The organism is Sphingopyxis sp. OAS728 (assembly GCF_014873485.1).
GTDB lineage: Bacteria > Pseudomonadota > Alphaproteobacteria > Sphingomonadales > Sphingomonadaceae > Sphingopyxis.
Window position 1 is genome coordinate 221,619 of record NZ_JADBDT010000001.1, and the last position, 230,686, is coordinate 452,304.

The 230,686-nt window shown below is 63.9% G+C and carries 207 protein-coding genes, 7 tRNA genes and 1 pseudogene (2 of these 215 only partly in view); 114 read left to right on the plus strand and 101 right to left on the minus strand.

Going from position 1 to position 230,686, the window contains the following annotated elements; all coding sequences use genetic code 11:
• Positions 1-556, minus strand: partial view of a DUF1134 domain-containing protein gene (locus GGC65_RS01145; RefSeq protein ID WP_192645485.1) — the 5' portion only. It extends 218 nt beyond the left edge of the window; the window shows 556 of its 774 coding nt (coding positions 1-556); the start codon lies at positions 554-556; the stop codon falls past the left edge of the window.
• A gap of 243 nt (positions 557-799) precedes the next feature.
• Between GGC65_RS01145 and GGC65_RS01150 the strand changes: the two genes are divergently transcribed.
• The 11 genes from GGC65_RS01150 (at position 800) to GGC65_RS01200 (ending at position 16,146) form a co-directional block, all read left to right on the plus strand.
• Positions 800-892, plus strand: a tRNA-Ser gene (locus GGC65_RS01150).
• A 231-nt stretch (positions 893-1,123) separates the two neighbouring features.
• A complete protein-coding gene (locus GGC65_RS01155) occupies positions 1,124-1,801 on the plus strand; it encodes a response regulator transcription factor (RefSeq protein WP_192645486.1) in 678 nt (225 codons plus the stop codon).
• Positions 1,802-1,871: 70 nt separating this feature from the next.
• Positions 1,872-2,846 (plus strand): sensor histidine kinase, encoded by a 975-nt coding sequence (locus GGC65_RS01160; RefSeq protein WP_192645487.1) that lies wholly within the window; start codon positions 1,872-1,874, stop codon positions 2,844-2,846.
• A 115-nt stretch (positions 2,847-2,961) separates the two neighbouring features.
• Positions 2,962-3,765 carry a LuxR C-terminal-related transcriptional regulator gene (locus GGC65_RS01165; RefSeq protein ID WP_192645488.1) on the plus strand — a complete coding sequence of 268 codons (804 nt, stop codon included), beginning with the start codon at positions 2,962-2,964 and terminating at the stop codon, positions 3,763-3,765.
• Between the two features lie 295 nt (positions 3,766-4,060).
• The gene (locus GGC65_RS01170) at positions 4,061-9,859 is read left to right on the plus strand and encodes a peroxidase family protein (RefSeq protein ID WP_192645489.1); all 5,799 of its coding nucleotides are present in this window, start codon (positions 4,061-4,063) and stop codon (positions 9,857-9,859) included.
• 66 nt (positions 9,860-9,925) lie between these two features.
• On the plus strand, positions 9,926-11,680 hold the full coding sequence (locus tag GGC65_RS01175) for a type I secretion system permease/ATPase (RefSeq protein ID WP_192645490.1): 1,755 nt from the start codon (positions 9,926-9,928) through the stop codon (positions 11,678-11,680).
• Positions 11,677-13,038: an HlyD family type I secretion periplasmic adaptor subunit gene (locus tag GGC65_RS01180; RefSeq protein ID WP_192645491.1), complete on the plus strand. Its 1,362-nt coding sequence runs from the start codon at positions 11,677-11,679 to the stop codon at positions 13,036-13,038. Before GGC65_RS01175 ends, GGC65_RS01180 begins: the two co-directional genes overlap by 4 nt.
• Before the next feature lie 119 nt (positions 13,039-13,157).
• Entirely contained in the window at positions 13,158-13,802 is a 645-nt protein-coding gene (locus GGC65_RS01185) for a PepSY-associated TM helix domain-containing protein (RefSeq protein WP_192645492.1), read from the plus strand.
• Between the two features lie 11 nt (positions 13,803-13,813).
• Positions 13,814-14,341: a DUF2271 domain-containing protein gene (locus tag GGC65_RS01190; RefSeq protein WP_192645493.1), complete on the plus strand. Its 528-nt coding sequence runs from the start codon at positions 13,814-13,816 to the stop codon at positions 14,339-14,341.
• A gap of 18 nt (positions 14,342-14,359) precedes the next feature.
• Positions 14,360-15,187 (plus strand): DUF4198 domain-containing protein, encoded by an 828-nt coding sequence (locus GGC65_RS01195; RefSeq protein ID WP_192645494.1) that lies wholly within the window; start codon positions 14,360-14,362, stop codon positions 15,185-15,187.
• Positions 15,188-15,213: 26 nt separating this feature from the next.
• Complete coding sequence (locus GGC65_RS01200; protein ID WP_225940619.1) at positions 15,214-16,146, plus strand: FAD:protein FMN transferase; 933 nt, start codon at positions 15,214-15,216, stop codon at positions 16,144-16,146.
• Here the strand turns inward: GGC65_RS01200 and GGC65_RS01205 are convergent.
• From GGC65_RS01205 to GGC65_RS01220, 4 genes are all read right to left on the minus strand, one after another.
• The gene (locus GGC65_RS01205) at positions 16,143-16,826 is read right to left on the minus strand and encodes a Fe2+-dependent dioxygenase (protein ID WP_192645495.1); all 684 of its coding nucleotides are present in this window, start codon (positions 16,824-16,826) and stop codon (positions 16,143-16,145) included. The genes GGC65_RS01200 and GGC65_RS01205 overlap by 4 nt on opposite strands.
• Positions 16,827-16,883: 57 nt before the next feature.
• A complete protein-coding gene (locus GGC65_RS01210) occupies positions 16,884-19,298 on the minus strand; it encodes a TonB-dependent receptor (protein WP_192645496.1) in 2,415 nt (804 codons plus the stop codon).
• Between the two features lie 119 nt (positions 19,299-19,417).
• Entirely contained in the window at positions 19,418-20,146 is a 729-nt protein-coding gene (locus tag GGC65_RS01215) for an energy transducer TonB (protein ID WP_192645497.1), read from the minus strand.
• Positions 20,147-20,193: 47 nt separating this feature from the next.
• Positions 20,194-21,063 (minus strand): alpha/beta fold hydrolase, encoded by an 870-nt coding sequence (locus GGC65_RS01220; RefSeq protein ID WP_192645498.1) that lies wholly within the window; start codon positions 21,061-21,063, stop codon positions 20,194-20,196.
• Positions 21,064-21,158: 95 nt separating this feature from the next.
• On the opposite strand from GGC65_RS01220, the gene GGC65_RS01225 reads away from it, so the two are divergent.
• Positions 21,159-21,950, plus strand: a complete 792-nt coding sequence (locus tag GGC65_RS01225; protein WP_192645499.1) for an SDR family oxidoreductase — start codon at positions 21,159-21,161, stop codon at positions 21,948-21,950.
• 43 nt (positions 21,951-21,993) lie between these two features.
• Here GGC65_RS01225 and GGC65_RS01230 read toward each other — a convergent pair.
• Positions 21,994-22,068 (minus strand) — tRNA-Val (locus GGC65_RS01230).
• 71 nt (positions 22,069-22,139) lie between these two features.
• Complete coding sequence (gene cpdR, locus GGC65_RS01235) at positions 22,140-22,517, minus strand: cell cycle two-component system response regulator CpdR (RefSeq protein ID WP_037510756.1); 378 nt, start codon at positions 22,515-22,517, stop codon at positions 22,140-22,142.
• A gap of 139 nt (positions 22,518-22,656) precedes the next feature.
• Between cpdR and GGC65_RS01240 the strand changes: the two genes are divergently transcribed.
• Positions 22,657-23,532: an N-formylglutamate amidohydrolase gene (locus tag GGC65_RS01240; protein ID WP_192645500.1), complete on the plus strand. Its 876-nt coding sequence runs from the start codon at positions 22,657-22,659 to the stop codon at positions 23,530-23,532.
• Positions 23,533-23,714: 182 nt separating this feature from the next.
• Here GGC65_RS01240 and GGC65_RS01245 read toward each other — a convergent pair.
• Positions 23,715-23,791: transfer RNA gene (locus tag GGC65_RS01245), tRNA-Pro, on the minus strand.
• A gap of 107 nt (positions 23,792-23,898) precedes the next feature.
• Entirely contained in the window at positions 23,899-24,327 is a 429-nt protein-coding gene (locus GGC65_RS01250; protein ID WP_225940620.1) for a JAB domain-containing protein, read from the minus strand.
• A gap of 142 nt (positions 24,328-24,469) precedes the next feature.
• On the opposite strand from GGC65_RS01250, the gene thyA reads away from it, so the two are divergent.
• From thyA to GGC65_RS01270, 4 genes are all read left to right on the plus strand, one after another.
• Positions 24,470-25,405 carry a thymidylate synthase gene (thyA, locus tag GGC65_RS01255; RefSeq protein WP_192645502.1) on the plus strand — a complete coding sequence of 312 codons (936 nt, stop codon included), beginning with the start codon at positions 24,470-24,472 and terminating at the stop codon, positions 25,403-25,405.
• Between the two features lie 94 nt (positions 25,406-25,499).
• Positions 25,500-26,795 (plus strand): 3-methyl-2-oxobutanoate dehydrogenase (2-methylpropanoyl-transferring) subunit alpha, encoded by a 1,296-nt coding sequence (locus GGC65_RS01260; RefSeq protein WP_192645503.1) that lies wholly within the window; start codon positions 25,500-25,502, stop codon positions 26,793-26,795.
• The gene (locus GGC65_RS01265) at positions 26,795-27,820 is read left to right on the plus strand and encodes an alpha-ketoacid dehydrogenase subunit beta (protein WP_192645504.1); all 1,026 of its coding nucleotides are present in this window, start codon (positions 26,795-26,797) and stop codon (positions 27,818-27,820) included. The genes GGC65_RS01260 and GGC65_RS01265 overlap by 1 nt, the downstream gene beginning before the upstream one ends.
• Before the next feature lie 4 nt (positions 27,821-27,824).
• Positions 27,825-29,120 (plus strand): dihydrolipoamide acetyltransferase family protein, encoded by a 1,296-nt coding sequence (locus GGC65_RS01270; protein WP_192645505.1) that lies wholly within the window; start codon positions 27,825-27,827, stop codon positions 29,118-29,120.
• 106 nt (positions 29,121-29,226) lie between these two features.
• Here GGC65_RS01270 and GGC65_RS01275 read toward each other — a convergent pair whose 3' ends face one another.
• The 4 genes from GGC65_RS01275 to GGC65_RS01290 all read right to left on the minus strand — a co-directional run bounded on the left by GGC65_RS01275 (position 29,227) and on the right by GGC65_RS01290 (position 37,023).
• The gene (locus GGC65_RS01275) at positions 29,227-34,281 is read right to left on the minus strand and encodes a hypothetical protein (RefSeq protein ID WP_318780104.1); all 5,055 of its coding nucleotides are present in this window, start codon (positions 34,279-34,281) and stop codon (positions 29,227-29,229) included.
• A 97-nt stretch (positions 34,282-34,378) separates the two neighbouring features.
• A complete protein-coding gene (locus GGC65_RS01280) occupies positions 34,379-35,470 on the minus strand; it encodes a DUF11 domain-containing protein (RefSeq protein ID WP_192645507.1) in 1,092 nt (363 codons plus the stop codon).
• Positions 35,471-35,545: 75 nt separating this feature from the next.
• A complete protein-coding gene (locus GGC65_RS01285; RefSeq protein WP_225940621.1) occupies positions 35,546-36,010 on the minus strand; it encodes a hypothetical protein in 465 nt (154 codons plus the stop codon).
• An 11-nt stretch (positions 36,011-36,021) separates the two neighbouring features.
• Positions 36,022-37,023 carry a DUF11 domain-containing protein gene (locus tag GGC65_RS01290; RefSeq protein ID WP_192645508.1) on the minus strand — a complete coding sequence of 334 codons (1,002 nt, stop codon included), beginning with the start codon at positions 37,021-37,023 and terminating at the stop codon, positions 36,022-36,024.
• 196 nt (positions 37,024-37,219) lie between these two features.
• Here GGC65_RS01290 and GGC65_RS01295 point away from each other — a divergent pair, with 196 nt between their 5' ends.
• Both GGC65_RS01295 and GGC65_RS01300 read left to right on the plus strand, forming a co-directional pair.
• Positions 37,220-38,419, plus strand: a complete 1,200-nt coding sequence (locus tag GGC65_RS01295; RefSeq protein WP_192645509.1) for an AI-2E family transporter — start codon at positions 37,220-37,222, stop codon at positions 38,417-38,419.
• A gap of 43 nt (positions 38,420-38,462) precedes the next feature.
• Positions 38,463-38,539: transfer RNA gene (locus GGC65_RS01300), tRNA-Asp, on the plus strand.
• Positions 38,540-38,619: 80 nt separating this feature from the next.
• Here GGC65_RS01300 and GGC65_RS01305 read toward each other — a convergent pair.
• From GGC65_RS01305 to GGC65_RS01320, 4 genes are all read right to left on the minus strand, one after another.
• A complete protein-coding gene (locus GGC65_RS01305) occupies positions 38,620-38,850 on the minus strand; it encodes a DUF2842 domain-containing protein (RefSeq protein WP_318780106.1) in 231 nt (76 codons plus the stop codon).
• A complete protein-coding gene (locus GGC65_RS01310) occupies positions 38,847-39,440 on the minus strand; it encodes a 5-formyltetrahydrofolate cyclo-ligase (protein ID WP_192645510.1) in 594 nt (197 codons plus the stop codon). The genes GGC65_RS01305 and GGC65_RS01310 overlap by 4 nt, the downstream gene beginning before the upstream one ends.
• Before the next feature lie 219 nt (positions 39,441-39,659).
• On the minus strand, positions 39,660-40,106 hold the full coding sequence (locus GGC65_RS01315) for a cell division protein ZapA (RefSeq protein WP_192645511.1): 447 nt from the start codon (positions 40,104-40,106) through the stop codon (positions 39,660-39,662).
• On the minus strand, positions 40,099-40,305 hold the full coding sequence (locus tag GGC65_RS01320; RefSeq protein ID WP_192645512.1) for a hypothetical protein: 207 nt from the start codon (positions 40,303-40,305) through the stop codon (positions 40,099-40,101). The genes GGC65_RS01315 and GGC65_RS01320 overlap by 8 nt, the downstream gene beginning before the upstream one ends.
• Positions 40,306-40,472: 167 nt before the next feature.
• Here GGC65_RS01320 and tkt point away from each other — a divergent pair, with 167 nt between their 5' ends.
• From tkt to GGC65_RS01345, 5 genes are all read left to right on the plus strand, one after another.
• Complete coding sequence (tkt, locus tag GGC65_RS01325) at positions 40,473-42,440, plus strand: transketolase (protein ID WP_192645513.1); 1,968 nt, start codon at positions 40,473-40,475, stop codon at positions 42,438-42,440.
• A 36-nt stretch (positions 42,441-42,476) separates the two neighbouring features.
• The gene (gene gap, locus GGC65_RS01330; protein WP_192645514.1) at positions 42,477-43,484 is read left to right on the plus strand and encodes a type I glyceraldehyde-3-phosphate dehydrogenase; all 1,008 of its coding nucleotides are present in this window, start codon (positions 42,477-42,479) and stop codon (positions 43,482-43,484) included.
• Positions 43,485-43,501: 17 nt separating this feature from the next.
• A complete protein-coding gene (locus tag GGC65_RS01335) occupies positions 43,502-44,698 on the plus strand; it encodes a phosphoglycerate kinase (RefSeq protein WP_192645515.1) in 1,197 nt (398 codons plus the stop codon).
• Positions 44,699-44,798: 100 nt separating this feature from the next.
• Positions 44,799-45,668 carry a fructose bisphosphate aldolase gene (locus GGC65_RS01340; RefSeq protein ID WP_192649340.1) on the plus strand — a complete coding sequence of 290 codons (870 nt, stop codon included), beginning with the start codon at positions 44,799-44,801 and terminating at the stop codon, positions 45,666-45,668.
• Positions 45,669-45,672: 4 nt separating this feature from the next.
• Complete coding sequence (locus tag GGC65_RS01345; protein WP_192645516.1) at positions 45,673-46,329, plus strand: O-methyltransferase; 657 nt, start codon at positions 45,673-45,675, stop codon at positions 46,327-46,329.
• Here the strand turns inward: GGC65_RS01345 and GGC65_RS01350 are convergent.
• Complete coding sequence (locus GGC65_RS01350; protein WP_225940623.1) at positions 46,326-46,724, minus strand: hypothetical protein; 399 nt, start codon at positions 46,722-46,724, stop codon at positions 46,326-46,328. The genes GGC65_RS01345 and GGC65_RS01350 overlap by 4 nt on opposite strands.
• A 35-nt stretch (positions 46,725-46,759) precedes the next feature.
• On the opposite strand from GGC65_RS01350, the gene thiE reads away from it, so the two are divergent.
• The 4 genes from thiE (at position 46,760) to GGC65_RS01370 (ending at position 51,282) form a co-directional block, all read left to right on the plus strand.
• Positions 46,760-47,398 carry a thiamine phosphate synthase gene (thiE, locus tag GGC65_RS01355; protein ID WP_192645517.1) on the plus strand — a complete coding sequence of 213 codons (639 nt, stop codon included), beginning with the start codon at positions 46,760-46,762 and terminating at the stop codon, positions 47,396-47,398.
• A 320-nt stretch (positions 47,399-47,718) separates the two neighbouring features.
• Entirely contained in the window at positions 47,719-49,677 is a 1,959-nt protein-coding gene (locus tag GGC65_RS01360; protein WP_192645518.1) for an OPT family oligopeptide transporter, read from the plus strand.
• A 100-nt stretch (positions 49,678-49,777) separates the two neighbouring features.
• Positions 49,778-50,341, plus strand: a complete 564-nt coding sequence (gene efp, locus GGC65_RS01365; RefSeq protein WP_192645519.1) for an elongation factor P — start codon at positions 49,778-49,780, stop codon at positions 50,339-50,341.
• 122 nt (positions 50,342-50,463) lie between these two features.
• Entirely contained in the window at positions 50,464-51,282 is an 819-nt protein-coding gene (locus tag GGC65_RS01370) for an inositol monophosphatase family protein (protein WP_225940624.1), read from the plus strand.
• A gap of 39 nt (positions 51,283-51,321) precedes the next feature.
• On the opposite strand, the gene GGC65_RS01375 is transcribed toward GGC65_RS01370, so the two are convergent.
• Positions 51,322-51,795, minus strand: a complete 474-nt coding sequence (locus tag GGC65_RS01375; protein ID WP_225940625.1) for a YbjN domain-containing protein — start codon at positions 51,793-51,795, stop codon at positions 51,322-51,324.
• Between the two features lie 233 nt (positions 51,796-52,028).
• Here GGC65_RS01375 and GGC65_RS01380 point away from each other — a divergent pair, with 233 nt between their 5' ends.
• Genes GGC65_RS01380 through GGC65_RS01475 form a run of 20 tightly spaced genes read left to right on the plus strand, consistent with a single transcriptional unit; the run spans position 52,029 to position 70,480 of the window.
• Positions 52,029-52,403: an NADH-quinone oxidoreductase subunit A gene (locus GGC65_RS01380; RefSeq protein ID WP_037510808.1), complete on the plus strand. Its 375-nt coding sequence runs from the start codon at positions 52,029-52,031 to the stop codon at positions 52,401-52,403.
• Positions 52,400-52,954: a NuoB/complex I 20 kDa subunit family protein gene (locus tag GGC65_RS01385; protein ID WP_037510811.1), complete on the plus strand. Its 555-nt coding sequence runs from the start codon at positions 52,400-52,402 to the stop codon at positions 52,952-52,954. The genes GGC65_RS01380 and GGC65_RS01385 overlap by 4 nt, the downstream gene beginning before the upstream one ends.
• Positions 52,954-53,853 (plus strand): NADH-quinone oxidoreductase subunit C, encoded by a 900-nt coding sequence (locus tag GGC65_RS01390; RefSeq protein WP_192645521.1) that lies wholly within the window; start codon positions 52,954-52,956, stop codon positions 53,851-53,853. Before GGC65_RS01385 ends, GGC65_RS01390 begins: the two co-directional genes overlap by 1 nt.
• Positions 53,854-53,888: 35 nt before the next feature.
• Positions 53,889-55,106, plus strand: a complete 1,218-nt coding sequence (locus tag GGC65_RS01395) for an NADH-quinone oxidoreductase subunit D (RefSeq protein ID WP_192649343.1) — start codon at positions 53,889-53,891, stop codon at positions 55,104-55,106.
• A complete protein-coding gene (locus GGC65_RS01400) occupies positions 55,106-55,774 on the plus strand; it encodes a complex I 24 kDa subunit family protein (protein WP_192645522.1) in 669 nt (222 codons plus the stop codon). The genes GGC65_RS01395 and GGC65_RS01400 overlap by 1 nt, the downstream gene beginning before the upstream one ends.
• A 3-nt stretch (positions 55,775-55,777) precedes the next feature.
• On the plus strand, positions 55,778-57,067 hold the full coding sequence (nuoF, locus tag GGC65_RS01405; RefSeq protein WP_192645523.1) for an NADH-quinone oxidoreductase subunit NuoF: 1,290 nt from the start codon (positions 55,778-55,780) through the stop codon (positions 57,065-57,067).
• A complete protein-coding gene (locus GGC65_RS01410; protein WP_192645524.1) occupies positions 57,064-57,423 on the plus strand; it encodes a hypothetical protein in 360 nt (119 codons plus the stop codon). The genes nuoF and GGC65_RS01410 overlap by 4 nt, the downstream gene beginning before the upstream one ends.
• Position 57,424: 1 nt before the next feature.
• A complete protein-coding gene (gene nuoG, locus GGC65_RS01415) occupies positions 57,425-59,437 on the plus strand; it encodes an NADH-quinone oxidoreductase subunit NuoG (RefSeq protein WP_192645525.1) in 2,013 nt (670 codons plus the stop codon).
• The gene (locus GGC65_RS01420; RefSeq protein WP_192645526.1) at positions 59,434-59,574 is read left to right on the plus strand and encodes a hypothetical protein; all 141 of its coding nucleotides are present in this window, start codon (positions 59,434-59,436) and stop codon (positions 59,572-59,574) included. Before nuoG ends, GGC65_RS01420 begins: the two co-directional genes overlap by 4 nt.
• Positions 59,571-60,614: an NADH-quinone oxidoreductase subunit NuoH gene (gene nuoH / locus GGC65_RS01425; RefSeq protein WP_192645527.1), complete on the plus strand. Its 1,044-nt coding sequence runs from the start codon at positions 59,571-59,573 to the stop codon at positions 60,612-60,614. Before GGC65_RS01420 ends, nuoH begins: the two co-directional genes overlap by 4 nt.
• Complete coding sequence (nuoI, locus tag GGC65_RS01430) at positions 60,611-61,099, plus strand: NADH-quinone oxidoreductase subunit NuoI (protein ID WP_037510831.1); 489 nt, start codon at positions 60,611-60,613, stop codon at positions 61,097-61,099. The genes nuoH and nuoI overlap by 4 nt, the downstream gene beginning before the upstream one ends.
• A gap of 12 nt (positions 61,100-61,111) precedes the next feature.
• Positions 61,112-61,723, plus strand: a complete 612-nt coding sequence (locus tag GGC65_RS01435; protein ID WP_192645528.1) for an NADH-quinone oxidoreductase subunit J — start codon at positions 61,112-61,114, stop codon at positions 61,721-61,723.
• Positions 61,720-62,025, plus strand: a complete 306-nt coding sequence (gene nuoK / locus GGC65_RS01440) for an NADH-quinone oxidoreductase subunit NuoK (RefSeq protein ID WP_003051614.1) — start codon at positions 61,720-61,722, stop codon at positions 62,023-62,025. Before GGC65_RS01435 ends, nuoK begins: the two co-directional genes overlap by 4 nt.
• 4 nt (positions 62,026-62,029) lie before the next feature.
• Positions 62,030-64,069, plus strand: a complete 2,040-nt coding sequence (nuoL, locus tag GGC65_RS01445) for an NADH-quinone oxidoreductase subunit L (RefSeq protein WP_192645529.1) — start codon at positions 62,030-62,032, stop codon at positions 64,067-64,069.
• On the plus strand, positions 64,066-65,622 hold the full coding sequence (locus GGC65_RS01450; RefSeq protein ID WP_192645530.1) for an NADH-quinone oxidoreductase subunit M: 1,557 nt from the start codon (positions 64,066-64,068) through the stop codon (positions 65,620-65,622). Before nuoL ends, GGC65_RS01450 begins: the two co-directional genes overlap by 4 nt.
• Positions 65,619-67,052 carry an NADH-quinone oxidoreductase subunit NuoN gene (gene nuoN, locus GGC65_RS01455; protein ID WP_192645531.1) on the plus strand — a complete coding sequence of 478 codons (1,434 nt, stop codon included), beginning with the start codon at positions 65,619-65,621 and terminating at the stop codon, positions 67,050-67,052. The genes GGC65_RS01450 and nuoN overlap by 4 nt, the downstream gene beginning before the upstream one ends.
• A 17-nt stretch (positions 67,053-67,069) precedes the next feature.
• Positions 67,070-67,777 (plus strand): biotin--[acetyl-CoA-carboxylase] ligase, encoded by a 708-nt coding sequence (locus GGC65_RS01460; RefSeq protein WP_318780230.1) that lies wholly within the window; start codon positions 67,070-67,072, stop codon positions 67,775-67,777.
• On the plus strand, positions 67,778-68,563 hold the full coding sequence (locus GGC65_RS01465; protein ID WP_192645532.1) for a type III pantothenate kinase: 786 nt from the start codon (positions 67,778-67,780) through the stop codon (positions 68,561-68,563).
• Positions 68,560-70,194, plus strand: a complete 1,635-nt coding sequence (locus GGC65_RS01470; RefSeq protein WP_192645533.1) for a ribonuclease J — start codon at positions 68,560-68,562, stop codon at positions 70,192-70,194. The genes GGC65_RS01465 and GGC65_RS01470 overlap by 4 nt, the downstream gene beginning before the upstream one ends.
• Before the next feature lie 16 nt (positions 70,195-70,210).
• Positions 70,211-70,480 carry a DUF1467 family protein gene (locus GGC65_RS01475; protein WP_192645534.1) on the plus strand — a complete coding sequence of 90 codons (270 nt, stop codon included), beginning with the start codon at positions 70,211-70,213 and terminating at the stop codon, positions 70,478-70,480.
• A 9-nt stretch (positions 70,481-70,489) separates the two neighbouring features.
• Here the strand turns inward: GGC65_RS01475 and GGC65_RS01480 are convergent, their stop codons facing one another.
• Together GGC65_RS01480 and GGC65_RS01485 are read right to left on the minus strand one after the other, a co-directional pair.
• Positions 70,490-70,906: a Rap1a/Tai family immunity protein gene (locus GGC65_RS01480; protein ID WP_192645535.1), complete on the minus strand. Its 417-nt coding sequence runs from the start codon at positions 70,904-70,906 to the stop codon at positions 70,490-70,492.
• Positions 70,907-71,013: 107 nt separating this feature from the next.
• Positions 71,014-73,227 carry a hypothetical protein gene (locus GGC65_RS01485; protein ID WP_225940626.1) on the minus strand — a complete coding sequence of 738 codons (2,214 nt, stop codon included), beginning with the start codon at positions 73,225-73,227 and terminating at the stop codon, positions 71,014-71,016.
• Positions 73,228-73,442: 215 nt separating this feature from the next.
• On the opposite strand from GGC65_RS01485, the gene GGC65_RS01490 reads away from it, so the two are divergent.
• Both GGC65_RS01490 and GGC65_RS01495 read left to right on the plus strand, forming a co-directional pair.
• Complete coding sequence (locus GGC65_RS01490; RefSeq protein WP_039573852.1) at positions 73,443-73,739, plus strand: hypothetical protein; 297 nt, start codon at positions 73,443-73,445, stop codon at positions 73,737-73,739.
• A 94-nt stretch (positions 73,740-73,833) separates the two neighbouring features.
• Positions 73,834-75,264 carry a tetratricopeptide repeat protein gene (locus GGC65_RS01495; RefSeq protein WP_225940627.1) on the plus strand — a complete coding sequence of 477 codons (1,431 nt, stop codon included), beginning with the start codon at positions 73,834-73,836 and terminating at the stop codon, positions 75,262-75,264.
• 72 nt (positions 75,265-75,336) lie between these two features.
• On the opposite strand, the gene GGC65_RS01500 is transcribed toward GGC65_RS01495, so the two are convergent.
• Complete coding sequence (locus tag GGC65_RS01500) at positions 75,337-75,810, minus strand: Lrp/AsnC family transcriptional regulator (RefSeq protein WP_192645538.1); 474 nt, start codon at positions 75,808-75,810, stop codon at positions 75,337-75,339.
• A gap of 184 nt (positions 75,811-75,994) precedes the next feature.
• On the opposite strand from GGC65_RS01500, the gene GGC65_RS01505 reads away from it, so the two are divergent.
• From GGC65_RS01505 to GGC65_RS01520, 4 genes are all read left to right on the plus strand, one after another.
• The gene (locus GGC65_RS01505; protein WP_192645539.1) at positions 75,995-77,644 is read left to right on the plus strand and encodes a sensor histidine kinase; all 1,650 of its coding nucleotides are present in this window, start codon (positions 75,995-75,997) and stop codon (positions 77,642-77,644) included.
• A 33-nt stretch (positions 77,645-77,677) separates the two neighbouring features.
• Positions 77,678-78,715: a polysaccharide deacetylase family protein gene (locus GGC65_RS01510; RefSeq protein ID WP_225940628.1), complete on the plus strand. Its 1,038-nt coding sequence runs from the start codon at positions 77,678-77,680 to the stop codon at positions 78,713-78,715.
• Between the two features lie 68 nt (positions 78,716-78,783).
• A tRNA-Ile gene (locus tag GGC65_RS01515) sits at positions 78,784-78,859 on the plus strand.
• 69 nt (positions 78,860-78,928) lie between these two features.
• The gene (locus tag GGC65_RS01520; RefSeq protein ID WP_192645540.1) at positions 78,929-80,404 is read left to right on the plus strand and encodes a M20 family peptidase; all 1,476 of its coding nucleotides are present in this window, start codon (positions 78,929-78,931) and stop codon (positions 80,402-80,404) included.
• A 13-nt stretch (positions 80,405-80,417) separates the two neighbouring features.
• Here the strand turns inward: GGC65_RS01520 and GGC65_RS01525 are convergent.
• The 4 genes from GGC65_RS01525 to GGC65_RS01540 all read right to left on the minus strand — a co-directional run bounded on the left by GGC65_RS01525 (position 80,418) and on the right by GGC65_RS01540 (position 82,932).
• A tRNA-Pro gene (locus GGC65_RS01525) sits at positions 80,418-80,494 on the minus strand.
• 39 nt (positions 80,495-80,533) lie between these two features.
• Positions 80,534-80,959, minus strand: a complete 426-nt coding sequence (locus tag GGC65_RS01530) for a VOC family protein (protein WP_192645541.1) — start codon at positions 80,957-80,959, stop codon at positions 80,534-80,536.
• On the minus strand, positions 80,935-81,342 hold the full coding sequence (locus tag GGC65_RS01535; RefSeq protein ID WP_192645542.1) for a hypothetical protein: 408 nt from the start codon (positions 81,340-81,342) through the stop codon (positions 80,935-80,937). Before GGC65_RS01535 ends, GGC65_RS01530 begins: the two co-directional genes overlap by 25 nt.
• Before the next feature lie 204 nt (positions 81,343-81,546).
• Complete coding sequence (locus GGC65_RS01540) at positions 81,547-82,932, minus strand: M20/M25/M40 family metallo-hydrolase (protein WP_192645543.1); 1,386 nt, start codon at positions 82,930-82,932, stop codon at positions 81,547-81,549.
• Between the two features lie 130 nt (positions 82,933-83,062).
• Between GGC65_RS01540 and ettA the strand changes: the two genes are divergently transcribed.
• Positions 83,063-84,742 (plus strand): energy-dependent translational throttle protein EttA, encoded by a 1,680-nt coding sequence (gene ettA / locus GGC65_RS01545; RefSeq protein WP_192645544.1) that lies wholly within the window; start codon positions 83,063-83,065, stop codon positions 84,740-84,742.
• 5 nt (positions 84,743-84,747) lie between these two features.
• Positions 84,748-85,194 carry a PaaI family thioesterase gene (locus GGC65_RS01550; protein WP_192645545.1) on the plus strand — a complete coding sequence of 149 codons (447 nt, stop codon included), beginning with the start codon at positions 84,748-84,750 and terminating at the stop codon, positions 85,192-85,194.
• On the opposite strand, the gene GGC65_RS01555 is transcribed toward GGC65_RS01550, so the two are convergent.
• From GGC65_RS01555 to GGC65_RS01565, 3 genes are all read right to left on the minus strand, one after another.
• Positions 85,191-85,892, minus strand: coding sequence for a DUF899 family protein (locus tag GGC65_RS01555; protein WP_192645546.1), 702 nt, complete (start codon positions 85,890-85,892; stop codon positions 85,191-85,193). The two genes, GGC65_RS01550 and GGC65_RS01555, sit on opposite strands and share 4 nt — an antisense overlap.
• Positions 85,893-85,984: 92 nt before the next feature.
• The gene (locus GGC65_RS01560) at positions 85,985-86,563 is read right to left on the minus strand and encodes a hypothetical protein (RefSeq protein WP_192645547.1); all 579 of its coding nucleotides are present in this window, start codon (positions 86,561-86,563) and stop codon (positions 85,985-85,987) included.
• 14 nt (positions 86,564-86,577) lie between these two features.
• Positions 86,578-87,216 (minus strand): carbonic anhydrase, encoded by a 639-nt coding sequence (locus GGC65_RS01565; protein WP_192645548.1) that lies wholly within the window; start codon positions 87,214-87,216, stop codon positions 86,578-86,580.
• Positions 87,217-87,278: 62 nt separating this feature from the next.
• Here GGC65_RS01565 and lipA point away from each other — a divergent pair, with 62 nt between their 5' ends.
• Complete coding sequence (gene lipA, locus GGC65_RS01570) at positions 87,279-88,223, plus strand: lipoyl synthase (protein WP_192645549.1); 945 nt, start codon at positions 87,279-87,281, stop codon at positions 88,221-88,223.
• A gap of 7 nt (positions 88,224-88,230) precedes the next feature.
• Complete coding sequence (locus GGC65_RS01575) at positions 88,231-88,710, plus strand: type II toxin-antitoxin system RatA family toxin (protein ID WP_192645550.1); 480 nt, start codon at positions 88,231-88,233, stop codon at positions 88,708-88,710.
• Here GGC65_RS01575 and GGC65_RS01580 read toward each other — a convergent pair.
• Positions 88,653-89,210 (minus strand): CinA family protein, encoded by a 558-nt coding sequence (locus tag GGC65_RS01580; RefSeq protein WP_192645551.1) that lies wholly within the window; start codon positions 89,208-89,210, stop codon positions 88,653-88,655. The two genes, GGC65_RS01575 and GGC65_RS01580, sit on opposite strands and share 58 nt — an antisense overlap.
• Before the next feature lie 3 nt (positions 89,211-89,213).
• Positions 89,214-90,389 carry a bifunctional 2-C-methyl-D-erythritol 4-phosphate cytidylyltransferase/2-C-methyl-D-erythritol 2,4-cyclodiphosphate synthase gene (locus tag GGC65_RS01585; RefSeq protein ID WP_192645552.1) on the minus strand — a complete coding sequence of 392 codons (1,176 nt, stop codon included), beginning with the start codon at positions 90,387-90,389 and terminating at the stop codon, positions 89,214-89,216.
• Between the two features lie 96 nt (positions 90,390-90,485).
• Between GGC65_RS01585 and dusB the strand changes: the two genes are divergently transcribed.
• From dusB to hflX, 7 genes are all read left to right on the plus strand, one after another.
• Positions 90,486-91,484, plus strand: a complete 999-nt coding sequence (gene dusB, locus GGC65_RS01590) for a tRNA dihydrouridine synthase DusB (RefSeq protein WP_192645553.1) — start codon at positions 90,486-90,488, stop codon at positions 91,482-91,484.
• Entirely contained in the window at positions 91,481-92,572 is a 1,092-nt protein-coding gene (locus GGC65_RS01595) for a two-component system sensor histidine kinase NtrB (protein WP_192645554.1), read from the plus strand. The genes dusB and GGC65_RS01595 overlap by 4 nt, the downstream gene beginning before the upstream one ends.
• A complete protein-coding gene (locus GGC65_RS01600; protein ID WP_192645555.1) occupies positions 92,569-93,975 on the plus strand; it encodes a sigma-54-dependent transcriptional regulator in 1,407 nt (468 codons plus the stop codon). The genes GGC65_RS01595 and GGC65_RS01600 overlap by 4 nt, the downstream gene beginning before the upstream one ends.
• Before the next feature lie 94 nt (positions 93,976-94,069).
• Positions 94,070-96,361, plus strand: coding sequence for an ATP-binding protein (locus tag GGC65_RS01605; RefSeq protein WP_225940629.1), 2,292 nt, complete (start codon positions 94,070-94,072; stop codon positions 96,359-96,361).
• Positions 96,351-97,730 (plus strand): sigma-54-dependent transcriptional regulator, encoded by a 1,380-nt coding sequence (locus GGC65_RS01610; protein ID WP_192645556.1) that lies wholly within the window; start codon positions 96,351-96,353, stop codon positions 97,728-97,730. Before GGC65_RS01605 ends, GGC65_RS01610 begins: the two co-directional genes overlap by 11 nt.
• 118 nt (positions 97,731-97,848) lie before the next feature.
• Complete coding sequence (gene hfq, locus GGC65_RS01615) at positions 97,849-98,349, plus strand: RNA chaperone Hfq (RefSeq protein ID WP_039573906.1); 501 nt, start codon at positions 97,849-97,851, stop codon at positions 98,347-98,349.
• Between the two features lie 59 nt (positions 98,350-98,408).
• Entirely contained in the window at positions 98,409-99,698 is a 1,290-nt protein-coding gene (gene hflX / locus GGC65_RS01620) for a GTPase HflX (protein ID WP_413052711.1), read from the plus strand.
• Here hflX and mazG read toward each other — a convergent pair.
• The 10 genes from mazG to GGC65_RS01670 form a co-directional block, all read right to left on the minus strand.
• A complete protein-coding gene (gene mazG, locus GGC65_RS01625; protein WP_192645557.1) occupies positions 99,676-100,458 on the minus strand; it encodes a nucleoside triphosphate pyrophosphohydrolase in 783 nt (260 codons plus the stop codon). The two genes, hflX and mazG, sit on opposite strands and share 23 nt — an antisense overlap.
• Before the next feature lie 62 nt (positions 100,459-100,520).
• Positions 100,521-100,697, minus strand: a complete 177-nt coding sequence (locus GGC65_RS01630) for a hypothetical protein (protein ID WP_192645558.1) — start codon at positions 100,695-100,697, stop codon at positions 100,521-100,523.
• Complete coding sequence (locus GGC65_RS01635; RefSeq protein ID WP_192645559.1) at positions 100,694-101,458, minus strand: MBL fold metallo-hydrolase; 765 nt, start codon at positions 101,456-101,458, stop codon at positions 100,694-100,696. Before GGC65_RS01635 ends, GGC65_RS01630 begins: the two co-directional genes overlap by 4 nt.
• Before the next feature lie 13 nt (positions 101,459-101,471).
• On the minus strand, positions 101,472-102,248 hold the full coding sequence (locus GGC65_RS01640; protein ID WP_192645560.1) for a TatD family hydrolase: 777 nt from the start codon (positions 102,246-102,248) through the stop codon (positions 101,472-101,474).
• A complete protein-coding gene (gene metG, locus GGC65_RS01645; protein ID WP_192645561.1) occupies positions 102,248-103,825 on the minus strand; it encodes a methionine--tRNA ligase in 1,578 nt (525 codons plus the stop codon). The genes GGC65_RS01640 and metG overlap by 1 nt, the downstream gene beginning before the upstream one ends.
• 38 nt (positions 103,826-103,863) lie before the next feature.
• On the minus strand, positions 103,864-104,844 hold the full coding sequence (locus GGC65_RS01650) for a DNA polymerase III subunit delta' (protein WP_225940631.1): 981 nt from the start codon (positions 104,842-104,844) through the stop codon (positions 103,864-103,866).
• Positions 104,841-105,461, minus strand: a complete 621-nt coding sequence (gene tmk, locus GGC65_RS01655; RefSeq protein ID WP_192645563.1) for a dTMP kinase — start codon at positions 105,459-105,461, stop codon at positions 104,841-104,843. The genes GGC65_RS01650 and tmk overlap by 4 nt, the downstream gene beginning before the upstream one ends.
• Positions 105,458-106,696 (minus strand): D-alanyl-D-alanine carboxypeptidase family protein, encoded by a 1,239-nt coding sequence (locus tag GGC65_RS01660; protein ID WP_192645564.1) that lies wholly within the window; start codon positions 106,694-106,696, stop codon positions 105,458-105,460. Before GGC65_RS01660 ends, tmk begins: the two co-directional genes overlap by 4 nt.
• A gap of 11 nt (positions 106,697-106,707) precedes the next feature.
• A complete protein-coding gene (locus GGC65_RS01665) occupies positions 106,708-107,676 on the minus strand; it encodes a septal ring lytic transglycosylase RlpA family protein (RefSeq protein ID WP_225940632.1) in 969 nt (322 codons plus the stop codon).
• A gap of 13 nt (positions 107,677-107,689) precedes the next feature.
• On the minus strand, positions 107,690-108,751 hold the full coding sequence (locus tag GGC65_RS01670) for a lytic transglycosylase domain-containing protein (protein ID WP_413052748.1): 1,062 nt from the start codon (positions 108,749-108,751) through the stop codon (positions 107,690-107,692).
• A gap of 147 nt (positions 108,752-108,898) precedes the next feature.
• On the opposite strand from GGC65_RS01670, the gene GGC65_RS01675 reads away from it, so the two are divergent.
• Positions 108,899-108,988 (plus strand) — tRNA-Ser (locus GGC65_RS01675).
• Between the two features lies 1 nt (position 108,989).
• On the opposite strand, the gene GGC65_RS01680 is transcribed toward GGC65_RS01675, so the two are convergent.
• Both GGC65_RS01680 and GGC65_RS01685 read right to left on the minus strand, forming a co-directional pair.
• Positions 108,990-110,075: a flavin reductase gene (locus GGC65_RS01680; protein WP_192645566.1), complete on the minus strand. Its 1,086-nt coding sequence runs from the start codon at positions 110,073-110,075 to the stop codon at positions 108,990-108,992.
• 111 nt (positions 110,076-110,186) lie between these two features.
• Positions 110,187-111,167, minus strand: coding sequence for an NAD(P)H-dependent flavin oxidoreductase (locus tag GGC65_RS01685; protein WP_192645567.1), 981 nt, complete (start codon positions 111,165-111,167; stop codon positions 110,187-110,189).
• Between the two features lie 121 nt (positions 111,168-111,288).
• Here GGC65_RS01685 and GGC65_RS01690 point away from each other — a divergent pair, with 121 nt between their 5' ends.
• From GGC65_RS01690 to GGC65_RS01715, 6 genes are all read left to right on the plus strand, one after another.
• A complete protein-coding gene (locus GGC65_RS01690; protein WP_192645568.1) occupies positions 111,289-112,470 on the plus strand; it encodes an acyl-CoA dehydrogenase family protein in 1,182 nt (393 codons plus the stop codon).
• Between the two features lie 110 nt (positions 112,471-112,580).
• A complete protein-coding gene (locus GGC65_RS01695) occupies positions 112,581-113,675 on the plus strand; it encodes an acyl-CoA dehydrogenase family protein (protein WP_192645569.1) in 1,095 nt (364 codons plus the stop codon).
• Complete coding sequence (locus tag GGC65_RS01700) at positions 113,672-114,877, plus strand: acyl-CoA dehydrogenase family protein (RefSeq protein WP_192645570.1); 1,206 nt, start codon at positions 113,672-113,674, stop codon at positions 114,875-114,877. The genes GGC65_RS01695 and GGC65_RS01700 overlap by 4 nt, the downstream gene beginning before the upstream one ends.
• An 11-nt stretch (positions 114,878-114,888) precedes the next feature.
• Positions 114,889-115,671: an SDR family NAD(P)-dependent oxidoreductase gene (locus GGC65_RS01705; RefSeq protein WP_192645571.1), complete on the plus strand. Its 783-nt coding sequence runs from the start codon at positions 114,889-114,891 to the stop codon at positions 115,669-115,671.
• A gap of 67 nt (positions 115,672-115,738) precedes the next feature.
• Entirely contained in the window at positions 115,739-116,989 is a 1,251-nt protein-coding gene (locus GGC65_RS01710) for an acetyl-CoA C-acetyltransferase (RefSeq protein WP_192645572.1), read from the plus strand.
• A gap of 16 nt (positions 116,990-117,005) precedes the next feature.
• On the plus strand, positions 117,006-118,136 hold the full coding sequence (locus GGC65_RS01715) for a CaiB/BaiF CoA transferase family protein (protein ID WP_192645573.1): 1,131 nt from the start codon (positions 117,006-117,008) through the stop codon (positions 118,134-118,136).
• A 3-nt stretch (positions 118,137-118,139) separates the two neighbouring features.
• Here GGC65_RS01715 and GGC65_RS01720 read toward each other — a convergent pair whose 3' ends face one another.
• Together GGC65_RS01720 and GGC65_RS01725 are read right to left on the minus strand one after the other, a co-directional pair.
• The gene (locus tag GGC65_RS01720) at positions 118,140-118,841 is read right to left on the minus strand and encodes an acyl-CoA dehydrogenase family protein (protein WP_192645574.1); all 702 of its coding nucleotides are present in this window, start codon (positions 118,839-118,841) and stop codon (positions 118,140-118,142) included.
• Entirely contained in the window at positions 118,838-119,977 is a 1,140-nt protein-coding gene (locus tag GGC65_RS01725; RefSeq protein WP_192645575.1) for an acyl-CoA dehydrogenase family protein, read from the minus strand. Before GGC65_RS01725 ends, GGC65_RS01720 begins: the two co-directional genes overlap by 4 nt.
• A 51-nt stretch (positions 119,978-120,028) precedes the next feature.
• Here GGC65_RS01725 and GGC65_RS01730 point away from each other — a divergent pair, with 51 nt between their 5' ends.
• Complete coding sequence (locus tag GGC65_RS01730; RefSeq protein ID WP_192645576.1) at positions 120,029-120,832, plus strand: crotonase/enoyl-CoA hydratase family protein; 804 nt, start codon at positions 120,029-120,031, stop codon at positions 120,830-120,832.
• Between the two features lie 2 nt (positions 120,833-120,834).
• Entirely contained in the window at positions 120,835-121,614 is a 780-nt protein-coding gene (locus tag GGC65_RS01735; protein WP_192645577.1) for a tyrosine-protein phosphatase, read from the plus strand.
• Positions 121,615-121,618: 4 nt separating this feature from the next.
• Here the strand turns inward: GGC65_RS01735 and GGC65_RS01740 are convergent, their stop codons facing one another.
• The 7 genes from GGC65_RS01740 to GGC65_RS01770 form a co-directional block, all read right to left on the minus strand.
• Positions 121,619-122,953 carry a metal-dependent hydrolase family protein gene (locus GGC65_RS01740; RefSeq protein WP_192645578.1) on the minus strand — a complete coding sequence of 445 codons (1,335 nt, stop codon included), beginning with the start codon at positions 122,951-122,953 and terminating at the stop codon, positions 121,619-121,621.
• 73 nt (positions 122,954-123,026) lie between these two features.
• A complete protein-coding gene (locus GGC65_RS01745; RefSeq protein ID WP_192645579.1) occupies positions 123,027-123,761 on the minus strand; it encodes an HAD family hydrolase in 735 nt (244 codons plus the stop codon).
• Complete coding sequence (locus tag GGC65_RS01750; protein WP_192645580.1) at positions 123,758-124,678, minus strand: aminotransferase class IV; 921 nt, start codon at positions 124,676-124,678, stop codon at positions 123,758-123,760. The genes GGC65_RS01745 and GGC65_RS01750 overlap by 4 nt, the downstream gene beginning before the upstream one ends.
• A gap of 9 nt (positions 124,679-124,687) precedes the next feature.
• Positions 124,688-125,314 carry a phosphatase PAP2 family protein gene (locus GGC65_RS01755; RefSeq protein ID WP_192645581.1) on the minus strand — a complete coding sequence of 209 codons (627 nt, stop codon included), beginning with the start codon at positions 125,312-125,314 and terminating at the stop codon, positions 124,688-124,690.
• Positions 125,315-125,316: 2 nt separating this feature from the next.
• A complete protein-coding gene (gene lpdA, locus GGC65_RS01760; protein WP_192645582.1) occupies positions 125,317-126,714 on the minus strand; it encodes a dihydrolipoyl dehydrogenase in 1,398 nt (465 codons plus the stop codon).
• Between the two features lie 11 nt (positions 126,715-126,725).
• Positions 126,726-127,100 (minus strand): integron, encoded by a 375-nt coding sequence (locus GGC65_RS01765; protein WP_192645583.1) that lies wholly within the window; start codon positions 127,098-127,100, stop codon positions 126,726-126,728.
• A 35-nt stretch (positions 127,101-127,135) separates the two neighbouring features.
• Positions 127,136-128,434 (minus strand): pyruvate dehydrogenase complex dihydrolipoamide acetyltransferase, encoded by a 1,299-nt coding sequence (locus tag GGC65_RS01770; RefSeq protein ID WP_192645584.1) that lies wholly within the window; start codon positions 128,432-128,434, stop codon positions 127,136-127,138.
• A gap of 161 nt (positions 128,435-128,595) precedes the next feature.
• Here GGC65_RS01770 and GGC65_RS01775 point away from each other — a divergent pair, with 161 nt between their 5' ends.
• Positions 128,596-129,048 carry a universal stress protein gene (locus GGC65_RS01775; protein ID WP_192645585.1) on the plus strand — a complete coding sequence of 151 codons (453 nt, stop codon included), beginning with the start codon at positions 128,596-128,598 and terminating at the stop codon, positions 129,046-129,048.
• On the opposite strand, the gene GGC65_RS01780 is transcribed toward GGC65_RS01775, so the two are convergent.
• Complete coding sequence (locus tag GGC65_RS01780; RefSeq protein WP_192645586.1) at positions 129,049-129,438, minus strand: hypothetical protein; 390 nt, start codon at positions 129,436-129,438, stop codon at positions 129,049-129,051. It abuts the gene before it with no gap.
• A 117-nt stretch (positions 129,439-129,555) separates the two neighbouring features.
• Here GGC65_RS01780 and GGC65_RS01785 point away from each other — a divergent pair, with 117 nt between their 5' ends.
• Complete coding sequence (locus GGC65_RS01785; RefSeq protein ID WP_192645587.1) at positions 129,556-130,338, plus strand: helix-turn-helix domain-containing protein; 783 nt, start codon at positions 129,556-129,558, stop codon at positions 130,336-130,338.
• Positions 130,339-130,348: 10 nt separating this feature from the next.
• On the opposite strand, the gene GGC65_RS01790 is transcribed toward GGC65_RS01785, so the two are convergent.
• From GGC65_RS01790 to phaR, 6 genes are all read right to left on the minus strand, one after another.
• The gene (locus GGC65_RS01790) at positions 130,349-132,667 is read right to left on the minus strand and encodes a ribonuclease R family protein (protein ID WP_192645588.1); all 2,319 of its coding nucleotides are present in this window, start codon (positions 132,665-132,667) and stop codon (positions 130,349-130,351) included.
• Between the two features lie 48 nt (positions 132,668-132,715).
• Entirely contained in the window at positions 132,716-133,447 is a 732-nt protein-coding gene (locus GGC65_RS01795) for a hypothetical protein (RefSeq protein ID WP_192645589.1), read from the minus strand.
• Between the two features lie 189 nt (positions 133,448-133,636).
• Positions 133,637-134,122, minus strand: a complete 486-nt coding sequence (locus tag GGC65_RS01800; protein ID WP_192645590.1) for a DUF6644 family protein — start codon at positions 134,120-134,122, stop codon at positions 133,637-133,639.
• 10 nt (positions 134,123-134,132) lie between these two features.
• Positions 134,133-134,483 (minus strand): DUF6152 family protein, encoded by a 351-nt coding sequence (locus GGC65_RS01805; RefSeq protein WP_192645591.1) that lies wholly within the window; start codon positions 134,481-134,483, stop codon positions 134,133-134,135.
• Between the two features lie 69 nt (positions 134,484-134,552).
• Positions 134,553-136,079: a proline--tRNA ligase gene (gene proS / locus GGC65_RS01810; RefSeq protein ID WP_192645592.1), complete on the minus strand. Its 1,527-nt coding sequence runs from the start codon at positions 136,077-136,079 to the stop codon at positions 134,553-134,555.
• A 43-nt stretch (positions 136,080-136,122) separates the two neighbouring features.
• Positions 136,123-136,674 (minus strand): polyhydroxyalkanoate synthesis repressor PhaR, encoded by a 552-nt coding sequence (gene phaR / locus GGC65_RS01815; RefSeq protein ID WP_192645593.1) that lies wholly within the window; start codon positions 136,672-136,674, stop codon positions 136,123-136,125.
• A gap of 72 nt (positions 136,675-136,746) precedes the next feature.
• Between phaR and GGC65_RS01820 the strand changes: the two genes are divergently transcribed.
• From GGC65_RS01820 to GGC65_RS01830, 3 genes are all read left to right on the plus strand, one after another.
• The gene (locus tag GGC65_RS01820; RefSeq protein ID WP_192645594.1) at positions 136,747-136,986 is read left to right on the plus strand and encodes a hypothetical protein; all 240 of its coding nucleotides are present in this window, start codon (positions 136,747-136,749) and stop codon (positions 136,984-136,986) included.
• Positions 136,987-137,235: 249 nt separating this feature from the next.
• Positions 137,236-140,313, plus strand: coding sequence for a TonB-dependent receptor domain-containing protein (locus GGC65_RS01825; protein WP_225940633.1), 3,078 nt, complete (start codon positions 137,236-137,238; stop codon positions 140,311-140,313).
• A gap of 83 nt (positions 140,314-140,396) precedes the next feature.
• Positions 140,397-141,401, plus strand: coding sequence for a 2OG-Fe(II) oxygenase (locus GGC65_RS01830; RefSeq protein WP_192645596.1), 1,005 nt, complete (start codon positions 140,397-140,399; stop codon positions 141,399-141,401).
• Here GGC65_RS01830 and alr read toward each other — a convergent pair.
• The gene (alr, locus tag GGC65_RS01835) at positions 141,398-142,444 is read right to left on the minus strand and encodes an alanine racemase (RefSeq protein WP_192645597.1); all 1,047 of its coding nucleotides are present in this window, start codon (positions 142,442-142,444) and stop codon (positions 141,398-141,400) included. The two genes, GGC65_RS01830 and alr, sit on opposite strands and share 4 nt — an antisense overlap.
• Before the next feature lie 44 nt (positions 142,445-142,488).
• Entirely contained in the window at positions 142,489-144,120 is a 1,632-nt protein-coding gene (locus tag GGC65_RS01840; protein WP_192645598.1) for an MFS transporter, read from the minus strand.
• Positions 144,121-144,232: 112 nt separating this feature from the next.
• Here GGC65_RS01840 and GGC65_RS01845 point away from each other — a divergent pair, with 112 nt between their 5' ends.
• Positions 144,233-144,997 (plus strand): cyclase family protein, encoded by a 765-nt coding sequence (locus GGC65_RS01845; protein ID WP_192645599.1) that lies wholly within the window; start codon positions 144,233-144,235, stop codon positions 144,995-144,997.
• A gap of 85 nt (positions 144,998-145,082) precedes the next feature.
• Here GGC65_RS01845 and GGC65_RS01850 read toward each other — a convergent pair whose 3' ends face one another.
• The 10 genes from GGC65_RS01850 to GGC65_RS01895 all read right to left on the minus strand — a co-directional run bounded on the left by GGC65_RS01850 (position 145,083) and on the right by GGC65_RS01895 (position 154,690).
• Positions 145,083-145,490, minus strand: a complete 408-nt coding sequence (locus GGC65_RS01850) for an MAPEG family protein (protein ID WP_192645600.1) — start codon at positions 145,488-145,490, stop codon at positions 145,083-145,085.
• A 58-nt stretch (positions 145,491-145,548) separates the two neighbouring features.
• Positions 145,549-145,920 carry a tRNA-binding protein gene (locus GGC65_RS01855; protein WP_192645601.1) on the minus strand — a complete coding sequence of 124 codons (372 nt, stop codon included), beginning with the start codon at positions 145,918-145,920 and terminating at the stop codon, positions 145,549-145,551.
• Positions 145,921-145,924: 4 nt separating this feature from the next.
• The gene (locus tag GGC65_RS01860; RefSeq protein WP_192645602.1) at positions 145,925-147,931 is read right to left on the minus strand and encodes an acetyl/propionyl/methylcrotonyl-CoA carboxylase subunit alpha; all 2,007 of its coding nucleotides are present in this window, start codon (positions 147,929-147,931) and stop codon (positions 145,925-145,927) included.
• A gap of 7 nt (positions 147,932-147,938) precedes the next feature.
• On the minus strand, positions 147,939-148,247 hold the full coding sequence (locus tag GGC65_RS01865; protein WP_192645603.1) for a hypothetical protein: 309 nt from the start codon (positions 148,245-148,247) through the stop codon (positions 147,939-147,941).
• Between the two features lie 8 nt (positions 148,248-148,255).
• Positions 148,256-148,648, minus strand: a complete 393-nt coding sequence (locus tag GGC65_RS01870; protein ID WP_192645604.1) for a lysozyme inhibitor LprI family protein — start codon at positions 148,646-148,648, stop codon at positions 148,256-148,258.
• Between the two features lie 241 nt (positions 148,649-148,889).
• The gene (gene bioB, locus GGC65_RS01875; RefSeq protein WP_192645605.1) at positions 148,890-149,921 is read right to left on the minus strand and encodes a biotin synthase BioB; all 1,032 of its coding nucleotides are present in this window, start codon (positions 149,919-149,921) and stop codon (positions 148,890-148,892) included.
• A 19-nt stretch (positions 149,922-149,940) separates the two neighbouring features.
• A complete protein-coding gene (locus tag GGC65_RS01880) occupies positions 149,941-150,378 on the minus strand; it encodes a hypothetical protein (RefSeq protein ID WP_192645606.1) in 438 nt (145 codons plus the stop codon).
• Positions 150,375-152,522, minus strand: a complete 2,148-nt coding sequence (gene scpA / locus GGC65_RS01885) for a methylmalonyl-CoA mutase (RefSeq protein WP_192645607.1) — start codon at positions 152,520-152,522, stop codon at positions 150,375-150,377. The genes GGC65_RS01880 and scpA overlap by 4 nt, the downstream gene beginning before the upstream one ends.
• A gap of 82 nt (positions 152,523-152,604) precedes the next feature.
• Positions 152,605-153,054 carry a methylmalonyl-CoA epimerase gene (mce, locus tag GGC65_RS01890; RefSeq protein ID WP_192645608.1) on the minus strand — a complete coding sequence of 150 codons (450 nt, stop codon included), beginning with the start codon at positions 153,052-153,054 and terminating at the stop codon, positions 152,605-152,607.
• Positions 153,055-153,157: 103 nt separating this feature from the next.
• The gene (locus GGC65_RS01895; protein ID WP_192645609.1) at positions 153,158-154,690 is read right to left on the minus strand and encodes an acyl-CoA carboxylase subunit beta; all 1,533 of its coding nucleotides are present in this window, start codon (positions 154,688-154,690) and stop codon (positions 153,158-153,160) included.
• Positions 154,691-154,799: 109 nt separating this feature from the next.
• Here GGC65_RS01895 and GGC65_RS01900 point away from each other — a divergent pair, with 109 nt between their 5' ends.
• The gene (locus GGC65_RS01900) at positions 154,800-156,209 is read left to right on the plus strand and encodes a helix-turn-helix domain-containing protein (protein ID WP_192645610.1); all 1,410 of its coding nucleotides are present in this window, start codon (positions 154,800-154,802) and stop codon (positions 156,207-156,209) included.
• Here the strand turns inward: GGC65_RS01900 and GGC65_RS01905 are convergent.
• Positions 156,206-157,102, minus strand: coding sequence for a LysR family transcriptional regulator (locus GGC65_RS01905; RefSeq protein ID WP_192645611.1), 897 nt, complete (start codon positions 157,100-157,102; stop codon positions 156,206-156,208). The genes GGC65_RS01900 and GGC65_RS01905 overlap by 4 nt on opposite strands.
• Positions 157,103-157,215: 113 nt before the next feature.
• Here GGC65_RS01905 and GGC65_RS01910 point away from each other — a divergent pair, with 113 nt between their 5' ends.
• The gene (locus tag GGC65_RS01910; protein WP_192645612.1) at positions 157,216-158,001 is read left to right on the plus strand and encodes an SDR family NAD(P)-dependent oxidoreductase; all 786 of its coding nucleotides are present in this window, start codon (positions 157,216-157,218) and stop codon (positions 157,999-158,001) included.
• A gap of 94 nt (positions 158,002-158,095) precedes the next feature.
• Here the strand turns inward: GGC65_RS01910 and GGC65_RS01915 are convergent, their stop codons facing one another.
• The 3 genes from GGC65_RS01915 to pgi form a co-directional block, all read right to left on the minus strand.
• Positions 158,096-159,112 (minus strand): NAD-dependent epimerase/dehydratase family protein, encoded by a 1,017-nt coding sequence (locus tag GGC65_RS01915; protein WP_192645613.1) that lies wholly within the window; start codon positions 159,110-159,112, stop codon positions 158,096-158,098.
• 39 nt (positions 159,113-159,151) lie between these two features.
• On the minus strand, positions 159,152-160,498 hold the full coding sequence (gene gor, locus GGC65_RS01920) for a glutathione-disulfide reductase (protein ID WP_192645614.1): 1,347 nt from the start codon (positions 160,496-160,498) through the stop codon (positions 159,152-159,154).
• Between the two features lie 111 nt (positions 160,499-160,609).
• Positions 160,610-162,115, minus strand: coding sequence for a glucose-6-phosphate isomerase (pgi, locus tag GGC65_RS01925; protein ID WP_192645615.1), 1,506 nt, complete (start codon positions 162,113-162,115; stop codon positions 160,610-160,612).
• Positions 162,116-162,237: 122 nt separating this feature from the next.
• On the opposite strand from pgi, the gene lepB reads away from it, so the two are divergent.
• Genes lepB through GGC65_RS01945 form a run of 4 tightly spaced genes read left to right on the plus strand, consistent with a single transcriptional unit; the run spans position 162,238 to position 165,152 of the window.
• Positions 162,238-163,131, plus strand: coding sequence for a signal peptidase I (lepB, locus tag GGC65_RS01930; protein ID WP_192645616.1), 894 nt, complete (start codon positions 162,238-162,240; stop codon positions 163,129-163,131).
• Entirely contained in the window at positions 163,128-163,808 is a 681-nt protein-coding gene (rnc, locus tag GGC65_RS01935) for a ribonuclease III (RefSeq protein WP_192645617.1), read from the plus strand. Before lepB ends, rnc begins: the two co-directional genes overlap by 4 nt.
• Positions 163,805-164,698, plus strand: coding sequence for a GTPase Era (gene era / locus GGC65_RS01940; RefSeq protein ID WP_192645618.1), 894 nt, complete (start codon positions 163,805-163,807; stop codon positions 164,696-164,698). The genes rnc and era overlap by 4 nt, the downstream gene beginning before the upstream one ends.
• Before the next feature lie 13 nt (positions 164,699-164,711).
• Positions 164,712-165,152: a hypothetical protein gene (locus GGC65_RS01945; protein ID WP_192645619.1), complete on the plus strand. Its 441-nt coding sequence runs from the start codon at positions 164,712-164,714 to the stop codon at positions 165,150-165,152.
• 9 nt (positions 165,153-165,161) lie between these two features.
• Here GGC65_RS01945 and GGC65_RS01950 read toward each other — a convergent pair whose 3' ends face one another.
• The 5 genes from GGC65_RS01950 to plsY all read right to left on the minus strand — a co-directional run bounded on the left by GGC65_RS01950 (position 165,162) and on the right by plsY (position 172,402).
• The gene (locus GGC65_RS01950) at positions 165,162-166,286 is read right to left on the minus strand and encodes a lipase family protein (protein WP_192645620.1); all 1,125 of its coding nucleotides are present in this window, start codon (positions 166,284-166,286) and stop codon (positions 165,162-165,164) included.
• 65 nt (positions 166,287-166,351) lie between these two features.
• Positions 166,352-168,907, minus strand: coding sequence for a type I DNA topoisomerase (topA, locus tag GGC65_RS01955; RefSeq protein WP_192645621.1), 2,556 nt, complete (start codon positions 168,905-168,907; stop codon positions 166,352-166,354).
• A gap of 84 nt (positions 168,908-168,991) precedes the next feature.
• Positions 168,992-170,602 carry a vWA domain-containing protein gene (locus GGC65_RS01960; RefSeq protein WP_225940634.1) on the minus strand — a complete coding sequence of 537 codons (1,611 nt, stop codon included), beginning with the start codon at positions 170,600-170,602 and terminating at the stop codon, positions 168,992-168,994.
• Between the two features lie 115 nt (positions 170,603-170,717).
• Positions 170,718-171,803, minus strand: coding sequence for a DNA-processing protein DprA (gene dprA, locus GGC65_RS01965; protein ID WP_192645622.1), 1,086 nt, complete (start codon positions 171,801-171,803; stop codon positions 170,718-170,720).
• Complete coding sequence (plsY, locus tag GGC65_RS01970; protein WP_192645623.1) at positions 171,800-172,402, minus strand: glycerol-3-phosphate 1-O-acyltransferase PlsY; 603 nt, start codon at positions 172,400-172,402, stop codon at positions 171,800-171,802. Before plsY ends, dprA begins: the two co-directional genes overlap by 4 nt.
• Positions 172,403-172,523: 121 nt before the next feature.
• Between plsY and murI the strand changes: the two genes are divergently transcribed.
• From murI to GGC65_RS01995, 5 genes are all read left to right on the plus strand, one after another.
• On the plus strand, positions 172,524-173,330 hold the full coding sequence (murI, locus tag GGC65_RS01975) for a glutamate racemase (RefSeq protein WP_192645624.1): 807 nt from the start codon (positions 172,524-172,526) through the stop codon (positions 173,328-173,330).
• A gap of 152 nt (positions 173,331-173,482) precedes the next feature.
• Positions 173,483-174,703 (plus strand): 5-aminolevulinate synthase, encoded by a 1,221-nt coding sequence (gene hemA, locus GGC65_RS01980; protein ID WP_192645625.1) that lies wholly within the window; start codon positions 173,483-173,485, stop codon positions 174,701-174,703.
• Positions 174,700-175,389, plus strand: coding sequence for a nitroreductase family protein (locus tag GGC65_RS01985; protein WP_192645626.1), 690 nt, complete (start codon positions 174,700-174,702; stop codon positions 175,387-175,389). Before hemA ends, GGC65_RS01985 begins: the two co-directional genes overlap by 4 nt.
• 8 nt (positions 175,390-175,397) lie before the next feature.
• Positions 175,398-175,547: a hypothetical protein gene (locus GGC65_RS01990; protein ID WP_192645627.1), complete on the plus strand. Its 150-nt coding sequence runs from the start codon at positions 175,398-175,400 to the stop codon at positions 175,545-175,547.
• Between the two features lie 90 nt (positions 175,548-175,637).
• On the plus strand, positions 175,638-176,906 hold the full coding sequence (locus tag GGC65_RS01995; protein ID WP_192645628.1) for a YceI family protein: 1,269 nt from the start codon (positions 175,638-175,640) through the stop codon (positions 176,904-176,906).
• 2 nt (positions 176,907-176,908) lie between these two features.
• Here the strand turns inward: GGC65_RS01995 and GGC65_RS02000 are convergent, their stop codons facing one another.
• From GGC65_RS02000 to GGC65_RS02020, 5 genes are all read right to left on the minus strand, one after another.
• Positions 176,909-177,502, minus strand: coding sequence for a GNAT family N-acetyltransferase (locus tag GGC65_RS02000; RefSeq protein WP_192645629.1), 594 nt, complete (start codon positions 177,500-177,502; stop codon positions 176,909-176,911).
• 47 nt (positions 177,503-177,549) lie between these two features.
• Entirely contained in the window at positions 177,550-178,209 is a 660-nt protein-coding gene (locus GGC65_RS02005; protein WP_192645630.1) for a class I SAM-dependent methyltransferase, read from the minus strand.
• 3 nt (positions 178,210-178,212) lie between these two features.
• The gene (locus tag GGC65_RS02010; RefSeq protein ID WP_192645631.1) at positions 178,213-179,430 is read right to left on the minus strand and encodes a DUF3419 family protein; all 1,218 of its coding nucleotides are present in this window, start codon (positions 179,428-179,430) and stop codon (positions 178,213-178,215) included.
• 122 nt (positions 179,431-179,552) lie between these two features.
• Positions 179,553-180,002, minus strand: coding sequence for a hypothetical protein (locus tag GGC65_RS02015; RefSeq protein ID WP_192645632.1), 450 nt, complete (start codon positions 180,000-180,002; stop codon positions 179,553-179,555).
• A gap of 53 nt (positions 180,003-180,055) precedes the next feature.
• Positions 180,056-181,045, minus strand: a complete 990-nt coding sequence (locus tag GGC65_RS02020) for a threonine/serine dehydratase (RefSeq protein WP_192645633.1) — start codon at positions 181,043-181,045, stop codon at positions 180,056-180,058.
• A 63-nt stretch (positions 181,046-181,108) separates the two neighbouring features.
• Between GGC65_RS02020 and GGC65_RS02025 the strand changes: the two genes are divergently transcribed.
• Entirely contained in the window at positions 181,109-182,329 is a 1,221-nt protein-coding gene (locus GGC65_RS02025) for a saccharopine dehydrogenase family protein (protein WP_192645634.1), read from the plus strand.
• A 17-nt stretch (positions 182,330-182,346) separates the two neighbouring features.
• On the opposite strand, the gene GGC65_RS02030 is transcribed toward GGC65_RS02025, so the two are convergent.
• The 3 genes from GGC65_RS02030 to GGC65_RS02040 form a co-directional block, all read right to left on the minus strand.
• Positions 182,347-183,981, minus strand: coding sequence for a recombinase family protein (locus GGC65_RS02030; protein WP_192645635.1), 1,635 nt, complete (start codon positions 183,979-183,981; stop codon positions 182,347-182,349).
• 75 nt (positions 183,982-184,056) lie between these two features.
• Positions 184,057-184,260 (minus strand): hypothetical protein, encoded by a 204-nt coding sequence (locus GGC65_RS02035; RefSeq protein WP_225940635.1) that lies wholly within the window; start codon positions 184,258-184,260, stop codon positions 184,057-184,059.
• On the minus strand, positions 184,247-184,483 hold the full coding sequence (locus tag GGC65_RS02040) for a helix-turn-helix transcriptional regulator (RefSeq protein WP_192645636.1): 237 nt from the start codon (positions 184,481-184,483) through the stop codon (positions 184,247-184,249). Before GGC65_RS02040 ends, GGC65_RS02035 begins: the two co-directional genes overlap by 14 nt.
• Before the next feature lie 537 nt (positions 184,484-185,020).
• On the opposite strand from GGC65_RS02040, the gene GGC65_RS02045 reads away from it, so the two are divergent.
• The 3 genes from GGC65_RS02045 to GGC65_RS02055 are packed head-to-tail and all read left to right on the plus strand — an operon-like array spanning position 185,021 to position 187,609.
• Positions 185,021-185,992: an alpha/beta fold hydrolase gene (locus GGC65_RS02045; RefSeq protein WP_192645637.1), complete on the plus strand. Its 972-nt coding sequence runs from the start codon at positions 185,021-185,023 to the stop codon at positions 185,990-185,992.
• Positions 185,993-186,044: 52 nt separating this feature from the next.
• Positions 186,045-186,929, plus strand: a complete 885-nt coding sequence (locus GGC65_RS02050) for an alpha/beta fold hydrolase (protein ID WP_192645638.1) — start codon at positions 186,045-186,047, stop codon at positions 186,927-186,929.
• Between the two features lie 2 nt (positions 186,930-186,931).
• Positions 186,932-187,609, plus strand: coding sequence for an isochorismatase family protein (locus tag GGC65_RS02055; protein WP_192645639.1), 678 nt, complete (start codon positions 186,932-186,934; stop codon positions 187,607-187,609).
• A 118-nt stretch (positions 187,610-187,727) separates the two neighbouring features.
• Here the strand turns inward: GGC65_RS02055 and GGC65_RS02060 are convergent, their stop codons facing one another.
• Entirely contained in the window at positions 187,728-190,460 is a 2,733-nt protein-coding gene (locus tag GGC65_RS02060) for an ATP-binding protein (RefSeq protein WP_318780107.1), read from the minus strand.
• A gap of 327 nt (positions 190,461-190,787) precedes the next feature.
• Here GGC65_RS02060 and GGC65_RS02065 point away from each other — a divergent pair, with 327 nt between their 5' ends.
• The 7 genes from GGC65_RS02065 (at position 190,788) to GGC65_RS02095 (ending at position 197,921) form a co-directional block, all read left to right on the plus strand.
• Positions 190,788-191,447 (plus strand): hydrolase, encoded by a 660-nt coding sequence (locus GGC65_RS02065; protein ID WP_192645641.1) that lies wholly within the window; start codon positions 190,788-190,790, stop codon positions 191,445-191,447.
• Positions 191,448-191,526: 79 nt separating this feature from the next.
• The gene (locus GGC65_RS02070; RefSeq protein WP_192645642.1) at positions 191,527-192,363 is read left to right on the plus strand and encodes an alpha/beta fold hydrolase; all 837 of its coding nucleotides are present in this window, start codon (positions 191,527-191,529) and stop codon (positions 192,361-192,363) included.
• Between the two features lie 23 nt (positions 192,364-192,386).
• The gene (locus GGC65_RS02075; protein ID WP_192645643.1) at positions 192,387-192,635 is read left to right on the plus strand and encodes a XapX domain-containing protein; all 249 of its coding nucleotides are present in this window, start codon (positions 192,387-192,389) and stop codon (positions 192,633-192,635) included.
• Positions 192,632-194,563, plus strand: a complete 1,932-nt coding sequence (locus GGC65_RS02080; protein ID WP_192645644.1) for an amidohydrolase — start codon at positions 192,632-192,634, stop codon at positions 194,561-194,563. The genes GGC65_RS02075 and GGC65_RS02080 overlap by 4 nt, the downstream gene beginning before the upstream one ends.
• A 3-nt stretch (positions 194,564-194,566) precedes the next feature.
• Complete coding sequence (locus tag GGC65_RS02085) at positions 194,567-194,977, plus strand: DoxX family protein (RefSeq protein ID WP_192645645.1); 411 nt, start codon at positions 194,567-194,569, stop codon at positions 194,975-194,977.
• Positions 194,974-196,563 (plus strand): MFS transporter, encoded by a 1,590-nt coding sequence (locus GGC65_RS02090; RefSeq protein WP_192645646.1) that lies wholly within the window; start codon positions 194,974-194,976, stop codon positions 196,561-196,563. The genes GGC65_RS02085 and GGC65_RS02090 overlap by 4 nt, the downstream gene beginning before the upstream one ends.
• Complete coding sequence (locus GGC65_RS02095) at positions 196,563-197,921, plus strand: alginate export family protein (RefSeq protein ID WP_192645647.1); 1,359 nt, start codon at positions 196,563-196,565, stop codon at positions 197,919-197,921. The genes GGC65_RS02090 and GGC65_RS02095 overlap by 1 nt, the downstream gene beginning before the upstream one ends.
• On the opposite strand, the gene GGC65_RS02100 is transcribed toward GGC65_RS02095, so the two are convergent.
• Positions 197,918-198,847, minus strand: coding sequence for a LysR family transcriptional regulator (locus GGC65_RS02100; RefSeq protein ID WP_192645648.1), 930 nt, complete (start codon positions 198,845-198,847; stop codon positions 197,918-197,920). The two genes, GGC65_RS02095 and GGC65_RS02100, sit on opposite strands and share 4 nt — an antisense overlap.
• A gap of 112 nt (positions 198,848-198,959) precedes the next feature.
• Here GGC65_RS02100 and GGC65_RS02105 point away from each other — a divergent pair, with 112 nt between their 5' ends.
• Genes GGC65_RS02105 through GGC65_RS02115 form a run of 3 tightly spaced genes read left to right on the plus strand, consistent with a single transcriptional unit; the run spans position 198,960 to position 200,854 of the window.
• The gene (locus GGC65_RS02105; RefSeq protein ID WP_192645649.1) at positions 198,960-199,658 is read left to right on the plus strand and encodes a pirin family protein; all 699 of its coding nucleotides are present in this window, start codon (positions 198,960-198,962) and stop codon (positions 199,656-199,658) included.
• Positions 199,659-199,711: 53 nt separating this feature from the next.
• Entirely contained in the window at positions 199,712-200,410 is a 699-nt protein-coding gene (locus GGC65_RS02110) for a pirin family protein (RefSeq protein WP_192645650.1), read from the plus strand.
• Between the two features lie 45 nt (positions 200,411-200,455).
• Positions 200,456-200,854: a nuclear transport factor 2 family protein gene (locus GGC65_RS02115; protein ID WP_192645651.1), complete on the plus strand. Its 399-nt coding sequence runs from the start codon at positions 200,456-200,458 to the stop codon at positions 200,852-200,854.
• Between the two features lie 445 nt (positions 200,855-201,299).
• Here the strand turns inward: GGC65_RS02115 and GGC65_RS23755 are convergent, their stop codons facing one another.
• The 5 genes from GGC65_RS23755 to GGC65_RS02140 form a co-directional block, all read right to left on the minus strand.
• The gene (locus GGC65_RS23755) at positions 201,300-201,530 is read right to left on the minus strand and encodes a S41 family peptidase (RefSeq protein WP_192645652.1); all 231 of its coding nucleotides are present in this window, start codon (positions 201,528-201,530) and stop codon (positions 201,300-201,302) included.
• Positions 201,531-201,645: 115 nt separating this feature from the next.
• Entirely contained in the window at positions 201,646-202,800 is a 1,155-nt protein-coding gene (locus GGC65_RS02125; RefSeq protein ID WP_192645653.1) for an HlyD family efflux transporter periplasmic adaptor subunit, read from the minus strand.
• A gap of 2 nt (positions 202,801-202,802) precedes the next feature.
• Positions 202,803-204,893 (minus strand): ATP-binding cassette domain-containing protein, encoded by a 2,091-nt coding sequence (locus tag GGC65_RS02130; protein ID WP_192645654.1) that lies wholly within the window; start codon positions 204,891-204,893, stop codon positions 202,803-202,805.
• Positions 204,890-206,248: a TolC family protein gene (locus tag GGC65_RS02135; RefSeq protein ID WP_192645655.1), complete on the minus strand. Its 1,359-nt coding sequence runs from the start codon at positions 206,246-206,248 to the stop codon at positions 204,890-204,892. Before GGC65_RS02135 ends, GGC65_RS02130 begins: the two co-directional genes overlap by 4 nt.
• A 33-nt stretch (positions 206,249-206,281) precedes the next feature.
• Positions 206,282-214,675, minus strand: coding sequence for an Ig-like domain-containing protein (locus tag GGC65_RS02140; protein WP_192645656.1), 8,394 nt, complete (start codon positions 214,673-214,675; stop codon positions 206,282-206,284).
• Positions 214,676-215,753: 1,078 nt separating this feature from the next.
• On the opposite strand from GGC65_RS02140, the gene GGC65_RS02145 reads away from it, so the two are divergent.
• Positions 215,754-217,505, plus strand: coding sequence for a ParB/RepB/Spo0J family partition protein (locus GGC65_RS02145; protein WP_192645657.1), 1,752 nt, complete (start codon positions 215,754-215,756; stop codon positions 217,503-217,505).
• Positions 217,506-217,629: 124 nt separating this feature from the next.
• Entirely contained in the window at positions 217,630-218,550 is a 921-nt protein-coding gene (locus GGC65_RS02150) for a HEPN domain-containing protein (protein WP_192645658.1), read from the plus strand.
• A 19-nt stretch (positions 218,551-218,569) separates the two neighbouring features.
• On the opposite strand, the gene GGC65_RS02155 is transcribed toward GGC65_RS02150, so the two are convergent.
• Positions 218,570-219,112, minus strand: a complete 543-nt coding sequence (locus GGC65_RS02155) for a hypothetical protein (protein ID WP_192645659.1) — start codon at positions 219,110-219,112, stop codon at positions 218,570-218,572.
• 351 nt (positions 219,113-219,463) lie between these two features.
• On the opposite strand from GGC65_RS02155, the gene GGC65_RS02160 reads away from it, so the two are divergent.
• From GGC65_RS02160 to GGC65_RS02175, 4 genes are all read left to right on the plus strand, one after another.
• Positions 219,464-219,958: a hypothetical protein gene (locus GGC65_RS02160; RefSeq protein ID WP_225940636.1), complete on the plus strand. Its 495-nt coding sequence runs from the start codon at positions 219,464-219,466 to the stop codon at positions 219,956-219,958.
• Positions 219,955-220,464 carry an RNA polymerase sigma factor gene (locus GGC65_RS02165; protein WP_192645660.1) on the plus strand — a complete coding sequence of 170 codons (510 nt, stop codon included), beginning with the start codon at positions 219,955-219,957 and terminating at the stop codon, positions 220,462-220,464. Before GGC65_RS02160 ends, GGC65_RS02165 begins: the two co-directional genes overlap by 4 nt.
• Positions 220,458-221,027, plus strand: coding sequence for an RNA polymerase sigma factor (locus GGC65_RS02170; protein WP_192645661.1), 570 nt, complete (start codon positions 220,458-220,460; stop codon positions 221,025-221,027). The genes GGC65_RS02165 and GGC65_RS02170 overlap by 7 nt, the downstream gene beginning before the upstream one ends.
• 64 nt (positions 221,028-221,091) lie before the next feature.
• Entirely contained in the window at positions 221,092-221,529 is a 438-nt protein-coding gene (locus tag GGC65_RS02175; protein ID WP_192645662.1) for a MucR family transcriptional regulator, read from the plus strand.
• A gap of 3 nt (positions 221,530-221,532) precedes the next feature.
• Here the strand turns inward: GGC65_RS02175 and GGC65_RS02180 are convergent, their stop codons facing one another.
• From GGC65_RS02180 to GGC65_RS02190, 3 genes are read right to left on the minus strand one after another with little or no spacing between them, the layout of a single operon-like run.
• On the minus strand, positions 221,533-221,697 hold the full coding sequence (locus tag GGC65_RS02180) for a hypothetical protein (RefSeq protein WP_192645663.1): 165 nt from the start codon (positions 221,695-221,697) through the stop codon (positions 221,533-221,535).
• Complete coding sequence (locus GGC65_RS02185) at positions 221,694-222,011, minus strand: conjugal transfer protein TraD (protein WP_413052712.1); 318 nt, start codon at positions 222,009-222,011, stop codon at positions 221,694-221,696. The genes GGC65_RS02180 and GGC65_RS02185 overlap by 4 nt, the downstream gene beginning before the upstream one ends.
• On the minus strand, positions 221,974-222,279 hold the full coding sequence (locus GGC65_RS02190) for a conjugal transfer protein TraD (RefSeq protein WP_192645664.1): 306 nt from the start codon (positions 222,277-222,279) through the stop codon (positions 221,974-221,976). Before GGC65_RS02190 ends, GGC65_RS02185 begins: the two co-directional genes overlap by 38 nt.
• Positions 222,280-222,451: 172 nt before the next feature.
• Between GGC65_RS02190 and traA the strand changes: the two genes are divergently transcribed.
• The 3 genes and pseudogenes from traA to GGC65_RS02205 form a co-directional block, all read left to right on the plus strand.
• A complete protein-coding gene (traA, locus tag GGC65_RS02195) occupies positions 222,452-225,367 on the plus strand; it encodes a Ti-type conjugative transfer relaxase TraA (protein WP_192645665.1) in 2,916 nt (971 codons plus the stop codon).
• 11 nt (positions 225,368-225,378) lie between these two features.
• Entirely contained in the window at positions 225,379-226,119 is a 741-nt protein-coding gene (locus GGC65_RS02200) for a DUF6118 family protein (protein ID WP_192645666.1), read from the plus strand.
• Between the two features lie 132 nt (positions 226,120-226,251).
• Positions 226,252-226,365 (plus strand): annotated as a pseudogene (locus GGC65_RS02205) (transposase); the annotation flags it as partial.
• Positions 226,366-226,429: 64 nt separating this feature from the next.
• On the opposite strand, the gene GGC65_RS02210 reads toward GGC65_RS02205, so the two are convergent.
• Both GGC65_RS02210 and GGC65_RS23685 read right to left on the minus strand, forming a co-directional pair.
• Complete coding sequence (locus GGC65_RS02210; protein WP_192645667.1) at positions 226,430-226,819, minus strand: hypothetical protein; 390 nt, start codon at positions 226,817-226,819, stop codon at positions 226,430-226,432.
• Positions 226,816-230,686, minus strand: partial view of an RHS repeat domain-containing protein gene (locus tag GGC65_RS23685; protein WP_192645668.1) — the 3' portion only. 560 nt of this gene lie beyond the right edge of the window; only the last 3,871 of its 4,431 coding nucleotides appear in the window; its start codon lies off the right edge, out of view — the gene reads right to left on this strand; the stop codon is at positions 226,816-226,818. The genes GGC65_RS02210 and GGC65_RS23685 overlap by 4 nt, the downstream gene beginning before the upstream one ends.

Here is a 230,686-nt window from a genome sequence, read left to right on the forward strand (position 1 = left end):
TGTTGCCGGCGTTGGCCCCCGCGTCGAACCCGACCGAAGGCCCGGTCCAGTAGGCGGGCAGTTCGCCCTCGATCTTGTGGTGCAGGGTGCCCGAGCCGTAACGCACGCCGAGCACGAGTGCGCCGCCGGCCTCGCGGCCGACGATATAGGCATTGGGCTCGCCCTGCTTCTTCAAAATATCCTCGATCAACCCGGCGAGGCCCTGCGCGCCCTTGCCGAACACCCCTTCGGCCGCTCCGATCAAATCGTCCTTCTTGTAGGTCGATCCAGGCGCTGCCGCGACGGTGGTTGCCGACATATCGGCCCCCGCCGTGTTGGCGTCGGGCGATGGAGGGATTTCACTCGTCTGCTGGTCGCCGGTGGCGAGGTCGCTATCGTACGACGTGCCGACGGTCGAATCGCTCGACGCCGGCGGCGCGGGATTGTTGAGATCATAATCGATGGTCGTGCTGTTGGGATCGACTTCGCGCATCTGAGCGGCTGCCGGAAGCGGCGTCAGCGCGAGGCCGAGCGATGCCATTGCTGCCAAGGCAAGGCTGGTGAACGTTTTGCGCATATTGGACCCCCAAAGATCAAGCGACGCACGCGCGCCATATTCTGCGTTAATCATGACTCGCTTTCGCGCTTGAGCAATGAACCGGCGATGACTTGAGTCGAATTTACGCCAGACCGAATCGTCCGGGCGACGAAATGCCTGCTTTGACCCAAAAATTGCGCAATCTTTGCCGTTGCGGGGCGCGAAGTGCATGGCTATAGCGACCCGCCTAGGCCAGACTGTCGTTAGCGCGACAGGCCATGCGGAGACGTGGGTGAGTGGCTGAAACCAACGGTTTGCTAAACCGTCGTACTGGTAAATCCGGTACCGAGGGTTCGAATCCCTCCGTCTCCGCCACCTTCTCAATTTCTCATGGGGCCTCCCGCACCGAGGCGGTTCTTCGTCAGCCATTGCTTGCAATGGAAGACGCGGCGCGGGCGCATTAAGCCCGTCGCGGCCGTCTTGATTTCGTGAACAATGAGTTCATACTTGGCTGACCCGGAGAATGGGTTCGTTAAGATGTAGGGGTAGTCTTGGCGGATCGTGCGGGGCGATGACCGTGGGGGCTACGCTGCCAATTGGTGCGACATGCGCGTCCTGATCATAGAGGACAATAGCCGCCTGGCGGGTCTCATCTCGCATGGCATAGCCCAGCATGGCTTCAGCGGGGACGGGGTCGAGAGCATCGACGAGGCCGAGGTGGCGCTTGCCAGCGTGGCTTATGATGCGGTTATCCTGGATCTGGGACTTCCCGACGGCGACGGACTCGAATGGCTGCGCCGCGAACGGCCGGGACATCCACTGCCGCCGATCCTGATCCTGACAGCGCGCGACGGCATGGGCGACCGCGTCGCCGGGCTCGATGCGGGGGCGGACGACTATCTCGTCAAGCCGGTCGAAATCGAAGAACTCGCCGCGCGCCTTCGCGCGCTCCTGCGCCGGCCGGGCGCGCGGAGCCTTCCGGTCATCCGGGCGGGCAAACTGGCGTTCGACGTTGCGGCACGGACAGCGCGGAGCGGCAACCATGCTATCGAACTGACGCGCCGCGAAGCCGATTTGCTGGAGTTGTTGATCCGCCGCGCCGGGGCTGTCGTCCGTCGATCGACCATCGAGGAAGCGCTCTATCGGTTCGATGAGCCGGTCACCCCCAATGCGGTCGAGGCGATCGTATCCAGGCTTCGCCATAAACTCAACGAGGCCGATTATCCCGACAGGCTCATAACCGTTCGCGGAATGGGATATCTGCTCCGGGACTACGCGGATTAGGGCGCCGCATTCCGTATCCCGCCGCCTGACGCGGGGCCTAGCATGGACGGGTGCATTTGGCGGCCTTGCGTTGATCATTTTCGTCAGCTTCGATGTCGAAGTCATGCTCGAGCAAAAAACGGCGGCCGACAGCTGGCGCGGCGAGTGGCTCGAAATCGGCGAACATGTCGTGCTGCCGCTCCTCTTGCTCATGGTGCCGATGTTTTTCGCCGCAAGATGGGTTATTCGGACATCGCTCGCTCCGCTTGGCGCAGCTGCCGCCCGTATGGATTCGGTCGTCGGCACCGAACGGGGTTTCCGCATCGATCTGGCGGAATTCCCTCTCGAAACGCAGCCTTTTGCACGCGCGCTCAACGACCTGCTGGCGCGTCTCGACGGCGTGGCAGAGCAACGCGAAGCCTTCGCCGCCAATGTCGCCCACGAACTCCGGACACCGTTGGCGATCCTGATGATCGAACTCGACCGACTGGGTTCACCCGATGCTCTGCGGCTCAAGAAGGATGTCGCCGCGATGAAGCGGCTGGTCGGTCAGATCATGATGATGGCGCAGGTGGAGGCCGATATGGCGGCACCGGTAGCGCGCGACCGGGTTTGCCTTCTCGACGTGGCGATGGATGTGGCCAACCGCTTCGCGCCGCTGGCGGCGGAGCAGGGCAGGCATCTGGAATTGGTCGTCGAAGGCGAACCCGCGGTTTCCGGAATCAGGGAAATGCTGACGGCAGCGGTTTCCAATCTGGTAGAAAATGCCCTCCGCGTAACGCCTGAAAACGGAACAGTCGTGATCTCGGTCGGTCCCGATATCCGCATTGGTGTCGGGGACGGGGGCGCGGGTTTGTCGGCGGCCGAGCTTGCGGCGCTCAGTCAGCGGTTCGCCCGCGCCGATCACGCCAGCGGGGGCGGCGCGGGGCTAGGTCTGGCGATTGTCGCGCGGATTGTCGAAATCCACCATGCCCGACTGGTTACAAACCCCCATAGGAAAGAAATTTACCTGATATTTCAGGATGCGCCAAAACGTGTTGAACAATCCGATAGCGTGCCAAGTTAACCGTCAGGTTGGCGTCAGGTTGGGCTCATAGGGTCCACTTGACCGATTCGTTTCATAACTAAAAGGTAAGCCTTCCCGCTCGGGTCGCGGCGGCGGGAGGGGGTCATGCGGGAATATGTTTGTCGGCACGTGCCAAGGCAAGTACCCGTGGGGGGGCTGTTCCGTGACGGTAGAAACAGGTGAAATTCTGGTTGCGGATAGCCATCCGCTTTGCCGTGAAGGACTGACCACGCTTTTCGCGCGAAACCTCGGTCTATCCAATTTGATCGAAGCATGGGATTTTCCGACCGTCATGGCGAGAATGACGGCGCGGCGATCGGTCGATTTTGTGACCGTCGACCTCGGCCTGCCGGGAATGCGCAAGCGCGAAGGCTTGCGCGATCTGCGCGTCAAATTTCCCGAAGTGCGCGTCGTTGTCGTGACCGCGTCCCGCGACCGCGAGGCGGTGCTCGACGCACTGGGCGCGGGCGTTCACGGCTATATTCCCAAGGATCTTCCCGTGCACGAGATGGCAGAGGCGCTGCGCATGGTGCTGGCGGGCCAGATTTATGTCCCGCCGTTCCTTTCAGACCTGACCGTGCGAAAGGCGAGTTTCGCGGACGAAGATGGCGGCGCGCACGAGGCCGCGTTGACGGGACGTCAGTTCGAGGTGCTGAACCTCCTTGCTGCCGGGCGCTCTAACAAGGAAATCGCCAGGCTGCTGTGCATCGCCGAAGGGACAGTCAAGGTACATATCGCCGCGGCATTTCGCATGCTTGGCGTTCATAACCGGGTCAGCGCGGTCGCGGTTATGCAGGCGCGGGCGTTCAACGACGACCCCGCCGAAACCTATCTGCCCGGTCTTCTCGAAGAGAGGCGCGGCAGGCCGATGCTTCAGCGCAATTTCAGCGGGCCGTCGCAGATTTCGTACCGGCGCTGAGGCGGTCCTTTCGTCCTTCCAGTTCCCAGTTTTTCCAGGCCCGGGCTTTCGGGCGCGTCGGCCTGCGCCTTTGGCGCGGCACCACTATATCAAAAGGACTATATCGAAACTGACATCGTTATAGGCCCCGTGAATATAGAACGGCGGGAACGTAATAGGTCGCCAGTCCAACTCGACGACGTTGCCCTGCGAGCCATAACTTACAACCACATAATCCGCAGATCGGCCGCCTGTTGCGAGTCGAAGATCGTCGAATGGTGGGAGGCGCGCGCGGATTTACTGCAGGGAGGTAAACATGGTTACGTATATCCGCAGCGATCTCGAATTCATTCTGGACCAGATCAAGATTGCTGAAGCCCATGCCGCCGGGCAGCCGCTCTACGGCCCTGGCGGGCTCGTCCCCGCATATAATCTTTCGTTCGGTTTGCGCACCGTCGACGGCAGCTATAACCATTTGCTTCCGGGCCAGGAAAAATGGGGCGCGTCGAACGTGCAGTTCCCGTCGTTGCTCGATCCGGTCTATCGGCCGGCCGACGGCACGCTGTTCGATCCTGACGGGCCGATGGGGCCGGCGCCAGCGATGCCGACGGCGGCCAACTACAACCCGTCGAACAATCCGAATTCGCTCGTCTTCGACAGCAGCCTGCGAACGATCTCCAACCTGCTGGTCGATCAGACGCTGGGGAATCCGGCGGCCATCCTCGAGGGGCTGGCGCGCGCGGGCGATCCCGACCCCTTGACCACGCTTCCGGCCATCACGGCGATCTATCAGGCCTTCAAGCCTGCCTCCGACGCTGAATATCAGGCGCGCGTGGTGCTGCAGAATGCGCAGACCGCCGCGACGGAGGCCGATGACGGACTGCCCGGCGACACGCCGGAAGAGGTGGCTGCACAAGCCGCACTTGCTGCGGCGACCGCGGCACATGATGTGACCGTCGCCGACCTGGAAGCGGCGCGCGCCGTCCGCGACGCCGCGCTCGAGCCCTATGGGCTCGCGATGGACGGCGACAATGTCCATCTGCCCAATATTTCACCCGACGGCGGCCTGTCGGCCTCGTTCAACTCGTGGTTCACCCTGTTCGGCCAATTCTTCGATCATGGTCTCGACCTGATCAACAAGGGCGGTAGCGGCACCGTCTTCATTCCGCTGGAGCCCGACGATCCGCTCTATGTCGAGGGCAGCCACACCAACTTCATGGTGCTGACGCGCGCAACGGTTTCGGCTGGCACCGACGGGATCATGGGAACCGCCGACGATGTGCGGCCGGTCAACACGACCACCTCCTACGTCGACCAGAACCAGACCTATGCCTCGCATGCCTCGCACCAGGTATTCCTGCGGCAGTATGAGGTGAATGCGGCGGGCCATCCGGTCGCGACCGGCAAGCTGATCGAAGGTTCAGCCGATCCTGACAATGACGGCAATGCCAACGGTATTCCAGGTGGCATGGCGACCTGGGGCGAGGTCAAAGCGCAGGCGCTGATGCTCGGCATCCTGCTGACCGATCAGGACGTTGGCAAGGTGCCGTTGCTGCGCACCGATGCTTATGGCAATTTCATCCCGAACGCCGCGGGCTATGCGCAGGTCATCACCGGCATCGGTGCGGACGGGATTCCCAACACCGCCGACGACATAGTGATATCGGGCACGCCCGTCGCGCCGGTCAGTCTCGAAACGGCGATCCGCACCAACAGCGCGTTCCTTGCCGATATCGCCCACACTGCGGTGCCGAACGGCATTGAGGATGGCGACATCACGATCGGACTCGAAAACCCCGGGAACAACCCGCTGGTGTATGATAACGAGCTGCTCGACGCGCACTTCATGGCCGGCGACGGCCGCGTGAACGAGAATATCGGACTGACCGCGGTTCACCATGTGTTCCACGCCGAACATAACCGCTTGGTCGAACATACCAAAGAGGTCGTCCTCGCCACGGGCGATCTGGCGTTCCTCAACGAATGGCTGGCCGATGATGTCGCGTCGCTGCCGACCACGCCGGCGCAGGTCGCAGCGCTGGTGTGGGACGGCGAACGCCTGTTCCAGGCCGCGAAATTCGGCACCGAAATGCAGTATCAGCATCTCGTGTTCGAGGAATTCGCGCGCAAGATCCAGCCGCAGGTGGACTTCTTCATTGTCCCCGACGGGTTCGACACGACGATCAATCCCGACATCGTCGCTGAATTCGCCCATGTCGTCTATCGCTTCGGTCATTCGATGCTGACCGAAGATATCGACCGGTTCGGCCCGACCTTCACGCCGAACGACATCAGCCTGATCGAGGGCTTCCTCAACCCCACCGCATATAATGGGGTTGGCGGGGCCATCGAAGACGGCCTCGCGGCGGGCGACATCGTCCGCGGCATGACCCGTCAGGTGGGCAACGAGATCGACGAATTCGTCACCAGTGCGCTGCGCAACAACCTGCTCGGCCTGCCACTCGATCTGGCGACGATTAACCTTGCCCGCGGCCGTGACACCGGCGTTCCCTCGCTGAACGCAGCGCGCCGCGAATTCTATGAGGTCACGAACAACGACGCGCGACTGAAGCCTTATGAAAGCTGGGTCGACTTCGCGGGCAATCTCAAAAATGAGGCGTCGATCATCAACTTCATCGCGGCCTATGGCCTGCATCCTCTCATCACCGGCGAAACGACGGTGGAGGGCAAGCGCGCTGCAGCGATGGCGATCATCTTCGGTACCGATCAGACGGTGCTGGGTGATCCCAATGATCCGCTCGACGATCGCGTCATTCTGGCGGCCGATGCGCCCGATGCATTCGACTTCCTCAACGGCGAAGGCGCCTGGACGAGCGGTCCGAACGGGGTGACGATCACCGGGCTCGATAATGTCGATCTCTGGATCGGCGGCCTCGCCGAAAAGATCCTGCCGTTCGGCGGGATGCTCGGCTCTACCTTCAACTTCGTCTTCGAAGTGCAGATGGAGCAGCTGCAGAATGCCGACCGCTTCTATTATCTCCAGCGTCTCGACGGCCTGCATCTCTTCAGCGAGATGGAAGGCAACAGCTTCGCCGGGATGATCATGCGCAACACCAATGCGACGCATCTTCCCTCCGACGTCTTCTCGACGCCCGGACTGATCCTGGAGGTCGACCAGACGCGGCAATTCAACGATCTGGACGGCGACGGCGACCTCGAGAGCAATGATCCACTCGGCGGCGGCATTCTGACCCCGCTCGTCGTTCGCAACAACCCCGGCACCGTCGGTCCCGACACCAACTATCTTCGCTACACCGGCGATGAGCATGTGGTGCTGGGCGGCACCGAGGGCGCCGATATCATCATCGCCAGCGAAGGCGACGACACGATCTTCGGCGATGGCGGGAACGACACGCTCGAAGGCGGCGCGGGCAACGACATCATCAACGCCGGCGCGGGCGACGACGTCGTCCGCGACATCGGCGGCGATGACAATGTCAAGCTGGGCGACGGTCATGACGCGATCAACACCGGACCGGGTCTCGACCTGGTGCTCGGTGGGCGCGGTCAGGACTTCATCGTGCTCGGCAGCGACGCCGGATCGGAAGTCTTTGCCGGTGAAGGCAATGACTTCATCCTCGGGAATATCACCGCCGAACGCATCCTCGGTAACGAGGGCGACGACTGGATCGAGCATGGCACGTTCGACGGCGCGCCCGGCGACAATTTCGACGAAATTTTCGCGCAGGATGGTGTCGTCGGGCATGACGTGTTCTTCGGACTGGGCGGCTTCGACGAGTTCATCGCCGAAGGCGGCGACGACATCATGGTCGGTAGCCCGGGCCGCGCCAAAATGGCCGGCATGTCGGGTTGGGACTGGGCGATCTACAAGGATAATATCGCCGGCACCGACGCCGACCTGACGCGTGGCATCGTGTTCGACGAAAACCCGACGCCTCCGCCCAACGCGACGCAAGACGCCTATGAAAGCGTCGAAGGGCTTTCCGGGTCGCGCTTCAACGATATCCTGTCCGGATCGAATACAACGGCCGCCGAACGCGCGCCATTCGATCAAGGCGGAACGGAAGGCTATACCGGGAGCAACCTCGACGCCGCCGGCATAGCACGGATATCCGGGCTGCAGGCTGTGCTCGGGGCCGGTGTTACCTCATTCAACGCCGGTGACATCATACTCGGCGGTGACGGCAGCGACCTGATCCGGGGCAATGGCGGCGACGATATCATCGACGGCGACAAATGGCTGAACGTGCGGATCAGCGTTCGCGAGGCTGTCGGTCCCAATGGTGGGGTCGGTGCGGAAATCGCGACCGCGAATAGCATGACCGAGCTTGTGACGCGGGTTTTCAACCGGCAAATCAATCCCGGGCAGCTCGTGATCGTCCGCGAAATCCTGACCGACACCACGGCGGGCGACACGGATATCGCCGCGTTCTCCGACCTTCGGGCCAATTATGACATTACCTATAATGCCAATGGCACGGTCACCGTGGCGCATGCCCGCGGCACGCAACTCGACGGCACCGACACGCTGCGCAACATCGAACGCATGCGCTTCTCTGACGTCGAAATTGCGGTCAACTCGCCGGCGACGGGCCAGCCCGTCATCAGCGATCTGACGCCGACCGAAGGTCAGTTGCTGACGGTGAATACCGCGGCGATTGCCGATGCGAACGGCCTCGGGGCGTTCAGCTACCAGTGGCAACAATCGGCCAATGGTGTGACCTGGGCCAATATCGCCGGCGCGACCAACGCGACCTTCACGCCCAACAATCCCGGCGGAACGACCTTTGGCGCCCAGGCCGGGCTTCAGCTGCGCGTCGTGGTGAGCTTCACCGATGGCGGCGGCACGGCCGAACAGGTCACATCCAACGCCACCGGACCGACCGGGGTCGACTGGGACGGCAACGGCAATAACAACACGCTGGCCGGCACCGCGGGCGACGATATCGCCGACGGCGGCGGCGGCAACGATACGCTGAACGGCAACGACGGCAACGACCTGCTGAACGGCGAAGGTGACAATGACACCATCAACGGCGGTCAGGGCAACGACGTTCTGAACGGCGGCGGCGGCAACGACAATGTCACCGGCGGTATCGGTAACGACACGATGAGTGGCGGAGCAGGCGATGATACGCTGACCGGCGGCGCGGGCAACGACACGATCGATGGCAATGGCGCCGACGACGTCGCGGTCTTTGCCGGAGCGGTCGGGAACTACAGTGTCACGACCAGCGGAACGTCGCTTGTCGTCACCGACAACACCGGAGCAGACGGTGTCGACACGGTGAGCAACGTCGAAACGCTCCGGTTCAATGGCGTAAACTATGCGGTCGTCGCCGGAACCGCCGGCAACAACAACAATCTCAACGGCGCCAACGGAGCCGCAGGCTCGCAGGCGGTGTTCGGCTTTGCCGGCAACGACTCGATCAATGGCGGTGCCGGCAACGACATCATCAATGGTGGTGACGGGACCGATACCATAACGCAGACCGGTGCGACCGGTGGCAGGGATCTGGTCGACGGCGGGGCCGGCACGGACACTTATGTGCTGGCGGGCAATGCGACGGTCGAAACCTTCCGCATCTATGCCCGGGCAGAGGCGCTGGCGGCAGGCATCACCGGTCTCAATGCGAACACCGAGATCGTCATCACCCGCAACGGCACCAACAATGCCTCGATCATTGCCGAACTCGACAATATCGAGGAAATCAACGTCAACGCACTCAACGTATCCTCGCCAGGCGGTGTGGCACCGGGTGGCTCGGGTACGAATGGAGGCGACACGATCATGGTGATCGGGAATTTCGCCGTCACCAGCCTCAATTATAATACGATCACCGTCAACGGCGGACGCGGGGCCGACACGGTCGATATTTCGGGACTGACGTCCGACCACCGACTCGTCTTCAATACCGGTGGCGGCGCCGACCAATTCATCGGCGATCAGCGGCCTCAGGACGTGATCAATTCCACTGGCGGGAATGGCAATGGTCACGGCGGCGGTTCCGGCGGTTCGGTCTATCAGCAGGACAACCCGCTCCATATGATCCGGACGCTGATCGACGACTGGATGGAAGTGAACGGGCGCCACGTCCGGCATCATTTCGACGCAGACTATCCGTTTGCTTGACCAGCTTGGCGCCGGGACCTCCCCCCCGGCCCGGCGCCACTTTTTCCGATAATCAGGGAGGATTGCATGCGACTGTTCTGGATGCCCGTTCCACCGGCATTGTCAGAAGCCGTCCGCGCTTGCCGGACTCACTTCATTCTCGCAGCAACATTCAGCGCGTTGATCAACATCCTGTATCTGGCGCCGACCATCTACATGATGCAGGTGTACGACCGGGTGGTGCCCACCAACGGCGTATTGACGCTGATCTTCATCACCGTCGTCGTGGGCGTCGCGATCGCCACGCTGTCGGCGCTCGATGCGATCCGCGTACGGTTGATGACGCGCGCATCATTGCGTCTCGACCGCTTGCTCTCGGGCGAAATATTGGACCGGCTGCTGGCGCGCTCGCGCGCTTTGCCCGGAGCCCCCTCGACCCAGCAGGCGATGCGCGAATTCGACGTGCTGCGGCAGTCGCTTGCCGGGCAAGCGGCCACCGCCTTGTTCGACGTCCCCTGGACGCCGCTCTATCTGTTCGTGGCTTTTCTCATTCATCCGCTTTTGGGTGTATTGGTGCTTGCCGCAGGCAGCGTGCTTGTCGCACTCGCGATCACCAACGAGAGGCGCAGCAAGGCGAAGGCCGATGAGGCGCATCATGCCAGCGCGGCCGCGTATGAATCGCACGAGGCCATGTTGCGCAAGGCCGAGGTCGTGCGCGCGCTCGGGATGCGGCGCGCGCTGATATCGCGCCATATTCAGCAGCGCAGTGTCGGCCTGAACGCCGTCGCCGACCTGCAGTTTTCGGGCAGCCGTTATAACGCGCTCGTCAAATTCGTGCGGATGTTCATGCAATCCTTCGCGCTCGGCGTCGGCGCCTGGCTTGCTATCAACGGGCAGATTTCGGTCGGCGCGATCATCGCCGCCTCGGTCTTGCTAAGCCGCGCCCTGCAGCCGATCGAGCAACTCGTCGGTTTGTGGCCGAATATCGTCCAGTCGCGTCAGGCGATCCAGACGCTCGGCCGGCTGTTCGACCAAGCGAACGGGCCGGTGTCGCGCACGAGTTTGCCCGATCCGACGGGGCAGGTCGATCTTCAGGGGGTTGTCGTCCGCAATCCCGAAGGCAGCGCGATCCTGCTCAAGAATATATCGCTGAAACTGACGCCCGGCGAGGTGTTGGGCATCGTCGGCCCGTCGGGCGCGGGCAAGACCACCCTCGCGCGCGTCGTCGCCGGGGCGCTGCCGCCCGATCTCGGCGAAATAAGGATCGACGGCGCCAACCTGGCCGACTGGGATCCCGAACAGATTGCACAGCATATCGGCTATCTTCCGCAGGATTGCGGTTTGCTGCCCGGGACGATCAGCGAAAATGTGTCGCGCTTCGGCGCGGCGCGCGGTGTGCCGCCTGAGGTCGTCGACGAGCAAGTTATCGCCGCTGCCCGTCTGGCCGGCGTCCATGAAATGATCCTGCATTTGCCGGGCGGTTACGACACGATAATCGAAGGCAATGGGCACAAGCTGTCGGCAGGGCAGGCGCAGCGCGTCGCGCTGGCGCGCGCGCTTTATGGCAATCCGTGCATCCTGGTGCTCGATGAACCAAACTCGGCGCTCGACAGCGATGGCGAGGAAGCGCTGTCGCGGGCGATCGGCGCCGCCAAGCTGCATGGCGCGGCGATCATGATCGTCGCGCATCGTGCGGCGATCCTGGCGAGCGCCGACAAGCTGGCGGTTCTCGCCGACGGGGCGATCGTCGGGATGGGGCCGCGCGACGAAATCCTGCAGGCACTCAAGAATTCGGCGGCACAGCAAAATGTCGTTCCTATCCATGAAGGAGCCCGGCCATGACCGATATGTCCTGGAAGCCGCCAAGGGGAGGGGATGGCCCTTCCGGCCATGACTCCGCGGACCGGCCACATCGCGAATTGCGTATCGGCGGCCTTGTCGTGGCCTTCTTCTTCGTGGGCCTTCTCGGATGGGCGTCGATGACGCCGCTCGATGCCGGAGCCTATGCACCCGGCGTGATTGCGGTGTCGGGCAGCCGCCAGGCGGTTCAACATCGCGAGGGCGGGATTGTGACCGACCTCCATGTCGTCGAGGGGCAAACCGTCAAAAAGGGCGAACCGCTCCTCACCATCTCGGCGTCGGAGCTGGTTGCGGCCGAACGCGGGCTGACAGGCGAGGTCATCGCCTTGCTCGCCCAGCGCGCCCGTCTGGCCGCCGAGCTTGGCGGCCTGAGCAGCGTCGCCGAACCCGCGGAATTTGCATCGCTCGCTCCCGAAAACAGGGCCCTGGCCGCCGAAGCCTTGCGCGGCCAGCGCCAGCTGTTCCAGGCGCGGCGTAATTCCGTGCAAACCCAGCGGAACGTCCTGCGTCAGAGGATGCGCCAGCATTCTGAGCAGATCAATGGTTTCAGCTATCAGATGCAATCGAACAAGCTACAGCAACAGCTGATTGGCGATGAGCTGCAAGGGCTGCGTACGCTGTTGCCCAAGGGCTTTGTGTCGATCAATCGCGTGCGCAGCATGGAGCGCTCCGCCGCCGAACTCGACGGGTCCTATGGCGCCTATCGCGCCGACATCGCGCGCTCGTCCGAGGCGATTGGCGAGGCGCAGATGCAGATCGTCGGCATCGACAAGCAAATGCTCGAGGAGGTCGCGGCGCAGAAACAGGAGGGCCAAGTCCGTCTCGACGAGCTTCAGCCAAAGTTGACCGCGGTCCGTGAACAGCTCGCCCGTTCGACGGTGCGCGCCCCAGCGGGCGGCCGGGTGGTGGGGCTGAAAGTCTTTACCGTCGGCGGCGTCGTCGCGGCAGGCGACACGTTGATGGAGATCGTTCCGCAGGACCGGGCCCTGGTCATTGATGGCAAGGCATCGCCGACCGATGCCGACGATCTGGCGCCGGGAATGAAGACCCAGATCCGCTTTACCGCCTTGCAGGAACGCAACCTGCCGATCCTCGTCGGTCAAATTTCCAAGATTTCGGCCGACAGCTTCGAGGACGAGCGTTCGGGGATGCGCTATTTCAAGATCGAGTTGGTCGTGCCGCCCAGCGAGCTCGCAAAGCTCAAGCAGGTTCGCCAGGACGGCGGGCTCCGCGCCGGGTTGCCCGTCGATATCATGATCCCGCTGCGCAAGCGGACGGCGCTCTCATACCTCATCGAGCCGCTCACCCAGACGCTGTGGATGGCCGGGCGCGAAAACTGAATACTCCTTCGGCACGGGGCGGGGGCTCTGCCGCTTCCCCCGGCCGGAGAAGCTAAATCATATTGTAATTGCGAATCACTCTCGATAATGGCCGTGCATCCTTAAGGTAGAGCTCCCGGATGCATGCACCGACACCCCCGCGACCGGCGACGAAGAAGAGCCGGAAAGCCTTTTGGCTGAAGCAGCTCCACATGTGGCACTGGATGAGTTCGGCTATCAGCCTGATCGGCCTGCTGCTGTTCGCGGTCACCGGCTTCACGCTCAACCACGCCGCCGACATCGAGGCCGCGCCGGTCGTTACCGAAAAGGCAGCGCAAATGCCGCCCGCGCTGCTTGCGCGGCTGAAATCGGCAACGCCCGCTGCCGAAAAGGCGCCGCTGCCCGCGGACGTCGCTGAATGGGTCGAGGACAGCTTCCCGGTCAAGGCGTCGGGGGAGGCCGAGTGGTCGGCGGACGAGGTCTATCTGCCCGCGCCGCGCCCCGGCGGCGACGCATGGGTCGCAATCGACCTAGTGACCGGCGCGGTGTCAAGCGAGGTGACCAGCCGCGGCTGGGTCTCCTACCTCAACGATCTCCACAAGGGGCGCAATTCGGGCGGCGAGTGGAGCCTGTTCATCGACGTCTTCGCCTTCGCCTGCCTGATCTTTGCGATAACAGGCCTCGTCCTGCTCTGGCTGCACTCGGCGAAGCGCATGAGCACTTGGCCACTCGTCGGCATGGGACTCGCGCTTCCCGCTGCCATCGCCATCATCTTCATCCACTAGGGAGACCGTCCATGCAGCTTTCCACCCCGGTACGCGTCATCGGCACGCTTGGCCTCGGCGCGATATTCGCAGCCCCGGCGCTCGCCGCCGATCCGGGCACGATGGACGTCACGATCAATATCCCGCGGCTGAAGGTCGCCGAATATCATAAGCCTTATGTCGCGATCTGGGTCGAAAAAGCCGGCGGTACGGCGAAGACGGTCGCGGTCTGGTACGATTATGACATGAAGGCGAACGAGGGCACGAAATGGCTTCGCGACGTCCGCCAATGGTGGCGCGCCGCAGGACGCTCGATGACCTTTCCCGCGAACGGCATCACCGGCGCCACCCGTGCACCGGGCGCACACAAGGTCTCCTTCTCGCGGGCGCAGCTCGGCGCGGCCGCGCCCGGACAATATACGCTGGTGATCGAGGCGGCGCGCGAGGTCGGTGGCCGCGAACTTCTGCGCATCCCCTTCACCTGGCCCGCAAAGGCCGGGGCGGGCGGACGCGCTGCGGGAACGACCGAACTCGGCGCTGTTTCGGTTGCCTTCCGTTAAAGCTGAAAGGACAGGGATATGAAGAAGCGAATTTGGGGTTTCGCCGCAACTGCTGCGCTTGCGGCGCTGGTTGCCGTTCCGGCGTCGGCGCATCGCCAGTGGATGCTGCCGTCGTCGACCGTCCTGTCGGGCGACGACGTGTGGGTCACCGTCGACGCGGCGGTATCGAACGATCTCTTCTATTTCGAGCATCAGCCGCTCCGCCTCGATGCGATGAAGGCGTGGGCGCCCGACGGAAGCGAAGCGACGATCGAGAATAAGTCGACCGGACGTTATCGCAGCACCTTCGACGTCCATTTGACGCAGAAAGGCACGTGGCGGATCGCTTCGGTCGCCGACATGCTGATGGGCAGCTATGAGCTGAACGGCAAGACCGAGCGGCTGCCGCGCGGCACGACGGCGGCGAACCTCGCCGAGCGCGTGCCGGCGGGGGCGACCAATGTGAAGACCGCCGAGGCGAACAACCGCAACGAGATTTTTGTGACGGTCGGCGAACCGACGACGACGCTGTTCAAGCCGACAGGCAAGGGCATCGAACTCGTGCCAGTAACGCACCCCAACGACCTGATTTCAGGCGAGACCGCGACCTTCCAATTCCTGCTCGACGGCAAGCCGGCGGCGGGCCTGCCGGTGACCTTGATCCCCGGCGGTATCCGCTATCGCGACCAGCTGGGTCAGGTCGACGTCAAGACCGGCGCCGACGGGAAGGTCGAGCTGACATGGCCTGGACCTGGCCTCTACTGGCTCAACGTCACGACCCCGCAGGCCGAACAGGCGGAGGGCGCCCCGCCCGTCATTGCGCGCCGGGCCAGCTATGTGACGACGCTCGAGGTGCTGGCACCCTGACCGATCGGATCCTCATCCCCCGCGCCTTGACGCCCGCGGCTTTCGCCGGGCGCGACGCGGGGGCTGCGACCGAGTTTTTCTCGGGCGAGACGATGGGGACAAGCTGGTCCCTGCAGGCGGTCGCGCCGCCCGTGGCGACCCTGCACGGCGTTCAGGCGGCGCTCGACCTCGTCGTCGCGCAGATGAGCCAGTGGGAGCGCGAATCCGACCTAGCACGCTTCAACCGTGCCGAGCCCGGCACATGGTGCGAGATCCCGGCCGAATTCGCGCATGTCATCGGGGCCGCGCTCGACCTTTCGCGCGCCAGCGGCGGGGCCTTCGACCCCGGCCTCGGCCGTTTCACCGAAGCGTGGGGGTTTGGCAGTGCCGGACGGGCGGGGCCGGTGCCCGACGCCGGAAAGATTCTCGCCGACCGCATGATCGAATTCGATCCGGCAACGCGGCGCCTCCGGCGCGGCGCGGGCGCCGCGCTCGATTTGTCGGGCATTGCCAAAGGGTACGGCGTCGACCTTGCCGCCGAATGGTTGCTCGACATCGGCGTGCGGCACTTCCTGCTCGAGGTCGGGGGTGAGCTGCGGGGCGAGGGGATACGGCCCGATGGCCAGCCATGGTGGGTCGATGTCGAGATGCCGCCGACATCGTCGATTCCGCCGTGGCGGATCGCGCTCCACGACCTGTCCGCGGCGACATCGGGCAATTATCGCCGCGGCGTCACCGTTGACGATCGTTATTATTCGCACAGCTTCGATCCGCAGACCGGCCAGCCGATCGTCAATGCGGTGTCGTCGGTCACCGTGCTTCACCGCAGCTGCATGATGGCCGATGGCTGGGCGACCGCGCTGACCGTCCTCGGACCGCAAGCGGGCATTGCGCTCGCCGATGAACAGAAATTGGCGGCGTGTGTGATCGCGGGCGACCGCGAATATGTCTCACACGCATGGCGCGCGATGCAGGATTAGCTGTCGGCCCAGCGACGCAGCAGATTGTGATACACGCCCGTCAGGCGCACGACCGTTGCATCGCCCTGACCAAGCGCCGTCGCGGCGCCCTGAACGCCCATGTCGAGATCGAAGAGCAGGTTGCGCTGGCCCTGGTCGCGCACCATCGACTGGATCCACATAAAGCTGGCCACCCGTGTTCCCGATGTGACGGGTTCGACGCGATGGACCGTCGTCGATGGATAGAGGATCATATGGCCGGCGGGCAATTTGATACCCGGTTCCTGCGCAAAGCCTTCGATGACGAGGCCGCCGCCATCATAGCTGTCGGGATCGGCAAGGAAGAGCGTTGCGGACAGGTCGCTGCGCATCCGGAAATCGCTGCCGCGCCGCATGCGGATCGCATTATCGATATGGTCGCCGAAATTCTCGCCGCCGGCATAGCGGTTGAAATAGGGCGGATAGATTTTGAGCGGCAGCGCCGCGGCGATGAACAGCGGCGCGCGGCCCAGCGCGTCGAGGACGATGCGTCCTGCTTCCGCGGCGGCTTCGCCGAATTCGGGGAGTTGCTGGTTGCGTTTGGCAAGCGCGGCTTGCGGGCCCGATGTCTCGTTACCGTCGATCCATTCGGCGGCGTCGAGGATCGAGCGGAGCTTGGCGACGCCATCGGCGTCGAGCACGTCGGGAATGATGCGGATCATGCGCCGCTTCTAGGCATAAAGGGGCGGGAACGGCAATCGCCGCGCCCGCCCTCTGGATCAGAAATTGTAGAAGAGGCTGAACACCGCCGAGCGCGAGTCGCCGGGGGTTGCCCAGCCGCCCGTTACGGCGCCGCCACCGACCACGCCGGCGCCGGAGATCGTCGCCGCGCCGACATTGTTGCGGACGCCGGTGTAATAATCTTCGTTCGTGAAGTTGCTGACGTTGAGCTGCGCCACGAGGCCGTTCTTGAAGTCGTACGACACGAACGCGCGGTGGATCAGATAATCGTCGACCATGAACTGCGTGCGCTGCGCGAGGTTGCGCTGGTTGGTCGCGAACTTGCCCTGATAGGTCAGGCCGTATCCGATCTGCAGGCCGAACGGGAAGGCATAGGTGGTGAACAGGCTGCCCGAATGCTTCGGGGTCTGGATCAGGCGATCGCCACGCTGCGGATCGGGGATCGCGGCGTTGTTGAGGCAGCCTGTCGCACCCGGCGTCGCAAGGCAGAAGTCCGAAACGCTCTGCCGAACTTCGCTGTCGAGATAGGTGTAGTTGGCGAAGATCGCCCATTCGGGGGTGACATTGCCGCTGACGCCGAGCGCGAGGCCGTCGACGCGCGACTGGCCATCGAGCACCTGCAGCGAGTTGGGCTGCGCGGGATCGTTCGACGGGATGCGGAAATTGGTGCGTTCGTTGCGGAACAGCGCGGCGGTGAGCAGCAGCTTCTTGTCGAACAGTTCGGCCTTGGCGCCAATCTCGTAGGTACGCGCCTTTTCGGGCGCTACCGCGCACGGATCGGCCGCGCCCGGTGCCGCCGGCAGGCCGCAGCCCGCGCGCACGGTGGCCGAGGTCGGCGTCTTGGCATTGCCATAGGCGGCGTAGAGGCTGACATTTTCGATCGGGTGGAAGACCGCGCCGAAGCGATAGGAGAAGAGATTCTCGTCGCTGGTCTGATCGGCGCCGCGGACATAGACCGCGCCGGTCGCGGGCGTCGTCACCGTGTCGGCGCGGAAGACCGTCCGCACGCTTTCATACCGGATACCGGCGTTCAGTTCGAACATCGGCGAGATTTCGAGCGTGTCGAACGCGTAAACGGCAAGGTTTCGCGTGTCGCCATAGCTGTTGCCGGTGCGGATATAATTGACCGGGCCGGTCCAGACCGTGTTCGGGGCGGTCAGGCTGATCGGCGGCTGCGCCGGGTTCGGCGTCGCGCCGCCGGCGTTGCGCAGCAACTGCGCATTTTCGATCGAATAATCTTCCTGGCTGTACGACGCGCCGATCACCAGCGTGTTGAACAGGCCGCCCTTGGCGCCGCTGACGACGGTCAGGTCGGTCTGGTTGTGGATCAGGTCGTTGACCTGATCGCGGACGAGGCCGCGCGGGCCGGCGGGATAATAGAATCCCGGCGTATTCTGGCCGGCGAGGCAGGCGCTGCCGACGGTCGCATTGGCGCTGCCGCCGACCGGCTGCAGCCCGCTTGCAAGGCAGAAGACGCCCTGCGGCGCGCTCGTCTGGCTATACTGGTGGACGCGCTGCCAGCGGGTCAGGTTGCGGATCGAGACATTGTCGCTGAACGCATGGCGGAAGGTCGCGGTCAGGCGATCGACCTTGGTCTTCTGTTCGTCGAGATTGACGATGCCGAAATAGTCGCTGTCGTCGACGCCAGCGAGCGGGCCATCGTTCACGCCGCTCAGGAAGAAGGGCACGCCATAGATCGGCGTATTGTCGTCGTCCTGGTGGATGTAAGCGAGCGTCAGGCTGGTGTCGCTTTCGACGCCGATCGTGATCGACGGCGCGACGCCCCAGCGCTGGTAGGATTCGACGTCGCGGCCGGGCACGTCATTTTCATGATACATCGCGTTGATGCGGACCGCAATCAGGTCATTGAGGCGCCAGTTGCTGTCGACCGCGGCACGATAATAATTGTCGGTGCCGACCGCAGCCTGCACCGTCGTCGCATTGCGCGCGAAGGGAATCTTGCTGACGAGGTTGATCGTTCCGCCGACGCTGCCCGATCCGTTGAAGACCGAGTTGGCGCCGTTATAGACCTCGATCTGCTGCAGGTTGAAGGGGTCTGTACGGCTGTATTGCGCGCTGTCGCGAACGCCGTCGACGGTCAGGTCGTTGTTCGCCGAATAGCCGCGCAGGTTGATCGAGTCGCCATAGCCGCCGCCACCTTCGCCGGCGCCGAAGGTGATACCGGGGATCGTCGTGAGCGCATCGCGAAGCGTCAGCAGATTCTGCTGGCGGATCTGCTCCTGCGACACGACCGTGATCGTCTGTGGCGTATCGACGACAGGCGCTGTCGACTTGGGCGATTCCACCTCGTTCGCGAGCGTGCCGCTGACGATGATCTCGCTGCGGCCGCCGGGGGCGTCCTGCGCCGCATCTGCCTCGGCGGCGAGCGCGGGTGCGCTGATCAGGCTGCCCACGCAGGAGAGAGCGAGGAACGAGGCGGATGATGGTTTCACGGTAAACCCCCTGTTTTGTGATTGGTTCGGGGCGCCCGCTATTGAGAGTCGATTGCAAAGTCAACTCTAATGCGAATCATTCGCGACTTTGTCGCAATTGATACCAATTGAGGAGAGTCTCAGTTTCGGCGTTCGAGCCACCAGCTCTGCCGCCAGCCATATTGGCTCGCGACGGGTTCGCCGGCGGAATTGGTCGCGGGCTTGAAGCGGAAGCGGTCTTCGATGAGCCGGCACGTCGTCTGGTCAAGCGAGGCGTCACCGCTCGGCCGCGTCACGCGGCATCCGCTCACGCGGCCGCTGGCCTCGATGGTGAAGCGGACTTCGACCTCGCCGCCCGCCTTGGCGCGGCTCGCTTCGCGCGGATAGTCGCGGTCGTGGATCGTGCCGCTGCGCCACACGGCCTTGGTGCCGCCGCCGGTGCCGCTTCCGGATCCGCCTGAGCCCGTGCCATCGCCGCGTCCACCGGCGCCCGAGCCGGACCCGGGAGTCGGCGTCGCGCCTGCCGATGCGTCGTTGCCCGCGCCTGGCCGCGGAGCGGCGGCGACCGGCGGCACAATCGGCGGCAGCTCGGTTTTCGGCGCGAAGACCGGTGCCGCCTTGGCGTGCTTGTTCGCCGCCGAGGCTTTGCCGCTGGCCCTTTGGCTCGACGCTTTAGCGGGCGTGACCTGTTCGCGCGGCGGCGGAGGGGGCGCGGGGATAGCGATTGCGGTGATCGCATCGCTTGCCTTGCGCACGACCTCGAGATCGAGACCGCTGGCGAGGCCAATGCCGATCGCAAGTACCGCGATCAGCGCCCCGCCTCCGGATATAGCGCGCTGTCGTGCCGAAACCTGCCCTGTATAGGCCATCGTGCCGCCGCCTCATTATCGCGCGCCGCTGCGCGCTGGCGACCCGCTTACAGGAATTCGTCTAGCGTGGACATGAACCGGTCGAACTGGTCGTGGTGCAGCCAGTGGCCGGCATTTTCGAACTCGATCACCTTGGCGGTGTTGAAATGTTCGAGCCGGCCGTCCTTCTCGGGGTTCGATGCCCAGCTGTTCGCGCCATAGAGCAGCAGCGTGGGACAGGTGATTGCGCCCCACAAAGCGGCAATGTCTGCCTGCGGCATATCGAAGGCGGGCCAGACGTTGAGATAATTGTCGAACTTCCAGCTCCACGTCCCATCTTCGTTCCGGCTGATACCGTTGATCGTGAGGTGACGCGCCTGCGCTTCGGTCAGGTAACTGTTCTCGCCCATCATCCGTGCCAGCGCGTCGTCGAGCGTCGCATAGCGCCGCGGCGTGCGCCCGGCCGCCTGGCGCTTGTCGTCGATCCATTTGCGGAAGCGTTCAGCATATGGCGTCTTCGCGCGCTCGGCCATCACCTTGGGCGACGGGCCAAGCCCTTCGATCGCGACGAGCTTGCGCACATTTTCGGGATAGAGCCCGGTGTAGCGCAGCGCGATATTGCCGCCCATCGAATGCGCGACGATCGTGATGGGGCCAAGGTCGATCTGGTGGATCAACTGGGCGAGGTCATAGACAAAGGCGTCCATCGCGTAATTGCCATCAGGCGACCATGCGCTGTCGCCATGACCACGCAGATCGGGCGCGATGATATGATAGCGATCGCGCAGTTTCTCGGCGACCCAGTCCCAGTTGCGACAATGGTCGCGGCCGCCATGGACGAGCAGCAACGGCGGCGCGCCGCGATTGCCCCAGTCGACATAGTGCAGCTTGAGCCGCTGCGAGATGAAGCTGTTCGAGGTGGGGCCGGCACTTGCCATCGGATCATCCTTGCTGTCTGTTCCAGTTTCAAAAGGCGACTGGTTTCGATCCGTCAACCCCGGATCGCCTTCAACGCAGACCAAGGGAGAGAGGCATGACGACATTCCGCGATAACCTGCTGGCCGGAAAGACGGCCTTTGTTGCCGGGGGCACAAGCGGCATCAATCTGGGGATCGCCAAGCGCTTCGCCGAACTCGGCGCCAAGGTCGCCGTGGCGGGCCGCGATCCAGACAAGGCGGCGCGTGCAGCAGCGGAGATTGGTCAGGGCGCGCTCGGCCTGTCGGGTGACGTCCGCGACTATGCTGCTATCCGCAGCGTGATGGAGCGCGTTGCGGGCGAACTGGGGGCGATGGATATCGTCATTTCCGGGGCAGCGGGTAATTTCCTCGCGCCGGCGCTCGGCATGTCCGCCAACGCGTTCCGCACCGTCGTCGATATCGACCTCAACGGTACCTTCAACGTGTTCCGCGGTTGTCACGACCTGCTCAACCGTCCCGGCGCCTCGCTGATCGCGATCACGGCGGGGCAGGCGGTCAATGCGTCGGCGCTGCAAGCGCATGCCTGCGCCGCCAAGGCGGGGATCAACCAGTTGATTCGCGTGCTCGCGCTCGAATGGGGTCCCGAGGTGCGCGTGAACGGCATCTCGCCGGGGCCGATCGCAGATACCGAAGGGATGAAACGCTTAGCCCCCGATGCGGAAACGCGGCAGGCCCATTACGACCGGATCGCGATGAAACGCTGGGGCAAGGTCGAGGAAGTCGCCGAATCGGCTGTGTTCCTCTGCTCGCCCGCGGCCGGTTATATCACCGGCACGATACTCGACTGCGACGGCGGCAGTCAGATTGGCGACGCGTCGCGCGGCGACTTGGCGAAGGGAATGGCCTGAAAGCAAAAACGCCGCCAACCCGTTGGGGTGGCGGCGTTTTTAATGGTGGGCGTGGCAAGGATTGAACTTGCGACCCCTGCGATGTCAACACAGTGCTCTACCACTGAGCTACACGCCCATCCCTTGGGGTGACGCGCCCCCTAAAGGCCTCTGCGCGGCTTGGCAAGCCCTTCGCGCAAGGCGTCGTCTTTATTGTTGGCTCGACCGGTCGCTGCGGCCGAACATATTGTCGACCTCTCGCACCAGATCCTTGAGGTGGAAGGGCTTCGACAGCAGCTTCGCCTGTGGCACATTTTCCTCGGCGCGCAGCGAAACCGCGGCAAAGCCGGTGATGAACATCACCTGCGTTTGCGGCGCCGCTTTTGCCGTATGCTGGGCAAGTTCGATCCCGTCCATTTCGGGCATGACGATATCCGACAGCAAAAGGTCGAATGTCCCAGAATCGATATAGGGAACGGCGGCAGTGCCGCGATCGACCGCCGTGACGTGATAGCCGGCGCTGGTCAGCGCCCGCGCTAGATACTCGCGCATCACGTCATCATCTTCAGCGAGCAAAATACGAATCATGCTGAAATCTGTTCCCTGGTCCTCAGTGCGGCCGGTTCCGGTCGGCTGCACCCTCTTCGACACCCTGCATAGCGTCAGAGATTTAACAAATTGACGCGCGGCGCTGGATTCGTCCTGCTTTTTTTGCCACCCATCGCTTATGCCATCCCGCACCATCCTGCCCGCCGCCATCGCTGTCAACCGGCCCGCGGTGAGTGGCCCGGTGGTTGTGTCGGTGCCGCACGCGGGACGCATTTACCCGCCCGAGATATTGGCCGCAGCGCGGGTCGACCGGCCAAGCCTCGAACGACTCGAAGACAGCTGGTCCGACCTGATCGCGGCCGGTGCCGTCGATGCGGGGGCAACGGTCGTCCATGCGCTGTGGGCGCGCGCGGTCGTCGATCTCAATCGCGGTGAGGGGCAGATGGCGCCGGGCGAAGTTGCCATGCCGCTCCGGGCGCAATTTTCGGCGCCGGGGCGCAAGGAGCGCGCGGGGCTTGGCGTCGTGCCGACGCGGCTCGCCGACTGCGGTCCGCTGTGGAAACGGCCGATCGACGGCGCGGGGCTGGAGTGGCGCCTCGAATCCTTCCACCGGCCCTATCACGCGGCTCTGGCCGATGCGTTGACCGCGGCGCGCAACCGATTTGGCCATGCGATATTGATCGATCTTCATTCGATGCCGTCGATTCCGCCGGGCCAACCGGGGCATGGCGCGCGAATCGTCGTCGGCGATCGTTTCGGTGAAACCGCGGGCGATTGGCTGATCGACCGCACGATGGCGTCTTCGGTTCGCCTGGGTGAAATCGTGACGCGCAATCAGCCCTACGCCGGTGGCCACATTGTCCGTACGCATGGCCGGCCCGGCGATGGGGTCCATGCCATTCAGATCGAACTCGACCGAAGCCTCTATCTGGCTCCCGACCGATCGCCGGATTCGGCGCGCGTCGCGCGGCTCGCACGCTGGTTCTCGGAACTTGTCAGCGATTTAGGGCAGATGCGGCCCGAGGCCGAAATATTCCCGCAGGCCGCTGAATAAAAAACCACCTCGTACCGAAGTACGAGGTGGCCAGGGTCCAGGGAGGACGCGTCCGCGTCAATGAAGACGGGACACTCGCCGCGATGGAAAGGGGGAAAACCACGGCGGCGTAGAAGAGATTTAGGATGTTGTGCGCCGACTTACAAGAAGCGACGGCACAGAATCTGCAATATGCAGGAAATTGGTCGGGGAGAGAGGATTCGAACCTCCGGCCCCTGCCTCCCGAAGACAGTGCTCTACCAGGCTGAGCTACTCCCCGACCGATCTGCGCGCCGACCGGGGTCGCCGCGAAGGCAGGGCGGTCCTCTAGACGCGCAATCTGTGAACTTCAAGCGCCAATCGGCACATTGAAGATGATTGCCCGAACTAGAGCATTTCGGCAGTTCGAAAACTGAAATGACCCAGTTCGACGAAAATCAGATGATCGACCAGATCGATGTCGAAGGCGCGCAGCAACAGCGCGGCTTCCTGCGTCGCGTCGATGTCGGCATCGCTCGGCGACGCCACGCCGGACGGGTGATTATGCGCCATGATGACGGTCGCAATTCCGCGGTCGAGCAGGGCGCGCCAGCATCGCGGCGGCACGATACAGCGGCCGGTGGCATCGCCCTCGATGCGCTCCAGCCGGACGAGGCGATCGAACGCATCGAATCCGGCGATAAGCAAGGTTTCGCGGTCGGCGTCGAACAGCGGGCGCAGCAATTGCTGCGCCACTGCATCCTCGGAGTGCGACGGCACGAATCCAGCCGAGGCTTCCGGCTCCGGCATTTTGCCGACGGGTTCGTAAAGGGTCATCAATACCCCCATGCGCCCGCCGCGCGCGATTCCCAACGCGTGACTGCCCCGCATCGGAGGCATTGTGACGTCACGCCTGTTGGTCCCTTGTCCGCTTGCGACGCGGGGCCTAGCACGAAGAGACAAAGCCGGGAGCCGAGTCTTGCCTGATTCCATCCATTATGAACTTCAATATCTCGACCTGATGCGGCGCATCTGGGTTGAGGGCGACGAACGCGTCGATCGCACGGGCGTGGGGACACGGTCGCTGTTCGGTGAGACGATGCGATTCTCGCTGAAGGACGACGCGATCCCGCTGCTCACTACCAAGCGCGTCTATTGGAAGACCGGGCTGCGCGAACTGCTGTGGTTCCTGACCGGCGACACCAATATCCGCTCGCTCGTTTCGCAGGGCGTGAAGATCTGGACCGACTGGCCGCTTGACAAATATCGCCGCGCGACCGGCGAGGCGATCAGCGCCGAGGATTTCGAGGCGCGGATCATCGCGGATGAGGATTTCGCCGCAAAGTGGGGCGATCTTGGACCCGTTTACGGCCATCAGTGGGTGAACTGGCCGCGTTACGAACCGGCAGGCGAGGGGCTTTTTCGCCGTGCAAGCCAAGGGCACAACCAGATTGCGGCGCTGGTCGATTCGCTCAAGAATAATCCGGGCTCGCGGCGGCATATCTTCACCGGCTGGAACGTCGCCGACCTCGACCGCATGGCGCTGCCGCCGTGTCACATGACCTATCAGTTTCATGTCCGCAGCGACGGCGGGCTGTCGTGCCTGCTGTTCCAGCGCTCGTGCGACCTGGGATTGGGCTTTGCTTTCAATGTCTTCGAAGCGGCGTTGCTGACGCGCATGGTTGCCGAGCAGGCGGGGCTGCACGCACATGAACTCGTCTGGACCGGCGGCGATGTGCACCTCTACCTGAACCATCGGGAGCTGGTCGAACAGCAGTTGTCGCGCGTTCCGGGCGGGGCGCCGAAGCTGCGCATCCTTCGCCGCCCTTCGAGCATTTTTGAGTATCGGTTCGAGGATTTCGCGGTCGAGGATTATGCGCCGCAAGCGCATATTTCTGCGCCTGTCGCGGTCTGAGCGCCATGATTGCATTCGTATGGCGACCGTAATAATATGTCGTCACGTTGAAATATAACTAGGCGCCGATTCGCGCCTGCAAAGGGAAGAAGATATGCCTGAGCTGCCTCAGCGCCCGGCGAGCAATTTGCCGCCGCTGTCGCTTCATATCCCCGAACCGCGCTATCGCCCCGGCGATACCCCGGACTTCGGCGATATCGAAGTTCCCGCTGTCGAAGCGGCCCCGCGCCCGAGCGAAGCGACCAAGCCCGATGCGATGCGCGAACTGAGCTATGGCCTCGTTCGCGTGCTCGATTTCGACGGACAGGCGAAGGGGCAGTGGGATCCCAAGCTGTCTCCCGAGCGGCTGCGCGCGATGCTGCGCAACATGATGCTCACCCGCGCGTTCGACGACCGCATGTTCCGCGCGCAGCGGCAGGGCAAGACCAGCTTCTATATGAAGTGCACCGGCGAAGAGGCGACCTCGGTCGCGTCGACAATGGCGCTCGATCGCACCGACATGGTTTTTCCGAGCTATCGTCAGCAGGGCATCCTGATCACGCGCGACTATCCGCTGATCCAGATGATGAACCAGATCTATTCGAATCGCGGCGACCATCTGCTCGGCCGTCAGCTGCCGATCATGTATTCGGCGCCCGAGCATGGCTTCTTCAGCGTGTCGGGCAATCTCGCGACGCAATATCCGCAGGCGGTGGGCTGGGCGATGGCCTCGGCGTCGAAGGGCGACAGCCGGATTGCAACCGTATGGTGCGGCGAAGGCTCATCGGCCGAAGGCGACTTCCACTCGGCGCTGACCTTTGCGACCGTCTATAACGCGCCGGTGATCTTCAACGTCGTGAACAACCAGTGGGCGATCTCGAGCTTCTCGGGCTTTGCCGGCGGCGAGCGCACGACTTTCGCGGCGCGCGCCGTGGGTTATGGCATTGCAGGCCTCCGCATCGACGGCAACGATCCTCTGGCGGTTTATGCCGCGACGCAGTGGGCCGCCGACCGCGCCCGCACGAACAACGGCCCGACGCTGATCGAGCATTTCACCTATCGCAGCGAAGGTCACAGCACCTCGGACGATCCGAGCGCGTATCGCGCGGCGGATGAGGCAACCGCTTGGCCGCTCGGCGACCCGATCGCGCGGCTGCGTCAGCATCTTGAAACGATCGGCGAATGGGATGCCGAACGCCACGAAGCACAGGCGAAGGAACTCGACGAGCTCGTCAAGACGACCCAGAAACAATCCGAAAAGCTCGGCATCCTCGGCCACGGCATGCACCAGCCGTTCGAGACGATGTTCGAGGATGTTTTCGAAGAGATGCCTTGGCACCTCAAGGAACAATGCGATCAGATGCTCGCCGAGCGAGAGGCCAAGTTCGGCCCCAACTGGAAGCCCGAATGATGAGCGGCGATACCAAAACGATGAACATGATCGAGGCGATCAACAGCGCCATGGACGTCATGCTCGAACGCGATCCCAACACCGTCGTGATGGGCGAAGACGTCGGCTTTTTCGGCGGCGTGTTCCGCGCGACCGCGGGCCTCCAGAAAAAACACGGCAAGACGCGGGTGTTCGACACGCCGATCAACGAATGCGGGATCATCGGCGTGGCGGTCGGCATGGGCGCCTATGGCCTGCGTCCGGTCCCCGAGATCCAGTTCGCCGACTATATCTATCCGGGGCTCGACCAGCTCGTCAGCGAAGCGGCGCGCCTGCGCTATCGCTCGGCAGCCGACTATATCTGCCCGATGACGGTGCGCACGCCGTTCGGGGGCGGCATTTTCGGCGGGCAGACGCACAGTCAGTCGCCCGAGAGCATCATGACCCACATCTGCGGCGTGAAGACGGTGATCCCGTCGAACCCCTATGATGCCAAGGGCCTGCTGATCGCGGCGATCGAGGATAATGACCCCGTCGTCTTTCTCGAGCCCAAGCGCATCTATAACGGCCCGTTCAGTGGCTATTACGACCGTCCCGTCGAGCCCTGGTCGAAGCATGAGGCGAGCGCGGTGCCCGAGGGGCATTATCGCATCGAACTCGGCAAGGCCGCGACGGTGCGTTCGGGTGAGGCGCTCACCATCCTCGCCTATGGCACGATGGTCCATGTGACCAAGACGATCGTCGAGGAAATGGGCGTCGATGCCGAAATCATCGATCTGCGCACGCTGCTGCCGCTCGATATCGATGCGATCGAGACGTCGGTGAAAAAGACCGGCCGCTGCCTGATTATCCACGAAGCGACGCGCACCTCGGGCTTCGGCGCCGAACTCGCGGCGCTGGTGCAGGAGCGCTGCTTCTATCACCTCGAGGCGCCGGTCGAACGCGTCACCGGCTTCGATACGCCTTATCCGCATAGCCTTGAATGGGCCTATTTCCCCGGCCCGGTGCGCATCGCGACCGCGCTGACCAAGATTTTGAAGGACTGACGCCATGGCCCGTTATTCATTCCGTCTGCCCGACATCGGCGAAGGCATCGCCGAGGCCGAAATCGTCGCCTGGCACGTCAAGATCGGCGAGCGCGTCGAGGAAGATGCGCAGCTTGCCGACATGATGACCGACAAGGCGACCGTCGAAATGGAATCGCCCGTTTCGGGGATCGTCGTCGAACTGGCGGGCGAGGTCGGCGACCTGATCCCGATCGGATCGACGCTCGCGGTAATCGAGACCGATGGCGCCGAAGAGGATGGGGGCGATGTCGAGGCGCCGCCCGCAGACACGCCGGTCGAACGGGAAATCGTGGCGGAAACGCCGGGAGCCGAGGAAATCTCGGTGGCCGAAGTTGCTGCGCCTGCACCCGCCGCCGCTCCCGCGCCGACGCCCGCTCCGGCACCGGCACCGGCGCCCGTCGCTGCTGCCGATCATAGCCGCGCCGTGCTGGCGTCGCCGGCGGTGCGCGCCCGCGCCAAGGACCTCGGTGTCGACCTCGGCCAGGTTCAGGCCGAAGGCGACCGCATCCGCCATTCCGACCTCGACGCCTTCCTGCGCTACAGCGGCGGGCAGGGCTATCATGCGCCGGGCGCGAGCCGTGCCCGTGCCGACGAACCGATCAAGGTCATCGGCATGCGCCGCAAGATCGCCGAGAATATGGCGGCATCGAAGCGCGCGATCCCGCATTTCACCTATGTCGAAGAAATGGACGTCACCGCGCTCGAGGATATGCGCGCCGACCTCAACGCCAATCGCGGCGGCCGTCCGAAGCTGACGATGCTGCCCTTCCTGATCGTCGCGATCTGCCGCACCATCCCGCAATTCCCGATGATCAACGCGCGCTATGACGATGAGGGCGGTGTCGTGACGCGCTATGGCGCGGTGCATCTGGGCATGGCGACGCAGACCGACGCGGGCCTTATGGTTCCGGTGATCCGCGATGCGCAGGACAAGAATGTGTGGCAGCTCGCGAGCGAGATCACGCGCCTTGCCGAAGCGGCACGCACCGGTAAGGCGAAGGTCGAGGAATTGACCGGCGGTACGCTGACGGTCACATCGCTCGGTCCGCTCGGCGGGATTGCCACGACCCCGGTGATCAACCGTCCCGAGGTCGCGATCATCGGCCCGAACAAGATCGTCGAGCGGCCGGTATTCGACGGCGACGAAATTCGCCGCGCGAAACTGATGAACCTGTCGATCAGCTGCGACCACCGCGTCGTCGATGGCTGGGATGCGGCGAGCTACGTCCAGGCGCTCAAGAAGCTGATCGAAACGCCGGTCCTGCTGTTCGCTGACTGAGCTCAGCCAAATCCGCTCGTGTCGAGCGAAGTCGAGACACCCCGAAGGCGCGTGCTGACGATGGGCATCTCGACTTCGCTCGATGCGAACGGGTTTAGCGGTGGGTTTACAATTCCAGCCCCGCGAAACTCGTTTGATCGAACTTCAGCTTGAAGGTCACATAGGCGCCCGAGCGCGAGAAGCGCGCGTCCTCGAAATCGCGATCGTGGAAGCCCGCGAAATTATAGCCGAAGGTGATGTTCGCATTCGTCATCGGCGCCAGCGTCACCGTAGGGCCGCCCGCCCAGCTCACCGTATCGGCGTCGGTGCCGACACGCACGGTACCTGAAGCGCCGATGTCGACATGCTCGCCAAGGTTGAAGCGGAAATCGGCGCCGATCAGGTTCGACCAACCCTTCACATCATCGGCGCCGAAGCGATCGAAATTATAGCGCGTGCCCCAGAAGAGGCCGATCTCGGCGCGTTCGTACCAGCCTTCGCCGAAGCCACGGTCGCCGAGCGGCGTCCAGCTGACCGACAGGCTGTTGAGCAGGCGGCGGCTCGTCGCGTCGCCGTCGATCGTCAGCGTGCCGCCGATCGGGCCGGCTTCGCCCGCGATCGCATCACGCACCTTGTCCGAACGAAACTCACTCTTGTTGAGCCATGATACACGCGACGCCGCGGGGCGATGGGCCCAGCTCATCTCGAAATTGATGACCTCGGTTGTCGGTGTTGTGCCGGCGCCGCTCGCCTTGGCGTAAGTGAAGAGCGCGCCCAATGCCCGGCCTTCGCCGAGCTGGCGGAGGCCGCCGAGCGTCAGGCCGTAACGATTGGCGATTTCGCCATCGCGATATTCGGCGCGGCCCGTCAGCGTCCAGCGGTCGGCGCGATAGGTGGCGCCGGTGCTGATCGCGAGGAAATCCTCGGTTAGCGTGCCGTTGCCGCCGAGGAAGCCGCCCGACGCAACCGGCTGGTCGACATTGAGCACGTCGCGCGCGTTGATGCCGCCGATGGTGCGATTGCCGTCGACCGACACGTCGACCGACCAGCGCTCGCCGAGTTTCAACGACTGCGACAGGCCATAGGCCGCGAAGCTGCGAGGGCCATATTCGCCAATTTCCTGCTGGTTTGCGGTCGCGAGCAGCCGCGCGCCCGACCAGGGCGTCAGGTCGAAGCCGAGCCGGGCGGTGCGCGCCTTGATCGTGTCGCCATCGGCGATCTCGTAGCTGCCGACGAGGTTCACGTCGCGATTGATCGCATAACGTGCGCCGAGACGGTGTCGCGTCGGGAAATCGATGCTCGCGTCCTTGCCCCCGAGCGCGAATTCGGTTTGCGCGTCGAGTTCGAGACGCTTGTTAAATAGCCGCTGCGTCGCGCCGAGCTGGACGATGTTCGAACGGTTACGGCTGCCGTCGGTCAGGCGATCGTCGGCGTGCGTCAGTCCGGCGCGCGCGACACTGCTGCCATTGTCATATTCGACAAGCGCGCGCGCCGCGCGGCGACGCGCGTTGGTGTCGAGATAATCCTCCTGCCAGGCGCTGCCGGTGACCGAGAGGTTGCGGCTGGCCTTCAGGCGCGCATCGAAACCGAATTTGCGCGTGCCATTCTCGCTGCTGTTGAGCTGGCCGGTGCCGAAACCCGCCTCGCGTTCGCGGACATAGGCGAGGAAGTCGGCGTTGCTGCTGTGATGCTCGGCCTCGATCAGCCATGCCTTGGCAGTGCCGTCGGCAGTCGTGCCGCCGTTGGTCGCCTTGGCATCGCTCACCGCCAGTTCGGCACGGACCTCGGTTTCGATCGTCGGGCGATAGCGTGCATCGACGCCGCCGAGGTTGGTCTTGGCGTTGCCATCCTCGTCATGGATGAAGGTCGCACCGACGCGGAGTTTTTCGTCGTTCGACTGATAGCTCACCCGGCCGCCGGCGTTGAGCACGCGCTGCCCCACACCGTCGACCTCATATTCGGCGACGATGAACTGCGGGTCTAGGTTCGACGAGCGGCTGAGCACCGGCTCGCGGAAGCGGATCGTGCCCGACAGATAATCGATGTCATAGTCGACATGGCGCGACAGGCTGACGCTGTCGACGATGCGCTCGCTATGCAGCCGGTCGCGCGTCTCGATCACGATCCGCTCGCTATTCGGCAATATGTCCTTCGCGCCGAGCTGATACGGACCGGTGAGGCCGTTGCCCTGGATCTCGTCGCGGCGGAAACGATATGGCGTGTCGGCGACGAAGGCGGTCGCCGCGACATTGCGGCCGCGATACTCCGCTTTGCCGCCGTTGAGCGCACGCTGGTAGCGCGCGAGTTCGGGTTCCGAGATCCCCGTCTCGATGTCGCCGAACATCGCATAAAATTGCGGGCGTTCGAGACGCAGGTAGAGCTTGCGCACCGACGCGGCATCATAGCGCGTCTCGTTGCGGTCGGCGTAGATGGTGTAATAGGCGCGCGGATCGATCACGCCGCCGAACCGGGCGTCATCCTTGTCCTTGTCGCTGTCATACGCCAGCGTCATCAGCCATTTGCCGCGCACGCGGCCCTTGGCATAGAGCGCGAGGCGCGCGTCGGCGTTAAGATCGCCCGTCGTCTCGGCCACCGGTTCCATCCGGTCGTCGAGCGTGTTGTAGCCGAGCGTGCCCGCAGCAAAGCCGACGACGGTCCACGGACGATTGCCCGGATCGAGCCAGGTTTCGATCGTCTGTTTGCGCGTCACCTTGTCGTCGCGGAAGGTGAAATCCATCGCAAGCGTGCCCGACGCGGTCGTCGGTTCGAGCTCGATATAGGCGATGCCGTCGTCGCCATCGATCTTCCACACCGGCTGTGCACGTTCGAGGCCCGCGAGCTGACGCGCCTGCTGCGCATCGGCTTCGACCGCCGGATAATAGGGGGCGGGGACACTGAAGTCGCCCGTCAGGCCGGCGCGGATCGGCTTGCCGTCGCGGTCGGTCAGGCGCACCGCGATGACGGGGCGCGTGACACCATCGGCGACCAGCACCGACTTTTCGCGGATCAGCGATGCGCGCATCGGGGTGATCGAATAATGGACGTTGCGCTCGAGCGTTTCGACGATGGCGCCGCCGGCATCCTTCACCTCGGCGACGAGGCTGTTTTCGCCCTCGCGGATTTCGAGGCCGCGCCACAGGCTGACAGCGACGGTGCCGTCGGCCGACTTGCTAATGCCTTCGAAGGTCAGTGCGTCGGCGGGCTTGCCGTTGACGCGCAGCGACACCGTCTGCCCCGGCGCATGCTTCACCGCCGCGCGGATGGCCTTGGCGCGGGGGTTATGATCGATATCGGGGAACAGCCAGCCGATGCCAGGAGCTTGCCCCGCGAGCCAGTCGCGATTGGCGCCGGCAGCGTCGGGATCGCTGAGGTGCGTTGGTGCCGCGATGGCGACTTTGTGAGGAGCGGCGCGCGGTGCGCTGGCGACGGCGCGGAAGTCGGCGCGCTTCAGCGCACCGCCGCGGCCTTCAACGAAGCGCGAAATCGCGCTGCCCGCGCTCTGCGTCGAGCGTGTACAGTCGATCGGCTCGCGGTCGAGCGGCATCGTCGACGGATCGATCTGCACGACATGCAGGCCGGGGCGCACGCCTTCGAAATGATAGCGGCCATCCTCGTCGGTGACGGTGTAGCTGCCGTCCTGCAGCATGACGCGGACGCCCATGATGCCATCGGCCTTGCCTGGATCGACGCTGCAGCCGCCGTCGGTGATGCGGCCGATGATCGTCATCCGGTCGCCAAGCTGGTCGCGTTTGATCGCGATCGTCGCTTCGGCGATATTGCTCGTCGACCCGCGATTGTCGGTGGCGGTCGCGCGGTTAAGCGCATTGCCCGGCTGCGCCGACACGATAACCTCGGCGAGATAGGTGAGCAGCACAGACCGCGACGCCGCGATCGTGGGCAGGGTGACGGCGAACTCGCGACCATTGGCCTGGACAGCGGCGTCGACGCGCACGCCGTCGACCCGCACCGTATCGGCACGCAGGCGCATGCCGGGAGGCAGCACGTCGCGCACGGTCACCGCACCGGTGTTGCGGCGCGTGTCGCGGTTGGCGACCTCGATACGATATTGGATCACGTCGCCGGGCACCGCGACCTGCGTCGAGGTCGTCTTGCGCAGGATCAGCGGCAGGCCCGGCTGGTCGACCGGAATGTCGACGCGGACGGGCGCGGGGCTGTTGAGCGTGAACGGATTGCCATAGCTCGCGCCAGTGATCGTGAATGGCAGGCCGTCGTCGGGGCGGCGCAGGCCCGCGAGGTCGGCGGCGCTCGATTTCGATGGTGCGGTATAAGGCGCCGGCGGCGCGACGATCAGGCGATAGGTGCCCGGCGCGACAAAGGGGAAGCGATAGTCGCCCGGCGGGAAGTTGTATGTGGTGCCGCCCGCATCGATGACGGGTTGGCCCGTGATCACGCTCGACGGATATGCGGAGACGCCATCGTCGCCGAACACCTGCGCGGGCTGGCCGGTCGCGGCGTCGACGATCGTCACGCGGCTTCCGGCAACGGGCGCACCGTCGCCGCTGTCGAACACGATACCGAACGGATCGACGAGGAAGTTGATGGTCGCAAGCGCGACCAGGCTGGCGTTCGCCTGATCGGTCACGCGCAGCGTCAACGGCGCGCCGGCGTTGACCGACAGGCGGCAATCGCCCTGCGCGACGGCGGGCGGGACGCCGATCGTATTGATGATGCCAACGAATTCGCCGCTGTTGTTCGCGGTCTCGGTCAGGATGATCGACTCGCGGTCGCCATTTTCGAGCTCGAGCACGACGGGCAGGGTGTCACGCGCCTGCGGATCGGCGTTGGCCGATGCAAGCGTGACCCCGACGACCAGCACTTCGCCGGCGCGGAAATTGTCGGTGCTTTGCAGCGACGCGGGGGCAATCGAAATGCCTTCGTAAACGCCGCCGAGCGGGATGGTGCTCGTTGCGCTGCGGGCGACCGTGCTGGTGCATTGCGTAGGCGCGAGCGGCACCGGCTTGTTGCCACCACCATTGGTCAGCCGATAGGTCGTGATCGTCGGCGGCTGCGGCGGACGCGCGGTCACCGTCACGTCGACGCGGTTCGACAGCGCCTGACCGGGCTGCCCGTCATGCGTCCACTGCGCCGAAGCCGTGTTCGTGATCACCTGCGCATTCGCCGGGGTCGCGGGCAGCAGCGCTGCCGCGACCAGGGCGGTCACAAGGCCGGAAAATTTCGTGCGGAACGCCATTTCAGCTCCGAAAGGAGCAGCGGGAGACGGTTTTTGGGCGTCACCCGCTGCTCCGTCGGTTTTCCGGTCAGTTGACGGTCGCGCGGAAGACGAGCGTGCTGGTGGCGCCCGCCGCGATCGACGCGATCGTCCCCGACACGTTCGGCGCGGCATAGCTGCCGCCCGCCGTGCCGTTGAAATCGCACGTGCCGCTGGGCACGGTACCCGTGTAGGTGCCGCCGAGCAGGATCGAGCCCGCAACGAAGGTCAACTGGCCGGGAACCGCATCGTTGATCGCCACCGAGGTCGCTGCCGCGCCGCCACTGTTACTGACAGCGATGCAATATTCGACCACCGCACCCGGGATCAGCTTCGGATTCGTCGTGTTATTGAACGGATCCGAGATGACGCTGCTGCTCTTCGCAACCGCGAGGGTCGCCGTCTGCACGGTATAATCGTCATTGTCGCTGTGCGAACCGTCGCGAGCGACATCGCCGGCTACACCTGCGATGTCGGCAAAGACCGTGTCCTTGCCTGCGGTGTTGGCGCCGGTGGTCTCGGTGATCGCCGCACCCTGCGTGCCGGCAAGCCCGCCCTCGCGCGCCGTGGCTCGCAAGGTGACGCCCGCGACGGCGCCGTTGACCACGGCAGGAACGGCGGCGGTCGTCGGAATATCTGCGACGACGAACAGGCGGATTGCCGTATCGACGACAAGTTCGTCGACATAGCCGGTGAGCAGCGTGTCACCGACATCCCAACTTCCGACGGTGCCGGTGACGGTGTTGTCGCGGTAAATGCGGACGTTGTTCGCATTGAACGTGTCGGTGCCGCCGTGCGCGGCGGTGCCGCCCGTGATCTGCGTTGCGACGAGCGCGAAATCGAGCACTTCGTTCGAGCTGTTGGTCAGCTGGAACGTCGTCACCGCATTCGCCTGTCCGGGCACGACGCTGGTCGTGACCGTCCCCACCTCTTCGACAAGCAGGTTGATCTTGCGGTCGACGGTGAAATTGTTCGACGCCGTCTGCTGTCCCTGCGCGACGCCACCGACCTGATAGTCGACGGTGGCGGTATTCGTGATCGTGGTGCCCGCGGTCGTTCCAGCGGCAAAAGCCGGCGTGGCGGCGACGCTCGAAAGCGCCGCCAGACCGATGACACCCATATAAGTCAGCTTGCTGGTCATAGCTGAGCTCCTGGGCTTTATGTTGGTTGCCGTTTCCCCACCGCTGGCAACCGTTAAGCGGTTTTATTTATTCAATTATTTTACAACTCCCCGAAACATGAGCTTACCCGTTCCGCCGACCGGAATCGGTTTCTGGAAAGCCCAGCGAACATGTGTGACATCGGCGGGCTGCGCCGGACGGCGTGAGCCGTCGGTCATCGGAATGGTGAGGTCGGAAAGCAGTCCCCACTGCTTGCCGCCATCGACCGAAACCAATGGGCTGGTGTCGCCAGCGTCCGCAAAACGGACCGCGGCGGGCATCGGGTTGGTGATCACGAACTTGTCGGCGGGCTGCGCGCCGGCGTTGCGATAGTTGAGCACGAATACGAGCCGGTCGCCGGGAACGACGACCTTCGGTTCTTCGAGCAGGATCTTCTGCTTGCCTTGCGCGTCGACCGACACGCGCTCGACGAACACATTATTGTCGAGCGCGACCTGGTTCGCGGCGAGCGCCTGACCCGGCGTCAACGCGGCAAGAAGAAGGAAAAGGGCGGTGCGCATGCGCATCTCCATCATTGGATCGTGGTTCGGAAGGTGACGGTGCGGGTCTGGCCGCCGGCGACGGTGCCGAGTGCGACGTTGATCCGCGTGCCGTTGTAATCGCCCGCGTCGGCGTCGGCCGCATCGGACAGTCCGCTGCCGCCGAGCGTGATCGAGCCGGGGACATAGCTGGTGTCCGCGGGGATATTGTCGGTGATCGCAAGACCGCTGACCGAACCGCTGCCCGCGACCGTGGCAACGATCGTGTAAGTGATCGTCGCACCCGGGATCGGGTCAGCGGTGCCGAGCGAATTGGTCACCACCGCCGACTTGACGAGCGTCACGGTTGCCGCAGACACGACGAAGGCCCCTGCATCCTGCCCGTCGGCGCCGGTCGAGCCGACAACGGCGTCGCCGCCGCCTTCGCCTTGACCCGCAAAGCTGTAGCCGGGCGCGCCGGTGCCCGTTTTTGCTGCCGCGACGAGGCTGACTATACCGCGGTTGCCGTCGACCACCGTTCCCGGCGTCGTCGCGAGGACAAAGACGGTGATGCTCTGGTCGGGGTTGAGCGAGGGGTCGTTCGCGCCCGCCGTATAAAGCGTGTCGGTGCTCGCATCGAAAACGCCGTCGCCATTGTCGAGATAGATTTGCGTGACGACGGGGTCGTAATTGTCGCCGCCCGCGTTCGCGATCGTCGTAAGGCCAAAAGCTTCGACGCCATTGCCATTGTTGGTCACCGAGAAAGTCAGCACCTGACCCGTCGCGCCCGGCGTCGTCGGAACGTCGGCCGGGTTGCTCGAATCGACCGTGACATCGAGCAATTCGTCAACGAGCAGGTCGACGCGGTTCGAATCGATCGTCGTCGGGCCGCCGCCGGTATCGTAGCTCGCGCTCGCGGTGTTGCTGATGGTCGAGCCGGCACGCGTGCCGGCGGCTTCAGCCTGCGTAGGCAGCGCGAACGCGGCCAGCAGCGCGAAAATGGAACAAGAGGGTAGAAGCTGATGCTTCGCGCCCCCCACAGGCGCTTTCATCATCACTTTGGCTCCGAAAAGGTTGGTCCTTGGAGCCCTCAGTCGACGATAAAGGGTAATTTCTGGTTAAAAAGCAGGAAGAAAGACACGTTTTGATCCAGATGGGGACACTATGGGCTCGGCATTCGTCACAAAACGGGGCGGCTGGCGCGAAAAGATAAGCACGCGTAAGGTGATGCGGTTAACGAGGAGAGCAGGGGTGGCGGACGACACGGGGAGCAGGGACACGCGTCCGCCGCGCGTCAATCCGCTCCACCAGATCGAAATCGACGATTTTCGCCGCGACCGGCTTCTTGCCGCGCTCGCATTGATTTTTGGTGCCAGCTTTTGCCTTGGGTTGCCCTTCGCGCTGCAGGCGGGCGCCGAGTTCTTTTTGCCGCTGACCGCCGCGATCGTCATCGCGATCGCGCTGGTGCCGTTGCTCGAATGGCTCGAGCGTCGCGGGTTGCCTTCGGCGCTCGCCGCTTTTCTCGCGCTCGCCACCTTCCTGGCGATCATCAACGCCGCGCTCGCGATCATCGTTGTTCCTGCAACGGGCTGGTTTGCGCGGCTTCCCGATTCGATCCCGCGCATCCAGAGCAATCTGGCGCCGCTGATCGATTTCTATTCGACGCTGCAACGCTTTGTCGACCGAACCCTGATGTCGGTTGCCAGCGGGACCGAGGCAACCGCGCAGGCGGTGGCGGCGACCGCGCCGACCTCGGTTGTCGACTATTTCATCTCGTCGGCGCCGGCCGCCGCGATCCAGCTGTTTTTCGCGGTGCTCGTGATCTTCTTCTTCCTGTCGGGCTGGACGCGGCTGCGCAAGGGCACGATTCGCCGGCGCGGCAGCTTCGACGGCGCGATGCAGACCGCGCGTGTGATCCAGAATGTCGTCGATGCGACCGCCGACTATCTGGCGACGATCACGATGATCAACGCGATTCTCGGTCTGACGGTTTCGCTGCTGCTCTGGGCGCTGGGGATGCCGTCGCCCTTCATGTGGGGCGGGATCGTCAGTATCTGCAATTTCGTACCCTATCTGGGGCCGATCGTCGCGGCGGTGCTGCTCGGGCTTGGCGGACTGATGACCTTCGATGCGGTCGGGCTCGCTCTGCTACCGGCGACGATCTTCATCGGCGTCCATCTGGTCGAGGCGAATCTCGTTACGCCGCTCGTGCTCGGCAAGCGCCTGACGATCAATCCATTGCTGATTCTTGTGTCGCTGAGCTTCTGGGGATGGGTGTGGGGCACGCCGGGCGCGCTGTTGGCGGTACCGCTGCTGCTTATCCTGCAGACGGTGCTGGCATCGACGGGAACCCCCGATCTGGCGGGTTTCCTCTTCGAACATGGCACGTTGACGACGACCGACGACGTGCGTGATCGATTAAATCGCACGCAGGACGAAAGCGACGGTTGACAGGTCGGGGCGAGGGCCATATTGGCGCGGCTCCCAAGCACACGCGGGTGTAGCTCAGTTGGTTAGAGTGCCGGCCTGTCACGCCGGAGGTCGCGGGTTCGAGCCCCGTCACTCGCGCCATTCCTTCCATTTTCGGACGGAATGGCCACCGCGTCTTGGGACCATTCCATCACTGGAAATCAGGAATATGGCGCGGCGCTTCAGCCGCGCCATTTCCCCAATTCCATCCAGCGCAGCAGCGGCTTCAGCGGGAGGATCCAGACAATCCCCGCCGCGAGATAGAACACCGCCTGCACCAGCACCGGCCACGTACCGACCCATGGTGACAGGCTGACGACAATCGCCGTCCACCCCGCGATCAGCGCAAGGATGAGGAACATACCTGCGGGCTTGCGCCAGCTCGGCTGCGGCCCGGGTGGTATCTGGCTCACAAACGGTCTCCACAAAGGATGAATTCTTGTTCGGTCAGGATCGCGTCGAGGGCGATGTCGGTCGATTCGCGGGGCGCTCTGTCGATTTCCTGCACTGACCAGCCGATCCCGATCCGTAATGCATCGGGGTGCGCGGTGAAATAACGGTCATAATGCCCGCCACCCTGACCGATCCGGCCGCCCTGGCGGTCGAAACCGATGAGTGGACAGAATATCAGGTCGGGATTCGCCAAGGGCGAATCGCCGTTCGGCTGCTGCGTGCCCCACGGCCCTTTCACGAGGTCTTCGTCCGGTCGCCAGCGACGAAAGTCCATCGTTTCGACGCGGGCAGCATGGTGGGGCAGGGCAAGCGCGCCGGCTTCGGCGACGCTCGCGAACATCGGCAGGATATCGGGTTCGTCGCCCCATGCGGCATAGGCACCGACGATAGCATGATCGGCGAGAAGCTCGGACAGCGGCGCGGGGAGCACGCGAAAGGCCGCCAGTTGCGCCATGCCGTCGAGATTCGCGGCGAAATGTCGCCGCCGAAAGCGGAGCCGTTCGCGCAATTTCTGCTTTTGCTGGACCAGATCGGCGGACAAGTCGGTCATCGCCTCCCCTGGGACTTGGTGAATCGGTTGGCGGGCCCGCCGAGGTCGTTTGCTGGAAACTCCTCTGACGCCAGTAACGTCAGGTGGGGACCATGTACGTCGGACCAGGGTCCGGGCAGGGACAGCCCCCTAGGATGATGTATCGCCTCAGGGATTTTCGCAAAAGCTCGTGCCGGGCAGTACCCGCCACCCCCTATGTAGGGCGGCGGACCCGGTTGCTCAAGGGAGTTGCTCGACTTTCGCGGCCAGGGCCTCGATGCGGTCGGCGATTTGCAGAAGCGCGCGGTTGTTCGACGGATTGGCCGAAGGTGCCGGCGCCGGCGCGTTCTGGTGCGCCATTTCCAATTGCTTAAGCGCCGCCTGCTCGCGCGAAACCGCGGCGCGCAACTCGTCGCGTGCCGCCGCCTCACGGCTTTCGGCGAGCGCCACCGCGGCACGGAGCGAATCGGATTGGGGCTCGGACTTCTCTATCTTGCCCTTCGCCTCTTGTGCGTCGTCGGCCAGCATCAACGCGGCGAAAAGCAGTTGGCGGACTTCGGTCCCCCCCGCCATCGCGCGCGCTTTTTCGTCGACGACGGCGGCGAGCTGGACCAGCTGGCTTTCCTGCCCGTCCTCGCAATGCAGGTCATAGGGGCGCCCCGCGATCGTGAGTTTCACGTCAGCCACGTTTGGCCTCCGCAATCAGCAGGTCGAGTTCCCCGATCACGGCTGCAACCTCGGCCTTCAGCGCAGACTGGTCGGCAGCGGGAGGCGTGGTGGCCGATTCGGGGCGGTTCGCACGATCGGCGAGCGCCTTTTCGATGCGGCTGAGCGCGCGTTCGATACGGCCGATGGCCAGGCTGGATTCGTCGAGATCGAGTTCCATGCCCATGGGTTAGCAGTGCGGGGGAGGGGGTGCAATTGCCGTGTCGGTCCAAAATGCGCGGATTTTCCGTCACGGGCGGTTGACTCCTGCCCCCACCCCCGCAAAGGGCTGTCCGCATCCGATCCGGGCGTACCGTCCGGACCAATCCCAACCTTTCCGGGGGACCAATGACACTGCCCGAACGTCAGCTCGCCAACGCAATCCGCGCGCTTTCGATGGATGCCGTACAGGCCGCGAACAGCGGCCATCCGGGGATGCCCATGGGCATGGCCGACGTCGCGACGGTCCTCTATTCGGACTATCTGAAATTCGATCCCGCAGATCCCAAATGGGCCGATCGCGACCGATTCGTTCTGTCGGCGGGCCATGGCTCGATGCTCGCTTATGCGACGCTGCACCTTGCCGGCTATGCGCGCCCGACGCTGGGCGACATCCGCAATTTCCGTCAGCTGCACAGCCCGTGCGCCGGGCATCCCGAGAATTTCGAGCTTGAAGGCATCGAGACGACGACCGGCCCGCTGGGGCAGGGCCTCGCCACCGCGGTCGGCATGGCGATCGCCGAACGGCACCTCAACGCGCTCTATGGCGACGATCTTGTCGATCATCGCACATATGTCATCGCGGGCGACGGGTGTCTGATGGAGGGCATCAATCACGAAGCCATTGGTTTAGCTGGACATTTGCAGCTTGAGCGCCTGACCGTGCTGTGGGACGACAACAAGATCACGATCGACGGGTCGACCGACCTGTCGACGAGCGAAGACATTGCGGCGCGCTATGCCGCGACCGGCTGGCATGTCGAAAGCTGCGACGGGCACGACCCCGCCGATATCCGCCGCGCGATCGACGCCGCGCTCGCCGATCCGCGCCCGTCGCTGATCGCGTGCCGCACCGTCATCGGTTTCGGCGCCCCGAACAAGCAGGGCACCTCGGCAACGCACGGTTCGCCGCTCGGCGCCGACGAAGTCGCCGCGGCGCGCGAGGAACTGGGCTGGACCGCCGAACCTTTCGTCATTCCCGCCGACATCGCGTCGGCGTGGGCTGCCTTCGGCGAGAAGGGCAAGGCACTTCATGCCGAATGGAATGATCGCCTCGCAAATAGCGACAAGAAAAGCGAATTTGAGGGCCGGCTGAACGGCAAGGTCGTTCCGGGCGACGCCTTCAAAGCCTATCTCGACGGCCTCGTCGCCGAACCGCCGAAGGTTGCAACGCGCAAGGCGTCCGAGAATACGCTGACCGCGCTGACCGCCGATATCGGCGCGCTCGTTGGCGGCAGCGCCGACCTCACCGGTTCGAACAACACCAAGACGTCGTCGACCAAGCCGCTGACGAAGAATGATTATTCGGGCCGTTATATCTATTACGGCATCCGCGAGTTCGGCATGGCGGCCGCGATGAACGGCATGGCGCTGCACGGCGGCGTCGTCCCGTACGGCGGCACCTTCCTCGTATTCGCCGATTATTGCCGCGCCGCGATCCGCCTGTCGGCGCTCCAGCAGCAGCGCGTCGTCTATGTGATGACGCACGACAGCATCGGGCTTGGCGAAGACGGCCCGACGCACCAGCCGATCGAGCATCTCCAGTCGCTGCGCGCGATGCCGAACCTGCTCGTGATGCGGCCCGCCGACGCGGTCGAGACCGCCGAATGCTGGGCGCTCGCGCTGGCGCAGGAAAGCCGGCCGTCGCTGCTCGCGCTGACGCGCCAGAACCTCCCGCCGCTGCGCCATGACGTCAGCGAAAATCTTTGCGCGAAAGGCGGTTACCGCCTTCGCGGCGCCTCGGCTGCGCGCAAGGTCGTGCTCGTTGCGACGGGTTCGGAAGTGTCGCTCGCGATCGAAGTCGCCGACAAGCTCGAGGCTGCAGGTCATGGCGCCGACGTCGTCTCGATGGTCTCGACCGAACTTTTCGATGAACAGACCGCCGCTTATCAGTCCGATATTCTGCCCGACGATGCGCTGATCGTGTCGATCGAGGCGGGCACGACTTTCGGCTGGGAACGCTATACCGGACGCCATGGCCTGCGCTTCGGCATCGACAGCTTCGGCGCCTCGGCCCCGATTGAAGACCTATTCAAGCATTTCGGCCTTACCGCCGATGCTATCACCCCCCAGATACTGGCGAAGCTCGGCAATTAAGGACCGGCTTACCCCACGCAGAAAGGACGTTTCGACATGGCAGTGAAGGTTGCAATCAACGGTTTCGGACGCATCGGCCGCAATGTGGCTCGCGCCATTCTGGAGCGCACCGACCATGACCTCGAACTGGTGTCGATCAACGATCTGGCCGACGCCAAGGCGAACGCCCGCCTGTTCCAGCGCGATTCGGTCCATGGGCCGTTCAACGGCACTGTCGAAGTCGATGGCAGCGACCTGATCGTAAACGGCAAGCGCATCCAGGTGACCGCCGAGCGCGATCCCGCCAAGCTGCCCCACGCCGCCAACGGGATCGACATCGCCCTGGAATGCACGGGCTTTTTCACCGACCGCAAGGGTGGTCAGGCGCATCTCGACGCCGGGGCCAAGCGCGTCCTGATCTCGGCTCCGGCCAAGGAAGTCGACCTGACCGTCGTCTATGGCGTGAACCATGACAAGATCGGCCCCGAGCATGTGATCGTCTCGAACGCGTCGTGCACCACCAACTGCCTGGCGCCGCTGGCCAAGGTGCTGCACGAGAAGATCGGGATCGAGCGCGGGCTGATGACCACGATCCACGCCTACACCAACGACCAGAAGATCCTCGATCAGATCCACTCGGACCCGCGCCGCGCCCGCGCCGCCGCGATGTCGATGATCCCAACGAGCACCGGCGCCGCCGTTGCCGTCGGCCTCGTTTTGCCCGAACTCAAGGGCAAGCTCGACGGCTCGTCGATCCGCGTCCCGACCCCCAATGTCTCGGTCGTCGACCTGACTTTCACGCCGCTACGCGACACCACGAAAGAAGAGGTCAACGCGCTGCTGAAGGAAGCCGCCGAGGGCGAACTCAAGGGCGTGCTCGGCTTTACCGACGAGCCGCTGGTCTCGATTGATTTCAACCACGATGCGCACAGCTCGACGATCGACAGCCTCGAAACCTCGGTCATCGACGGCAAGCTGGTGCGCGTGCTCAGCTGGTACGACAATGAATGGGGCTTCTCGAACCGCATGATCGACACCGCGGGCGTGATCGCCAAGTTCCTCTGAGCCGAAGGAAAACGTCGATGACCGCATTCAAGACCCTCGACGATATCGGTGACGTCACCGGCAAGCGCGTTCTCGTGCGCGTCGACCTCAACGTCCCGTTGTTCGAGGGTGCGGTCAGCGACGCGACGCGGATCCAGGCGGCGATGCCGACGATCCGTGAACTGTCGGACAAGGGCGCTATCGTCCTGCTGCTCGCGCATTTCGGGCGACCGAAGGGCGCGAAGAACCCGACACAGTCGCTAAGCCTCGTCATGGGCGGCGTCGAGGATGTGCTGGGCCATTCGGTCATGTTCATCCCCGAAGCCGTCGGCGAGGGCGCGAAAGCGGGTATCGCCGTACTCGCCGCGGGCGATGTCGCTGTGCTCGAAAACACGCGCTTCTATCCCGGCGAGGAAAAGAACGATCCGGCCTTTGCCGATGCTCTGGCCGAGATCGGCGATCTTTACGTCAACGACGCCTTTTCCGCGGCACACCGCGCGCATGGCTCGACCGAAGGCATTGCGCACCGTTTGCCGGCTTACGCGGGCCGCGCCATGGAGGCCGAACTCAAGGCGCTCGATGCCGCGCTCGGCAATCCCGCGCATCCGGTTGCCGCGGTCGTCGGCGGCGCCAAGGTGTCGAGCAAGATCGACGTGCTCCGCAACCTCGTCAGCAAGGTCGATCATCTGATCATCGGCGGCGGCATGGCGAATACTTTCCTCGCCGCGCGCGGGGTCGATGTCGGCAAGTCGCTGTGCGAGCATGACCTGGTCGATACCGCCAATGCGATCTTCGACGCAGCCGACGCTGCGGGCTGCACGATCCATCTGCCCTATGACGTCGTGGTGTCGAAGGAATTCGCGCCGAACCCGCCGACGCGCACGGTCAACGTGCACGAGGTCGCGGCCGACGAAATGATCCTCGACGTCGGCCCCGCCGCGGTCGAGGCGCTCGCCGATGTGCTCAAGAATTGCCGCACGCTCGTCTGGAACGGCCCGCTCGGCGCGTTCGAGACGCCGCCGTTCGACACCGCGACCGTCGCGCTGGCGAAGACTGCTGCAGCGCTGACGCGCGAAGGTTCGCTGATCTCGGTCGCGGGTGGCGGCGATACCGTTGCCGCGCTCAACCATGCCGGCGTTGCCGGCGATTTCACCTTCGTTTCGACTGCCGGCGGCGCCTTCCTCGAATGGATGGAAGGCAAGCCGTTGCCGGGCGTCGACGCGCTGAAGGCCTAGGCTTTTCCACCGCATTGCATCCCGCCGACGGGGCCGCTATGCGCACCGCGACATACGTATGCAAACAACCGGAGATCCTATGACCACCGTCCATGCCGCCATGCTCGACCAGATCAAATCGGGGCAGGGCTTCATCGCCGCACTCGACCAGAGCGGCGGTTCGACGCCCAAGGCATTGAAGGGTTACGGGATCGAAGCCGACGCTTTCTCGAACGACGAGGAAATGTTCGGCCTGATCCACGATATGCGCAGCCGCATCGTCACCGCACCCTGCTTCAACGGCGACAAGGTGATCGGCGCGATCCTGTTCGAGCGCACGATGGACGGCGAAGCCGGCGGCAAGCCCGTTCCGTCGCTGCTCTGGGAACGCGGCGTCGTGCCGTTTCTGAAGGTCGACAAGGGGCTCGAAGATCAGGCTGACGGCGTCCAGTTGATGAAGGCCAACCCGGGCCTCGACGAACTCTGCGAGCGTGCGGTCGCGAAGGGCGTTTTCGGCACCAAGATGCGCAGCGTCGTCAATCTTGCAAATGCAAAGGGCGTGAAAGCGATCGTCGAACAGCAGTTCGCCGAAGCCAAGCGCATCGCGGCGCACGGTCTTGTTCCGATCATCGAGCCCGAAGTGAACATCAAGAGCCCCGAGCGCGACGCGGCGGACCGCCTGTTGCAGAAGGAACTGCTCGCGGCGCTCGACGCCTGGACCGGCGCGCCGGTGATGCTCAAGCTCTCCCTGCCGACCGAAGCAGGTTTGTTCCAGCCGCTCGTGGATCATCCCAAGGTGCTGCGCGTCGTCGCGCTGTCGGGTGGTTTCGCGCGCCCCGAGGCGTGCGTCGAGCTGGCCAAGAATCCCGGCATCATCGCGAGCTTCAGCCGCGCTTTGCTCGAAGACCTGCGCCACCAGATGAGCGATGAGGAATTCAACGCGTCGCTGGGCAAAGCGATCAACGAAATTCACGCGGCCTCCGTGGCCTGAAGTGATGGGAGAGAGGTGGCAAGCCGTCGACGATTATATCGCCGGCAAATTGCTGGGCGCGGACGACGTGCTTGCCACCACCCTCGCGAACAATGAAAAACAGGGCCTGCCGCCGATCGATGTGTCGGAGACGCAGGGCAAGATGCTGTTCCTGCTCGCGCAGATCGCGGGCGCACGGCGTATCCTAGAGGTCGGCACGCTCGGTGGCTACTCGACGATCTGGCTTGCGCGGGCGCTGAGCGAGGACGGATCGCTCGTGACGCTCGAACTCGAAGCGCATCATGCGCGCGTTGCGCAAGCGAATCTGGAAGCTGCCGGATTGGCCGACAAGGTCGATATCCGCGTTGGTCCGGCGGTCGAAAGCCTGGCGGCGATGACCGCTGAGACGCCCTTCGATCTGGTTTTCATCGACGCCGACAAACAGAGCAATGTCCGCTACGTCGAAGAGGCCATCCGCCTCGGTCGCCCCGGCACGACGATCATCGTCGATAATGTCGTGCGCGAAGGCGGGGTGCTGGAGGCGGGCAGCGACGACGAACGCATCGTCGGTACGCGCGCGCTTTTCGACATGCTGAACGCCAATCACCGCCTCGACGCGACCGCCATCCAGACGGTCGGCGCCAAGGGCTGGGACGGGTTCGTGCTGGCGCGGGTGCTTTAAAGCCCGCCCGCGAAGCGGAACGAGAAGCGGTAATCCGACGGCTTGATCGTCACATTGGTCATCTTTTCGGGTCGCACCGATTCGAGCGTGAACTGGCCGTCGGCCAGCTGGACGGGCTCACCGAGCGTCGCTTCGAACGGCTGCTTCTCGCCATTGCCGCGAATCCACACCATCTTCACCCGCACACGGCCCGCCCACACGCAGCGCGCGTTCATCGGGCAGCGGCTGTCCTCGATCACTTCGACCGGCTGGACAAGCGGACCATCGACATAGGCCTTCTGGCCGAGCGCGACGTCGCTGCCGTCGGGCAGCGGCGCGCCGCGCGTCGTGGCGCAGGCGGAAAGGGCGAGGGCGGCGGGGAGGGCGATGATCGCGAGGCGGTGTATGTTCTGCATTTGCCCGCCTGTGACGTCGCCGCTATGAACGCGCCATGAAAGCACCGACCTGCCAACTTTATCTCATTTCGCCGCTCGACGTCGGCGGCGATTTTCCGGATCGGCTCGCCGAAGCGCTGGGCGCCGGACCCGTTGCTGCGTTCCAGTTTCGCGTCAAGGACATCGATCAGCATGAGGCGGCGCGGCTTGCCGAGCCGTTGCAGGCGTTATGCGCCGCGCACGAGGTGGCGTTTATCGTCAATGACGACGTCGCGCTGGCCAAGCGGCTGGACGCCGATGGCGTCCATCTAGGGCAGGACGACGGCGATCCGAAGGAAGCGCGCAAGATATTGGGGCCGCAGGCGCAGATCGGCGTGACTTGTCACGCAAGCCGCCACCTCGCGATGGAAGCGGGCGAGGCGGGCGCCGATTATGTCGCATTTGGCGCCTTCTTCCCGACGACGACCAAGACGGTCGAGCATCACGCCGACCCCGAAATCCTCGAATGGTGGCAGGGTATGTTCGAACTGCCGTGCGTCGCGATCGGCGGAATTACCGTCGAAAATGCGCCGGTGCTGATCGAAGCGGGCGCCGATTTCCTTGCGGTGTCGGGCGGCGTCTGGGCATATCCCGAAGGACCGGCGGCCGCAGTGCGCGCATTCGGCGCTCTCCTCGACGATCAACCCGCTGGGTAATCGCGCCCCGGCGTTTTCGGAGCATCCTTCGACACCCGCGGCGCCGCCGCATCCTTGCGCCAGCCAAAAAGGCCGGCGCAAGGCGCCCCGCGCGACGAAGTTGCTGCGTTGCCGCGCGGAGGCGGCGGGGTAAGATCCGAAAGATCGATACTCATCATGGCGGCTGATATGGCGTTGATGTCGCACGTCATATTGGACCGTTGCGTCAAAAGCATATCGGCTCGTCGCTTTTGGCGTTTTGATCCAACCGGCTTCGGCTCGTGGCTTTTCGCTTGCACTGTGTGCGGGCCGCCGCAAGACAGCGGGCGGGGAGAATGTTGATGACCGATACCACCACGCCGACCTCGCGCGGACGCGAACTGACGATCCGCGCGATTGTACTCGGCGGCATATTGACGCTGATGTTCACCGCGGCGAACGTCTATCTGGGGCTGAAGGTCGGGCTGACCTTTGCAACCTCGATTCCCGCGGCGGTGATTTCGATGGCGCTGCTGCGCTATATGGCCGGATCGACGATCCTCGAGAATAATATCGTCCAGACGATCGCGAGCGCCGCGGGCACGCTGGCGGCGATCATCTTCGTGCTCCCGGGCCTCGTCATGGTCGGCTATTGGCAGGGCTTTCCAATGCTGGAGACCACCGCGATCACGATGCTCGGCGGCATTTTGGGCGTGCTCTTTTCGGTGCCGCTGCGCCGCGCGCTGGTGGTCGAATCGGACCTTCCCTATCCCGAAGGCCGCGCGGCCGCCGAAGTGCTGCAGGTGGGCGCTGCCAGCGCCGAGGGTGCCGAGGAAAATCGCGCTGGGCTGTCGGCCTTGCTGTGGAACAGCATCGTCGCCGCCGTCTTTACCCTGATGACCCAGATGAAACTTGCAGGCGCAGAAGTCGCGCGCTGGTTTGCGGTCGGCAGCGGCGCGACGGGGGTCGCGGGCGGGCTTGCCTTCGCGCTGTTCGGCGTCGGGCATCTCGTTGGCCTGTCGGTCGGCATGGCGCAGCTTGTCGGGATGGTCACCGGCTGGTGGGTGTTGCTCCCGATCCTGACGCAGGGCGGGACAGGCGATGCCGAGACGCTGGCGAACACCGTATTTCGCGCCGACGTCCGTTTCTTTGGCGCGGGTGTAATTGCGATCGCGGCGATCTGGACGCTGATCAAGATTGCGGGGCCGGTCATCGGTGGCATCCGCTCGGCGATGGCGGCGAGCCGCGCGCGGCAGGGCGGGCAGACGCTGGCGATCGAGGAACAGGATATCTCGATCAACTGGGTGTTCGGCGGATCGTTGGCGCTGATGCTGCCGATCGGCTGGCTGCTCTGGACCGTGCTCGCGGGCGGACCGCTCGCCGGATCGGCGATGATCCTCATCGCGGGCGCGCTGCTCTTCATCATTGTGATCGGGCTGATGATCGCGTCGGTCACCGGCTATATGGCGGGGCTGATCGGTGCGTCGAACTCGCCGGTATCGGGAATCGGCATCCTCGCGATCATCGCGTCGTCGCTGCTCCTGCTCGGCCTGCTCGGTCGGGGCGGCGGCGAGGAAGAAGTCGCCGCGATGGTCGCCTATGCGCTGATCGTTACCGGCCTGGTGTTCGGTATCGCGACGATTTCGAACGACAACCTCCAGGATTTGAAGACCGGCCAGCTCGTCGGTGCGACGCCGTGGAAGCAGCAGGTCGCGCTGATCATCGGCGTGATTTTCGGCTCGCTCGTCGTCCCGCCGGTGCTCAATGTGCTCAACGAGACCGTTGGCTTTGTCGGCGTCCCCGGTGCGGGGCCCGAAGCGCTGGCGGCGCCGCAGGCGGGGCTGATTTCGTCGCTGGCTAAGGGCGTGCTCGGCGGCGACCTCAACTGGACGATGCTCGGTTATGGCGTGCTCGCGGGAATCGGCTTCATCATCGTCGACGCGCTGCTCGGCCGCGCGGGCAAGCTGCGGCTCCCGCCCTTGGCCATCGGGATCGGTATCTACCTGCCGATGGCGGTGATCCTGCCCGTCGTGATCGGCGCGATTGGCGGCTGGTTCTATGATCGCTGGGCATCGAAGCGCCCGAACGCGAGCTTCGCGCATCGCATGGGCGTGCTGACCGCAACGGGAATGATCGTCGGCGAAAGCTTGCTCGGCGTCTTTTACGCCGGCACCGTCTATGTGACCGACAATGACGCGCCGCTGGCGATAACCGGCGACGGCTATGCGCCCTATGCGCCGTGGGTCGGGCTGACCCTGTTCGTTGTGCTTGTATGGGCCAGCTATCGGCGCACGCGCCGCCTTGTCGTCGCGACGCCCTGACTTGCTCTTCGCCGCGCACGCGGCTAAAGGCGCGCTCCTGTGACCGGCATATCACGATATGCCGGCGGCTCTTTCCATCCTTGAACTGTGAGTGTGCGCGATGAAAATCACCGGCGTTGAAATCCGTCCCGGCAATATTATCGAATATGAAGGTGGCATCTGGAAGGTCACCAAGATCCAGCACACCCAGCCGGGCAAGGGCGGCGCCTATATGCAGGTCGAAGCCAAGAACCTCATCGACGGGCGCAAGCTCAACAACCGTTTCCGCAGCGCCGACACGGTCGAAAAGGTCCGCCTCGACACCAAGGATTTCCAGTTCCTTTATGCCGAGGGCGACGACCTGGTGTTCATGGACAAGGACAGCTTCGAGCAGATCAACATCGGCAAGGACGTCGTCGGCGAAGCACATGAATTCCTGCAGGACGGCATGGACGTCGTGCTCGAACTTTGGGAAGAGCGCCCGATCTCGGTCGAACTGCCCGAAACGATCGAAGCGACGATCGTCGAGGCCGATGCGGTGGTGAAGGGGCAGACTGCCTCGTCGTCGTACAAGCCCGCGATCCTCGACAATGGTGTGCGCGTGATGGTGCCGCCGCACATCACGAGCGGAACGAAGATCGTCGTGCATGTGTACGACCGCGAATATGTCCGCCGCGCCGACTGATTAAGTTCCCCTCCCGCTTGCGGGACGGGTTAGGGGAGGGCGTGTCGAGGGACGCGTCGCTCCCCTGAAGAAACAATCCCTCCCCCGACCCCTCCCGTAAGCGGGAGGGGGGAGATATTATCATGGCCGTATCAGGCATCATCACCGTTATGGAACGCGCCGCGCGCAAGGCCGGCACGAAGCTGCGCCGCGACTTCGGCGAGATCGAGCATCTGCAGGTTTCGCAAAAGGGCCCCGCGGACTTCGTTTCGAAGGCCGATCAGGCTGCCGAGCGCACGCTCTATGACGAGCTCGGCCGCGATCGTCCGGGCTGGGGCTTTGTGCTCGAAGAAGGCGGGATTATCGAAGGCGAGCCCGGCAAGCCGCGCTTCATCATCGATCCGCTCGACGGCACCTCGAACTTCCTCCACGCGATCCCGCATTTCGCGATCTCGATCGCGGTGCAGGAACCCAAGCCCGGCGGCGGCTGGGGCGACGTCACCGCGGCGCTCGTCTATCAGCCGATCACCGACGAAAGCTATTGGGCCGAACGCGGCCGTGGCGCCTGGCTGCACGACCGCCGCCTGCGCGTCGCGTCGCGCCGCCACCTCAACGAATGCCTCATCTCGACCGGCATCCCGTACATGGGCCACGGCAATATGGCGCAGTGGAGCCGCATTTTCGGTGCAGTTGCACCCGAAGTCGCCGGCATCCGCCGTTTCGGCGCCGCCAGCCTCGACCTCGCATGGGTCGCCGCAGGCCGTTACGACGGTTTCTGGGAAAGCGACCTGCAGGTCTGGGACGTCGCCGCGGGCATGCTGCTCGTTCGCGAAGCCGGCGGCTTCGTCAGCGATTTTCGTGGTGGTGACCGCGCGATCGAGCGCAGCGAATTCATCGCCGGCAGCGCCGCGGTGCATTCGAAGCTGCAGAAGCTCGTCGCGGGCGCGCTCCGCAACGCCTGATAATCTTGCGCCCTCCCCGTGCAGGGGAGGGCCGCAATCTCATTTCTCGAAAACATACTCGCGGAAGCTGTCCATCAGCGACGCCCAGGTGTTGAAGGTCTCACCGACATTCTCGCGCGGGATGCCCTGGAAATCGAGATCGACGTCCATTTCGAGCACCGGATCGCCCTCGTCGTCCTTGTAGGCGCGGGCGAAGCGCTTGTCCTTGTTCCACTTGTTGAGCTTGTCGAGCGAGACGCCCTTCGCGTCGCTGAACCCCATATAATATTGCAGCGTCTTGCACTTCTTGCCCTCTTCGCAGTTCATGAAGAGGACGAGGAATTTGAGGCCGTTGCGATTGCTTTCGAGATAGGGATCGTCGCCGGCCTTGCTGACCAGTGTCGCGGGCCAACCCTGCGACTCGAGAATCGCCTTGATCGTTGCGGGATTCGACGCGTTGATCAGTTCGGCTTGGGCCGGAGTCGCCGAGAAAAGCGCGGCGCCGGCCAAGGCGATCGCGGCGCGAGTGGTCATTGGTCCCATGGAAGCTCCCTTTATCGAAGTTGCGCCCCGAAAGCGCAGCACACCGACCCTTTTTGCGTGGCCTATCACAGCGATAGGGGCTGTCACCAGCGGCCTTTGTGCTTTTGGTCACGCAGGATACGAAAATCCTGCCCGCGGTGCTTGCGACACGCGGCTTCGTGGCCTAAAGCGCCCCCGATAAACGGGTGCGAAGACACCCCAAAACAACTGAACTGCGAGCTCCCATGGTCGATCTGACGCAATATTTGCCGATTCTGATCTTTCTGGTCGTCGCCGTCGGCCTGTCCTCCGCCTTCGTGTTTCTACCGATGGGCGTCGCGCGGCTGACCGGGGCGCACAAGCCCGATCCGGCGAAACTGACCGAATATGAATGTGGCTTCCCGGCGTTCGAGGACGCGCGCAGCCAGTTCGACGTGCGTTTTTACCTCGTCGCCATCCTCTTCATCATCTTCGATCTCGAAGCCGCCTTCCTCTTTCCCTGGGCCGTCAGCCTTGAGGAAATCGGCTGGGCCGGCTGGGCCACGATGATGATTTTCCTCGCCGAACTCACGCTCGGCCTTGTGTACGCGTGGAAAAAAGGCGCGTTGGATTGGGAATGAGCACTTCCAGCATCATCATGCCCGGCCAGATGCCGGTCGCCCCGGGGACGAACCCCGACCAGAGCTTTTTCGACGACCTCAACAGCGAAGTCGGCGACAAGGGCTTCCTCGTCACCTCGACCGAGGATCTGTTCAACTGGGCGCGCACCGGCTCTTTGTGGTGGATGACCTTTGGCCTCGCGTGCTGCGCGGTCGAGATGATCCACGTCAACATGCCGCGCTATGACATGGAGCGGTTCGGCGCCGCACCGCGCGCATCGCCGCGCCAGTCCGACGTGATGATCGTCGCGGGTACGCTCTGCAACAAGATGGCCCCGGCACTGCGCCGCGTTTACGACCAGATGTCGAACCCGAAGTACGTCATCTCGATGGGCAGCTGCGCCAATGGCGGCGGCTATTATCACTACAGCTATTCGGTTGTACGCGGCTGCGACCGTATCGTGCCCGTGGACATCTATGTCCCCGGCTGCCCGCCGACAGCCGAAGCTCTGCTTTACGGCGTGATGCAGTTGCAGCGGAAGATCCGCCGCACCGGGACGATCGAACGCTGATGGCTCATCCTGCTCCTCTCGTCGCGCCGCGCGAAACGCTGGCGGCCGAGCTCAAGGCGCTGCTTGGCGCCGACCTGCTCGAACATGTCTTCACCGTCGACGAAGACAGCATCACCGTGACGCGCGATGCGATCGCGGGCGTGATGATCGCGCTCCGCGACAATCTCGAATATCAGCAGATGATGGAGATCGCGGGGGTCGATTACCCCGATCGCGCCGAGCGGTTCGAAGTCGTCTATCACCTGCTCAGCGTCACACGGAATCACCGTTTGCGCGTTCGCGTGTCGACCGACGAGGCGACGCCCGTGCCGACGATCGTTCCCGTCTGGCCGAATGCCGGCTGGCTCGAACGCGAAGTGTTCGACATGTACGGTGTGCTCTTCGCGGGCAATCCGGATCTCCGCCGCATCCTGACCGACTATGGTTTCCAGGGGCACCCGCAGCGCAAGGACTTCCCGCTGACCGGCTATATCGAGCTGCGTTATTCCGAAGAAGATAAGCGCGTCGTGTACGAGCCGGTGAAGCTCGCACAGGATTTCCGCAACTTCGACTTCCTCTCCCCCTGGGAAGGCGCCGACTATGTGCTGCCCGGCGATGAAAAGGCCGGCGGCACGGGCGAAGCACCGGGCAAGGGCGCGCCGACGCCGATGACGGCGGCCGAGGTCAAGAAGGCGGACGACAAGGCGAAGGCTCCGCCGCCGCCGACCCCGAAGACCACCGAAAAGCCCGAGCAGACCGGGGCAGGGGCGAAGGCCAATATCAAGGCCGCGAAGACCAGCCGCGACGGCGCAAAGGCGACCACGGCCGCAAAGGCGAAAACGCCCGCGACGAAGAAGGCTGAAAAGGCGCCCGCCAAGCCGCGCGCGCCGCGCAAGCCCAAAGCAGGAGGTGACGCATGACCGACTCTCCTTACGTGAAGCACCACGGCAGCGACATGTTCGAAGGCTATCCGGTCGACACCGCCGACACCGCGGGCGATCAGGCCGTTACCAACTACACGATCAACTTCGGCCCGCAGCACCCTGCGGCGCACGGCGTTCTGCGCATGGTGATGGAGCTCGACGGCGAGATCATCGAGCGCGTCGACCCGCACGTCGGGCTGCTGCATCGCGGCACCGAGAAGCTGATCGAGTATAAGACCTATCTGCAGGCTTTGCCCTATTTCGACCGGCTCGACTATTGTTCGCCGCTCGGGATGGAGCATTCGTACGTTCTCGCGATCGAGAAATTGCTCGACCTCGAAGTGCCGGCGCGTGCGCAATATCTGCGCACGATGTTCGCGGAGCTGACGCGCATCTGCAATCATATGCTCAACATCGGGTCGCACGTGATGGACGTCGGCGCGATGACGCCGAACCTCTGGGTGTTCGAGCTGCGCGAGGATTGCCTCAACTTCTTCGAGCGTGCCTCGGGCGCGCGTATGCACAGCGCCTATTTCCGTCCGGGCGGCGTCCATCAGGACGTTCCCGAGCGGCTGCTCTACGACATCGGCGAATGGGTCGAAAAGCGCCTGCCGAAGCTGTTCGGCGACGCGATGAGCCTCGTCATCGACAACCGCATCTTCAAGCAGCGCAACGTCGACATCGCGACGGTGTCGAAGGAGGACGCGCTGGCATGGGGCTTCTCGGGCCCGATGATCCGCGGCAGCGGCATCGCATGGGATCTGCGCAAGTCGCAGCCCTATGACGCCTACGCGGCGATGGAGTTCGACATTCCCGTCGGCACGCGCGGCGACTGCTACGACCGCTTCATGGTGCGTGTCGAGGAAGTCTATCAGTCCGCGAAGATCATCAAACAATGCCTGCGCGACATGCCCACGGGCCCGATCGCCAGCCTCGACCGCAAGGTCGTCCCGCCGAAGCGCGGCGAGATGAAGCAGTCGATGGAATCGCTGATCCACCACTTCAAGCTCTATACCGAGGGCTTCCACGTCCCCGCGGGCGAAGTCTATGTGGCGACCGAGAGCCCCAAGGGCGAATTCGGCGTCTATCTGGTCAGCGACGGCACCAACAAGCCGTACCGCTGCAAGATCCGCCCGACGGCGTTTTCGCATCTTCAGGCGATGGACATGATGTCGAAAGGCCACATGCTCGCCGATACCACTGCAATTATCGGCGCCATTGACGTCGTTTTCGGAGAGTGTGACCGCTAATGGCCGACGCACCGCAAATTCCAGATGAAGCCGAAGTCCGCGCGCGCTGGGGCGCGTTCGCATGGACGGCGGAAAATGCCGAAAAGGCGAAGCAGGTCATCGCGCGTTACCCTGCGGGGCGTCAGCGTTCGGCGGTGATGCCTTTGCTCGACCTCGCGCAGCGCCAGGTCGGCGCCGAGACGCAGACGCAGGGCTGGCTGCCCGTGCCGGTGATCGAATATGTCGCCGCGCAGCTCGATATGCCCTTCATCCGCGCCTATGAGGTCGCGACCTTCTACACCATGTATAATCTCGTCCCCGTCGGCCGCTATCATGTGCAGGTCTGCGGCACGACGCCGTGCCTGCTGCGCGGGTCGGACGATGTCATGGCCGCGTGCAAGAACCGCGGCATGGTCAAGGGCAAGACGACGCCCGACGGCCTGTTCACGCTGACCGAGGTCGAGTGCATGGGCACCTGCACCAACGCGCCGATGGTCCAGATCAACGACGATAATTACGAAGACCTCGACTATGACAGCACCGTGCGCATCCTCGATGCGCTCGCTGCGGGCGAGCAGCCGAAGGCCGGGACGCAGCTTGCGAACCGTCACACGAGCGAACCCGATGGCGGCCCGACGACGCTGAAGGAAATGGTCAAGGCCAACCACGATTATCGGAAGGAATGGTAAGCCATGCTGGCCGATAAGGATCGCATCTTCACCAATCTCTACGGTTTCCAGCCGTGGAACCTCAAATCCGCGCAGGCGCGCGGCGATTGGGATAACACCAAGGATCTGATGAAGCGCGGCCAGGACGCGATCATCGAAGAGATCAAGGCATCGGGCCTCCGCGGCCGTGGCGGCGCAGGATTCCCGACGGGGCTCAAATGGTCGTTCATGCCGAAGGAGCCGCGCGCCGATCGCCCGAGCTTCCTCGTCATCAACGCCGACGAATCCGAGCCCGGTTCGTGCAAGGACCGCGAAATCATCCGTCACGATCCGCACAAGCTGATCGAAGGCGCGTTGATCGCAGGCTTCGCGATGCGCGCGCGCGCCGCCTATATCTACATCCGCGGCGAGTTCATCCGCGAGGCCGAGACGCTCTTCGCTGCGGTGCAGGAGGCGTATGACGCCGGCTTGCTCGGCAAGAATGCCGCGAAGTCGGGTTATGATTTCGACGTCTTCGTCCACCGCGGCGCCGGCGCCTATATCTGCGGCGAAGAAACCGCGATGATCGAAAGCCTCGAAGGCAAGAAGGGGCAGCCGCGCCTGAAGCCGCCGTTCCCCGCGGGTGCCGGCCTCTATGGCTGCCCGACGACGGTGAACAATGTGGAATCGATCGCGGTCGTCCCGACGATCCTCCGCCGCGGCGCCTCGTGGTTCTCGTCCTTCGGGCGCGAGAACAACAAGGGCACCAAGCTCTTCCAGATCTCGGGCCATGTCGAGCGCCCGTGCGTCGTCGAGGAAGAGATGGGCATCACCTTCCGCGAACTGATCGACAAGCATTGCGGCGGTATTCGCGGCGGCTGGGACAATCTGCTCGCAGTGATCCCCGGCGGTTCGTCGGTTCCGCTCGTCCCCGCGGCCGAAATCATGGACGCACCGATGGACTTCGACGGGCTGAAGGCCGTCGGTTCGGGCCTCGGCACCGCAGCCGCGATCGTGATGGACAAGTCGACGGACGTCGTTCAGGCGATCAGCCGCATCAGCTATTTCTACAAGCATGAAAGCTGCGGCCAGTGCACGCCGTGCCGCGAAGGCACCGGCTGGATGTGGCGCGTGATGGAGCGTCTGCGCACCGGCGATGCCGACATCAGCGAGATCGACACCTTGTTCGACGTGACCAAGCAGGTCGAGGGCCACACGATCTGCGCGCTCGGCGATGCCGCGGCATGGCCGATCCAGGGCCTGATCAAGCATTTCCGCCCCGAAATCGAACGCCGCATCCGCGAGAATGGCGGCGCGCTGGAGGCCGCGGAATGAAGCGGGGGCCAATCCTCTTCATTTCGGTCGGCATGGGCATCGCTACATTGGCGTTCTTGGCAACGCCTGCTCCCGCGTGCGCCTGCATCGAAACATCGCCCGCCGCAAAATATTGGGTGGCGTGTTCCGTTTCGGTTGCCAAGAAGAACGGCGAAGCGAATTTTTACGAGAATTATCTCGTAGCGCGTCGCGATAACAAGAAGCTTCTGCCCGCCACGCCGGCACGTTTTTCCAAACTGGAAGAAAAAATCGTAAAAACTTGCGGCACCTATCAACAGGCCCGCCGGAAAGATTTGGACGCTGGTTGGGCGAGCTACCACGTCCCGGCAGATTTCATCGAAGCGAGATGGCACTGATATGCCTAAAGTAACCGTAGATGGCGTAGAACTCGACGTCCCGCAGGGCGCGACCGTTCTGCAGGCGTGCGAGATGGCGGGGAAGGAAATTCCGCGCTTCTGCTATCATGAACGCCTGTCGATCGCCGGCAATTGCCGCATGTGCCTCGTCGAGGTCGCGCCCGGCCCGCCGAAGCCGCAGGCGTCGTGCGCGCTGCCGACAGCCGAAGGGCAGGTGATCAAGACCGACAGCCCGATGGTGAAGAAGGCGCGCGAAGGGGTGATGGAGTTCCTGCTCATCAACCACCCACTCGACTGCCCGATCTGCGATCAGGGCGGCGAATGCGACCTGCAGGACCAGTCGGTCGCCTATGGCCGCGGCGCGACGCGCTATGACGAGAACAAGCGCGCGGTCACCGAAAAATATATGGGCCCCATCGTCAAGACGGTGATGACCCGCTGCATTCAGTGCACGCGCTGCGTCCGCTTTGCGGAGGAAGTCGCGGGCGTGGAAGATGTCGGCGCGATCTATCGCGGCGAGAATATGCAGATCACGTCGTACCTCGAACGCGCGGTCGGCAGCGAGCTGTCGGGCAATATCGTCGACCTCTGCCCGGTCGGTGCGCTGACCAGCAAACCCTATGCCTTCGAAGCGCGTCCGTGGGAGCTCACCAAGACGCTCGGCATCGACATGATGGACGCAGTCGGCACGAACGTGCGCATCGACGCACGCGGCCGTCAGGTCCTGCGCGTGCTGCCTCGCGTCAATGATGACGTGAACGAGGAATGGGCGAACGACAAGACGCGCCACCATGTCGACGGCCTGACCCGCCGCCGCCTCGACCAGCCTTATGTTCGCGTCAACGGCGCGCTTCAGCCCGCGAGCTGGGCGGAAGCCTTTGCAGCGATCAAGGCGGTGAACGCCGGTTCGTCGGTTGCCGCGATCGCGGGCGACCTCGCCGATTGCGAGACGATGTTTGCGGCCAAGTCGCTGGTGACGGCGCTCGGCGGCAGCCTGCTCGAAGGACGCCAGACCGGGCTCGACTATGACGTCACCAGCCTGTCGGCGGTCAATTTCAACACCGGCATCGCCGAGGCCGAAAATGCCGACGTGATCCTGCTCGTCGGCACCAATCTTCGCTGGGAAGCGCCGCTAATCAACACGCGCATCCGCAAGGCGGTGTGGAAGAAGGGCGCGAAGGTTTTCGCGATCGGCCCCGAAACCGACCTGACCTACAAGACCGAGTGGCTCGGCGACGATGCCTCGATCGTTGCGAAGCTGCCGAAGCACGTCGCCGACGCGCTCGCGGGCGCCGAGCGGCCGATGCTGATCTTCGGCGGCGGCGCGCTGTCGGTGCCCGGCGTGCACGGCGCGGGGCTTGCGCTCGCCAAGGCGGTGAATGCGGTCAAGCACGGCTGGAACGGCTTCAACGTCGTGCATTTCTCGGCGGCGCGCATGGGTTCGCTGATGCTCGGCTACGGCCTGCCCGGCGGCATCAAGGATGTGATCGCGGCGAAGCCGAAGCTCGCTTTCTTCCTCGGCGCCGACGAGGTCGATTTCGCGGCGCTGCCCGACACGTTCAAAGTCTATGTCGGCCATCATGGCGACAAGGGCGCGCATGCGGCCGACGTCATCCTGCCTGCCGCGGCGTGGACCGAAAAGGACTTCACCACGGTCAACACCGAGGGCCGCGTCCAGCGGAGCGAAAAGGCGGTGTTCGCACCCGGTGACGCGCGCGAGGACTGGAGCATTTTCCGCGCGCTTGCCGATGCGCTCGGCGTCTCGCTCGGCTTCGACAACTTTGCGCAGTGCCGCGCGGCGATGATCGCCGCGGTGCCCGCGCTCGGTGTCGAGGGCCTCGCCGACTATGGCTGGACGGTGCCGAAGCTGCCCGCCAAGCCCGAGGCGCGCGCGATCCCGTCGCCGATCAAGGATTTCTACCTCACCAACGCCATCTGCCGCGCGTCGCCGACGATGCAGCGCTGCTCGGAAGAGCTGATCCATGGCGCAGATTTTGCGGAGGCCGCGGAATGAACCCGGTACATGCAATCGCCGGCGTGCTGTTCGTCGGTATGGGCTATTCGGTCTGGCGGGGTTTCAACCCCAAGGGCAAATCGGAAAAGCCCGGCCCGCATAACGGCTGGAAGAACCAGGACGGGGCGCGGAAATGACCGAGACGTTCATCTCCTGGGGCATGGACCCGAATTGGGCCTGGGGCGTCGCGACGATTTGCGGCATCCTGCTCATTGCGCTGCCGCTGATGCTCAGCGTCGCGATGATCATCTATGCCGATCGCAAGATCTGGGCGGCGATCGCGCTGCGCCGCGGCCCGAACGTCGTCGGTCCTTTCGGCCTGCTTCAGTCATTCGCCGACGGTTTGAAAGTGTTCCTGCAGGAAACGATCATCCCGACCTCGGCCAACCGCGGGTTGTTCCTGATCGCGCCGATCATCACCTTCACGGTGGCGCTGCTCGCGTGGGCGGTGATCCCGTTCAATTCGGGTGCGGTACTCGCCGATATCAACGTCGGATTGCTCTACATCCTCGCGATCTCGTCGCTGGGCGTATATGGCGTGATCCTGTCGGGCTGGGCGTCGAACTCGAAATATCCCTTCTTTTCGGCGATGCGCGCCTCGGCGCAGATGATCAGCTATGAAGTCTCGATCGGGTTCATCCTGATCGGCGTCGTGCTGTTCGCCGACAGCTTCAACATGAACGAGATCGTCAAGGCGCAGCAGGGCCATGGCCTCGGCATCGTCAACGCCTTCGGCTTCAACCTGCTGCTCTTCCCGCTCGCGGTGATGTTCCTGATCTCGTCGCTCGCCGAAACCGCGCGCGCGCCGTTCGATCTGACCGAAGCGGAATCGGAGCTCGTCGCGGGGTACCAGACCGAATATTCGTCGATGAGCTTCGCGCTCTTCTGGCTTGGCGAATATGCGAACGTGCTGCTCATGTGCACGCTCAACGCGGTGCTTTTCTGGGGCGGCTGGCTGCCCCCGATCGACTGGGCGCCGCTCTATGCCGTCCCCGGCATCATCTGGCTGTTCGCGAAGATCCTGTTCTTCTTCTTCGTCTTCAGCTGGGTCAAGGCGACGGTCCCGCGCTACCGCTATGACCAGCTGATGCGGCTGGGCTGGAAAGTCTTCCTGCCGATCTCGCTTCTCTGGATCTTCCTGATCTCCGGCTATCTGATGCTGACGAGGTATTCATGAGTACCATTGCCCACCTCATCAAAAGCTTCACGCTGTGGGAGTTTGTGAAGGCGCACGCCCTCACGCTGAAATATTTCTTCAAACCGAAGGCGACGATCAACTACCCCTTCGAGAAGAACCCGCTCAGCCCGCGTTTCCGCGGCGAGCATGCGCTGCGTCGCTATCCGAACGGCGAGGAACGCTGCATCGCGTGCAAGCTGTGCGAAGCGGTGTGCCCGGCGCAGGCGATCACGATCGAGGCCGAGCCGCGCGAAGACGGTTCGCGCCGCACAACGCGGTACGACATCGACATGACCAAGTGCATCTATTGCGGCTTCTGTCAGGAAGCATGCCCGGTCGATGCCGTCGTCGAGGGGCCGAACTTCGAATTCGCGACCGAAACGCGTGAAGAACTGCTCTATGACAAGGCCAAGCTGCTCGCCAATGGCGACAAATGGGAACGCGCGATCGCGGCGAATCTTGCCGCCGACGCGCCCTATCGATAAGGGCGCGCGCACATGATCCAACTCTTCGCCTTTTACCTGTTCGCGACCATCGTCATCGCCTCCGCGGCGATGGTGATTTTCGCGCGCAACCCCGTCCACAGCGTCATGTGGCTGATCCTCGCCTTCTTCAACGCGGCGGGTCTGATGCTGCTCGCGGGCGCCGAATTCATCGCGATGCTGCTCGTCATCGTGTATGTCGGCGCGGTCGCGGTGCTGTTCCTGTTCGTCGTGATGATGCTCGATATCGATTTCGCCGAATTGCGTGCGGGTTTCGTGCGTTACCTGCCGCTCGGCGCGCTCGTCGCGATCATCCTGGCCGCCGAACTGGTGTTCGCGGTCGGCGCGTGGAGCGCGGGCGGGGTCGATCTCGCATCGCGGGCGGCTCCGGTCGTCAGCGACAAGAGCAATATCCAGCAGATCGGCGAGCTTCTCTACACGCGCTACATCTTCCTGTTCGAGGCGGCAGGTATCGTCCTCCTCGTCGCGATGATCGGCGCGATCGTGCTGACGCATCGCCAGCGCGGCGGGGTGCGCACGCAGAATATCTCGAAACAGAACCAGCGCCGTCCGCAGGACGCAACGCGCCTGGTCGATCCGGGCGTCGGGCAGGGGATGGAACTGTGATTTCGGTCGGCCACTATCTCGCCGTTTCGGCGGTGCTCTTCACGCTCGGCGTGCTCGGCATCTTCATCAACCGCAAGAATATCATCGTCATCCTGATGGCGATCGAGCTGATCCTGCTGGCGGTGAACATCAACCTCGTCGCGTTCAGCGCGGCGCTCGGCGATCTCGTCGGGCAGGTCTTCTCGATGTTCGTGCTGACCGTTGCCGCGGGTGAAGCCGCGATCGGTCTTGCCATTCTCGTTATTTACTTCCGCGGCCGCGGCACCATTGCCGTCGACGATGCCAACCGGATGAAGGGGTAAACCGGTGATCCAGGCGATCGTTTTCCTGCCGCTGCTGGCGGCTATCATCGCAGGCCTCGGCCAGCGCGTGGTCGGCAATGTGCCGTCCAAAATCCTGACGACCGGCGCGCTGTTCACCAGCTGCGCCTTGAGCTGGCCGATTTTCCTGTCGTTCGTGGGCGGAAGCGGCGAAGCGACGGTGACGCCGGTGCTGCACTGGGTGTCGTCGGGCGCTCTCCAGTTCAACTGGGAGCTGCGCGTCGATACGCTGACCGCGGTGATGCTCGTCGTGATCACGACGGTGTCTGCGCTCGTCCACCTCTATAGCTGGGGCTATATGGAGGAAGACCCGGACCAGCCGCGCTTCTTCGCCTATCTCTCGCTCTTCACCTTCGCGATGCTGATGCTCGTGACCGCGAACAATCTGGTCCAGATGTTCTTCGGCTGGGAAGGCGTCGGCCTCGCATCCTATCTGCTCATCGGTTTCTGGTACAAGAAGCCGAGCGCCAACGCCGCGGCGATCAAGGCGTTCGTCGTCAACCGCGTCGGCGACCTTGGCTTCATGCTCGGCATCTTCGGCACCTTCCTCGTCTTCGGCACCGTCTCGATCCCCGAGATTCTGGCTGCCGCACCGGGCATGGCGGGTTCGACGATCAGCTTCATGGGCATGCGTCTCGACACGATGACGATCCTCTGCCTGCTGCTGTTCATCGGCGCGATGGGCAAGTCGGCGCAGCTTGGCCTGCACACATGGCTTCCCGACGCGATGGAAGGCCCGACCCCGGTGTCGGCGCTGATCCACGCCGCGACGATGGTCACCGCGGGCGTCTTCATGGTCTGCCGCCTGTCGCCGATGTTCGAAACCTCGGACGTTGCGCAGGGCGTCGTGATGTTCGTCGGCGCCGCGACCTGCTTCTTCGCCGCGACCGTCGCGACGACGCAGTGGGACATCAAGCGGGTCATCGCCTATTCGACCTGTTCGCAGCTCGGTTACATGTTCTTCGCCGCGGGCGCGGGCGCTTATGGCGCCGCGATGTTCCACCTGTTCACGCACGCCTTCTTCAAGGCGTTGCTGTTCCTCGGTGCCGGTTCGGTGATCCATGCGATGCACCACGAACAGGACATGCGTTATTATGGCGCGCTCCGGAAATCGATCCCGCTCACCTATTGGGCGATGATGCTCGGCACGCTGGCGATCACCGGCGTCGGCATCGCGGGCGTCGCAGGCTTTGCCGGTTTCTATTCGAAGGACGGCATCCTCGAGGCCGCCTATGCGAGCGGTGGCGGCGGCGTGGTGGCCTTCTGGGTCGGCATTTTTGTGGCCTTCCTCACCAGCTTCTATTCGTGGCGCCTCGTCTTCCTGACCTTCTATGGCAAGGCGCGCTGGGAACAGAGCGAGCATATCCAGCACGCGGTTCACGATGATCACGGCCATGGTCATGACGATCATGCGCACGACGACCATCACCATCACGACGCGCATGGCGACGGCACCGCGGGCTATCACCCGCACGAAAGCCCGATCTCGATGCTCATCCCGCTGGTCGTGCTGTCGATCGGCGCGGTGTTCGCGGGCATCGCGTTCCATCACCAGTTCATCTACCCCGAAGAGGGCATGGCGTTCTGGAAGGGCAGCCTCGCGTTCGACGAGCATCTGATGCACGCGGCGCACGAGGTTCCGTTGTGGGTGAAATGGACGCCGTTCACGGTGATGGCGATCGGCCTGTTTCTCGCGTGGAACAGCTATATCCGCAACACCACGCTGCCGGCGCGCTTCGTGGCGCAGTTCAAGCTGCTCCATCAGTTCCTGTACAATAAATGGTATTTCGACGAGCTCTACAACATCCTCTTCGTGAAGCCTGCCTTCGCGATCGGCCGCTTCTTTTGGAAGCGCGGGGATGAAGGCACCATCGACCGCTTCGGTCCCGATGGCGCCGCCGCGCTCGTCGCTGGGGGGACCCGTCTCGCGGTCCGGCTGCAATCGGGTTATGTTTATGGATATGCGTTTGTGATGCTGCTCGGTCTTGTCGGCCTCGCCAGCTGGGCCATGGTGAATTTCCTGTGAGCGGCTTTCCGATCCTTTCGCTGATGCTGGCGGTCCCCGCGATCGCCGCCATCGCCTGCCTGTTCGTCGGCGACAAAATGTCGCGCTTCGTCGCGCTCGGCGCGACGCTCGCGACCTTCGTGCTCGGCTGCATCCTGTGGGCGAACTTCGATGTCGGTGGCGCGCAGTGGCAGTTCCCAGAACTGCACGAGGGCATTTTCGGCCGCTTCAACTATGCGCTCGGCATCGACGGCATGGCGCTGATGCTGATCATGCTCAGCGTCTTCCTGATGCCGCTCTGTATCCTCGCCAGCTGGGACGCGATCAAACAGCGCGTCGGGCTCTACATGGCGATGTTCCTGATCATGGAAGTCGTCATGATCGGCGTCTTCATGGCGCAGGATCTGCTGCTCTTTTACATCTTCTTCGAAGCCGGCCTGATCCCGATGTATTTCATCATCGGCATCTGGGGCGGGGCGAACCGCAAATATGCGGCGTTCAAATTCTTCCTCTACACGCTGCTCGGATCGGTGCTGATGCTGATCGCGATGATCGCGATGATCGCGGAAGCGGGCACGACCGACATCCCGACGCTGCTGAACTATGATTTCCCGGTTCAGATGCAGACGTGGCTGTGGCTCGCCTTCTTCGCCAGCCTCGCGGTCAAGATGCCGATGTGGCCCGTCCACACCTGGCTTCCCGACGCGCACGTGCAGGCGCCGACTGCGGGTTCGATGATCCTTGCGGGCGTGCTTCTGAAGCTGGGCAGCTATGGTTTCCTGCGCTTCATGATGCCGATGTTCCCCGACGCCTCTGCGCAGTTGATGTGGATCGTCTTTGCGCTTTCGATGATCGCGGTGGTCTACACCAGCCTCGTCGCGCTCGTGCAGAGCGATATGAAGAAGCTGATCGCCTATTCGTCGGTCGCGCACATGGCGATCGTCACCGCGGGCCTGTTCGCCTTCAACCAGCAGGGGATCGAAGGCGCGCTGATCATCATGCTCAGCCATGGTGTCGTCTCGGCCGCGCTCTTCTTCTGCGTCGGCGTGATCTACGACCGGCTCCACACGCGCGAGATCGACCGTTACGGCGGCCTCGCGGTGAACATGCCGGCCTATGCGCTGTTCTTCATGCTGTTCACCATGGCATCGATCGGCCTGCCGGGCACCAGCGGCTTCGTCGGCGAATTCCTGAGCCTCGCGGGCATTTATGAAGCCTCGAGCTGGGTCGCCTTCGTGTGCACCACCGGGATCATCCTCGGCGCTGCATATATGCTCTATCTCTACCGCCGCGTCGTGTTCGGCGAACTGACCAAGGACGATGTGAAGGCAATGCCTGACCTCAACGCACGCGAATGGACGATCATGGTGCCGCTGGCTGCCGTGGCGCTGTGGATGGGCGTCTATCCCGAAAGCTTCCTCGCGCCGATGCGCGGTGACGTGACCACGGTCGTCGCGCGTCTCGCGCCCGCCAAGCCTGCAGGCGACGCGCACCTTGCCGCCGGCAAGCCGAAGCCTGCCGCAGCGCATGGAGAAGCGGCCCACGGATCGAGCCATGCAGGAGGCGTCCAATGACCGCCGACCTGATGCTCATCTGGCCCGAACTGATCCTGACGATCGGCGGGCTCATTACGCTGATGCTCGGTACCTTCTTCGGTGACCGCAATGTCGGCCTTTATCAGCTGAGCTCGCTGCTGACGCTTGCAGCCGCCGCGGCGGCCGTCGTCGCGCTGTTCGGTATCGAAACGACGGTCTTTTCGGGCACGCTGTCGGTCGACAGCTTCGGCGGTTTCGCCAAGCTGCTGATCTATGCCGCGAGCTTCGTCTGCATCGTCATCGCGCCGCGCTTCTTCAACGGCGCAATGCGGGCCGAATATCCGACGCTGATCCTCTTCGCCGCGCTCGGCATGGGCATCATGGCCTCCTCGCGCGACCTGATGACGCTTTACGTCGGGCTCGAGCTCAACAGCCTCGCGGCCTATGTGCTCGCCAGCTTCATGCGCACCGACGAGCGGTCGAGCGAAGCCGGCCTCAAATATTTCGTCCTCGGCGCGCTCGCATCGGGCATGCTGCTCTACGGCATTTCGCTGCTTTACGGTTTCAGCGGGACGACCGACTTTGCGGGCATCGCGAAGGTGCTCGGCGGCGAGCTCAACATCGGGCTGATCTTCGGCATCGTGTTCGTGCTTGCGGGCCTTGGCTTCAAGATCAGCGCCGTGCCGTTCCACATGTGGACCCCCGACGTCTATGAAGGCGCACCGACCCCGGTGACGACCTTCTTCGCGACGGCCCCGAAAGTGGCCGCGATGGCACTGATGACGCGCGTCGTGATCGATGCGATGGGGCCTGCGGTCGGCGCCTGGCAGCAGATCATCATCTTCCTGTCGCTCGCCTCGATCATCCTCGGCGCGGTCGGCGCGATTGGGCAGAAGAATATCAAGCGCCTGCTCGCCTATTCGTCGATCAACAATGTCGGCTTCATGCTCGTCGGCCTCGCCGCCGGAACGCAGCAGGGTGTCGAGGGCGTTCTGACCTATCTGCTCGTCTATATGCTCACGACGCTCGGCGCCTTCCTCGTCGTGCTCCAGCTGCGCGACGATCAGGGCAACCAGGTCGAGAGCATTCCGGCGCTCGCCGGCCTGTCGCAGCGTCGTCCCGGCCTTGCGGCCGCAATGGCGGTGTTCCTGTTCAGCCTCGCCGGCATCCCGCCGCTCTTCGGCTTCTGGCCGAAGTATCTGGTGTTCGAGGCCGCGGTGAATGCGAACCTCGTGCCGCTGGCGGTTGCGGGTATCGTCGCCTCGGTGATCGGTGCGTTTTACTATATCGCGATCATCAAGACGATGTACTTCGACGACAAGTCGGAGACCGAATTCCCGAAGGGTGGCGGCGCCATCGTCGAGGATGCGGTGATCACCGCGAGCGCGCTCTGGCTCTCGGTCATCGGCTATCTGTTCATTCCCGTGCTGGCGGTCCTTTCGGCCAGCGCCGCGACGGTGCTCTTCTGATACCGCCGATCGAGCGGATCGCGCAGACAGGTTCGACCAACGCCGACCTGCTGGCGCGGCTGGCAGGCGGTGAGCATGTCGGTGAAGGCCATTGGCTGATCGCCGACCGCCAGACCGCCGGGCGCGGCCGTCTGGGGCGCGGGTGGAATGACGGGCAGGGCAATTTCATGGGCTCGACCGTCGTCCATCTGACGATCGGCGATCCGTCGGCGGCGACGCTGGCGCTCGTCGCCGGAGTCGCGCTGGCGAAGACCGTCGCCGCGCTTGCGCCGGATGTCGGCGCGCAGCTCAAATGGCCGAACGACCTGTTGATCGATGGCGCGAAATGCGCCGGCATTTTGATGGAACGCACCGGCAATTCGGTGGTGATCGGCATCGGCGTCAACCTGACCGCCGCGCCCGAACTGCCCGACCGCCCGACCGCGACGCTCGCGGGCAGGGGCGCGGCGATCGACCGCGATCATTTCGCCGGCGCGCTGGGCATCGCGATGATCGACGCGCTGTGGACCTGGCGGCAGGAGGGCGTTGCGAGCATCGTCCGCGCGTGGATCCCGCAAGCGCATCCGATCGGCACGCCGCTCCGCGTCTCGGAGCAGGGCATCGACGGCTTTTTCGACGGACTTGCCGAGGACGGTGCGCTGCGCTTGCGCCGCGACGGCGGCGAGACCATGTTGATCCATGCGGGAGACGTCGAATTGCGACGCCCGGTCGAGGAGGGGAAATAGATGCTGCTCGCGATCGACGTCGGCAACACCAACGCCAAATTCGCGTTGTTCCGCAGGACCGAGTTGCTCGCGCGCTGGCGCATCGCGACCGACGACCGCCGGACCGCCGACGAATATATGGTGTGGCTCGACCAGCTGATGCGGATCGAGGGGCACGACCGTGCCGATGTCGAGGCGGTGATCATCTCGACCGTCGTGCCGCGCGCGCTCCATAATCTCCAGCTGCTGGCGCACAAATATTTCGGCGTCGATGCCTTGGTCGCGGGGCGCGAACCCGTGACCTGGGGCATCGCGCTCAAGGTCGACGAGCCGCAGTCGGTCGGCGCCGACCGCGCGGTCAATGCGATTTCGGCGCAGGCGGTCGAGCCGGGCAAGGACAAGCTTGTCATCAGCTTCGGCACCGCGACGACGCTCGATCATATCGGCCCCGACGGCGCCTATCTTGGCGGGATCATCGCGCCCGGCGTCAACCTCTCGCTCGAAGCGCTTGTCGCGGCGGCGGCGAAACTGCCGCGCATCGCGATCGAAGCCCCGGCAACGAACAGCGTTATCGGGCGCACTACCGAAAGTCAGATGCTGATCGGCGTCTATTGGGGCTATGTCTCGATGATGGAAGGCCTGATCGCACGCATGAAGGCTGAGATCGGCAAACCGCTTACCGTGATCGCGACGGGCGGCCTCGCGACGCTTTTTCAGGAACAGGGCCAGCTTTTCGATCGTATCGAACCCGATCTGACGCTGAACGGGCTGATGCACCTCTATCATCAACGAAAGCCAATAATATGACGACTCCGGGCAAGGAGCTGCTTTTCCTCGCATTGGGCGGATCGGGTGAGATCGGCATGAACGCCAATCTCTATGGCTGCGACGGCAAATGGATCATGGCCGACCTCGGCGTGACCTTTGGCAGCCACGATTACCCCGGCATCGACATCGTCATGCCCGACCTCGAATTCATCGAGGATCGCAAGAAGGACCTGCTCGGCATCATCCTCACCCATGGCCATGAGGATCATATCGGGGCGCTGCCCTATCTCGCCGCCGACCTCGGCGTGCCGCTCTACGCCAACCGCTTCACTGCGGGGCTGATCGCGCACAAGCTTGCCGAAGAGGGGCTGGAGAAGGACGTCGACCTTAAAGTCGTCGATATCGACGACAGTTTCCAGCTCGGTCCCTTCGGTATCCGCCTGATCCCGCTCGCCCACTCGATCCTCGAAATGAGCGCGGTGGTGATCGACACGCCTTATGGCCGCGTGTTCCATACGGGCGACTGGAAACTCGACGAGGAACCGATCCTTGGGCAACCCGCGACCGCCGCGGCGCTGACGGCGATCGGCGACGAAGGCGTGGACGTCCTCGTCTGCGATTCGACCAACGCCTTCAATGCCGAAGCATCGGGCAGCGAAGGGGGCTTGCGCAAAGGGCTGGAGCAGGCGGTCGGCGCGGCGAAGGGGCGGGTGGTCGTCACGACCTTTGCATCGAACGCCGCGCGTCTCGCGACGCTGGGCGCGGTCGCCAAGGCGACAGGGCGCACGCTGTGCGTCGCGGGCCGCTCGCTCGACCGCATCCTCGGCGTCGCGCGTTCGGTGGGCTATCTCAAGGATTTCCCGCCGACGGTCGATTTCGACGAAGCAATGCGGCTGCCGCGCGACAAGGTGATGGTGATCGCGACGGGCGGGCAGGGCGAACCGCGCGCCGCGCTCGCGCGCATGGCCGCCGACATCCACCAGATCAAACTCGAGGCGGGCGACACCGTCGTCTTCTCGTCGAAGCAGATCCCCGGCAACGAGGTTGCGATCGGGCGGATCATGAACCAGCTTGCGGCGAAGGACGTGCTGACCGTCACCGAAAAGCAGGCGCATATCCACGTCAGCGGTCACCCGGGGCAGCCCGAGCTTGCCGCGCTCTACGGCTGGTTGCGGCCGAAGCTGGTCCTGCCGGTGCATGGCGAGATCCGCCACATGCACGAACAGGCGCGTTTCGCGCTCGAAACGGGCGTGCCGGGCGCGCTGGTGCAGGAAAATGGCGACCTGGTGCGGCTTTCGCCCGGGGCGCCAAAGATCATCGAACGCGTGCGCGCGGGCCGGTTGATCCTCGATGGTGACGTCATCCTCCCCGCCGAGGGCGAGACGATCAATGAACGCCGCAAGCTGGCGCTTCACGGCCACATCACCGTCGCGGCGATCTTCTCCGACAAAAGTTTCGTCGACAGCGCGATCAGCTATCGCGGCGTTCCGGTCGAGGATGAGCGCGAAGCCTTTATCGATGAGATGCGCGAAGCCGCCGAGCAGGCCGCGACTGGCCCCGCGCGCGACGAGGAAAAGCTGCGCGAGGCGATCCGCCTCGGCGTGCGTCGCATTGCGACCGACTGGACGGGGAAGAAGCCCGTCGTCGACGTCATGCTCGTCGATATATGAGCCGGGAATAATTGCGATGAAATGGACCTCGGCGCTCGCCATCTATCTGCTGTTCTGGGCGTTCAGCGCCTTCTTCGTGCTGCCCTTCCACGGCCGCCGTCCGGATGATGATGCGACGCCGCTGGTCAAGGGGCAGGAGCCGGGCGCGCCCGCGGTCCTTCGCCCCAAGCGCATCCTGTTGCAGATGACGATCGCGGCGACGATCGCCTTCGCCCTCTATTATCTCGCTTATGTGAACGGTTGGGCCGACCCCGACGTGCTCAGCGGGCGGGCCGCAACGCGATAAGTCCCATTCTCAACGCGGTTTGGGTGCTGAAATATAGAGGCCGCCCGTGTTCGGATCGATCGAGAGCTCGGGCGAACTTTTGCACGGGAAGACGGAGTTCATCGCCATCATAAACAGATGGTGCGTGGAAATCTGCCGGATCTGCGGGTTGTCGCGAAGGAATTTGTGAAAAACGTCGCGATGCTGCTCGTACGACGCGCCTGCGGGCAGGCAATATAGCGCCTCCTCGGGCGATTTGCCCGTGTTCATGATCGGCGCATCGGCGATGCCCATGAAATATCCGATGCAGGCGCTATAGTCCTTCGGGCCCGCGACGCATTGATTGTAATAGGAATTGCCGCCCGCAAGGCTCTCGCGGACCTGGGCGGCCGCACTTTGGGTCGGCGCCATCCCCGCAAGCAGGGCCAGAGCAATCAGCCGCACCATTCGCCCTCCCCAATAATTCTCAGCCGATTCTTACACCGAATGGCCTGCGCCGGCCTAATGATATGATAAGCTCGAGCGACAGACCCCGCTGAATGACGTGAACAGGCTTAGCCCCGCAGCCGGTCGATCGCCTGCGCGAGCGCGACATAGAGCTTGCCGATGTCCGACGAGAGCAAGGTGACGCTGATCGCCGACCCGTCGCGCGCGCCGATGAGCAGGCGCAGCATCGCTTCGAAATCGTGGATGAACTGGTTCACCGACGCATGGAAATTGTCATCGGCCTGATAGAGGCGCAGGACTTCCTTGGCCTCGCTGTTGTCGATCAGTTTAACCGCACGCCGCGCGAACACGCCGCGGTCGCCCTTCAGATACGCATCCCACGCGACATCGCTGACTTCGGTCGACATGATCTTGGTGACGTCGATGGCGGTCGATTTCAGCGATTCCGTCAGCAGCCCGACCTGTTTCGCCAGCGAGTCGCGATCGGACGCGGCGATTGCCTGTTCGGCCTCGCTTACACGCTGTTCGACGTTTGCGCTGGTGTCCATGATCGTAACCAGCTGGCGCATCAGGCGATCGGCGGCGCTGTTTGCGGCCGCCACGGCGCGCGCCGATGCATCCTCGATCGCGCTCAATTGCGCCATGACCTCGTTCTTGAATGCGGCGTCGATCGCATCGGTTGCGGTCGCCTGCATCGTTTCGCGGGCATTCGTAACCAGCTTTTCGAGCGTCAGCCGCGCCTCGTTCGCGGCTGAATCGGCGGTCGCGCGAACCTCGCCCAGCGTCGCGATCATGCGCGCGCCGCCCTGTTCGGCGAATTCGTCGGCGCCTTCGCGCAGCTTGGCGAGCGCCGCCTCGGCGTCGGCGAGCGAGCCGTTGATGCGGTCGACGAGTTTCTGCTGGCTGGTCGCATGACCCGCCATCTGTTCCTCGTTCGACTTGAGCGTTGCTTGCACTGCGTTGACGTGCGACGCGGTCGATTGTGCGACCAGTTCGGACGCGTCGAGGATGGGGCGTAGCTGCGATAGCGCCGTCTGCGTCGTCTTGCCGTGCGAGGCGATGCGGTCGAGCGCGTGCGGCAGCGTTTCGTCGAGTTCGCGCGTCACGGCGTCGAGCGCCAGCAGCAATGATTCGGCGTGGGTGATAAGCTGGTGCGCCGAGGCGTTGCCGCTTTGCACTTCCTGTATGAAGGCGCCGAGCTGCGCCTTGGTGTCGTCGATCGAACGACCGATCACCCCGGTGCTCGCGCTGACGCTGACATCGAGGATTTCGAGCTGTTGGCCGACTTCGGTCACATGCGCGGTGATGCGCGACGCGAGCGCGTCGCTGGCGTCGGCGTGCGCCGCAAGCTGCGCGCCCATCGCATTGCTCGCATCGCGGGCGACGGCGAGCTTTGCATCCATGAGCGCGGCGGCGTCGTCGACGCCTTCGCGGAACTGCCTCCAGCTTTGATCCATCTGGACCGTCATCGCACCGACGGTCGAGAGCATGTCATCGCGTGCCGAGCTGGCAACCTTTGCCATGTTGGCGAGTGATGCGCCTTGAACATCGGCGACCTGCGCCGAAGCCGCGAGCAGGTCTGATTCGGTTTCCTTCGTCTGCTCCTGAAGCGCGACGATTGCTTCGAGTACCGTTGCGGTTGAATCGATGCCCGACTGCGCGGCCTTCGCCGCTTCCTCGCCGAGCGCCGCAAGCCGCGCTTCGAGGTTGGCGCCCTGTTGGTGCGCGACGAGGCCGGCTTCGCGGAAATTGACCGCGAGCCGCTGTGCGACATCGTCGATCCGCGGCAAGCCGGCGAGCAGCCCGTCCATCCGCTGCAGCGCAACGTCACCCGAACGCGCGAGCTGGTCATGGGCATTGGCAATGACCGAGGCATTGCTCGCGAGCTTGTCACTGCTTTCGGTGAGCCGCGACACGGTGTCGAGGCCAAGCTGCTGGACGATCTTTGCCTGCTCGCCGAGCTGCTTGTGCGCATCGGCCAGATGCAGGCCGAGCGAATGCATCGACTGGTTCAGCGCCAGATTTTCTTCGCGAAGCGCGGCGGCGACCCGCGCGAAGCGCGCCTGTTCGGACCGGCCCGATCGCAGCAGTGCCATCCAAAGCACCGCGAGCAGCGTGAGCGGCATTGCGATCGTCGCGAGCGTTGCCGGCCAAGCGGCGAGGGCAGGGCTGCGCGAAAAGCCGTCGGTGGCGACGGACAGGGCGAAGCCCGTCCAGCCGAGCGCGAGCAGGATAAGCAGTGTGGGCAGGCCCCGGTCTTGCCACGCCGGCGCTGCAGGCAATGCGTCGTCACTATCCTCGGCGTCGGTAAGCGAGGACATATCGAGCCAATTCCGTTCGGTGGGCGCCTCGACTTCGGGCGCAGGCGCGGTTTCGGGCGCGGCGACTTCCGCCGGCTCCGCGCTGTTTGCTTCCTGGTTTGTCGCGGAATTCCGCCACAATCCGACGATTTTCTTTTCCCCCGTCATCCGGCCATCTTAGCATCAAATGGCCGCCATGAAACGGAAACTTAACCCCGAACTGCCAATCCTGTGGAATGTCTTTCGACAGTGGCCCTCTCGATCGGTACCTCAGCGCCGCCTTTGGCGATGATCCCGCTATGGCGATGGACCTGCGCTCTGCCTTTGCCGGCGGTGCCCGCGATCTGTCCGACCTGATGCGCCGATCGCGATGCGATGCGAACTGGGAAATGGCGGCAATCCGCCTGAAAGGGCTCGCCGCGACCTTTGGTATCATCCCGCTGATCGAACTCGCCGAAGCGGCGATCGAGGGCGCGCCGGGCGACCCGGCCGTGCTGCGACAGATTAACCAGGCCATCGACGCGATCGCCTGATCGCCGACCCGACCGGGGGTGCCGCCCGACCGGCAGACCGGGTTCAATTTCGGTTCAGCCGCTTTCGGCCATTCAAATATCGATACCGGCTGTCTTGCCTTGGCAACGCGACGGGTTTAGCCGCGTTACCGACGCGCGGCCGAACCTGCGTGCGCCACAGGCGCGTGCATGGGCGAAGGCGGCCGAGTTCAAAGGAGAGATTTCGATGTTCAACCGTTTCCGCTCGATGCCCGCAACGGCGATGGCCGTCGTGCTGGGCTGCGCGCTGATGGCGACCGCGGCGCCGGCTGCCGCTCAGAAGAAGGAAAAGCAGAAGAAAGAAGAAGAGGCGAAGGGCAAGGGCCTGACCGCCAGCAAGGGCTTCGCGCCCGCGCTGAAGAAGATGACCGACGCGACCGCGGCGAAGGATGCGGCGACGTTGCAGGCGGCGTTGGCCGAAGGCCAGACCAGCGCCACCGCGCCCGACGACAAATATCTCCTTGGTTTCTACCAGCTCCAGCTCGGTATCCTGAATAAGGATCAGGCATCGCAGTCGCAGGGTCTGGATGTGATGCTCGATTCGGGCCTGACCCCGCCCGAAAACCTCGCCGTGTACAATTTCTACTCGGGCAATTTTGCTTATGGCGCGAAGGATTATCCGAAGGCGATCAAGCGCCTCGAAGCCGCGCGCACGGCGGGTTCGACCGAAACCAGTCTGCCGGTTCTGTTGATGGATAGCTATTTGAGCGCCGGACAAGCCGATCAGGGCATCGCCGTTGCGAAGACCGCGATCGAGGCGAGCCGCGCCGCCGGGCAGCGGCCGTCGGACGAGCTCTACGTCCGTCCGATCAAGGCCTTGCAGGCGGCAAAGCGGAACGACGAGATGCTCGCGTTGATGACCGCGCGCCTGCGCGACTATGGCCAGCCGCAAGTGTGGCGCCAGACGCTTTTCTCGGTTCTTCAGGCCGCACCCGCTGGCGGCACGCCCAAGGAACAGGAATCGTTCACGCTCGACACCATGCGCCTGATGCGCGCCGCGGGTGCGATGACGGAACGCCTCGAATATGACGAATATAGTGCACTTGCGGCCAGCGACGGCTTGCCGGGCGAAGCCGTCGCGGTGATCGCGGAAGGCGAGCAGAAGAAGGTCTTCCCTAGCACCGACACGAAGCTGGCGGCCCGCCGCGACGACCAGAAGGCGCGCGCCGGCAACGAGGCATCGACCATCGTGGCCTATGCCAAGCAGCCTTCGACGCTGGCCAATCCCAAGACGGCAGGTGCGACCGCCGACGCGCTGGTCGGCTATGGTCATTATGCCGATGCGATTCCGCTCTATCAGGCTGCGGCCAAAGGGGCGGCGGAGAAGGACATGTGGACCTACCGGCTCGGTGTTGCCCAGGCGCTGTCGGGCGACAAGGCAGGCGCCAAAGCGAGCTTCGGCCAGGTGACCGGTGCTCGCAAGCGCCTGGCCGACCTTTGGACGGTCAAGCTGGATGCGGCCGCTCCGCCTCCGGCCGCAGCGGCCGCAGCGCCCGCGACGAACTGATCGCGCTTCGCGCAAAAGAAAAGGGCGCCCTCCGTTCGGAGGGCGCCCTTTTCTATGCCCGGCCCGAACGCGTCAGGGCTCGACAGGAATTCCCGCCAGCTGCTTCGCGGTGCGAATGGTCAGCGAGGTCTTCACGCTTGTAACGTTGGGCGCCGACGTCAAATGCGCGGTCAGGAACGACTGGAAGCTCTGCAGGTCGCGCGCGACGACTTTCAGCAGAAAGTCGATCTCGCCATTCAGCATATAGCATTCGCGCACCTCGGCGAGCCCGCCGACATAATCCTCGAACGCCTTGAGGTCGGATTCGGCCTGGCTGCGCAGGCTGACCATCGCAAAGACGGTAATGCCATAGCCGAGCTTCGCCGCGTCGAGGTCGGCATGATAGGATCGGATGACGCCCGATTCCTCGAGCGCGCGGACGCGGCGAAGACATGGGGGCGCCGTCAGCCCCACCATCTGTGCCAGTTCGACATTCGTCATCCGCCCGTTCTTTTGCAGTTCGCCCAATATCTGCAAATCAATCTGATCGAATTTCTGACTAGCCATCATTGAAACATCCGCTTTCCAAAACTGCGGTGACCATAATATTATTTCAGGCGATTGCAATTGTCCCACAATGCGACGTGGAAGGTTAAGGCACTTTCATGACCGGATGATTCACGCTAGCCGGTAAGCATATGCTAACCAACGACCGAGGGTGTGGGGCTCAATTCGCGTGACTGCTGACTCGATGATTGCGACCATCTTGCGCCAGGCGCCTGCGGATCGCCGTGCGAGCATCATCGCGTGGCGCCAGCTCTCCGATATTCTGGCGCAGCGCGGCAATCAACTGTCCGATGACGATATTCGCCGCAGCTTGCACGCGCTCGCAGTGCTCCGGCCCCGCGTGCCCGAATCCGTGCGCCGCGATTGCGCGCGGGCGATTGCGCGTCATGGGCGCTTTGCCCCGCTCGTCGCGCTCTATGCCAATGATGTTCCAGCGGTTTCCGCGATCATGCTGCGCGATGCGCGGCTTGCCGAGGCCGACTGGCTCGCTCTCCTGCCCGCGACGAGCGCCATGGCGCGCTCGGTGCTCGCGGGCCGGTCCGACCTGCCGCACGGCGTCTATCGCGCGCTCGCCAGCCTGGGCAGCGCGTCCGTCGCGTTGCCGCAGCCCGAAACCGCCGCGCAGCAAGAGCCCGAAGTCGTAGCGCAGGCGGAGCCCGCGCCAGTAGCCGAAACGGCGCCCGAGCCCGCAGCCGAGAGCCACCCGAGCCAGATCAGCGAACTCGTCCGCCGGATCGACAAATATCAGTCGACTCGCGCCCAGCCGAGCCCATCGCGCGCGCCGCGCGCGGCGTTCCTGTTCGAAACTGGTCCCGACGGCGTGATCCACTGGGTCGAAGGTGTCACCCGCGGCGCGGTGATCGGCCTGTCGATTGCCGAAGCGGCCTTTGGCGGCGAACCGGGCACCGATGGCGTCGCCGCCGGCGCCTTCCGCCAGCGCGCCGAAATCATCAATGCGCGCATGCTGCTGGAAGGCACTGCGGCGGACGCCGGCGAATGGCGTTTCTCTGCGCTGCCCTGGTTCGACCCCGCGACGGGGCAGTTCCGCGGTTATCGCGCCAGTGCACGCCGCCCGCACCGCAATGAAATGCCTTATGGCCGGCCTGCACCCGAGGATTCGGGCGATTCGATCCGCCAGCTGATCCACGAGCTGCGCAGCCCGCTGAATGCCATTTCGGGCTTCGCGCAGATCATTTCGGGGCAGATGTTCGGCCCGGTGAGTTCGGGTTATCGATCGATGGCCGAAACGATCGTCGGCGATGCCGCGTCGGTCCAGTCGATCATCGACGATCTGGAGACCGCGGCGCGCAGCGGTACCGCGCGTGTCGATGCGCCGTCGGAAGAGGTCGTCGATATCGGTGCGATTGTCACGCAGGTCGAAAGCGAGCTGGCGGCACTCCTCGCCGACCAGCGCGTCGATCTCAGCATTTCTCGCGTCGGGGGGCCGTTTTTTGGGCATTCCAGCGATGCCGATGTGCGCCGTATGATCGGCCGCCTGCTCACCGCGCTGGTCGATGTATCCGAACCGGGCGCGATATTGGTCGGGCAATTGGTCACCGAATCGCGGCACGACGACATGCTCCAACTGCGCATCGTCCGCCCCGCGACGATCCGCTTTGCGACCTCGGCGGAACTGCTCGATCCGGGCTTCAGTCCCGAGGGCGAGGCGCCCGGCGCGGCAGTTCTCAGCCTCGGTTTCTCGCTCCGCCTCGTCGACAGCCTCGCCCGGGCAAGCGGCGGACGCCTCGATATCGGGCATAACGCCTTGACCTTGCACCTCCCCTCCGCCAACTCGAAGGCCGATGCCGGGCTGGAGGCCCAGCAAGGCGAGTAGGCCGATCGGCCAGTCTTCGGGGCAAAGGGGAGCATGGTGGAGCCTGCGGGCAATTTCTTTGCATATCCGGCCGCATCGGATCTGATCGCGCTGGAAGCGGATGAGCGGCCGCGCTTCTGGGTCACGATCGATACCGAAGAGGATTTCGACTGGGCCGCCCCTTTCGCGCGAACCGGTTACGGGCTTGCGTCGGTTCCCGCGCTCGCCGAGTGCCAAGCCTATTTCGAACGCGCCGCCGTGTCGCCAATCTATCTGGTCGACTGGCCGATTGTCGCCGACGACCGTGCGGTCGAGATTCTCGGCACAGCGCAGGACGGCGGTCGCTGCGAAATCGGGGCGCAGCTCCATCCGTGGGTGAACCCGCCGTATGATGAGGATGTGAACGAACGCAACAGCTATACCGGCAATCTGCCCGCCGATTTGCAACGCGCGAAGATGACCGCGCTCCGCGATGCGATCCGTGATCGCTTCGGCATATCGCCTACCGTCTATCGCGCCGGGCGATATGGCCTCGGTCCCCGCAGTGCGGCGATGCTCGCCGAACTCGGCTTCCGCTGCGACACGTCGGTGCGCAGCGGGTTCGACTATCGTGCGGGGCACGGCCCCGACTATCGCGCTGCGCCGCTGCATCCCTGGTGGGTGCGTACGGGGCAGGGTGCGATGCTCGAAGTTCCGGTTACCACGGTTTTCGGCGGCTTGCTGGGCAAGGCCGGCGCTGGCGTCTATCACCGTGTTGCGCGCAACGGCACGCACGCAGGCGCGGCGCTTGCCCGTCTCGGGCTTGTCGAACGGATCGCGCTGACGCCCGAGGGGATTCCCGCCGAACGCGCGTGCCGCGCGATCGATATCGCCGTCGATGCGCGCTTGCCGGTGCTCAACTTCTCCTTCCACTCACCGTCGCTGCAACCTGGCAATACGCCCTATGTTCGCAGCAGCGCCGATCTTGAGCTTTTCTATCGCTGGTGGGACGTCGTGCTCGATCACCTCGCGCGCCGCGGCGTCGAAGCGACGACGGCTGCCGAAATATTGGCGATGGCCGAACGGAAGGCCTCCACAACCCGAAGCTCCTGATCGTTGGCGCTTGCCAATGCAGCGCGGCGTCCGCTATCGCCCGCACACCCCCACCGGGTTTGAAAAGGGGGCCTGTAGCTCAACGGTTAGAGCTGGCCGCTCATAACGGCTAGGTTGCGGGTTCGAGTCCTGCCGGGCCCACCATTTCCTCCACCATTTCCCTTGCAAAACGAAACCGATACCTCTCCATTGCGCCGGCAGAAGGAGAGGGACATGGGGAAGCGGCGGACGATTTTTCTGGGCGGTCTTGCGGTGATCGCGATTGTGGCGGGAACGGTGGCGGTACGCACCGCGACCTTTGCGCCAAAGGATATCGCCGACGGCAGCGACATCCGCCTCGCCGCGGTGCCCAGCTACGACCTCGACGCCGCCGTCGGCCACCTCAGCGCCGCGGCGCAGATCAAGACGATCTCGCACCAGGATCCGGCGGAGAATGACATTGCCGAATGGGACCGGCTGCACATGTGGCTCGCGGCGACCTATCCCGCGACGCATCGCGCGATGACGCGGACGATCCTGCCGAACCGCACGCTGATCTATCATTGGCCGGGCAGCGATGCGTCGCTCGCGCCGATCATCGTCATGGCACATCAGGATGTCGTGCCGGTCACCGAAGGCACCGAAAAGGACTGGAAATATCCGCCCTTCGCCGGGACCATCGCCGAAAAGTCGGTGTGGGGCCGCGGGACCGTCGACGACAAGGGATCGCTCATCGGCCTGTTCGAGGCGATCGAGGCGCTGGCGGCGAGCGGGTTCCGGCCCAAGCGTGGCATCTACCTCGTGTCGGGCCACGACGAAGAGGGGGGCGGTTCGGGTGCCGTCGCGGCCGCCGCCAAATTGAAGGCCGCGGGTGTCCGCGCGCTCTACACGCTCGATGAGGGCAGCGTCGTGCTGCGCGACACGCCGGTGATCGACGGCCCTGCCATCCTGATCGGCATCGCCGAGAAAGGCTATGCGACGCTCAAGGTCACCGCCAATGCGCCCGGCGGGCATAGTTCGATGCCGCCCGCCGAAACCGGCGTCACGACGCTGGCGCGCGCGGTGCTGGCAATCGCCGAAAATCCGTTCCCGATCGAGATGCGAGGCCCCGGTGCGGCGATGATCGAGGCGCTGGCCGCGCACAAGGGCGGCACAACCGAACTCGCGGTCGCGAACCAGTGGCTGCTCGGCCCGGTGCTCAGAAAACAGCTTGCGGCCTCGCCCTCGTCGGCCGCCGCTTTCCACACCACCATCGCGCCGACGATGTTGCAGGGCAGTCCCAAGGAGAATGTGCTCCCACAATCGGCGACCGCGCTCATCAACTATCGCATCGCGCCGTGGAACAGCTCGGCCGATGTGATGGCGCGCGCCAAGGCGGCGGTCGGTGACGCCCCGGTCGAACTCAGTTGGGTCAAGACGCCGAACGAGCCGTCGCGCGTTTCGTCGAGCAGTTCGCAGGGGTGGAAATATGTCGTCGCCGCGGCGCGCGCCGATGCGCCCGATGCCGTCGTCGCGCCCTATCTGGTCGTCGCGGCGACAGACAGCCGTAGCATGGAGCCGATTTCGGAGGATGTGTATCGTTTCATGCCGATGCACTTCACGCTCAAGGAAACCGCGATGATTCACGGCACCAACGAGCATATGACGATCGACAGCTTCAAGCGCATGATCGACTTCTATGCGCGGCTGATTGCAACGTCGGCGGGATAATGTGGGAAGTCAGTGGTCGGGGAGACAGGATTCGAACCTGCGACATCCTGCTCCCAAAGCAGGCGCGCTACCGGGCTGCGCTACTCCCCGACTACTGACCCGCGCCTTAGACAGCGTCCGCGTGCAAGTCTATACGCTGCTCGTCGCAGGACCCTTAAGTTCGACCAGATTTCCTTCGGGATCGCGAAAATAGACCGAAGGACCTTCGCCCTCGGCACCGTAGCGTGTCCCCGCTTGCTCGATAGTAACGTCGTGATTGGCAAGGTGCGCGCGGATTGCGGTCTCGTCGAACGGAGCAATGGCGAGCGCGAAATGGTCGACATTGCGCCCTTCGATTCCCGCCGCCGCGCCGCCGGTAGCCCCAAGCTTGCCGTCGATTGTCACAAGGTCGATGAGCGATTGCCCGGCGCGAAGCTGGAAAAGGCCAATTTCCGCCTGTTCGCGCTCGTCGCTGCAGCCGAGGACTTCGCGGTAAAAGGCCCGCATCCGGTCGATGTCGGATACGCGCAGGACGATGTGATCGAGGCCCTTTAGGCCGAAGGGTGGGGTCGGCATCGAAATATTCCTTTCCGGCGACGTGCCTGTGTCTGACGACGCCTGACCGGCCCATCCGGTTTCATTCTGTTGCGGGCAAAGAAAAAGGCGGCCTTCCCAAGGGAAGACCGCCCAAATCTCGTTTCAGTCAACGCCCCGAAGGGCTGCGACTTACTTCTTTTCTTCAGCCGGAGCAGCAGCGGCCGGAGCAGCAGCGGCGTCAGCCGGAGCAGCGGTGGCAGCAGCAGCGTCAGCAGCCGGAGCAGCAGCTTCTGCACCAGCAGCAGCAGCGTCGGCACCAGCGGCAGCGGCTTCAGCGCCAGCAGCAGCGGCGTCGGCGCCTTCTTCAGCAACCGCTTCAGCGGCCGGAGCTTCGGTGGTGGCTTCTTCAGCAGCCTTTTCACCGCAAGCGGCGAGGGCGAACATGCTGGCAGCAACGGCGATAGCAGCAAACTTCTTCATGATGTGTGGGCTCCCTAAAATGCCTTACCGCGTCGGGAAAAGTTTCCCGGACCGCGAGCCGCGGGATTTAGCCGTTCCGCATGAATCGTCAACAAAAATAATTGAGATGGTCGGCGCGCGCGGGATTCTGTCATTTCTCCGTCACACTAGGGAAGCTCGGCGTTCGTGCTGTTCGCCAGAATCGCCAGAGTCGCGGCCCAAACCGTCACATTCTGCCGCAATTGCGCGGGGTCGATCTTGTCGAGCGTGTCGTCGGGCGTGTGGTGCAGGTCGAAATAACGCGTGCCATCTTGGGCCAGATCGACCGCCGGAACGCCGGCCTGAACGAGCGCGCCGATGTCGGCGCCACCATTGGCGGGCTGCTTGCCGCGTACGACCCCGAACGGCGCGACGGCAGCGGCAATCCGGTCCGAAAGCGCTTTGGCGCTGTCAGGCAGTTTGAAGTCGACACGCCACACGCGGTCGGCACCGAAATCGGATTCGAGCGCGACGGCATGCTTCTCTTTGCCATGCGCGTCGAAATAGGCCTTGCCCCCAAACACCCCGACCTCTTCGGCGCCCGCCCACAGGATGCGGATCGTCCGGCGCGGCTGGCCGGCAGTCATCACATGCTTGGCAGCGGCCGTAATGATCCCGCAGCCGGCGGCATCGTCGATCGCCCCGGTGCCGAGATCCCAGCTGTCGAGATGGCACGCGACGATCACCGGGCTGGCGGCGGGGTCGCTGCCGGGCACCTCCGCGATGACATTGCCCGAACGCTGCTGCCCGAGGTTCTGCGGCGTCAGGAGCAGCTTCATCCGCATCGGCGCAGCCGCCTGACCTGCTTCCACACGTTTCCATTGCCGTACGACCTGGTCGGCGTCGGGATTGGAGAGCGCGCCGGCGGGGATCGGCTTGACGCCGGCCTCGAAATTGGTCCCGCCGGTGTGCGGATTGCGGTGGCTGTCGGTTCCGATCGAGCGGATCACGACGGCAACCGCGCCTTTCTTGGCCGCGACATTCGCGCCGGTGAAGCGCGCGCGACCATATTGGCCATAACCGCTGCCGTCCTGCGCGGCCTTCATCTGATGATCGATACAGACGATCTTCCCTTTCACCAGATTGTCGGGCGCGGCGACGAGCGCGTCATAGCTAGCGAAATAGACGACATCGCCCTCCAGCCCTTTGGGGCCTGTCGAGGCGCTGGTACCGAGCGCGGTGATGTGAAGCTTCTGCGGCTGGAACGGGCCGGTCAGCGACGCCTCTTCGGCGCCGCGCACCCATGTCTGCATCATGAAGGGTTCTTCGCGCACATTCTGGAACCCCATTTCGGTGAGCCGCTTGACGCCCCAGCGCCGGGCTGCCGCCTCGGCCTCGGTCGCCGCCTGCCGCGGGCCGATTTCGGTCGTCAGCCCTTCGGTGATCGCCCAGGCCGGGTCGTCGCCCTGTTGCGCCAGTTCGGCGGCGCTCGGCACCGTCTGGCCCGATACGGCAGTCGAGAGGAAAAGGGCGGCGATCGCAGTTAAGCGAGTAGGGGTGCTGGGGATTTTCATGCCGCTTTCCTAACGACGCACCCCGCGCGCGCAAGCGCCGATTGCCAAGCTCGCGCCCATTCGCTAACCGGCGCGCAACTCAAATCTCTCCCGGCCGCGCCCGCGGCCCAGCCTCTACCGGAGCATATCCATGGCCGCCCAATATAGTTTCGTGATGAAGGGTCTGACCAAGACCTATCCTGGCGCGCAAAAGCCGACGCTGAACAACCTCAGCCTGCAATTCTATCCCGACGCCAAGATCGGCATCGTCGGCCCGAACGGCACGGGTAAGTCGACGCTGATGAAGATCATGGCGGGCATGGACACCGAATTCAGCGGCGAGGCTTGGCCGGGCGAAAATATCACCGTCGGCTATCTGGCGCAGGAGCCCGAGCTCGACCCCAAGAAGACGGTCAAAGAGAATGTCATGGACGGCGTCCGGGGCGTTGCCGACATGATGGACCGCTTCAACGAGATCAGCACGCTGATGGCCGATCCGCCGGAAGACGCCGATTTCGAGGCACTTATGGAGGAAATGGGTACGCTCCAGGAAAAGATCGACGCCGTCGACGGCTGGACGCTCGACAATCAGCTCGAAATCGCGATGGAAGCGCTCCGCTGCCCGCCGGGCGACTGGAGCGTCGAAAATCTCTCGGGTGGCGAGCGCCGCCGCATCGCGCTGACGCGCCTGTTGCTCGAAAAGCCGTCGATCCTGCTGCTCGACGAACCGACCAACCACCTCGACGCCGAAAGCGTCGCCTGGCTCGAAAAGCATCTCGTCGACTATCCGGGCAACGTCATCCTCGTCACCCACGATCGCTACTTCCTCGACAATGTCGTGAACTGGATCCTCGAACTCGATCGCGGCCGCTATTTCGTCTACGAAGGCAATTATTCGACCTATCTCGAAAAGAAGGGCAAGCGCCTCGAGCAGGAAGCGCGCGAGGACGCGGGTCGCCAGAAGGCGATCAAGGACGAACTCGAGTGGATCCGCCAGTCGCCGAAAGCGCGTCAGGCCAAATCGAAGGCGCGTATCAAGAGCTTCGACCAGCTTATCGAAGCGCAGGAAAAGCGCATCCCCGGCAAGGCACAGATCGTCATCCAGGTCCCCGAGCGCCTTGGCGGAAAGGTGATCGAGGTCGAGGGCATCTCGAAGGCCTATGGCGACAAGCTGCTCTTCGAAGACCTGTCCTTCACGCTTCCGCCCGGCGGCATCGTCGGGGTCATCGGCCCGAACGGTGCGGGTAAATCGACCTTGTTCAAGCTGATCACCGGACAGGAAACCCCCGACAGCGGCAGCGTCACGATCGGCGACACCGTGCGCCTCGGCTATGTCGACCAGAGCCGCGACGCGCTCGACCCGAACAAGAATGTCTGGGAGGAAATTTCGGGCGGCGCCGAAATGATGAGCATCGGCAAGCATGAGATGCAGACGCGCGCTTATGTCGGCGCCTTCAACTTCAAGGGCGTCGACCAGCAGAAAAAGGTTGGCCAGCTTTCGGGCGGTGAACGCAACCGCGTCCATATGGCCAAGATGCTGAAACAGGGCGGCAACGTGCTGCTGCTCGACGAACCGACCAACGACCTCGACACCGAAACGCTTGCGGCGCTTGAAGAAGCACTCGAAAATTTCGCGGGCTGCGCCGTGGTCATCAGCCACGACCGCTTCTTCCTCGATCGCCTTGCGACGCATATCCTTGCGTTCGAGGGCGACAGCCATGTCGAATGGTTCGAAGGCAATTTCGAATCCTATGAAGAGGACAAGATCCGCCGCCTCGGTGACGATGCGACGCGTCCGCACGCGACGTCGTACAAGAAGCTGACGCGCTGATCCCGATGACGGGGGAGGGGGCTCCGATTTCGTCGAGCGCGATCCGTTTGGATGCGAACGCGCTCAACGCCTTCATGGCGGAGGCTTTCCCCCATTCGGTCCCCGGCTCGCGAGGGCATGTCGTCTCGGCAGTGCCAGGCCACATCCAGGCTCGCCTCGATCCCAACGAGAAGGCGCTTCGCCCCGGCGGACTGATTTCGGGGCCGACGCAGATGGGCTTTGCCGACATGGCGGCCTATGCGCTCGTCCTGGCGCACATCGGTCCCGTCGCGATGGCGGTCACCAGCGCGCTGAACTACCAGTTCTTGCGCCCGTGCCGGCCGGGACCGCTGTTCGCCGACGCGCATATGCTGCGCCTCGGCAAACGGCTGGCGGTGATGGATATCCGCATCTGGACCGACGATGCCGACAAGCCTGTCGGTCAGGCGAATGTGACCTACGCGATTCCTTAATATTCCAGCGACGGATACCAGTCGGTGCCGCGGCCCGACGGTGTGAGGTCGAGAATCGACCACAGGCTGGCAATATCGGGCGCATCGCGCGGGTCCTGCCCGGGATCGGCCATTTCGGCGGTCATCTCGCTCTTCCAGAACAGGCGGATGCCGCTGCCGTTGCGTTTGAAGACCGCCAGCGCTGGATTCTCGCTGCCATCGGCATTGAGCAGGCGAAAGTCCTGCGCATAATCGTCGCCGACCGTCTGGACGAAATCGAGCGCCTGCCAGCCGCGTTCCTGCGCAAAAGCCTTTTGCCGCTCGACCGGGCTGCGCCCCAGGATTTTCAGCGCGACGCGTTGTTTGATGTCGTTGCCATTACCATTCACCGCGCCCAGCCAATTGGTGCACATCGGGCAGGGGCGCTCGCGTTCGGGACCATACATCCAGAAATAGGTGATGAGCGTATCATGATCACCGAACAAGTCGGCCAACCCTAGTTCGGCGCCGTTCGCATCCTTGAACCGGTAATCCTTCATCAGGGGCCCCGGCGGCAGCTGGCGCCGCTGTTCCGCGACACGCGTCATCCGGCGTCGCAGGTCGATTTCTTCGGCGAGCAAGGATTTACGGGCTTTGGTGTAAGATTCATCTTCGCCGGGGAATGCACGTCTACGGGAAGCAAGCGCCGGCGCAGCCGACAGGGTTTGGCGAAGGGCCATCCAATTCTCCTTTTTGGGAGAACGTGCGATTTTGGCGATTGTTGCAGCAGCGCGTCACAATTGCCCGCAGCCAGGGCTCGCTTCGTCGCCGATCAGGCGGGCGCGATTTCCCACAGGATCAGCTTGGTCGCCTGGACATTCTCGCGCCCCTTCGCACCGTCCAGCCGCGTCAGCTTTGCATCGCCTTTCAGCGCGCTCATTTCGAACATCGCATCGATTACGACGACTTCGCCCGCTCCGACCTCGACCTCCATCGTGCCGGCGTTCGCCATCAGCCCCTTCGCCATCGCGGCGTGCAGATGGTGCTTGCCGGGCGCGACATCGGCCATCAGCATCTGGCCCGATTTGATCTGGCCCTTTGCCGTCTCGTCGAGCGTGACGTTCATTCCCTGAAGCGCGGCGACGAAGCCGCGGCGCGTCACATAGATGCGCGCCTTGCCCTCGGGAGCGCGCATCGCGCGGGCATCGGCCAAGGTGGCAGTGTCCGCCTTCTTGCCCGATTTGTTGCTCGACAATGACCAGACGATCAGCCCGATGATCGCGACGAGGGTGACGACCGAAAAGGTCAGAATCGCGCCGGTTGAGAGCGATTGAGCAAGCGCGGGCCCCAGAAACGCGCCGACAATCGCGGCGACAAAGATCATGGTCACCCAGAATGTATTTTTGCTCATGTCGCCCCTCCTGTTCAGGCGGGGGAGAAGTCCCCCGTTGCCTCGTCCATCAGATGCAGTACGCCATCGCCGATCGCAAAAAAGGCGCCGCGCAGCTTCAGCGTGCCCCGTCGCTCCTTCTCCTGAATGCAGGGAAAAGTTCTGAGATTGTCAATGCTTACTCGTACGGCCGCCATCTCCATGGCTCTCCCGGCTTCGCGGGTATCGAGATCCGCATGAGTTTTTCTTATATTTTCGCTCGCCTCGTCGAGCATCGCGATCCAGTCGGCGATAAAGCCGCCGCGGCCCGGCTCGGCCCCCTCCATCGACTTATGAAGCGCGGCATGGCAACCCCCGCAAAGGCCGTGGCCCATTACGACGATTTCCTCGACCTTCAGGAACTGGACGGCGAACTCGAGCGCGGCCGAAACGCCGTGACGCCCCGGCGTCGTCTCGAACGGCGGCACCAGTGCCGCGACGTTACGCACGACAAAGATTTCGCCCGGATTGGTGTCGAAAATCTGCGACGGCTCGGATCGGCTGTCCGAACAGGCGATCACCATCACCTTCGGCGATTGCCCCACGGCAAGCTGTTCCCAGCGCTCGCGCTGTTGTGCCCAACCGCCGTTACGGAAACGCCGGTATCCCTCGATCATGTCAGCAAAGTGAGTCATGGACGCGCCTTAGCATAGGTAGAGAGGTTGAGAAGAGGCGCGTGCACGACTATGTGGGCGGCATGAACGCTCCCGCATCGCCCGTACAGCCCGCGTCGACTCCCAGCCAGCGCGCGCGCAAGCCCGACTGGATCCGCGTGAAGGCGCCGACCAGCCCCGGTTACGCCGAAACGCGCAAGCTGATGCGCGAGCTCAACCTGCATACGGTGTGCGAAGAGGCCGCCTGTCCGAACATCGGCGAATGCTGGACGAAAAAGCACGCCACGGTGATGATCCTCGGCGACACCTGCACGCGCGCCTGCGCCTTCTGCAACGTCAAGACCGGGATGCCGCGCCCGGTCGACCTGCTCGAACCCGAACATACCGCGATCGCTGCGGCGAAGATGGGGCTCAGCCACATCGTCATCACCTCGGTCGACCGCGACGATCTGCCCGACGGCGGCGCCAGCCAGTTCGTGAAGGTCATCAACGCGCTGCGTCGCGAGACGCCGCAGACGACGATCGAGATCCTGACTCCTGACTTTCGCAACAAGCCCGAAAGCGCGGTTGCGGCGATCGTCGATGCGCGACCCGACGTCTATAACCACAATCTCGAGACCGTCCCGCGGCTCTATCCGACGATCCGCCCGGGCGCGCGCTATTATGCGTCGCTGCGTCTGCTCGAAAGCGTCAAGCGCCGCGACCCTTCGATCTTCACCAAGTCCGGCATCATGCTGGGACTCGGCGAGGAGCGGATGGAGGTTCATCAGGTGATGGACGACATGCGCAGCGCCGACATCGATTTCATGACGATGGGCCAGTATCTCCAGCCGACGCCGAAGCATGCCAAGGTCGCCGAGTTCGTGACGCCGCAGGCTTTCGACGCCTATGCGCAGATCGCGCGCGCCAAAGGCTTCCTGCAGGTCGCCTCGTCGCCGCTGACGCGCTCGAGCTATCATGCCGGCGACGATTTCGAACGGATGCGCGCTGCCCGCGAAGCGCAGTTGGCGCGCGTCAAGGCGGACTGACGGACCTTTGCCTCGGCATCACGAAACCCGCGTCCTGCCGTATAGCGACGAGCAGATGTTTGCGCTCGTCACCGATATCGAGCGCTACCCCGAATTCCTGCCGTGGGTTGTCGCGCTCCGCATCCGCAGCGACAGCGAGCATGAGGCGGTCGCCGACATGATCGTCGGTTTCAAAGGGCTGCGCGAAAGCTTTTCGTGCCGCGTGCATAAGGAGCGGCCGCGCGAGGTATGCGTGAGCTACATCGACGGGCCGATGAAGCATCTGAACAATGAATGGCATTTCCAGCCGGCCGAGGGCGGGGGATGCCGCGTCGATTTCCTCGTCGATTTCTCGTTCCGCAGCCGCATGTTCGAAGCATTGGCAGGCCAGATGTTCGACAAGGCGCTGCGCAAGATGATCGCCGCGTTCGAAACGCGTGCCGACGATCTTTACGGCGCGGGGAGCGCGATATCCTCCGACGGCCGGAGTTCGTCCCTTTCGGGCTGAAGCAGGTCGAGCGCGAACAAAGTCGCATGGTGGCGGATCGCGGCGCGATCGGTCGATTCGAACTGGACGCGCTGGGTGAAATAATCGTCGGGATTCTGGCCGCGCAGCGCACGCGCAAAGACGACCTGGCCGACCGGCTTCTTCTCTGAGCCGCCGCCCGGACCGGCGATCCCGGTGATCGCGACCGCGACATCGGCGTCGCTGTTGGCGAGCGCGCCTGCCGCCATCGCCCAAGCAGTCGCGAGCGAGACTTCGCCGAAGGTTTCGAGGATTTCGCTGCTGACGTCGAGCTGGCTCTGCTTGGCGTGGCCCGAATAGGTGACGAAGCCGGCGCTGAACACATCCGAGCTCCCGGCAATATCGGTCAGCGCGACGGACACCATGCCGCCGGTGCAGCTTTCGGCGACGGAGACCTTCCGCCCCACGGCGCGATTCTTGGCAAGAACGGTTGTTGCAAGGTCGTCGCGCGCGGCAAGGCGCGTTTCAGCATCGGACAGCAAGGTTCAATTCTCCGGAAGTTTCAAGGTCGCGACGGCCTGCGCAGCGATCCCCTCGCGGCGGCCGGTAAAGCCCAGCCGCTCTGTCGTTGTCGCCTTCACACTAACCCGTTCAAGCGGAATCGCAAGGATTTCGGCAATGCGTGCGCGGATCGCGGCACGGTGCGGGCCGATCTTCGGCGCCTCGGCGACGATCGTCAGGTCGGCATGATCGATCCGCCCGCCGCGCGCGGCGACGCGTTCGCCGGCAAAGGACAGGAAACGGTGCGACGCGGCTCCGCGCCACTGCGCATCGCTCGGCGGAAAATGATCACCGATATCGCCGTCGCCGAGCGCGCCGAGGATCGCGTCAGTGAGTGCATGAAGTGCGACGTCGGCGTCGCTATGCCCTTCAAGTCCATGACTATGTGCGATTTCTATCCCGCCAATCCATAACGGCTTGTCGGTGACCAAACGGTGGACATCATATCCCATGCCGACGGCGGTTCGCATTGTGCCAATCCCCAAAAGCGCCGCGAGGATCGCCATATCCTCCGCATATGTCAGTTTATAGAGCCGCGCGTCGCCGACGACTGCGGCGACCGGTACGCCAAGGCGGCGAACAAGCTGTGCATCGTCGGTCGCGGCCGCCTCGACCGCTTCGGCATGTGCCCGGCGCAAAATGCCCAAGCGAAAGGCCTGCGGCGTCTGGACGCGCGCCAAGACGCTCCGGTCGACCACGTCGCCGGCCTCGTCCTGCGCTTGTTCGACCAGCGTATCGGGGACAGGCAAGGTCGGGATCGCCGCCTCGGCGGTTCGCAGGGCGGCGAGCAGGCGGTCGATGACTTCGGTAGCTACGCCCGGCCGCGCGGCGTCATGAACCAGCACCAGCGCCTCGTCTTCCCAATCGGTCAGCGCCGCGAGTGCGTTGCCGACCGATTGTTGGCGTTCGGCGCCGGGATCGGCGGAAACCCAACCGTCCGGTAGGTCGCCGGCGGCCGCCACGACGTCACCATTCGCAACTATCACGCCGCCTGAAACCGCAGGATGCGTGGCAAGAGCATCGAGGCTCCACTGCAGCACGGGCTTGCCGCCCAGCATCGCAAGCTGCTTCGGCAAGCCAAGGTCCGCACGCGTTCCTTGGCCGCCCGCGAGCAGCACGGCCGCAACGCGCGGCGACGGGGAAGGGGTGGACTCGCTCATCTCGCGCGCCGGTTAGCGCAGCCGCGCCTTGCGGGAAAGCGGCTTAGCGTGTACGGGCTGCTCAAATTTTAGGCAATCAGACGAAAGCTCCCCGCCATGGCGCCGCTCAGGCCCATTCAGATCGGCAACATCACCATCACGGATCCCGTGATCCTCGCGCCGATGACGGGCGTCTCCGACCTGCCGTTCCGCAAGCTCGTCCGTCACTATGGCTCGGGGCTCAACGTCACCGAGATGATTGCAAGCCAGGCGGCGATCCGCGAAACGCGCCAGTCGATCCAGAAGGCGGCGTGGGATCCGGTCGAAGAACCCGTGTCGATGCAGCTTGTCGGCTGCACGCCCTATGAAATGGGCGAAGCGGCGAAGCTCAACGAAGACCGCGGGGCCGCAATCATCGACATCAACATGGGCTGCCCGGTGCGCAAGGTTACCAACGGCGACGCCGGCTCGGCATTGATGCGCGACCTGAAGCTCGCCGCTGCGCTCATCGATAGCTGCGTCAAGGCAGTGAAGGTGCCGGTGACGGTCAAGATGCGCATGGGTTGGGACCTCGATAGCCTCAACGCCCCCGAACTCGCACATATCGCCGAAGATCTCGGTGCAAAGCTCGTCACCGTACACGGCCGCACGCGCAACCAAATGTACCGCGGCGAGGCCGACTGGCGCTTCATCCGGACGGTCAAGGACGCTGTGTCGATCCCGGTGATTGCCAATGGCGACATCTGTTCGGTCGACGATGCGCGCGCTGCGTTGGAACAGAGCGGCGCCGACGGCGTCATGATCGGTCGCGGCGCTTATGGCCGACCTTGGCTGCTCGGGCAGGTGATGGCGGCGCTGCGCGGCGAAATCCCGCGCCCCGACCCCGGCATCGACGAACAATATGATGTCATTACATCGCATTATCGCGCGATGATCGACCATTATGGCGAAGTGACCGGGGTCAATATGGCGCGCAAGCACCTCGGCTGGTACGTCAAGGGCGTGCATGGATCGGCCGAGTTTCGCAACAAGGTCAACCAGATCCCCAGCAGCCGCGACGTCCTAGACGCGCTCGAGCAATTCTACGCGCCGTTCCTGAGCAAGGCGGCGGCGTGACGACGCTCACGTCGAGCATCCCGAGCTTCGACCACGACGAACTGATCCAGTCGCATCCGGTTCCGACGCTGCTCATCGACGGCGGCGGCGTTGTGCTATTCGTCAACGCCGCCGCTGAACAGCTTTGCAACATCAGCCGCTCGGCAATGGTCGGGCGAGTCGTCTATGACGTCATCCATATGGATCGCAACTATCGCCAGCGGATGAGCGATGCGGCGACCTCGGCGCTCTTCGCGCATCGCACCGAGATTTCGGCCGGCGGCCGCCGGTCAATTTTCGTCGACATGCAGATGGTCCCCTATGGCCAGAGCGGCCATCGCATCCTCGCACTCGTGCCGTCGCAAAGCGATTCCGAGCTGATGGGCGGCGCAATCGGCCGTTCGGGCCGCGCTGCGGGCGCCGCGGCGTCGATGCTCGCGCACGAGATCAAGAATCCGCTCGCCGGCATCAAGGGCGCGGCGCAGTTGCTCGCGCGCAAGACCGACGCCGGCGGCGAACGCTTCACGACCTTGATCTGCGCCGAGGTCGACCGCATCGCGACTCTGATCGACCAGATGGAACATTTCTCGCGCGGGCAGCCGATCGCTTGCGGCCCGATCAACCTCTATCAGCCGATCCATCAGGCGATGGAAACCGCGCGGGCGCGCCAGTTCCCGGGGGTGCGCTTTGCCGAAGATTTCGATCCTTCGCTGCCGCTGGTTCACGGAAACCATGACGCCATGGTGCAGATCTTGCTCAACCTCGTCACCAATGGATGCGAGGCTCTCGGCGGACGCGACGATGGCGTCGTCCGGCTGACTACCGCGTATCGGCACGGCCTGTCGATTGACAATGACGACGGACGCGGCCGCATCGCGCTGCCGATCGAGGTCAGCGTCAGCGACAATGGGCCTGGCGTTCCCGCCGACGTCCGCGGCGACCTGTTCGCGCCGTTCGTGACGACGAAGCGCGAGGGCAGGGGGCTCGGCCTCGCGCTCGTGGCCAAGCTGGCACGCGACATGGGTGGAACCGTTCAGCATGTGCGCGACGGCGACTGGACCAGCTTCCGCATCCATCTGCCGGTCGCGCAAAAGGAACGTTCGGCATGAGCCAAGGCAAGACCATCCTGCTGGTCGAGGACGACCCAGCGATCGCGATGATCATCCGCGAAACGCTCGTCGGCGAGTGCGGCCAGTTGGCGTCGGTCGCCAGCATCGCCGAACGCAACGCGTGGCTCGCCGACAACCGGCCCGATCTCGTCATCACCGACGTCGTCCTGCCCGACGGCGACGGCATCGATTCGCTGCAGATCGACGCCGGGACGCCCGTGATCGTCCTGTCGGCGCAGAATACGCTCGATACCGCAGTGCGCGCGACGGGGATTGGCAGCTATGACTATTTGCCCAAGCCCTTCGACCTCGACGAACTGACCGCCAGCGTCCGCGCCGCGCTGCAGCGTAAGGTGGAGCCGACGGCGAGGGACGTTGCGGTACCGGCTGATAGCCATGGCCTTGTCGGGCGCGCCCCGGCGATGCAGGCGGTTTATCGTACGATCGCACGGCTCGCCTCGAACGATCTCGCGGTGCTAATCTTGGGTGAATCGGGCACAGGCAAGGAAGTTGTCGCGCGGGCAATCCACGCAACCGGCCTCCGCCGTGCCGGGCCTTTCGTCGCGATCAACATGGCCGCGATTCCGCGCGAATTGATCGAGGCCGAACTGTTCGGCCACGAAAAGGGCGCCTTCACCGGTGCGCACAGCCGCAATGCCGGTCGCTTCGAACAGGCGGCGGGCGGGACTTTGTTCCTCGACGAGATCGGCGACATGCCGCTCGAGGCGCAAACGCGCCTGCTGCGTGTCCTGCAAAGCAACGAATATTCGACGGTCGGGGGCAGCCAAGCGCTGCGCGCCGACGTCCGCGTCATCGCGGCGACGCACCGCGACATGCGCACGCTCGTCGCCGACGGCCGCTTCCGCGAGGATCTTTTCTACCGCCTTAACGTCATCCCGGTGACCTTGCCGCCGCTCCGCGACCGGCGCAGCGACATTGCCGCGCTCGTCCGCCATTTTGTCGAGGCCGGGCGGGGTTCGGGACTGCCCGACCGCCAATTCGCGCCTGCGGCAATGCAGTGGCTCGAACGCTACGACTGGCCTGGCAACGTCCGCGAACTCGGCAACGTCGTCCAGCGACTCGCAGTCCTGTCGCGTGACGTCACCGTGACCGTGCGGGATGTCGAGGCGGTACTGCACGAAAGTGGCGAGGGCGGCGGCGCGATCGAACCCGCGGCGCTGATCGGGCGCGCGGTCGACGACTGGGCGCGCGAAAAAATGGCGGAAGCCGGCGACGGCGATATCCACGAACAGCTTGAAGCGATTGTCGAGGCGGCACTTTTCCGGCGTGTCCTGCGCGATGTCCGCGGTAACCAATTGGAGGCCGCGCGGCGCCTTGGCATCAATCGCAACACGCTGCGCAAACGCCTCGGGCAACTCGATATCGATCCCGCGCATCCTTGATGGACAACGACAAAGCCGAAAATCGGCGCAATCGGGCGACAGTGTCGCAGTTTGTGTGTTTTCTATGCAACAGGATTGTCGTAACGTAGCAACAATGACGCAATCCCTTCCCCTGACTGTCGATATGGATTCGAATGGTGGGGAAGAGCGTTCGGGCTTCTGGCGTTTCGCGGCCCCCGAATATTACGCCCTCGCCGTCATTATCAGCGTTGCTATCGCGACCTATATCTTCGTGACGGGGGATGCGCAGAGTGAGCGATTGCTCACGCCGGCGCTCGTCGCCGCGATCATGGTCGTCAATCTCGTGCCAGCGATGGCACTGATCGTGCTGATCGGCAGCCGGGTTGCGCGCGCACGCGCCGTGCGCTCGATGGCCGGCGGCAACGGTCGTCTCCACGTCCGGCTCGTCGCGCTCTTTTCGCTGATCGCGGCGGCGCCGACGCTTCTCGTCGTGATCTTTGCATCGCTGCTGTTCCAGTTCGGCGTCGACTTTTGGTTCTCGGACCGCTCGCGCGGCATGTTCGAGAATGCGGCAAGCCTGGCCGAGGGCTATTATCAGGAAAACCAGCGCCAAGTCGGTGCCAATACCTTCGCCATGGCCAACGATCTCGGCAAGCAGCTGAGCCTCGTTCCGATCGATAGCCCGGCCTTCAGCAACTATTATCTGCAACAGGTCGTTGTGCGCAGCCTGAATGAATCGGCGATCATCGAGATCGGCAAGGATGGGGTGGCGCGCACGGCGACAGCAATCAATCCCGACAACCGGGCGGCCGAAACGCGCCTCGGCGCGGCAATGGTCGGCCGTCTTGATGCGGGTGAAGATGTCGTGGTCGTCCGCCAGCCCAACCGGATCGAGGCCGCAGCGCGGCTCCCGGGCACCGGCCGCGCCTATGTCTATGCCTCGCGCGATACAAATGTCCCCGGCTTCCAGCAATCGGCGCGCGCCAGTGCGGTGCTCGCGGACTATAACGACCTCTTCGAACGCTCGCAGCAGCTTCAATTGCAGTTCAACGGCGCGCTCTATCTCGGCTCGCTGTTGCTCCTCGCGCTCGCGGTGGTCGCGGCAATCGTGGTCGCCGACCGCATCGTTCGCCCGCTCGGCACCTTGATCGGCGCGACGCGTACGGCCGCCGGCGGCGATCTGTCGGTGCGGGTCACGCCGCCGGCGCGCGACGACGAGATTGCCGTGCTCACCCGTGCCTTCAACCGCATGACCGAACAGCTTGAGGGGCAAACGGGCGTGCTCGTCAATGTGAACGAACAGCTTGAGGCCCGGCGGAGCTTTATCGAAGCGGTGCTGAGCGGCGTGTCGTCCGCAGTGGTATCGGTCGATGCCGATCGCCGCATCCTGCTCGCCAACGCCGCGGCGGAACGGTTGATCTGCCAGTCGGCGGAATGCCTGACGGGCCAGCCGCTCGACGATGTCGCGCCCGAACTGGCGCGGCTGCTGATCAGCGACGAGCGCGAGGCGATCGTTCAGCTCTCACGCAAGGATGCCGAGCCTGCGACGCTCGCGGCGAAAGCGGTCGCGCAGGGAGACGGCTTTGTCCTGAGTTTCGAGGATATTACGCAGCAATTGCTCGACCAGCGCCGCGCCGCCTGGTCCGACGTCGCGCGGCGTATCGCGCACGAGATCAAGAATCCGCTTACCCCGATCCAATTGGCTGCCGAACGCCTCCAGCGGCGCTTTGGCGACAAGGTCGAGGGTGACACTGCGACCTTCCGCAAACTGACCGATACGGTGATCCGCCAGGTTCACGACATGCGGCGAATGGTCGACGAGTTTTCCAGCTTCGCCCGCATGCCCAAGCCGACCTTCGGGGTCGAGGATGTCCGCGATATCCTGCGCCAGGCAGTTTTCCTGTTCGAAGTTGCAAAGCCCGACATCGTCTTCACCGTCAAAACACCGGCCGAGGTCGAGTCGCTGGTCTGTGACCGCCGCTTGCTGTCCCAGGCTCTGACGAACATTGTCAAAAATGCTGTCGAAGCGATTGAAGAGAAATCGAAAAATTCGGATGTCATGCCGATCGGCCATATTGGCGCCGAACTCGACGTCGGTGCTGGCGGCGAACTGACGATCCGCGTCACCGACGACGGCATCGGGCTGCCGGAAGCGCGCGATGCAATCGCCGAACCCTATATGACGACGCGCCAGGGGGGGACTGGGCTCGGTCTCGCGATCGTCAAAAAGATCGTCGAGCAACATTATGGCGAACTCGAATTTTCAGACAACCCGGCGGGGCAGGGGACATGCGTTACGCTGACGCTTCATCCCGACCGGCTGCGGCCTTTGGCCGGCAAGGGGGGCGATACAAGCATGGGGCATGGTGAATCGGTTCCCGGACGCGTCCGGAACCGGCAGGACAGAGAAGATCATGGCGCTTGATATTCTGATCGTCGACGACGAACGCGACATTTGCGACCTCGTCGCCGGCGTCATGGAAGACGAAGGTTATGAGGCGCGCACCGCCTCGGACAGCGACTCGGCGCTGGAAGCGATCCGTCAGCGGCGGCCATCGCTCGCGCTGATCGACGTGTGGTTGCAGGGGTCGCGGCTCGACGGATTGGGGCTGGTCGAGGCAATCAAGGCGTTCGACCCCACGCTGCCGATCATCGTCATCTCGGGCCATGGCGGGCTCGACACGGCGGTCGCTGCGATCCGCCGCGGCGCGTTCGACTTCATCGAAAAGCCGTTCGAGGCGTCACGCCTGCTCCATCTCGTCGCGCGCGCCACCGAGAATGAGCGGCTCAAGTTCGAATATGAGCAATTGCGTGAAAAGGCGGGGCCGTCCGATGAACTGACCGGCACCAGCGCCGCGATCAACAATGTCCGCGCGACGCTGAAGCGCGTGGCGGGCACGGGAAGTCGCGTGCTGATCACCGGTGCGCCGGGCGTCGGCAAGGAAGTCGCCGCGCGCGTGCTACACGGCTGGAGTGGTAGGCAGAATGCGCCGTTCCGCGTGATTTCGTCGGCGCGCATGGATCCCGAGACGGTCGAGACCGAATTGTTCGGCTCCGAGGCCGAGGACGGGTCGATCCGCGTCGGGCTGCTCGAACAGGCGCATGGCGGCACCTTGTTCCTCGACGAGGTCGCCGACATGCCGATCACGACGCAGGGCAAGATCCTGCGCGTGCTGACCGACCAGAGCTTTACCCGCGTTGGTGGCCGCACGATGATCCGCGTCGATGTCCGCATCATTTCGGGCTCGGCGCGCGATCTGATGACCGAAATCGCCGAAAACCGGTTTCGCGAGGATCTTTATTACCGGCTGAACGTCGTGCCAGTGCATATCCCACCGCTGCGCGAGCGCCGCGACGATATCGCCAGCCTGTGCGACCATTACATCGGCCGTTACGCCGCCGACCGCCGCGTCGCGCCGCCCGAAATCAGCTCGGAGGCGATGGCGGCGCTGCAGGCGCATGAGTGGCCGGGCAACGTCCGCGAACTGCGCAACGTGATCGAACGTGTGATGATCCTGGCGCCGAGCGACCGCCTGGCGCGGATCGATGCCGACATGCTCCCCGCCGAACTAGTGCGCGGGGGCGCCGACATATTGCCCAATTCGGAATCGATCACCGCAATCCCGCTCAAGGAAGCGCGCGAAAATTTCGAGCGCGAATATCTGCGCATCCAGATCAACCGATTTTCGGGCAATATCTCGCGCACCGCGACCTTCATCGGCATGGAGCGCTCGGCGTTGCACCGCAAACTGAAACTTTTGGGGCTTACCGAGAGTTCGGACGGCGAGGGGTAGCGGCTTTGCGCTAGACCTTCGGCGACCTTTGCCGCATATTGCGTGCACGAAGAAGGTCTCAATAGCCGGAAAACCGGCACCATACCCGCGGTTCTGCCGCCAAAAACAGGAGGCAAATGTGTCCGATAAAAACCAGAATCTCCAGGATATTTTCCTCAACGCCCTTCGCAAGAGCAAGACGCCGGTGACCATGTTCCTGGTCAAGGGTGTGAAGCTGCAGGGCATCATCACCTGGTTCGACAATTTCTCGCTGCTGCTCCGCCGCGATGGCCAGTCGCAGCTGGTGTACAAGCATGCGATCTCGACCGTGATGCCGTCACATGATTTCGATCTGGCGCTGCTCGGCGACAATCTGCGCGATGCGCCGGCAAGCAAGGGCAAGGCGCTGCAGGATGTTTTCCTCAACGCGGTGCGCAAGTCCGACGAGTCGGTGACGATGTTCCTCGTCAACGGCGTGATGTTGCAAGGCGATATCGTTGCCTTCGATCTGTTCTGCATGTTGCTCGAGCGCGAGCGGCAGGTCCAGCTCGTCTATAAGCACGCGATTTCGACCGTCCAGCCGAACGGGCCGATCAACCTGACCGACAGCGAGCCGGACGCCGAAGCGGACAACGCCTGATCGACCCGATAGCCGACAATGAAGACGAGGTAACGCGCGGCGCCGCTGCGCTTATCGTCGTGCCCGAATGGCATAGCCAGCGGCTTGCCCGCGATCTCGACGCGCGCGCCGAGGAGGCGCGGGGGCTGGCGCTGGCGATCGGGCTCGATGTCGTCGCGGTGCACACGCTCCGCCTGCGCCAGACGCGCGCGGCGACCTTGCTCGGTGTCGGCCAGATCGAGGCGATCACGCCCGATATCGCGGCAAAGGGCGTACAACTGGTCGTTGTCGATGCGGCGCTCAGCCCGATCCAGCAGCGCAACCTCGAAACGGCTTTCGGTACAAAGGTCATCGACCGCACCGGGCTGATCCTCGAAATCTTCGGCGAACGCGCTGCGACCGCCGAAGGGCGGTTGCAGGTCGAGCTGGCGCATCTCGATTATCAGGCAGGGCGGCTGGTACGCAGCTGGACCCACCTCGAACGCCAACGCGGTGGCTTCGGCTTTCTCGGCGGCCCCGGCGAGACACAGATCGAGGCCGACAGGCGGATGATCCGCAACCGCATGGCGCGCATCCGCCGCAGTCTGGAGGATGCGCGCCGCACGCGTCAGTTGCAGCGGTCGAAACGGCAGCGCGCGCCATGGCCCGTGGTGGCGCTCGTTGGCTATACCAATGCCGGAAAATCGACCTTCTTCAATCGCTTGACGGGAAGTGACGTCATGGCGGAAGATATGCTCTTCGCCACGCTCGACCCGACGATGCGCGAGATAAGGTTGCCCGGGATCGACAAGGCAATCCTGTCGGATACGGTCGGGTTCGTGTCCGACCTGCCCACCGAGCTCGTCGCGGCATTCCGCGCAACGCTGGAGGAAGTCACCACCGCTGACCTCATCGTGCATGTTCGCGACATCGTCCATCCCGACAGCGAAGCGCAATATGACGACGTGCGCGCGATCCTGAACTCGCTCGGTGTCAACGGACCGCAGGACGACGGGGAGGGCGATGCACCGCCCGCGATCCAGCAGATCGAAATCTGGAACAAGATCGACACCGCCGATGACGAACGACGTGCGGCCATCGAGGAAATGGCAGCGCGTCGCCCCGATGTCGCGCTGATCTCGGCGGTGACAGGCGAGGGCGTCGAGGCCGCGCGCATCCTGATGGCGTCGCAATTGACCGCACTGCATAAGGTGCAGCGCATCTATCTGACCTATAGTCAAGGCGAAGCGGCGGCGTGGCTTCACGCGCGCGGCGAAGTGCTGGCGGACGAGCCCGAAGCCGAGGGGCATGTGCTGACCGTGCGGCTTGATCCCGCCGACAGCGCGCGGTTCGAGCGGCTATGGCCTGCTACGGACGTTCCGACGCCTTAACTGCCTGCCAATGGCTTTCCTGCACGTCGAGCGACAGCCCTGACAGGCTGCCGCCCGCACGCGCTTCCATCGCCGCAAAGCGGCGCGCGAATTTCATGTTGGCATCGCGTAGCGCGCTCTCGGCGTCGACGCCGAGGTGGCTGGCATAATTGACCACCGCGAACAGCAGGTCGCCGATCTCTTCGTGCCGCTCGGCGTCACTCGCCGCCTCTGCGACCTCGACAAGCTCTTCGGCGATCTTGTCGCGCGGTCCATTGACATCGGGCCAGTCGAAGCCGACGCGCGCCGCGCGGCTTTGCAGTTTTTGCGCGCGGAGCAACGCGGGCAAAGACAAGGCAACGCCTGAAAGCGCACTCGTCGGCCCGTCGGATGCGCGTGATGCGCGTTCGGCCGCCTTGATTTGTTCCCATTGCAGGCGAACGTCGTCGGTCTTTGTTTCGCCGAAGATATGCGGATGGCGTCGTTCCATCTTCTCGCTGATCGCATTGGCGACATCGTCGAAGCCGAACAGGCCGTCGTCGGTCGCGATCTGGCTGTGAAAGACGACCTGGAGCAACAGGTCGCCAAGCTCGTCGCAGATGGCCGCAGGATCGCCGCCGGCGATTGCGTCGGCGACCTCATAGGCTTCCTCGATCGTGTACGGCGCAATGGTCGAGAAATCCTGCGCGAGATCCCATTCACAGCCGCCATCGGGATTGCGCAATTGCGCCATGATGGCGAGCAGGCGGTCGATGGGGGATTGGGCTGCCGTCTCGGCCATAAGATTATCCGATAATATATATTATGTTAAATGCCAGGAGATATGAGAAGGGATAAGCTCCCCTATGTCACCGCCTGCCATGTGCGAATGACGAGGAACACGAGTCCGAAGATCGCCACCCACGCTAACGCCATCTTGAGCCAATCGGCCATCGGCAAGCGCCGTGCGATGAGCGAGCTCAGCACCAACGCGAATGCGCCCGCAAACCAGAGTATCTGGACAGTCGTTTCGCCCGTCATAGCTGCACCTCCAGTCCGTCATATCCCGGTTCGACGCCCGGCGGCAATTCGGCCGCAAGGTCGTCATAATCCATCGTATTGTCCATATGGGTGATGATCGCGCGCGGGTTGCCGACCTTGGCAAGGCCTTCGAGCGTCATAGCCAGATGCGGATGCGTCGGATGCGGATAACGGCGCAGCGCATCGATGACGAACAGGTCCACGCCCTGGAAGAAGTCGACCATCTCGTCCGTAAATTTCGAAAAATCAGTTGCATAGGCGATCTTATGTGCACCATCGCTGAAGATCAGTCCGGACGCCTTGATCGGGCCGTGCGGCATTTCGATCGCTGAGACTTCGATGGGCCCGATCGATTGATGATCGTGAAGATCGATCGGATCGACCGACGCCGGATAGCCGGCATTGCCGGCAAAGGCATAAGTGAAGCGCCATTTCAATATGTCGAGCACATGGTCGCGCGCATAGACCGGAACCGCCGATCGGCGCAGATGCATGACCTGGCGCAGGTCGTCGAGCCCGTGTGTATGGTCGGCATGCTCGTGCGTCCAGATGACCGCATCGATTTCGCCCACGCCCGCGTCGAGCAGTTGCAACCGCATATCGGGGCTGGTGTCGACGAGGATGCGAAAGCCTCCCAGCGACACCATGATCGAGGCGCGGCTACGCAGGTTTCGCGGATTGTCGGGATCGCACTGCCCCCAGTCATTGCCGATCCGCGGGACCCCCGAAGATGTCCCGCAACCGAGAATTCTGAGCTTCATCGCGCGTATGACGTCATGGCTGGGCCTTGTTGAAAAGCGTGTAGAAATTGGCGCTCGTCGCCGCGGCGAGCACGTCGGCGTCCTCGTCGCGCAGCTGGGCGAGGAACGCGAGCGTATCGGCCACAAAGGCGGGCTCGCCGGTCTTGCCGCGGTGCGGGACGGGGGCAAGGAAGGGGGAATCGGTCTCGATCAGCAGGCGGTCCTGCGGCAGCCATTTCGCGGTTGCTTGCAGGTCGGCGGCATTCTTGAAGGTAACGATACCCGAGATCGAGATGAAAAGCCCGAGGTCGAGCGCCTTGCGCGCAAAATCGTCGCTCGCGGTGAAGCAATGGATCACACCGGGGAACGCCGCCCTGCCCATCTCTTCGCCGAGCAGCGCCAACGTATCCGCCTCGGCATCGCGCGTGTGGACGATGATCGGCAGGCCGGTCGCCTGCGACGCATGGATGTGACGGCGGAAACTGTCCTGCTGCCGCACCCGGTCGCTCTTGTCGTAATAATAGTCGAGCCCGGTCTCGCCGATCCCGATCACCCGGCGGTGCGCGGCGCGTTCGACCAGCTTGGCGGTATCGACGTCGGGGTGGTGGTCGGCGTCGTGCGGATGGATACCGACGCTTGCCCATACGTCGTCGTTCGCTTCCGCCGCGGCGAGCACATCGTCCCATTCGCTTTCGCGCGTCGCGATGTTGAGCATCGCGGTGACGCCGCGCGTGCGGGCGCGGTCCAGCACGTCGGCCTGCTGCTCGGCGAGGCCCTTGTAGTTGAGGTGGCAATGCGAATCGACGAGCATCAGGCCTCCCCTTCCCCTTCAGGCAGGTCGAGGCGCGGGAAGATCGCGACAGGCTGGCCGACGGTGAAACCGCTGGCGGAAAGTTTCGCAAACCAGACGTTATCGGCGAGTGCCGCTGAATCGCGCGCATCTTCGGCGATGCCCATCTGGTCGAGCAGCTTGTCGGCGGCCGCCGGGACGACGGGCCGGATCGCGATCGCCAGCGTGCGCACCGCCTGGAACAAGGTCATCAGCACCGCGCGCATGCGTTCGGGGTCGGTCTTGCGCAGCGCCCACGGCGCCTGTGTGTCGACATATTGGTTGCACGCGAAGACGGCGCGGATCCAGTCTTCGATGCCGACCGAAAAAGCGAGCTGCTCGAATTCGCGCGGCAAGCGGGCGGCCGCCATGTCGGTGACGTCCGCGAGCAGGTCGATATCGTCCTTCGCTGGCGTATAGTCGGACGAAAGCTTGCCATCCAAATTCTTGAAAATCATCGACAAGCTGCGCTGAGCGAGATTGCCAAAGCTGTTCGCAAGATCGGCGTTCGCGGTCCGCACGATCGCCTCGGCCGAATAGGTGCCGTCCTGCCCGAAGCTGACTTCGCGGAGCAGATAATAGCGCAGCGCGTCGACCCCAAACTGGTCGGCGAGTGCCATCGGGTCGACGACATTGCCGAGCGACTTCGACATCTTCTCGCCGCGGTTCAAAAGGAAGCCGTGGCCGAATACCTGCTTCGGCAGCGGCAGATTAGCACTCATCAGGAACGCCGGCCAGTAAACCGTATGAAAACGCACGATATCCTTGCCGATCATATGGATATTTGCGGGCCAGAATGTCCCGAAGTCGCTATCGGGGTCGGGATAACCCAGCCCCGACAAATAGGTGGTGAGGGCGTCGACCCATACATACATCACATGTCCCGGCGAACCCGGCACCGGCACGCCCCAGTCGAAACTGGTACGCGAAACACTGAGATCCTTGAGGCCCCCCTCGACGAAGCGCATCACCTCGTTGCGGCGGCTTTCGGGGCGGATGAAATCGGGATTGTCGTTGTAGAGCGCGAGCAGCTTGTCCTGATAGTTGGACAGGCGGAAGAACCAGCTTTCCTCGACGGTCCATTCGACCGGCGTGCCCTGCGGCGAGAGGCGGACGTCCCCTTCCCCGTCGGTCAGCTCGCTTTCATCGTAGAAAGCTTCGTCGCGGACCGAATACCAGCCCTCATAACGGTCGAGATAAAGATCGCCATTCGCTTCCATCGCGCGCCAGATCGCCTGCGATGCGGCGTGATGCGCGGCGTCCGACGTGCGCATGAAATTGTCATAACTGATATTTAGTCTGGAGTACATCTCACGGAAATATCCCGACATTTCGTCGGCAAGGTCGATCGTCGCGCGGCCCTGGTCGCGGGCGGTCTGGAACATTTTCAGCCCATGTTCGTCGGTGCCGGTGATCAGGCGCACGTCGCGGCCGCGAGCCCGCTGGAACCGGGCCATGACGTCCGTCGCGATCGCTTCGTAAGCGTGGCCGATATGCGGACGGCCGTTGGGATAGCTGATCGCAGTGGTGATGTAGAAAGGTTCGGTGTTTTCGGACATGGCCGCGCCTTAGCCGTTGGCGCGCGTGAGGGAAAGCGTCAGCGTGCGGTTTGCCCCGCACGCGGCGCCAATTCAGCGAGGCAGTTGCCAATCTCGAACCCCACCATCGCGCCGTCGTACGATCCGCGGATGGCATCGCGAACGGTGCGCTGGACGCGGTCCCATTGCGCAAGGATCGGTGCGATCTCAGCCACCGGCCGTTCACGTGCCAGACGCGCGAGCAGCCCGGGAACGATGTCGATCACCAGTTCGAGCCGGGCGCGATTGCTGGTCCCGCCGACTTCGCGTGCGAGTGCCTCGCGGAGCCGGTTCTCGGGATCGCCCGAGGTGGCAATGGCGAGCAATTTCTTCTCCATCACCGCAACGTCGCTATCGATCAGCGCAAGTGCCTTGCCCGGTACCCCGCCCGATGCAGCGACGATGGCGCGTACCTCTGCCATTTCGAGCATCGGCCGCAGCTCGTGCAGCCACGCTGTCATGACGTCATGCTGAACCGGTTGAAAACGCAGCGTTCTGCATCGTGACCGGATGGTGGGGAGCAGGCGCCCCGGTGAATGGCTGACGAGCAGGAAGAGCGTCTTTGCCGGCGGTTCCTCGAGCGTCTTGAGCAGCGCGTTTGCGCCGTCGGTCTCGAGATCGTCGACCGCATCGACGATGATCACGCGCCACTCGCCGAGCGACAACGAGAGGTGCAGGCGGCGGATCATCTGCCGCACCTGCTCGATCGTGATGTTGCGCGCGAGTTCCTTGGCCTTGTCTTTCGGCTGACGCGCGAGGCGAAGGATCTCGGGGTGGTTTCCGGCATCGACGAGGCGCCCAGCAGCCTCGTCGCCCGCATCATCGAGGCCGACCGCCTGTGCATCGCCGCCGCGGCCGTGCGTGACGAGGAAACGTGCGACGTGCTCGGCGAAGGCGCCCTTCCCCATTCCCTGCGGCCCAGCGAGGAGCCACGCGTGATGGAGGCGGCCGCCCTGCCACGCTTCGAGAAAGGCCTTTTCGGCGTCCTGATGACCGATCATGGCAGCCATTCCGCAAGCTCGGCGAGGATCGCCGCGGTGACCTCGTCGGCGGCGGCATCGGCGCTGACGATCCGCCACCGGGCAGGCTCCGCCTCGGCCATTTCGACGAAGCGCGCCGCGAGCCGGGCCTGATAGTCGGCGGGCTTGTTGCCCATGCGGTCGCTCCCGCCGCGCTCCGTCAGTCGCCGCGCCGCTTCGTCAGCACTGACGGTGAGCAGGAAGGTGCGGTCGGGCAACAAGCCCAGCGAACCGAAGCTATGCAGCATCAGAATATCGACATCGGTGATACCGCCGCCGCCACCCTGATAGGCGCGGCTCGAATCGACGAAACGATCGCAGAGCACCCATGCGCCGCGATCGAGCGCCGGGCGAATAGTTCGCGCGACGTGATCGGCGCGCGCTGCGGCGAAAAGCAAGGCTTCGCTGCGCGCATCCCAACGGTCGTCGCTGCCCTCCATCAACAGCGCGCGGATCGCTTCGGCCCCCGCGCTGCCGCCGGGTTCGCGCGTCGCCACGGCTTCGATACCGCGCACCTCCAGCGCCGCTGCGAGCGCGCGGATCTGCGTCGATTTACCGACCCCCTCCCCGCCTTCCAGCGTGATAAAGCGTCCCGTCACAGTCCGGTCAGCCGGTAAAATCCGGTTCGCGCGCGCGACCACCAGCCGCCCTCGGCTACGTCGGCGGCGGCGATCAGCGGCGTCGTTTGTGGCGGAAGCCCGTCGGGCGTGACGACGAGGTCCGCGACCGGCGTCCCGCGCGTGACGGGCGCCGTGATGGGGGCTTGGGTGCGCATCACCGCGCGATAGCCGCCCTCATAGCCCTTGGGAACCGTCATCCGTACGGCAATCCCGGTCCGTGTGGCGACCGCTGGAATAGCACCTTTCCGGATGTCCACGCGGCCGAGGCTGGCGCCGGCGGGGACGATTTCGCGCCCTTCCCATTCGTCGAAACCCCATTTCATCAGCCGCTCGGCTTCGTCGCGGCGCGCTTTTTCGCTGCTCATGCCGGCGACGACCATGATGAGGCGGCGCCCTTTGCGTTTCGCCGAGCCGAGGAAGCAATAGCCGGCCTCGGCGGTGTGACCGGTTTTCAGGCCGTCGGCTCCTTCAAAACGCCCGAGAATGGGATTGCGGTTGGGCTGGATGATCGGCTTGCCGTCGGGCGACCTGCCATGCTGGAGCTTGAGCAACGAAAAATAGCGATTATAGCCGTCCGGATGGTCGCGGATCAGCCGGTCGGCGAGCGTGACGAGGTCGGCGGCACTGACCTTCGTGACGCCGCCATCCGGCCAGCCATTCGGCGTCCCGAAGCGGCTCGATGCCATCCCAATTTTGGCTGCTACTGCATTCATTCTCTTGACGAATGCCTCTTCGCTCCCGTCAATCCCGACCGCGAGAACTGCAGCGGCGTCATTGCCCGAAACGGTGATCAGCCCCTTCATCAATTCGTCGACCGAGACTTTTTCGTTCGGGCGCAGGAACATCGTTGATCCGCCGGTGCTGCCGTTCCATTTTTTCCACGTCGCCTCGCCGACGGTGAATTGCTTGTCGCGCGCGAGTTCGCCCTTCTTGATCAGGTCGAGCACGACATAGGCGGTCATCACCTTTGCCATTGAGGCCGGGGCAAAGCGCTTATCGGCGCCGCGCGAAAAGAGGATTGCGCCCGAATCGAGATCCTTGAGCAGGACGATCGGAGCCTGGGTGACATAGAGCGGGCGGCTCACCGGAGAATTTTTGACCGGCGCGTTTTTCGGACGAGCATCGCCCGCCGATGCAGCCGGAAAGGCGAATGTCAGGGCAAGGGTCGTCAGCGCCGCGGCGCCGCCTTTTGCAAGGATGGCCGGCTTCCGCACGCGCCCGACCGTTAGCGGTCGCGCTGGACCACCGCGTCGCGGAAGCCCTTGGCTTTGACCTTGCCGAGCGCGCCGCGAGCTTCGGCGTCGCTGGCGAAGGGGCCAACGCGGACGCGCCACAAGGTACCGGCCTTCGTGACATGGCCGTCAACGGATTTCGCCGCTGCATTGGCGCGGCTTTCGGCGCTGAACGCGCCGACCTGAACCACATATTTTCCCGCGACCGTGGCAGCGGGCTTCGCGGCCGAGGCTGCCGGTTTTGCAGCCGCTGCGGGCGTTGGCTTGGTCGTTCCGGGGCCTTCGACGACGAAGCGGTCGTCGCCCGGCTTGGCGGTACCCGATGCAATCGGCGCCGCGGGCTGCGCGATCACCGGCGTTGCCGCAGCGATCGCAGCCTTGGGCACAGGCAGCGCCTTTGCCTTGCTGCGCAGGATCGCCAGCAGCGATTCGGGGGTCGCAATCCGTTCGGGAACAGGCTTTCCGGCTCGAAGCTGCGCGCGTTCGGCTGCAGGCGGGTTGGTACGGCGGACGCGCACTGCGGAAACGCCGTCGGTCAGCCCCAACTGTTCGGCGGCGCCGCGCGACAGGTCGACGAGCCGGTCGCCCACCATCGGACCCCGGTCGTTGACGCGCACCAGGATCGTCCGACCGGTATCGAGCGCGGTGACCTCGACATAGCTCGGGAGCGGCAGTGTCCGGTGCGCAGCACTGATCGCCGCGGGATCGAAAATCTCGCCATTGGCGGTCGGTTTTCCGCCAAGTTCCTCGCCATACCAGCTCGCATAGCCGACATCGTCATAATCGGGGATGTCGGCGGGCGTATAGGTGACGCCCGCGATCGTATAAGGATCGCCGAGCTTTACGGGCACATCTGCGACCCCGTTCGCTGCGGTCGTCGGCGTCGGGCTGGCCGTCGGCCCCCCTTCGCGCTTGCCGTCCACACTACCACAGCCGGCGAGCAACAGCATTGCCCCCGCCATCAGGCCCCCGCCCCTAACGATCGATTTCATCCGCCAGCAACCCCACAGACAGTGCGTAAAAGTTGGAACAATTATAGTCCAATATCGCACGATAGTTACCGGTCAGCAAATAGGCCGTGCGACCGGGGCCATCGGGTTCGAGAAGCGTCGCCTGGACATTGCCGTCGGGCCAGCGCCCGCCAAGCGGCGCGATGCCGTCGGCGCGCCATTCGGCCATCGAGCGCCAGCGGCTGTGACGATCGAAAACACGCGGGCAGCGGGTGGGTGTGAGGCGATTAGCGACCGCGCCGCGGTTGAAGCCGGCGGGAACGGTCACCGCGACGCCCCATGGCTGGCCGGCACGCCAGCCTGCGCGGCGCAGGTACGAACCGATCGACTCGATCGCATCGGCTTCGCTCGACCAGATGCGCGCAACGCCATCGCCATCGCCATCCTCGGCGACCTGCAAATAGACCGAGGGCAGAAATTGCGGATAACCAAAGGCGCCGGCCCAGCTGCCTTTGAGCGCGCTGCGCGGCACGCCGCGTTCGACCATTACCATTGTTGCGATCAGTTCGGGTTCGAACAAGCTGCGGCGGCGGCCTTCATAGGCGAGCGTCGCCAGCGCTTCGGGCAAGTCGAAATTGCCCGTGACCTGACCATAAGCGGTTTCATGGCCATAGATCGCGATCATGATGCTCGTCGGAACGCCCGTGCGCGCCTCAATGCGCGAGAGCAGCGGGAGCAGCCGGTCGTGGACGCGGCGCCCGCCGCCGATGCGTGCCGCGTCGACATGCTTGGCCTTGTACGGAGCGAACGACGGAATCGGGGTGTTGGGGCTTGGCGGGCTGCCCAGATTGTCGCGGTCGAGCGCGATGACGCGAGGGTTATAGACGAGCCCCGCGGTCACGCGGTCGAAGGTCGTGCGCGACACACCGCGCGCCTGCGCCTTTGGCCAAAGCGACTGGACATAGGTGTCGAAGCTGGCGTTGCTGCTTTGAGCGTGGAGCGGCGCCGAGGCGGTGAGCATCCATGCCGACAGGAAGGCGGCCCCAAAATTGAAAAGGCGTCCGATTCTGAAACGAATAGCGTGCATCATGTTCCCCACCATAAGAGGTGTCTCGCATAGATGCGAGCGGCTTGGCTAGCTTTAGGCGGGACAGGACGAGTCATTCGCGCGATGGGGCGAGTGGGCGAGGTTTTGCTTGCCGCAAGGCGTTCGCGCGCTATGGCGGCGGCGAGCGGACAGGTGGCCGAGTGGTTTAAGGCAGCGGTCTTGAAAACCGCCGTGGGTGCAAGCTCACCGTGGGTTCGAATCCCACCCTGTCCGCCAATCAAGCAAAATGCAGCCGCCGGTATTTTCCGCGGAAATAGAGCAACGGATCGCGGTGCGGTTCGAACTGCGCCCGTACCACGCGACCAACGAGGATGAAATGGTCGCCCGCCTCGTGCAGCGATTCGCGCTGGCATTCGAACGAGACGAGCGAACTGCCGAGCAGCGGCACGCCAGTATGACCGGGGGCCCACGGCTGACCTGCGAAGCGGTCCTCGCCCTTTGCCGCAAAGCGGTTCGACGTCGGTTGCTGGCCGATTTGCAGCACGTTCACGCCGAAATGCGCGGCTTCGCGCAGCGCCGGTGCGGTGCCGGCGGTGTTGGCGATGCACACCAGCAGCAGCGGCGGATCGAGCGATACCGAGGTGAAGCTGTTCGCGGTCAAACCGACCGGCGTTCCTGCGCCGTCGACGGCGGTGACGATCGTGATCCCCGTCGCAAAACAGCCCATCGCGTCGCGCAGCGTGCGCGGGTCCGACCCCGCCTTGAATTCCATCGCCTCGCGCGGTTGCCGCTGTTCGAGAAATTCGAGCAATTGGCCGAGCAGCGCTTCTTTTCGGTCCGAGGCAAGCTCGAGGTCGCAATCATTGATGTCGGCGCTCTGGCTAAGCGGTAGTGCGGCGATGAAGGCCTCGCTGTCGACGCTTGCCTTTGCGGGGGAAAAGCCGCCGCGAACGACCAGCGTTGGAAGGGCCAGGCGCGACGCGGCGGCGCTTGCAATAGCCACGTCATCGACGGGCATGTCGACGAGGACAAGCCCCGCAGCGAGATGCGTTCCGTCATCGAGGCCCAGCGCGTGCGCAGCGATCCAGCTGCCGCGTCCCGCTGCGACCACCACGGGCCGCGATCCCATCTGCGCAAGAACGGCGCGCAAATCCTCGATATGCGGCGCGAGGTCCGCGCCATCGCGAAGGTCGAGATTGACGACGCGGCGGCCCGAGAGCACGAGCGCCTCTGCGACCTCGCGCCAGTTCGCGCGGCCGTGGCCGATGTCGGGGATCAGGAGGACCGCCGGGTCATTTTCGTCACCCAGCATATCGGCCGCAAGAATAACGCCGCCGAAACCTTTATATTCGATGAGACTCAAAAATCCCCCTTGCCGTGCCGGCAGGCTGAAGCCGGCGGCGTCCGATATGATCGATTGCGAAGAATCGGACCATATCGAAAGCCGCCGCTTCGCGCCAGCATGCGGGACGCATCAGGCGCGCATCGACGCGAGCCGCTGGTCGACGATCGCGTCGGCCTCGGCGATGATCCGGTCGATGAGTTGCTGGCACGTCGGGATGTCGTGGATCAGCCCCTGCACCATGCCCGCCCAAAACACGCCCTTCGAAAGGTCGCCGGTCTCGAGCAATTCGCGGCCTGCTTTGCCGTTCACCAGTTCGGTGACGTCGGCAAAGGTCGCGTCGGGCACCGCGAGGCGGCGCACCACCTCTTCGCTCACTTCGCTCTTGCCGACGCGCGCGGTGTTCTTGAGGCTGCGGAAGATCAGGAAGCTGCCGCGCTCGTCATTGTTGATATAGGCCTGTTTCACATTGTCGTGGATCGGCGCCTCAACCGTGGCGCAGAAGCGCGTGCCCATGTTGATGCCTTCGGCGCCGAGTGAAAGCGCCGCAACCAGCCCGCGGCCGTCGCCGAAGCCGCCCGAGGCGAGCATCGGGATCTTCACCTTGTCGGCGGCGGCAGGGATCAGGATCAGGCCGGGGATATCGTCCTCGCCGGGGTGGCCTGCGCATTCGAAGCCGTCGATCGAGATGATATCGCAGCCCGCGCGTTCGGCGGACAATGCGTGACGTACCGCGGTGCATTTGTGGAGGATCGTGACGCCGTGCGGTTTGAGCATTTCCCAGATTTCGCGCACCGCTTGCGTGCCCGCGGTCTCGACGATCTTGACCCCGCCGTCGATGATCGCCTGTGCATAGGCCTTGTAGTCGGGGGCGTTGATTGTCGGGAAGACGGTCATGTTTACGCCGAAGGGCTTGTCGGTCATCGCACGGCAACGCTCGATCTCGGCGCTCAGCGCTTCGGGGCTCGGCTGGGTCAGCGCGGTCAATATGCCGAGCCCGCCGGCGTTCGACACCGCGCTCGCGAGTTCGGCATAGCCGACGCTCTGCATCCCGCCCTGGACGATCGGATGTTCGATACCCAGCATTTCGGTGATGCGTGTCTTGAAAGCCATATCGATCTCTCCTGCGCGATCCTGCCCTTACGGCATGTTCGCCGCGATCCATGAAATAACTTGACGCTTACGTCAACGTCGGGTTGACTGGAAAGATAGTTAGATAGCGAAGGGAATCGGAATGGCGGCGCACGAAGGCATATCGGATCGGGCGCTGGCGATCGCCGCGAAGGTCGAAAGCTTCGTTCGCGAAATCGTCATTCCCTATGAGAATGACGCGCGCCGCGACCACCATGGCGCGCCGACTGATGAGCTTGTCATGGAGATGCGCGAGCATGCGCGCGCCGCGGGTGTGCTGACCCCGCACATCCTGGGCAATGGCGACCATTTGAACCAGCGCGAGACCGCGGTGGTGCTGATCAAGAGTGGCTTGTCTCCTCTCGGCCCCCTCGCGTGCAACACCATGGCCCCCGATGAGGGCAATATGTATCTGCTCGGCAAGGAAGGCAGCCCCGAACTCAAGGAGCGCTTCCTGAAGCCGATGGTCGCCGGCGAGGTACGCTCGGCCTTTTTCATGACCGAGCCTGCCGAAGAGGGCGGTGCAGGGTCCGACCCGTCGATGATGAAGACCACCTGCCACCTCGACGGCAACCATTGGGTCGTCAATGGCCGCAAGACCTTCATCACCGGCGCGCAGGGTGCACGCGTCGGCATCGTGATGGCAAAGTCCGAACAGGGTGCGTGCATGTTCCTCGTCGACCTGCCCGATCCCGCGATCCGCATCGACGACGTACCCAACACGATCGACAGTTCGATGCCCGGCGGTCACGCAACGCTCACCATCGATAACCTCCGCATCCCTGCCGACCAGATGCTGGGCGAGGCGGGCGAAGGCTTCCGTTACGCGCAGGTGCGCCTGTCCCCTGCCCGCCTGTCGCACTGCATGCGCTGGCTGGGTGCATGCATTCGTGCGCACGAGATCGCCACCGACTATGCGAACCGCCGCGAAGCCTTCGGCAAGCCGCTGATCGATCATGAGGGCGTCGGCTTCATGCTCGCCGAAAATATGATCGACCTGAAACAGGCCGAACTGATGATCGACTGGTGCGCATCGGTGCTCGACACCGGATCGCTCGGCACGGTCGAAAGCTCGATGGCGAAGGTCGCGGTGTCCGAGGCGCTGATGCGCATCGCCGACCGCTGCGTCCAGGTGATGGGCGGCACCGGGGTGACCGACAAGACGATCGTCGAGCAGGTCTTCCGCGAAGTTCGCGCCTTCCGCATCTACGACGGCCCGACCGAGGTCCACAAATGGAGCCTCGCCAAGAAGATCCGCCGCGACTGGAAGGCGGGGCTCTCCTGACACGGCCGTCAGTTGCGGCGCGAAAAGCGTAGCGTCAAAGTGCTTGACGTTTACGTCAACGTCCGGTTCATTGGCCGCAACGACATAATGGGAGAAGGACGGGTGCAGGCATGACCATCCTCTACGACGAAGGCCAGCAGGCGATCGCGACCGAATCGCGGCGCGTATTGGAAGCGCGGGTCGACAAGGACGCGCTGTTGCCGCTCCTCGAAGCCGTCGGCGAATATCATCGCCCCTTCTGGGATACTGCCAAGGAACAGGGCTGGACTGCGCTTGCACTTCCCGAAGCCGAGGGCGGTCTGGGGCTCGGCCTCATCGAACTCGGCCTCATCGCGCATCAGGCGGGGCGCAGCATCAGCGGCGCGCCGTTCCTGACGTCGGGCTTCGGCGCGGCCAAGGCAATCGAGCTTTTCGGGTCCGACGCGCAAAAGGCGCGCTGGCTGCCCGGCCTCGCGAGCGGCGAGACCATCGGCGCCATCGCCTTTGCGGCCGGTCCCGACGCCCTGCCCGCACGCCCCGATGTGACGTTTACCGACGACAAGCTTGATGGCACGGCCCGTGGCGTTTCCGGGGGGCTTGCCGCCGATGTCGCAATCGTCTTTGCGAACGGTCCGGGCATGCCGGTGCTCGCACTCGCCGACCTCGCCGGGACGCAGCGTTCGGCCATCCCGAGTTTCGACAACAGTCGGCTGATTGCCGATATCGGCTTTATCGGTACTCCCGCCGAAACGCTCGCGGTGGGCGGCGCAGCGCGCGACGCGGCGCTCCACATATTGGCGTTGCAAGCCGTCGTCACTGCGCACGAGCAGACCGGCGGGGCCGAGGCGCTGATGGAAATCGCGCGCGACTATGCGCTGACGCGCAAGGCGTTCGGCCAGCCGATCGGTGCCTTCCAGTCGGTGAAGCATCGCATCGCCGAACTCTACGGCCTTGTCGAACTGGCGCGCGCGAACTGCATCCATGCTGCGGCGCGTGAAGGCGCCGCCGATTTCATTACCGCCGCTGCGGCCGCGCGGCTGTCGGCGACCGAGGCCTATGACACCGCCGCGCGCGATTGCATCCAGATCCACGGCGGCATCGGCGTGACGTGGGAAATCGGGCTGCACCTTCACATGCGCCGCGCGCGCAGCCTTGCGATCGAACAGGGCAGTAGCCTGTTCTGGGAAGATGTGCTGGTTGATCAGCTTGCAGGAGAAGCGGCATGAGCGATCTCGACGCCTATCGCGCCAAGGCTTCCGCCTGGCTGCAGTCAATGGCGCCGACCTTTGGCCGCGATGCCCGCAAGGGCCTCTCCGAAGCCGACGATCTGGCGCTCGGCCGCCGCTACCAGAAGGCGAAATTCGATGCGGGCTACGCCGGCATCAACTGGCCGACCGAATATGGCGGCCAGGGCCTCAGCCATCTCGAGAAAGTCACCTTCGACGCCGAAGAAATGAAGCATGGTTTCCCGAGCTTCTATTTCGGCATCTCGCTCGGCATGCCCGTACCGGTGCTGATGCAGTTCGGCAGCGACAAGGAGTTCGTCAAGGAACGCGTGCTGAAGGCGCTGCAGGGCGAGGAAATCTGGTGCCAGCTCTTTTCCGAACCCTCGGGCGGCTCGGACCTTGCGGGCCTGCGCACCAAGGCCGAGCCTGAGGGCAACGGCTGGAAGATCAACGGGCAGAAGGTGTGGACGAGCTGGGCGCATTACAGCGACTATGGCGTGATCGTCGTGCGCACCGACCCGACCGTCGCGAAGCACAAGGGGCTGACCTATTTCTGGGTCGACATGAAGGCGCCGGGCGTCACGGTGCGCCCGATCAAGCTGGCGGGCGGCGACAGCCACGTCAATGAAGTCTTCTTCGACGATGTGAAGATCACCGACGACCACCGCATGTCGCCGGTCGGTGGGGGCTTTGCGGTCGCGATCGCGACGCTGATGATCGAACGCTATGTCGCGACCGACAGCGCGGGATTCGGTCCGCATCTTGACCTGTTCGTCGAGCTGGCGAAGGACGTTCAATTAAACGGTCGGCCCGCGATCGAGGATGGGCGTATCCGCCAGCAGATAGCGCGCAACCATGCGATGCGCGCCGGGCTCGATTCGATCAACGTGCGTGCGCGGCTGATGATGCAGGCGGGGATGATGCCGGGCCCCGAAGGCTCGCTGAACAAGCTGGTTGCAGTGCGCTCGCGCCAGAAATTGTCCGAACTTGCGCTCGACCTGCAGGGCCACGACGGCTTCCTCTTCGACGAACATGCGTCGCAGAAAGAAGATTGGGCGTCGAGCTGGATCAACGCGCCGACGGGCCGCATCGCCGGCGGGTCGGACGAGACGTTGCTCAACACGATCGCGGAGAAGGTACTCGGCCTGCCGCAGGATCATCGCCCCGACAAGGGCATCCCCTTCAACCAGATTCCCGCCTGAGGAGCCTCCCCATGAAGATTGATTCCACCATATCAGCGGTCGTCACCGGCGGCGCCTCGGGTCTGGGCCGGGCTACCGCCGAAGCGCTGGCCGCCTCGGGCGTGAAGGTTGCGATTTTCGACATCAACGATGCACTTGGCGAGGAGGTCGCGGCGTCGATCGGCGGCCTGTTCGTCCATGTCGATATCACCGACGAGCAATCGGTGCTCGATGGCTATGCCAAGGCGCGCGCCGCGCATGGGCAGGAGCGCGTGTGCGTCCATTGCGCGATGACGTCGCGCCGCGGCAAGACGCTCGCCTATGACAAGGAAATCGGCGGCTATCGCCGTACGCCCACCGCCGACTATGCCTTTGGCGTCGAGGGCATATTGACCGCGAGCTATCGCGTCGCGTCGATCTCAGCCGAAGGCATGGCGACCGTTCCCGAAATGGAAGACGGCGAACGCGGCGCGATCGTGCTCACCGCCTCGGTCGCGGCGCAGGATGGCCAGATCGGCCAAGTCATCTATGGCTCGGCAAAGGCCGGCGTGAACGGCCTCGTCCTGCCGATGGCGCGCGATCTGATGGATCTGGGCATCCGGGTCAATTCGATCATGCCGGGCGTATTCGGTACGCCGCTCCTCAACAATATGAACCCGAAGGTGAAGGAGAGCCTCGAGGCCTCTGTTCCCTTCCCCAAGCGGCTCGGCAAGGCCGAGGAATATGCGAGCCTCGCGATGGAGATGGTCCGCAACACCTATTTCAACGGACAGGCCGTGCGCCTCGACGGCGCGATAAGGATGGCCCCCCGCTAAACTCCCCATCAACGCGCTTTTCAATCGACTGACGATCTTCGAAGCTCTCCACGAAAGGATATTCACCATGGCCGAGGCCTATATCATCGACGCCGTTCGTACCCCGCGCGGGGTCGGCAAACCGGGCAAGGGCGCGCTATCGCACCTGCATCCGCAGCATCTTGCCGCGACGGTGCTGGCTGCGATCCGCGACCGCAACAATCTCGACACTTCAACCGTCGACGACATCGTCTGGTCGACGTCGAGCCAGAACGGCAAGCAGGGCGGCGACCTCGGCCGCATGGCGGCGCTGTCGGCGGGTTATGACACCAAGGCCAGCGGCACGACGCTCGACCGCTTCTGTGGCGGCGGGATCAGCTCGGTGAATTTCGCCGCTGCCAGCGTGATGAGCGGCATGGAAGATTGCGTCATCGCCGGCGGCACCGAGATGATGAGCTATACGACCGCTTTCGCCGCCGAACAGGCAAATGCCGGCCTGCCCCCGCGCCTGATGGGATCGGGTCACGAAGCGCTCGACGAAATCCACCCGCAATCGCATCAGGGCGTATGCGGCGACGCGATCGCGACGATCGAAGGCATCAGCCGCGAAGACCTTGATGCGCTCGCGCTTGTCAGCCAGCAGCGTGCCGACCGCGCGATCAAGGAAGGCCGCTTTGCCAAGTCGGTCGTGCCGGTCCTGAACACCGACGGCAGCGTCGCGCTCGACCATGAGGAATTTCCGCGCCCTGAAACGACCGCCGAGGGCCTTGCTTCGCTGAAGCCGGCCTTCACCGGCCTTGCCGACTTCGACCTTGGCGGCGGCTTCACCTTCCGCAAGCAGATCAACCGCCGCTATCCTGACGTAGAGATCCAGCATTTCCACCATGCCGGCAATTCGTCGGGCGTCGTCGATGGCGCAGCCGCGCTGCTGCTGACCTCGAAGGATTATGCCGACAAGCATGGCCTGAAGCCGCGCGCGCGCATCGTCGCCTATGCCAATATCGGCGACGATCCGACGCTGATGCTCAACGCCCCGGTTCCGGCGGCGAAGAAGGTGCTCGAAAAGGCCGGCCTGACGAAGGACGACATCGACGTCTGGGAGATCAACGAAGCCTTCTCGGTCGTCGCCGAAAAGTTCATCCGCGACCTCGATCTCGACCGCGAAAAGGTCAACATCAACGGCGGTGCGATGGCGCTCGGCCACCCCATCGGCGCGACGGGTTCGATCCTGATCGGCACCGCTCTCGACGAACTCGAACGCTCGGGCGGCCGTTACGGCCTCGTCACCATGTGCGCCGCCGGCGGCATGGCGCCCGCGATCATCATCGAACGTATCTGAAAAACAGGAGAGCCACGTGACCGGACCGCTGAAGGGTATCAGGATCATCGAATTTGCCGGCATTGGTCCCGGCCCCTTCTGCGGCATGATGCTCGCCGACCATGGCGCCGAGGTGATCCGCATCGATCGCCCCGGCGGCTTCATGGATCCGCGCGATCCGCTGAGCCGCAATCGCACCTCGATCGTGCTCGACATGAAAAATCCCGAGGCGGTGCAGATTGCGCGCGATCTTTGCAAAAGCGCCGACGGGATCATCGAGGGCTATCGGCCGGGCGTGATGGAGCGGCTCGGGCTCGGCCCCGAGGTGCTGCTCGCGGATAATCCGAAGCTCGTTTACGGGCGCATGACCGGCTGGGGTCAGTTCGGCCCCTATGCGCAGGCGGCGGGGCACGACATCAATTATATCTCGTTGTCGGGCGTGCTCCACGGGATCGGGCGCGCGGGCGAAAAGCCAGTACCCCCCGCTAATTATGTCGGCGATTTCGGCGGCGGCGGGATGATGCTGGCGTTCGGCATGTCGAGCGCGCTTGTCCACGCCGCGCGCACCGGCGAGGGCCAGGTGATCGACTGCGCGATGACCGACGGTTCGGCGCTGCTCGCGGGGATGAGTTGGTGGTTCCATGCGGCCGGGCGGCTGCAGGATCAGGCAGGCGTTAACATGCTCGACGGCGGCGCGCATTTCTATGACAGCTATGCCTGCGCCGACGGCAAGTTTATCTCGATCGGGTCGATCGAACCGCAATTCTACGCGCTGCTGCGCGAGAAGACCGGCCTCACCGACGACACCGACTTCGACGCGCAGATGGATCCGTCCAAATGGGGGCCGCTGAAGGAAAAGTTGACCGCGTTGTTCGCGACAAAGACGCGTGACGAATGGTGCGCGATCATGGAAATGACCGACGTCTGCTTTGCGCCGATCCTGTCGCTGAGCGAGGCGCCGCAGCATCCGCACAATGTTGAGCGCGAGACGTTCCTGACCGTCGGTGGCGCGGTCCAGCCTGCTCCAGCGCCGCGCTATTCAGCGAGCGTCAACGACACCCCGCGTCCCGCGCCCGCGGTCGGCGCGGATAGTGAAGCGGTGTTGATCGGGCTGGGCTATGATGCAGAAAGGATCGCTGCGCTGCGCGATGGCGGCGCGGTGCGCTGACGTTCACGCGCCGCGCGCGGTCATCGCTTCCCAGAGGCCGCGCCCGCCGAGGCCCGCCACTTGGCGACCAAGGCGCTGCGCCCAATAGGCATCGTTGCCGTGGGCGGTGCGCCAGCGCATCAGCGGGATTGTAACACGGTTGAGGTCATATTCCTCGGTGAAGCCGATAGCGCCATGCACCTGATGCGCGATGGCGGTGACGACGCCGACGGCGCGGTTGGCGCGTAGTTTTGCAGCAGCAATCTCCAAGTCGGCCGCCGTCGCATCGAGGCCCACTGTGTCGAGCCGCGCGGCGAGTGCTGCTGCGGCGGCTTCGACCGCGCGGACTTCGCAGGCCATGACCGCGAGCGATTGCTGCACCGCCTGAAATTTGCCCAGCGGGCGACCGAACTGCTGGCGGGTGTTCACATGCTCGATCGACAACGCGAGCGCCTGCCCCATTGCGCCCGCCATCATGCTGACGGTTGCCGCTGGTTGCAGCGCTTCAACAGCGATGAGTTCGGCGACCGGGAGATCGGGAGCAAGCACGCCTGCGATTTGTAATACCGCATTCGCATCGCCCCAGTCGCCGCCGAAACCGCCCTGCTCTTCCGGGACGAGCAAGAGGCTGAAGCCCGCCTCCTCGACCGGTGCGATGCCTGCGGTCGCGGCTTCGGCGAACACGGCGCGCGCAGTATCGCAGAGCATCTCTCGTGCCGCGCTCATCGGAGGCCCAATCCGCGTGCGATGATCCCGCGGATCACTTCGCGCGTGCCGCCGCGCAGCGAAAAGCTCGGCGAAGCAATGAGCAGCGCGCGGAGCAGCTTTGCGAGATCATCTTCATCGCCCCAGCCGCAGTCGACGATCGCCTGCACACGCCTGGGCATATCCTGTTCGAACGCGTTGCCGAGTTCCTTGACCACCGACGCCTCGACCATCGGGTCTTCGCCGGCCGCAAGCTTCGCAGCGGTCGACATCGACAGTTGGCGCAGCGTCCACATTTCGGCGGCGAGTTCGCCGATCAGCGTTGCAATCGCCGGAGCAGGTTCGGGGCCGGCTGCATCGATCAGCGCGACAAACAGCGCATGGCTCGACAGATAGCGTTCGGGGCCCGAGCGTTCGAGCCCGAGTTCGGCGGTGACCTGTTTCCACCCCTGCCCCCGCTCGCCGACGAGGGCGCCATGCGGTACGAGCACATCGTCGAAAAAAACCTCGTTGAAGTCGTGATGACCCGCCATGTCGATGATCGGAAGGATGGCGATGCCCGGTGTGTCGAGATCGATCAGCAACTGGCTGAGCCCGGCGTTGCGTTCGCTCCCCTCCTCGGTGCGGACGAGCGCGAGCATGATATGCGAGAAGTGCGCCCCGGTGGTCCAGATCTTCTGACCGTTGATCCGCCAGCCTTCCGCTGTTTCACGTGCAGTTGTCCGCACCCCCGCGAGATCGGAACCCGCGCCCGGTTCGGACAGGCCGATGCAGGCGTAGAGTTCGCCCTTCGCAATACCGGGCAGATAGCGCTGGCGCTGTTCCTCGCTGCCATAACGGAGGATCAGCGGCCCGGTCTGGCGATCGGCAATCCAGTGCGCGCCGACCGGTGCTCCCGCCGCCAGCAACTCCTCGATCACCACATAGCGCTCAAGTGGGTGGCGATCGCCGCCGCCGTAACGCTTCGGAAGTGTCATGCCGACATAGCCCGCCGCGCCGAGCGCGTGGCTGAAATCGGCATCGAAACTCGCCCAGCAGTTCGCCCGCGCTACCACGTCGCCCTGCGGCTGGTTCACCGCAAGCCAGCTCCGCAAATCGGCACGCAGTGCGGCAATGTCGCCGGGTGGATCGAAGGGATAGAGCGCAAAGCCTTGCATGTCGCACCAGCCATGCAATAGCTTTGGTTAGGCAGCAAAGGATAATTGAAGATGGGCGAATTTCTGAGTGTCGAGCGGCGGGGCAAGATCGCGATCCTGACGATGATCAAGCCGGAGAGCATGAACGCAATCGGCACGCACGAAGACTGCCAGGACATCATCGATACGCTGCGCACCCTCGGCGACGACCGTAGTGTCAGCGCGATCATCCTGACCGGCAGCGGCAAGGCATTCAGCGCCGGTGGGAACCTGAAAGGCATGCAGGATCGCACCGGCATCGGCGTGCTCGACCAGCCCGATTCCACCCGCGCCAATTATCGCAAGGGCGTGCAGGCGGTGATCCGCGCACTGATGGACTGCGAGGTGCCGATGATCGCCGCGGTCAACGGCCATGCGATCGGGCTTGGCGCCGACCTCGCCTGCACCTGCGACATCCGCATCGCGGCCGAAAGCGCCAAATTCGCCTGCAGCTTCATCAAGGTCGGGATCGTCCCCGGTGACGGCGGTGCATGGCTGCTGCAAAAGATACTCGGCTATCCGCGTGCCGCCGAACTCTTCCTGACCGGCGACCGCTTTGACGCAGCACAGGCAAAGGAATATGGTCTGGTCACGGACGTCGTGCCCGATGCGGAACTGCTCGACCGTGCAATCGCCATTGCCGAGCGGATCGTCTGCAACCCGCCCCGCGCGCTGCGTCTGACGAAACGCCTGCTCCGCGAGGCGCAGCACAGCCGGATGAGCGATATTTTGGAACTCAGCGCAGCCTATCAGGCGATCGTCCACGAAACCGCGGATAACCGCGAGGCGATCAATGCCTTTGTCGAAAAACGTCCCCCCGTGTTTACAGGAGAATGACCATGCTCGCCGAGCGTGTCCTGCCGCTGTCCGGCATCCACAATTTTCGCGACTATGGCGGCTATGCCGTCGAGGGTGGCGGGCGGCTCCGCGAGGCGATGCTGTGGCGCTCGGCGCACCATGAGGCGGCGACCGACGAGGATCTCTACGCGCTCGACGCGCTCGGGCTCGAAACGGTGGTTGACCTGCGCGGCGACGACGAGCGCGAGCTGCATCCTTGCCGGCGCAGCGAGAGCTTTTCGGCGCGCGTGCTGTTCGCGGGCGGCGTGACCGCCGGGCTCGCGCCGCATCTGCAGGCCGCGGGCGGGACGATCGATGTCGAGACGGCCCGTGAGCGGATGATCGATACCTATGCCGGCATGCCCTATCGTCCCGCGTTGGTCGCGACGCTGCGGCTCTATCTGGCGGCGCTCGCCGAATATGATGCGCCGAGCCTTGTTCATTGCGTGGCGGGCAAGGATCGCACCGGTTTCGCCGTCGCTATCGTTCACCGGCTGCTCGGCGTCCATGAGGACGATCTGATGCAGGATTATCTGCTGACCAACACCGCGGGCAAGATCGAGGAACGCATCGCGCAGGGCGCGGCGCATATCCGGTCACGTTACGGCGCCGAAATCCATGACGATGCGATCCGCGCGTTGATGTCGGTCAACCCTGCTTACCTCGACGCCGCACTCGCGACGGTGCGGCGCGACCATGGCGATATCCCGACCTATGCCGAGGCGGTGCTGAACTTCACCCCCGCCATGCGCGAGGCGCTGACCGACCGGTTGGTGGTGTAAGGGCCTATTGGCCCTTCACCAGCACCCCGCCCTTCACCACCGCATCGACGCTTTCGAGCTGGCGCACGTCGGTCAGCGGATTGCCGTCGACCGCGACGATATCGGCGTAGCGGCCGACCGCAATCGCACCGACATCCTTCTCGCGGCCGAGCGCCTCGGCAGCATTCTTCGTCGCCGCCTGGATCGCCTGCAGCGGGGTCATCCCATATTCGACCATGACGCGGAACTGCTTGCCGACGTCGCCGTGCGGCATCACACCGGCGTCCGAACCGAACACCATGCGCACGCCAGCCTTTACCGCCTTGCGGAAATTGTCGCGCTGGATCTGAGCCACCTCGCGGTCCTTGCGGAGGTTGTCCTCGAGCACGCCGTTCTTCGCGCCTTCGGCCTGCGTATATTCGGTGTTGTAGATGTCCATCGAGAACCACACGGGCTGTTTGCGCGCGACCGCCATGCGGATGCCTTCGTCGTCGACAAGGCTGACATGCTCGATCGTATCGATGCCGGCAGCAATCGCGGCGCGGATGCCCGACGCACCGTGCGCGTGCGCGGCGACGCGGAGGCCCCATTGGTGCGCCTCGTCGGCGATCGCGGCGAGCTCACGTTCGGAGACCTGCAACTGGCCGGGCTCGGTGTTGCGCGAAAAGACGCCGCCGGTCGCGCAGACCTTGATGACCTCGGCACCATATTTGCGCTGGCGACGCACTTGGTAGCGGAGTTCCTCGGGCGTATCGCCGATCCCTTCTTCCTTGCCATCCTTCTTTTCGAGGCTAGGCGGCAGGAAGGTGCTGTCGCAATGCCCGCCGGTCGCGCCGAGCGCATAGCCCGCGGGCACGATGCGCGGACCGGTGGCATAGCCCGCGTCGATTGCCTGCTTTAGCCCGATGTCGTTGCGGTCACTCGACCCGACGTTGCGCACCGTAGTGAATCCCGCGCCGAGCATGTCATTGGCATTTTTGACCGCAGTCATGCCCCAGAAACTGTCGGTAAATTCGAGCCCGCGGTAGCCGCCAATGTCGGCGGGGCCGTCGAGATGGACGTGCATGTCGATGAGGCCCGGAAGCAAGGTCTTGTCGCCGAGATCGACATGTTTGACGTTCGATCCCCAGCGGACAGTGCGCGCGTCGGCGATGTTCGTGATACGGCCGTCGGCGCCGACAAAGATCGCGGGAAATTCGACCGTCTTGCCGGTCAGAACGTCCACGTAACGCGCAGCGGTGATCACCGTCTGTCCAGTCGCTTCCTGCGCCTGTGCAGGAGCGATGGCGGCGGCGAAAAGCGCCGTCGAGCCCAAAGCGATTCCCCGCAGAAAACTGCCTAACTTCACTCGCGATTGCATGTTTGACCCGCCTGTTGTTGGTGCCCGCAAACTCAATGGCAAACCGCCGTAAAATAGGACAGCGGAAAATGCGTCAGGTGGCGATCTTGTGCTGCGCAAGATAGTCGTAACCGGGGCGGCAGGCACCCGCGACCGCTTGCTCGTCGGCAGTCAGCGCTGGGACCGGCTTGTCCGGGGCGCCAAAGCCCGTGCTCGATGCGACCGCGTCGTACCAATGCGACGCCCAGACGCCGTCGGTGTCGTGAATGCCGGCCTTCCAGCGCAGCATCGCCGGATCCCAATCGATGCCGAGTGCGGCGCACAATTTTTGCAGCATCGCGGGCGGGTCGCGCAAGATATCGGCGCTGTCGATCACGGGTGGCGCGTGACCGAGCCGGTCGGCTTCGCGGTCGAAAAATTCGACCTGCTTGTCGGTACCGAGATGGTCGGGGCGCACCGATACGCGTTTCGCGGCATAGCTGGCGACGACGCGGGCGGGGTCGCGGATCAGGAAGGCGTGGCGTAGACCCGGCAGGTCGTCGTGCGCGATTCCGCCGACCATATGGTGCGCCATATGCTTCTGGTACCAGATCGGCGCACCGGTCGGGCAAGGGCCGGTCATCGTCCGCGCGACGCCGTGCCAGTCGCAGTCCATCGACGCCATCACCGCATCCATCATCGGCTGCGGGTCGCCGGTCTCTTTTAGATATGCGCCATAGAATGGTTCATCGCTGACATGGGTGTCGGCCCGGGCGCCGAAGCTGCGCATCATCGCGGTCGAGAGGTTGCGCGGCCCCGACCACATCGCAATGCGGATGCAATCGGTCACGGACGCGAGCGCCCGCCGATGTCGCGCTCGATCAGCGCCTTGTAGAGGGTCTGCAACCGCTCGACCATCGGCCCCCTGCCTTCGGTCAGCACACGCCCGTCGATCGTATGCGCCGGGACGACGCCCGCGAAGGTCCCCGTCACGAAGGCCTCGTCGGCGCCATAGACGTCGGTGAGCGAGAAATTCTTTTCGAACACGGGGATGCCGTTCTCACGGCACAGGCTGATGACATTGGCGCGGGTGATCCCGCCGAGGCAATAGTCGCCGCTCGACGTCCATACTTCACCCTTGCGAACGATGAAGAAATGCGTCGAGTTGCACGTCGCGACGAAGCCGTGCGGGTCGAGCATCAACGCCTCATCGGCGCCCGCCTGCGCGGCCTGGATACAGGCGGTGATGCAGTTGAGCTTGGAATGCGAATTGAGCTTGGGGTCCTGCACCGCCGGGTCGCCGCGGCGGACGTGGACGGTAAAGAGCGATAGACCCTTCTCGACCGTCGCGGGCAGCGGGTCCTTATGTTCGGCGATGATGACGATCGTCGCGGGCGAGATGACGACGCGCGGGTCCTGATAGGGGGTCGAGCGGATGCCGCGCGTGACCATCAGCCGGATATGGCACGCATCCATGTCGTTGGCGTCGATCGTCGCATAAAGCCGCTGTTCGAGTTCGGTGCGCGAGATGCCGATGTCCATCGCGATCGCCTTTGCCCCCTCCCAAAGCCGGTCGAGATGCTGGTCGAGAAACGCCATGCGCCCCTTATGGACGCGAATGCCTTCCCACACGCCGTCGCCGAGCATGAAGCCGCTGTCGAACACCGACACGCTCGCCTGCGCGCGCGGGACGAGGTCGCCGTTGACGTTGATCAGGATCGCGTCGTTGCGCGGGTCGGGGACGAAGTCGTGGGTGCCTTGAGCCATGCGGCGACGTTAGCCGCTTGTGCTTTCCTGTCGAGGGCGAAGGCTTACCCACCAGGCCCCGAGCAGCGCGAAAGCCGCGCCGAGCATCGTGCCACCCAAAATATCGCTCGCCCAATGGACGCCGAGCATGATGCGCGAAAAGCCGTTGAGGACGATCATCGCGCCGGCGAGGCTCCACGCCGCGCGGCGCCAGCGCGGCGGCGCAAGCCATGCGAGCAGGAGATAGACGACCGCTGCGCTCGTCGCGTGACCGCTGGGATAGGAAAAGCTCGTCTGATGGTCGAGATGTTCGATCAGGTCGGGACGCGCCCGGCCGAAGCCGAGTTTGAGCAGGCTGGAGGCGAGGTTCGACAGCAGCGACGCACCGCCGAGCGCGATGGCGCAGCGTGGGCCGCACCAGTGCCAGACGAGCCCGCAGAGCAGGATCACGATGATCCAGCGCGGTGTGCCGCCGCCGATCCAGCTTGCGCCCTGCATGAAGGCGATGAAGGCCGGGCTGGTTTCGCCGACGTGGAGCACCAGCCCGTTGGAGATGCGCAGATCGAACGCCTGCGTCCATCCTGCGCCGACCGCAAAGCCGAGCAGGATGACCGCGAGGATCAGCGCCGCCGCGGCGACGAGCAGGCGCTGCGTCATCGTCAAATATGCAGCGGCCGTCCGAATGCTGCGAGTACGCCTTCGTGCATCGTTTCGCTAAGCGTCGGATGCGGGAAGACCGTGCCGATGAAATCATCCTCGACCAGCTCGGCGGTCTTGCCGATCGTATAGCCCTGGATCAGCTCGGTGACTTCGGCGCCGATCATATGCGCGCCGAGCAGTTCACCCGTCTTGGCGTCGAACACGGTCTTGGTGAAACCCTCGGCCTCGCCGAGCGCGATCGCCTTGCCGTTGCCGATGAAGGGGAAGGTGCCGGCCTTGACCTCGTAGCCGAGTTCCTTCGCCTTCGCTTCGGTCAGGCCGACGCTGGCGATCTGCGGGCGGCAATAGGTGCAGCCCGGAATGTTGCGCGGGTCCATCGCGTGCGGGTGATTGCCCGCAATCGCTTCGACCGAAATCACCGATTCGTGCATTGCCTTGTGCGCGAGCCACGGCGGCGCGGTGACGTCGCCGATCGCCCAGATGCCGGAGACGTTGGTGCGGCACATTGCATCGGTGTCGATATGACCCTTGGTCGTCTTCACGCCCAAGGCTTCGAGCCCGATATTCTCGGTGTTCGGGACGATGCCGATCGCGACGATCGCATGGCTGAATTCGGCGCTTTCGGTCTTGCCGTCCTTGGTCTTGATCTTCGCGGTAACGCCCGTCGCGGTCGCCTTCAATTCCTCGACGCCGGCGCCGGTGAAGATCGTCATACCCTGCTTCTTGAGCGCCTTTTCGAGGAAGGCCGACACATCGGCATCCTCGACCGGCACGAGGCGGTCGAGCATTTCGACCACGGTCACGTCGACTCCCATGTCGCTGTAGAAGCTTGCGAACTCGATCCCGATCGCGCCCGATCCGATGACGAGAAGCTTCTTCGGCATTTCGGGCGGGACAAGCGCGTGGCGATAGGTCCAGATGCGCTTGCCGTCGGCGGGCGCGAAGGGCAGATCACGCGCGCGGGCGCCGGTCGCGACGATGATGTTCTTGGCGGTCAGGGCTTCGGTCCCCTTTTCGCCTTTGACCTCCATCTTGCCCGGGGCGGTCAGCTTGCCCTCGCCCATATGGACGGTGATCTTGTGCTTCTTCATCAGGAAGGCGACGCCCTGGCTGAGCTGCTTCGCGACACCGCGGCTGCGCTTCACCACCGCGTCGATGTCGGCGCTGATCTGCTGCGCGATCAGGCCGTAATCGCCCGCGTGCTGCATATAATGATAGATTTCGGCCGAGCGCAGCAGCGCCTTCGTCGGAATGCAGCCCCAGTTGAGGCAGATGCCGCCGAGATTCTCGCGCTCGACGATCGCGGTCTTGAGGCCAAGCTGCGCCGCGCGGATCGCCGCGACATAGCCGCCGGGGCCCGAGCCGAGGACGATGAGGTCGTAATTGGTGTCAGCCATCGGAGAAATCCTTAACCTGCTATTATTTTGATATATTTCGATGAGACCCAGCCCGATTTGCACGGGCCGTCATAGGGCCGTTCGGACTCGACGGGGCTACCGGTTCCGCAATCCATCTCGCGACTGTCGCCCGGCGCGTAAACGATGCCAGTCCATGTCCCGTCCTTCGCATCATCGCACATGACGACCCAATGCCCGCCCTTCAGCCGATCGATCTCGCGCGCCTTCGTATCGGGCGCGGCGCGGACCGAGAGGAAGCTTTTCGCGGGATCCTTGAAGCCTCCGACTTCGCCCACCGACAGGCAGGCGTCGAGATCGGGGCCGGCCTTGCCGATGATGACCGGCGACGACGCAGGCGTCGCGCCGATCAACAGCAGCGAGAGCAAGGCGAGAGACGAGCGCAAACGGGCTCGTCCCGCGATCAAGCCACCAGCCCCAGCGGGTTCTCCACCAGTTCCTTGAAGGTCTTCATCAGCAGCGCGCCGTCGGCGCCGTCGATCGCGCGGTGGTCGAAGCTGCCGGTCGCCGACATCACGGTCGCCATCGCGAGCGCGTCGTCGACGATGTACGGGCGCTTCTCGCCCGCACCGATCGCCATGATCATCGCCTGCGGCGGGTTGATCACTGCGGTGAACTGCTTGATCCCCATCATGCCCATGTTCGAGATCGAGGCGGTGCCGCCCTGATATTCGCTGGGCTGGAGCTTGCCTTCCTTCGCCTTCGCCGCGAGTTCGGACATTTCGGTCGAGATTTTCGACATCGACTTGCCGCCCGCATCGACAATGATCGGAGTGATCAGGCCGCCCGGGATGCTGACCGCAACCGAGATGTCGGCGCGCTTGTACTGCCGCATCACATCGCCGCCGAAGCTGACGTTGCAAGCGGGGACGCGTTCGAGCGCGACCGCGAGCGCCTTGATCAGCATGTCGTTGACGCTGAGTTTGACGCCGCGGCTTTCGAGGCTGGCGTTGAGCTCGCCGCGCAGCTTGAGCAGCGCGTCGAGGCGGATATCGACGGTGAGGTAGATGTGCGGCGATTGCTGCATCGACTCGGTCAGGCGGCGCGCGATCGTCTTGCGCATGCCCGACAGCTTTTCGTCCTCGTGCGGGATGCCGAAATCGGGGATGGAACCGGCGGTTGCCGGTGCAGGGGTAGCTGCCGGAGCGGCGGCGGCGGGAGCCGGCGCGGCGGTCGCAGCGGGTGCTGCGGCGCCAGCGGGCGCGCCTTCGAGGTCGGCCTTGACGATGCGGCCGCCGGGGCCGGTGCCGGTCAGGCTCTTGAGGTCGATACCCTGTTCGGCGGCAAGGCGCTTGGCAAGCGGGCTGGCCTTGATGCGGTCGCCCGAGGCAGCGGGAACTGCCGCTGGAGCCGGTGCGGGCGTCGGCGCAGGCGCAGCGGCGGGTGCGGGTGCCTCGGCCTTCGGTGCCGCCGCGGCGGGAGCCGGCGCCGGAGCAGCCTTGGCGCTCGACGCGTCTTCATCCTCGCCCGCGATCACCGCGATCACGGTGCCGACCTTCACATTGTCGGTGCCTTCGGCGACGAGGATCTGGGCAACCGTGCCTTCGTCGACCGCTTCGAACTCCATCGTCGCCTTGTCGGTTTCGATCTCGGCGAGCAGGTCGCCCGATTTGACCGTGTCGCCTTCCTTGACCAGCCATTTGGCAAGGGTGCCCTCCTCCATCGTCGGCGAGAGAGCGGGCATTTTGAGTTCGATTGGCATATTCGGGCTTGTCCCTGTCAGTCTTGCAGGCGGGGGCCTGCCGCTACGGATTCTTCTTTCGCCATAAGCCTTGCATCGAGCAAGGTCCAGCGGCCCAGCTTGCGTTTCATACGAATGTGACGCACTCTTTGCGCCAAGCAAAAACACGAGGGGTCGGGGTGATGCGTACATATCTGGTGGTGATCGACGACAGTCCGGAGTCGGCGCTGGGGCTGCGCTTTGCGGCGCGGCGCGCGGCGCGGACGGGCGGCGGCGTCATCATACTTGCGATCATCCCGCCGCAGGATTTCGTCGCGTTCGGTGGCGTTCAGGCGACGATCGAGGCCGAATGCCGCGAACATGCGGAGGAACTCGTCGCGGCCGCCTCCGATGCCGTGGTGCAGGAAGGTGTCACGCCACAGACCCTGATCAAGTCGGGCAAACCCGCAGAGGTCGTGCGCGAAGTGATCGGTGCGAGCGACGAGATTGCGGCGCTGGTGCTGGCGACCGCCGCGACCGGGGCACCGGGGCCGCTGGTCGCGCATTTCACCGGACAGGATGCGGGGACGCTTCCCTGTCCGGTGATGCTGGTGCCGGGTGGGATCGATATCGCCCGGCTCGATGCACTGAGTTAGTCAGACCACGAGCGAGCGCGGCACGGCCGCATCTTTCCATTCGAGGATGGCGAAGCCGAGAACGCCTAGGGCCTGCGCGATGACGACCGCGATGCCGAGGCCCGTCATCCCTGCGGCAAAGGTCGCGACCACGGCGAAGCTCGCCGCGACCCAGCCGAGGTTGCCGAATGCGATAAGCTTGACCAGCGCGGGGCTCGGTACCTTCTGAAGTGCGGCGACGACCATCAGGAGCGCCGCCGCGAGGCAAATCCAGCCCCCGATCGACACGATATTCGCAGGTAGCCCGAGCAGCGCGCCCAACGGCTCAGCGGCTAAGAGGCCGGCGGCAAAGACGGCCGAGCAGGTGAGCGCATCGGCAACGAGGATATTCTTGAGATTGAGGATCGACATAGTGGTTCTCCTTTCGACCCCCTCAAACTGGACTCGAAAGTGAATGACGTCGATTACGCCGGAGGTAATGGAAACGCGGAAGGCGGAGGTATAGCTCTCCGGACGAAGGAGACGATCATGCAAGTCGCGACGCTGGGCGAACAATTGCGCGAATGGCGCACCCGCCGCCGGATGAGCCAGATGGACCTGGCGCTCGATACCGAAATCTCGACGCGGCACCTGAGCTTCATCGAAACGGGGCGGTCGAAGCCGAGCGCGCAAATGTTGCAGCGGATCGCCGATTGCCTCGAGGTGCCGCACCGCGCGCGCAACGCGCTGTTGCTCGCGGCGGGCTACGCCCCCGACTATCAGGAGCGGCCGCTCGACAGCGATGAGATGGCGGGTATGCGCGCGATCGTCGAGCATGTGCTGAAGGGGCACGAGCCCTACCCCGCCCTCGCGGTAGACCGCCACTGGAACATGATCGCCGCGAACGGCGCGGTCGAAATTCTCGCGCAGCTTGCCGCCCCGCACCTTTTCGAACCGCCCGTCAACGTGTTGCGGATTGCGCTCCATCCCGAGGGGCTTGCGCCGCATATCGCCAACCGCGGCGAGTGGCGCGCGCATTTGCTCGAGCGGCTCGACCACCAGATCGATGCGAGCGGCGATGCCGGACTGATTGAATTGCGTGCCGAATTGGCCGGCTATCCGGCCGAGTCCGAAGAGCATCATCGCGGCGCGGCGAACGGCATTGCAGTGCCGCTGATCCTCGACACGCCGATGGGACAGATTCGCTTTGTCTCGACCGTGACCATTTTCGGGACGCCGGTCGATATCACGCTGTCGGAACTGGCGATCGAAGCCTTCTTCCCTGCCGACGCCGAGAGTGCGGCCCTATTGCAGAAGCTGGCTGACCGATAACGCCGATGGATTAGCGGCGCTTGCCCTTGTGCTTGATGTTCGCAGGGCGACCGCGCTTGCCGACCATATGCTTGCCGGCCTTGTCCTTTCGCGGTCCCTTCCCCGTTATGCCGTCGCGTCGCGGCGGGCGATTTCGGAACCCGCCTTCGGGCGCATCGGGCAATTCGAAGCGCAGCGCGCCGCTGACTGGATTGGCGTCCATCAGTCGCAACTCGATTCGTTGGCCGGTCGTGTAACTGACGCGACCATGCTCGCTGTCGAGGCTGCGTGCCGCCTCGTCGTAGAAAAAGCGTTCGCTGCCGAGTGTCGAGACCGGTACCAGCCCGTCACCACCAAGCCCGTCGACGGTGGCAAAGAATCCGAAGGGCTGCACGCCCGTGATCCGCGCGACGACGATCTCGCCGGTCTTGGTCGCGAGATAAGCCGCGACATAACGGTCAACGGTCTCGCGCTCGGCCTCCATCGCGCGGCGTTCGAGCGCGCTGATCGCCTCGCCGATGCGTGACAGGCCTTTCGCGTCGGCTTCCCCCAGCCCCGTGCGAGCTGGCAAATCTTTGGGTTTGCCCGGCACTTCGAGCTTGTAGGAATCGACTAGCGCGCGATGGACGATGAGATCGGCGTAGCGGCGGATCGGCGACGTGAAATGCGCGTAGGAGCCGAGCGCCAGCCCGAAATGACCCGCATTGGCTGGGCCGTAATAGGCCTGCGTCTGGCTGCGCAAAATCGCCTGCATGATCTCCGGCAAGCGGTCGTCTTCGGAAAAGCCGTCGATCAGGCGATTGAACACCGCGGGCGTGATGACCTGCCCGAGCGCGAAGCTTCGTTCGAAGGTTTCGAGATAATCCTTGAGCCCGACAAGCTTTTCGCGGCTTGGTGGCTCGTGGATCCGATACATGACGGGCGACTTCTTCGCCTCGAGCGCCTTCGCTGCCGCGACGTTCGCCGCGATCATATAATCCTCGATCAGCCGCATCGAATCGAGCCGGTCGCGGACGCGGATCTCGGCGATGCTGCCCTGTTCGTCGAGAATGACCTGGCGTTCGGGCAGGTCGAGGTCGAGCGGGTCGCGCGCAGCGCGCGCCTTCGCGAGCAGCGCCCAGCAAGCCCACAGGTTCTTGAGCGTCGGGAGCACATCGGCGTCCCATTCGTCGCGCGGCGCATCGGCGTCATAGGCCGCCTGCGCATGCTCGTAAGCGATGTTCGCGCGCAGCCGGACGAGCGCGCGATTGAAACGCCATGACGTCACCTTGCCATGCTTGTCGATGACGAGATGGCACGCCATCGCGGCGCGATCCTCGCCGGCCTTGAGCGAGCACACTCCCGCCGACAATGTCTCCGGAAGCATCGGCACGACCCGGTCGGGGAAATAGACGCTGTTACCGCGCCGCCGCGCCTCACGGTCGAGATCGCCGTCGGGGCGGAAATAATAGCTGACGTCGGCGATCGCGACGATCGCGCGGAAGCCGTCCTTATTGCCCGGCTGGTCATCGGGGACTGCCCAGACGGCATCGTCATGGTCGCGCGCGTCGATCGGGTCGATCGCGACGATCGGCAGGCCGCGCAGATCCTCGCGCCCGTCAGGGTTGAGCGGCAGTTTTGCCGCTTTCTCGGCCTCGGCGAGCGTTTCGGCGCCGAAGACATGCGGAATTTCGTGCCGCGCGATCGCGATCATGCTCAGCGAGCGGGGCGCGAAGGGATCACCGATGCGGTCGATGACCTTTGCCTTGATCGCTGCGCCGCGCCCGGTGATTTCGGCGCGGACGAGGTCGCCAATATTGGCATCGCCCTTGTCGGCGACGGCAAAGTCGTAGCGCGCGCGCTTATCGGCGGGGCGCAGCCAGATCATCGGCTTGCCGCCGGGACCGACGTCCTCGACGAGCACGCCGATCACCATCTCGGCGCTCGCGGCCAAGCGCTTCATCGGATGCGCGACATGGCCACTGCCGCGTTCCTCGGTGCGCGCGAGGATACGGTCTCCGATGCCCAAGGCCCCTTTTCGCCCCTGTTCCATCACGCGCAGGCGCGGAGCAGGCCCAGCACCTTCCCAACGGTCGGGCACCGCCCAGAGGTTGCTGCCCTCGATTGCGACGACGCGGAGTACGGTCACGCGCGGCAGACCGCCATGCTTGTGAAAGGCGCGTCCGGGGGCCAGATCGACGAGCCCCTCGTCGGTCATGTCCTTGAGCAGCGCCTTCAGCGCAATCTTGTCGTTGCCGTGGAGCGCGAAATGCTTCGCGATCTCGCGCTTGCCGACCGCCTCCTTGCTCTCTTCGATGAAGCGAAGGATCTGCTCGGGCGTCGGCAGTCCGTGATATTGTTTGCGGGCCATACTGCCGCGGATAAGGGGTAACGGGCGGCCCGTCACCCCCATGCCCGATTAATAGGGCGAAATGTCGATGACCTGCCCCGAAGGGCTTGCCTTGCAGGTCGAGCGATAATGGCCGGTCGCCATCGTGAACTCATAATTGCCGCCGCCCGTCGTACGCTGGCTGACCGCGACGCTGCTGCCCCAGGGTGCGTTTTGATATTGATCGGCCCGACGCTCGCATGCGGCGCGTGCCGCATCGGGGCCGCCGCGCGCATAATTGCGGTTCGCCATGCGGCGGTTCGACGCCTCCTGCTCGCCCGCCATGAAGCCGTCGTGATAGGCCTCGCTGTCGTTGCGGTCGTACTGGCCGCCATAGAGGCCATCATTATAACCGCGCGAATAGTCGCCATCATGGTTGGCGTCGCCATGATCGCCATGCTTCTTCTTGTGGCTCGCGAGCGCCGCGATCAGGCCGACGGCCGCGATCGCACCGACCGCTGCGGCAGCGTCGCCGCCTCCGCCGTGGCCGCAATTGCCGCTGTCGGTCTTGTCGACCTTCGAATAGCGTCCGTTCGATACGACGACCGCGACGCAGGTTTTCGTGCCGCTGTTCCACCAATATTGCGCACCGCCGCTCGTCTTCGTCATTTCATAGCCGCGCGATTCCATTGCCGTTTCCGCGCCCGCGGCGCGCGAGCCCGGAAGATCGGCGATGTCCGATGGCGGTTTGGCCGCGGCGGGAGCAATGCTGCCAAGCAGCATCGCCGTGATGATCGTCGAGCCGGCAAATTGTTTCTTCATGACCATTTCCCCTGTCAAAACGTCCGAAACAGAATGCGCCCCGCCGCAGGCCGGATGCATCGCCCGACCTTGCGGTGGCATTCTACCAGAATTGTGACGGGCGCCGAACCGGTTTCATCGCCGGTTTGGCATGCGGTTTTATATCTGTGGCGGCCGAACATGCCGGCCGCAGCGCGACCCCCGGCACCGTCAGCTATAGGCGATCCAGCGCCCCGACGCACCCGCCGCAAGCCAGAGAAGCAGCGAAGCCGTAGCCATCGCCCGCGCGACACCGGGCGCGGTACCCGCCCAGCCCGCGATATGCGCCCCCCATATCAGCCGAAAGGCGGCAGCGTTCGCTAGAGCTGCGGCAACGATGATTAGTTTTCGTTCGAAAATAGCGGATCGTGCCAGCGCGGTGCCGTCGGCGGCGAACAGGATCGCTCCGCTGACCACCATCAGGACCAGCCCGGCGATGGCGACGGGCGTGAGTGCGCGCGACAGGCCGGCCAGCGGCAAGGACCGCCACAGGCCGATGATGCGCAGATCGACGACGCCGATCCCGCCCATCAGCATGACGAGACCGAGCAAATGCAGGCTGTTTGCAATCGGATATACGAGCGCCGAACCGCGCGACCAGGGCCCGATGCCGACCGCATCGAGCCACGCCGCAGCTGCCGTCAGCGCTGGCTCCACGCCGGCCGCCTCAGCGTAGCTCGACCGTTTTCTGGCCGATCATGATGCGCTCCACACGCATTTCGGTCGCGCCGTCACGCCGGACATAGCCCGTCAAGCGGATACGCTTGCCCGGCTCGATCTCGGCGCGCGTCAGTCCGCGCGCTTCCATCCTGCCCGTCGGCGCCAGAATGACGTCCCAAAGCTTGCCTTTCCAGCGCATCTTGGCGCTGCCGTGCGGATTGCCCCACGACAGTTGCGTAAAGGACGCTGTCAGGGTGACCGGCTTGGTCTCGTCATAGGAGGACCAGCCGTGATGGGCGGCGACGGGTAATGCGGCCAACGCCAAGGTCGTAGCCGCGATCAGCACGGGAAAACGCATCTTGTGTCTCCTTCCGCCCCTCGGGCCAAAGGCTAATGACGCGCGGCTTCCGGCGCAAGCACCCGTCGATCAGTAAGTCCGCCCGATGAGCACGCGCTCGACTGCCGGCTCGCCGGTGAAGAAGCAGGCGCCGTCCGCCGGGGCCGCGTCGAGCGGAGTATTGCGCATCGTCAGCTTGAGCGCCTTGAGCTGCGTCACGATCGCCTCGAGCGCCGCGCCGGTCGGGCGCGACCATTGCACCTCGGCCCAGCCGACGAACTTGTCGTCGCCGGCGAAATGCGCCTTGAGGTCGGTTACGTCGCGGCGGATGTTCGCGTGCAGGCGATCTTTCGCCTCGGCGTGGAGGTTCGACTGGATATCTTCCAGCGTGGCGACGGCCGCGGCCACGAACTCGCCCTTCGCGACGAATGCCGAGTTGAGCTTGCCGTCGTCCTTGTAGAGCCGGTCGCGGCGGATCACCGCGACATTGCCGCCGGCGACGTCGCGCGGGCCAATTTCGACGATGATCGGCGCGCCCTTCTTGACCCAGCCCCAGCGCTTGGTCTGCGCCTTGTTCGCGCTCGCATCGAGCAGTACGCGCACGGGCTCGCGGAACGCGTCGAGCGCCTTCAGCTGGACTTCGAGGTCGCGGCAATAATCGAGGATTGCGGCGTCCTCTTCATTGTCGCGCAGCATCGGCACGATGACGATCTGGTGCGGCGCTATGCGCGGCGGACAGCGGAGGCCATCGTCGTCGCCATGCGTCATGATGACGCCGCCGATCATGCGCGTCGACGTGCCCCAGCTCGTCGTGTGGCAGAGGCTGTGGCCGCCGTCCTTGTCCTGGTAACGGATGTTCGCCGCCTCGGCGAAGCCGGTGCCGAGATAGTGTGACGTGCCGGCCTGCAGCGCCTTGCCGTCCTGCATCATCGCTTCGATCGAATAGGTCGCGACCGCGCCCGGGAAACGCTCATTTTCGGGCTTTTCGCCGGCGATCACGGGCATCGCGAGGACATCCTCGGCGAAGCTGCGGTACATTTCGAGCGCGCGCAGCGTTTCGGCCATCGCGTCGTCCTTGTCGGCGTGCGCGGTATGGCCTTCCTGCCACAGGAATTCGCTGGTGCGCAGGAACATGCGCGTGCGCATTTCCCAGCGCACGACGTTCGCCCACTGGTTGACCTTGAGCGGCAGGTCGCGCCAGCTCTGCACCCAGCGGCTCATCGCATTGCCAATCACCGTCTCCGACGTCGGGCGGACGATCAGCGGTTCCTCGAGCTTCGCCTCGGGGTCGGGGATCAGCTTGCCCTTGCCGTCCTGGATCAGGCGGTGGTGCGTGACGACTGCCATTTCCTTTGCAAAACCATCGACATGGTCGGCTTCCTTCTCAAAGAAGCTTAAGGGAATGAAGAGCGGGAAATAGGCGTTCTGGACCCCGGCGTCCTTGATCGCGGCGTCCATCACCGTCTGGATGCGTTCCCAGATGCCATAGCCCCACGGCTTGATGACCATGCAGCCGCGGACGCCCGATTCCTCGGCAAGATCGGCTTCGGCAATGACATCCTGATACCAGGCCGCGAAGTCGGCCTGCCGGGTTACGCTGAGCGCATGTTTGACCATGATATTTCGTATTTTCCGTAGCTGGGGCGCGTTGGCGGCCCGATTAATTCTGCTGCTTCTTTTGGGCGAGCGCGGCCTTGAGTTCAGCGACCTCGGCCTTGAGTGCGGCAATCTCGGCGTCCTTGGCCTTGCTGCCGCCGGCGCCTGGCATGAAGGCTCCCGCCGCCTGCTGGAACATCTCCATATTGCGGCGCGTCAGTTCAGCAAGCGGGTTCGATCCCAGCGCGCCTTCGAGCGCCGAGCGGACATCCTGCTGGTTCTTGCGGAACGCGGTCATCGACGCTTCGAGATATTGCGGCACCATCGACTGCATCTTGTCGCCGTACATGCCGATCAGGTGGCGGAGGAAATTGACCGGCAGCAATGTTTCGCCGCGCGTTTCCTCGTCCATGATGATTTGCGTCAGGACATTATGCGTGATGTCGTCGCCGCTCTTGGCATCGACGACGCGGAAATCGCGACCGTCGCGGACCATGGTGCCCAGATCTTCCAGCGTGATGTAACAGCTGCGTTCGGTGTCGTAGAGTCGCCGATTGGCGTATTTCTTGATCGTGACGACGTCATCTTCCGTCGCCCCCGCCCTGGACTTCGCCATCTTGACCCGCGCTCCTTGTGTTCCCGGTCGATCGCGCCGCCCGGTGTTCGAAACCCGCATTAGCATCAAATAATGATGCGCCGCAACATGCGCAGATTCACGGGAGTCGAACCTTTTGTGATCGATTCGGCGCTGGTGGACGGCGCGCCGACCCCCAAGCGGCGCGCATGCGCAGCTTTCCGCAATCGGGCGCCGCTTGGGAGCATCGCTCCGCCTGTGCGCAATTTAGTTTCAATGGAAATCATATCCATGGCATTTTTGGTGTCCGGAATCGGGAATGGCAGCCATTCATTTCACAGACAGGCACTTTGATTCCAAGCGACCGCCCGGACGCGACGGCTGATCTGTTGCGAAAAAGCCACAGCGTGGCACCGGAGTCGGCGGACTGTCAGAAAAACTTCATCAAAAGCTTGTGCCCCCCGAAATTTCGGTCTTTCTAGGGCCCAATCCGTTCACTCCCATTTTCTGAACGGGCAACCGGGGAATTACATCATGAAGAAGACTAGCCTGCTAGTTCAGGGCTCTGCCCTGACTCTTGCTTTGTTTAGCGCAATGCCCGCGATGGCACAGGGAACCGCTCCGGCGGACGAAGTTGCGGAAGAAGGCGGTACGACGATCATTGTTACCGGCTCGCGCATCCGCCAGCCGAACCTTGAATCGACCGTTCCGATCACGACCGTGTCGGGCGAGGAATTCTTTGAAACCGGCCAGGTTTCGATCGGCGACGTCCTCAACGACCTGCCGCAGCTCCGCAGCACGCTCAGCCAGTCGAACGGTACCCGCTTCCTCGGCACCCGCGGCCTGAACCTGCTCGACCTTCGCGGTCTCGGCACCCAGCGCACGCTGGTTCTGGTGAACGGCCGTCGCCACGTTGCGGGCGACATCCTGTCGAACGGCGTGTCGACCGACATCAACACCATCCCGACCGACCTGATCGAGCGCGTGGACGTCCTCACGGGTGGCGCTTCGTCGATCTATGGTTCGGACGCCGTCGCCGGCGTGGTGAACTTCATCCTCAAGGACAATTACGACGGCATCCAGCTGCGCGCGCAGAGCGGTCTCAACCTCGACTATGGCGATGCAGGCAACCAGTATGTCTCGGCGCTGGTCGGCAAGAATTTCGCCGAAGGTCGCGGTAACGTCGCGCTGAACGTCGAATATGCCTATCAGTCGCAGTATGCGGCTTCGGGCCGTGGTCGCAACATCAACCAGAACAACAACTTCGTCGTTGTCGACACCGACTCCGCGACCGGCCCGACGCCGAACCGCGACGACGTGTTCGACCGTATTTTCTACGAAGACATCCGTTCGGCGACGATCTCGCTGGGCGGCCAGCTCGGCTTCACCAGCCCGACGGCGGCTTGCGGCCGCGACCCGCTGGGCGCAGCCTATGCCTGTAACTACCTGTTCCGTCCCGACGGTACGCTGACCCCGCAGACGGGCACGCGCATCGGCCTCGGCCCGAACGGCAACTATGTCGGCGGCAACGGCTATTCGGGCCGCGAAGGCAAGCTGGTCACGCTGACCCCGACGCTCGAGCGTATCTCGGCAAACCTCCTCGCGCACTTCGACGTTTCCGAAGCGTTCGTGCCGTTCATCGAAGCGAAATATGTCAAGACGACCGCCGTCGGTTCGCAGAGCGGCCCCTTCTTCTCGCAGGGCACCACTCTGGGTCAGCTCGATCCGCGCGAACGTCCGCGTCTCGACAACCCCTATCTGAACCCGCAGGCGCGCGCGATCATTGAGCAGCAGCTTATCGCGGGCGGCGCGACGCCGACCGGTGCGACGCGCTTTGCGCTGCGCAAGAACTGGGCCGAATTCGGTATTCGCGACGAACGTATCGAGCGTGAAACCTGGCGCGTTGTCGGCGGCCTGAAGGGCGACTTCAACGACGACTGGACCTACGAAATCTCGGGCAACTACGGCGAGTTCAAGGAAAGCAACGAGATCAAGGGCAACGTCAACGTCCAGCGTTATCTGCTGGGCCTCGACACTGCGCGTGACGGCGCCGGCAACATCGTTTGCCGTGCAACGCTCGATCCGAACAACACCGCGGGTTACATGAGCCTCGACGGCCGCACGCTTGGCCAGCTCAACGCGCTCACGAACCCGTCGGCAGACGACATCTATATTCGTGACCGTCTGCGTTCGGACATCGCGTCGTGCGTTCCGATCAACCCGTTCGGTGAAGGCGCTTCGTCGGCTGCCGCGCGCCAGTACGTCCTGCAGAACACGCAGGCGCAGGGCAAGATCACCCAGTTCGTGGCTTCGGGCTTCGTCGCGGGTGACCTCAGCCAGCTGTTCGAACTGCCCGGCGGTCCGGTCGCTTTCTCGCTCGGCGCCGAATATCGTCGTGAGACCAACTACTACGATCTCGATGACGATACGCAGTTCGGTTACGCCTTCTACAACGCGATCCCCGAATTCCCGAAGTCGACCTTCTCGGTGAAGGAAGTCTTCGGCGAAGTCTCGATCCCGCTGCTGAAGGACATGCCGTTCGCGCATGCGCTGACGGTTACCGGTTCGGGCCGTATCGCCGACTACAAGGGCGCGACGGGTACGGTTTACACCTACTCGACGGGCGTCGACTATTCGCCGATCGAAGACATCCGCTTCCGCGCCAGCTATTCGAAGTCGGTTCGTGCACCCAACCTTTCGGAGCTGTTCTCGGAGCAGAGCCAGAACTTCGCACCGAACTTCACCGATCCGTGCTCGGCACGTAACATCGGTGCCGGTTCGCAGTTCCGTGCGGCCAACTGTACGGCTCAGGGACGTCCGGCGAACTATGACTTCGTCTATGTTCAGTCGCTCGAAATCGTCAGCGGCGGCAACCCGGACCTGAAGGAAGAAACGTCGAAGAGCTTCACCGTCGGTGGCGTTTTCGAACCGCGCTTCCTGCCCGGCTTCTCGCTGTCGGTCGACTATTACGACATCAAGATCGACAACGTGATCACGGCTGTCGCAGCACAGACGATCGTCAACCAGTGCTACGACCTCCCGACGCTGAACAACGCCTTCTGCGGCGCGTTCAACCGCGTCGGCGTGAACGGGGCGACGGGCAATGGCGAAGAGAATTTCCGCATCGTCGAAGGTGACCTCCTTCAGTCGACGCTGAACTTCGCAAGCCTGACCGCGCGCGGCCTCGACTTCAACCTGAACTACCGCAAGTCGTTCGATTGGGGCAGCCTCTCGGTCAACGGCGTGTGGACGCACGTTCTGGAACGCAGCAACTTTGTGAGCCCGACCGATCCGAACTTCGAGAACCGTATCCTCGAAGAACTCGGCGATCCGAAGGACGCATTCAACCTGCGCACCAAGGTCGACGTCGGTAACATCGGCTTTACCTACGAACTGCGCTACCTCGGCGGCATGTATCTGAACACCTATGAGGACTTCAACGAACTGCAGGGCCGCCCGGCTGAAAACCCGGACTATGCCCAGGTCAAGAAGTTCCCGGCGGTGTGGTATCACAATGTCCGTCTCGACGCAGACGTGAGCGACAAGTTCAACGTCTATGTCGGCGTCGACAACCTGTTCGACCGTCAGCCGCCGTTCGGCCTGACCGGTGTCGGCGCGGGTTCGGGTATCTATGACGTCCGCGGACGTTACGGATATGTCGGCGTGGTCGCCAAGTTCTGATCCGCAAGATCAGCAAGAGAAACGGGGGCCGGACCAAAAGTCCGGCCCCTTTTTTTTGTGCCGCTTCCCCGATAGGAAGAGACATGGCCGAAAACCCAACCATTGCCGACGAGGCGGCGCGCCTGCTCGACGCCGGCGCCGTCGAACGCGCCGTGCACCTTGTATCCGATGCCGCCCGGCGTGGCGATGCCGGCGCGCTCAACGAGCTTGCGCTCTGGCATGTTTACGGCAGTCCCGTGCGGCGCGATTTCGGGCTGGCACGCCTGCTCTTCGGGCGAGCCGGTGAAGCCGGACACAAAACCGCAGCGATCACCCATGCCGTGTTCGTCGCCCTCGGCGCAGGAGCCGATCCCGACTGGCGCGCGGCGCTTGCGCTGCTTCGCGCAGCCGCGCGCAGCGATCCACTTGCGGCGCGGCAGTTGACGATCATCGACAGCATGGACCTTGACGAGCATGGGCGGCCGCTTTCGCTTCCCGGCGCGCGAGAGCGGGCAGCATCACCCGACGTGCAACAGTTTTCCGCGCTCTTCTCGTCCGAAGAATGCGCGCATTTGATAACGCTGTCGGCGCCGCTGCTTGTCCCGTCGATCGTCGTTGATTCCCGGACGGGGCGCCAGAGTCCCAACCCTATCCGAACGTCCTTCGGGACGGTGCTCGGACCGATCCAGCAGGACATGGTCGTCCACGCGCTCAACATGCGCATGGCCGCGGCGACCCGGACGCACGTCGATCAGGGCGAGCCGCTCGTCGTCCTGCGTTATGAGCCGGGACAACAGTATCGCGAGCATCATGATGGCCTGCCGGGCGAAGCGAACCAGCGCGGCCGAACGGTCATCGCCTATCTCAATGATGGCTATGACGGCGGAGAAACGAGCTTTGCGGCCGCCGATCTCGCGATCAAAGGCGGCAAGGGCGATGCCATTTCCTTCGTGAACACCCTGCCCGACGGGCGCATCGACGAACGAAGCCGTCATGCGGGGCAACCGGTGACGCGCGGAAGCAAATGGATCTGCACCCGCTGGATTCGGGAAAAGAGCTTCGATCCCTGGGGCCTGCGAACGCCTTCGCCCCATGTGCGGACGGTTTAGGTCCAGATCCGGTCGAACCGGGAGCCAAGCGCCGTAAGCAGTTCATATTGCGACAGCCCGCTGTTCGCGGCTGTTGTCGGCAGGTCGTAATCGAGCGCGAGCCAGTCGCCCTCGCCTATCGCCGCGGCGTTGCCGGCGTCGAAGGCGATGAGGTCCATCGACACGCGGCCGATCAGTGGCAGAACGCGTGTCTGCCATGCCGCCCCCGCCGAACCGGCATGGCAGCGCAGAAAGCCATCGGCATAGCCCATATTCGCGATCGCAACGCACCCATCGCGAGGAGCCGTCCACGTCGCGCCATAACCGACCGTCTCGCCCTGACGCACGGTACGAACCTGAAGTACGCGCGCTTCAGGGTAGACAACCTGACGAACATGTCCCTGCGCTTCGCCCCGCGGGATGCCGCCATACAGCGCGATGCCGGGGCGCGTGAGGTCGAACGCATAGTCGGCGCCGAGGCAGATACCGGCGCTGTTCGCCAAGCTATATCGTCGGGCGGGGATTGACTGGCTAAGGGCGCGGAAGGCCGCCAGCTGGCGTGCGTTCTGCTCGCTGTCCTCATCGGCCGATGCGAGGTGGCTGAGCAAGGTTTCGATAGAAATCCCATCGAGCGCGCCGCCCATGGCTTCGTCGACGCGGAGGCCGAGGCGGCTCATCCCCGTATCGATCATCACGTCGCATGGCCGCCCTTCGCCGGCTTCACGCCAGCGCGCGACCTGTTCGAGGCTGTTCAATACCGGGCGCGCCGGAAGCATCCGCGCGGCGACCATATCGCTCGTGCCGACGCCGTGGAGCACCGACAACGACACGCCCTCTTGAAGCGGCATCAAAGCGGCCGCCTCGGTCCAGGTCGCGACAAAAAAGTCACGACAGCCCGCCGCGGCGAGGTAGCGGACGACGTCGCGTGCGCCAAGGCTGTAGCCATCGGCCTTGATCGCGGCACCGCATGCGGCAGCGCCGCTTTGCGCGGCGAGCCAGCGCCAGTTGGCGACAAGCGCGTCGCGATCGAGACGGAGGCGGAGCGGCGACGGGATTTCGATCATCCCCCTGCCCCTATACGGGTTCAACCGTCGCGCCAATGGCATGTTCAGGTTGTCGGAGCGCGCTTGTCCCACTGGCCTTCGACCGGGTCCTTGAGCATGAAGGCCGTCACGAGGAAGGCGACGAGCACGACACCCCATGTGTACCAGAGCCCGGAATAGGCATTGCCGGTCTTCGCGATGATGAAGCTCGCGATCAGCGGCAGGAAGCCGCCGAAATAGCCGGTCCCTAGATGATAGGGGATCGATAGCGACGAATAACGGACGTGCGGAGGAAACATCTCGGACAGCAGTGCCGCGACCGGGCCATAGGTGAAGCCCGACAATGCACTGAGGCCGAGTAGCGCGACGAGGATCACCGCGATGCCAAGCGCGCCCGGGATCTGTTTCTCGAAATCATATCCCATCGCCTCGAGCGCAGGTTTCAGGACCGCGGGATCTTCGCCGGCGACTTCGCGGCGGCCGATTGTCACCGCGACGCTGTCGAAACCGCTGCCGCTGTCGACGACCGTGTACGGGACGCCCAGCTTGGTGAGTTCGCCGAGGGTCTTTCCGCAGACGGTTTCCTGTTGCTGCGCAAAGGGATCGAAACTGCATTGCGAGCCGGTGACGACCACCGGTGCCTTTTCCGCCGCCGCGGTCAGCGCGGGGTTGCCCACGCTGCCCATCAGCCAGAAGAGTGGGAAGAGAAGCACGAGCGTCGCGGCATATCCCCAGACGATCGGCTTTTTCCGTCCGACCCGGTCGGAGATGCGGCCCGCCCATATGAAGAAGCCCATGCCGAGCGCGGCCGCCACTCCGACGATGATTTCGGCGGCCGTGTCCTCGACCTTCATCGGCCCCTTGAGGAAGGCGAGGCCCGAGAACATCGCGGTGTACCAGATCACCGTCAGTCCGGCGGCGATGCCGAACAGCGCGATGAAGATGCGCCGCGGGTTGCCTGGATAGGTGAAGCTCTCCTTCACCGGGTTCTTGGCGATCTCGCCCTGCTGCTTCATCGCCTGGAACACCGGGCTTTCGGAAAGTTTGAGGCGCATCCACAGCGAGATCGCGAGCAGGATCAGCGAGAGCAGGAAGGGCACGCGCCAGCCCCAGCTTTCCCAGATCGTGTCGGACATCAACGCCTTGCAGCCCAGCACGACGATCAGGCTGAGCACGAAGCCGCCGACGACGCTCGCCTGGATGAAGCTGGTGTAGAAACCGCGCTTTCCGGGCGGCGAATGTTCGGCGACATAGACCGCCGCGCCGCCATATTCGCCGCCGAGCGCGAGCCCCTGCAGCACGCGAAGCAGGATGACGATGATGGGGGCCGCGATGCCGATCGTTGCCGCCGACGGGATCATGCCGACGCCTGCGGTCGCGATGCCCATCAAGGTGACGGTGACGAGGAAGGTATATTTGCGCCCGAGCCGGTCGCCGAGAAAGCCGAACAGCACCGCGCCCAAGGGCCGGAAACCGAAACCGACCGCGAACCCCGCCCAGACGAGCAGGATTTCGAGCGTCGCATTGTCGCTGGGGAAAAAGGCCTTGCCGATGATCGCCGCAAGCGTGCCGTAGATAAAGAAGTCATACCATTCGAACACGGTGCCCGCCGACGAGGCGGCGATGACCATGCGGATGTCCTTGGCGCTCGGCTGATAGACCGCGCCATGATCGGCGACGGCGGCTGCGTCGGTCATATACTCTCCCCCGGCCTCGTCGAAAGCGCGGGGCCATAGCGTTTCTCTAACCGCACCGCGCCTATGCGCAAGTATTGTTGGCGGCGGCTCGTCGCGGTGGCACTATAGGGTCATGCAGTTCATCGACCTTTCGATTCCGATCACCAACGACGTCGTATCCGACCCGCCGGTGATGCGCCCCAACATCACCTATATGACCCATGAAAATACGTGGGAGCAGATCGCGATGTTCTTTCCGGGGCTGACGCGCGAGGATTTGCCCGACGGCGAAGGCTGGGCGGTCGAGATGCTGTCGCTGAGCACGCATAACGGGACGCATATGGACGCGCCTTGGCATTATCATTCGACCACCGACAGCGGCACCTCGCCTGCCCCATCGATCGACGAGGCACCGCTCGATCTCTTCTTTCGGCCCGGCGTAAAGCTGGATTTCTCGGACCGCCCGCACGGGCATGTCGTGAGCGGCGCCGAGGTCGAGGCCGAACTTGCGCGTATCGGGCATGAGCTCCAGCCGCTCGATATCGTGCTCGTCCAGTCCGGCGCGATCTACGGCACCGACAATTTCACCGATCAGGGTTGCGGCATGGGCGCCGAGGCGACGCTGTACCTGACCGAGCGCGGGGTACAGGTCGTCGGCACCGACGCGTGGAGCTGGGACGCGCCGTTCAGTCACACCGCGCGGCGATGGGCCGAAACGCGCGATCCATCGATCATCTGGGAAGGGCATAAGGCGGGGCGCATCCGGCCCTATTACCAGATCGAGAAGCTCACCAACCTCGCCGCGATCCCCGCAACCGGGTTCACCTTCAGCTGCTTCCCGGTGAAGATCGAGCGCGCGAGCGCGGGCTGGATCCGCGCGGTGGCGTTGGTGGAATAGCCTTCTTCGTCACCCCGGACTTGACCCGGGGTCCATGCCGTCGCGGCAGAAATGGATGCCGGATCAAGTCCGGCATGACGAAGGCTTAGAGATTTCTGGTGAACAGAATCCATAACGTCCAACCGGCCAGCACGAGCAATGCACTAAAGGTCGCGAGGACGCCGATCTGCCGCCCGAGCGGTGCCTTCCCCGGCTCCGACGACGTATAGAGGCCGATCACATGCGCGACGCGGCCGATCAGGAAGGTCGCGCCGATGATCATCAGTGCCATATGATTGGCACGCGCGGTTTCGAGCAGCCCGAGCAGGATGATCGTGATCGGCGCATATTCGGCGAGATTGCCGTGCGCGCGGCTGGCGCTGATCAATTTGGCATCGCCATGGTCGCCGAACGCGGCCTTCACCCGCAGTCGCTGGCGCACGGTATCGATCGCGGTGACAAGCAACAGCAAGGCGCAAATGGCGGCCACGAACGCGGTTACCGGTAAAGTCATTGTCCCTCTCCCCTGTTTCCCGCGCGCAGTCTAACGGGCAAGCGCCGCGCCGGGAAGATCAGAAGAGGCGCGATCCGTCGGGAACCCTGCGATCGGGTGCGAACAGGATCACCGCGCCCTCCTCGTCGGCGAACCCCAGCGTCAAAACTTCGGACATAAATTTACCGATCTGGCGCGGCGGGAAGTTGACCACCGCGGCAACCTGGCGTCCCGCAAGTTCTTCGAGGGCATAACGATCGACGATCTGCGCGCTGCTTTTCTTCACCCCGATCGCGGGGCCGAAGTCGATCTTCAGCTTGAATGCGGGCTTGCGCGCCTCGGGAAAGGGCTCGGCCTCGACGATCGTGCCGATGCGGATGTCGACGCGGAGGAAATCGTCGAAGTCGATCGCCTCCGCTGCCGGAGCATCCTGATCGTGATTGACATGCATGACGTCATTCCATCTCCAGGATCACCGCATCGACCGCGAGACTGTCGCCCTGAGCGGCGTTGACCGTCTTCACCGTCCCCGACTTTTCGGCGCGGAGGATGTTTTCCATCTTCATCGCCTCGACCGTTGCGAGCGGCTGGCCGGCCTCGACCTTGTCGCCCTCGCCGACGTGGAGCGCGACGAGCAGGCCCGGCATCGGGCAGATGAGGAATTTCGAGAGATCGGGCGGGACCTTTTCGATCATGTGCGACGACAGCGAGGCGATGTGCCAGGGCAGCACGCGCACGTCATGGATATGCCCGCGCGTGGTCATTTTCCAGCCCGTGCGCGTCTTCGCGACCTTCACCGCGAGCTCGCTATCGTCGATCTCGGCAACCACCAGCCGGTCGCCCGGCGTATATTCGAGCGCGATGTCGATCCGGTCGCCCTCGACCTTGATATGCTTCTCGCCGATCTTGACCTTGTGCGGCGTGCCGTCGATTGAGACCTGCCATTTGGCCGGCGGTTCGAGCCGGTCGCCGAGCTGGCCGTCGGTGCGGCGGGCGCGGTCGGCTTCGGCGCTCGCCATGAAGCCCGCAATCGCCGCGAGTGCGCGGGTGACATCGGCATCGGTGGGGGCGCCGTGGAAACCCTCGGGATATTCCTCGGCGATGAAGCCCGTCGTCAGCTCACCTGAGCGGAAGCGCGGGTGCTGCATGATCGCCGAGACGAAATCGATATTGTGGCCGAGCCCTTCGAGCTCGAAGCGGTCGAGCGCCGCGATCTGCAAATCGGCAGCTTCGTCGCGCGTCTTCCCCCATGTCACCAGCTTGGCGATCATCGGGTCGTAGAAGATCGACACCTCGCCGCCCTCCTCGACCCCCGCATCGACGCGCACGCCGTCGAGACCGCGCTCATCGCCTTCCCATGCGGGAACCGGCGTCCGGTAGCGCACGAGCCGCCCGGTCGAGGGCAGGAAGCCGCGATAGGGGTCCTCGGCATAGACGCGGTTCTCGATCGCCCAGCCGTCGATCTTCACATCGTCCTGCGACATCTCGAGCTTCTCGCCCGCCGCGACGCGGATCATCTGCTCGACCAGGTCGATGCCGGTGATCGCCTCGGTCACCGGATGCTCGACCTGCAGGCGCGTGTTCATTTCGAGGAAATAGAAGCTCTCGCCGGTCGGGTCGGCGCCCGAGACGATCAGTTCGACCGTGCCCGCGCTATAATAGCCGACCGCCTTCGACAGCGCGACGCACTGCTCGCCCATCGCCTTGCGCATTGCGGGCGAGACGAAGGGCGATGGCGCTTCCTCGACCACCTTCTGGTGGCGGCGCTGGATGCTGCATTCGCGCTCGTTGAGGTAGAGCGTGTTGCCGTGCTGGTCGCCGAGGATCTGGATCTCGATGTGGCGCGGGTTCAAAATGAACTTCTCGATGAAGACGCGGTCATCGCCGAAGCTGTTCAGCCCCTCGCGCTTCGTCGCCTCGAAACCCTCGCGGACATCCTTTTCGTCATAGGCTAGGCGCATGCCCTTGCCGCCGCCACCGGCGGACGCCTTCATCATCACCGGATAGCCGATCTCGTTCGAAATCTCGACAGCATGTTCGGTATCGTGGATCTCGCCGACGAAGCCGGGGACGACGTTGACGCCCGCTTCCTTCGCGAGCTTCTTCGACTCGATCTTGTCGCCCATCGCGGCGATCGCGTTCACCGGCGGGCCGATGAAGGCGATATTTTCCTTCGCCAGCGCCTCGGCGAAGCTGGTGCGCTCGGACAGGAAGCCATAGCCCGGATGCACCGCCTCGGCGCCCGTTGCCTTGCACGCGGCAATGATCTTGTCGGCGATCAGATAGGATTCGGACGCGGGCGACGCGCCGATATGCACCGCTTCGTCGGCCATCTGCACAAAGGGCGCGCGCGCGTCGGCGTCCGAATAGACAGCGACGGTCGCGATGCCCATGCGGCGCGCGGTCTTGATGACACGGCAGGCGATCTCACCGCGGTTGGCGATCAGGATTTTCTTGAACATTTCTGGCTTAAAACCTTCCCATTTCTTCCCAGCGCTGGCGTAGGCCGTCGCAGTCGCCGATTTCTTTCAAACTGATATGAGCACGCCCCCGAAAGCGCGTGGGAATCCGAGCGATGATCGAAGTGCCGGCGGCCATGTGAAACCGATAGAATTCAAGCCTCGGCACAGACGCGCCCCAACCCTCTATCTTTTCCTCCGTGATATCTTGCTCGGCAGTTAGTTCGACCTCATCGCGAAACCAGCCACGACGCTTAACAGCAACGACCGTCAGCGTGGCGATGCTGCTTTGCTCGTTTGCGGCGAAGCCAGGTTCCACCACCTTCGTCAGTACTCCTCGATCAAGCTTTTAAGCTGCGCAGTGCGCGCATCGGTCAGCTGCGTCTGACATCCGCTGATCACCATCGGCTCGGCCGAGCCGCCGCGCATCGTGTAGCCCTCGCTCGCGCATTGCTTGTCGCGATAGGTAAGCCACGCGCGCTGCGCCGCGAGAAGCGTGTCGAAATAGCCGGGGCGGTTGTCCTGCGTGCGGTCGAAGTCGGCGTCGATGGCCTTCATACGCGCCGCCGTCACCTTCCACTGCGCGTTCATCGCGGCATCGGCGCGCTCGAACTCCCTATAGGCGCAGGCGTTGAGCTCGAACTGCGCCATCGCATTGTCGCAATCGATCTCCGGATCCTGCGTGGCGACCGCCAAGAGCAGCAGCGAGGCGAGAATCATCCTTTGGTCTCCTTGGGGCGCCGGTCTTCTGCAAAAAGGCGATGGCGCCGCGTAACCGTCCGCGTCCAAAACAGGGCGAGCGCGAGCGCGAGGACCCAAAGCAATATTTCGAAACCCAAAAGCCATGACACAGCGCTCGCCTCTTGCCGTTCGGCGTGCACATAGTTCGCCAAACCGCCAAAAAAGAAGGCAGGCGGCAAACAGAGCAGCGAAACGAACCAGATAGGAAGCGGGTTTTTCGTCACTCGGCGGCTTCCATCTGTGCGCGCATCGGCTCTTCGCTCTCCATCGGGCGCAGTCCCAGCTTCGCGAACAGCGCAGCATCGGCATTGTCGCCGCGGTTGCCGGTGGTGAGCAGCTTGTCGCCGGTGAAGATGCTGTTCGCGCCCGCCATGAAGCAGAGCGCCTGCGTCGCCTCCGACATGCTCTCGCGACCCGCTGACAGGCGAACCATCGATTTGGGCATGGTGATGCGCGCGACCGCGATGGTGCGGACGAATTCGATATCGTCGATCTTGGCGAGCGGCGTGTCGGCGAGCATGTCGCCCAGCACGGTGCCCTTCACCGGCACCAGCGCGTTGACCGGCACGCTTTCGGGATGCCGCTCCAGCGTCGCGAGCGCGTGGATGAAGCCGACGCGATCAGCCCGCGTCTCGCCCAGCCCGACGATGCCGCCCGAACAGACGTTGATGCCCGCATTGCGGACTTCCTCCAGCGTATCAAGCCGGTCCTGAAACGTCCGGGTCGAAATGATATTCTCGTAATTTTCTGGGCTCGTGTCGATATTGTGGTTGTAATAGTCGAGCCCCGCGACCGCGAGCGTCTGCGCCTGTTCCTTCGTCAGCATCCCCAGCGTCATACAGGTTTCCATGCCCATCTGGCGCACCCCCTCGATCATCTCGACGATCGCGGGCATGTCGCGTTCCTTGGGGTTGCGCCACGCGGCGCCCATGCAGAAACGCTTGGATCCCGAATCCTTCGCCTGCGCCGCCGCCTGCAACACCGCGCGGACGTCCATCAGCTTGGTGGCCTTGAGCCCGCTGTCGGCGCTTTTCGACTGCGAGCAATAGCCGCAATCCTCGACGCAGCCGCCGGTCTTGATGCTAAGCAAGGTGCAAAGCTGCACTTCACCGCGCGCATGATGACGGCGGTGGACGCCCTGCGCCTCCCACATCAACTCGTCGAACGGCAGGTCGAACAATTCGGCGATTTCCTCGCGCGTCCAGTCGGTGCGCACCTGATCGTCTTGCGGGGCAGTTTGGGAGAGGTTCATGGATTTCGACCCTTTGATGTTATTTGCAGAAGCGCTCGAGCGCGGCGCCGTAGAATTCGATCGTCGGCGTTTCGCCGAACATGTCCTGATAATTGCCGTCCGCCCATGGTCGGCGGTCGCCATAGCTGATCGTCACCTGTCGCCCGGTTTCGGCGTCGTCATATTCGCCGACGCCATAGAGCGTGAAGTCGATATCGGCTTCGGGATCGTCGCAGTTGAGCCGGATCAGCCCCTTGTTCACATATTTGTCGCTCGTCTCGAAATAGATGTCGCGCCAGGCGCCATCGCTCTTTTCGAGGCGGCCGTACCAGTCGGTGAAATAGACATCGTCGATCTGTTGCCGATAGACCAGTTCGACCGCGACATCCTTGCGGAACTCGCTCGGACGGCTCGCGGGCTCGGCATCCGCCGAAGCGACCGAAAAAGCGGCGAGCATCAGACCGAGCGAAGCGATCATGCGGCATCCTCCAGCGGCGGCATATTGTGGCCGAGCAGGCGCAGCACATCGGCGGCGCATTCGACCACATTGCTGCCGGGGCCATAGATGCCCTGCACCCCCGCATCGCGGAGATATTGATAATCCTGCGGCGGGATGACGCCGCCCGCGATCACCTTGATGTCGCCGCGGCCCGCCTCCTTCAATTTGCCGATGAGTTCGGGGATCAGCGTCTTGTGCCCTGCGGCGAGGCTCGACGCGCCGACGACATCGACGCCCGCGTCGAGCGCGAGCACGACGGTTTCCTCGGGGGTTTGGAACAGCGGGCCCGACACGACGTCGAAGCCCATGTCGCCGAATGCCGAAGCGATGACGTTCGCGCCGCGGTCGTGGCCGTCCTGCCCCATCTTCGCAACGAGCAATTTCGGTTTGCGCCCCATGCGGCGCTCGACTGCCTTCACGCCGTCGAGCACCTGCTGCCAGCGGTCGTCGCCTTCATAGGGGGCAGCATAGACGCCCTTCACCGGGGTCGGCTGGGTACCGTAGCGCTCGAAACTTTCTTCCATCGCCGACGAGATTTCGCCAAGTGTGGCGCGGGCGCGCGCCGCCTCGACCGCGTGCGCAAGAAGGTTGTTCTCGATCGACTGCTCGCCCGCCGCGGCATCGCGCAGCGCCTTGAGTGCTGCCTGGCACGCGGCCTCGTCGCGGTTCGCCTTGGTCTTGTTGATGCGCGCGACCTGCGCCTCGCGCACCTTGGTGTTGTCGACCTCGAGCGTCTCCAGCAGATCCTCGTCCTTCAGGCGATATTTGTTCACCCCGACGATGACGTCGTCGCCGCGGTCGACGCGCGCCTGCCGTGCAGCGGCGGCGGTCTCGATCATCGCCTTGGGCCAGCCGGCGGCGACAGCCTTCGCCATGCCGCCTTCCTTCTCGACGCGCTCGATGATCTCCCATGCCTTGTCGACCAGTTCCTGCGTCAGCGCCTCGACATAATAGGAGCCGCCGAGCGGATCGACGACCTTGGTCATCCCCGTCTCTTCCTGGATGACGATCTGCGTGTTGCGCGCGATGCGGGCCGAGAAATCGGTCGGCAGCGCGATCGCTTCGTCGAGCGCGTTGGTGTGGAGCGACTGGGTGCCGCCGAGCATTGCCGCCATCGCCTCGATCGTCGTGCGCATGACGTTGTTATAGGGGTCCTGCTCGGTCAGCGAGACGCCCGACGTCTGGCAGTGGGTGCGCAGCATCTTGCTACGTTCGTCCTTGGCGCCGAGATTGGTCATCACGCGGTGCCACAGCACGCGCGCGGCGCGAAGCTTCGCGATTTCCATGAAGAAGTTCATGCCGATCGCGAAGAAGAAGGACAGGCGCCCGGCGAACTTGTCGATGTCGAGGCCGCTGGCGACGCCGTAGCGTACATATTCCGCGCCATCCGCAATCGTGAAGGCCAGCTCCTGCACCTGCGTCGCGCCGGCTTCCTGCATATGGTAGCCGGATATGGAGATGCTGTTGAACTTCGGCATCTCGCGCGATGTGTAGCCGAAAATGTCCGAGATGATCCGCATGCTCGGCTCGGGCGGGTAGATATAGGTGTTGCGGACCATGAACTCCTTGAGGATGTCGTTCTGGATGGTCCCGTCGAGCAATTTGCGCTCGACCCCCTGCTCCTCGCCCGCGACGATGAAGAAGGCGAGGATGGGGATCACCGCACCGTTCATCGTCATCGACACCGACATCTGGTCGAGCGGGATGCCGTCGAACAGGATCTTCATATCCTCGACGCTGTCGATCGCGACCCCCGCCTTGCCGACGTCGCCGACGACGCGCGGATGGTCGCTGTCATAGCCGCGGTGAGTCGCGAGGTCGAAGGCGACCGACAGGCCCTTCTGCCCCGCAGCGAGGTTGCGGCGATAGAAAGCGTTCGATTCCTCGGCGGTCGAGAAGCCCGCATATTGCCGGATCGTCCACGGTCGCCCCGCATACATCGACGCACGAACGCCGCGGGTGAAGGGCGCGAAGCCGGGCAGGCCGGGGTCGGCGGTGACGTCGTCGGCCGTGTAGAGCGGCTTGACGTCGATCCCCTCGGGCGTCGTCCAAGTGAGGTCCTTGCCCTTCACTTCCTTGTCGGCGGCGGCGGCCCATTGGTCGAGCGTGGGTTTGTCGGTCATATGCGGTCTCTACGTTGTGATCGCCGGCGAAAGCCGGGGCCTCGTGCAGTCATGGGCCCCGGCTTTCGCCGGGGAACACAAATCAATGATCGCCCTTCGGCGTCTCCATAATCTCGGTCAGCACCCCGCCCATATCCTTGGGGTGAAGGAAGAAGATCAGCGTCCCGTGCGCCCCGATCCGCGGCTCGCCGAGCACGCGCTTGCCAAGCGCCTCGAACTCGGCCTTGGCGGCATGGATGTCGGGAACCTCGTAGCACATATGATGCTGCCCTCCTGCGGGGTTCTTTTGCAGAAATCCCGCGATCGATGCATTCCCCGGCAGTGGTTCGATCAACTCGATCTGTGTGCCGTTCAGCCCCCCAAGGCCCAAAGAGTCGGTCGGCGTATCGACAAAGCACACTTTCACGCCCTGCTCGGGCAGGTCGAAGGGCTCATGGATTTTCGTCGCGCCCATCACATCGCGATAAAAGACGATGCTGTCGGCGATCGACGGCGTCGCGACGCCGATGTGATTGAGGCGGCCTAGTTTCATTTCAAACTCTCTCCAATTTCGTCATGCCGGACTTGATCCGGCACCTGCTTTTTGAACGCCGACAAGCGGGACCCCGGATCACGTCCGGGGTGACGACGAAAACTTAAAGCGGAATATTATCGTGCTTCTTCCACGGATTCTCGAGACTCTTGTTCCTGAGCTTCCGTAACCCCAGCGCGATCCGCTTCCGCGTCGAGTGCGGGTAGATCACCTCGTCGATATAGCCCCGCTGCGCCGCGACGAACGGGTTTGCAAAACGGTCCTCATATTCCTTCGTGCGCTCGGCGATCTTTTCGGGGTCGCCGATGTCGCTGCGGAAGATGATCTCGACCGCGCCCTTCGCGCCCATCACCGCGATCTCGGCGGTCGGCCAGGCATAGTTCAAATCGCCGCGCAGATGCTTCGACGCCATCACGTCGTACGCACCGCCATAGGCCTTGCGCGTGATCACCGTGATCTTGGGCACCGTCGCCTCGGCATAGGCGAAGAGCAATTTCGCGCCATGCTTGATGATGCCGTTATATTCCTGTGCGGTGCCGGGCAGGAAGCCGGGAACGTCGACGAAGGTGATGATCGGGATTTCGAACGCATCACAGAAACGAACGAAGCGCGCCGCTTTCTTCGACGAGTTGATATCGAGCACGCCTGCGAGCACCAGCGGCTGGTTCGCAACGATGCCGATCGTGCGGCCCTCGATGCGCCCGAAACCGCAGATGATGTTCGCGGCGTGCGCCGGCTGCACCTCGAAGAAATCGCCTTCGTCGACCGTTTTGCGGATCAGCTCGTGCATATCGTACGGCTGGTTCGCATTCGGCGGGATCAGCGTGTCGAGGCTCGCCTCGGCGCGATCATAGGGGTCGCTTGTCGGACGCACCGGCACGCCGCTGCGGTTGTTTTCGGGCAGATAATCGAAGAAATCGCGCGTCGCGAGCAGCGCCTCGATATCATTCTCGAACGCGATATCGGCGACCGAGCTCTTGGTCGTGTGGGTGATCGCGCCACCGAGCTCTTCCTGCGTCACCACCTCGTTGGTCACCGTTTTCACGACGTCGGGACCGGTGACGAACATATAGCTGCTGTCCTTCACCATGAAGATGAAGTCGGTCATCGCGGGGCTATAGACAGCGCCGCCCGCGCAGGGGCCCATGATGAGCGAAATCTGCGGCACCACGCCCGATGCCAGCACGTTGCGCTGGAACACCTCGGCATAGCCGCCCAGAGAGGCCACGCCTTCCTGAATGCGCGCGCCGCCGCTGTCATTGAGGCCGATGACCGGCGCGCCGACCTTCATCGCATTGTCCATGACCTTCATGATCTTCTCGGCGTGCCGTTCCGACAGCGAGCCGCCGAAGACGGTGAAATCCTGGCTGAAGACATAGACGAGGCGGCCGTTGATCGTGCCGCTGCCGGTGACGACGCCGTCGCCCGGCACCTTCTGATTTTCCATCCCGAAATCGGTGCAATTATGCTCGACATAGGCGTCGAGTTCTTCGAACGAGCCCTCGTCGAGCAGCACGTCGAGCCGTTCGCGCGCGGTCAGCTTGCCCTTGGCATGCTGCGCATCGATGCGCTTCTGTCCTCCGCCCAGTCGGGCAGCGGCGCGGCGGCGTTCCATTTCGGCGATATTGGCGGACATGCGGACCTCTTCATCAATGGCGACGGTGCCATCTGCCTTGCTCGCACAGTCGATGCAAATGTGAATTTGCAAAGTTGCAAAGTCATGATTTGCAAACTAGCCTGTTGCGGTGCAGCCTCGTCGCCTCTTTGCCGGTCGTCAACTCCGCCAATTGCGAGATGCGCGGGGAATCCGCCAGGCCGATTTCGCGGCGCGGCTTGGTATCTCCGCCTCCTACCTCAGCCAGATCGAGCATGACGACCGCCCGCTGACACCGGCGCTGCTCGACCGGTTGCAAAAGCTGTTTCCGCTCGAATGGGAGGAGGTCGCGGCCGATGCGGGCGACCGGCGCGCCGGCGCGTTGCGCGAGGCGGCGGCCGATCCGCTGTTCGCGGCCTCGCCGCTTCCGCCCGAGCAGCTCGAACGCGCGGCGCTCCAGCAGCCGCAACTCGCCGACCAGTTCGTCGCGCTCCACGCCGCCTATCGCCGCGCGGGGCAGCGGCTCCAGATCATCGACGAGGCGTTGACCGGCGGCACCGCCGAGGGAAGCCGCCTGCCGTGGGAAGAAGTTCGCGACTGGTTCCACGACGCCGGCAATTATGTCGACAGCATCGACCGCGCCGCCGAGGCCTTGGCAGGGCAATTGCGCGGCAAGGATCCCTCCCCCGCCATCGAGACGATCGAGCGGCGGCTGCGCGACGCGCTCGGCATTTCGATCGTCTATCAACAGGCGCAGACGCTTCGCGATTTCGATGCGACGATGCGGCACCTGGTGATCGACCCGTCGCAGCCCGCCGAGAGCCGACGGTTCCAATTGGCGCACCAGCTGGCGGCGCTCGCTTTGGCGAACGAGATTGCGGCGGTCGTCGAAGCCTCGCCGCTCCGCACCGCCGCGGCGCGCCAATTGCTCCACGTCGGCCTCGCCAACTATGCCGCCGGCGCGGTGCTGATGCCCTATGCCCCCTTCCGCGCCAGCGCGCGTGCGGTGCGGCACGATATCGACCGGCTGCGGCTCGAATATGGCGTGAGCTTCGAACAGGCGTGCCACCGCCTCTCGACGCTCCAGCGGCCCGGCGCGCGCGGCATCCCGATGTTCTTTTGCCGCGTCGACATGGCGGGCAATATCACCAAGCGGCATAGCGCGACGCGGCTGCAATTCGCACGCTTTGGCGGCGCCTGCCCATTGTGGATCGTTCACGAGGCCGCGGCTATCCCCGACCGCATCCTGTTCCAGCTGGCCGAGACGCCCGACGGCCTGCGCTATGTGTCGATGGCGAAGGGGCTGGTGAAGCCGTCGGGTAGCTACGCGCGCAGCCCACGCCGCTACGCCGTCGCGCTGGGGTGCGAGGCGCAATATGCTGGCGACTTCGTTTATGCCGACGGGGTCGACGTCGCCGCCCCGCAAGCGGCGACACGGATCGGCCTGTCGTGTCGCATCTGCCCCCGCGACGATTGCGATCAGCGCGCCTTTCCGCCAAGCGACCGCCCGATCCTCGTCGATCCCGACCGGCGCGACGTCGTGCCGTACCGGATCGGCTAGCCTTCGATCACCAATTCCTCCTCCAGGAAATCGAGAAAGGCACGAATGCGCGCCGCCGCCCGGTCTTCGGGTGCATAGAGCGCATGAATGTCCTCTCCGTCGCCCGGATTATAGTCCGGCAGCACTTCGACAAGCCGCCCCGCCGCCATATCCTGTGCAACGTGAAAGCGCCCGTGCCGCGCGATGCCGCCGCCAGCGACCGCCATCTGCCGCACAACCTCACCCGAATTGCCGAAGAAGCTGCCGTGGACGGGGCGCTGCACGATCTTGCCGCCGATGCGAAAGGGCCAGCTGTCGACCGAACGGCGGAAGCTGAAGCGCAGGCAGTCGTGCTTTTCGAGATCGTCGGGTGTTTGCGGCGTACCGCGCCGCGCGAGATAGTCGGGGCTTGCCACCAGCACCATGCGGCTATGGCCGAGCTTCTTCGCACGCAGGCTCGTGTCGCGTAGCGGGCCGATGCGGATCGCAATGTCGGCACGCTCCTCGACCAGATCGACGATCGCATCGGATAGCGTCAGATCGACGGTGATGTCGGGATAGCGCGCTGTAAAGTGCGGCAGGATCGGCAACAGGCCCATCGTGCCGATCGAGGGCGAGGCGTTGATGCGAAGCAGCCCGCGCGGCCCCTGTTGTTCCTGCCCCAGCCCCGCTTCGACCGACTGGATATCGGCGAGCAGGACGCTCATCCGGTCGCGATAAGCTTCGCCGTCCGACGTCAGCGCGAGCGAACGCGTCGTCCGGCGCATCAATGTGACGCCCAGACGCTGCTCAAGCCGTGCTATGCTGCGGCTGACCGCCGAGGACGTCAACCGCAGCGCCTTCGCCGCGGACGCGAGGCTGCCGCCATTTGCCACTGCCAGAAAGGTTTCGATATCGCCGAACCTGTTGTCCATCGCCATTCCTGATTTTGAATCACCACTGAAATGATGAAGCGCATTCTAATCAACAATGGCGGGTCGCGCTATCTTGCATCCATAAGATTGCACCCAAGCGAAAGGAGTTCGTCATGGACCTCAAACTCAAAGGAAAGACCGCCCTCGTTACCGGATCGACCGCCGGCATTGGCTTTGCGATTGCCAAGCGCCTCGCCGAAGAAGGTGTCGATGTCGTCATCACCGGTCGCAACCAGCAGAAGCTCGATGAGGCCGCGGCCGAATTGGCACAGTCGGGAACGATCCGCGCGGTCCTCGCCGATCCCGCGACGGCCGAAGGCGCCGATGCGTTGATTGCAGCGGTTCCTGCGGTCGATATTCTCGTCAACAATCTCGGCATCTATGAGGCCAAAGCCTTTGCCGAAATCAGCGACGCCGACTGGCACAATATCTTCGAGGTCAATGTGGTGAGCGGCGCGCGGCTGTCGCGGCACTATTTCCCGAAGATGCTCGAGAAGGACTGGGGCCGCGTGATCTTCATCGCAAGCGAAAGCGGGCTGCTGCCGCCCGCCGAGATGATCCACTACGGTATGACCAAGACCGCGCAGCTCACGATTGCGCGCGGGCTGGCCGAGCAGACCAAGGGCACCGGCGTCACCGTCAACAGCGTGCTGCCGGGGCCGACGCGGTCGGAAGGGATCACCGACTTCATCCGTTCGGTGGTGTCCAACCCCGATGCGCCCGAAGCCGAACGCGAAAAGGCCTTCTTCGAGGAACTGCGCCCGCTGTCGCTGATCCGCCGCCTGATCGAGGCCGACGAGATCGGCGCGATGGTGACCTATCTGGCGAGCCCGCTGGCGGCGGTCACCAACGGCGCCGCGATCCGCGCCGAGGGCGGGATCGTTCCGACGATTGCGTAACGACTACGCCCCTCCCGCTTGCGGGAGGGGTCGGGGGAGGGTCTGTGACCTAGACATGCCCTCCCCTAACCCCTCCCATAAAGGGAAGGGGAATTTATGTTTTCACAATTCCCCGCTCTATCAAGCTATGCGCCGTCGCGAGGATCGCTTCCTCGGGCGTGCGCATCGTCCAGCCGAGCGTCTGCATCGCATGGCTGCTGTCGCCGCCGCGCACATTGCCGAGTTCGGCGACGAGTTGCTTGAGTTCGGGCCGGACGAGCGCGAACAATTTGAGCAGCCAGTCGGGCATCTTGCGCGTCGGCACCTTCTTCGCTTTGTCGCCGAGGTTTTCGGTCAGGATGTTCGCGACGTCGATCATCTTCAGGAACGGTCCCGAGCAGACATAGCGCTCGTCGCGGATCGCGGGTGCGGTCAGTGCGCGATAGTGCAGTTCGGCGACGTCGCGGACATCGATGATCCCAAAGCCGATGTCGGGGCACATCGGCACCTTGCCCTCGATCAATTGCTTCACCAGCTCGATCGAAGTCGAGAGGTCGTCCGAGAGCAGCGGCCCGAACACTGCGGCGGGATTGACCGAGGCGAACTCCATATCGCCGCCCTCGGCCGCCATCCAGTCACGCGCCGCGCGTTCGGCGACGGTTTTCGAGCGCGGATAGGGCATGACCTCGGGGTTATCGAGGTCGGTCCAGTCGGCTTCGTTGTAAAGATCACGCCCCTTGCCATGACCATAGGCGATCGCCGCCATTGAGGAGGTCAGGACGAAGCGCTTTACGCCTGCCGCACGCGCGAAACGTAGCGCTCTCAACGCGCCTTCGCGCGCGGGGACGATCAATTCGTCGGCATGTTTGGGAACGCCCAAGGGAAAGGGCGAGGCGACGTGCGCGACATGGGTGCACTCCACAATCGCCTCCGCCCAGCCGGCATCATGTTCGAGATCGGCTGCAAAGAAGCTGAGGCGGTCGTTGTCGACATTCAGCCATCCGCGAACCTCGGGCTCGCGTTTCAGGCTGCGCACCGTCGTGTGGACGGTCCAGCCATTGTCGATCAGCTGTCGGATGAGGAAGCCCGCGATATAGCCGCTGCCTCCGGTAACCAGTGCCGTGCCCGTCATGTGCCCCTCCCCACTCGTTGAGCGAGGAGGGTAGCAGGATTATTTGAGCAGCACGAGTTCCTCGGCCATGCTCGGATGCAGCGCGACGGTGGCGTCGAAATCGGCCTTGGTCAGGCCCGCTTTTACCGCGATCGCCGCGGCCTGCAGAATCTCGGGCGCGTCGGGGCCGATCATGTGCAGCCCGACAACCTGGTCGGTCGCGGCATTGACGATCATCTTGTAGAGCGCGCGCTCGTTGCGGCCCGCAAGGACATTCTTCATCGCGCGGAAGTCGCTGGTGTAGACGCGGATCGAGCCGAGCTTGTTGCGCGCCTCGGCCTCGGTCATCCCAACGGCGCCGATCGGCGGGTGGCTGAACACCGCGCTCGGGACATTGGCATAATCGACCACGGTCGGTTTGCCGCCGAACACCGAGTCCGCAAACGCCTGCCCTTCGCGGATCGCGACCGGCGTCAGCTGGATGCGGTTGGTGACGTCGCCGACCGCGTAGATGCTCGGCACCGACGACTGGTTGGTCTCGTCGACCTTGATCGCGCCATCCTTGTCGAGTTCGACGCCGACCTCTTCGAGCCCGAGACCCTTGCTGTTGGGCACGCGTCCTGCGGCGACGAGCACCGCGTCGGCCTGGATAGGGTCGCTATTTTCGAGGTGGACGGTGAGCGACCCGTCTTCATTCTTCTCGATCGACTTGAACGGCGCGTTGAACTTGAATTCGATGCCCTTGGTCATCGAAATCTGGAGCAGCCGGTCGCGGATCTGCTCGTCATAGCCGCGCAGGATGGTGTCGCCACGATTGACGATCGTCACCTTGCTGCCGAATTCGTTGAAGATGCCCGCGAATTCGTTGGCGATATAGCCACCGCCCGCGATCACCACACGCTTCGGCAGCCTTTCGAGATGGAAGACCTCGTTCGAGGTGATCGCATGTTCGCTGCCCGGGAATTCGGGCACGTGCGGCCAGCCGCCGGTCGCGATCAGGATGCGTTCGGCGCTAATTTCCTGCCCGTCGGCGAGGCGCACCTTTTGCGGGCCGATCACCGTCGCGCGGGTCTTGAACAACGTCACCTTATGATTGTCGAGTGTCTGGCCATAGAGCCCCTCGAGCCGGTCCACCTCGGCGAGCACATTGTCGCGCAGGCGATTCCAGTCGAATTTGCAATCGGGCACGTCCCAGCCGAATTTGCGCGCGTCCTTCAGGTCCTCGGCGAAATGCGCGCCATAGACGAGCAGCTTCTTGGGCACACAGCCGCGGATGACGCAGGTGCCGCCGACACGATACTCCTCGGCCAGCGCAACGCGCGCGCCATGCGAAGCGGCGATGCGCGAGGCGCGAACCCCGCCCGACCCGGCGCCGACGACAAACAGGTCGAAATCAAACTCGCTCATTCAAAACCCCTGATCCTTTGTGGTCGCGTGCAATTCGCGTCGGCGGCCTATGTGGTTACACCGCCGCACGATGCCAATCGAATTTTGCGGTCACAGTGATGGAGCGCGGGATCACTCGCCGAGCGCGGCGTGCATCAGCGCCTGCGTCGCGGGGTCGAATTCGACCGTCCCCTCGGCAAGGCCTTTCGCCATTTCCTTGCCTAGCTCGACCCCGAACTGGTCGAACGGGTTGATGCCGAGCAGCACGGCATTGGCGAAGACGCGATGCTCGTAGAAAGCGATCAGCGCGCCGAGGCTGCGCGGTGTCACCTGGTCGAGCAGGATCGTCGTCGAGGGACGGTTGCCCGGATAATTGCGCGCGCCGTCGGCACTCGCGCGCCCGGTCATCAGCGCCGCGCCCTGCGCGATGCAATTCGCAACCAGTGTTTCGTGGTGCGCTTCGTCGAGCAGATGATCGGGCTCGCGCGCGACGACGAATTCGACCGGCGTAAGCCGCGTGCCCTGGTGCAGCAACTGGAATACCGCATGCTGCGCATCGGTGCCGACGCCGCCCCAAGTGATCGGCGCGCTCTCGCGGCCGACGGGCTGGCCGTCCAGCGTAACCGACTTGCCGTTCGATTCCATTTCGAGCTGCTGCAGATAGTCGGGGAGTAGCCGCAGCCGCTCGTCATAGGCGAAGACCGCGCGCGTCTGGCAGCCGAGGCGGTTCGCGTAGATCTGGTCGGCGAATGCCGCGAGCAGGCAGATATTGTCGGCACCGTCGGCAAGCCGGAAGTGGCGGTCCATCTCTGCCGCGCCTTCGAGCAGGTCGGCGAAAGCGTCCCAGCCAAGCGCGAGGGCTGCAGGAAAGCCGATCGACGACCAGAGCGAATAGCGTCCGCCAACACTTTCGTTGAACGGCAGGATGCGCGTTTCGTCGATGCCCCATTCCATGGCGCGCTCGGGCTTCGCTGTAAGCGCGATGAAGCGCCCAACCGGGTCTGCAACGCCGGCCTCTTCGAGCCATTGCAGCGCCGAATTGGCGTTGAGCAAGGTTTCGGTGGTGGTGAAGGTCTTCGACGCGACCGCGACCAGCGTATGTTCCGGGCTGAACCTGGCAAACGCCTCGTCGAGCGCCGCCCCGTCGACGTTCGACACCACCGCGACGTCATAACGGTCGCTGTGGCGGCCGAGCGCGTCGATCAGCAGGTCGGGACCGAGCGCCGATCCGCCGATTCCGATGTGGAGCAGGTGGCGGATCTCGCCGAACGCACCGGCTTCGATCGCGTCGATCATCATCCGCATCCGCTGGTGCAGCGCCTGCGCGGCGTGAACCGACTCGGGAGCGCCGTCGCCGCGTTCGGCGCTATGTTCGGCGGCACGGTCTTCGGTCGGGTTGGCGATGCCTCCGGAAAAGAGCGTCTTGCGCCGCCCCGCAAAATCCTGCGCTTCGGCGAGGCCCGAGAGGATGCCCACAGCAGCGGCATCGAGGTGAGTCTTGGCGAAGTCGAAGCGGATGTCGGCTACATTGCGCACCATCGCCTGCAGGCGCGTTTCGGGGTCGGTCGCGACCAGGTCGGTCAGCTTCTGCGGCTGCCAGTTCGAAAGCGCTTGCCAGGCGTCGGATGCGGTTGTCATCGTCTATTGTCCTTCAGGGGGAGTGAATCGCGAACTTTCTCTAGGCCTGCCGCCACCCGCGCGCCAGTGTCGTCCACCGATATTTGCTTGACGTGGCAACCTATTCATCGCCAATGCGCGACATGACCCAAGCCAGCTTTACCGCCGATGTGACGCCCCCGAACGGCCCGGCGCCGTCGTCCCCCACTCCGGCCCCCGCGTCCGCCAAGGAAGAGGCGGTCGACACCGTCCGTTTCCTCGCGCTGCTCGCGATCGCGGTGTTGATTTTCCGCAGCTTTTTCCTGTCGCCGTTTAACATCCCGTCGGAATCGATGCAGCCGCGGCTTTTGATCGGCGACTATCTGCTCGTGAACAAGATGGCCTATGGCTATTCGAAATATAGCCTGCCGTTCAGCGTTCCACTGATCCCCGGCCGTATTTTCGCGCGCACGCCCGAACGCGGCGACGTCGTCGTATTCAAGGCGCCGCCGGTTGCCGACAATGACTATATCAAGCGCGTGATCGGCCTGCCTGGCGACAGCGTGCAGGTGAAGGACGGCATCGTCTGGCTCAACGGCAAACCGCTGAAGCGCGAAGCCATTGCCGATTTCGTCATTCCGGTAACCCCGAACATGGTCGAAGCCTCGCGCATGACGGGCACCCTGCCCTGCTATTCGCCCGAGTTCGAAGAAATCGCCGCCGACGGCCAGCGCCAGTGCCGCTACAAGCAGTTCCGCGAGACGCTGCCGAGCGGCAAAAGCTATAACATCCTCGACATCACGACGATCGCCGAGGACAATACCCCGCTCGTCGTCGTGCCCGAAGGTCATTTGTTCCTGATGGGCGATAACCGCGACCGCAGCGCCGACAGCCGCTTCCCCGCGATGGAGAACCAGGGTATCGGCCTGGTACCAGAGGAAAACCTCGTCGGCCACGCGCTGGTCGGCATGTTCTCGACCGACGGATCGGCGAGCTGGATCAACCCGATCAGCTGGTTCACCGCAGCGCGCTGGGAACGCATCGGGGACGGTTTTTGAACGATCCACTCGACACCGGAGCGCTTGCCGGCATCATCGGCGGCGCTCCGGGCGATCCGGCGCTCTATGATCTGGCGCTGACGCACGGCAGTACCGGGCGCGCGGATTACCAGCGGCTCGAATTTCTCGGCGATCGCGTGCTCGGCCTCGTCATCGCGTCCGAACTCTACACGCGCTTTCCTGCCGCGAGCGAAGGCGAAATGTCGTCGCGGCTGCACGTCCTTGCGTCGGGCGCGACCTGTGCGACGGTCGCGCGCAAGCTCGACCTGACGGCGCTTATCCGCTTCGGGGCGCAGGCGCGTAACGACGGCGGGCGCTATAGCGACAATATCGCCGCCGATGCGATGGAAGCCCTGATCGGTGCGCTCTGGCTCGACAAGGGCGCCGATGCGGCGCGTCAGTTCATCCTGACCCATTGGGGCGAGATGATCGACGGGCAGCAGGCGGCACCCAAGCATCCGAAAGCGGCGCTGCAGGAATGGGCGCTTGCCCGCAAGCGACGCCCGCCCGAATATGAGATCGTATCGCGCGAAGGACCCGATCATTCGCCGCGCTTTCGTGTTGCCGTGACCGTCGGCAAGCTAGCGCGCGCCGAGGCCGAGGGCACGAGCAAACAGGCGGCCGAAAAGGCCGCGGCGGCGGCATTGCTCGCCGAACTTGAAGGAATAAAGGAATGACCCACCGTTGCGGATTTGTCGCCGTCGTCGGCGCGCCCAACGCGGGCAAATCGACGATCGTCAACGCGCTCGTCGGCCAGAAGGTCGCGATCGTCAGCCCGAAGGCGCAGACGACGCGGACGCGGCTGATGGGCGTCGCGATGGACGGCGAGACGCAGATCATCCTGATCGACACGCCCGGTATCTTCGCGCCGACGCGCCGGCTCGACCGCGCGATGGTCGCGGCCGCTTGGGGAAGCCTTGAAGAAGCCGAAGCAATCCTCGTCATGGTCGATGCCGCGGCGAAGCTGACGGGCCGCGTCGAGCGCGTGCTCGAAGGCATCGCGAACCGCCCCGAGAAGAAATATCTGGTGCTGAACAAGGTCGACCTGACCAAGAAAGACAAGCTGCTAACGATCGCGACCGAGCTCAACAGCCGGGTCGCGTTCGACGAAACCTTCTTCATTTCGGCGAGCAGCGGCGATGGCGTGCCCGAACTCAAGGCGCATCTGGCGAAGCTGATGCCCGAGGGACCGTGGCATTTCCCCGAGGACGAGGTCAGCGACGCGCCCGAGCGCATGCTTGCCGCCGAGATCACGCGCGAGCAGCTCTATCGCCAACTTCACGAAGAACTGCCGTACCAGTCGACCGTCGAGACCGAGAAATTCTCGACGCGTCCCGACGGCAGCGCCGAAATCCATCAGCAAATCCTCGTCGCGCGCGACAATCAGCGCGCGATCATCCTCGGCCACAAGGGCGAGCGCATCAAGGAAATCGGTAGCAGGTCGCGCGCCGAGTTGACCGAATTGCTCGGCCGCAAGGTCCACCTGTTCCTGCATGTGAAGGTCAAGGCGAACTGGGACGAGGACCGCGGCGTCTATCGCGACATGGGGCTTGATTGGGTCGACTGACGGGGGAGACAATATGGGGCGTCCAATATCCATCATCAATTTCGAGCGCAGCTTCTGGGCATCGATCCTTTTGGGAATCGGTGGCATGGTTTTCCATTGGACGACTGTCGTCGACGGCTTGAAGAAGGATCCGCTCCTCTCAGGCTCGGTTGACATCGCGGTAATCGCCGTTGGCCTTGCTCTGGCCTTCGGTTTCGCGCTCAGCTTCCTCCTCTGGTATCTGATCTCACGGCGGGCAAATAATGTCGCGAAATGGATCTACGTCGTGGTTATGGGATTTGGGGTCGTGTCGACGTTGACGTCGATCAATGACCCGTTGTCACCCAGCGGTTTTGCGCTTGCTATTTCGCTGGTCAGTACGGCGCTGACCGCCGTTTCGATCGTTTTCCTGTTCCGTCCCGATGCTCGGGCCTGGTTCGCGAAGGAGACCGTCGACCCGCGGGCGTTCGATTAGCGTCGTTCGCTAAATCCGCCGGCAATCATTCGGCGGCGCGTTGCCGTCGAAGCGTGAGGTGATCCATCCGATCGTTTCCTGCGCGCTGTCCTTCGCACTCGCGCCATGATCGCCGGTCATGTCGATCCAGCGCGTCGGGGTGCCGCGTTTGCACACCGCCTTCGCGAACTTGCGTGTCACCGGGGCTGCGACGATCGTGTCCTTGCTGCTCTGCGCGATGAGCAATGGCCCCGGCACGCGCGCGGGATCGACGCTGTTGGTGCGCTCGAACGAGGCGAAGGGTTCGATCCTCGCAATATCCTTGTTCTTCGTCGCGCGGGCGATGGTCAGGATGCCGAGGATCGTGCCGAGCTTCGGCTTCTTGTTGAAGCTCACGCAATTATTCTCCGACAGCCGGCGAATAATGCCCTGATTGGTACGGTTGGTGATGCTGTCGAGCGAGAAGCCGTAGAGCGTCGACCAGCTATGCAGCGCGAAAGACAGGAGCAGCGCACGGGCATTTTTGTCGCTTCCTTGCGCGAGATTCGCGCCAAGGTCGGTCGGGGGCGCCGCCGCGGCGGTGCCGACGAGCGTGAGGTCGGGCGCGTAGCTGCGCGCCGATATCGCAGTCCAAAGTGCGGCGTGGCCGCCTTGCGATTCCCCCCAGACGGCAAAGCTGCTCCCCGCCGCCGCGCCCGGGATTTCGCGCGCCGCGCGCACGGCATCGAGCACGGCGTTTGCGGTGTCATGCCCGACGAGAAACGGATGCATCGTCGGGCTGGCCAGGCCGATATAATCGGGCGCGACCACGACATAGCCGTTGCGAACGGCGTTCATCCCGGCGGAATATTCGAAGAAGTTCGGGCTAAGCGATGGCGCACATTTCTCGGCGACGCCCCATGCGCCATGCGTCCAGGCGATCACTCGGCGCGGACGCGGCGGGATCGCCTCCATCGGCGCCGCGACGATGCCGGTGACGGCAAGGCGCTGGCCGCTGCCGTTCGTCGTCCAATATTGCACGCGCCACGCCTGCGTGCCGGGCGGCGTATCGGTCATCGGTTGCGCCGAGATCAGATAGCGGGTCGGCTGTGCCGCAGCGGGCGGTGACAGCGCGGACAGGATGGCGAGCAGGATCACGGCATAGAAATGGCGCATCGAAAGACCTCCCGATGCGCCACCCTATCACGGCTCTTCTACGGCGCAAACGCCGCGCGTTAACGCTATTCGGCGGCAGCCTTCTTCTTTGCCGGCGCCTTCTTGGCCGCAGGCTTTTTCGCTGGAGCCTTTTTCTTCGGCGCCGCCTTTTTCTTGCCCTTCGCCGGTCCCTTCGCGGCGCGCGCATCGATCAGCGCGATCGCCTCTTCGAGCGTGAGCGTTGCGGGGTCGGCGGTCTTGGGCAGCGTCGCGTTGGTCGTCCCATCGGTCACGTAAGGGCCAAAGCGCCCTTCCATCAGCTTCATCTCGCCGCCGCTCGTCGGATGCGGGCCGAAGGTGTTGAGCGGTTCGGCCTTGGTCCGCCCACGCCCGCCGCCCGCCGCGGCCTCGGCAATGCGCACGACCGCGGCGTTCATGCCGATGTCGAAGATTTCGGCGGTGCCGGTGAGCTTCGCATATTTGCCGTCGTGGAGCAGATAGGGGCCATAGCGCCCCAGCCCCGCCATGATCGGCTTGCCGCTTTCGGGATGCACGCCGACCTCGCGCGGCAGGCTCAGAAGCCGCAGCGCATAGTCGAAGTCGAAATCCTCGCCCGGGATGTCCTTCGGGATCGACGAACGTTTTGCCTCCTTACCGTCGCCGAGCTGGACATAGGGGCCGAACCGTCCGCTGCGTTTCGTCACTTCCAGCCCGCTGTCGGGATCGGCACCAAGCGTTTCCGGCCCGGTATCGCCAGCATCGCTGCCACCCGGCTGCGCGAACTTTCGCGTGAATTTGCAGTCGGGGTAATTGCTGCATGCGATGAACGGCCCGAACTTGCCGCCGCGCAGCGCGAGCCGCCCGGTACCGCAGTTGGGGCAGAGGCGCGGGTCGCTGCCGTCACCTTTGTCGGGGAAGAGATAGGGGCCGAGAAACTCGTCGAGCGCCGCGGTGATCTCCGACGGCTTCTGCTCCATCACCTCGCCGGTGCGCGGCTTGAAATCGCGCCAGAAACGTTCGAGCACCGCCTGCCACTGCGCGCGGCCACCCGACACATCGTCGAGTTCTTCCTCGAGCCCGGCGGTGAAGTCGTAGCCGACATAACGTTCGAAGAAGCGCTCGAGGAACGCCGTCAGCAGCCGCCCGCTTTCCTCGGGGATAAAGCGGTTCTTCTCGACCGTCACATAGGCGCGGTCCTTCAGCACCTGCAGGATCGACGCATAGGTCGACGGACGCCCGATGCCGAGTTCCTCCATCTTCTTGACGAGGCTCGCTTCCGAATAGCGCGGCGGCGGCTGGGTCTCGTGGCTCTCGACCTCGACGCCGGTTTTCGCCGGCGCATCGCCCTTTGCCATCGCGGGCAGCAGGCGCGCATCGTCATCGTCGCCGGCATCGTCGCGGCTTTCGTCGTATAGCGCGAGGAAGCCGGGGAATTTCACGACCTGCCCGGTCGCCCGCATCACCGTCTTGCCCGTGCCGTCGGAAAGATCGACACTCGTGCGTTCGAGCCGTGCCGACGCCATCTGGCTCGCGAGCGCACGCTTCCAGATCAGCTCGTACAACCGCGCATGATCGCCGCTGCCCGCCTTGTCCTTCGAAAAATCGGTCGGGCGGATCGCCTCATGCGCTTCCTGCGCATTCTTCGCCTTGGTCTGATACTGGCGCGGCTGGTCGGGGACATAGCCGCCGTCGTAGCGCGTCGCGATCGCCTTGCGCGCGGCGCTGATCGCGCTGCCGTCCATCTGGACACCGTCGGTACGCATGTATGTGATCGCGCCATCCTCATAGAGCGCCTGCGCGATGCGCATCGTGTGGCTCGCCGAGAAGCCGAGCTTGCGCGCCGCTTCCTGCTGCAACGTCGAGGTGGTGAAGGGCGGCGGCGGATTGCGCGTCAGCGGCTTGGTCTCGACCGTATCGACGGTGAAATGGCCCGCCTTCACATCGGCCTCGGCGGCGCGCGCATCGGCCTCGTTTGTGATCGAGAGGCGCTCGATCTTGTCGCCCTTCCAACGGGAAAGCCGCGCCTTGAACGGCGTACCGCCCATTTCGAACAGCCCCGTCACCGACCAATATTGCTGCGCAACAAAGGCCTCGATCTCGCGCTCGCGTTCGACGACGAGGCGCAGCGCGACCGACTGGACACGGCCCGCCGATTTGGCGCCGGGCAGCTTGCGCCAAAGCACCGGCGACAGGGTGAAGCCGACGAGATAGTCAAGCGCACGGCGCGCGCGGTAGGCGTCGATCAGGTCGGTATCGAGCTCGCGCGGATGCGCCATCGCATCGGTCACCGCCTGCTTGGTGATCGCGTTGAACGTCACGCGATCGACCGACGCCGGCAGCGCCTTCTTGCTGCGCAGCAATTCCTGCACGTGCCAGCTGATCGCCTCGCCCTCGCGATCAGGGTCAGTCGCGAGGATCAGTCGATCGGCGCCCTTCGCCGCGTCCTGGATTTCCTTCATTCGCTTCGTCTTGTCGGGATACAGCTGCCATTGCATCGCGAAGCCGTCGTCGGGATCGACCGAACCGTCCTTGGGCGGCAGGTCGCGGACATGGCCATAGCTGGCCAGAACCTTGAAGTCGCGACCGAGATATTTCTCGATCGTTTTCGCCTTTGCAGGCGATTCCACAATTACCAATTGCATTAAAAAACTATCCCCGTCACCGGCTCTCACATGTACGCGCGAGGGTGGCGGGGATAGCTTGATTCCGTCAAGCCGGATTTTTTCTTATCCATTCTGCCATTTGAAATCGGCGGGCAGGATGCATTTGCCGGCATCATATTTGCCGACGCTGCGGATGATTTCGTTGTCGTCGGGCTCGATCCGGCGGCCGCTGATCTGGCTGTCGATCACGCGGCGGACGAGCGCATCGAGTTTGGTTACCAGATAACAATCGATCGCCGGCGGCGCGTGCGGATTGCCGACCCCGCTGTCGTCGGTCAGGAACAAATAGCGCGACTGGGTCGCCGCCGCCATCGCGCGCATCGCATATTCGGCCTTGTCGGCGACGCCCGACGCCGCGACGGGGGTGATGTGGATGCGCTTCGCACGCGCCGCCTCGGCGGCTTGCCACGTCCGTCCGAACTTGTCGTCATGCGGCGGCGCGTCGGCGACGAGCAGCAACGACTTCACTGCGTCGGGACGCCAGTCCTGCCCGACCGCGCGGATCATCGCCTGATCCATCGCTTCGGGATAGTCGCCGCCGCCGTTCGCATCCTGCTGCGCCAACGCGCCCTGTACGCGGCCGATGTCCCGATCGAAAGCGATCGTTCGCGTCACATAGTCGTCGCCAAGGTCGCGGTAGAAGACGAAACCGATCCGGATATCGAGGTCGCGGTGCTTCGCCGTGATCGCCCCGATGATCGAGCGGAGTTCGGCCTGCAGGTAATTGATCTCGTCACCCATGCTGCCGGTCGTGTCGACGACGAGCATCAGGTCGAGCTTGGTCGCTTTCGTCGCCGATTGGCTTGCGGTGAGGCCGACGACCTGCCCGCCCGCGGCATTGGAGACGAGTACCGGGCGCGCGTCGGCGATTGTGCGTCCGGCCTTGCGCGCCGACACGGTGATCCGCTCGCTCAGCCGGTCGAGGCCTGGGAAGAAGACTGCGCTGCCGTCGGCCTGCGTCGCCATCGTGATGCTGTTGCCGTCGCTGCACGTCACGACCACATCGGCGAAGGGGATCGGCTGGCCGCTGCGGTCGTTGACCTTCACCGTCACGACGCGCGTCGTGTCGACGCGCGGCAAGCTCTGTACCTCCTGCCCCAGATCGCCGCTGCGATTAACATAGGAAGCGTAAAGCTCGGGATTGAGCAAATCGTCATGTTCGCCGGCGGTCAATATGCCCGATTGCGGTTGCGGCCGCGGATAGGGGCGCGGCGGGACGATGCCCGGGCTGACGCGAGCAAAATCCGAAGACGAACCCGGAGCCGGCGCAGCAGACGCGGGTGGCGGCGGCGGCGCCTCGGCAGCGGCGTCGCTGGAGCTGGTGCCCGCTCGTGATCCTGTCACGACCACATCAGCGCCGTCGTCGGCATAGGACGGTGGTGGCGGGGCCATCGGCGGAGGGGGCGGAGGAGGTGGCGGCGGTGGCGGAGGGGCAGGCTCGACCGCCATCGTCTCTTCGCGATCGTGTTTCTCGCTTCCCCGCGTCTTGATACTGCTGTGCACCTGCTGCGGCTGTGGCCGCACCTCGGGGTCGAGCTGGGGCAAGGGTCCGGCGTTGCGACAGAAGCCCTGGTCGGGGGCGGGCACGCTGTGTGCCATGGCGAACGGGGTTGGCGCGGGCGCCGAAGCCAGCACCGCAACCATCGTGACACCCGTCAGAAACCGGCTTCGCATCATCAAACTCCCCACCATGTGACACAATATCATTTGCCTGTGACTTGGCCGCTGAACCGTGGCTGAACCGCGATGAGGCGTTGGATTATCGGTAGTCAGTCGTCAGTGCGCGCCATCACACGAGCGAAATTTTTGCCCCCGCATGGCGCTCGACGCGGCCCGCTAGCTCGAGTTCGAGCAGGACGAGCTGCACCGTCGCCGCCGCCTGCCCCGACTGTCGTACGAGTTCGTCGACGGCGACGGGGGTCGGCCCGAGCAGGTCGATGAGCGACCGGCGCTCGCCATCGCCTGCGTCCGCAGGCGTCGGAGCGGCGGCGTAGTGCTGCACCGGTTCGCGCACCATCCGCGCATCGATCGGCCCGACTGCTTCCATCACATCGTCGATCGTCTGAACCAATGTTGCGCCCTCGCGGATCAGCAAATTGCACCCTTGCGCGCGCGGATCGAGCGGCGAACCCGGCACCGCCATCACCTCGCGCCCATAATCGCCAGCACGCCGTGCAGTGATCAGCGATCCCGATTTGGGCGCCGCCTCGATCACCACCGTCCCGTGCGCGAGCCCGGCGATGATGCGGTTGCGCGACGGAAAATGACGCGCGAGCGGTTCGGTCCCCGGCGGTTGTTCGGCGATCAGCAGCTGGTCGCTCGCGATCTTTTCCTGCAACGCGGTGTTCTCGGGCGGAAAGGCGATGTCGATCCCACTCGCGATGACGCCGACGGTCGATCCGCCGAGCGCGCCGATATGCGCCGCGGTGTCGACCCCGCGGGCGAGCCCGCTGACCACCGTCACATTGCGCGCGGCGAGGTCGGCGGCGAGCTGGCGCGCGAAGCGGCATGCGATCGCCGAGGCGTTGCGCGCGCCAACGATCGCGACGCACGGCCGCCTCAGCATCGCGGTGTCGCCGCGGACGACGACGACAGGCGGCGCCCCCTCGACCTCGCGCAACATCGGCGAATAATCATCATCGTCGCTGAAAATATGGCGGGCGCCCAATTGCGCCACGCGCTCCAGTTCGCGCTCGGCGACCTCTACGGGCGCGATGCGGGCCTTCCCTGCCCCGCCGCGCAGTACGAGGTCGGGAAGCGCATCGAGCGCGGCTTCGCCCGATCCGAAGCGCGACATCAGCTGGTGCCAGCTCACCGGACCGACGTGCGGCGTGCGGATCAACCGCAGCCGTGCCAGCCGTTCGGCGTGCGTCACGCGGTTTCTTTCTTTCCGCCGATGCGCGGCTCGGTCCCGGCGCGCAGCCGCGCGATATTTTCGCGGTGCCGCCACAGCACGACCACCGCGAGCCCCGCGAGACCGATCGCATAGACCGGATAACCCAACGCCAACGCCGCAATCGGGGCCGAGATCGCGCCCAGCATCCCGCCCAGCGACGATATGCGAAGGAGCAGCACTGCACCAAGCCACGCCACGGCAAACACGAGACCGATCGGCCAGGCGAGCGCAAGCGCGAGGCCGAGCAAAGTCGCGACGCCCTTGCCGCCACGGAAGTTAAGCCAGACCGGGTAGCAATGCCCGATCATCGCCGCCGCGCCCGCGATCATGGCGGCATGCTCGCCAAGTTCGGGCACGAAATGCCGCGCAAGCAAAACCGCGACCGCGCCCTTCGCGCCGTCGAGGATCAGCGTCGCTGCCGCCAGCCCCTTGCGCCCGGTGCGCAGCACATTGGTGGCGCCGATATTGCCCGAGCCGATCTGGCGCAGATCTCCGGCGCCGAAGAGGCGCGTCAGGATGATGCCAAAGGGGATCGAGCCGAGAAGATAGCCGACGGCGACCAGCAAAAAAATCGTCATGAAAACCCCGCTCCGTTCGAGCCCGTTGTGGCGATGTTGGGCGACGCAATCAATCGATTAGGACGGCGTGACCGCCAAAATGGATTTGATAGCGGCCGCCCGTGCCTGCTAGGCGACGCGAATGAACGCCCCTGCCCCCGATGCGCCCATCCTGTTCTTCGATAGCGGCCTTGGCGGGCTCACCGTGCTGGGGCCGACGCGTGCGCTGCTGCCGACTGCGCCGATCGTCTATGCTGCGGACTATGCCGGGCTGCCTTACGGCCAGAAAAGCGAAGCCGAGCTTGCCGCGCGCGTTCCGGCGCTGCTCGGGCGCCTCGTCGAACGCTACCAGCCGCGGCTCGCGGTGATCGCGTGCAACACTGCTTCCACCATAGCGCTCGCGCATGTCCGCGCTGCGCTCGACCTGCCGATCGTCGGCACGGTCCCCGCGATTAAGCCCGCCGCCGAACTCACCAAAAGCGGCGTCATCGGGGTGCTGGGGACCGAGGCGACGGTACGCCAGCCCTATGTCGACGATCTCAGCGCGAAGTTCGCCGACGGCAAGATCGTGCTGCGCCACGGCAGCCCCGGCCTCGTCACCGGTGCCGAGGCCAAGCTGCGCGGCGAAACGATCGACCCCGCAGTCATCGCGCGCGCTGTTGCGGGGCTGCGCGACCAGCCGGGCGGCGACGCGATGGATGTCATCGTCCTTGCCTGCACCCATTTTCCCTTGCTGGAGCAGGAGTTGCAGGCGGCCGTCGGACCGGGTGTCCGGCTGATCGACGGTGCGGCGGGGATCGCGCGGCGCATCGCGCATTTGACCGCCGGCCAGGCTTGGCCCGATGCAGCATCGCCGGGCATCGCCGTCTTCACCCGCAGCGAAGACCGCCCGCCGCCACCGCTTGCGGCGCTCGCGTCCTACGGGATCGGGACGATCGAGACGATCTGACAGGGCAATTTGTTAGGACAATTTGTCCTATAAATTGCGAATCGTTCGCACTGGATTTCAGCCAGATTCGGCGTTATTGGGCCGCTGTTAAGTGCCGCCGGAGGGAGCGGCGCCCAAAGACCTGAACAGGCACCTGACTGCGGGGCTTAAACGTGAACTATAACGATATTTTCGCTCGGGCCATCGACCGGCTGCACGAAGAAGGACGCTACCGCGTCTTCATCGACATCCTCCGCAACAAGGGCGCCTTTCCGAACGCACGCTGCTTCGCCGGCCATAACGGGCCGAAGCCGATCACCGTCTGGTGCTCGAACGACTATCTCGCGATGGGGCAGCACCCCAAGGTCATCGCCGCGATGGAAGAGGCGCTGCACGACGTCGGCGCCGGCTCGGGCGGCACGCGCAACATCGGCGGCAACACGCATTATCACGTTGACCTCGAGCATGAACTCGCCGACCTCCACGGCAAGGAAGGCGCGCTGCTCTTCACATCGGGCTATATCTCGAACGAAGCGACGCTCGGGACACTCGGCAAGCTGCTGCCGAACTGCATCATCTATTCGGACGAACTCAATCACGCGTCGATGATCGCGGGTATCCGCAACTCGGGTTGCGAGAAGCGCGTGTGGCGCCACAACGACCTCGCGCATCTCGAGGAACTGCTCGCCGCCGACGATCCCGACGCGGCGAAGCTGATCGCGTTCGAAAGCGTCTATTCGATGGATGGCGATGTCGCCCCGATCCACGCGATCTGCGACCTCGCCGACAAATATAACGCGCTCACCTATTGCGACGAAGTCCATGCTGTCGGCATGTATGGCCCGCGCGGCGGCGGCATCACCGACCGCGACGAGGCCGCGAGCCGCGTGACGATCATCGAGGGCACGCTGGGCAAGGCGTTCGGCGTGATGGGCGGCTATATCGCCGCCAACAAGAATATCATCGACGTGATCCGTTCTTACGCGCCCGGCTTCATCTTCACGACCAGCCTGTCGCCGGTGCTCGTCGCGGGCGTGCTCGCGAGCGTCCGGCACCTCAAGGCGTCGAGCGTCGAGCGCGACGCGCAGCAGGACGCCGCGGCTTATCTCAAGCAGAGCTTCCGCGACGCCGGCCTTCCGGTGATGGATTCGACGACGCATATCGTCCCGCTGATGGTCGGCGATCCGGTGCGCGCGAAGAAGATCAGCGACATCCTTCTTGCCGAATATGGCGTCTATGTGCAGCCGATCAATTTCCCGACCGTGCCGCGCGGCACCGAACGCCTGCGTTTCACGCCGGGCCCGGCGCATGACGAGGCGATGATGCGCGAGCTGACCGAAGCGCTCGTCGAAATCTGGGATCGGCTCGAACTCCAGCTTCAGAAGGCCGCGTGACGGAAGCACCCCGTTACGATGACGTCGTCGTCGGACGCCGCTCGATCCGCGGCTTCCTCGACAAGCGTGTTCCCAAAGCGCTTATCGCCGAGATCCTCGAGGTCGCGATGCGCGCGCCCTCTTCGTTCAACAACCAGTGCTGGAATTTCTCGGTTGTCACCGGTGAGCCGCTCGCAGCGATCCGTCGAGGCAACACCGAGGGCATACTCGCGGGCAAACCCGACAGCCGCGAATTCCGCCGCTTCGACGGCATCGCCGACGATCACCGCGGTCGCCAAATCGAGATCGCCAAGCAATTGTTCGGCGCGATGGGCATCGCGCGCGACGACAAGGATGCGCGGCAGGATTGGGTGCTGCGCGGCTTTCGCCAGTTCGATGCGCCGGTCAGCATCGTCGTCACTTACGACCGCGTGCTGCTCGGCAGCGACATCGCGCCGTTCGATTGCGGCGCGGTGACGAACGCGCTGGTCAATGCCGCATGGTCGCGCGGGCTCGGCTGCGTCATCAACAGCCAAGGGATCATGCAAAGCCCCGTCGTGCGCGAACATGCGCGCATCCCCGACGATCAGGTCATCATGATCTGCGTCGCGATGGGCTGGCCCGATGCAGATTTCCCGGCGAATGCGGTGGTGTCGAACCGCAAGAGTATCGACGAGGCGGTGCGGTTCGTCGGTTTCGACGATTAGTCCTACGAATGCTGGCGAAGCTGCTGGAGATGCTGGGCCTCGTCATCGACGCCGGTAGCGGGGTTCCTGCAAACAGGCGTGAGCGCATTGGGTGCATCATGGGGCTCGCAGTGATCGTCCCCGTTGCGATCATCCTGCTCCTCATTTCGTTCATCTGACACCCGAAGAGGGGGCGCGCGCCCTTCGACAAGATCGAGCCGATACGATAGCATCGGGTCCGAATCCTCTCCCCATCGCGAAAGATTGTCATGCCAGCACAGCGTTATAGCTACACCGCCATCACGCTTCACTGGCTCATCGCATTGCTGCTGGCGTTCCAGATCGCGCTGGGCTGGGCGCTCGAGGGGAACAACAGCCCCGAATTGTTCGCACGCTATCAGCTTCACAAATCGGTCGGCATCACGATCCTGCTGCTCAGTCTCGCGCGCCTCGCCGCGCGCCTGTTCACATCGCGTCCGCCCGCATCCGAAGGTCCGGCATGGACGCGCGCGCTTGCCGGCACGGTGCACTGGCTTTTCTATCTCGTGATGATCCTCGGGCCGGTCACCGGCTGGCTGCTTGTCTCGACCGCGCGCGTTCAGGTGCCGACGCTGCTTTATGGCATCGTCCCCTGGCCGCACCTGCCTGTTGGCCGGAGCTGGCACGAACCAGCCGAATCGATCCACGGCGCGATGGCGTGGCTCGCGATCGGATTGTTCGCACTCCATATCGCCGGTGCGCTGCGTCATCAGTGGCTGCTCGGCAAGCCCGAACTCCAGCGGATGATCCCTTTTGCACGCGGAAAGGCGACAGGAGCGGCCATCGGCGCGCTGGCACTCGTTGGCGCGGCCTTTGTCGCCGGCCAGACGATCTACCCGGAACGGACGCGGCCCCCCGCAGAGAAGGCATCGCCGACGCCCACCGTGGCCCCCGCAACGGCCGTTGTTGCGCCCACCACGAAGGAGGATGAAGCCGCTGCCGCCGAAGCGGACGAGGAAGCGCCCGAAGACACGGCCCAGCCGCTCGCCGACTGGACGGTCGCCTCAGGCGGACGGCTCGGCTTCACCGCACGCTGGAATGGCGAAGCGGTCGACGGCCGCTTCAGTCGCTGGCGCGCCGTCATCCGTTTCAGCCCGGACGAGCTCGCCAAGTCGATGATCCGCGTCACGGTCGACCTCGCCTCGGCCGACACCGGCGATGGGCAGCGCGACGATTCGCTCAAGAGCAGCGATTTCTTCGATGTCGGATCGCACCCGAGTGCGGTCTTTGCTGCGCGCGACATCCGCCATCTCGGCGGCGACCGATACGAGGCGCGCGGCACACTCGACTTGCACGGCGTCAGCAAGCCGGCAACCGTGCGGTTCACGCTGCGCATCGACGGCGACAAAGCCCGCGTGACCGGCACCGCGCGCATCGACCGTACCGCCTTTGGCGTCGGTCAGGGCGAATGGGCCGCAACCGATGCGATTGCGGCGGGGGTCGATATCGCCTTTTCCTTCAACGCGGCGCGCCCGGCGTCCAAACCGACGGTCCGATAAACTCAGCGCGCCGGCCGCATCATTCCCCAGAAATGCGGCCCCCCGGCCGGCAGATCCCATTCGGCCTGCGTGACGAAGCCGAGCCGCTCGTACAGCGGCACATTTTCGGGGGTCGCCGTCTCCAGCCAGCAGGGAAGTTCCTTGGCGTCGGCGACCGCCGTCTGGGCGCGGATGATCCGACCGCCATGCCCCTTGCCCTGATGCTCAGGCCGCACGCCGACATAATGGAGATACCAGAAATGCCCCTTGGGGCGGTGCGCGTCGATGCTGGCCTGCACCTTCAGCCCGCGCGGCAGCGCGGCGCCGAAGGTCGCGACGAGCGGGATGACCGTGCGGAGGAATTCGAGCGTGCCGCTATGCGCTCGTCCGGGGGCACGCCAGAGCGACGCGGCCTCATCGCCCGCCGATCGCAGCGCGACACCGACGCGCAGGTCGGCGGGCGCCAACACATGAAACAAGCTGCGCAGCGCACGCTGCCGGTGAACGGGATCGGGCAAGATCCACGATAGCGCCGGGTCGGTCTGGAACGCCTGCGCCAGCGTTTCGATAATCGCCGGCAGTTCGGCCTGCCCTGCCTGTTGAATAGTGTCGGTCATCGCCCCTCCCCGCGTCAAAGGAGCAGGTGGCGCGTCGCTTGGCAAGGCTAGCGTGGGCGTTTGTCCAGCCGCAGCGCCCAGGCATAACCGCGATAAAGCCGCGTCACCGCCAGACGCGCGCCGGCGTCGTTCGCCGCCTCGCGTGCGGCTTCGACCAGCAGCGCGCGCGGTTCGACGTGAAAGCGCGCGAGCCACGCGAACAGCACACCACGAAACCAGTCGGGCATTTCCTCCTGCTGCCCGAAATCGACGATATGCAGCGATCCGTAAGCCGAAAGATGATCGACCGCCTCGCGAATCGCGCCCTGCCAATCGGGGATCATCGACAGGGTGTAGCTTTGGAAGATCCGGTCGAAGCTTTTGATGCGGAACAAGGCGTTCGAGTCGAAACCGGTCGCGTCGCCGCGCGCGACCGTCACGCGCCGGGTCAGCCCCGCGCGCGCGATGGCGGCCCGCGCTGATTTCAACATCTCTTCCGAAATGTCGATCCCGTGGAAATGTGCGCCCGGCCAGCAACGCGCGGCGGCGATCAGGTTGCGCCCGGTGCCGCACCCGATCTCCAGTACATGTCCGCCAACTGGCGGCGTCAGTTCGTCGATCAGCCGGTCGCGACCCAGCAGATAATATTTGCGCGTCAGGTCATAGATATGACGCTGACCGCGATAGACGCCGTCCATCAGTTCGGCGTGCCCCTCCCCCCCGGTCATGGATCAGTCTTTCAATATATAGAGATGAACCCCGCCATAGATCGCCGACCGGTCGCGCCGCGTGTAATCGAGCGACTCCGCCGCGCGATAATCCCAGCGCCCAAGCAGGTCGTCGGGAAGCCGGCCTGACAGGAGGCTCGGTTCGGCGGCGGTACGGAACAGGACGCGCGCGCCGGGGCGTGCGGTGCGCGTGACCTCGCTCCACAGCGCGGTCAGTTGGGCGTTGCTCATCCAGTCCTGCGCGTCGAGGAAGATATAGCGATCGAAGCTTGCCGCATCGGCTGCAGCGAGCATGTCGGTCATGTTCGCGTGGAGCATCGTCACTCGCTCGGCGCGCCCACGGACAGCGTCGTAATTGCCCGCCTGCAGATAGGGCGGCAATGACGCCGTCCGGCCCTTGCCATAACCGCGCCCGAACGCCTGCCGCGCGAAATAATTGTCCTCGAGCGGGAAGTCGCACGCGAGCTTCTCGAGGCGCGCGCGGAGCACGTCGGCCATCGGCTTGCCGCCGGCGAGCGCATCATATTGTGCGGGCGGGATGCCGAGCCCGAACAGCGACGAGCGCTGGTCGGTTACCCAGCGGATGAATTTGCGGTCGAACAAGGGCGCGAGTTTCTCCTCGAAGATCGCGCGCTGTTCCTCGATCGTTTTCGCCGCGAGGAACTGGCGTGGATCGATGCGATGCATTCGCGCGACGAGGTGCGCGAGCCCGATGAAATTGCCGAGCAGCCCGCGCTTGTAGAGCCCGCGCGCGAAGCCGTTGATGCGGCGCCGGCCGACGAGGTCGCGCCCTTCCCAATAGCGCCGGCTCGTCTCGTCGAGATGCGGGCGGACGAAGGCGCGATAGTCGGCGATATTCGCTTCATTGTCGGCGTCGGCGAAAAAGCGGTGCAGGCTGGTATGGTCGGGCAGCCGCTGGATCGCGACGCGCTTGAGGTTGTTCAGCGCGACATGCGCAGTGTTGAGATCGACCGCGACGATCTCCGCCGGGTCGGCGACGAGGTAAGAGAAGACGTTGCAGCCGCCGCTCGCGATCGTCGCGATTCGATGGCCCGGCTCGATTGCCAGCGCCTCCATATCGACGACGGGATCTTCCCAGATCTGGGCGTAGACAAGGCCCTTGAAGGCCAGCGCAAAAGCGCGGTCGAGCAGGCGTTGCTTCTGTTCGCCATCCTCGCGAACGACGGCGGCTGCGATCTTGCGATTAGGTAGGCTTGCCATTCGAATGGGTTCCCCGGACAATGTTGATCCGGGGCCGCCCATGACAGGCTTTCATGCCATTCCCGTGCCGGTTCGATGACAATCCGGCGACAGCATCAAAAAGATGTGTCGCCGGCGTAACGTCAGTCGCGACAGTAACCCTCGCCTTCCTTGACGATCAGGCATTCCTTTTTGCCGGCAAGATATTTGAGGCCGGTTTCATCGCCGTTGCCGCGGCGTAGGCTGAGCTCTTCGGTTCCGCGCTTGAACTTGATGCCATGCTCGCTGTCCTCGCCGTCATAGGTCCCCTTGGTGTCGAGGTCCGACTGCATTTCGAGCTTGTATTTGCCGGGCTCGGCGGTGGTGATCGTGGCGTACATGCCTTCGACCCCGGTCCATTTGCCGGCCCAGCTTGCAAAGCGGTGCGGCGCGGTCGCGGGGTCAGCCGCCTCGGCGCCATCAGGCGGGGTGGTCTCGACCGGAACCTCGGTCGTCGTCGCATCAGTGGGTGCCGGCGCGGGCGCTTCGGCTTTTTCGCAGCCCGCCAGCAGCACCAGCGCCGCGGCGCTCGCCAAAATTGCACTCTTCTGCATCATGCTTCTCCTTCCCCGTCCAAACGCACGTCGGCGGATAAGTTTCCGCCGGCCTATTCGGTAATGATTTCAGCGAACTTCAGCGGATCGACGTTGCCGCCCGACAAGGTGACGAGCGTCGCGTCGGTGAGCGACACCTTGCCCGCAAGCACCGCCGCGAGCGCCGCCGCGCCGCCGGGTTCGACGACGAGATGCAGTTTCTCGAACACCAATCGCATCGCGTCGCGCACTTCGCTGCGCGTTACCGCGACGCCCTTCACGCCGCGCGCCTGCAGGACGGCAAAGTTGATCGGCCAGGTTTCGGGCGTCTGGAGCGCATCGCACTCGGTCGGATAGGTCATGTCTTCGACCGACAGGATTTCCCCGGCGGCAAGGCTGCGCGTCACATCGTCCCAACCTTCGGGCTCGACCGCGATAATCTCGGCGTCAGGCAGTGCGAGCGCGAGCCCCGCCGACAGCCCGCCGCCCCCGCAGCAGGCGACAACCTTGTCGGGAGCGGCAACGCCGCGCGCCGCCATCTGAGCTTTGGCTTCGGTTCCGGCGCTGCCCTGTCCCTCGATGATCCAAGGGTCGCCATAGGCGTGGACGAGTGTGCCGCCACGCTCGGAAAGCAGTTTCGCAGCAACGGCATCGCGCGATTCGGTCACGCGGTCGTATAGTATCACCTCGGCGCCCAGTTGGCGCGTCGCCGCGAGCTTCATCGCGGGCGCGTTGCTCGGCATCACGATCGTCGCCTTGATCCCGAGCCGCTTCGCCGCCCAAGCGACACCTTGCGCGTGATTGCCGCTCGACACGCCGACGACACCTGCGGCCGCCTGTTCGGGTGTGAGATCGGTCAGCCGGTGCCAAGCGCCGCGAATCTTGAACGCGCCGACGGGCTGCAGGCATTCGGCTTTGCACCACACTGTCCTGCCGTCGACCTCGAGCGGCAGCAGTGGGGTTTGCGGCAACAATGCAGCGACTTTCGCCGCGGCGCGTTCGACACCTGCAAGCGTGGGCGCGCGGTTCGGGTTCAGCAAGGGATCGGGGCTTTGTTCTGTCATGGCTTCGTCCTATAGGGCGCGGCATACAACACAAGCCGCAGCATAGCGGGCAGGAGATTTTTCATGAGCAAGGTTCTGGTGATCGGCGCAGGCGGCGTCGGATCGGTCGCGGTGCATAAGATGGCGATGAACCCCGACATTTTTCCCGACATCACGCTGGCGAGCCGCCGCAAGTTCAAATGCGACGCGATCGCCGAATCGGTGAAGGAACGCACCGGCGTCACGATCAAGACCGCCGAAGTCGACGCCGACCATATCGACGCGACCGCGGCGCTGATCCGCTCGATCGGCGCGACGCATGTCGTGAACCTTGCGCTCCCCTATCAGGATCTCACGATCATGGAGGCGTGCCTGTCGACCGGCGCGCATTATCTCGACACCGCCAACTATGAACCGCGCGACGAGGCGAAGTTCGAATATCATTGGCAGTGGGCGTACCAGGACCGCTTCAAGGATGCGGGGCTGATGGCGCTGCTCGGTTCGGGCTTCGACCCCGGCGTGACCAGCGTCTTCACTACATGGCTCAAGAAGCATCATTTCGACCGCATCGACACGCTCGACATTCTCGATTGCAACGGCGGCGACCATGGCCAGCATTTCGCGACCAACTTCAACCCGGAGATCAACATCCGCGAAGTGACCGCGGTCGCGCGCCACTGGGAAAATGGCGGCTGGGTCGAAACCCCGCCGATGTCGGTGAAGCAGAAGTTCGACTTCGAAGCGGTCGGCGAGAAGACGATGTACCTCATGTATCATGAGGAAATCGAAAGCCTGAAGACGCACCTGCCCGAGATCAAGCGCATCCGTTTCTGGATGACCTTTGGCGAGGCTTATATCACGCACCTCACCGTCCTCCAGAACGTCGGCATGACGCGGATCGACCCCGTCATCTACGAAGGCCGCGAGATCGTGCCGCTGCAGTTCCTGAAGGCCGTGCTGCCCGAACCGTCGAGCCTCGGCGAGACGACCAAGGGCAAGACCAACATCGGCGTCATCGCGACCGGCCTTGGCAAGGACGGCAAGGAAAAGACGCTCTATCTCTACAATATCTGTGATCACGAAGAGGCATTCGCCGAGACGGGCAATCAGGCGGTGAGCTATACCACCGGCGTTCCCGCGATGATCGGCGCGGCGATGATGGTCACCGGCACGTGGAGCGGCCCAAATGGTGAGGGGGGCGTGTTCAACATGGAGCAGATGGATCCCGATCCCTTCATGGACATGCTGAACAAGCATGGCCTGCCCTGGCAGGTGAAGGAATTGGACGGCCCGCTGGATTTCTGAGTCCATTCCCTTTTTCGTCATTCCCGCGAACCCGAGGCCACCGATGTTATAACTCGGCTGGCGTCGGGTTGGGGATTGTCGCTAACGAAGTCCAGTATCCCCATCAGCGAGCCATGCAAGGTCGCATGGACCTCGCCCCGCTTGTCGCCGGGGTGAAGGACAATGCGTCCGACAAGCGACCGGATATCGCTTGAAGCATCAAGCCGTGTATCCGGGTCGTTCAGCGTTTCGGTCAGCCTAGCCACCTTGCGCTTGTAGATTTCAGCGATGCCGGGATGCACGTCCGGGATGACCGGCGGCGCCTCGGCGAGCCGTGCTTCGACCTCGACCCGCTCGCGTTCCAGTTCGGCGATGCGCGCTTTCATCGTGGGCTGGTAAAGGCCGTCCTCGATAGCCGCCATGATGCCCGCCACCGCCTTGTCGATCCGGGCCAGTGCTCTTCCGTCAGCATCGGCCTGAACACGCCGCTCACGGTTCTCGCGATTGATATGCGCCGCATAGGCCGCAACCGCCGCCTCGATCTTGTCGGCCAACACCAACCGCTCCGCAATGCCCGCCAGCGCCCGGCGCTCAATCTCTTCTCTGCGGATGGTGCGAACATTGGCACAGTTGTGACTGCGATGATGGCCGGTGCAGCCGTAACGGTCACTGACGACGATGCCAAAAGGTCCACCGCAGGTGCCGCATTGAAGGAGGCCCGAGAGTAGATAGGCAGGACGCCGCGTGTGGTGGAGCGCACCGGTCTGCGCCGCCTTGCGGACATTCACATAACGCTCGGCGATCACTTCCTGCTGGCGCTTTGCCGCAGCCCATAGGTCGTCGCTGACGATGCGAAGATCGGGAACCGCATTCCTGATCCATTCGGATTCCGGATTGAGGCGGGTGACCTCCTTGCCGGTGCTGGGGTCTTTCACAGTGTGCTTGTGGTTCCAGACGCGGACGCCGACATAAAGCTCATTGTTGAGGATGCCGGTGCCACGCCTGACATCGCCCCTTACGCTCGTGTCACGCCACGCCTTACCCGCAGGGCCGACGATGCCCTCCGCATTGAGATCGCGGGCGATGGAGCGTGGGCTCTTGCCGCTCGCGAACTCGCGAAACACGCGTTCGACGATCAGCGCCTCAGTGGGTTCGATCTGGCGCTCGCCGCGCACAAGCTCGCCCTCGCTCGTCAGGCGCCGGACCATCCGGTAGCCATAACCGACCGCACCCGCCGAATAGCCGCTCTCGATCCGTCCGCGCAGACCACGATGCGTCTTCTTGGCGAGGTCTTTCAGAAACAGCGCATTCATCGTCCCCTTGAGCCCGACATGCAGCTCGGAGATTTCACCCTCGGCGAGGGTGACCAGCGGAACACGCGCGAACTGGAGATGCTTGAAAAGAGTCGCGACATCGGCCTGATCGCGCGAGACGCGATCGAGGGCTTCGGCGAGCACGATATCGAAGGTGCCGGCCTGCGCATCGGCGACCAGTTTCTGAATACCGGGCCGCAGGATCATGCTTGCGCCCGATATCGCAGCATCCTCATAGGTGCCGGCAATGTGCCAGCCTTCGCGCTCCGCGCGCTCGCGGCAGATGCGCTGCTGGTCGGCGATCGACGCCGAACTCTGCTGGTCCGAGGAATAGCGGGCATAGAGGGCGACGCGGATCATCTCATCTTCCTTTGCATGAGCGGGAACAACTCCCGACAGCCGGTAAAGACGGTGTCCGCCCCTATGACCCTAGCGTCAACGCTTCCGGCCGTTCGTGTTTTCCGGAGGCTCATTGTCGTTGGCCGCCCGCCGCGACCGGATATGCTCGCGAGCGATGTGCCGCCCGATTGCTTCCGCGACGCGCGTCAGCGCGGCATCGACCTGCACGCGACCGAGGCCCTGTTCATTGTCATTGGTAGCGGTCAGATGGTCCGGGCGTGGCGCTTCATCGCCCGCCATGATTGCCGCCCGGTGCAGGACGATTGTCGTTGTCGGCGCGATAGCCGGCCGGGTCCGCGACCCACTGGTCGATGGCGGACTGATGCCAGCCGGCACCATGAACACTTATCTTGAGCTGCGCCGGGAACGTCCCCTCGGCGATCTTGCGATAGATGGTCGAGCGGGACAGGCCGGTTCGATCCTGGACGGTCTTGAGGCGGAGGATTTTGTCTGAGCTGGACACGGAAGATACTCCATCGGCTGACGGTTGCTGGGCTCCCCTGACTGCAGAATTGGGTATTCGAAGCCGCCGCGCAACTGTCTCTTCATGGCGCCACGGGGCATCTCAGTCGCTCATTGAAACTCCATCGGACGCAGTCGAACTCCGTTGTACGCGGACGTACGAACTCGCCACGGAATCTTTTTTTCTCATGCCGTCCCGGCGTCGGAGTTCGTCACCTCCTGTCGCCCAAAGACACGCGCGTGTAAGGAGGGCCACCGACCTCAAAACCCCGCTACGTTTAGAACCGATGGAAGCCAGCTATGGCCGGTTGCGGACTGTCAGCTTTCAGGCCGCGCGCCGGGGAAGCGGACAATTCGGGCCGGATACCCACGCCTCGGATTTCCTGTAGACAGGATTAGCACGCCCTCTCTGCTCATGCGGCAGGGACCCCGCGTTCAACTTTTTACCCTTATTTATCCCGGGTCCTGTCTGCCCCGATGATAGCCCTCCCTTTCGCAAGGTGCCGATCGATCTGCACCCAATGGAAAGGCAAGGACAATGAACAGATATCTCGCAAGCGCTGCCGTACTTCTCGCCGCCCTCGCGCCGGTCACGGCCGACGCCAGCTGCACCCCTTCCAAACCCGTGGTGGCGGCACAGGCCGTGCCCGTCATCCACTACAAGAGCACGACGATCGACGGCGTGAAGGTCTTCTACCGCGAAGCCGGGCCCAAAGACGCGCCGGTCATCCTGTTGCTCCACGGTTTCCCGACCTCGTCGCATATGTTCCGAAACCTCATCCCGCTGCTCGCGGATCGCTATCGCGTCATCGCGCCCGACTATCCGGGCTATGGCCAGAGCGACGCGCCCGACCACAAGGCCTTCGCATACACTTTCGCGAACCTGACCGACATCGTCGACAAGCTCGCTGAAAAGGTCGGCGCGACACGCTACAGCATGTACGTCATGGATTATGGCGCCCCGATCGGATACCGGCTAGCGCTCAAGCACCCCGAGCGGGTCGAAAGCCTGATCGTCCAGAACGGCAACGCTTATACCGAGGGGCTCGCCGCCTTCTGGGATCCGATCAAAGCCTATTGGGCCGAGAAGACGCCCGAACGCCGTGAGGCACTCGCGGGCCTCCTCACGCTCGAGACGACCAAGTTCCAGTACACGGATGGCATGGGGGATGTGGCGCGGATCAGTCCCGACAATTGGGTGATCGACCAGGCGCTGCTCGACCGGCCGGGCAACAAGGACATCCAGCTCGACCTCCTCGGCGACTATGGCAGCAATGTCCCGCTCTATCCGCAATTCCAGGCCTTTTTCCGCGAGCGCAAACCGCCGACGCTGATCGTCTGGGGCAAGAACGACGTGATCTTTCCCGAGGCCGGCGCGCATCCCTATCTGCGCGACCTTCCCGACGCCGAGATGCATATTCTCGACAGCGGCCACTTCGCGCTTGAGGACAAGCTCGACGTGATGGCGCCGCTCATTCGCGACTTCCTCGACCGCAAGCTCTGCAAATGACGTGCCGCTGCGGGGCCCGCAGTCCCGCAGCCTGCATCTGGAAGGAAAAGACATGACCAGTCACCGCATAGCGATCGTCGACGGCGTGGAGATATTCTACCGCGAAGCCGGCAAACGGAGCGCGCCCGTCGTCGTTCTGCTCCACGGCTTCCCGAGCTCGTCGCACATGTACCGGGGCCTGATTCCGGCGCTCGCCGACCGCTATCATGTCGTCGCACCCGACCTTCCGGGGTTCGGACTCTCCGCCATGCCCTCGCCCGAGGCTTTCGAATATGGCTTTGCCAGTTTTTCGAACATCATCGCGGCATTTCTGGAGCAGCTCGGCATCGGGCGCTATGCGCTCTACGTCATGGATTATGGCGCGCCGACCGGCTTTCGGCTGGCGCTCGCGCATCCCGACCGGGTGACCGCGCTGGTGGTGCAGAACGGCAATGCCTATGAGGACGGCATGGGCGATTTCTGGGCGCCGACGCGCGCCTATTGGGCCGACAATGGCCCGGCCAACCGCGATGCGATGCGCCCGTTCCTGACGCTCGACGGCACGCGCTTCCAGTACTTGACTGGGGCGGCGGACACGGCGCAGATCGATCCGGCGGCATGGCTCATCGACCAGTTCTTCCTCGACCGCCCGGGCGCCACCGAAATCCAGCTCGACATCATCAATGACTATCGGACCAACGTCGCGCTTTATCCGGAATTTCACCGCTATTTCCGCGAGCATCAGCCGCCGACGCTGATTCTGTGGGGTGAGAATGATCCCATTTTCCTGCCCGGCGGCGCGCGCGCCTTTCTCCGCGATCTGCCGGACGCGCAGCTCCATTTCTTCGACACCGGACATTTCGCCCTTGAGGAGAAGGCGGACGAGATGGTCCCGATCCTGCGCGACTTCCTCGCGCGAAGCCTTCCCCCGATGAATGCAACCCAAGAAGGAGAATGACCATGTACAGCAGCAAATCCAAATCGAGCGTGCTTCCCTCCGGCGGCGGCGCGACGCTGATCGACCCGTCCGACGCGCTGATCCTGCTTCTCGATCACCAGTCGGGCCTGTTCCAGACGGTCAAGGATATCCCGGTCTCTGACCTTCGCCGCAATGTCGAGATGATCGCCAGGCTCGCGACGCTCCTTGAAATTCCGGTTATCACGACCGCGTCGGAGCCCGCCGGCACCAACGGTCCGCTGATGCCCGAAATCCACGACTATGCGCCACACGCCGTCTATGTGCCGCGCAAGGGCGAGGTGAACGCATGGGACAATGACGATTTCGTCGCCGAGGTCCGCTCCACGGGGCGCAAGACGCTGATCATGGCGGGCGTGTGGACGAGCGTCTGCGTGATGTTCCCCGCCCTCGACGCCCGCGCGGCGGGCTACGACGTCTACGCCGTGCTCGACGCGTCGGGCGACCCGAGCGAGATGGCATCGCGCATCTCGCTCGCGCGTTTTGTCCAGGGTGGCGTCAAGCCGACCTCGACCAATGCCCTGCTGTCCGAACTCCACCGGACTTGGGCGCGGCCCGAAGCGGCCGAACTCGGCAAGCTCTACGGCCTCGTCGCGCCCAACTATGCGGCGGTGGCCGAAAGCTATGCTCGGGCCCAGCAGGCCGCGCGCGAGACAAGCTGATCGCGCGACACGGAACGCGGCCATTCTGAACCGGGGCGCTTATCTGGAGGCGTTCCCGGGACAGGGCGGCCGCGTTCATCGCCGTACCCGATGCCCCACCGGCGAGGGCGTCGGCTCGCTACTGTGTCGCGGCGATGGAAGACATCGCACGGTCCAGCGCCGCTCCGGCCCCCATCGACATGGCGTAGCGGCGGGACTTGTCGAAATAGCGCGCCGCCATCGCAGGCTGGCCGCGATGCACTTTAACGACTCCCGCAACGCGCCAGAGTTCGGGATGGCACCAGCGCTCCTCTCGTACGTCGCGGTCCGCCAGAATATCTCCCAGACAGGCTTCGCCGCGTTCGACCTCGCCGGCATCGATCCAAGCTTCGGCCAGCAAGCACCGGTAAAAGGCGACGCGCGCGCGCCAGCCATGCCGGTAGAGTTCCGAAATGCCCTGCTCCATCAGCGCCAACCCGGCGTCATCGCCATCGCGCCACCGAATGGCCCCTTCGAAGAAGCGGCTGGTGCCCTCATAGATGCCGACATTTTCGCGCCTGGCGACGTCGGCCAGTTGCCGTTGCAAACGGGCGGCCGCGACAAGGTCGCCGCTCAGATAGGCGACCGGCAAGGCCGCGAGGGAAATGGCATTACCGAGCGAAATCATATGATCGAGATCGGCGGCGCGATCGACGGCGCGGCCCGCCACTTCGGCGGCACGTCCGGGCTGTCCTTGCAGCCACAGCAGGAAAGACTGCGACAGGCCGATCGCGACGGGCAGATCCACCTGGAAGCGGGACAGGCCCCGCCCGTCATTCAGATCGCCCCAGGCGTCCGTCAATTCGGCAAGGCGGGTGGACGCCGACGACAGCCGGCCCGCATACACCTCGACATGCGCGAGCAATCTTTTGCCGTCGGGCGCGCGATCCCAGTCGAGCCCCGACGCCGCCGCATAGTCCGTCATGCTCCGCAGGGCGGTCAGCGGGCGACCCGAATAGGCCAGAAACACCGCTTGTCCGCCCAGCGCCCGCAGCGCGAACTCCGCATCGCGGGCGAGGTCGGCGTCGCGGATGCTCTCGCGCCAGGCCGCGTCGGTTCGGGGGTGCATATGCCGCGCCAGCGTCATGGCCCAGGCTCGCGCGGTCGAAAGCTTGACCCGGGCGATGGGCTCGAGCGCGTGCACCGCCACTCCCGCCGTACCGGCGAGATCGATCGCAGCCAGCATCTCCTTGAAGGCCGACAGCTCCTGCCACAGCGGCAAGGCGGCGACGACCAGATCGACCCCGATCGTGGGATCGCCCGACGGGTCAAAGGCCCAGCCCATGACGGCGCGGACATCGTCGATCTGCGACCGATGCTTGCGAAGCCACGCGCGCGAGGTCTGCAAAGACCAGTCGCGCTCGGCCGCCTGCATTCGGTCCCTGACGCGCATGGCGAACTGGCGCCGGGCGCGCTCGCGATAGGGCGCTCCGAACAGGCGCTGCGCGGCATAGGCTCCCGTGCTTTCGGGCAGCCGATAGCGCAGTGCGCCATCGTCCATTTCCGAAGATATCAGCGATTTCGCCACGAGCTGCGACAAGGCGTCACGCCCCGCCATCGGGTCGAGGCCGCCGGCGGCGTAGATGGCTTCCGCATCGTCGGCGGTGAAACGGCCCGAAAAAACCGAGAGCAACTCCAGCAAAACCGCCTCGCGTTCGGGGAGGAGCCGGTAACTCCAGTCGAGGGTCGCCTCCAGCGTCTGGTGCCGCAAGGGCGCATCCCGTGGCCCCCGGTTCATCGTTTCGAACCCGTCCTTGAACAATTGCTCCAGCGCGGACGGCGCGAGGCAGCTCGCCGTGCCGGCGGCCAGCTCGATCGCGAGCGCCAGCCCCTCAAGCCTCGCGCAGATCGAAACGACATGCCGCGCATAGTCATCGGTCATCGCCGCCGCGCCGGAGCCGTGCGCTTTCGAAAGGAAGAGCTGGACCGCCGGAAAATCGAGCGCGTCGCTTGCGCTTACGGGATGCGCGCCGTCGGGATAGGCGAGTCCCGCGAGGAAGTGAATCAGTTCGTGTCGCGTGCGCAGCGGCTCGCGGCTGGTCATCAGCATGCGCGCCGCCGGCAGCTCCGAAGCGATGCGCTCGGCTATCGTTGCCGCCATCGCGATGACATGTTCGCAATTGTCGATGATCAGGATTAGCCGGCGACGGCGCAGCAGGTCGATCACGCCCGCGATCGGATCGTCGAGGCCGAGCGAGACGCCGAGTGCGGAGGCGACCGCCGGCACGACGAAGCGCGGGTCGCTCAGCGTCGAAAGATCGACAAAGGCGATCGCGTCCTCCGGCCCCCTGCATCGCTGCGCGGCTGTGGCCGCGAGCGATGTCTTTCCCGCACCGCCCGGCCCGACGATCGTGACATAGCCCGGCGCTTCGATCTGCCGGCAGATCTGCAGGATCGCCTCCTCGCGGCCGAAGAGATGTGGGACATTCGGCGGCGCGGTATAATGGCTGCCCGTCGCGTCGGCCGACTGCAGCGCGTGCGGCGCATCGCTCTCCACCGGCGCAACGAACTTGTAACCGCGCCCCGCGATCGTCGCGATGTAATCGGTGGACGGATCGAATTCGGCAAGCACGCGGCGCAGATTGCCGACATTGACCTTCAGATTATGCTCGTGGACCAGATAGTCGGGCCAAACATGGGCAAACAGATCGGCCTTGCTGACCACATCGCCGGCCCGCGCGACGAGCAGCGTAAGAATATCGAAGCCCCGACCGCCCAGAGTAACCGGTTTACCCCTGTACGACAGCACCTGACGCTCGGGCAGCAGCCGGAAGTCGCCGAACATATAGGCGCCCTGTTGCGACAGGGCGTGGAGACTGGTGTTGCCCGGCACTGTTTCCCTCTGCTTTTCCCCGAACCGCGACGACGATAGGTTGTGCAAAGCCATTTGCAAGCGTCGCCGATCCCGACCGGCTGGCCGTCGCCATCGAGGTCGCGAAGCGGGCGCGCGTTCAACTTTTTACCCCTATTTATCCCTGCAAAATGATGGACCGGTGCTAGCCCCGTTTCGCGGAGGCCGGGACGATCATCGCCGATCACTTTTCTATTTTATCGAACGTCCAGAACAATTTTATCATTCTGTTTCGCACAAGCGTTGCTGCCTAAACCGTCCTCACCCCGATCGGATCGGGAGCAGGATTAGCCAACAGGAGTATCAACCATGCCGATCAAAGCCACCCCGACCCCCGCCAACGCGCTGCTGGATCCCGGCAACCACGCGCTGGTCCTCATCGACTTCCAGTCCCAAATGGCTTTCGCCACCAAGTCGATCGCCCCCGAACTGCTGCGCAACAACGCCGCGCTCGTCGCCAATGGCGCCGCCGGCTTTCATGTCCCCACCATACTTACTACCGTCGCCGAGAAAAGCTTCTCGGGTCCGATGTTCGACGAGATCACCGACGCCTTCCCCGGCCAGAGGCTGCTCGACCGCACGAGCATGAACACGTGGGAAGACGCCGCGGTGATCGACGAGGTCAACCGCATCGGCAAGGACCGCATCGTGTTCGCCGGCCTCTGGACCTCGGTCTGCATCGTCGGCCCCGTGCTCTCGGCACTCGAACAGGGGTTCGACGCCTATGTCATCACCGATGCCAGCGGCGACATTTCGGAAGAAGCCCATGAACGCGCCGTCGAACGCATGGTGCAGGCCGGTGCGAAGCCGATCACCGCGCTGCAATATCTGCTCGAACTGCAGCGCGACTGGGCACGTACCGAAACCTATGACCTGACCACCGGCATCGCCCGCAAATGGGGCGGCGCTTACGGCCTCGGCATCACCTATGCCAAGACGATGTTCGGCGCATCGGAAGGCGGCCACTGATCTCCCCCGGGGCCGGACATTCCGCCGCCCGGCCCCACCCCGCTCATCATCATCTTTCAGACACGCGAAGGAATTTCCCATGGCTTATGTCACCACCAAGGACGGCACGAACATCTTCTACAAGGATTGGGGTCCGAAGGACGCCCGGCCGATCGTCTTCCACCACGGCTGGCCGCTGTCGTCGGACGACTGGGACGCGCAGATGCTCTTCTTCCTCGCGAACGGCTATCGCGTCGTCGCGCACGACCGCCGCGGCCACGGCCGGTCGGAACAGGTGAGCGAAGGCCATGATATGGCCCATTATGCCGCCGATGCTGCCGCGGTCGCCGAACATCTCGACCTGCGCGATGCGATCCATATCGGCCATTCGACCGGCGGCGGCGAGGTCGCGGCCTATGTGGCACGTCACGGCATCCCGCAGGGCCGCGTTGCCAAGGCGGTGCTGGTCAGCGCGGTGCCGCCGATCATGCTGAAGACCGACCGCTACCCCGGCGGCCTGCCGATCGAGGTGTTCGACGGCCTGCGCAGCGAGCTTGCGGCCAATCGCTCGAAATTCTTCCGCGATCTGCCCTCGGGTCCCTTTTACGGGTTCAATCGTGACGGCGCGAATGTCATCCCTGCGGTGATCGACAATTGGTGGCGTCAGGGCATGATGGGCAGCGCCAAGGCCCATTACGACGGCATCAAGGCCTTTTCGGAAACCGATCAGACCGACGACCTCAAAGCGATCACCGTCCCGACGCTCGTACTCCACGGCGACGACGACCAGATTGTGCCCTACAAGAATGCCGCCGTGCTGCAGGCCGAAATCCTGCCGAACGCCACGCTGAAAATCTATGAAGGCTTTTCGCACGGGATGCTGACCGTGAACGCCGACATCCTTAACGCCGACCTGCTCGCCTTCGTGCGCAGCTGAAGCAAGGAAGGGAGAACGGAGCGATGAAAATCTACCTGGTCTCGCTGGGCGCCGGGCTGCTCGCCGGCCTCGTCTACGGTCTTACCGGCGTCCGTTCTCCCGCTCCCCCGGTGATCGCGCTCGTCGGTCTCGCCGGGATCCTGCTGGGCGAGCAGATGGTGCCGGTCGCCAAACGCCTTGCTGACCGTACCGAACTTGCCCGCTTCGTCCGCGAGGATTGTGCCCCGCAGATCCTGGGTACCCCGGCCTCCACCAAGGAGCATGACGCATGAACCCGATCACCCGCCGCCAAGCGCTTGCCGGCGCTGCCACCACCGCCCTTCTCACCGCTTCGGAAAGTTTTGCCATGACCCAGCCCGACCTCGTCATCGTCAACGCCAAAGTGACCACGCTCGACAAGGCCAATCCCGACGCGCAGGCAGTCGCGATCCGCGGCGGCAAATTCCTGAGCGTCGGCAGCGAGCAGGCGGTCCGCGCCGCTGCCGGTCCCGACGCGACGGTGATCGACGCGAAGGGCCGCCGCCTGATCCCCGGGCTGATCGACAGCCACATCCATGTCATCCGCGGCGGGCTCAACTATAATATGGAGCTGCGCTGGGACGGCGTGCCGAGCCTCGCCGATGCGATGGCGATGCTGAAGAAGCAGGCGCAAAACACGCCGCCGCCGCAATGGGTGCGCGTCGTCGGCGGCTTCACCGAGCATCAGTTCGCCGAAAAGCGCCTACCGACGCTCGACGAGATCAACGCTGCGGCGCCCGAGACGCCGGTGTTCATCCTCCACCTCTATGACCGCGCGCTGCTCAACGCCGCCGCGCTTCGCGCCGTGGGCTATACCAAGGACACGCCGAACCCGCCGGGCGGCGAGATCGTCCGCGACGCCGCCGGTAACCCGACCGGACTGCTGCTCGCGCAGCCCAACGCGACGATTCTCTATGCGACGCTCGCCAAGGGCCCGAAGCTGCCCGAGGAGTATCAGGTGAATTCGACGAAGCGTTTCATGCGCGAACTCAATTCGCTCGGCGTCACCAGCGTGATCGACGCGGGCGGCGGCTTCCAGAATTATCCCGACGATTACCAGATCATCGAGAAACTCCACAAGGATGGCGAGATGACGCTGCGCATCGCGTATAATCTCTTCACGCAAAAGCCGAAGGAAGAGCTCAAGGACTTCGCGACCTGGTCCACCCAAGTGAAGCCCGGCGACGGCGACGACACCTATCGCCACAATGGCGCGGGCGAGATGCTCGTCTATTCCGCCGCCGACTTCGAGGATTTCCGCGTCGAACGCCCCGACATGCCGGCCAATATGGAAAGCGACCTTGAACCCGTCGTCCGGTTGCTCGCCGAGCGCAAATGGCCGTGGCGGCTCCACGCGACCTATGACCAGACGATCAGCCGCGCGCTCGATGTGTTCGAAAAGGTCAACCGCGACATCCCGCTTCAGGGCCTCAACTGGTTCTTCGACCATGCCGAGACGATCAGCGAGCGCAACATCGACCGCATCGCGGCACTCGGCGGCGGCATCGCGGTCCAGCACCGCATGATGTTCCAAGGCGAATATTTCATCGAGCGCTATGGCGCCAAGGCCGCCGAGGCGACCCCGCCGATCAGGCGGATGATGGAGGCCGGTATCCCCGTCGGCGCCGGGACCGATGCGACGCGCGTCGCGAGCTATAATCCGTGGGTCTCGCTCTCGTGGCTCGTCACCGGCAAGACGCTTGGCGGTACGACGCTCTATCCCGTTCGCAACCGCCTCGACCGCGAAGCCGCGCTGCGCCTGTGGACCGAGAAGAACACATGGTTCTCGAACGAGGTCGGGAAAAAGGGCCAGATCAAGGCGGGCCAGCTCGCCGACCTCGCACTACTGTCGGACGATTATTTCGGTGTCGCCGAAAGCGAGATCGTCCACCTGCGCGCGGTTCTGACCATCCTCGGCGGCAAGGTGGTGCATGGCGAAGGCGACTATGGCCCGATCGCGCCCGCGCTGCCCAAGCCGATGCCCGACTGGTCGCCCGTCGCGACCTTCGGCGGCCATTATCGCCGCCCCGAGGGCGCACAGAAGATGGCAGCGGCGTGCGGCTGCGCCAGTGCCTGCAACGTTCATGGCCACGACCATGCTGCGGCGCTCGGCGCCAATGTTCCCGCCGCCGACGTCCAGAGCTTCTGGGGCGCCTTCGGCTGCGGCTGCTGGGCGGTCTGAACGATGAACACCCCTGCCCCTGTCGCCCGCCTGCTCGGCGACCGCCGCTTTGCGGCCGTCGCCGCAGCCCTACTCACCCTTCCCTACTGGACCAGCGGCATCGCCAAGCTGTTCGACCTTGGCGGCGCGCTCGGCGAAGCGCGGCATTTCGGCCTTGAGCCCGCCGCGCTCGTCGTCGCGTTGACCATCGCCGTCCAGATCGGCGGCTCGCTGCTCGTCATCCTAGGCCGGCAGGCCTGGCTCGGCGCCGGAGCGCTCGGCGTCTTTACCGCCGCCGCGACGCTCATCGCGCACCCATTCTGGGAGGTCGCCGATCCGATGGCGCGCTTCCACGAGCGCAACACCTTCCTCGAGCATGTCGGCCTGATCGGTGGACTGGTGCTCGCCGCCATCGTGCAGGAGCGCAAGGCATGAGTAGTGCTACCATCTCCCCTGCCACTGAGCGCCCGCTCGCCAGCCCGATGTTCCGCGCACTGTGGATCGCGACGATCGTTTCCAACGTCGGCACCTGGATGCACGACGTCGGCGCGGGTTGGCTGATGACCTCGCTCTCGCCCGACCCGCTGATGGTCGCGCTGGTGCAGGCTGCGACGACCTTTCCGATGTTCGCTCTGGCACTCCCCGCCGGGGCGCTCGCCGACATCGTCGACCGCCGCCGCCTGCTGATCGGCGCGCAATTGTTCGGGCTAGTCGGCGCCGCCGGGCTCGCTGCGATCACGCTGTCGGGCTTCACGACGGCATGGGTGCTGCTCGTCTTCACCGCGCTGATCGCGGTCGGCGCCGCTTTCTCGGCGCCCGCATTTCAGGCAATCGTGCCCGAACTCGTCGGCAAGCAGGCACTGCAACAAGCCGTCGCGCTCAACTCGCTCGGCGTCAATATCGCCCGCGCAATCGGCCCCGCACTTGGCGGCGTCATCATCGCCGCGTCCGGACCCGCCGCCGTCTTCGCGGTCAACGCGCTGTCAGTCGTCGGCGTCATCATCGTCCTGTTCCGCTGGCGCCGCGCGGCCCCCGACCGCCACCTGCCCGCCGAGCATATGGTCGGCGCGATGCGCGCGGGGCTGCGCTATGCGATGCGCGCGCCCGAACTGCAGGTCGTGCTGATCCGCTCGGTCGGCTTCTTCGTCTTTGCCAGCGGGCTTTGGGCGCTGCTGCCGATCATCGCGCGGCGTGACCTCGGGCTCGGACCTGCGGGCTACGGCGGTCTCCTGACCTTCATGGGGCTCGGCGCGATCGGCGGCGCGATCCTGATGCCAAAGCTGCGCGGACGCATGGGAGCAAATACGATCACGCTCGCCGCCTCGGTCCTGCTCGCCGCGGCGATGGCGGCGCTGTCGCTGGTCGGCGGCTTCTGGACGGCATCGGCGGCGCTGTTCGTCGCGGGTCTCGCATGGATCGCGATGATGGCCTCGCTCAACGGCGGCGCGCAGGCGACCTCGCCCGGCTGGGTCAAGGCGCGCGCTCTCGCCATCTACCTGCTCGTCTTTCAGGGATCGATGGCGGGCGGATCGGCGCTCTGGGGATCGGTCGCGTCGAGCATCGGCGTGCCGTCGACGCTGCTCGTCGCGGCGACGCTGCTCGCGCTCGCCGGGCTGCTGCTTGCCTGGCGCTTCCCGCTCGACAAGGCGAGCACGCTCGACCTCGCCCCCTCGGCGCACTGGCCCGCCCCGATCGTCGACGGCGCGGTCGAGCATGACAGCGGGCCGGTGCTGGTGACGGTCGAATATCGCATCGACCCGGCACAGGTGCCCGCCTTCTTCGCCGAAATGCAGAAAATGCGCCGCATCCGTCGCCGCGACGGCGCGATCCACTGGGGCATTTACGAGGATACCGCCCACCCCGGCACGGTGATCGAAAGCTTCACCGTCGAAAGCTGGCTCGAACATCTGCGCCAGCATGACCGTGTGACCAACGCCGACCGCGTGCAGCAGGAAGCGCTGCGTGCCTTCCAGACCGGCGACACGCCACCGGTGGTGCGCCACTTCGTCTCGCGCCGTTGATGCGCGCGCTCGCCCTCCTCGCGGCGCTGCTGCCCCTCGCAGCGTGGGCGCAGGTGGTCGAACAAACCAATCTTCGCTACGACGAAGATTGGTCGCTGCTGTCGGAGGCGCCGCACGAAGGATGGCGTCAGGCTAAGTATATCCCGCTGATACAGGACGGCTCGACCTATTTGACGTTGGGCGGCGAAGCACGGGTGCGGTTCGAGGGATTCGACGACAATCTGTGGGGCGACCCGCCCGCCGCCGACGATGGCTATCTCTGGCTGCGTGTCATGCCGCACGCCGATCTTCACGCCGGCCCGGCGCGCGTCTTCGTGCAAGGGATCGCGGGCTACGCGCGCGGTGTCGGCGCTGGAAAGGGGCCGGTCGATGAAACCGGGATCGATCTGCTGCAGGGTTTTGCCGACGTCCGCGTTCCATTCGGCAGCGACGGCGGCCTCACCGTGCGCGGCGGCCGCGCGCTCGTCGCGCTGGGGTCCGAACGGCTCGTCGGCATTCGCTACGGCCCGAACATTCCGCAAGCCTTCGACGGCGTCCGCGCCATCGTCGATTGCGGTCCGGTTCGTATCGACGCCTTCCACTTGCGGCCCATCGCGGTGGGCAGCGGCGACTTCGACGACCGGACCTCGAAGACGCGGCTGCTGGACGGCGTCTACGCGACAGTCGCCCCCTCGAAAGACATCGGCATCGACGCATATTGGCTCGGCTCTGAAAATGATCAGGCCCGTTTTGCCGGCCGCACCGGCCGCGAGACCCGCGACACCTTCGGCCTCCGCTTCTTCGGCAAGCGCGGCAGTCTCGGCTGGAACTGGGAAGCAATGCTCCAGCGCGGGCATTTCGGCGGCGATCGCATTCGGGCATGGTCGATGGCGACCGAAACGGCATGGAGCATTGCTGACGCGCCGTTCAAACCGCGCCTGCGGTTTCGCGCCAATATCGCGAGCGGCGACCGCAACCCGTCGGACGGCCGGCTTGGCACTTTCAACGCACTCTTTCCGAAGGGCAAATATTTCGGCGAACTCTCGCCGATCGGCCCGCGCAACATCGTCAATCTCCATCCCAGCGTCGATTTCGATTTCGGTAAGGGCGTGACGATCGAGCTGGTCGCGGCGCGTTTCTGGCGCGAAAGCCGCGGCGACGGCATTTATGACATTCCCGGCCAGTTGATCCGACGGGCGGGCGACAGCAGAGCGATGCATATCGGCGATCAGATCGAGATTTCGGCGGGCTGGCAGGCAAGCGACCTGCTTTCCTTCACAGCCTCACTCTCGGCTTTTCGCCCAGGTTCCTATATACGTGACACCGGCACCGCGCGCACGATCCGCATGATCGGCGCCGAGGCGATGCTGAAGCTCTAAAGGTCGATCATCCCGGCAACCTCGGCATCACGCTCGCCGAGTGCCACGAACTGTTCGAGCAGCCAGGACGCCGCCGGTCCCGGCGGCGTATCGCGGCGCCAGACGCCGGCAAAGCGGTAGGTGCCGCCCGGATGATCGGGCATCGCGAGCTGCACCAGCGTTCCCGCAACCAGATCGGCCTCGATCATCGGCAACGGCATATTGCCCCAGCCTATCCCCTCCCGCAGCAACGCATGTTTGGCGCCGAGATCGGCAAGTCGCCAGGTCTTGGGGCTCATCACCGAATAGTCGCGTCCCTCGGTGAAGCGCGAGCGATCGGTCAGGACGAGTTGGGTGTAGTCGCGGCCGGCTCCGGGCGGGATGCGTTCCATCCGGCCGAGCGGATGGTCCGGGGCCGCCACCGGCACCATCGGGATCGATCCTGCGGCGACGCATTCGACGCCCTCGACGCCGGCCGCCAGCGGCCCCGACACGCCAAGGATTGCTTTGCGATCGAGTACCATGGCGGTGATCGCGCCCAGCGCCTCGACATGGAGCCGGAGCTGCACAGTCGGGAACTCGGCCGCAAAGGCACGCAGCACCTTGCCCAGCCGCTCGGACGGCAGCATCACATCGACCGCCAGATCGACCTCGGCCTCCAGCCCGTCGAGCATCCCCTTCACCTTGGCGCGCAGCCCGTCGATGCCGACCGATATCGCGCGCGCTTCCGACAGGAGGGCGCGGCCCGCGATGGTGAGTTGCGGCTTGCGCGTCCCCTCGCGCTCAAAGAGCGTGAGGCCGAGCTGCACCTCGAGATTGGAAATGCCATAGCTGATCACCGAAACGGCACGATTGAGCTGGCGCCCGGCGGCCGCAAAACTGCCAGTGTCAACGATGGCAAGGAAGATACGCAGCTGGTCCAGCGTCGGCGTGCCCGGGTTGCTCACTTTTCCATTTCCTCGAACGTTTCGAAGCAATTTATCCCACTGAACCAAATGACCTGCAATCCCTAAATCCTCTTCAACGGCGGCCGACCCCGGTGCGCCACGGAGACTGAAAATGATCGAACTTCGCCCTTTTGATAGCCTCGGCGGCGCCAACCACGGCTGGCTCGACGCCAAGCATCACTTTTCCTTCGCCGGCTATCACGACCCCGCGCGCACCAACTGGGGCAATCTGCGCGTCTGGAACGACGACACGATCCAGCCGCAGACCGGCTTTCCGCCGCACCCGCACCGCGACATGGAAATCATCACCTATGTCCGCGAAGGCGCGATTACGCATCAGGACAACCTCGGCAACAAGGGCCGCACCGAAGCGGGCGACGTGCAGGTGATGAGCGCGGGCACCGGCATCCGTCATTCGGAATATAATCTGGAGGACGTCACGACGAAGATCTTCCAGATCTGGATCATCCCAACCCGCGACGGCGAAGCGCCACAGTGGGGCGCTAAGCCCTTCCCCAAGGGCGAACGGTCGGGCAAGTTCGTGACGCTCGCCTCGGGCTATGACAATGACAATGACGCGCTGCCGATCCGCACCGACGCGCGCGTCGTCGGCGCGACGCTTCTCGCGGGCGAGACGGCGGAATATCCGCTGGGCAAGGACCGGAAGGCCTACCTCGTCCCGGCGAAGGGCGCGGTGCAGATCGAGGACGTCCGGGTGAACGCCCGCGACGGCGCGGCGATCAGCGATATGGACGTGCTGCGCGTGACCGCGATCGAGGACAGCGAAATCGTCCTCGTCGACGCCGCGTGACGGCAGATCGGAGCGCCGCCGTCGCGGCGGCGCTCCGCCATGGGAGAAGAAGAATGATCCAGTTCAGAGATCGCGGCGCCCGCGGGCGTCACCAAGGGGCTCAGATCGACGCCCGCCACAGCTTCTCCTTCGCCGACTATAACGACCCCAAGCATATGGGATTCCGTGCGCTCCGCGTGCTCAACGAAGACCGCGTCGTCCCCGGCGCCGGTTTGCCCGAACATGGCCACGAAGATATGGAGATCGTGACGATCGTGCTGAGGGGCGCTGTCGAGCATCGCGACAATCTTGGCAATAGCGCCGTCATCCGCGCAGGCGAGGTCCAGCGGATGAGCGCCGGCACAGGCATCCGTCACAGCGAGCGCAATCCGAGCGCCGACGAACGCACCCATTTGCTCCAGATCTGGATCATCCCCGCCGAAACCGGTGGTCCGCCGTCCTATGAGCAAAAATCGTTCGCCGACGACGGCGAGCGCAACCGCTGGATCATCGTCGCCAGCCGCGACGGCCGCGACGGATCGCTGACGCTGCGGCAGGACGCGGCGATGGAGATCGCTCGTCTCGATGATGGCGCAACCCTCGCACGCACTCTCGACCCGGCTCGCGGCTATTGGGTCCAGGTCATCGCGGGAATCGTGAGCCTGAACGGAACAGAAATGCGCGAGGGCGACGGCGCTGCGATCACTTCGGAAGACAAACTATTCGTCGAGGCGGAGACGGACGCCGAAGTACTGCTGGTCGACCTCCCCTGACCAGCGCAATGCGCCGACACCCGAAAACGAGCAAGGAGAATGACCATGTCCTCGAGCATCGACCGCGCCGATCAAGCCGCTCCAGTCGACTTCAACCGGCTTCTCCGCGCAAATCTCCAGCGCGTATTCAACGAGCGTAACGCCGACCTGCGGGCCGCTGCAATCGCAGAACTCTATGTCGCAGACCCGATCATGTACGAGCCCGATGCTGTTATCGAGGGACGTGAGGCAATCTCGGCCGTCGCCGGCAAGCTGCTAGAACAGTTCGGTCCTGACTTCCGGTTTACGCCGGAAGCCGACGGCGTCGGCCAAAACGGCATAGCGGCACTGCGCTGGTATGCGGGCACCTCATCCATTCCGCATATGGTGACGGGAACGGATATGGCCGAGGTAGTCGATGGCAGAATAGCTCGCCTTTGGGTCCTGCTGAACCCAACCGGCTAATTCCTCACTCTGCCCGATGCTCCGCCGCCGTCGCGATCTGGCCGGTTGCGGACCGTCTGCTTTCAGGTCGGGACGACGAGAAAGCAGACGCCGAATTTGGCATGGGGCCCACCGCCGCTGAGCGCGACATGGCCCCAATCCTCTTCCCGGTTGGTTGATGGTTCAAACTACCAACCCCCAAGTCTCCGCAGGGTTTCGTCATGACGCCACCCCGCTGGTCAGATCGGGCCTCCCGATGGCCGCGACGATCTTTCCCCATGAACTTTAACGCGCTTTGCGGAGCGCGATTGGACAAGCCTCTTCCATTGAAACCAGGTCGAGCCGGCGCCGAGGTTAAGACCCGCCTTGATTACGAAACTGCTCGCGCGCCGCATTCAGAGCGGCGTCGAGCGCGGCATCGGCCGAAACCTCGATGTCGGGGAGCACGCCCGTACCTTCCCAGTCATCACCCGTTATGGGATTGATCGATCGCCCCCTCTGGCAAGGCGAGCATGAACCTGTCACCGACCGGCCTATCCTCATAAGGGTGCGCCCCTCCTCCCGTCCGCTCGCCCACCACAACCGCGCGTTTCATCGCTTGCAAGTCATAGGCAAACTGCTCGGCTGCCGAAAATGTGCGATTGGAAACGAGGATGTAGAGCGGCTTGCTCCCCCCGAAATGACGCCCCGAGCCCATGCCGACGAAGATATCATGGCAGCGTCGTTCCGGCGGCGATGATGCGCGGGCTGCGTTTCGTGGTTCCCGAGCCCAGATGATTCAGCGGCTCAAGGCACGTCGCGGACAGGTAAGCTCAGCGTTCACCCATTGAATCGCCGAATGTCTTGGATATGGGCTTCAGCAAATATCCGAGCACCGTATTCTTGCCCGTCTTGATTTCGACGGTCGCGGTCATCCCGGGCTGGATCTCGATATTTTCTCGCGCCCTCGGTCGCAGCGATCGGGCGTCGGCGGTGACGTTAACGCGATAGAAAATCTGCTCGCCGGTTGGCTTCTGTTCGGTCAGCGTGTCGGGGCTGATATAAGTGACGCGGCCCTCCGCCGAGCCATAAATCGAGGAATCATAGGCGTCGAATTTCACCGAAGCATTCTGGCCGACCCGCAAATAGGCGATATCCGTCGGCGACACCTTGGCTTCGATAATGAGTTTGTCCCCCGTCGGCACGATCTGCAAAACCTCGTCTCCCGGCCGCAGGACCGCCCCGATCGTCGTAAAGCGCACATTTTTGACCACGCCGTCCGTGGGCGCGAAGAGGATTGCCGCATCCAACGCGGCTAGTCGCTGTTTCAACGTCTGTTCGGCGACAACCAGTTCTTCTTCGGTCCGGCTATATTCGGCCTGGAGATCCTGAAGATATTTGTTCTGACGGTTTGCGATCTGTCCCTCGATATCCGCGACCGACCTTTGAAGCCGCATGATCTCGCTGCGACTGACGTCGCCAAATTCGAGGAGCGGCATGTTCATTTCGAGCTCGCGGCGCGCAATGGCCTGCATGTTTCGCAAGGTGCCGATGTCCGCTGCCTGCGCCGTCCGCCTGCGGCTGTATAGCTGCCGTTGATTTGCCACGAATTCCGGAAATGACTGAACATCCTCGGTAAAGACCAGCGGACGATCGAACAGCTCCGCCTCGACCCGGCTCTTGATCGTCCGATAGCTCGCTACCTTTGCCCGCGATTCTTCCACCGCCGCCTGGATGCGGACGGGGTCGAGGACGACGAGCTTCTGTCCGCGCCGGACGCGATCGCCCTCGCGCACCAGGATTTCGCCGATCACGCCGCCATCGGCGCTCTGGATCAGCTGCACCCGCCCGGCGGGAATGACCTGCCCCGTCGCACGACTGACCTGATCGATCTCGGCCCATGCGGCCCAGATGATCAGTCCGGCGAGCGCGATGGCAGTCATGTTGATGACCATGCTCGATCGGCGAAAGACTCTGGGCAGCGCCATTTCTAGCTCCCGGCCTGCGGCTGCTGAATGGCGGATGCCGCCTTCTCCCCGCGGCGCAATTTCTCAAGCACCGACGCGGTGTCGCCGTCCAGCACGATCCTCCCCGCCTGCATGACCAGCAAACGCGACATCGCACCCAGGAACTGCAGCTTGTGCGTGACGATGACGATCGACGTCGACGGGTCGCTGAGTTTGGCGAGGAAGGCGAGAACGCGCGCCTCATTCTCCTGATCGAGATTGGACGTCGGCTCGTCGAGCAACAGGAAGCGCGGCTTTAGCAGGAAAACGCGGGCGAGGCCCACCATGGTGCGCTGACCGCCCGACAATCCGCCCCCACCTTCGAATACCGGAAGGTCGAGCCCCTTGGGATGCGTGCGCACCAGATCGTCGAGCCCCGTGCGCGAGGCGGCTTCCAGCAGGCGATCGTCCGGGACATTGGGCAAGCCCATCGTCAGATTGTCGCGCAAGGTTCCCGACACCAGTCGGTAGTCCTGCGGGAAATAACAGATTTCGCGCCGCAAACTGTCTTCGGCAATCTGGTCGAGCGCGATTCCGCCGAGCAAGACATGCCCCTTTTGCGGTGGAACGAGCCCGGCCAGCATACGGAGCAACGTCGATTTGCCCGCGCCGACCGATCCGATGATCCCGACGCGTTCTCCCGGTCCGATTTCCAGTTTGGGAACGCCAAGGCCGAAACGCGATTCCCCATGCGCGAATGCGGCATTTTCAACCTTCAGCACCGATGCGAGCGTATCGGGGCGGATTTTCTGCACATCGAGCGGCTGATCGCTCGGCGTCGCCAGCAGTTGGTCGAGCGCGCGGAGCGACGCGCGGGCATAACCCCACTGGACGACGAAGCCGGGCAGCGAGGCGACGAGGGGGCCGTTTATCCGGCCGCTGATGATCGTGCAGGCAATCAGCCCGCCCATCGTCATCTCGCCCTGATTGACGCGATAGGCGCCCCACACGACGATGCCGACGTATGCGATCTGCTGAAGAAAGGAGAAGGTCTGGCTGGCGAAAACCGACCAGCGCTGGACCTTTACGTCATGGCCGTTGACCGCGTCGATCAAATCGTTCCACGCGGCGAGCATATGCCATCCGCCCCGGTTGGCCTTGATCGTTTCCGAGGCATCGAGCGCTTCGACCAAAAGGCCGTTCTTGCGATTGCCCGTAACCTGAGTCCTGTCGGCATGTTCGCGAATTCCCTTTGAAAACACGAAGGCGAGTAGCAGCGACAGGGCAAAGATTGCGAGCGGCACGATCGCAACGACGCCGCCGATCACCGCCATCACGGCCAGGAAAAGCAGCGCGAACGGCAGGTCCGCCATAACGAAGATCGAAGCCGAGGAAAAAAGCTGGCGAACCTGCTCCAGTCCGCGCAATTGGGCCGCCATCGTCCCGATACCCGGCGGGCGCGCGTCGAGGCGCACGGCCTGCATGCGGTCGAAGAAATATTCGGACACTTCGGCATCGACCGCCATGGCCTCGCGCCCGACCATCAACGCCCGGATCACGCGCATCGCGAAGTCGATCAGCAACGCAAAGCCGATCCCCGCCGTCAGAACCCAAAGGGTCGCAAAACCCCCGCGAGGGATAACGCGGTCATAGACCTGCATCGAGTAGAGCGACGTCGCAAGCGCAAGTGTGTTCACCACGATCGTCGCAACAATCGCCTCGAACAAAATATGTTTGCGGCGCATGATCGCGGACCAGAAAATGCTGTGTGCGCGCATGAAGTTGCGTCTTTCGGCCATTGCCGGAAAACGCATCTCGACCAACAGGCAGCTCCTGTCCCACACGACCTGTTCTACCCCGCCGATTGCCGATGCGCGGATGGTCGCCCGCGTTTCCCACTGTTCCGCAAGCGCCCAGCCCGAGGGCGTGAGAATGAGCAGCGGGAAAGCGTTGGCGCGCGGTCGCTCGCTTATGCGCCGGGGCTCGGGCCAACCGAGCGCCGCAGCAAGTTTATCAAGACCGTCGGGATCGCCGATATCCAGATCATCGGGCACGCCCGCCGCCCAATCCGGCGCTAGGCTGACGCCGTGTCGCCGGGCCAGTGCCTCGATCAGTTCCAGATAGAGCTGGGTCATAGGCCGCGCGCCTCGTCGGCCGGTTGCCATCGCCCCGTCCGCATCATGAGCCGACTGAAATAGGCAAGCATATTTACGCGCGCGTCGAGCGCGTCGATCTGCGCCGTCGTACCCTCGCGGACCGCGTTCATCACATCCAGCCATGTCCGTCTGCCACTGGTGAATTGGCGCATGTAGGATTCGGTCACGCGCTGCGATGCTTCCGCCGAAAAACGCGTCGTCTCCACTCGCGCCGTCGCAGCTTCATATTCGACGTGATCGATCACCAATATGTCGCGTAGCTCGCGTTCGGCGGTTCCGATCTGCGCCTCACTCGATACCTGCCGCAGACGCGCGGCATCGGCGGCGGCAAAGCGCGACAGACCGCCATCCATCTGCATCCGCAACGCCAAGCCGATCTGGTGGCCGTTAAACTCGCCATATCCATATTGCGCGTTGAGTTGCGGCAATGTCTGGGCTCTGGCTATCCGGGTGTCGGCGTCGGCGACCTCGGCCTCCAGGCGCACGCGGCGCAAACCCGGATCGAAAGCGAGGCCCTCCGCGAGAAGCACCTCGCGGTCGAACTGGGGCAGATCGGAGGCTTCGCGATAGGTTGAAGTCAAAGTGTAGAAGGGATCGCCGACAAGCTCGCGAAGGCGCTGAACCGCGGATTGCTGTTGCGCAACCGTCAGATTGATCTGCTGCGAGACTTGCGCGGTCCGCGCACGGACAAGTTCGAGATCGGACCGCGGGCTGACCTCCTGCGCAACCCGCCGCTCCATCGATGCGAGCAGGCGCTGATGCTGTTCGAGACTGTTGTCCAGGATCGCGCGGCGCTGCGTTGCCCGGAAAAATTCATAGTAGGACGCGGCCACCTGCAACGCGATGTCGAGGATCGCCTGATCGTAGCTGGCCAGTGCCGCCTGCTCGGCCGCCCGCGCCCGGCTGATCGAGCCCTTGATCCGGCCTCCGGTCCATATCGGCTGCTCGACCGTGACGGTCGCTTGCGCCCGGTCGCTTCGCTGGCCGAGGATCAGCCCCTCGACGCCAAGGCTAGGAAAGCGCTGCCAGCGCGAAGCCCGGAGGTCGGCCCCGGCCGCACGGACATTCGCTTCCGCCGCAGCGATCGAAGGGTGGCCCGCGACGGCGCGGTTCGCCAATTCCTCCAATTGCGGATCGAACCAGGCCACCCCCTCGGCGCGCGTTTCCTCGACGCCCGGCGGGCCGTAAGTCGGCGCGGCCGCCTGCGCGGACACCGGGTCGGGCAGGACGATCAGCGACAATGCCGCCAGCAACGGGGGCACGACCTGCCCTCGTCGTTGCTTGAAGCGCAACCCCGCTGCGGCGCCGCCCGCCGCCTCCGTGTCGCCGATCATGCCCGCATTGGAACGCAAAAAGATACAGCGAGACTATGCAATGACATGGACCCCCTGCTCGATCAGAACTGTGGCGCCGTTCAGCATATATTGGTCATAGACCGTGCCACCGATGGTCGGGCTTGCACCCACGGTCCAAGCGCCATTCAGGTTTACGATGTCATTTGTGTCGCCCGTGACCTGCAGGACGCCGCCACCGGTCGCCGCCAAAATGCCGGCCTCCGAGATATCGAGCACATTGCTGTCATCGTCGAAGCCGAGATCGATACGCTCGATATTGGTTACGCTACCGCCTCCGCTCAGCGAGAGGTCGATGCCATCGAGCACCAGCGTGTCGAAATCTGCATTTCCGTTGATCGAGAGGAAATTGAGGCCCGAAAGGACGAGGATATCATTGCCGGCGCCGCCGTTGAAAATATCGGCGCCATTGCCGTCGATCAGGATGTCATTGCCGATCCCTCCCGTCAGCACGTCATTGCCGGCACCGCCGGCCAGAAGGTCATTGCCGCTGCCTCCGTCGAGCGTATCGTCCCCCGCATGGCCATAAAGACGTTCGAATATCGATCCGGCCGGCGTCGCCGTCAGATTGTCGTTTGCCGCCGTGCCTTCGACGATGTCGGGGCTGCCGCCCGCGCCGAGCAGCCCCTGGAGAACGTCGGCGTTAGCGAGCGTCGAGATCAGGTCGGTATCGACCGCACCGTCGGAATCGGTCGCGGTGACCCTGAAAGTTCCAAGCAGGCTGACATCAAGACTGGCCGGCGGCAAAAGCGCCAGCAAGTTGACGCCTGACTCGAGCTGCATCGTCGCCAGCAGCTGGTTCACCGCAAAATTGTCGATCACTCGCCCATCGGCCGACGTGATCGTCAGCGTCGAGGTTGGGCCGACGACGCCCAATATGCCTGCCGTATTGACGACCGACACCGACAATCCGAGTTCGGCCGCCAGGGCGTTCGAAACGGTCAGTTCCGCATCGGCCAGATTCAGACTGACCAGCGCGGCGTAGGACACGACGACCCGCTGCAGATTGTCGTCGGGGTCGAACGCGACAACCGCTTGCCGACTGAGGTCGATGATGTCGAGCGCGCTCAAACCCACAAGGCCGAGCAGGTCGACATCGGTCGCCTGCGCGATGGGCGCCTGATTGCCTGGCGTGACCGTCGGCGTGCGGCTGTCGAACGATACCGAAGTCGATGCCGTGTCCCCGTCATTGTCGGCGATCACCGCCTCGATCGTCGTCAGCCGGTTCGCCTGCGCCGAACCGTTCGCCTGCGCGACGACCAGATTGCCGCCCGCAAGCAGCCTGCCGATGATCTCGGACTGCGACGTAAGCCCGCCGGTCAGATCGACACCCGAAAGCTGGATCTGCTGGTCCGCCAGCGCCGCATTGAAGCCGCCTGCGAAGCCCCCGGTCGAGCTGAGCGAGATGATCGTGTTCCCGCCGGCGACGGCGATGTGGATATAATTGGCGAGATTGCCCGCGATATTGCCGACCGCAGCCTCTCCCTGCAGAAGCCCTGCCAGGTTGATGATGTCGCCGCCCGCGCTGACGGGTGCTCCGTTAAAGTCGGTGATCACGTCGAGTGCGGCAGCACCCGCGGCTCCCTGATCCCCGGCCTCCCATATAAAGCGGTCGTTCCCCGTCCCGCCGGTCAGCGCGTCATTCCCGCGGCCGCCGACGATGATGTCGTTGCCCGCACCGCCGTTCAATACATCATTGCCAAGGCCGCCGCGCAGCAGATCGTTGCCCGCACCGCCGCTCAGATTATCAATCCCGGCGTAGCCATAAAGGCGCTCGTCCTCAGCCGTACCGGTCAGGGTGTTCGCTGCAGCCGTGCCCTCCGTAACACCCGCGGGATCGTTCGAGGGGTCGAGCAAGCTCGTCCCCAGCAGGTCCCTGTCAGAATCGGTTGCGACAGCCCCGGTCGCGTCGGTCGCGGTGATCGAGATGGTAGGCAAAAGGTTCAGCGCCGCGAGATTGAGGCCGCCCGCCTGCTGGACATAGACCGTCGCCAGAAATTCGTTCAGCCGCAGATTGTCGATCGGTTGCCCGTTGGTCGATGTGATCGACAGCGCGGAGAAGGACTGCGTATTCACGCTCACCGCCAGCGGCGGGATGCCGATGGTGATCGCGAAGATATTGTTGGTTTCGACCACGGTCAGGCCGAATTCGGCCGCCATCGCGGCCGACCAGGCGAGATGATAGCCCGCGCTGGTACTAAGGCTCAGACCGGCGCCCAGCAGCGCTTCCGCACGAATTTGAACTTGCGAGATATTGTTGTTGGCATCGACCGCGGTCAGCATCTGGTCGGTGCCGATACCGATCAGATCCAGCGCATCGGCATTGACTAGGCCGAGCAGGCTCGCCGACGCATTGACGTTGACCACCGGTCCCTGCGCTTGCGAGGCGGCTGTCGCGAGCGCTGCATAATCATATTCGCCCGTCACCATATCGACTGAAATCGTCTCGCCCGCGGTCGTGTTGATCAGCAACCGGTCGCTCGCAGGGTCGAAGCTCCAGCTCGCAACCGTACCAAGCGTACCCGTTCCCGTGATAGCATCCGCGTCGGGGTCGTAGGTCAGCGTATAGGTGCCAAGGGTGATGGATTGGACATGGCCGCCGTCCGCGCCATAGCCGACAGCCAGATCGCCCGACGCCTGGCCGGGCACGCCGACGACGATATGCTCGGCGGGCTGCGCCGCCGGTCCATCGTCGCGGACGTCGACCGTGAGCAGGCCGTCCGACGACGCGCCGCCACTGTCCGTCGCCGTGACGACGAAGCCCAGCGAGAGTAGATCCTGACCCGCGACTGCGTGATCGAGCGGGCGCGCCAGGTCGAAACTATAGGCGCCCGACGTGTTCAGAGTCAGCACGGCGACCGTGGCACCGCCGGCCGTGCCGGTCAGCGTATAGACGCCGCCGGCAAAGCTCCCCGCCCAGCTGATCGGCGCTCCGTTGGACGTCAGACCGGCCGGACCGGTCACGCCCACGCTGGTTATGGAACCGTCTATATCCGACAGCGTCATCGTGCCGGTAGCCCTTGTCGGTGCCGCCACGGCCCCGCCGTCGAGCAGGCCGCCGGGAAGCCCCGATTCAGCCACGCTGGCGCTCGCATTGACCACGCTGGGTGCATCGTTAACGGGCGCGACGACAACGGCGACGGTGCCGGCGGCTGTGCCGCCATTGCCATCGCTCACCGTGTAGCTGATCGTGTCGCTGCCGTTGAAATTGGCATTGGGCGTATAGGTCAGCGCACCCGTCACCGGGTCGATCGTTACTACACCATTGGTTGCGGAAGCGGCGGTCACCGTCAGCGGATCGCCATCGGCATCGATGTCGTTCGCCCGCACGTTGATAACAATCGGCGTATCTTCGGCGGTAGAAGCGGTATCGGCGCCTGCGACAGGCACGTCGTTCACCGCCGTCACCGTCAGCGTTACCGTCCCGGTGTCCGTCAGCGCGCCATCGGTCACCGTATAGAGGAAGCTATCGGTGCCGCTGAAATTCGCCGCCGGGGTGTAGACATAGCTTCCATTCGCCGCGATCGTGACGCTGCCGCCCTGCGCGGTCGCGAAGGTGCCGGCCACCGCGGTCAAGGCGTCGCCGTCATCGTCGATATCGTTCGCGACCAGGCTGACCACCGAGCTGAACGGCGTGTCCTCCACCACCGTCACCGCGTCGTCGACCGCGACGGGTGCATCTTCGACGGGCGACACCGTCACTGCCACCGTCCCCGTGCTCGTTCCGCCTGCACCGTCGCTCACCGTGTAGGTGATGGTGTCGCTGCCGCTGAAGTTCGCATTGGGGGTATAGGTCAGCGCACCCGTCACCGGATCGATCGTAACGCTTCCGTTCGTCGCCGAGGCGGCCGTGACGGTGAGCGGATCGCCTTCGGCATCGCTGTCGTTCGCCAAAACGTCGATGACCACGGGCGTATCCTCGGCCGTAGACGCGGTGTCGGCGCCTGCCGCAGGCACGTCGTTCACTGCTGCCACCGTCAGCGTTACCGTCCCGGTGTCGGTGAGCGCCCCGTCGGTCACCGTATAGATGAAGCTGTCGGTGCCGCTAAAGTTCGCCGCCGGCGTATAGACATAGCTTCCATCGGCCGCGATCGTGACGCTACCGCCCTGCGCGGTCGCAAAGGTCCCGGCCACCGCCGTCAAAACGTCGCCATCGCCGTCGGTATCGTTCGCGATCAGGCTGACCACCGAGCTGAACGGCGTGTCTTCGGTCACTGTCGCCACATCATCGATCGCGACGGGTGCATCGGCGACGGGCGACACCGTCACCGCGACTGTCCCACTGGTCGTTCCGCCCGCACCGTCGCTCAGCGTGTAGGTGATCGTATCGCTGCCGCTGAAATTTATATTGGGCGTATAGGTGAGCGCTCCCGTCACCGGATCGATCGTTACCACACCATTGGTTGCGGAAGCGGCCGTCACCGTCAGCGGATCACCATCGGCATCATTGTCGTTCGCCAGTACGTCGATCACGACCGCCACATCTTCGGCTGTCGATGCCGTGTCGGCGCCCGCAACCGGGCCGTCGTTCACCGCCGCCACGGTCAGCGTCACGGTGCCGGTGTCGGTCAGAACGCCATCGGTCACGGTATAGATGAAGCTGTCGGTGCCGCTGAAATTCGCCGCCGGCGTATAGACATAGCTGCCGTCCGCCGCGATCGTGACACTGCCGCCCTGCGCCGTCGCAAAAGTGCCCGCAACCGCCGCCAGAGCATCGCCGTTGGCGTCCGTGTCATTGGCGATCAGGCTCACGGCCGACACGAAAGGCGTATCTTCTGTGGCGCTGACTGCATCGTCAACGGCGACCGGTACGGCGGCGCCCGCCGATACGACCACGACCACGGCCCCGCCGACCGTTCCGCCCGCACCGTCGTCCAACGTGTAGCTGATCGTATCGGTGCCGCTGAAACCCGCGTCAGGCGTGTAGGTGAGCGCACCCGTAACGGGGTCGATGCTCACCGTCCCGTTGGCCGCAGTGGCGGCTGTGACGGTGAGCGGGTCGCCATCGGCGTCGCTGTCATTGGCGAGCACGTCGATCACCATGGGCGTGTCTTCTGCCGTGGCCGCGGTATCGGCGCCGGCGACCGGAACGTCATTCACCGCGGTTACGGTCAGCGTTACCCTGCCCGTGTCGGTCAGAACGCCATCGGTCACCGTATAGAGGAAGCTGTCGGTGCCGTTGAAGTTCGCGCCGGGCGTATAGAGATAGCTGCCGTCCGCTGCGATCGTCACGCTGCCGCCCTGCGCCGTCGCGAACGTACCGGCGACCGCGGTCAATGCATCGCCGTCGCCGTCGGTGTCGTTCGCAATCAGGCCGACCACAGAATTGAAGGGCGTGTCCTCCGTCACCGTCACCACGTCGTCGACGGCGACTGGCGCATCAGCCACAGGCGAAACCGTCACCGCGACGCTTCCAGCGCTCGTCCCCGTGCCATCGCTCACCGTATAGCTGATCGTATCGCTGCCGTTGAAATTGGCATTGGGCGTATAGGTCAGCGCACCCGTCACCGGGTCGATCGCCACGCTTCCGTTCGTTGCGGAGGCAGCCGTTACCGTCAGCGGATCGCCGTCGGCGTCGGCATCGTTGGCGAGCACGTCGATCACCACCGGCGTGTCTTCGGCAGTAGATGCGGTGTCCGTACCTGCGGCAGGCGTGTCATTCACCGCCGTGACATTGAGCGTCACGGTGCCGGTGTCCGTCAGCGCACCGTCGGTCACTGTGTAAATGAAGCTGTCAGTGCCGTTGAAGTTCGCCGCAGGGGTATAGACGAAGCTGCCATCCGCCGCGATCGTGACGCTGCCGCCTTGCGCGGTCGCAAAGGTACCCGCAACCGCGGTCAATGCATCGCCATCGCCGTCGGTGTCGTTCGCGATCAGGCCGACCACCGAACTGAACGGCGTATCTTCGGTGGCGGTCACAACATCGTCAACCGCCACCGGTGCATCCGCGACCGGCGAAACCGTCACCGCGACTGTCCCTGTGCTCGTACCGCCCGCCCCGTCGCTCACCGTATAGCTGATCGTGTCGCTGCCGCTGAAGTTCGCATTGGGGGTATAGGTCAGCGCACCCGTCACCGGGTCGATCGCCACACTTCCGTTCGTTGCGGAGGCAGCCGTGACGGTGAGCGGATCGCTTTCGGCATCGCCGTCGTTCGCCAGCACGTCGATCACCACCAGCGTGTCCTCGGCCGTCGATGCGGTATCGGCGCCCACCAAGGGCGCGTCGTTCACCGCGGTGACCGTCAAAGTCACCGTACCGGTGTCGGTAAGCGCGCCGTCGGTCACCGTATAAATGAAGCTGTCGGTGCCGCTGAAGTTAGCGGCCGGCGTATAGACATAGCTGCCGTCCGCCGCGATCGTAACGCTACCGCCCTGCACCGTCGCAAAAGTGCCCGCGACAGCGGTCAATGCATCGCCATCGCCGTCGGTGTCGTTCGCGATCAGGCTGACCACCGAACTGAACGGCGTGTCCTCCACCACCGTCACCACGTCGTCGACCGCGACCGGCGCATCCGCGACCGGCGACACCGTCACCATGACCGTCCCCGTGCTCGTGGTCGTTCCACCCGCCCCGTCGCTCACCGTGTAGGTGATCGTGTCGGTGCCGCTGAAGTTCGCATTCGGGGTATAGGTAAGCGCGCCCGTCACCGGATCGATCGACACCACACCATTCGCCGCGGAAGCGGCCGTGACCGTTAGCGGGTCGCCTTCGGCATCGCTGTCGTTCGCCAGCACATCGATAACCACCGGCGTATCCTCGGCGGTGGACGCGGCGTCGGCGCCTGCAACGGGGACATCGTTCACCGCCGTAACCGTCAGCACCACCGTACCCGTGTCGGTCAGCGCCCCGTCCGTCACCGTATAGGTGAAACTGTCGGTCCCGTTGAAGTTCGCCGCGGGCGTGTAGACATAGCTGCCGTCCGCCGCGATCGTCACGCTGCCGCCCTGTGAGGTTGCAAAGGTGCCCGCGACCGCAGTCAATGCATCGCCATCGCCGTCGGTGTCGTTCGCGATCAGGCTGACCACCGAACTGAACGGCGTATCTTCGATGGTGGTCACGACATCGTCGACTGCGACCGGCGCATCGGCGACGGGGGATACCGTCACCGCGACCGTCCCGGTACCAGTTCCCCCTGCGCCATCGCTCACCATATAAGTGATCGTATCGCTGCCGTTGAAATTCGCATTCGGGGTGTAAGTGAGCGCGCCCGTCACCGAATCGATCGTCACCGTGCCGTTCGTTGCCGTTGCGGCGGTGACCGTCAGCGGATCGCCTTCGGCATCGCTGTCATTGGCTAGCACGTCGATCACGACCGCCGTATCTTCATCGGTTGTCGCCGTGTCGGCACCCGCAACCGGGACATCCGCGACCGGCGAGACCGTGATAGCGACCGTCCCGCTGCTCGATCCACCAGTGCCGTCGCTCACCGTATAAGTAATCGTATCGCTGCCGCTGAAGTTCGGATTCGGCGTATAGGTCAGCGCGCCCGTCGCTGGGTCGATCGTGACGGTACCGTTCGTGGCGGTGGCGGCGGTGACGGTCAAAGCGCCGCCTTCGGCGTCGCTGTCGTTCGCGAGGACATCGACCACCACTGGCGTATCTTCGGATGTCGTCGCCGAGTCTGCGCCCGCCGTGGGCGCATCGTTAACGCCAGCGACCGTGAGCGTCACTGTGCCGACATCACTGCCGCCGCGCCCGTCGTTCACGGTGTAGTTGAAACTGTCCGCGCCACTGAAATCGGGGGCCGGCGTATAAATATAACTGCCGTCCGCATTGATCGTCACGCTCCCACCCTGCGCCGTCGCAAAGGTCCCGGCGACCACGGTCAGCGCGTCGCCATCGGCATCGGTGTCGTTGGCCACGAGCCGAACGGTCGAGCTGAATGGCGTGTCTTCGTTCGCGCTTGCCGTATCGTCGACCGCCGTGGGCGTCCTGTTGGGGGTATTTCCATTACCCGGAACGTTGTCGCTCCCCCCGCCGCCACCGCCGCCAGCTGCAACCGCCGCAAGGCCTGCAATCGCGCCCGCACCGAGAAGGATCGGCAAGATCGAATGATTTTCTCCCGCGATCAGCAGGGATTCGACCGATTGCAGCGGCACCAGACCGTCACCGCCCGTCGCGGTCGGCGACCATTGCCAAAGTGCTCCGCTGTCACGATCCTCAAGGATGAGGTCGTTGGACAGACTGCTGTCTTGGGTAAAAAAATGGTCGATGGTCAGCGCATCGCCATTATCGAACCTTATTGTGAGACTATCGCCCTCGCGAACGATCTCTTTTATCTCGTCGCGTCGCGAAAACAGCTTCACGACCATGGGCGATTTCAAATCTATTCGGGTACCTGAAGACGATATTTGGCGTCCGGACATTTTATCGAGCAGGACATAGTCGACCAATTTACCCTGAGCCATCCCCAAACCTCCCAAGATGAGATGTTGAAACTGGTCCCGTTCTCGACTTTATTGTCACATGTGATCGAATCAATATTCAAAAATGTTAACTAAAGCTTAAAATATCTAAAACTTAGATCGACCATCCCAAGCCGAATTTTATTTAGACACCTAAGCAAAATACCCCGTATGCCCGTTCCATTTTCAACAACGCGAAACTCATCTATAAGTTGCATAACCACAATGCGATAAGCCTCAAAAAAATTGAGCTCGCTTACAAAAGTTAAGTTGTTCGAAAATGCTCATGTCGGAACAACGGCAAACTCCCGGCTGAAACGGCCGTGAGGGACGGTAAGCCGCCAAGCTCTGCCTTGGAGGCGAGCAAAAATGCGATCCATTCTGGAGGTTGTTCATGACGTCAGGCGAGGACGGGCGACCGCGCCGGGCATTAATCGCCCCAAGTCGACAGCGCCACATGAGCTCCGACCGGACAATTTTCGCGAGCTCCACCTGTCGGTAGACCATTCCTCCGAACTTGGCCGCAGCCGATCATCCCGAAACGAAACTGGCCGAAGTCGACTGGCCGCTTTGGGAACCAGGAGATACAGAGGTCTATCGACTGGTTGGAGGCGCCAAGCCGCTACTATCCATGTGTTAATCGAACGGCCGCTTTCGGGCGGCTGTCGATAAAGGATTTACCGGCCGATTTGAGGCGCAAAGCTGAAGTGGAAATGAAGGTCCGGGGCAACGTCTCGCCTCCGGCGACCGCGCTCTATTCCGCTTCGCTCCACCGAGCCGCCGCTGCGCACCGTCTCGTCGGCTGACGCCGTGACGATCGACTGACGCGAGAGGCCGGAGCCAGGCTCCGGCTCGAAGGTCATCGCGCGTGCCGCGCGCTGGCGATGGCCTCCGGCCGTGCGAGGTGGTCGTCGCTCTCCTCTGAGGCCCGCCCGGCAGGGCGCAACCCCTGCGGGGTCCTCCACATGCGTTTCGGCCTGCGGTGCGCCCTGCCTTGCAGTCGGGCCTCTCCGGTCGCTCTCGCCGCCCACCCCGCTCAGCCGGGGCTGCGGTGGTTTGGAAAGAGCAAGGAGAGATTATCATGGAACTCAAGCATATCGCGATTTCGCAGCTTGCCGTGTCGCCCGCCAACATGCGCTGGACCGCGAAGAAGCCGGACCTCACCAACATCCTGCCATCGGTACGGGCGCGCGGTATCCTCGTGCCGCTGATCGTCAGGCCGGGGACGGAGGACGGATCCTATGAAATCGTTGCGGGCAAGCGGCGCTACCATGCGGCGCTGACCGTCGCCGAGGAACAGGACGGCATAGACCCGCTGCCCTGTGCCGTGATGGAGGCTGGTGACGATGCGGCAGCACTCGAAGCCTCGCTGATCGAAAATATCGCTCGCCTCGATCCCGACGAGGTGTCGCGCTGCGAATCCTTCACCCGCCTCGCCCGCGAAGGGCGGAGCGTCGAGGATATCGGCCTGACTTTCGGACTGACCGGCCTTCAGGTGAAGCGCACGCTCGCCATCGGCAATCTGCTCCCGCGCATCCGGGGCCTCTATCGGGCCGAGAAGATCGACGTCGTCACCATGCGGCACCTGACGCTCGCCACCAAGGCGCAGCAGCGCGAATGGCTGGGGCTGGTCGATTGTCCGGAGAAGCATGCGCCCACCGGCGCCCAGCTCAAGGCATGGCTGTTCGGCGGCAGTGCGATTGCCGCCAAGGTCGCGATGTTCGATGTCGCGAGCTACGCTGGCGAGATCGTCTCCGACCTGTTCGGCGAGGACAGCTATTTTGCCGACGCCGATGCGTTCTGGACCGCGCAGATGACCGAAGTCGAGAAGCAGGCGGATTTCTATCGCGATAGCGGCTGGTCAGAGGTCGTCGTCATGGAGCGCGGTGCCCATTTCAATAGCTGGGAGCATGAACGCTGCCCGAAGAAGAAGGGTGGCAAGGTCTTTGTTACCGTCAGCCATCGCGGCGAAGTCGCGTTCCACGAGGACTATATCACCAGCAAGGAAGCGCGGCAGCGCGCCAAGGGGGAAGCCATCGACACGCCCAAGCCGGTGCGCCCCGAGGTCAGCGCGGCGCTCGGCAATTATATCGATCTTCATCGTCATGCCGCCGTGCGCGCATCGTTGCTGTCCGATCCGGGGATCGCGCTGCGCATGATGGTCGCCCATGCCATCATCGGGTCTCCGCTGTGGCGGGTCGATGTCGAGAAGCAGCGCGCGGCTAGTGAAGCAATTGCCGAGAGCGTCGCGGTATCGGCTAGCGAGGCCGCGTTCGACAAGGCGCGGCGAGCGGTGCTGGACCTGCTCGGGTTCGACAGGGACACCCCCCATCTCGTCGGCGGTTATGATGGCGAGCATGGTATCGCCGGACTGTTCGTGCGTCTGGCGAACCTGTCCGATGAAGCGGTGATGGCCATCCTTCCCGTCGTGATGGGCGAGACACTGGCCGTGAGCAGCGCCGAGGTCGAGATGCTGGGCCAACTCATTGGCACTGACATGAAGACCTGTTGGCAGGACGATAACGTGCTGCCCGATCTGCTCCGCGACAAGCAGGTATTGACCGTGGTCCTTGCCGAGGTCGCTGGCGATGATGTCGCCGAGGCCAATGCGGAGGCGACCGCAAAGGTGCAGCGCGGCATTCTCGTCGATTGCCTGACCGGCAGCAACGGGCGCGCGAGGGTCGAGGGCTGGGATCCGCGCTGGTTCGCCTTTCCGCCGACCGGCTATACTGATCGCGGCGGTGTCGGCTGTGTCGAACGGAGCGAGCGTATTGCGCCGCTGTTCGTCCCGGCACCGGTCGAGGCCGAACCGGAGATGCTTCAGGCGGCTTGACCTGCGAGCATGGTCATCATGGAGGAACGGCCCGTCCGTTCCTCCAATTTTTTCCGCCCGGCGCAAAGCGCCGGGCAATCTGTCCTTGCCAACCGACGGGAACTGCCCGAAGATTCTCGGACCCATGCGAACCGACGTCGATCACCTTCCTGCCGCAAAGCAGCGCGAGCTTGAGCGCATCGTCGAGATATTGTTCGACGAGTTCGGGCAGGCGACCGAAAATGCGACCGGGCGCCGCAAGGGCGCCCGCATTCTCAAGATCATCTTGTTCGGCAGTCACGCGAGAGGCGATTGGGTCGACGCGCCGCTGTCCGCGAACCAGTATAAATCCGACTACGATATCCTCGTGATCGTCAGCCAGAAGGAGCTGACCGACCGCGCCGCTTATTGGGCGAAGGCCGAGGAACGGCTGATCCGCGCCTACACGATCGAGAAGACGCTGCGCACGCCGGTCAACTTCATCGTTCATTCGTTGCATGAGGTGAATGACGGGCTCGCGCATGGACGCGTCTTCTTCATGGAGGTCGCGAAGGATGGTATCGCGATATATGACGCGGATGGCCGCGAACTCCACAATCCCAAACCTAAAACGCCTCAGCAGGCGCTGGAGACGGCGAAGGAATATTTTGACGAGTGGATGCCGCTCGCCGCGAGTTCTCAAAAGATTTATTTCTTCTGTCGATCGCAGGGCGAATATCGGGACGCCGCCTTCAATCTCCATCAGGCGACCGAGCGCCTCTACGCTTGCCTGCTACTGACACTGACCTTCTACGTGCCGTACAATCATAACATCGCCTTCCTTCGCTCTTTGGCCGAAGGGCTCGACCGACGCCTTCACGGTGTATGGCCGGAGGCCAATCGCAGCGAGCGGGCGATGTTCCAGAAGTTGAAGGAAGCCTACACGAAGGCCCGCTACAGCAAGCACTACAAGATCAGTGAGGAAGAATTGGCATGGATGGGTGAGCGAGTCGAGGAACTCGGCCGCGTTGTCCATCAGGTCTGCACCGACAAGATCGCCGAACTCGAAGAGGCCTCGCGCGAGTAGCGCTGAGTCTGCGGCCGGACTATTTGTCGAAGCCGGGTACGACCGGGGCCATCACGCATTTGCAGCCGGGTTCACTTCCGGGGTAGGTCCACGAGCCATTGAGATTCATGCCCTTGTCGAGCGGGAACTTCTTCCGATTGACCGATTTGTGAGCAGCATCCATCTCACGCTCGGCAAAGCTTGGATTGTTCGTTCCATAGCACGGAGCCCCGGAATACAGCCACGTGCCTTCGGTAAGCCCCAAATCGGATGCTTTCGCCACATTCATGAGCGAGGTCGCGCGGTTGTTCAAATAGGTCGCGATGTAGGCCGCCCGTGATCGCGGTACATTCATCTCAACGAGAGCGTTTGTCAGCAGTCCGACATCCCGACCGCTCGCCACGGATCGCAAAGTAGTCTCAAAAACTCGCTCCTCTTCGCCGACCGGCAAATCCTCGAATTCTTGAATCCTCGCCCAGATATCCGCGCGGACAGCAGTCGTAACTCGGGCGGCGTCGAATTTGACGGTAGGAACAGCTGAGCCGGACGTTGACGTGAGCTTTGAAATCCAGCGGAAAACCATGAGTGTCCCCTCGTGCGGCAGAGAATCACAGAATGATGTCCCCGGACCAGTCGTGAATTATTACGAAAGTTGTCCCGAGTGCGAGTAACAATCGGTCCTTTTACGTGCAGTCAGATTTTTAGCGAATACTTACCCCGGCAGTGCCGCTTGTCCGGACTCATGGATTCTGGCATAATCGGCGCTACGGGATGGAGTGACTGGCGGTCATCCCGAGGATAGTCCTGCCAGGCATCATGTAGGTTCGGCCACACGGTCGGGCAGTTGCTGTAAGCCGCTCCTGCGGCACCCCACAGCGGACACCGCTTGCACATCCGCGCATCGTTGCGCGGACCGCCGCTGTGCGAGCTTGCAATGACACCCCCAACATCGAACGACGTTTACGCGCGCGAAGTCGTGATGGCGCGCGTCGGCCATCTCATCCGCCGCAAGCAGCGCGAGATCGAGACGATCACGCGCATTCTGCGATGCTTCTTCGAGCCATCGCAGGTGCAGGCACCCGAGCCAGGCCGGATCAAGCGCATCATCCTGATCGGCCCCTATGCGCGGCGAAGTTGGTATGAAGATCGACGAACGATCGATTTCTCCGACTATGAATTCTGGATCGTCGTCAACCATCCGCTATTCACCGACGAGCGATGCTGGCGACGCGCCCGCGATGTCATCGGCCGCGAGCTTCGCAATCGCTGCGCGGTCGATCTGCAGATCTTTTCGAAGTCTGACATCCGCATCGCCAAGGCCGAAGGCGACACCTTCATCCTCGACCGGATCGAGGCCGGCATCACCCTCTATCGTGCATCGCGCGATGCACCGCTGGGTGCTGGCGACAACCGGGGTATGCGGTCATGACCGCACCCGGTGCCGCCGCCGCCTTCGACGCCTTCTACCGGACAGAGCACCCGCGCGTCCTAGGATATTTCCGGCGCAAGGTAGGACGCGACGCTGCCCTCGACCTCGCGCAGGAGGTTTTCGCACGGCTGCTGCGCAGCGGCGCGCTTGAACGGGCCGATTGTCCTCAGGCCTATCTGACCCGGATCGCGCGCAATCTGCTGATCGACATCACGCGGCTGAAGAAATCGGCTCCGACCGCGTTCTACCAATTTGATGAGGCGCGCGACGCAACGCCATGCGCCGATCAATCGTGGCGCATCGAGACGGCGGACCTCGCCCACCTCTTCCGACGAACGGTGCGCGCGATGCCGCCCAAGACTCGGCGCGTGTTCCTGATGCGGCGCGTGCGGCGCATGAGCTACAAGGAGATCGCCGCAGCCCTCGGCATTACCGTGGCGACCGTCGATTATCATCTGGTGCGAGCGCTGGCGCTGTGCCGCGCTGCGATCGCAGAACAATGTTGACCGGGGCGTACGTCGGGCGCGGCTTCGACACTGAAACCGCCGAACGGGATAGTCCACTCTTGCCCGGTTCGACCGCCGCCTTCGCGGCCTTCTATCGGGCCGAGGAAGTGCGATTGTTTCACTACTTTCGAAGGAGAGTTGGGCGCGAGGCTGCGCCCGACCTTGTGCAGGAAGCGTTCACACGCATGTTTCGCAGCGGAGCATTCGGAAAGGTCGAGCATCCGCGAGCCTATCTGGCGCGGACCGCGCATAATCTTCTCATCGAACGGGCGCGGACATGGCACCGCAAACAACGCATGCTCTGCCCGCTGGACGAAGCGCGCGACGCTTCCGTGCCGCCAGAGCAGCACGGCCAGATCGAAGCGGCGGAACTGCGACGGGCGTTGCGCAAAGCGCTGCTCGCCATGCCGCGCCGGACCCGGCGCATCTTCCTGATGCACCGGCTACGGAATCACACCTATGCGCAAATCGCAGAGGAACTTGGGCTGAGTGCCAAGACGGTCGAGAAACATATCAGTCGCGCCTTGCACCGATGCCGCAAGGTTGCCGTGCGATATGCTTGATGCGGTCACGACATCGGTGCATGGCGCGGATCGATAGGATGCTATCGAACCGGATGCGGAGATTATGATGGAAGACCAGGAAACGCTCGTCACGCTGACGGCCGATATTGTCGCGGCACATGTGAGCAACAACAGCGTTGCCATATCGGACCTCCCGCTCGTCATCCGTTCAGTGCACGAGGCGCTGTCCGGACTTTGTTCTAAGGCCGAGCCGGCACCCGAACCCCAGCAGCCTGCCGTGTCAGTCCGTTCGTCGGTGAAGCCCGACTATATCGTCTGCCTTGAAGACGGGAAGAAGCTCAAGATGATGCGGCGTTATCTGATGACGCAGTTCGGCATGACGCCTGATGACTATCGCGCCAAGTGGAACCTGCCGAAGGATTATCCGATGGTCGCGCCGAACTATGCCGAGACGCGCCGCGCGCTCGCCAAGGAAATCGGACTTGGGACCAAGGGACGCGGCGGCGGCCGCAAGAAAACAGTGGGTCTCTTCAAGAAATAGCGTTCAGTCGTCGGCAGTTCGTTTGCCGAGCGCGTCGGCGATCATGGCCGCGAGCGATTCCTCGGCGCGGATGCGGGCGATCGCATCCTTGCTGTCGAGATCGCGGCGTACCCATTGCGGTGCGCGCTCGACGACGCGCAATATGGTCTCCGTGAGTTTCTGCGTCATGGCGCGCCTATGGCAGGATCATCGCCGCGCGGCAACGCATCGGTCCCGAATGCACGTTTGCCGCGCCGTTGCCAGAGCGCGGCTGCGTGGGCGCCATCCTCGCTTCGCAGCTTGTCCGCCATCCACAAGAACGCGCCGTAAAGCATCGCTCGGTCATCGTCGGTAAGATCGACGAGCTCCGCCTTCACGACGAGCCCGCCGAGTTCGATGAGTTGGCGCGTGCGTTCGCGCCGCTTGATCTGCCATTCACGCATGCCGGTTTGTGCCTGCGCCAGTTCAAGCCGATGCCGCATTGCGACCAGGCGCCGCGTCATTCGCTGCGCCGCGATCAGGTCCCGTCGCCGCTTTGCGTTCGCCGCGCCGAAAGAACGCCGCGCCCGCCTTGCGCCAGCCCTCCCTCGTGTCCGTGTCTTTGGTCGTGGCGGCGCCAAGCAATGCACCTGCCAGAATCTCGGTGTCGATGTGGTCGGCGCCAGTGGCAATGACAAGTTCTCCAAGCTGGCGAAACCGGCGTTCCTTGAGGGTCTTCGCCTTGGCTTCGAGCGCCTTCAGTTCCGAATCGATATCGCGTGGTTTGCGCATGTCGCATCTCCATGATGGGGTGATGCACCCATCATAAAGACGCGCCTCCCGATGCGCAGCAAGGTCGTCGGGACGGGCTGGCACAGCCTAGTCCCTCCGCGGATTTTTCCGTGTGAGGGCGCGCTTATACGTCGTGCCGACGTGGCTTTTGAAGTGTAGATGGATGGCCGTCATGGCGATCTTCCATCTCTCGGTCAAAGTCATCAGCCGCGCTTCGGGCCGCAGTGCAGTTGCCGCCGCTGCCTATCGGTCCGCTGATCGGTTGCACGATGATCGACTCGATAGGGCGCATGATTTCACGAACAAGACAGGCGTCGTGCACAGCGAAGTGCTGCTGCCCGACAACGCGCCCGACGAATGGCACGATCGCGAACGCCTGTGGAATGACGTCGAGGCGTTCGAGAAGCGGAAGGATGCGCAGCTATCGCGCGAAGTCGAGTTCGCAATCCCGCGCGAGATGGATCAGCCGCAGGGCATCGAGCTGGCCCGTGATTTTGTACAAGCCGAGTTCGTCGACCGCGGCATGATCGCCGACCTTAATGTCCATTGGGATATCGGTGCTGACGGGCTCGCCAAACCGCACGCGCATGTCATGCTGTCGATGCGCGAGATCGTCGTCGATGCCGATGGCAAGGCGGGGTTCGGCGCGAAGGTCCGCGACTGGAACCAGACAGAGATGGTCGAGCGATGGCGCGAGCGCTGGGCCGATCATGTGAATGCCCGACTTGCCGAACTCGATATCGATGCGCGCGTCGATCACCGGTCGTTCGAAGCCCAAGGGATTGACCTCGAGCCGCAGGACAAGATCGGGTCCGCCGCATCGCGTATGGAAGGTCGCGGGCTGGAGGCCGAACGGATCGACCAGCATCGCGAGATCGCAGCGCGTAACGGTGAACGCATCATCGCGAACCCAGGCCTTGCGCTCGATGCGATCACGCACGGCCAAGCGACATTTACGAACCGCGACATCGCCATGTTCGCGCACCGGCATAGCGATGGACGCGGACAATATGATGCCGTGCTCGGCGCAGTTCGTTCATCGCCCGATCTAATCGCGCTCGGACAGGATGGACGCGGCGAAGACCGGTTCACCTCGCGCTACATGATCGACACCGAGCAGCGCCTTCACGATGCGGCGGAGCGGCTTGCGCAGGATCGCGGGATGAAGGTCCCGGCGACATCACCCCAGGGAGGGAAGGACATCGCCGGAACGACCGGCCTGAAGCTTGGTCGCGAGCAACAGGCGGCGCTGGCGCATATAACGGGCGAGCGAAACCTTGCAATCGTCGTCGGCTATGCCGGGACGGGCAAAAGCGCGATGCTCGGAGTTGCGCGCGAAGCGTGGGAAGATGCGGGCCTGAACGTGCGCGGCGCCGCGCTGTCGGGCATCGCGGCCGAGGGTCTGGAGAATGGCAGCGGCATTCCCTCGCGCACGATCGCGAGCCTTGAACATGGCTGGTCGCAAGGGCGGGACCTTCTCACGTCGCGCGACGTGCTCGTCATCGACGAGGCCGGCATGGTCGGCACGCGGCAGATGGAGCGGGTGCTGAGCCATGCGGCTGACGCCGGCGCCAAGGTCGTGCTGGTAGGCGATCCGCAGCAGTTGCAGTCGATCGAAGCGGGTGCTGCCTTCCGTTCGCTCCACGAGCGGCACGGGGGCGCTCAAATCGGCGAGGTCCGCCGTCAGCATGCGGAGTGGCAGCGCGAGGCGACGCGTGAGATTGCCACGGGACGCACCGGCGACGCGATCCGCGCCTATGACGAAGCAGGAATGGTGCGCGCCGCCGAGACGAGGGAAGCGGCGCGCGTGGAGCTGGTAGGGCAATGGGACAAAGACCGGAAGCTCCATCCGGATGCCAGCCGGATCATCCTCACCCATACCAATGACGAAGTGCGCGCGCTCAACGAGGCTGCGCGCGATCGGATGCACGCGGGCGGCGATCTTGGCGAGAATATCGCGATCAAGGTCGAGCGCGGCGACCGCAGTTTTGCTTCGGGCGATCGAGTCATGTTCCTGCGCAACGAGCGCAGCCTTGGCGTGAAGAATGGCACGCTCGGCACCGTCGAGCACGTCAGCGAACGAAGCATGGCGGTCCGCACCGACGACGGGCGATCGATCGCGTTCAACATCAAGGACTATCGCGACATCGATCATGGCTATGCGGCGACGATCCACAAGGCGCAGGGCATGACCGTTGATCGCGCCCATGTGCTCGCGACACCGGGCATGGATAGCCATAGCGCCTATGTCGCGATGTCGCGGCACCGGGACGGGATCGCGCTCCATTATGGCCGGGATGATTTTGCCGATCAGGGCAAGCTCGTCCGCACGCTGTCGCGCGAGCGCGCGAAGGATATGGCGAGCGACTATGCCAAGGCCGATCCGGCGCGTGCATTTGCCGAGCGGCGCGGCATCACTATCCGCGAACGCGTTGCCGAGATCGTCAAGGCCGTGCCCGAGAGGGCGCGCAGCATCTTCGCGGGGTTCAAGCCGACCGTGACGCGTGCGAGCATCGAACCGCAGCAGACGCAGCGAGCCGACGCCTTGCCGCGCGCGGTCGAACGCTATGCCCGTGCGCAGGCCGACATCGACCGCATGACGGCCAAGGGGTATCCGCCGCTCGCGCACCAGCGCAGCGCACTCGACAAGGCCGGCGCCGATCTCGACGCAGTTCGTCCCCACGCGCGTGCCGATCTGGCGTCGGCGTTCGAGCGGCAGCCCGAACTGGCCGGATCGGCGGCGCGAGGCGATAGCCGGGCGGCGATCCGTGCGATGCAGCTCGAATCCGAAATCCGTATCGATCCCGGCAAACGCGCCGACCGGTTTACCGACAATTGGCAGCAGCTTCGTCAGCAGCGGGACACGCTCACCCGCAAAGGGGCGCATGACGCGGCGCGCCAGATATCGGGCCAGATGGGCGCGATGGCGAAGGGCCTTGAGCGGGACGCGCAGGTCGAATCGATCCTCAGTGCCCGTAAGGCCTCGCTCGGCATCGACATGCGCTCGGTGCGCCCCATCGCTCAGGAGCTGGCCGACATTGCCGCGATCGGGCGCACCCGCTCGCTCGGCATCGGAATAGGCATGTAGGAGAAGGATGAATGACGACCGACGACCAAGCTGCTCAGCCTCAGGATCTCGCTGTGGCCGCGTTCACCCGCCTCGAAGGCGAAATCGCATTGATGCGCCGGGCGGTCGAGAATCTCGCGACCGAGAAGGCCGACATCGACATCCCGGACTACAGCGACACCCTTGGCGAAATGGCTGAGTCCCTTGCCGCCGTGTCCGATACGCTGGACACGATTGCCGCCAAGCCTGCCATGGCTATGACCCCCGAAGGCATGGCGCAGCGGATGGATCAGGCGGCGCGCAGCGCCCGCCAATCGGACCGCGAGCAGATCGCGGCAGCGGAGACCCGATATAATCATGCGATGCGCGACCTGACCAAGGTCGTCGCGTCGGCCTGGAGTGCCTCCTATCAGCGCGAGTATTTGAGATGGGCGGCGTGTGGCGGAGTGCTGGCCGGATGCCTGTTCTGGGCGATCGTACCGGGAATCCTTGCGCGGCAGCTTCCGGAGAGCTGGCATATGCCCGAGAAGATTGCGATGCGAGTGCTTCGCGAGCCATCGGTATGGGAAGCCGGGGTTCGCTTGCTGCGGGTCGGAAGCCCCGAGGCGTGGCGAGCTCTATCCAATGCCGCCGAAATGCGGCATCAGAACAAGAAGGCCATCGCTGACTGCGAACGGGCCGCCAAACAATCGAAGAAAGCCGTGCGGTGCTACATCAAGATCGAGCCGCCGCTGAAAGGTAGTGTTTATCCTTCGTGTCGGCCTCAAATCTAGAGCCGTCTATCGGTACGTTCGGGAACCCAAACAGGGCCGCATAAGAGGCATAGCTTGTCGATAGTTGGTGACATGACCCCCCGATTTTCCTCCAACTGTGATAGAATCCGGCCATGAAGGAGGGGCCGACAGATGAGGCTTAAGAGGCTTTCAGAAGAGCAGATCATTGGCGTGCTGAAGGCGGCGGAGGCGGGCGTGGAGGCCGCTGACCTAGCTCGACGGCAAGGGATGTCGGAAGCGACGTTCTAAAAGTGGATGTCGATCTATGGCGGCCTAGGACACGGGACATCTGAAATATTAACGTAGAGAATTATTTTTGATATGGATTTTTATACCCAAAATCTGGCTCAAGGCACACAATATTATCATCCAAAATAAAAACCCTGTATCTCTCATTGAATTCCAAATTCTCTATGATGAGATAGAAGAATTTGTCAAAAGTCAAATCTTTGCATTCGGGAGTGCTGGGACGAGGAATTAAGGAAGGTTCGAGCACTTGATTGATCTCAAATTTATGGCCAGAACGCGTTAGCGCAGCTTCTAAGCTATTCACACCCTTGCCAACGAACGAAGCCCGGTTCGTTAGGGCAGAAGAGGCTCCGTCTGAGGTACTACTCATCATTTCAGCCTCTTTCTGAACACTGGAACCACAGGCCGAAAGGGCCAAGAAGACAGGAAAAAACTTGTAAGTAATTTTCACTGACATTGCACACCTTGCTGCTTGCAGAGATCCTTCCTGTACGCCGGTAGCAACCCTCCCGAGTTGTTGTCGGGCCGGTTCTCGCCTGTCGCTTGCTCAAATGCGGTTCCAGCGTAGGAATTAGAATTCTGCGTAATTAATCCATAGGTCAGATCAGCTTCGTTGACCGAGTCGGTGAACGATTTGACGCGCGTCACCACCTCAGAGAAATCATCTGTCACAGTAGCAGACCCCACCGTGACGGTGCCTTTTGCGTTGTAGATATCCCGATCAGTGCTGTTGGCAATGTCTGTGACTTCGCCAACCAGTTGGAGGCGGCCCAAGCCGTTAGTTCCGCTGCCAGAGCTACCGGATGTCCCTGAAGTGCCAGAGCGGTCGCGGGTCGAAGAACCACTCGACGCTCCGGAACTCGCCCCCGTCGAGCCAGAACTCGACGACCCGCGCGTTGAGCCAGACGCCGGCAAGGCAGCGCTGCCGGAATAATTATCGTTGGGACCGCCTCGTGCGATCGCCACCCGGAGAGGGTTCTCGGTGTCAGTAATCACTATAAAGGCGTGAAAGCCATTACGATAAATTGTAACCTCAGTATCCAGGCCGGATGGGTCAAACCGATTTATTGGATCATTTCTCACATAAGCATATAAGTTGATTTGATCTTCGTATCCGATCGGGTCTGTTTGCAGGAATCGCCCCAAGGTGGGAGAATAGACCCGCGCCTTATAATGGTACATTCCCAGTTCCGGTATCCACGCTTGACCCGCGTACTGGAAACGACCCAGGTTACTCCCCGCCGGGATCCCATACTCATCATAGCTATTGATTACGACTGGAGCGCCGCCGCTGCTGTCCGTCACAGCAATAAGGCTGCCTTGATGGTCGGCATGGAGCCAACGCGGTGCAACGAGGTTACTACCCTCATACCAAATAACCGGGTCATCGGCGTTCTTGCCATGGATGTAGCGGCGCAGAAGCGTTCCGCCGGCGTCGTACTCCGCGACAAGTTCGTCACCGTCGTAAAGGAAGCGTGTGGTGCTGCCGCCGCCAACTGTTTCGTAGAGCCTGCCAAGAGGGTCGTAACGGAGTGCCGCGCTCTTGGCGCCGCTGGCGCTCACCAGTCGGTTCTCCACATCGTAAGTATACGTCGTTGACCCGTCGGACGTCAGATTACCGTTCGCATCGTACGCAAAGGATGCGGGGCCAGCAGAGGTATATTGATTGAGCCCATTCGTCGTGTAGCTCCGATCGACATTGAAATGGGCCGTCCATGCGTAACTGTCATTGTCTCGCGACTGCTGCGATATCTGCGAGGCCGGAGTGTAGCTATAGGTGAACCCGACATCGCTCGAGCTGCCCGGGAAATTATGTCCTAGGCTGTTCAAGCGACCGATGGGATCATACCCAAAAGCTGTATACTGGCTGTAGCGACCGTCCTGCGACGAACGAAGACCCCGACTGTTGTAGCCATATGTAATCAGGTTGGTGGTCGAACCGAGAGCTCCCTCGTAGAGCACTGACATCCTGTCGAGACCATCATATGCGTAGCTGTGCTTCGAGCTATCTGGCCAAGTCAGTTCAATGCGATTGCTTTTGTTATCGGATGTGTAGCCCAACGATCTTGTAACGCCGTCCATCTTCAATGCTGAAGAAGCCAGCCGTCCAAAGCCATCATATGTCGAGGTCAGTCCCTCGGAGCTGGCGACCGCGCTATCAAAACGCGCATAGAGTTGCAGGCCCCTCGAGTCATATCCGTAATAGACATCCCGGGTATGGGTCGACGACAAGCCGGGGCGCTCGGGAACGGTTTTCAGGACAATTCTATTCAACGCATCATATTGGTAGGTGAGAGTGGATCCGTCACGTTTTCTCAGCGACGTCCGGTTCGCGTTGGCGTCGTAGCCATATTCCTCATAATCGGTGCTCGAAACCGTTCCTGCCGTCGTTGGCGACGGGAAGTGCCATTTGATTTGACGGTCTCGACCATCGTACGTCATCGACGCTTTGAAGCCGCGGGCGTCGGTCAGACTCGTTTGCTTCCCATTCAAACTATATGTGTAGGTCGCATAGTCCTCCTGCAGCGCGGTCGCATATGCCTTCTGTATTTTCGTTAGCTGGTTCGCGGCGTCATAGACATTTCTGGTGATCCGGTCGGGCCCAAAGCTGCCTTCGGTTCCGAGAGTGCAAGCACTTCCAGGTAGGCTAGCAAAGACCGCAGAGTTCATGCGCTGCGCTGTGCATTCCAGCTTGTCATCCGCCTTGTAGCTAAACTGCGTAACGGAATGTGTCGTACCCGCAGAAACAAGCTTTTCGCTCACTTTGCGGCCCGATGTGTCGTAACTCGTATCGACGTAGCGATCGACGGCCATTGCCGCGAGATCGCCGGCGGTCATTCCCGCGACCGTTCCTTCTTCAACACGCGTCGGCTGATCGTCGCCATTCAGCGTAATACGCTTTGCCCGACGCGGCAGCGGTCCTCCGCCGTCGGGGTCAGCCGAGATTTCTCCGACTTTCCGTCCGGCGGCATCATAGACGATGGCGCTCAAATTACCGCGCGGGTCGGTGATCTGGGTCTGCCGGCCGGCCAAGTCATAGCTATACCCTGTGGATATGGTTGTCCCACCACTACCAAGGCTCTGAAGAATTGTCGCAGGCAGGAAGGTGCTATTCCAATAGCTGGTTGTGGTGAGCGCCTCGTCCGATGTCCCCGCGCAACTGCTCAACGTGATGCACATCGAGGTCTGGGTGAGCCGGTAGATCACGCCATCGCCCGTGTTGTACGACGTGTAGGTAAAGCGCATCTGAGGTCGCACGCCGCTTGGTTGGGCGGGAAGCGTCGCGGTCAGGATTTCGCCGTGGGTCGGATCGTAAGTGAAATCCGACTGATTGCCGTTCGCGTCCTTGATCCAGTTCGGCTTGTTGCACTTTACCGGGTTCGTGCAGGTTGCATCATACCCTGCCTGATAGATGACGACGTTGACGAGACCCGAGCCGGGCTTGGCAACTTGCGTAGCCTTGGTGAGATTGCCGCGAGCATCATGCTCGTAGGAGAAGTTGTTCGCCTCGGGGAGCGTGACCTTCTTCGGCTGATGGAAGTTGTAAAGATCATATTCGTAAGCCGTCTGCCGGCTCAAGCCGTCGGTCGCCTGAGTAATTTTTTGCGACACTCTTGATTGGCCACAATTGAGGGATTCCCCGTAATCATACCCAGTCTCGGTCCAGTACGTATCGACCGCGTAAGTGCTACCCGTAGGCTTTGTCGCCGTCCTGCCGGTTAGGCGCTTGTCATATTGCCATGTCTGGCCGCCGCGACTGACCGTCTGAACCGGGACATTGTTAAAGCCGGGATTGGATGTGGCGAGATTATGATAAGTGATATTTGTCACCACCCCGCCAGGAGTTGTCACCGTCTTCGGCAGCAACTGGGTCGTGTCGAGCGTTGCACCGCACATCAGTGCGGGATCAGCATGGAGATCAAGGCGGTATGTACGTGCGAGCGCATCCTGCTGTGTCACTACCGCGTCGGAATAGGGCGTGGTATAAACGAGACTTGAGTTCAGCGCGCCTATGCTCGCCGTACCGTTGAAGAGAGTGATCGAGGTGTTGACCTGCCCGCCTGGCCGGTATGTCAGCCAATTCAATCCCGCGATGCTCGTTGTGGGCGATGTCGCTTGCGTGCGTGCGAACGTCACCTTGTAGCCAAGATTGCTCGTGATGGTGTCGGTGATCGTATAGTTGCCGCTGCTGCCAGTGATCGTAGCGAACGGTTGGTAGGTCAGTTTCTCTCCCGAGGCATATACGATTGTCGAAACATACGCGTAGCCGACATAGCCCGCATTGTTACATCCCGACTCGACATCGTAGCACGGCGGC

Bases quoted from the DNA above. Each gene is read 5' to 3' on its own strand.
- GGC65_RS01155 (WP_192645486.1), top strand. From the start codon at position 1,124: ATGCGCGTCCTGATCATAGAGGACAATAGCCGCCTGGCGGGTCTCATC.
- GGC65_RS01165 (WP_192645488.1), top strand. From the start codon at position 2,962: ATGTTTGTCGGCACGTGCCAAGGCAAGTACCCGTGGGGGGGCTGTTCC.
- GGC65_RS01170 (WP_192645489.1), top strand. From the start codon at position 4,061: ATGGTTACGTATATCCGCAGCGATCTCGAATTCATTCTGGACCAGATC.
- GGC65_RS01175 (WP_192645490.1), top strand. From the start codon at position 9,926: ATGCGACTGTTCTGGATGCCCGTTCCACCGGCATTGTCAGAAGCCGTC.
- GGC65_RS01180 (WP_192645491.1), top strand. From the start codon at position 11,677: ATGACCGATATGTCCTGGAAGCCGCCAAGGGGAGGGGATGGCCCTTCC.
- GGC65_RS01185 (WP_192645492.1), top strand. From the start codon at position 13,158: ATGCATGCACCGACACCCCCGCGACCGGCGACGAAGAAGAGCCGGAAA.
- GGC65_RS01190 (WP_192645493.1), top strand. From the start codon at position 13,814: ATGCAGCTTTCCACCCCGGTACGCGTCATCGGCACGCTTGGCCTCGGC.
- GGC65_RS01195 (WP_192645494.1), top strand. From the start codon at position 14,360: ATGAAGAAGCGAATTTGGGGTTTCGCCGCAACTGCTGCGCTTGCGGCG.
- GGC65_RS01205 (WP_192645495.1), bottom strand. From the start codon at position 16,826: ATGATCCGCATCATTCCCGACGTGCTCGACGCCGATGGCGTCGCCAAG.
- GGC65_RS01215 (WP_192645497.1), bottom strand. From the start codon at position 20,146: ATGGCCTATACAGGGCAGGTTTCGGCACGACAGCGCGCTATATCCGGA.
- GGC65_RS01220 (WP_192645498.1), bottom strand. From the start codon at position 21,063: ATGGCAAGTGCCGGCCCCACCTCGAACAGCTTCATCTCGCAGCGGCTC.
- GGC65_RS01225 (WP_192645499.1), top strand. From the start codon at position 21,159: ATGACGACATTCCGCGATAACCTGCTGGCCGGAAAGACGGCCTTTGTT.
- cpdR (WP_037510756.1), bottom strand. From the start codon at position 22,517: ATGATTCGTATTTTGCTCGCTGAAGATGATGACGTGATGCGCGAGTAT.
- GGC65_RS01240 (WP_192645500.1), top strand. From the start codon at position 22,657: ATGCCATCCCGCACCATCCTGCCCGCCGCCATCGCTGTCAACCGGCCC.
- GGC65_RS01250 (WP_225940620.1), bottom strand. From the start codon at position 24,327: ATGACCCTTTACGAACCCGTCGGCAAAATGCCGGAGCCGGAAGCCTCG.
- GGC65_RS01260 (WP_192645503.1), top strand. From the start codon at position 25,500: ATGCCTGAGCTGCCTCAGCGCCCGGCGAGCAATTTGCCGCCGCTGTCG.
- GGC65_RS01265 (WP_192645504.1), top strand. From the start codon at position 26,795: ATGAGCGGCGATACCAAAACGATGAACATGATCGAGGCGATCAACAGC.
- GGC65_RS01270 (WP_192645505.1), top strand. From the start codon at position 27,825: ATGGCCCGTTATTCATTCCGTCTGCCCGACATCGGCGAAGGCATCGCC.
- GGC65_RS01280 (WP_192645507.1), bottom strand. From the start codon at position 35,470: ATGACCAGCAAGCTGACTTATATGGGTGTCATCGGTCTGGCGGCGCTT.
- GGC65_RS01285 (WP_225940621.1), bottom strand. From the start codon at position 36,010: ATGCGCACCGCCCTTTTCCTTCTTCTTGCCGCGTTGACGCCGGGTCAG.
- GGC65_RS01290 (WP_192645508.1), bottom strand. From the start codon at position 37,023: ATGATGAAAGCGCCTGTGGGGGGCGCGAAGCATCAGCTTCTACCCTCT.
- GGC65_RS01310 (WP_192645510.1), bottom strand. From the start codon at position 39,440: ATGACCGACTTGTCCGCCGATCTGGTCCAGCAAAAGCAGAAATTGCGC.
- GGC65_RS01320 (WP_192645512.1), bottom strand. From the start codon at position 40,305: ATGGAACTCGATCTCGACGAATCCAGCCTGGCCATCGGCCGTATCGAA.
- tkt (WP_192645513.1), top strand. From the start codon at position 40,473: ATGACACTGCCCGAACGTCAGCTCGCCAACGCAATCCGCGCGCTTTCG.
- gap (WP_192645514.1), top strand. From the start codon at position 42,477: ATGGCAGTGAAGGTTGCAATCAACGGTTTCGGACGCATCGGCCGCAAT.
- GGC65_RS01335 (WP_192645515.1), top strand. From the start codon at position 43,502: ATGACCGCATTCAAGACCCTCGACGATATCGGTGACGTCACCGGCAAG.
- GGC65_RS01340 (WP_192649340.1), top strand. From the start codon at position 44,799: ATGCTCGACCAGATCAAATCGGGGCAGGGCTTCATCGCCGCACTCGAC.
- GGC65_RS01345 (WP_192645516.1), top strand. From the start codon at position 45,673: ATGGGAGAGAGGTGGCAAGCCGTCGACGATTATATCGCCGGCAAATTG.
- GGC65_RS01350 (WP_225940623.1), bottom strand. From the start codon at position 46,724: ATGCAGAACATACACCGCCTCGCGATCATCGCCCTCCCCGCCGCCCTC.
- thiE (WP_192645517.1), top strand. From the start codon at position 46,760: ATGAAAGCACCGACCTGCCAACTTTATCTCATTTCGCCGCTCGACGTC.
- GGC65_RS01360 (WP_192645518.1), top strand. From the start codon at position 47,719: ATGACCGATACCACCACGCCGACCTCGCGCGGACGCGAACTGACGATC.
- efp (WP_192645519.1), top strand. From the start codon at position 49,778: ATGAAAATCACCGGCGTTGAAATCCGTCCCGGCAATATTATCGAATAT.
- GGC65_RS01370 (WP_225940624.1), top strand. From the start codon at position 50,464: ATGGCCGTATCAGGCATCATCACCGTTATGGAACGCGCCGCGCGCAAG.
- GGC65_RS01375 (WP_225940625.1), bottom strand. From the start codon at position 51,795: ATGACCACTCGCGCCGCGATCGCCTTGGCCGGCGCCGCGCTTTTCTCG.
- GGC65_RS01380 (WP_037510808.1), top strand. From the start codon at position 52,029: ATGGTCGATCTGACGCAATATTTGCCGATTCTGATCTTTCTGGTCGTC.
- GGC65_RS01385 (WP_037510811.1), top strand. From the start codon at position 52,400: ATGAGCACTTCCAGCATCATCATGCCCGGCCAGATGCCGGTCGCCCCG.
- GGC65_RS01390 (WP_192645521.1), top strand. From the start codon at position 52,954: ATGGCTCATCCTGCTCCTCTCGTCGCGCCGCGCGAAACGCTGGCGGCC.
- GGC65_RS01395 (WP_192649343.1), top strand. From the start codon at position 53,889: ATGTTCGAAGGCTATCCGGTCGACACCGCCGACACCGCGGGCGATCAG.
- GGC65_RS01400 (WP_192645522.1), top strand. From the start codon at position 55,106: ATGGCCGACGCACCGCAAATTCCAGATGAAGCCGAAGTCCGCGCGCGC.
- nuoF (WP_192645523.1), top strand. From the start codon at position 55,778: ATGCTGGCCGATAAGGATCGCATCTTCACCAATCTCTACGGTTTCCAG.
- GGC65_RS01410 (WP_192645524.1), top strand. From the start codon at position 57,064: ATGAAGCGGGGGCCAATCCTCTTCATTTCGGTCGGCATGGGCATCGCT.
- nuoG (WP_192645525.1), top strand. From the start codon at position 57,425: ATGCCTAAAGTAACCGTAGATGGCGTAGAACTCGACGTCCCGCAGGGC.
- GGC65_RS01420 (WP_192645526.1), top strand. From the start codon at position 59,434: ATGAACCCGGTACATGCAATCGCCGGCGTGCTGTTCGTCGGTATGGGC.
- nuoH (WP_192645527.1), top strand. From the start codon at position 59,571: ATGACCGAGACGTTCATCTCCTGGGGCATGGACCCGAATTGGGCCTGG.
- nuoI (WP_037510831.1), top strand. From the start codon at position 60,611: ATGAGTACCATTGCCCACCTCATCAAAAGCTTCACGCTGTGGGAGTTT.
- GGC65_RS01435 (WP_192645528.1), top strand. From the start codon at position 61,112: ATGATCCAACTCTTCGCCTTTTACCTGTTCGCGACCATCGTCATCGCC.
- nuoN (WP_192645531.1), top strand. From the start codon at position 65,619: ATGACCGCCGACCTGATGCTCATCTGGCCCGAACTGATCCTGACGATC.
- GGC65_RS01465 (WP_192645532.1), top strand. From the start codon at position 67,778: ATGCTGCTCGCGATCGACGTCGGCAACACCAACGCCAAATTCGCGTTG.
- GGC65_RS01470 (WP_192645533.1), top strand. From the start codon at position 68,560: ATGACGACTCCGGGCAAGGAGCTGCTTTTCCTCGCATTGGGCGGATCG.
- GGC65_RS01475 (WP_192645534.1), top strand. From the start codon at position 70,211: ATGAAATGGACCTCGGCGCTCGCCATCTATCTGCTGTTCTGGGCGTTC.
- GGC65_RS01480 (WP_192645535.1), bottom strand. From the start codon at position 70,906: ATGGTGCGGCTGATTGCTCTGGCCCTGCTTGCGGGGATGGCGCCGACC.
- GGC65_RS01485 (WP_225940626.1), bottom strand. From the start codon at position 73,227: ATGTCCTCGCTTACCGACGCCGAGGATAGTGACGACGCATTGCCTGCA.
- GGC65_RS01490 (WP_039573852.1), top strand. From the start codon at position 73,443: ATGTCTTTCGACAGTGGCCCTCTCGATCGGTACCTCAGCGCCGCCTTT.
- GGC65_RS01500 (WP_192645538.1), bottom strand. From the start codon at position 75,810: ATGGCTAGTCAGAAATTCGATCAGATTGATTTGCAGATATTGGGCGAA.
- GGC65_RS01505 (WP_192645539.1), top strand. From the start codon at position 75,995: ATGATTGCGACCATCTTGCGCCAGGCGCCTGCGGATCGCCGTGCGAGC.
- GGC65_RS01510 (WP_225940628.1), top strand. From the start codon at position 77,678: ATGGTGGAGCCTGCGGGCAATTTCTTTGCATATCCGGCCGCATCGGAT.
- GGC65_RS01520 (WP_192645540.1), top strand. From the start codon at position 78,929: ATGGGGAAGCGGCGGACGATTTTTCTGGGCGGTCTTGCGGTGATCGCG.
- GGC65_RS01530 (WP_192645541.1), bottom strand. From the start codon at position 80,959: ATGCCGACCCCACCCTTCGGCCTAAAGGGCCTCGATCACATCGTCCTG.
- GGC65_RS01540 (WP_192645543.1), bottom strand. From the start codon at position 82,932: ATGAAAATCCCCAGCACCCCTACTCGCTTAACTGCGATCGCCGCCCTT.
- ettA (WP_192645544.1), top strand. From the start codon at position 83,063: ATGGCCGCCCAATATAGTTTCGTGATGAAGGGTCTGACCAAGACCTAT.
- GGC65_RS01550 (WP_192645545.1), top strand. From the start codon at position 84,748: ATGACGGGGGAGGGGGCTCCGATTTCGTCGAGCGCGATCCGTTTGGAT.
- GGC65_RS01555 (WP_192645546.1), bottom strand. From the start codon at position 85,892: ATGGCCCTTCGCCAAACCCTGTCGGCTGCGCCGGCGCTTGCTTCCCGT.
- GGC65_RS01560 (WP_192645547.1), bottom strand. From the start codon at position 86,563: ATGAGCAAAAATACATTCTGGGTGACCATGATCTTTGTCGCCGCGATT.
- GGC65_RS01565 (WP_192645548.1), bottom strand. From the start codon at position 87,216: ATGACTCACTTTGCTGACATGATCGAGGGATACCGGCGTTTCCGTAAC.
- lipA (WP_192645549.1), top strand. From the start codon at position 87,279: ATGAACGCTCCCGCATCGCCCGTACAGCCCGCGTCGACTCCCAGCCAG.
- GGC65_RS01585 (WP_192645552.1), bottom strand. From the start codon at position 90,389: ATGAGCGAGTCCACCCCTTCCCCGTCGCCGCGCGTTGCGGCCGTGCTG.
- dusB (WP_192645553.1), top strand. From the start codon at position 90,486: ATGGCGCCGCTCAGGCCCATTCAGATCGGCAACATCACCATCACGGAT.
- GGC65_RS01600 (WP_192645555.1), top strand. From the start codon at position 92,569: ATGAGCCAAGGCAAGACCATCCTGCTGGTCGAGGACGACCCAGCGATC.
- GGC65_RS01605 (WP_225940629.1), top strand. From the start codon at position 94,070: ATGACGCAATCCCTTCCCCTGACTGTCGATATGGATTCGAATGGTGGG.
- GGC65_RS01610 (WP_192645556.1), top strand. From the start codon at position 96,351: ATGGCGCTTGATATTCTGATCGTCGACGACGAACGCGACATTTGCGAC.
- mazG (WP_192645557.1), bottom strand. From the start codon at position 100,458: ATGGCCGAGACGGCAGCCCAATCCCCCATCGACCGCCTGCTCGCCATC.
- GGC65_RS01630 (WP_192645558.1), bottom strand. From the start codon at position 100,697: ATGACGGGCGAAACGACTGTCCAGATACTCTGGTTTGCGGGCGCATTC.
- GGC65_RS01635 (WP_192645559.1), bottom strand. From the start codon at position 101,458: ATGAAGCTCAGAATTCTCGGTTGCGGGACATCTTCGGGGGTCCCGCGG.
- GGC65_RS01640 (WP_192645560.1), bottom strand. From the start codon at position 102,248: ATGCTCGTCGATTCGCATTGCCACCTCAACTACAAGGGCCTCGCCGAG.
- metG (WP_192645561.1), bottom strand. From the start codon at position 103,825: ATGTCCGAAAACACCGAACCTTTCTACATCACCACTGCGATCAGCTAT.
- GGC65_RS01650 (WP_225940631.1), bottom strand. From the start codon at position 104,844: ATGATCGGTCATCAGGACGCCGAAAAGGCCTTTCTCGAAGCGTGGCAG.
- GGC65_RS01665 (WP_225940632.1), bottom strand. From the start codon at position 107,676: ATGGCGGGGGCAATGCTGTTGCTCGCCGGCTGTGGTAGTGTGGACGGC.
- GGC65_RS01670 (WP_413052748.1), bottom strand. From the start codon at position 108,751: ATGCACGCTATTCGTTTCAGAATCGGACGCCTTTTCAATTTTGGGGCC.
- GGC65_RS01685 (WP_192645567.1), bottom strand. From the start codon at position 111,167: ATGGCTTTCAAGACACGCATCACCGAAATGCTGGGTATCGAACATCCG.
- GGC65_RS01690 (WP_192645568.1), top strand. From the start codon at position 111,289: ATGGCGGCGCACGAAGGCATATCGGATCGGGCGCTGGCGATCGCCGCG.
- GGC65_RS01695 (WP_192645569.1), top strand. From the start codon at position 112,581: ATGACCATCCTCTACGACGAAGGCCAGCAGGCGATCGCGACCGAATCG.
- GGC65_RS01700 (WP_192645570.1), top strand. From the start codon at position 113,672: ATGAGCGATCTCGACGCCTATCGCGCCAAGGCTTCCGCCTGGCTGCAG.
- GGC65_RS01705 (WP_192645571.1), top strand. From the start codon at position 114,889: ATGAAGATTGATTCCACCATATCAGCGGTCGTCACCGGCGGCGCCTCG.
- GGC65_RS01710 (WP_192645572.1), top strand. From the start codon at position 115,739: ATGGCCGAGGCCTATATCATCGACGCCGTTCGTACCCCGCGCGGGGTC.
- GGC65_RS01720 (WP_192645574.1), bottom strand. From the start codon at position 118,841: ATGAGCGCGGCACGAGAGATGCTCTGCGATACTGCGCGCGCCGTGTTC.
- GGC65_RS01725 (WP_192645575.1), bottom strand. From the start codon at position 119,977: ATGCAAGGCTTTGCGCTCTATCCCTTCGATCCACCCGGCGACATTGCC.
- GGC65_RS01730 (WP_192645576.1), top strand. From the start codon at position 120,029: ATGGGCGAATTTCTGAGTGTCGAGCGGCGGGGCAAGATCGCGATCCTG.
- GGC65_RS01735 (WP_192645577.1), top strand. From the start codon at position 120,835: ATGCTCGCCGAGCGTGTCCTGCCGCTGTCCGGCATCCACAATTTTCGC.
- GGC65_RS01740 (WP_192645578.1), bottom strand. From the start codon at position 122,953: ATGCAATCGCGAGTGAAGTTAGGCAGTTTTCTGCGGGGAATCGCTTTG.
- GGC65_RS01750 (WP_192645580.1), bottom strand. From the start codon at position 124,678: ATGGCTCAAGGCACCCACGACTTCGTCCCCGACCCGCGCAACGACGCG.
- GGC65_RS01755 (WP_192645581.1), bottom strand. From the start codon at position 125,314: ATGACGCAGCGCCTGCTCGTCGCCGCGGCGGCGCTGATCCTCGCGGTC.
- lpdA (WP_192645582.1), bottom strand. From the start codon at position 126,714: ATGGCTGACACCAATTACGACCTCATCGTCCTCGGCTCGGGCCCCGGC.
- GGC65_RS01770 (WP_192645584.1), bottom strand. From the start codon at position 128,434: ATGCCAATCGAACTCAAAATGCCCGCTCTCTCGCCGACGATGGAGGAG.
- GGC65_RS01775 (WP_192645585.1), top strand. From the start codon at position 128,596: ATGCGTACATATCTGGTGGTGATCGACGACAGTCCGGAGTCGGCGCTG.
- GGC65_RS01780 (WP_192645586.1), bottom strand. From the start codon at position 129,438: ATGTCGATCCTCAATCTCAAGAATATCCTCGTTGCCGATGCGCTCACC.
- GGC65_RS01785 (WP_192645587.1), top strand. From the start codon at position 129,556: ATGCAAGTCGCGACGCTGGGCGAACAATTGCGCGAATGGCGCACCCGC.
- GGC65_RS01790 (WP_192645588.1), bottom strand. From the start codon at position 132,667: ATGGCCCGCAAACAATATCACGGACTGCCGACGCCCGAGCAGATCCTT.
- GGC65_RS01795 (WP_192645589.1), bottom strand. From the start codon at position 133,447: ATGAAGAAACAATTTGCCGGCTCGACGATCATCACGGCGATGCTGCTT.
- GGC65_RS01805 (WP_192645591.1), bottom strand. From the start codon at position 134,483: ATGCGTTTTCCCGTGCTGATCGCGGCTACGACCTTGGCGTTGGCCGCA.
- proS (WP_192645592.1), bottom strand. From the start codon at position 136,079: ATGGTCAAACATGCGCTCAGCGTAACCCGGCAGGCCGACTTCGCGGCC.
- phaR (WP_192645593.1), bottom strand. From the start codon at position 136,674: ATGGCGAAGTCCAGGGCGGGGGCGACGGAAGATGACGTCGTCACGATC.
- GGC65_RS01820 (WP_192645594.1), top strand. From the start codon at position 136,747: ATGATGCGCCGCAACATGCGCAGATTCACGGGAGTCGAACCTTTTGTG.
- GGC65_RS01825 (WP_225940633.1), top strand. From the start codon at position 137,236: ATGGCACAGGGAACCGCTCCGGCGGACGAAGTTGCGGAAGAAGGCGGT.
- GGC65_RS01830 (WP_192645596.1), top strand. From the start codon at position 140,397: ATGGCCGAAAACCCAACCATTGCCGACGAGGCGGCGCGCCTGCTCGAC.
- alr (WP_192645597.1), bottom strand. From the start codon at position 142,444: ATGATCGAAATCCCGTCGCCGCTCCGCCTCCGTCTCGATCGCGACGCG.
- GGC65_RS01840 (WP_192645598.1), bottom strand. From the start codon at position 144,120: ATGACCGACGCAGCCGCCGTCGCCGATCATGGCGCGGTCTATCAGCCG.
- GGC65_RS01845 (WP_192645599.1), top strand. From the start codon at position 144,233: ATGCAGTTCATCGACCTTTCGATTCCGATCACCAACGACGTCGTATCC.
- GGC65_RS01850 (WP_192645600.1), bottom strand. From the start codon at position 145,490: ATGACTTTACCGGTAACCGCGTTCGTGGCCGCCATTTGCGCCTTGCTG.
- GGC65_RS01855 (WP_192645601.1), bottom strand. From the start codon at position 145,920: ATGCATGTCAATCACGATCAGGATGCTCCGGCAGCGGAGGCGATCGAC.
- GGC65_RS01860 (WP_192645602.1), bottom strand. From the start codon at position 147,931: ATGTTCAAGAAAATCCTGATCGCCAACCGCGGTGAGATCGCCTGCCGT.
- GGC65_RS01870 (WP_192645604.1), bottom strand. From the start codon at position 148,648: ATGATTCTCGCCTCGCTGCTGCTCTTGGCGGTCGCCACGCAGGATCCG.
- bioB (WP_192645605.1), bottom strand. From the start codon at position 149,921: ATGAACCTCTCCCAAACTGCCCCGCAAGACGATCAGGTGCGCACCGAC.
- GGC65_RS01880 (WP_192645606.1), bottom strand. From the start codon at position 150,378: ATGATCGCTTCGCTCGGTCTGATGCTCGCCGCTTTTTCGGTCGCTTCG.
- scpA (WP_192645607.1), bottom strand. From the start codon at position 152,522: ATGACCGACAAACCCACGCTCGACCAATGGGCCGCCGCCGCCGACAAG.
- mce (WP_192645608.1), bottom strand. From the start codon at position 153,054: ATGAAACTAGGCCGCCTCAATCACATCGGCGTCGCGACGCCGTCGATC.
- GGC65_RS01895 (WP_192645609.1), bottom strand. From the start codon at position 154,690: ATGTCCGCCAATATCGCCGAAATGGAACGCCGCCGCGCCGCTGCCCGA.
- GGC65_RS01905 (WP_192645611.1), bottom strand. From the start codon at position 157,102: ATGGACAACAGGTTCGGCGATATCGAAACCTTTCTGGCAGTGGCAAAT.
- GGC65_RS01910 (WP_192645612.1), top strand. From the start codon at position 157,216: ATGGACCTCAAACTCAAAGGAAAGACCGCCCTCGTTACCGGATCGACC.
- GGC65_RS01915 (WP_192645613.1), bottom strand. From the start codon at position 159,112: ATGACGGGCACGGCACTGGTTACCGGAGGCAGCGGCTATATCGCGGGC.
- gor (WP_192645614.1), bottom strand. From the start codon at position 160,498: ATGAGCGAGTTTGATTTCGACCTGTTTGTCGTCGGCGCCGGGTCGGGC.
- pgi (WP_192645615.1), bottom strand. From the start codon at position 162,115: ATGACAACCGCATCCGACGCCTGGCAAGCGCTTTCGAACTGGCAGCCG.
- lepB (WP_192645616.1), top strand. From the start codon at position 162,238: ATGACCCAAGCCAGCTTTACCGCCGATGTGACGCCCCCGAACGGCCCG.
- era (WP_192645618.1), top strand. From the start codon at position 163,805: ATGACCCACCGTTGCGGATTTGTCGCCGTCGTCGGCGCGCCCAACGCG.
- GGC65_RS01945 (WP_192645619.1), top strand. From the start codon at position 164,712: ATGGGGCGTCCAATATCCATCATCAATTTCGAGCGCAGCTTCTGGGCA.
- GGC65_RS01950 (WP_192645620.1), bottom strand. From the start codon at position 166,286: ATGCGCCATTTCTATGCCGTGATCCTGCTCGCCATCCTGTCCGCGCTG.
- topA (WP_192645621.1), bottom strand. From the start codon at position 168,907: ATGCAATTGGTAATTGTGGAATCGCCTGCAAAGGCGAAAACGATCGAG.
- GGC65_RS01960 (WP_225940634.1), bottom strand. From the start codon at position 170,602: ATGCGAAGCCGGTTTCTGACGGGTGTCACGATGGTTGCGGTGCTGGCT.
- plsY (WP_192645623.1), bottom strand. From the start codon at position 172,402: ATGACGATTTTTTTGCTGGTCGCCGTCGGCTATCTTCTCGGCTCGATC.
- murI (WP_192645624.1), top strand. From the start codon at position 172,524: ATGAACGCCCCTGCCCCCGATGCGCCCATCCTGTTCTTCGATAGCGGC.
- GGC65_RS01990 (WP_192645627.1), top strand. From the start codon at position 175,398: ATGCTGGCGAAGCTGCTGGAGATGCTGGGCCTCGTCATCGACGCCGGT.
- GGC65_RS01995 (WP_192645628.1), top strand. From the start codon at position 175,638: ATGCCAGCACAGCGTTATAGCTACACCGCCATCACGCTTCACTGGCTC.
- GGC65_RS02000 (WP_192645629.1), bottom strand. From the start codon at position 177,502: ATGACCGACACTATTCAACAGGCAGGGCAGGCCGAACTGCCGGCGATT.
- GGC65_RS02005 (WP_192645630.1), bottom strand. From the start codon at position 178,209: ATGACCGGGGGGGAGGGGCACGCCGAACTGATGGACGGCGTCTATCGC.
- GGC65_RS02010 (WP_192645631.1), bottom strand. From the start codon at position 179,430: ATGGCAAGCCTACCTAATCGCAAGATCGCAGCCGCCGTCGTTCGCGAG.
- GGC65_RS02015 (WP_192645632.1), bottom strand. From the start codon at position 180,002: ATGCAGAAGAGTGCAATTTTGGCGAGCGCCGCGGCGCTGGTGCTGCTG.
- GGC65_RS02020 (WP_192645633.1), bottom strand. From the start codon at position 181,045: ATGACAGAACAAAGCCCCGATCCCTTGCTGAACCCGAACCGCGCGCCC.
- GGC65_RS02025 (WP_192645634.1), top strand. From the start codon at position 181,109: ATGAGCAAGGTTCTGGTGATCGGCGCAGGCGGCGTCGGATCGGTCGCG.
- GGC65_RS02030 (WP_192645635.1), bottom strand. From the start codon at position 183,981: ATGATCCGCGTCGCCCTCTATGCCCGCTATTCCTCGGACCAGCAGAGT.
- GGC65_RS02035 (WP_225940635.1), bottom strand. From the start codon at position 184,260: ATGGCGGGCGATGAAGCGCCACGCCCGGACCATCTGACCGCTACCAAT.
- GGC65_RS02045 (WP_192645637.1), top strand. From the start codon at position 185,021: ATGAACAGATATCTCGCAAGCGCTGCCGTACTTCTCGCCGCCCTCGCG.
- GGC65_RS02050 (WP_192645638.1), top strand. From the start codon at position 186,045: ATGACCAGTCACCGCATAGCGATCGTCGACGGCGTGGAGATATTCTAC.
- GGC65_RS02055 (WP_192645639.1), top strand. From the start codon at position 186,932: ATGTACAGCAGCAAATCCAAATCGAGCGTGCTTCCCTCCGGCGGCGGC.
- GGC65_RS02065 (WP_192645641.1), top strand. From the start codon at position 190,788: ATGCCGATCAAAGCCACCCCGACCCCCGCCAACGCGCTGCTGGATCCC.
- GGC65_RS02070 (WP_192645642.1), top strand. From the start codon at position 191,527: ATGGCTTATGTCACCACCAAGGACGGCACGAACATCTTCTACAAGGAT.
- GGC65_RS02075 (WP_192645643.1), top strand. From the start codon at position 192,387: ATGAAAATCTACCTGGTCTCGCTGGGCGCCGGGCTGCTCGCCGGCCTC.
- GGC65_RS02080 (WP_192645644.1), top strand. From the start codon at position 192,632: ATGAACCCGATCACCCGCCGCCAAGCGCTTGCCGGCGCTGCCACCACC.
- GGC65_RS02085 (WP_192645645.1), top strand. From the start codon at position 194,567: ATGAACACCCCTGCCCCTGTCGCCCGCCTGCTCGGCGACCGCCGCTTT.
- GGC65_RS02090 (WP_192645646.1), top strand. From the start codon at position 194,974: ATGAGTAGTGCTACCATCTCCCCTGCCACTGAGCGCCCGCTCGCCAGC.
- GGC65_RS02095 (WP_192645647.1), top strand. From the start codon at position 196,563: ATGCGCGCGCTCGCCCTCCTCGCGGCGCTGCTGCCCCTCGCAGCGTGG.
- GGC65_RS02105 (WP_192645649.1), top strand. From the start codon at position 198,960: ATGATCGAACTTCGCCCTTTTGATAGCCTCGGCGGCGCCAACCACGGC.
- GGC65_RS02110 (WP_192645650.1), top strand. From the start codon at position 199,712: ATGATCCAGTTCAGAGATCGCGGCGCCCGCGGGCGTCACCAAGGGGCT.
- GGC65_RS02115 (WP_192645651.1), top strand. From the start codon at position 200,456: ATGTCCTCGAGCATCGACCGCGCCGATCAAGCCGCTCCAGTCGACTTC.
- GGC65_RS23755 (WP_192645652.1), bottom strand. From the start codon at position 201,530: ATGGGCTCGGGGCGTCATTTCGGGGGGAGCAAGCCGCTCTACATCCTC.
- GGC65_RS02125 (WP_192645653.1), bottom strand. From the start codon at position 202,800: ATGGCGCTGCCCAGAGTCTTTCGCCGATCGAGCATGGTCATCAACATG.
- GGC65_RS02130 (WP_192645654.1), bottom strand. From the start codon at position 204,893: ATGACCCAGCTCTATCTGGAACTGATCGAGGCACTGGCCCGGCGACAC.
- GGC65_RS02135 (WP_192645655.1), bottom strand. From the start codon at position 206,248: ATGATCGGCGACACGGAGGCGGCGGGCGGCGCCGCAGCGGGGTTGCGC.
- GGC65_RS02140 (WP_192645656.1), bottom strand. From the start codon at position 214,675: ATGGCTCAGGGTAAATTGGTCGACTATGTCCTGCTCGATAAAATGTCC.
- GGC65_RS02145 (WP_192645657.1), top strand. From the start codon at position 215,754: ATGGAACTCAAGCATATCGCGATTTCGCAGCTTGCCGTGTCGCCCGCC.
- GGC65_RS02150 (WP_192645658.1), top strand. From the start codon at position 217,630: ATGCGAACCGACGTCGATCACCTTCCTGCCGCAAAGCAGCGCGAGCTT.
- GGC65_RS02155 (WP_192645659.1), bottom strand. From the start codon at position 219,112: ATGGTTTTCCGCTGGATTTCAAAGCTCACGTCAACGTCCGGCTCAGCT.
- GGC65_RS02160 (WP_225940636.1), top strand. From the start codon at position 219,464: ATGACACCCCCAACATCGAACGACGTTTACGCGCGCGAAGTCGTGATG.
- GGC65_RS02165 (WP_192645660.1), top strand. From the start codon at position 219,955: ATGACCGCACCCGGTGCCGCCGCCGCCTTCGACGCCTTCTACCGGACA.
- GGC65_RS02170 (WP_192645661.1), top strand. From the start codon at position 220,458: ATGTTGACCGGGGCGTACGTCGGGCGCGGCTTCGACACTGAAACCGCC.
- GGC65_RS02175 (WP_192645662.1), top strand. From the start codon at position 221,092: ATGATGGAAGACCAGGAAACGCTCGTCACGCTGACGGCCGATATTGTC.
- GGC65_RS02180 (WP_192645663.1), bottom strand. From the start codon at position 221,697: ATGACGCAGAAACTCACGGAGACCATATTGCGCGTCGTCGAGCGCGCA.
- GGC65_RS02185 (WP_413052712.1), bottom strand. From the start codon at position 222,011: ATGACGCGGCGCCTGGTCGCAATGCGGCATCGGCTTGAACTGGCGCAG.
- GGC65_RS02190 (WP_192645664.1), bottom strand. From the start codon at position 222,279: ATGCGCAAACCACGCGATATCGATTCGGAACTGAAGGCGCTCGAAGCC.
- traA (WP_192645665.1), top strand. From the start codon at position 222,452: ATGGCGATCTTCCATCTCTCGGTCAAAGTCATCAGCCGCGCTTCGGGC.
- GGC65_RS02200 (WP_192645666.1), top strand. From the start codon at position 225,379: ATGACGACCGACGACCAAGCTGCTCAGCCTCAGGATCTCGCTGTGGCC.